This is a genomic window from Porphyromonas bobii, from assembly GCF_943169685.1.
Classification (GTDB): Bacteria; Bacteroidota; Bacteroidia; order Bacteroidales; family Porphyromonadaceae; genus Porphyromonas; species Porphyromonas pasteri.
This window is the reverse complement of the sequence record NZ_CALPBU010000004.1, coordinates 1-227,576: the sequence shown is the minus strand read 5'-3', so window position 1 is coordinate 227,576 and position 227,576 is coordinate 1. Positions and strand designations below refer to the sequence as shown.

159 protein-coding genes, 5 tRNA genes and 1 CRISPR repeat array are annotated in these 227,576 nt (G+C 56.8%); of the genes, 81 read left to right on the top strand and 83 right to left on the bottom strand.

From position 1 onward, the window contains the following. Nucleotides 1–206: 206 nt before the first annotated feature. Complete coding sequence (locus KO088_RS05675; protein WP_232223739.1) at nucleotides 207–920, top strand: HdeD family acid-resistance protein; 714 nt, start codon at nucleotides 207–209, stop codon at nucleotides 918–920. 520 nt (nucleotides 921–1,440) lie between these two features. Here KO088_RS05675 and KO088_RS05670 read toward each other — a convergent pair. The 6 genes from KO088_RS05670 to KO088_RS05645 are packed head-to-tail and all read right to left on the bottom strand — an operon-like array spanning nucleotide 1,441 to nucleotide 8,101. Then, on the bottom strand, nucleotides 1,441–2,598 hold the full coding sequence (locus KO088_RS05670) for an RluA family pseudouridine synthase (protein ID WP_251419836.1): 1,158 nt from the start codon (nucleotides 2,596–2,598) through the stop codon (nucleotides 1,441–1,443). Next, nucleotides 2,585–3,253 (bottom strand): PASTA domain-containing protein, encoded by a 669-nt coding sequence (locus KO088_RS05665; protein ID WP_215493935.1) that lies wholly within the window; start codon nucleotides 3,251–3,253, stop codon nucleotides 2,585–2,587. Before KO088_RS05665 ends, KO088_RS05670 begins: the two co-directional genes overlap by 14 nt. A 27-nt stretch (nucleotides 3,254–3,280) precedes the next feature. Then, nucleotides 3,281–4,012: an ABC transporter ATP-binding protein gene (locus KO088_RS05660; protein ID WP_009432193.1), complete on the bottom strand. Its 732-nt coding sequence runs from the start codon at nucleotides 4,010–4,012 to the stop codon at nucleotides 3,281–3,283. Between the two features lie 13 nt (nucleotides 4,013–4,025). Next, nucleotides 4,026–4,772, bottom strand: a complete 747-nt coding sequence (locus tag KO088_RS05655; protein ID WP_009432196.1) for an MlaE family ABC transporter permease — start codon at nucleotides 4,770–4,772, stop codon at nucleotides 4,026–4,028. A 30-nt stretch (nucleotides 4,773–4,802) separates the two neighbouring features. Further along, nucleotides 4,803–5,462, bottom strand: a complete 660-nt coding sequence (gene lolA1 / locus KO088_RS05650) for an outer membrane lipoprotein periplasmic chaperone LolA1 (protein ID WP_251419835.1) — start codon at nucleotides 5,460–5,462, stop codon at nucleotides 4,803–4,805. 53 nt (nucleotides 5,463–5,515) lie between these two features. After that, nucleotides 5,516–8,101 (bottom strand): FtsK/SpoIIIE family DNA translocase, encoded by a 2,586-nt coding sequence (locus tag KO088_RS05645; RefSeq protein ID WP_215493933.1) that lies wholly within the window; start codon nucleotides 8,099–8,101, stop codon nucleotides 5,516–5,518. A 127-nt stretch (nucleotides 8,102–8,228) separates the two neighbouring features. Here KO088_RS05645 and KO088_RS05640 point away from each other — a divergent pair, with 127 nt between their 5' ends. Beyond that, nucleotides 8,229–8,615: a rhodanese-like domain-containing protein gene (locus KO088_RS05640; RefSeq protein WP_215493932.1), complete on the top strand. Its 387-nt coding sequence runs from the start codon at nucleotides 8,229–8,231 to the stop codon at nucleotides 8,613–8,615. Between the two features lie 71 nt (nucleotides 8,616–8,686). Beyond that, a complete protein-coding gene (locus KO088_RS05635) occupies nucleotides 8,687–8,983 on the top strand; it encodes a glutaredoxin-related protein (RefSeq protein ID WP_215493931.1) in 297 nt (98 codons plus the stop codon). A 98-nt stretch (nucleotides 8,984–9,081) separates the two neighbouring features. Here the strand turns inward: KO088_RS05635 and KO088_RS05630 are convergent, their stop codons facing one another. Both KO088_RS05630 and KO088_RS05625 read right to left on the bottom strand, forming a co-directional pair. Further along, a complete protein-coding gene (locus KO088_RS05630) occupies nucleotides 9,082–11,070 on the bottom strand; it encodes an OmpA family protein (protein WP_215493930.1) in 1,989 nt (662 codons plus the stop codon). Beyond that, entirely contained in the window at nucleotides 11,025–11,618 is a 594-nt protein-coding gene (locus tag KO088_RS05625) for a 7-carboxy-7-deazaguanine synthase QueE (RefSeq protein ID WP_188808166.1), read from the bottom strand. Before KO088_RS05625 ends, KO088_RS05630 begins: the two co-directional genes overlap by 46 nt. A 622-nt stretch (nucleotides 11,619–12,240) precedes the next feature. Between KO088_RS05625 and KO088_RS05620 the strand changes: the two genes are divergently transcribed. The 9 genes from KO088_RS05620 (at nucleotide 12,241) to KO088_RS05580 (ending at nucleotide 21,690) form a co-directional block, all read left to right on the top strand. Continuing rightward, nucleotides 12,241–12,771: a hypothetical protein gene (locus KO088_RS05620; RefSeq protein ID WP_215493929.1), complete on the top strand. Its 531-nt coding sequence runs from the start codon at nucleotides 12,241–12,243 to the stop codon at nucleotides 12,769–12,771. Nucleotides 12,772–12,977: 206 nt separating this feature from the next. Then, entirely contained in the window at nucleotides 12,978–13,508 is a 531-nt protein-coding gene (locus KO088_RS05615; RefSeq protein ID WP_215493928.1) for a hypothetical protein, read from the top strand. A gap of 233 nt (nucleotides 13,509–13,741) precedes the next feature. Then, on the top strand, nucleotides 13,742–14,272 hold the full coding sequence (locus KO088_RS05610) for a hypothetical protein (RefSeq protein WP_215493927.1): 531 nt from the start codon (nucleotides 13,742–13,744) through the stop codon (nucleotides 14,270–14,272). 195 nt (nucleotides 14,273–14,467) lie between these two features. Beyond that, nucleotides 14,468–15,385 carry a 16S rRNA (cytosine(1402)-N(4))-methyltransferase RsmH gene (gene rsmH / locus KO088_RS05605; RefSeq protein WP_215493926.1) on the top strand — a complete coding sequence of 306 codons (918 nt, stop codon included), beginning with the start codon at nucleotides 14,468–14,470 and terminating at the stop codon, nucleotides 15,383–15,385. Between the two features lie 27 nt (nucleotides 15,386–15,412). Continuing rightward, on the top strand, nucleotides 15,413–15,856 hold the full coding sequence (locus tag KO088_RS05600; RefSeq protein WP_044115226.1) for an FtsL-like putative cell division protein: 444 nt from the start codon (nucleotides 15,413–15,415) through the stop codon (nucleotides 15,854–15,856). 39 nt (nucleotides 15,857–15,895) lie between these two features. Further along, a complete protein-coding gene (locus tag KO088_RS05595) occupies nucleotides 15,896–18,253 on the top strand; it encodes a penicillin-binding protein (protein ID WP_215493925.1) in 2,358 nt (785 codons plus the stop codon). Nucleotides 18,254–18,314: 61 nt separating this feature from the next. Beyond that, the gene (locus KO088_RS05590) at nucleotides 18,315–19,784 is read left to right on the top strand and encodes a UDP-N-acetylmuramoyl-L-alanyl-D-glutamate--2,6-diaminopimelate ligase (protein ID WP_215493924.1); all 1,470 of its coding nucleotides are present in this window, start codon (nucleotides 18,315–18,317) and stop codon (nucleotides 19,782–19,784) included. Nucleotides 19,785–19,805: 21 nt separating this feature from the next. Then, nucleotides 19,806–21,074, top strand: a complete 1,269-nt coding sequence (mraY, locus tag KO088_RS05585; protein ID WP_215493923.1) for a phospho-N-acetylmuramoyl-pentapeptide-transferase — start codon at nucleotides 19,806–19,808, stop codon at nucleotides 21,072–21,074. A 16-nt stretch (nucleotides 21,075–21,090) separates the two neighbouring features. Continuing rightward, complete coding sequence (locus tag KO088_RS05580; RefSeq protein WP_215493922.1) at nucleotides 21,091–21,690, top strand: DUF3109 family protein; 600 nt, start codon at nucleotides 21,091–21,093, stop codon at nucleotides 21,688–21,690. Nucleotides 21,691–22,081: 391 nt separating this feature from the next. On the opposite strand, the gene KO088_RS05575 is transcribed toward KO088_RS05580, so the two are convergent. Together KO088_RS05575 and KO088_RS05570 are read right to left on the bottom strand one after the other, a co-directional pair. Then, entirely contained in the window at nucleotides 22,082–22,720 is a 639-nt protein-coding gene (locus KO088_RS05575; protein ID WP_215493921.1) for an OmpH/Skp family outer membrane protein, read from the bottom strand. 59 nt (nucleotides 22,721–22,779) lie between these two features. Then, nucleotides 22,780–22,995: a hypothetical protein gene (locus KO088_RS05570; RefSeq protein ID WP_215493920.1), complete on the bottom strand. Its 216-nt coding sequence runs from the start codon at nucleotides 22,993–22,995 to the stop codon at nucleotides 22,780–22,782. A 222-nt stretch (nucleotides 22,996–23,217) separates the two neighbouring features. On the opposite strand from KO088_RS05570, the gene KO088_RS05565 reads away from it, so the two are divergent. Then, nucleotides 23,218–24,675 carry an aminoacyl-histidine dipeptidase gene (locus KO088_RS05565; RefSeq protein ID WP_009432290.1) on the top strand — a complete coding sequence of 486 codons (1,458 nt, stop codon included), beginning with the start codon at nucleotides 23,218–23,220 and terminating at the stop codon, nucleotides 24,673–24,675. A gap of 411 nt (nucleotides 24,676–25,086) precedes the next feature. Here the strand turns inward: KO088_RS05565 and KO088_RS05560 are convergent, their stop codons facing one another. The 12 genes from KO088_RS05560 to KO088_RS05505 all read right to left on the bottom strand — a co-directional run bounded on the left by KO088_RS05560 (nucleotide 25,087) and on the right by KO088_RS05505 (nucleotide 40,355). Then, nucleotides 25,087–25,551 (bottom strand): hypothetical protein, encoded by a 465-nt coding sequence (locus tag KO088_RS05560; RefSeq protein ID WP_215493919.1) that lies wholly within the window; start codon nucleotides 25,549–25,551, stop codon nucleotides 25,087–25,089. 25 nt (nucleotides 25,552–25,576) lie between these two features. Then, the gene (locus KO088_RS05555) at nucleotides 25,577–27,421 is read right to left on the bottom strand and encodes a leucine-rich repeat protein (RefSeq protein ID WP_215493918.1); all 1,845 of its coding nucleotides are present in this window, start codon (nucleotides 27,419–27,421) and stop codon (nucleotides 25,577–25,579) included. A gap of 15 nt (nucleotides 27,422–27,436) precedes the next feature. Beyond that, a complete protein-coding gene (locus KO088_RS05550; protein WP_215493917.1) occupies nucleotides 27,437–29,302 on the bottom strand; it encodes a hypothetical protein in 1,866 nt (621 codons plus the stop codon). An 11-nt stretch (nucleotides 29,303–29,313) separates the two neighbouring features. Beyond that, nucleotides 29,314–30,354, bottom strand: a complete 1,041-nt coding sequence (locus tag KO088_RS05545; protein WP_215493916.1) for a hypothetical protein — start codon at nucleotides 30,352–30,354, stop codon at nucleotides 29,314–29,316. Next, nucleotides 30,351–31,760 (bottom strand): DUF4374 domain-containing protein, encoded by a 1,410-nt coding sequence (locus KO088_RS05540; protein ID WP_215493915.1) that lies wholly within the window; start codon nucleotides 31,758–31,760, stop codon nucleotides 30,351–30,353. The genes KO088_RS05545 and KO088_RS05540 overlap by 4 nt, the downstream gene beginning before the upstream one ends. 19 nt (nucleotides 31,761–31,779) lie before the next feature. Further along, on the bottom strand, nucleotides 31,780–33,501 hold the full coding sequence (locus KO088_RS05535; RefSeq protein WP_215493914.1) for a hypothetical protein: 1,722 nt from the start codon (nucleotides 33,499–33,501) through the stop codon (nucleotides 31,780–31,782). Nucleotides 33,502–33,511: 10 nt separating this feature from the next. Beyond that, nucleotides 33,512–35,983: a TonB-dependent hemoglobin/transferrin/lactoferrin family receptor gene (locus tag KO088_RS05530; RefSeq protein ID WP_215493913.1), complete on the bottom strand. Its 2,472-nt coding sequence runs from the start codon at nucleotides 35,981–35,983 to the stop codon at nucleotides 33,512–33,514. A gap of 9 nt (nucleotides 35,984–35,992) precedes the next feature. Beyond that, on the bottom strand, nucleotides 35,993–36,571 hold the full coding sequence (locus KO088_RS05525) for a hypothetical protein (RefSeq protein WP_044115241.1): 579 nt from the start codon (nucleotides 36,569–36,571) through the stop codon (nucleotides 35,993–35,995). Between the two features lie 13 nt (nucleotides 36,572–36,584). Beyond that, nucleotides 36,585–37,778 (bottom strand): hypothetical protein, encoded by a 1,194-nt coding sequence (locus KO088_RS05520; RefSeq protein ID WP_215493912.1) that lies wholly within the window; start codon nucleotides 37,776–37,778, stop codon nucleotides 36,585–36,587. Between the two features lie 630 nt (nucleotides 37,779–38,408). Beyond that, on the bottom strand, nucleotides 38,409–39,194 hold the full coding sequence (locus tag KO088_RS05515; protein ID WP_215493947.1) for a TrmH family RNA methyltransferase: 786 nt from the start codon (nucleotides 39,192–39,194) through the stop codon (nucleotides 38,409–38,411). Then, a complete protein-coding gene (locus tag KO088_RS05510) occupies nucleotides 39,184–39,942 on the bottom strand; it encodes a biotin--[acetyl-CoA-carboxylase] ligase (protein WP_215493911.1) in 759 nt (252 codons plus the stop codon). Before KO088_RS05510 ends, KO088_RS05515 begins: the two co-directional genes overlap by 11 nt. Before the next feature lie 38 nt (nucleotides 39,943–39,980). Further along, the gene (locus tag KO088_RS05505) at nucleotides 39,981–40,355 is read right to left on the bottom strand and encodes an MmcQ/YjbR family DNA-binding protein (RefSeq protein ID WP_215493910.1); all 375 of its coding nucleotides are present in this window, start codon (nucleotides 40,353–40,355) and stop codon (nucleotides 39,981–39,983) included. Nucleotides 40,356–40,449: 94 nt separating this feature from the next. Between KO088_RS05505 and KO088_RS05500 the strand changes: the two genes are divergently transcribed. From KO088_RS05500 to KO088_RS05480, 5 genes are all read left to right on the top strand, one after another. Beyond that, nucleotides 40,450–41,043, top strand: coding sequence for a non-canonical purine NTP diphosphatase (locus KO088_RS05500; protein ID WP_215493909.1), 594 nt, complete (start codon nucleotides 40,450–40,452; stop codon nucleotides 41,041–41,043). Between the two features lie 29 nt (nucleotides 41,044–41,072). Beyond that, entirely contained in the window at nucleotides 41,073–41,825 is a 753-nt protein-coding gene (locus KO088_RS05495; RefSeq protein WP_215493908.1) for a lysophospholipid acyltransferase family protein, read from the top strand. 366 nt (nucleotides 41,826–42,191) lie between these two features. Next, nucleotides 42,192–44,339: a hypothetical protein gene (locus tag KO088_RS05490; protein ID WP_215493907.1), complete on the top strand. Its 2,148-nt coding sequence runs from the start codon at nucleotides 42,192–42,194 to the stop codon at nucleotides 44,337–44,339. A 331-nt stretch (nucleotides 44,340–44,670) separates the two neighbouring features. Further along, a complete protein-coding gene (locus KO088_RS05485; protein WP_251419832.1) occupies nucleotides 44,671–45,111 on the top strand; it encodes a PepSY-like domain-containing protein in 441 nt (146 codons plus the stop codon). 34 nt (nucleotides 45,112–45,145) lie between these two features. Further along, nucleotides 45,146–45,880: a superoxide dismutase gene (locus tag KO088_RS05480; protein ID WP_251419830.1), complete on the top strand. Its 735-nt coding sequence runs from the start codon at nucleotides 45,146–45,148 to the stop codon at nucleotides 45,878–45,880. An 84-nt stretch (nucleotides 45,881–45,964) separates the two neighbouring features. Here the strand turns inward: KO088_RS05480 and lpxZ are convergent, their stop codons facing one another. Continuing rightward, the gene (gene lpxZ / locus KO088_RS05475; RefSeq protein WP_215493906.1) at nucleotides 45,965–47,170 is read right to left on the bottom strand and encodes an LpxZ family protein; all 1,206 of its coding nucleotides are present in this window, start codon (nucleotides 47,168–47,170) and stop codon (nucleotides 45,965–45,967) included. A 280-nt stretch (nucleotides 47,171–47,450) separates the two neighbouring features. Between lpxZ and KO088_RS05470 the strand changes: the two genes are divergently transcribed. From KO088_RS05470 to KO088_RS05425, 10 genes are all read left to right on the top strand, one after another. Continuing rightward, nucleotides 47,451–49,748 (top strand): TonB-dependent receptor, encoded by a 2,298-nt coding sequence (locus tag KO088_RS05470; protein ID WP_215493905.1) that lies wholly within the window; start codon nucleotides 47,451–47,453, stop codon nucleotides 49,746–49,748. A gap of 738 nt (nucleotides 49,749–50,486) precedes the next feature. After that, nucleotides 50,487–51,335, top strand: a complete 849-nt coding sequence (locus tag KO088_RS05465) for a MotA/TolQ/ExbB proton channel family protein (RefSeq protein ID WP_215493904.1) — start codon at nucleotides 50,487–50,489, stop codon at nucleotides 51,333–51,335. A 26-nt stretch (nucleotides 51,336–51,361) separates the two neighbouring features. Next, nucleotides 51,362–51,838 carry a hypothetical protein gene (locus KO088_RS05460; protein ID WP_188808140.1) on the top strand — a complete coding sequence of 159 codons (477 nt, stop codon included), beginning with the start codon at nucleotides 51,362–51,364 and terminating at the stop codon, nucleotides 51,836–51,838. A gap of 36 nt (nucleotides 51,839–51,874) precedes the next feature. Beyond that, the gene (locus KO088_RS05455; protein ID WP_215493903.1) at nucleotides 51,875–52,492 is read left to right on the top strand and encodes an ExbD/TolR family protein; all 618 of its coding nucleotides are present in this window, start codon (nucleotides 51,875–51,877) and stop codon (nucleotides 52,490–52,492) included. Between the two features lie 5 nt (nucleotides 52,493–52,497). Then, nucleotides 52,498–52,971, top strand: coding sequence for an ExbD/TolR family protein (locus KO088_RS05450; protein WP_215493902.1), 474 nt, complete (start codon nucleotides 52,498–52,500; stop codon nucleotides 52,969–52,971). A gap of 312 nt (nucleotides 52,972–53,283) precedes the next feature. Then, a complete protein-coding gene (locus KO088_RS05445) occupies nucleotides 53,284–56,565 on the top strand; it encodes a S41 family peptidase (protein WP_215493901.1) in 3,282 nt (1,093 codons plus the stop codon). A gap of 991 nt (nucleotides 56,566–57,556) precedes the next feature. Further along, on the top strand, nucleotides 57,557–60,682 hold the full coding sequence (locus tag KO088_RS05440) for a TonB-dependent receptor domain-containing protein (RefSeq protein WP_251419828.1): 3,126 nt from the start codon (nucleotides 57,557–57,559) through the stop codon (nucleotides 60,680–60,682). 27 nt (nucleotides 60,683–60,709) lie between these two features. Next, entirely contained in the window at nucleotides 60,710–62,344 is a 1,635-nt protein-coding gene (locus KO088_RS05435; RefSeq protein ID WP_215493900.1) for a RagB/SusD family nutrient uptake outer membrane protein, read from the top strand. A gap of 11 nt (nucleotides 62,345–62,355) precedes the next feature. Continuing rightward, the gene (locus tag KO088_RS05430; protein WP_215493899.1) at nucleotides 62,356–63,369 is read left to right on the top strand and encodes a substrate import-associated zinc metallohydrolase lipoprotein; all 1,014 of its coding nucleotides are present in this window, start codon (nucleotides 62,356–62,358) and stop codon (nucleotides 63,367–63,369) included. Nucleotides 63,370–63,375: 6 nt separating this feature from the next. After that, on the top strand, nucleotides 63,376–64,761 hold the full coding sequence (locus tag KO088_RS05425; RefSeq protein ID WP_215493898.1) for a DUF4302 domain-containing protein: 1,386 nt from the start codon (nucleotides 63,376–63,378) through the stop codon (nucleotides 64,759–64,761). 732 nt (nucleotides 64,762–65,493) lie between these two features. On the opposite strand, the gene KO088_RS05420 is transcribed toward KO088_RS05425, so the two are convergent. The 9 genes from KO088_RS05420 to KO088_RS05380 form a co-directional block, all read right to left on the bottom strand. Beyond that, the gene (locus KO088_RS05420) at nucleotides 65,494–66,399 is read right to left on the bottom strand and encodes a DUF8429 coiled-coil domain-containing protein (RefSeq protein WP_215493897.1); all 906 of its coding nucleotides are present in this window, start codon (nucleotides 66,397–66,399) and stop codon (nucleotides 65,494–65,496) included. A gap of 6 nt (nucleotides 66,400–66,405) precedes the next feature. Further along, a complete protein-coding gene (locus KO088_RS05415) occupies nucleotides 66,406–67,083 on the bottom strand; it encodes a DUF3256 family protein (RefSeq protein WP_215493896.1) in 678 nt (225 codons plus the stop codon). Continuing rightward, nucleotides 67,080–67,880: a 3-deoxy-8-phosphooctulonate synthase gene (gene kdsA, locus KO088_RS05410; protein WP_215493895.1), complete on the bottom strand. Its 801-nt coding sequence runs from the start codon at nucleotides 67,878–67,880 to the stop codon at nucleotides 67,080–67,082. Before kdsA ends, KO088_RS05415 begins: the two co-directional genes overlap by 4 nt. Nucleotides 67,881–67,905: 25 nt before the next feature. Next, on the bottom strand, nucleotides 67,906–68,835 hold the full coding sequence (locus tag KO088_RS05405; protein ID WP_215493894.1) for a tRNA (adenosine(37)-N6)-dimethylallyltransferase: 930 nt from the start codon (nucleotides 68,833–68,835) through the stop codon (nucleotides 67,906–67,908). Beyond that, a complete protein-coding gene (locus tag KO088_RS05400) occupies nucleotides 68,832–70,328 on the bottom strand; it encodes an IMP dehydrogenase (protein ID WP_215493893.1) in 1,497 nt (498 codons plus the stop codon). The genes KO088_RS05405 and KO088_RS05400 overlap by 4 nt, the downstream gene beginning before the upstream one ends. Nucleotides 70,329–70,352: 24 nt before the next feature. Further along, nucleotides 70,353–71,570 carry a bifunctional 3,4-dihydroxy-2-butanone-4-phosphate synthase/GTP cyclohydrolase II gene (locus KO088_RS05395; RefSeq protein WP_060935775.1) on the bottom strand — a complete coding sequence of 406 codons (1,218 nt, stop codon included), beginning with the start codon at nucleotides 71,568–71,570 and terminating at the stop codon, nucleotides 70,353–70,355. Continuing rightward, nucleotides 71,567–73,588: an LptF/LptG family permease gene (locus tag KO088_RS05390; RefSeq protein WP_215493892.1), complete on the bottom strand. Its 2,022-nt coding sequence runs from the start codon at nucleotides 73,586–73,588 to the stop codon at nucleotides 71,567–71,569. The genes KO088_RS05395 and KO088_RS05390 overlap by 4 nt, the downstream gene beginning before the upstream one ends. 411 nt (nucleotides 73,589–73,999) lie before the next feature. Then, the gene (locus KO088_RS05385; RefSeq protein ID WP_229770810.1) at nucleotides 74,000–75,514 is read right to left on the bottom strand and encodes a RagB/SusD family nutrient uptake outer membrane protein; all 1,515 of its coding nucleotides are present in this window, start codon (nucleotides 75,512–75,514) and stop codon (nucleotides 74,000–74,002) included. Nucleotides 75,515–75,550: 36 nt separating this feature from the next. Beyond that, nucleotides 75,551–78,616, bottom strand: coding sequence for a SusC/RagA family TonB-linked outer membrane protein (locus KO088_RS05380; protein ID WP_215493891.1), 3,066 nt, complete (start codon nucleotides 78,614–78,616; stop codon nucleotides 75,551–75,553). 1,125 nt (nucleotides 78,617–79,741) lie between these two features. Between KO088_RS05380 and KO088_RS05375 the strand changes: the two genes are divergently transcribed. From KO088_RS05375 to rnr, 3 genes are all read left to right on the top strand, one after another. After that, complete coding sequence (locus KO088_RS05375; RefSeq protein ID WP_215493890.1) at nucleotides 79,742–81,283, top strand: sensor histidine kinase; 1,542 nt, start codon at nucleotides 79,742–79,744, stop codon at nucleotides 81,281–81,283. Between the two features lie 76 nt (nucleotides 81,284–81,359). After that, nucleotides 81,360–82,085 carry a response regulator transcription factor gene (locus tag KO088_RS05370; RefSeq protein WP_009432267.1) on the top strand — a complete coding sequence of 242 codons (726 nt, stop codon included), beginning with the start codon at nucleotides 81,360–81,362 and terminating at the stop codon, nucleotides 82,083–82,085. Nucleotides 82,086–82,224: 139 nt separating this feature from the next. Beyond that, complete coding sequence (gene rnr / locus KO088_RS05365) at nucleotides 82,225–84,492, top strand: ribonuclease R (RefSeq protein ID WP_215493889.1); 2,268 nt, start codon at nucleotides 82,225–82,227, stop codon at nucleotides 84,490–84,492. Nucleotides 84,493–84,614: 122 nt separating this feature from the next. Here the strand turns inward: rnr and fabG are convergent, their stop codons facing one another. The 3 genes from fabG to KO088_RS05350 all read right to left on the bottom strand — a co-directional run bounded on the left by fabG (nucleotide 84,615) and on the right by KO088_RS05350 (nucleotide 93,226). After that, nucleotides 84,615–85,361 (bottom strand): 3-oxoacyl-[acyl-carrier-protein] reductase, encoded by a 747-nt coding sequence (gene fabG, locus KO088_RS05360; protein WP_009432269.1) that lies wholly within the window; start codon nucleotides 85,359–85,361, stop codon nucleotides 84,615–84,617. Between the two features lie 11 nt (nucleotides 85,362–85,372). Beyond that, nucleotides 85,373–85,987 carry a TetR/AcrR family transcriptional regulator gene (locus KO088_RS05355; protein WP_251419826.1) on the bottom strand — a complete coding sequence of 205 codons (615 nt, stop codon included), beginning with the start codon at nucleotides 85,985–85,987 and terminating at the stop codon, nucleotides 85,373–85,375. 765 nt (nucleotides 85,988–86,752) lie between these two features. After that, nucleotides 86,753–93,226, bottom strand: coding sequence for a DUF4465 domain-containing protein (locus KO088_RS05350; RefSeq protein WP_215493888.1), 6,474 nt, complete (start codon nucleotides 93,224–93,226; stop codon nucleotides 86,753–86,755). A gap of 733 nt (nucleotides 93,227–93,959) precedes the next feature. On the opposite strand from KO088_RS05350, the gene KO088_RS05345 reads away from it, so the two are divergent. Further along, a complete protein-coding gene (locus KO088_RS05345) occupies nucleotides 93,960–94,514 on the top strand; it encodes a pyruvoyl-dependent arginine decarboxylase (protein ID WP_009432265.1) in 555 nt (184 codons plus the stop codon). A 141-nt stretch (nucleotides 94,515–94,655) separates the two neighbouring features. On the opposite strand, the gene KO088_RS05340 is transcribed toward KO088_RS05345, so the two are convergent. Both KO088_RS05340 and KO088_RS05335 read right to left on the bottom strand, forming a co-directional pair. Further along, entirely contained in the window at nucleotides 94,656–95,543 is an 888-nt protein-coding gene (locus KO088_RS05340; protein ID WP_215493887.1) for a YicC/YloC family endoribonuclease, read from the bottom strand. A gap of 79 nt (nucleotides 95,544–95,622) precedes the next feature. Next, nucleotides 95,623–96,276: a hypothetical protein gene (locus KO088_RS05335; protein ID WP_215493886.1), complete on the bottom strand. Its 654-nt coding sequence runs from the start codon at nucleotides 96,274–96,276 to the stop codon at nucleotides 95,623–95,625. 280 nt (nucleotides 96,277–96,556) lie between these two features. On the opposite strand from KO088_RS05335, the gene KO088_RS05330 reads away from it, so the two are divergent. Further along, complete coding sequence (locus tag KO088_RS05330; protein WP_215493885.1) at nucleotides 96,557–97,186, top strand: ribonuclease H1 domain-containing protein; 630 nt, start codon at nucleotides 96,557–96,559, stop codon at nucleotides 97,184–97,186. A 273-nt stretch (nucleotides 97,187–97,459) separates the two neighbouring features. Continuing rightward, nucleotides 97,460–98,818, top strand: coding sequence for an alanine/glycine:cation symporter family protein (locus KO088_RS05325; protein ID WP_215493884.1), 1,359 nt, complete (start codon nucleotides 97,460–97,462; stop codon nucleotides 98,816–98,818). Between the two features lie 83 nt (nucleotides 98,819–98,901). On the opposite strand, the gene KO088_RS05320 is transcribed toward KO088_RS05325, so the two are convergent. The 10 genes from KO088_RS05320 to KO088_RS05275 all read right to left on the bottom strand — a co-directional run bounded on the left by KO088_RS05320 (nucleotide 98,902) and on the right by KO088_RS05275 (nucleotide 113,067). Beyond that, on the bottom strand, nucleotides 98,902–99,681 hold the full coding sequence (locus KO088_RS05320; RefSeq protein ID WP_215493883.1) for a 3'-5' exonuclease: 780 nt from the start codon (nucleotides 99,679–99,681) through the stop codon (nucleotides 98,902–98,904). Nucleotides 99,682–99,686: 5 nt separating this feature from the next. Beyond that, the gene (locus tag KO088_RS05315) at nucleotides 99,687–101,465 is read right to left on the bottom strand and encodes a bifunctional metallophosphatase/5'-nucleotidase (RefSeq protein WP_215493882.1); all 1,779 of its coding nucleotides are present in this window, start codon (nucleotides 101,463–101,465) and stop codon (nucleotides 99,687–99,689) included. 44 nt (nucleotides 101,466–101,509) lie between these two features. After that, entirely contained in the window at nucleotides 101,510–103,552 is a 2,043-nt protein-coding gene (gene metG / locus KO088_RS05310; RefSeq protein WP_215493881.1) for a methionine--tRNA ligase, read from the bottom strand. Between the two features lie 81 nt (nucleotides 103,553–103,633). Further along, the gene (gene galE, locus KO088_RS05305; RefSeq protein ID WP_009433559.1) at nucleotides 103,634–104,668 is read right to left on the bottom strand and encodes a UDP-glucose 4-epimerase GalE; all 1,035 of its coding nucleotides are present in this window, start codon (nucleotides 104,666–104,668) and stop codon (nucleotides 103,634–103,636) included. A gap of 21 nt (nucleotides 104,669–104,689) precedes the next feature. After that, entirely contained in the window at nucleotides 104,690–105,286 is a 597-nt protein-coding gene (yihA, locus tag KO088_RS05300) for a ribosome biogenesis GTP-binding protein YihA/YsxC (RefSeq protein WP_215493880.1), read from the bottom strand. A gap of 567 nt (nucleotides 105,287–105,853) precedes the next feature. Next, on the bottom strand, nucleotides 105,854–108,370 hold the full coding sequence (locus KO088_RS05295) for a glycosyl hydrolase family 95 catalytic domain-containing protein (RefSeq protein WP_215493879.1): 2,517 nt from the start codon (nucleotides 108,368–108,370) through the stop codon (nucleotides 105,854–105,856). Nucleotides 108,371–108,574: 204 nt separating this feature from the next. Beyond that, nucleotides 108,575–109,912: an NADP-specific glutamate dehydrogenase gene (gene gdhA, locus KO088_RS05290; RefSeq protein ID WP_044115292.1), complete on the bottom strand. Its 1,338-nt coding sequence runs from the start codon at nucleotides 109,910–109,912 to the stop codon at nucleotides 108,575–108,577. Between the two features lie 326 nt (nucleotides 109,913–110,238). Continuing rightward, the gene (locus KO088_RS05285; protein WP_215493878.1) at nucleotides 110,239–111,471 is read right to left on the bottom strand and encodes an ABC transporter permease; all 1,233 of its coding nucleotides are present in this window, start codon (nucleotides 111,469–111,471) and stop codon (nucleotides 110,239–110,241) included. Nucleotides 111,472–111,499: 28 nt separating this feature from the next. After that, nucleotides 111,500–111,844, bottom strand: coding sequence for a 30S ribosome-binding factor RbfA (gene rbfA / locus KO088_RS05280; protein WP_044115296.1), 345 nt, complete (start codon nucleotides 111,842–111,844; stop codon nucleotides 111,500–111,502). A 707-nt stretch (nucleotides 111,845–112,551) separates the two neighbouring features. Next, nucleotides 112,552–113,067 (bottom strand): hypothetical protein, encoded by a 516-nt coding sequence (locus tag KO088_RS05275; protein ID WP_215493877.1) that lies wholly within the window; start codon nucleotides 113,065–113,067, stop codon nucleotides 112,552–112,554. Between the two features lie 561 nt (nucleotides 113,068–113,628). On the opposite strand from KO088_RS05275, the gene cas9 reads away from it, so the two are divergent. The 6 genes from cas9 to KO088_RS05245 all read left to right on the top strand — a co-directional run bounded on the left by cas9 (nucleotide 113,629) and on the right by KO088_RS05245 (nucleotide 121,176). Further along, entirely contained in the window at nucleotides 113,629–117,201 is a 3,573-nt protein-coding gene (cas9, locus tag KO088_RS05270; protein WP_215493876.1) for a type II CRISPR RNA-guided endonuclease Cas9, read from the top strand. A gap of 15 nt (nucleotides 117,202–117,216) precedes the next feature. Further along, the gene (cas1, locus tag KO088_RS05265) at nucleotides 117,217–118,140 is read left to right on the top strand and encodes a type II CRISPR-associated endonuclease Cas1 (RefSeq protein ID WP_215493875.1); all 924 of its coding nucleotides are present in this window, start codon (nucleotides 117,217–117,219) and stop codon (nucleotides 118,138–118,140) included. Continuing rightward, nucleotides 118,122–118,460: a CRISPR-associated endonuclease Cas2 gene (gene cas2, locus KO088_RS05260; RefSeq protein ID WP_215493874.1), complete on the top strand. Its 339-nt coding sequence runs from the start codon at nucleotides 118,122–118,124 to the stop codon at nucleotides 118,458–118,460. Before cas1 ends, cas2 begins: the two co-directional genes overlap by 19 nt. A 115-nt stretch (nucleotides 118,461–118,575) precedes the next feature. Then, a CRISPR array of direct repeats spans nucleotides 118,576–119,869; the repeat unit is 48 nt; unit sequence GCTGTATTAGCATGTGTGAAGGTACGGAATCTGAAAGCTAATCACAAC. A gap of 21 nt (nucleotides 119,870–119,890) precedes the next feature. Continuing rightward, entirely contained in the window at nucleotides 119,891–120,229 is a 339-nt protein-coding gene (locus KO088_RS05255) for an LPD3 domain-containing protein (protein WP_215493873.1), read from the top strand. 744 nt (nucleotides 120,230–120,973) lie between these two features. After that, nucleotides 120,974–121,047 (top strand) — tRNA-Asn (locus KO088_RS05250). A gap of 55 nt (nucleotides 121,048–121,102) precedes the next feature. After that, nucleotides 121,103–121,176 (top strand) — tRNA-Asn (locus KO088_RS05245). Nucleotides 121,177–121,342: 166 nt separating this feature from the next. Here the strand turns inward: KO088_RS05245 and trxB are convergent. The 8 genes from trxB to KO088_RS05205 all read right to left on the bottom strand — a co-directional run bounded on the left by trxB (nucleotide 121,343) and on the right by KO088_RS05205 (nucleotide 127,870). Further along, nucleotides 121,343–122,287, bottom strand: coding sequence for a thioredoxin-disulfide reductase (trxB, locus tag KO088_RS05240; protein WP_044115305.1), 945 nt, complete (start codon nucleotides 122,285–122,287; stop codon nucleotides 121,343–121,345). A gap of 45 nt (nucleotides 122,288–122,332) precedes the next feature. Next, a complete protein-coding gene (locus KO088_RS05235; RefSeq protein WP_044115306.1) occupies nucleotides 122,333–122,836 on the bottom strand; it encodes an RNA polymerase sigma factor in 504 nt (167 codons plus the stop codon). Between the two features lie 152 nt (nucleotides 122,837–122,988). Continuing rightward, nucleotides 122,989–123,657, bottom strand: a complete 669-nt coding sequence (gene ung, locus KO088_RS05230) for a uracil-DNA glycosylase (protein WP_215493872.1) — start codon at nucleotides 123,655–123,657, stop codon at nucleotides 122,989–122,991. Further along, nucleotides 123,654–124,517: an HAD family hydrolase gene (locus tag KO088_RS05225; RefSeq protein ID WP_215493871.1), complete on the bottom strand. Its 864-nt coding sequence runs from the start codon at nucleotides 124,515–124,517 to the stop codon at nucleotides 123,654–123,656. Before KO088_RS05225 ends, ung begins: the two co-directional genes overlap by 4 nt. Nucleotides 124,518–124,598: 81 nt before the next feature. Further along, a tRNA-His gene (locus tag KO088_RS05220) sits at nucleotides 124,599–124,677 on the bottom strand. 65 nt (nucleotides 124,678–124,742) lie between these two features. Next, nucleotides 124,743–125,438, bottom strand: coding sequence for an RluA family pseudouridine synthase (locus KO088_RS05215; RefSeq protein WP_215493870.1), 696 nt, complete (start codon nucleotides 125,436–125,438; stop codon nucleotides 124,743–124,745). Nucleotides 125,439–125,461: 23 nt separating this feature from the next. Then, nucleotides 125,462–127,258, bottom strand: coding sequence for a chloride channel protein (locus KO088_RS05210; protein ID WP_215493869.1), 1,797 nt, complete (start codon nucleotides 127,256–127,258; stop codon nucleotides 125,462–125,464). A gap of 15 nt (nucleotides 127,259–127,273) precedes the next feature. Then, the gene (locus tag KO088_RS05205) at nucleotides 127,274–127,870 is read right to left on the bottom strand and encodes an L-threonylcarbamoyladenylate synthase (RefSeq protein ID WP_215493868.1); all 597 of its coding nucleotides are present in this window, start codon (nucleotides 127,868–127,870) and stop codon (nucleotides 127,274–127,276) included. A gap of 819 nt (nucleotides 127,871–128,689) precedes the next feature. On the opposite strand from KO088_RS05205, the gene KO088_RS05200 reads away from it, so the two are divergent. Next, entirely contained in the window at nucleotides 128,690–131,077 is a 2,388-nt protein-coding gene (locus KO088_RS05200; RefSeq protein ID WP_215493867.1) for an outer membrane beta-barrel protein, read from the top strand. Between the two features lie 305 nt (nucleotides 131,078–131,382). Here the strand turns inward: KO088_RS05200 and rfbB are convergent, their stop codons facing one another. The 20 genes from rfbB to KO088_RS05100 all read right to left on the bottom strand — a co-directional run bounded on the left by rfbB (nucleotide 131,383) and on the right by KO088_RS05100 (nucleotide 161,197). Further along, nucleotides 131,383–132,423 (bottom strand): dTDP-glucose 4,6-dehydratase, encoded by a 1,041-nt coding sequence (rfbB, locus tag KO088_RS05195; RefSeq protein WP_215493866.1) that lies wholly within the window; start codon nucleotides 132,421–132,423, stop codon nucleotides 131,383–131,385. A 19-nt stretch (nucleotides 132,424–132,442) separates the two neighbouring features. Beyond that, the gene (rfbD, locus tag KO088_RS05190) at nucleotides 132,443–133,306 is read right to left on the bottom strand and encodes a dTDP-4-dehydrorhamnose reductase (RefSeq protein WP_215493865.1); all 864 of its coding nucleotides are present in this window, start codon (nucleotides 133,304–133,306) and stop codon (nucleotides 132,443–132,445) included. Continuing rightward, nucleotides 133,303–133,875: a dTDP-4-dehydrorhamnose 3,5-epimerase gene (gene rfbC, locus KO088_RS05185; RefSeq protein WP_215493864.1), complete on the bottom strand. Its 573-nt coding sequence runs from the start codon at nucleotides 133,873–133,875 to the stop codon at nucleotides 133,303–133,305. The genes rfbD and rfbC overlap by 4 nt, the downstream gene beginning before the upstream one ends. Nucleotides 133,876–133,897: 22 nt before the next feature. After that, nucleotides 133,898–134,776 carry a glucose-1-phosphate thymidylyltransferase RfbA gene (gene rfbA / locus KO088_RS05180; RefSeq protein WP_060935743.1) on the bottom strand — a complete coding sequence of 293 codons (879 nt, stop codon included), beginning with the start codon at nucleotides 134,774–134,776 and terminating at the stop codon, nucleotides 133,898–133,900. Between the two features lie 125 nt (nucleotides 134,777–134,901). Then, complete coding sequence (locus tag KO088_RS05175; RefSeq protein ID WP_060935742.1) at nucleotides 134,902–135,627, bottom strand: Bax inhibitor-1/YccA family protein; 726 nt, start codon at nucleotides 135,625–135,627, stop codon at nucleotides 134,902–134,904. Nucleotides 135,628–135,701: 74 nt separating this feature from the next. Continuing rightward, nucleotides 135,702–137,417 carry an OmpP1/FadL family transporter gene (locus KO088_RS05170; protein WP_215493863.1) on the bottom strand — a complete coding sequence of 572 codons (1,716 nt, stop codon included), beginning with the start codon at nucleotides 137,415–137,417 and terminating at the stop codon, nucleotides 135,702–135,704. Between the two features lie 53 nt (nucleotides 137,418–137,470). Then, nucleotides 137,471–138,586, bottom strand: coding sequence for an OmpH/Skp family outer membrane protein (locus tag KO088_RS05165; RefSeq protein WP_215493862.1), 1,116 nt, complete (start codon nucleotides 138,584–138,586; stop codon nucleotides 137,471–137,473). Nucleotides 138,587–138,861: 275 nt separating this feature from the next. Beyond that, the gene (locus KO088_RS05160) at nucleotides 138,862–139,386 is read right to left on the bottom strand and encodes a YbjN domain-containing protein (RefSeq protein ID WP_215493861.1); all 525 of its coding nucleotides are present in this window, start codon (nucleotides 139,384–139,386) and stop codon (nucleotides 138,862–138,864) included. Nucleotides 139,387–139,862: 476 nt separating this feature from the next. After that, nucleotides 139,863–140,318 (bottom strand): YbjN domain-containing protein, encoded by a 456-nt coding sequence (locus KO088_RS05155; RefSeq protein ID WP_215493860.1) that lies wholly within the window; start codon nucleotides 140,316–140,318, stop codon nucleotides 139,863–139,865. 533 nt (nucleotides 140,319–140,851) lie between these two features. Then, complete coding sequence (locus KO088_RS05150; protein ID WP_215493859.1) at nucleotides 140,852–141,580, bottom strand: glycosyltransferase family 2 protein; 729 nt, start codon at nucleotides 141,578–141,580, stop codon at nucleotides 140,852–140,854. A gap of 23 nt (nucleotides 141,581–141,603) precedes the next feature. Next, nucleotides 141,604–142,914, bottom strand: a complete 1,311-nt coding sequence (locus KO088_RS05145) for a glycosyltransferase (protein ID WP_251419824.1) — start codon at nucleotides 142,912–142,914, stop codon at nucleotides 141,604–141,606. 58 nt (nucleotides 142,915–142,972) lie between these two features. Continuing rightward, nucleotides 142,973–144,493 (bottom strand): lipopolysaccharide biosynthesis protein, encoded by a 1,521-nt coding sequence (locus KO088_RS05140; protein WP_215493857.1) that lies wholly within the window; start codon nucleotides 144,491–144,493, stop codon nucleotides 142,973–142,975. A gap of 10 nt (nucleotides 144,494–144,503) precedes the next feature. After that, nucleotides 144,504–145,622, bottom strand: a complete 1,119-nt coding sequence (gene aroC, locus KO088_RS05135) for a chorismate synthase (RefSeq protein WP_215493856.1) — start codon at nucleotides 145,620–145,622, stop codon at nucleotides 144,504–144,506. 91 nt (nucleotides 145,623–145,713) lie between these two features. Beyond that, nucleotides 145,714–146,286: an FKBP-type peptidyl-prolyl cis-trans isomerase gene (locus KO088_RS05130; RefSeq protein ID WP_215493855.1), complete on the bottom strand. Its 573-nt coding sequence runs from the start codon at nucleotides 146,284–146,286 to the stop codon at nucleotides 145,714–145,716. 516 nt (nucleotides 146,287–146,802) lie between these two features. Continuing rightward, nucleotides 146,803–149,235 (bottom strand): translocation and assembly module lipoprotein TamL, encoded by a 2,433-nt coding sequence (gene tamL, locus KO088_RS05125; protein ID WP_215493854.1) that lies wholly within the window; start codon nucleotides 149,233–149,235, stop codon nucleotides 146,803–146,805. Nucleotides 149,236–149,271: 36 nt separating this feature from the next. Next, nucleotides 149,272–154,065 carry a translocation/assembly module TamB domain-containing protein gene (locus KO088_RS05120; RefSeq protein ID WP_215493853.1) on the bottom strand — a complete coding sequence of 1,598 codons (4,794 nt, stop codon included), beginning with the start codon at nucleotides 154,063–154,065 and terminating at the stop codon, nucleotides 149,272–149,274. A 28-nt stretch (nucleotides 154,066–154,093) separates the two neighbouring features. Continuing rightward, the gene (locus tag KO088_RS05115) at nucleotides 154,094–155,182 is read right to left on the bottom strand and encodes a GDP-L-fucose synthase family protein (protein ID WP_215493852.1); all 1,089 of its coding nucleotides are present in this window, start codon (nucleotides 155,180–155,182) and stop codon (nucleotides 154,094–154,096) included. After that, nucleotides 155,182–156,249, bottom strand: a complete 1,068-nt coding sequence (gene gmd, locus KO088_RS05110) for a GDP-mannose 4,6-dehydratase (protein ID WP_215493851.1) — start codon at nucleotides 156,247–156,249, stop codon at nucleotides 155,182–155,184. The genes KO088_RS05115 and gmd overlap by 1 nt, the downstream gene beginning before the upstream one ends. Before the next feature lie 56 nt (nucleotides 156,250–156,305). Then, nucleotides 156,306–158,654: a transglycosylase domain-containing protein gene (locus KO088_RS05105; RefSeq protein WP_215493850.1), complete on the bottom strand. Its 2,349-nt coding sequence runs from the start codon at nucleotides 158,652–158,654 to the stop codon at nucleotides 156,306–156,308. 284 nt (nucleotides 158,655–158,938) lie between these two features. Continuing rightward, nucleotides 158,939–161,197: a glycoside hydrolase family 20 protein gene (locus tag KO088_RS05100; protein ID WP_251419823.1), complete on the bottom strand. Its 2,259-nt coding sequence runs from the start codon at nucleotides 161,195–161,197 to the stop codon at nucleotides 158,939–158,941. Nucleotides 161,198–161,916: 719 nt separating this feature from the next. On the opposite strand from KO088_RS05100, the gene KO088_RS05095 reads away from it, so the two are divergent. Genes KO088_RS05095 through KO088_RS05085 form a run of 3 tightly spaced genes read left to right on the top strand, consistent with a single transcriptional unit; the run spans nucleotide 161,917 to nucleotide 164,716 of the window. Further along, complete coding sequence (locus KO088_RS05095; protein ID WP_215493849.1) at nucleotides 161,917–162,909, top strand: lipopolysaccharide kinase InaA family protein; 993 nt, start codon at nucleotides 161,917–161,919, stop codon at nucleotides 162,907–162,909. Between the two features lie 3 nt (nucleotides 162,910–162,912). After that, the gene (locus KO088_RS05090; protein ID WP_215493848.1) at nucleotides 162,913–164,460 is read left to right on the top strand and encodes a GH3 auxin-responsive promoter family protein; all 1,548 of its coding nucleotides are present in this window, start codon (nucleotides 162,913–162,915) and stop codon (nucleotides 164,458–164,460) included. A gap of 13 nt (nucleotides 164,461–164,473) precedes the next feature. Further along, complete coding sequence (locus KO088_RS05085; RefSeq protein ID WP_215493847.1) at nucleotides 164,474–164,716, top strand: hypothetical protein; 243 nt, start codon at nucleotides 164,474–164,476, stop codon at nucleotides 164,714–164,716. Nucleotides 164,717–164,804: 88 nt separating this feature from the next. Here the strand turns inward: KO088_RS05085 and feoB are convergent, their stop codons facing one another. The 3 genes from feoB to KO088_RS05070 all read right to left on the bottom strand — a co-directional run bounded on the left by feoB (nucleotide 164,805) and on the right by KO088_RS05070 (nucleotide 168,950). Next, nucleotides 164,805–166,952 (bottom strand): ferrous iron transport protein B, encoded by a 2,148-nt coding sequence (gene feoB, locus KO088_RS05080; protein ID WP_215493941.1) that lies wholly within the window; start codon nucleotides 166,950–166,952, stop codon nucleotides 164,805–164,807. Then, nucleotides 166,933–167,928, bottom strand: coding sequence for a metal-dependent transcriptional regulator (locus KO088_RS05075; protein WP_215493846.1), 996 nt, complete (start codon nucleotides 167,926–167,928; stop codon nucleotides 166,933–166,935). Before KO088_RS05075 ends, feoB begins: the two co-directional genes overlap by 20 nt. 158 nt (nucleotides 167,929–168,086) lie before the next feature. Continuing rightward, nucleotides 168,087–168,950, bottom strand: coding sequence for a sigma-70 family RNA polymerase sigma factor (locus tag KO088_RS05070; protein ID WP_009433515.1), 864 nt, complete (start codon nucleotides 168,948–168,950; stop codon nucleotides 168,087–168,089). 958 nt (nucleotides 168,951–169,908) lie between these two features. On the opposite strand from KO088_RS05070, the gene KO088_RS05065 reads away from it, so the two are divergent. The 31 genes from KO088_RS05065 (at nucleotide 169,909) to KO088_RS04915 (ending at nucleotide 209,846) form a co-directional block, all read left to right on the top strand. Further along, complete coding sequence (locus KO088_RS05065) at nucleotides 169,909–171,342, top strand: TolC family protein (protein WP_251419821.1); 1,434 nt, start codon at nucleotides 169,909–169,911, stop codon at nucleotides 171,340–171,342. 54 nt (nucleotides 171,343–171,396) lie between these two features. Next, nucleotides 171,397–172,431 (top strand): efflux RND transporter periplasmic adaptor subunit, encoded by a 1,035-nt coding sequence (locus KO088_RS05060; protein WP_215493845.1) that lies wholly within the window; start codon nucleotides 171,397–171,399, stop codon nucleotides 172,429–172,431. 18 nt (nucleotides 172,432–172,449) lie between these two features. Further along, on the top strand, nucleotides 172,450–175,599 hold the full coding sequence (locus KO088_RS05055; protein ID WP_215493844.1) for an efflux RND transporter permease subunit: 3,150 nt from the start codon (nucleotides 172,450–172,452) through the stop codon (nucleotides 175,597–175,599). A gap of 15 nt (nucleotides 175,600–175,614) precedes the next feature. Then, nucleotides 175,615–175,944, top strand: a complete 330-nt coding sequence (locus KO088_RS05050; protein WP_251419819.1) for a PG0541 family transporter-associated protein — start codon at nucleotides 175,615–175,617, stop codon at nucleotides 175,942–175,944. Between the two features lie 1,121 nt (nucleotides 175,945–177,065). Next, nucleotides 177,066–179,468: an anaerobic ribonucleoside triphosphate reductase gene (locus KO088_RS05045; protein ID WP_215493843.1), complete on the top strand. Its 2,403-nt coding sequence runs from the start codon at nucleotides 177,066–177,068 to the stop codon at nucleotides 179,466–179,468. A gap of 112 nt (nucleotides 179,469–179,580) precedes the next feature. After that, nucleotides 179,581–180,090 (top strand): anaerobic ribonucleoside-triphosphate reductase activating protein, encoded by a 510-nt coding sequence (gene nrdG, locus KO088_RS05040; RefSeq protein ID WP_215493842.1) that lies wholly within the window; start codon nucleotides 179,581–179,583, stop codon nucleotides 180,088–180,090. A 96-nt stretch (nucleotides 180,091–180,186) separates the two neighbouring features. Continuing rightward, on the top strand, nucleotides 180,187–181,536 hold the full coding sequence (locus KO088_RS05035) for a DNA recombination protein RmuC (protein WP_215493841.1): 1,350 nt from the start codon (nucleotides 180,187–180,189) through the stop codon (nucleotides 181,534–181,536). Nucleotides 181,537–181,710: 174 nt separating this feature from the next. Beyond that, the gene (locus KO088_RS05030) at nucleotides 181,711–182,409 is read left to right on the top strand and encodes a redox-sensing transcriptional repressor Rex (RefSeq protein WP_215493840.1); all 699 of its coding nucleotides are present in this window, start codon (nucleotides 181,711–181,713) and stop codon (nucleotides 182,407–182,409) included. Next, nucleotides 182,406–183,035, top strand: coding sequence for a fumarylacetoacetate hydrolase family protein (locus KO088_RS05025; protein ID WP_215493839.1), 630 nt, complete (start codon nucleotides 182,406–182,408; stop codon nucleotides 183,033–183,035). Before KO088_RS05030 ends, KO088_RS05025 begins: the two co-directional genes overlap by 4 nt. A gap of 723 nt (nucleotides 183,036–183,758) precedes the next feature. Next, on the top strand, nucleotides 183,759–188,030 hold the full coding sequence (locus KO088_RS05020; protein ID WP_251419817.1) for a cobaltochelatase subunit CobN: 4,272 nt from the start codon (nucleotides 183,759–183,761) through the stop codon (nucleotides 188,028–188,030). Between the two features lie 37 nt (nucleotides 188,031–188,067). Further along, nucleotides 188,068–188,751 (top strand): hypothetical protein, encoded by a 684-nt coding sequence (locus KO088_RS05015; protein ID WP_215493838.1) that lies wholly within the window; start codon nucleotides 188,068–188,070, stop codon nucleotides 188,749–188,751. Between the two features lie 15 nt (nucleotides 188,752–188,766). Then, the gene (locus tag KO088_RS05010) at nucleotides 188,767–189,366 is read left to right on the top strand and encodes a MotA/TolQ/ExbB proton channel family protein (RefSeq protein WP_215493837.1); all 600 of its coding nucleotides are present in this window, start codon (nucleotides 188,767–188,769) and stop codon (nucleotides 189,364–189,366) included. A gap of 2 nt (nucleotides 189,367–189,368) precedes the next feature. After that, entirely contained in the window at nucleotides 189,369–189,734 is a 366-nt protein-coding gene (locus KO088_RS05005) for a DUF2149 domain-containing protein (RefSeq protein ID WP_215493836.1), read from the top strand. An 18-nt stretch (nucleotides 189,735–189,752) separates the two neighbouring features. Further along, nucleotides 189,753–192,881, top strand: coding sequence for a SusC/RagA family TonB-linked outer membrane protein (locus tag KO088_RS05000; protein ID WP_215493835.1), 3,129 nt, complete (start codon nucleotides 189,753–189,755; stop codon nucleotides 192,879–192,881). Then, complete coding sequence (locus KO088_RS04995; RefSeq protein ID WP_215493834.1) at nucleotides 192,881–194,320, top strand: RagB/SusD family nutrient uptake outer membrane protein; 1,440 nt, start codon at nucleotides 192,881–192,883, stop codon at nucleotides 194,318–194,320. The genes KO088_RS05000 and KO088_RS04995 overlap by 1 nt, the downstream gene beginning before the upstream one ends. Before the next feature lie 29 nt (nucleotides 194,321–194,349). Then, entirely contained in the window at nucleotides 194,350–195,612 is a 1,263-nt protein-coding gene (locus KO088_RS04990; RefSeq protein WP_215493833.1) for a DUF4929/DUF8472 family protein, read from the top strand. Between the two features lie 749 nt (nucleotides 195,613–196,361). Then, nucleotides 196,362–197,219, top strand: coding sequence for a GLPGLI family protein (locus tag KO088_RS04985; protein ID WP_215493832.1), 858 nt, complete (start codon nucleotides 196,362–196,364; stop codon nucleotides 197,217–197,219). A 306-nt stretch (nucleotides 197,220–197,525) separates the two neighbouring features. Further along, a tRNA-Gly gene (locus KO088_RS04980) sits at nucleotides 197,526–197,598 on the top strand. 88 nt (nucleotides 197,599–197,686) lie between these two features. After that, on the top strand, nucleotides 197,687–198,370 hold the full coding sequence (locus KO088_RS04975) for a MarC family protein (protein WP_009433609.1): 684 nt from the start codon (nucleotides 197,687–197,689) through the stop codon (nucleotides 198,368–198,370). A 102-nt stretch (nucleotides 198,371–198,472) separates the two neighbouring features. Next, complete coding sequence (locus KO088_RS04970) at nucleotides 198,473–200,416, top strand: NAD(+) synthase (RefSeq protein WP_215493831.1); 1,944 nt, start codon at nucleotides 198,473–198,475, stop codon at nucleotides 200,414–200,416. Between the two features lie 118 nt (nucleotides 200,417–200,534). Continuing rightward, nucleotides 200,535–200,987 carry a copper resistance protein NlpE gene (locus tag KO088_RS04965; protein ID WP_052353626.1) on the top strand — a complete coding sequence of 151 codons (453 nt, stop codon included), beginning with the start codon at nucleotides 200,535–200,537 and terminating at the stop codon, nucleotides 200,985–200,987. A gap of 214 nt (nucleotides 200,988–201,201) precedes the next feature. Further along, the gene (locus KO088_RS04960) at nucleotides 201,202–201,468 is read left to right on the top strand and encodes a SemiSWEET family transporter (RefSeq protein WP_044115362.1); all 267 of its coding nucleotides are present in this window, start codon (nucleotides 201,202–201,204) and stop codon (nucleotides 201,466–201,468) included. 384 nt (nucleotides 201,469–201,852) lie between these two features. Further along, nucleotides 201,853–202,443, top strand: a complete 591-nt coding sequence (bamJ, locus tag KO088_RS04955; protein ID WP_215493830.1) for a BamJ family beta-barrel-assembly machinery protein — start codon at nucleotides 201,853–201,855, stop codon at nucleotides 202,441–202,443. A 3-nt stretch (nucleotides 202,444–202,446) separates the two neighbouring features. Continuing rightward, nucleotides 202,447–203,253, top strand: coding sequence for an FKBP-type peptidyl-prolyl cis-trans isomerase (locus tag KO088_RS04950; RefSeq protein WP_215493829.1), 807 nt, complete (start codon nucleotides 202,447–202,449; stop codon nucleotides 203,251–203,253). A gap of 36 nt (nucleotides 203,254–203,289) precedes the next feature. Beyond that, nucleotides 203,290–204,186 (top strand): BamJ family beta-barrel-assembly machinery protein, encoded by an 897-nt coding sequence (bamJ, locus tag KO088_RS04945; RefSeq protein WP_044115365.1) that lies wholly within the window; start codon nucleotides 203,290–203,292, stop codon nucleotides 204,184–204,186. Between the two features lie 406 nt (nucleotides 204,187–204,592). Further along, the gene (locus KO088_RS04940; protein WP_215493828.1) at nucleotides 204,593–205,774 is read left to right on the top strand and encodes an SEL1-like repeat protein; all 1,182 of its coding nucleotides are present in this window, start codon (nucleotides 204,593–204,595) and stop codon (nucleotides 205,772–205,774) included. Between the two features lie 250 nt (nucleotides 205,775–206,024). Then, nucleotides 206,025–206,096 (top strand) — tRNA-Met (locus KO088_RS04935). A gap of 105 nt (nucleotides 206,097–206,201) precedes the next feature. After that, nucleotides 206,202–207,029: a threonine/serine exporter family protein gene (locus KO088_RS04930; protein WP_215493827.1), complete on the top strand. Its 828-nt coding sequence runs from the start codon at nucleotides 206,202–206,204 to the stop codon at nucleotides 207,027–207,029. Nucleotides 207,030–207,068: 39 nt separating this feature from the next. Beyond that, nucleotides 207,069–207,560 carry a threonine/serine exporter family protein gene (locus KO088_RS04925; protein WP_215493826.1) on the top strand — a complete coding sequence of 164 codons (492 nt, stop codon included), beginning with the start codon at nucleotides 207,069–207,071 and terminating at the stop codon, nucleotides 207,558–207,560. 338 nt (nucleotides 207,561–207,898) lie between these two features. Then, a complete protein-coding gene (locus KO088_RS04920) occupies nucleotides 207,899–208,825 on the top strand; it encodes a DUF2156 domain-containing protein (RefSeq protein ID WP_251419814.1) in 927 nt (308 codons plus the stop codon). Next, nucleotides 208,803–209,846 (top strand): GNAT family N-acetyltransferase, encoded by a 1,044-nt coding sequence (locus tag KO088_RS04915; protein WP_215493824.1) that lies wholly within the window; start codon nucleotides 208,803–208,805, stop codon nucleotides 209,844–209,846. The genes KO088_RS04920 and KO088_RS04915 overlap by 23 nt, the downstream gene beginning before the upstream one ends. Nucleotides 209,847–209,928: 82 nt before the next feature. On the opposite strand, the gene trxA is transcribed toward KO088_RS04915, so the two are convergent. From trxA to KO088_RS04900, 3 genes are all read right to left on the bottom strand, one after another. Continuing rightward, nucleotides 209,929–210,243: a thioredoxin gene (trxA, locus tag KO088_RS04910; RefSeq protein ID WP_215493823.1), complete on the bottom strand. Its 315-nt coding sequence runs from the start codon at nucleotides 210,241–210,243 to the stop codon at nucleotides 209,929–209,931. Nucleotides 210,244–210,285: 42 nt separating this feature from the next. Beyond that, a complete protein-coding gene (gene dnaE, locus KO088_RS04905; RefSeq protein ID WP_215493822.1) occupies nucleotides 210,286–213,975 on the bottom strand; it encodes a DNA polymerase III subunit alpha in 3,690 nt (1,229 codons plus the stop codon). A gap of 811 nt (nucleotides 213,976–214,786) precedes the next feature. Continuing rightward, entirely contained in the window at nucleotides 214,787–216,106 is a 1,320-nt protein-coding gene (locus KO088_RS04900) for a UDP-N-acetylmuramoyl-tripeptide--D-alanyl-D-alanine ligase (protein ID WP_215493937.1), read from the bottom strand. A gap of 485 nt (nucleotides 216,107–216,591) precedes the next feature. On the opposite strand from KO088_RS04900, the gene KO088_RS04895 reads away from it, so the two are divergent. From KO088_RS04895 to KO088_RS04870, 6 genes are all read left to right on the top strand, one after another. Beyond that, nucleotides 216,592–216,786, top strand: a complete 195-nt coding sequence (locus KO088_RS04895) for a hypothetical protein (protein WP_215493821.1) — start codon at nucleotides 216,592–216,594, stop codon at nucleotides 216,784–216,786. 67 nt (nucleotides 216,787–216,853) lie between these two features. Continuing rightward, complete coding sequence (locus KO088_RS04890; RefSeq protein ID WP_251419838.1) at nucleotides 216,854–219,841, top strand: SusC/RagA family TonB-linked outer membrane protein; 2,988 nt, start codon at nucleotides 216,854–216,856, stop codon at nucleotides 219,839–219,841. 36 nt (nucleotides 219,842–219,877) lie between these two features. Then, entirely contained in the window at nucleotides 219,878–221,422 is a 1,545-nt protein-coding gene (locus tag KO088_RS04885; protein ID WP_215493819.1) for a SusD/RagB family nutrient-binding outer membrane lipoprotein, read from the top strand. Between the two features lie 21 nt (nucleotides 221,423–221,443). Then, the gene (locus KO088_RS04880; RefSeq protein WP_215493818.1) at nucleotides 221,444–222,601 is read left to right on the top strand and encodes a glycoside hydrolase family 18; all 1,158 of its coding nucleotides are present in this window, start codon (nucleotides 221,444–221,446) and stop codon (nucleotides 222,599–222,601) included. 9 nt (nucleotides 222,602–222,610) lie between these two features. Next, a complete protein-coding gene (locus tag KO088_RS04875; RefSeq protein ID WP_215493817.1) occupies nucleotides 222,611–223,828 on the top strand; it encodes a DUF1735 and LamG domain-containing protein in 1,218 nt (405 codons plus the stop codon). Between the two features lie 76 nt (nucleotides 223,829–223,904). Next, nucleotides 223,905–224,954 carry a BT_3987 domain-containing protein gene (locus KO088_RS04870; RefSeq protein ID WP_215493816.1) on the top strand — a complete coding sequence of 350 codons (1,050 nt, stop codon included), beginning with the start codon at nucleotides 223,905–223,907 and terminating at the stop codon, nucleotides 224,952–224,954. Between the two features lie 105 nt (nucleotides 224,955–225,059). On the opposite strand, the gene folD is transcribed toward KO088_RS04870, so the two are convergent. Together folD and KO088_RS04860 are read right to left on the bottom strand one after the other, a co-directional pair. Then, nucleotides 225,060–225,953 (bottom strand): bifunctional methylenetetrahydrofolate dehydrogenase/methenyltetrahydrofolate cyclohydrolase FolD, encoded by an 894-nt coding sequence (gene folD, locus KO088_RS04865; RefSeq protein ID WP_188808042.1) that lies wholly within the window; start codon nucleotides 225,951–225,953, stop codon nucleotides 225,060–225,062. 178 nt (nucleotides 225,954–226,131) lie between these two features. After that, nucleotides 226,132–227,448 (bottom strand): M3 family metallopeptidase, encoded by a 1,317-nt coding sequence (locus KO088_RS04860; protein WP_251419812.1) that lies wholly within the window; start codon nucleotides 227,446–227,448, stop codon nucleotides 226,132–226,134. Nucleotides 227,449–227,576 lie beyond the last annotated feature (128 nt).

Below are 227,576 nucleotides of genomic sequence, written 5' to 3'. Positions count from 1 at the left end.
GCATACACAGAATATCTTGGAGGCTATGGCATACAATCTGAAGCGTATGCCTAGGCTTCTTGTGCTCCAGAGCACCAAATAGCCCAGAAAAGCCCCCTCTCGGGAGGATGATCCTCCCGGGAAGGGGCAAGGGGGAGGTGCAGGTATCCCACTTCTCAGCCTAAAGATCCCAATTCTCGAGGCAAGAAGGTGGAAGCTGTAAGGAGATGGGCTTGCGCAATGGTCTCATTTTGCTAATCAATAAAATATCCTTATCTTTGCGTCGTTATTCATCAAATGATAAAGTTATGTTGCATTTTTTCAAATCCATCAGAAGATCAGTAAAACACTGGTACATTCCCCTTATATTAGGGATTTTGTTCATTCTTTGTGGTATAGGGGTAATTATATCACCACAAGATTCTTATCTTACCCTTTCAATACTCTTTAGTCTTTCGTTCTTAGTATCGGGGATAATTGAAACCTTCTTTGCCCTACAGAATACTAAAAATCTTAATGGTTGGGGCTGGTATTTGGTAAGCGGACTTATTTCATTGATAATGGGTATCTTTTTACTTATGTATCCTGCCCTATCAATGTTTATATTACCATTGGTAGTAGGTTTTACGTTGCTATTCCGTTCGTTTGAGCTACTTGGTTTTGCCTTCGAAGAAAAAGAAGCAGGCGTACTGAATTGGGGGAACTTAGCCATAGTGAGCGTATTGAGTATTATCCTCTCGTTCATTTTGATTGCTAATCCTATCTTTACAGGTATCTCATTAGTAGTATTCACAGGTTTAGCATTTATCTCCACAGGTATTTCATCTGTAATACTTTCGTTCAATCTGAAAAAGTTAAAAGGTTCTGCTCAAAAGTTATCAGATGATTTAAAGAACCGCATAGAAGACCTCGAAAAAGAAGTGAAAGAAGCTACGAAATAATAGCAAATTAGTAAAATACCACAGGCACAAGTCTATAGTTATACCTATGATTACAGAGCTATAGTGCTTTTTTGCAGAAAATACCTCCAAAGAATTAAATACTCTTTGGAGGTATTATGATTTTATAGTTGACGCGCCTACGTCCACTTTGAGCTACGTACGTGGCTCTAATATCTACGTACGTGGATATTTGGATTTACGTGCCTGGTCTTTAAGACTACGTGCATAGATGCGGAAAAACCACTACGGGATGGCGCTTTTTTCTTCACGAAAATGATGCTTTCCCCTCCGCTGGGTAAGAGGAATACTCGCGATAAGGCGAAGGGCTTGCGTATCGCTGCGGAGAGGCATATCGGGGAGCTGGGCGTGTGATGCCTTAGCACTCTCAATATAGGTCGGTATCACCCCGCTCACGAGATCGCTTCTTCACTCCTCCTAAAATAGAATAGGGCGGCACGCATCATATATGCGTGCCGCCCTATTGGTATGGGACTTATGTCGGGGAGGCCTTCCCCTATGCTTATTCGTTGTCGACCTGCGCTGCGTAGGTGCGCCAGCGCTCTAAGAGTTGCTCAAGGTCGCTGGGAAGCTCGCTGTCGAAGAGCATCTCTTCGCCCGTCATGGGATGAACGAAGCCCAGCGTCTTAGCGTGGAGTGCCTGACGGGGGCAGAGCGTGAGGCAGTTTTGGACGAACTGCTTGTAGCGGGAGAACTGGTTACCCCAAAGGATCTTGTCGCCACCATAGCGTGCATCAGCGAAGAGCGGGTGCCCGATGTGGCACATGTGGGCACGGATCTGGTGCGTGCGTCCCGTCTCGAGTCGGCATTCGACCCAGCTGACGTAGGCCAGCTCTTCGAGGAGCGTGTAGTGGGTGACGGCGTGCTTACCCTTGGGAGAGCCCTCGGGATAGACTGCCATCTGCAGGCGGTCACGCTCGTCACGGCCGATGTTGCCGATGATCGTGCCTTCGGCTTCCTTCAGTCTTCCCCAGACAAGGGCGCGGTAGGTACGGCGGGTGGTCTTGTTGAAGAACTGACGAGCTAAGTGTGCCTTCGCTTCGGGACGCTTGGCGATGACCAGCAGGCCACTCGTGTCCTTGTCGATGCGATGGACGAGACCGACGTTGGGGTCGGCGGGATCATAGAGGGGATCATCCTGCAGGTAGTATGCGAGCGCATTGACCAGCGTGCCGGTATAGTTACCGTGCCCTGGATGGACGACGAGCCCCGCAGGCTTGTTGACCACCATTAGCACCTCATCTTCGTAGACGACATCCAGCGGTATGGGCTCGGGGATGATCTCGAGCTCATGCTTGGGACGGCGTAGCTGGAGGGTGACGACGTCGAGGGGCTTGATGCGGTAGTTGCTCTTGACGGGCTTGTCGCCGACGAAGACATACCCTCCGTCAAGCGCCTGCTGGATGCGACTACGACTGCTACCCGTCATGCGTGTAGCCAGATACTTGTCGATGCGCATAGGCGCCTGCCCCTTGTCAGCTACGACACGGAAGTGCTCATAGAGCGGTGAGCTATCGGCATGCTGGAGATAGGAGACGGCAGCGGCATCGAGGCGCTCGACCTCGGCGGTGCCATCGGGGAGGAAGAGATCTTCGTCGCCTTCCCAGGCTTCGCTATCGAGGAGTAGCTCCTCGTCAGTCAGTGGATTACCACCAGTCATTGCTGATGCCTCCGTCATCCTTCTTCTCGGGTGTGGCTGGTGCCGTGCGTAGGACGGTGCTGTCACCTTGGCTGCTGCTATACCCCTCGATATAGCGATCGAGACCCAGCGTATCGATGACCTGACCTGCTACGAGGAGGACGAGCTTCGTATCGATAGGCAGCTGCGTACCGGCCTCTACGACCTTGCCATCAGCCGTCTGCAGGCCCACGACAGAGCCGACGTAGCCACCAGGCACGACACGCTGGTCGACGGACTCAAAGCCCAGCCCTTTCAGTAGGGCAAGGATCTGACGGGCCGACTGATCCTTGTAGTTAGGGATCGTCTGGCGACGCTGGTGGAAGCCATTGATAGCGATGAAGAGGATGCGGCCGAGCTTGACCTCGCTACCAGGTGCGGGGATGACCTCGCGGACGGTGCCAGGGATAGCGGTGCGGGAGAACGTCGAGTCGTTGATCTCGTACTTCAGCCCTGCATCATCGAGGATGCGCTGCATCTCGGCGAGCGTCTTACCACGCAGGTCGGGTACCTTGACCGTATCCCCGTGGCGGGTGTAGATGTCGAGGCCGTAGATGAGCAGGACGACGAGTAGGACGGAGGCGCCTACAGCGAGTAGGACGTGCGTCAGGAGCGAATCTTTCTTGAGGAGAGACATATGCTGGTCAGAAGGGAAGTGGGCAGGCTATACGCGGCCTGCGTTGATGAACTGAAGGACGCCCTCGGGCACATCTGGCGAGGAGAGTAGGGCACTACTTCCCTCCCATTCCTTTAGTCCGTTGTGGATGTATATGATCTTATCGCCGATAGCACGTACGGAGTTCATGTCGTGCGTATTGACGATGGTCGTGATATTGTACTCTTGCGTGAGCTCGTAGATGAGCTGGTCAATGACCGTAGAGGTCTTGGGGTCCAGACCGGAGTTTGGCTCGTCGCAGAAGAGGTATTTCGGATTGAGTGCCAGAGCGCGGGCGATGGCGGTACGCTTCATCATCCCACCACTAATCTCAGCGGGATACTTCTTCGCAGCTTCGGCCAGACCGACACGCTCCAGTAGCTCCATCGCACGGCGGTAGGATTTGTCATAGCTGTCTGAGGAGAACATCTCCATAGGGAAGAGGACATTCTCCACGACCGTCATACTGTCGAAGAGGGCTGAGCCCTGGAAGAGCATCCCCATCTCACGACGCAGACGCAGTAGCTCGGGCTTGGTCATCTTGATGAGGTCACGGCCGTCATAGAGGACTTCGCCCTGGTCGGGGCGGATGAGGCCGATCATACACTTCACGAAGACGGACTTACCAGCACCGCTTCGGCCGATGACGAGGTTCGTCTTCCCCGTCTCGAAGGTGGCGTCGATACCCTTGATGACCTCCTTGTCCTCGAAGCGCTTAGCGAGCGACTTGACTTGTATCATAGTGCGGAAGGGCTTAGGTGAGGAGGATATTGGTGAGCAGGAGGTCCCAGAAGAGGATGAGGACGCTGCTATTGACGACGGCGCGCGTACTTGATGCGCCTACCTGCAGTGCCCCGCCCTTCACGCAGTAGCCGTAGTAGGAGGCTACCGAGGAGATGATGAAGGCGTAGACTACCGACTTGATGATCGAGTAGCCGACGTAGGAGGGCGTGAAGAAGAGCTGGAGCCCGTAGACGAAGTCCTTGTGCGTCATCGAGAGCGCCAGGTCACAGGCGATATATCCCCCGACGATCCCCGTGACCATAGAGAAGACCGAGAGCACGGGGATGAAGGCCATGAAGCCTACGATCTTGGGTAGGATAAGGAAGTTCGCAGAGTTGACCCCCATAATTTCCATCGCGTCGATCTGCTCGGTGACGCGCATGGTACCGAGCTCTGAGGCGACACTCGAGCCGACCTTACCCGACAAGATGAGGCACATGACCGTCGAGGAGAACTCGAGGATCATGATCTCACGCGTGGAGTAGCCGATGGTGAAGCGTGGGATAAGGGGGTTGGTCATATTGATCGACAGCTGGATCGTGATCACCGCACCGATGAAGAGCGAGATGATGAAGACGATCCAGAGAGAGCCGACCCCGAGGCTGTACATCTCTCGGATGACGGAGCGGAAGAACATCCGCCAGCGCATAGGCAGCGTGAAGACGCGTCCCATGAGCTGCGTATACTCGCCTACCTCGGCGAGGGTCTTAAATTCCATTGAGTATCTACTTGGAGGGCGTGGGCTTACTTAGCGGAGGTCAACGACTTCGCAGCCTGGGTAGCTCTTCGCCGAGAGGGTGAAGAAGCTCGCGGCATAGGCTGTGCGAGGGCTGACCTTCGCGACACGGGCGGTCAAGACGCTCTTGTCCTTAGCCGTGAAGACCAGCTGCGTAGGGATCCCATTGCTCGTCTGGAAGGTCGTCACGACACGGGAGATATTGCTCTTCTGCTGTGGGGTGAAGGCCACGACAGCAGTAGCACCTACCTTCCCCTCGAGCTGGCTGGTGAAGCCCTGAGCGCGGGAGCGAAGGAAGTAGAGCGGGTTGATCTGCAGGAGCTCGTCCTGCGAGGGCTTGGATATGGTGAGGGTATGCTCGGCGCTATCGTAGTAGGTGAGCGTCCCTGCGGTGTAGACCGCCGTGATCGTCCCGTACTCGAGGCGGAAGGCATCACCCTGGAGGTGCATCTTACCCGTCGTCGATCCAGCGCTGCGTCCAGCCTTGTCCTGGAGCTGCGTGGAGAAGTCTACCACGGTAGCACCTGTGCGGTAGAGGCTGGCCTCAGCACGCTCAAGTAGGCTCTGTGGAGTGACGGAAGAAGTGGGGGCTGCGGGGGTAGCCTTGCGCTGTGCTATGGCTCCCATGCAGAGCAGGGCAGCGGCACTCAGCGTCATGATGATACGTCGCATAATCATAGCTCAAAGTTATAAAGTAATGATAAAACGGCCCATTCCCCTTGGGCTTAGCTTAGCTTCTGCAGCAGTTGCTCGAGGGTCGCTTGGTCCTTGATGTAGACCTCGCGGGGCTTACTGCCCTCCTGTACGCCGACGATGCCGGCGCCCTCGAGCTGGTCCATGAGACGGCCAGCGCGGTTGTAGCCGATGTTGAACTTACGCTGGATATTCGACGTCGAGCCCACCTGTGTCTGTACGACCATGCGGGCGACCTCGTCGAAGAGGCTGTCCTTCTCGTTGGGGTTGAAGCCCTTGGCGCCATTCTCCTCCCCTTCGGGGATGTATTCGGGGAGTTCGTAGGCGGAGCCGGTGCTCTCCTGCTGCGCTATATATTCAACGATAGCCTCTGTCTCGGGCGTATCCATGAAGGCGCACTGCACGCGGATCATATCCTTGCCCTGATAGAAGAGCATGTCGCCTCGGCCGATGAGCTGGTTCGCCCCTGGAGAGTCGAGGACGGTGCGGGAGTCGACCATAGAGAAGACCTTGAAGGCGATACGTGCGGGGAAGTTCGCCTTGATAAGACCCGTGATGACGTCCGTCGAGGGGCGCTGTGTCGCGATGACCATGTGGATCCCTGCGGCACGTGCCTTCTGCGCCAGGCGGGCGATGGGCTGCTCGACCTCCTTGCCTACGGTCATCATCAGGTCGGCGAACTCGTCGACGATGAGCACGATGTAGGGGAGGATCTCGTGTCCGTCAATGCGCTTGAGGGCACCGGAGCGGACCTGTTCGTTGTACTCACGGATGTTGCGCACGGCGCGCCCAGCAGTCTGCAGGAGGCGGTAGCGGTTGTCCATCTCGATACAGAGGGAGTTCAGCGTCGCCACGACCTTCGTCATGTCGGTGATGATCGCACGCTCGGCATCGGGGAGCTTAGCGAGGAAGTGACGCTCGATCTCCTCGTAGATAGAGAACTCAAGCATCTTGGGGTCGACCATGACGAACTTCAGCTCCTCGGGGCGCTTGCTGTAGAGGAGCGAGGTGATGAGGGCATTCAGCCCGACGCTCTTCCCCTGACCTGTAGCCCCTGCGATGAGCAGGTGGGGCATCTTAGTTAGGTCAAAGATGAAGGGCTCGTTCGTGATCGTCTTGCCGATACCGATGGGGAGCTCCATCTTCTCCTGCTGCTCACGGTACTTGCGTGAGGCGAGGATGGAGCGCATAGATACGGTCTGTGGGGTGGAGTTCGGTACCTCGATACCGATCGTGCCAAGGCCTGGCATGGGGGCGATGATACGTACGCCCTCGCTCTTAAGGCTCATAGCGATGTCGTCCTCCATCGTCTTGATGCGGGAGACCTTGATACCCGATTCGGGGATGACTTCGTAGAGCGTCACGGTGGGGCCAACGGTAGCCTTGCAGGGCGTGACGTTCATCTTGAAGCTGGCGAGCGTGTCGATGATCTTCTGCTTGTTGTACTCGATCTCCTCCATATCGATGCCCGTGCCGCCCTGTTCGTAGTCGCGCAGGAGGTCGATGGTGGGCTTGCGGTAGAGGGCGAGCTGGATGCCAGGAGCCAAGGGCTCGGGAGCGGTGCGGTCACCGTCCTCGACGAGATCGTCCTTCGGTGCTTCCTCGACGATCATCTCAGGGACGTCCGAAGGCTCGCTGGTCGTCGTGCGGCTGAAAGATGTCGCACTGGGGGCTGCTTCTGCGGTGTGCGAAGTCGTAGCCGTCGGAGGCGTATGCACTACGTAAGGCGTGGGGTCTTCCTCCTGCACGTCCATCTCCTCGTCATCGGTGGGCTTCGGAGGCTCGTCACGCCAAGTATCTTCGTCTTGGCTGTAGCTCTCCCCCTCCTCTTCGCTCTGAGGCTCTTCGTCCCTCTTCTTGCGAGAGAAGAGGTGCGAGAAGAAGCCACCCATCTCAGGGCGTGGGACGGAGACGTGGGGTACCTTCGGCACCTTGGGATTCTGTATGGCGCTGAGCACGCGACTACTGCACGTCACAGCGAAGATGAGTAGGGTGAAGGCCAGCACGCCGAGGAGGCCAGCGATGCCGATGCCTCTATATATATAGGTAAAGATCTCCTCACCGCGCAGACCACCCCAGCGCAGGAAGCTATCCGAGGGGAAGAGCGACTGCAGGCCCGCTGCTGCTACGGAGACCCAGAGCAGGAGGAAGCCATTGATGAGGAAGCTTGTGATGTAGCGGTAGGGCGCGATACGGGGGCGCCAGATGAGGTGGGCAAAGAGGTAGACGACGTAGGAGAGCGCGAAGACAATCCCCCAGCCGAAGAGCTGGTTGAAGAGGTAGTCTGCAAGACGTGCCCCAGGCAGGCCTAAGATGTTCTTGGCTTCGCGCCCCAGCTCGGCCGCAGCCTCGCCATCTCGAGCGGCATAGATGAGGCTCTGGTCACTCCCCCCAGAGAAGAGGAAGGTGATGAGTGCTAAGCAGGCGAAGAGGGAGCACGCCGCCAGCGCCAGCCCAATAAGGGTGGGGATGCGACGGTTGTCGAAGTTCACCTTCATCAGATCCTTCAGGCCACCGAGTAGCGTGGTAAGCGGAGAGGGTGCATTCCTCTTCGCTCCCCCTGCTGCAGGGCGGCGGCCACGTGGATTACTTGATGTCTTACCTGAAGTCTTAGCCATGATGTCTTATCGCTTTGTCGCTACTCTTTGTAGCCTACAAAGTTAGCGAAAGCGAGCCATTTGCCCACATTGCTTGTTATATAGCTGTAGGGCGTCCTCCTCGCCCTACATATCACACCCTATTAATATGAACTATCTGATGACACTCATTGCCTCTGCGCTCAGTAGCTGCGCCCTCGGCACTCCCGACGGAGACGTCCCCGTACTCACTCCCGAGGTCTTCATCGAGACGGCTCGTACCGATAGTACGGCCTTCATCCTCGACGTGCGTCGACCTGGCGAATTTGCTGAAGGGCACCTCGAGGGTGCCCAGCTCCTCGACTGGCTCGATCAGCCTGCCTTCATCGAGGGTATCAAGCACTTCGATAAGAAGCGCACCTACTATGTCTACTGCCGTAGCGGGAAGCGTAGCAACGCGGCTGCGTCCTACATGCAGGCCGAGGGCTTCCGTGTGCGCGACATGGCGGGCGGCTACATGCGTTGGACGGCCGAGGGTCGCCCCGTAGTCAAGTAAGCCCTTCTCCTCCTTCTCTCTAATTCATCACTGCACCCTCTCGTGGTGCCTAATGACCCGATAATAAGACAATGATCAAGATCTATGGAATGGAATCCTGCCCCGACTGCACGTATGTCTGGGACCAGGTCCAGGGCGATGCCCGCTACGAAGTGATTGACTTCGGACTCGATATCCGCCAGCTCAAGGCGTTCCTCAAGCTCCGTGACAACGACCCCGCTTTCGCTGCTGCCAAGGCACGCGGTGCGGCTGGTATCCCCTGCTTCGTGCTCGAGGATGGGCGTGTGACGCTTTCCCCCGAAGACGCAGGCCTGCGCTCACGTCCTGCCGAGGGTGCTGCTTGCAATATCGACGGCTCGGGCTGCTAAGCGCATAGCTCCGCCTTTATAGTCCCCATTTACGCCACGGGGCCGCCTTCTCACGCTGGAGAAGGCGGCCCCGTGGCGCTTTTGTGTCGTGTGGAGGGCTAAGGCGTGGCACGCACCTCGAAGGCGGTGCGGCGGTTCAGCTGGTCGCATATGGCCTGCTCTTCGGGCTTCGTGAGGCTGGCGATGAAGTCGGGGGTGAGCACCGTACCCACGGCGAGGAAGGGGTGCACGGCTGCGGTGCGCTTTGTGACGGTGTAGGGCTCATCGCCCCCGCGTCCCATAGCCTCCAGCCGCTCGGGGGCGATGCCTCGGCCGATGAGATAGCGGACGACGGACTCAGCTCGCTGCTGGGAGAGGCGGGCATTGTAGCTTGCTGTACCTCGTCGGTCGGTGTGGGCGGTGAGGCGGATCTTCACCTCGGGGTTGTCGGTGAGCATCTGGTAGAGGGTCTCCAGAGCGGGCGTGCTCTCGGGGAGTAGGTCGGCACGGTCGAAGGCGTAGTACACCTCACGCAGGGCCTCGGGGCGCACGCGGGAGGAGAGGAAGAACTCTACCGTGTACTCTTCGCTCAGCGCCTGCTGGGGATCGGTGCGCAGGCGGACGAACTGATTGAGGTAGTCCCTGCTGCTCGCCAGTAGGATGTACTCCGTGTCGGGCGCTACCGTGAGGCGGAAGGCCCCCTTGCTATCGGTCGTGATGAGCCGCTCTATCCCGTCGGGTCGTCGCCCGACGATGCGCACCGTCGCTCCACGGATGGGCTCCTCCTCGCGATCGAGGACGTAGCCGGTGATCGTCGTGGTCATCTGACGGCGACGGAACTCATACAGATGCGGCAGGCCACGCGCATCATCGCGTGAGGAGGCGAAAAGCCCCGCCTCGGCCAGGGGCTCCGCACTCGGCCAAGCCTGTGGCGCTGGGGTGGGAGCGAAGGTCAGTTCGTCAGCCTCGCTATTGATCGGGGAGGGGAGGTGAAGGAGGGTGGTGCGCCCATCGCTGTGAAGGGTCGCTTGGTAGATATCCAGCCCACCGAAGCCCCCCGCACGGTCAGAGGCGAAGTAAAGCGTGCTGTCGTTCGTGGCGTAGGGGAAGAGTTCGTCGGCTGTGCTACTCACTCCCGTGATGTGTACGGGTGCACCGAGGGCATCGCCATAGAGATCGACGTAGTAGAGCTCCTTGTCTTGGCGGGCTTTGTCGGGTGCTTCGCTGACGAAGAAGAGGCGTGCACCCGAGGGACTGACTGCGGGGTGCGCTGTGAGGCGTGTGCTATCGGCGAAGAGCCGAAGGGGGCCGCTGGGCTGCCAGCGCCCACGTTCGTCGGGGGTGGCGACCCAGATCTGAGGCGTGTTGTGCTCCCCTTGGCGCTGGGGAGCGTAGGTGTAATAGAGCCGTCGGCCGTTGGGGCTTAGGCTCGGTGTGCCAAGCTCTGCCGTCGCTTCGGCAAGGCCCTGGAGGCTGTCGGGGGCGCTGAGCCACGTGCCATCGGCCTGCTGGCCGAGGCGGTAGAGACGCCCGAGAGGCTCACCCGTCACGGGGGATATGTTCTTGGAGAGGGCTGTCGGACGGTGGCTCCCGAAGAGGAGCGTTCGCCCGTCGGGGGTGAAGCTTACCCCGAACTCACTCCGTGTAGAGCGGAGACGGTCGAAGCGCTCCACCTCATACAGCCCTTGTGGAGAGCTATCTTCTGCTTGGAGCGCTTCTGTGGATAAGGTCGTGTATAGCTTGCTTTTTTGCAGTAGGCTGTCGGGGAGATGCAGGTGCTGAGCACGCTGCAGTAGAGCCCTTGCTGTGGCATAGCGCCTGCCTCGGCAGGCCGCCTCGGCAGCACGTAGGCTGTAGAGCGCACGGTGCTGTCGCTCTTTCGTCGGGGTGCTCTTATAGAGCTCCTTATAGAGTCGCTCAGCCTCGTAGTGGGCTCCCACGCGCTCAGCTTCCCGAGCCTGTGAGAGGAGGCTCCCAGCACAAGAGCTGAGGGCGAGGAGGAGGGCTAAGGGGAGGAGGCGAAGGAGGCGACGAGATGGCCGAAGCATGGCGCAGAGCTGTGCTAAGGGATGTGGATAAGCTTGTGCATCTGTAGGCTGAGTTGCCATTCGGGATGCTCGAGGATGTAGGAGACACAGAGCTCGATGGCCGCCTTGTCCGCCTCACTCTGCGTCTCGCCGACGAAGATCGGGCTTAGGAGGTAGGCGCCAGCGGGGGGCAGTTCGCTCACCGCTGGCGGTAGGTCAGCAGGGCTTCCCACGGGGAAGCGGAATTCGCCCACGCCGTCGGGGAAGTTGCGGTGCAGGAGCTGCATCGCCTCTTTCTTCGGGCTGCAGGTGATGTAGTCCAGCCCAGCGGGTGGGCGTCGCGTGCCGTTGGTCTCGATGGACTGGTGGTAGCCGAGGGCCTTGAAGTAAGCCACCGTCTCCTCGGTGAGCTGGAGTGTGGGCTCGCCACCCGTCCAGATGATACGGCGTCCAGGGTAGGGGGCGATGGCGTCGCGAAGCTCCTCGATGGTCATCTCGGTGCCCGAGTCAAACTCCGTGTCGCAGAAGCTGCAGCGGAGATTGCATCGGCTCAGGCGGATGAAGATCGAGGCCTTGCCCATGTGCACACCTTCGCCCTGCAGGCTGTAAAATATTTCGTTGATCAGCATGAATGTCGTGGGGATAATCTGGGTGCAAAGATACGACGACTCGCGTAGCTCCCCCGAGACGAGGCGAGGGATTCCACTTAATGGCCCTCGCTTTGCACGGAGATTTTCCTTATCCATCGGAGGAAAAAGTGCTATTTCCGTGCGGGAAAAAGCCCCCTCCCGTAGTGCCTTTCCTCTGTCCACGCACGTGGTCTTAAAGACTACGTACGTAAATCCAAACGACTACGCACGTAGTCATTAGATCCACGTACGTAGACGGAACTTATCTACCATTCGTCCGCACCTTTTACTCGCGCTCATCGGAAGTCACTCCACTACTGCTCCCAGCTTTTCTCTCCGAAGAAGTAGCCTTGTACGGGGTAGAAGAGCAGGAGTGCTTTTTCGGGTATTTGACCCCATCCCCACTATTAGGTATTCTGCTTCTCTACATATAGCAGGGTATATCATTAGCGTTTAGCTCCTTGAGAAGAGATGACTCGGTGAGTAGCTCGCCCCAGAGGAGTGTCCTGTGACATAAGCTCCTCGTCATTTCGTACTTTTGCTCCCTCCCTGGAGCGCGCGGGGCGCTTGCCTCGCCTGCCCTACGGGAGTATATTCTCTAACCAATAACTAACAAAGCAGTATGTATATCAAGCAGTGGGCAGCAGCCCTTCTCCTCGGTGCTATCGTCCTCGGTACGGCTTCGTGCGCTAAGGACGAACCTAAGAAGCCTGAGACGAGCATCGCTATCGAGGATCTCGCAGGTACGTGGACCCTCAGCGGGGTAACGTTCTCCCCCGAGACCGTCACCGTGGGTGGCACGGAGTACAAGGTCGCTGACCATATCTTCAAGGCTCCCATCTTCAATGGGCTGAGCGTAGCTCCCTCTAAGGTCAAGATCGAAGGTGAAAAGGCTACCCTCATCTCTGTCGTTGAAGGCGTAGAGAAGACCTTCGACGTCACGGTGAAGGAGGGCAAGCTCTCCTTCCATACCTTCCCCTTCGGTAGTGTCGTGCGCGAAGGCAACCAGCTCAAGCTGGAGATTGCTGTCGCTAATAACCTTCTGGATCAGATGCCCCCGAGCCACTTTGCTAACAGCGAAGCTGGTATTATCCTCAAGGCGATTGCTGATCAGAATCTGGATCTGAAGATCAAGGCTACGGGTACGAAGTAGTCCGCTTCTCCCGCCACATCTAACTACGTCGCACGGCCACCGCTCCAGCTCCCGCTGGGGTGGTGGCCGTCGTGCGCTTAGGAGGAGCGTGCTTGGTATAGTCACTGCCATTTCATACCTTCGCTCTGTCCTGAGTGCGAGTAGGGGACTTGCCATATTCGCTCTTCGGGAATACATGATTTTAACCTATCTAATGTATAAGTCGTATGAATGTCAAGCAGTGGGCAGTAGCCCTTCTCTTTGGTAGTCTTGTCCTCGGTGCGGTCTCGTGCTCTAAGGACGACCCCAATGGACCTAAGTCGAGTGTCGCTATTAAGTATCTGGAGGGTTCGTGGGATCTTGGTAAGCCGACGATCTCCCCCGAGACCATCACCATCGAGGGCAAGGAGTATAAGGTAGCAGACCACATCTTCAAGAGTGCTCTCTTTACTAATCTGGTTTTTGAGCCCAGGTTTGTCTATATCAAAGGCAAGACGGCTGTGCTGACCACTGGAGCTTTATGTGTTAATACGAAGTTGACGCTTGCGCTGAAGGATGGTAAACTCTCTGCTCATAACCTTCCTTTTGGGAATGTCGTCCGCGAAGGTAATCAGCTCAATATGGAGATCTCCATCCCGAATACTCTCTTCAAGCAGATGCCTTCAGACCTCCTGACTCAGGGTGAAGGTGCCTTCGTCCTCAAGGCAATCGCAGACCAGGGACAGGATCTGAAGATCACGGCTATGGGTACGAAGTAGTTCGCTCCTCCCCGCCACATCGCACGATATAGCGCGGCCACCGCTCCAGCTCCCGCTCCCGCTGGGGTGGTGGCCGTGTGTGATTATTTGATACCTTTACGGAGTGCTATAGCCTGAGGGATATCCTCGTCGGGCTATCGGTATATTCGCTCACACCCCGAGCGCGTGCGGGATGCTTGCCTTATCCGCTCTTTAGGAACGCATAATTTTAACCTATCTAATGTATAAGTCGTATGAATATCAAGCAGTGGGCAGTAGCCCTTTTCTTCGGTAGTCTCGTCCTCGGCGCGGCTTCGTGCTCTAAGGACGACCCCAATGGACCTAAGTCGAGTGTCGCTATTAAGTATCTGGAGGGTTTGTGGGATCTTGGTGAGCCGACGATTTCCCCCGAGACCATCACCATCGAGGGCAAGGAGTATAAGGTAGCAGACCACATCTTCAAGAGTGCTCTCTTTACTAATCTGGTTTTTGAGCCCAGGTTTGTCTATATCAAAGGCAAGACGGCTGTGCTTACCACTGGAGCTTTATGTGTTAATACGAAGTTGACGCTTGCGCTGAAGGATGGTAAACTCTCTGCTCATAACCTTCCCTTTGGGAATGTCGTCCGCGAAGGTAACCTGCTCCATATGGAGATCTCCATCCCGAATACCCTCTTCAAGCAGATGCCTTCAGACCTCCTGACTCAGGGTGAAGGGGCCTTCGTCCTCAAGGCAATCGCAGACCAGGGACTCGATCTGAAGATTACGGCTACGGGTACGAAGTAGTTCGCTCCTCCCCGCCACATCGCACGATATAGCACGGCCACCGCTCCAGCTCCCGCTGGGGTGGTGGCCGTGCTACGCTTAGGAGAAGTGTTGCTATCCCTCCCGATGCCCGTGCTGTAAATAAGAGTGGAGGGCGTGAAAAAATCATGAAGATTCTGCTCTATATTGAGTACCTTTGCAAGACATTATAGCCCAATGAGTATCGTACAAGCAGTAGACTATCACGTCCCCGTCATGCTCGAGGAGTGCCTCGAGGGGATGAACCTCCAGCCCACAGGCCATTATGTCGACGTCACCTTCGGTGGTGGGGGGCACTCACGTGCTATACTCGACCGCCTCTCCGACGGCGGGCATCTCTACTCCTTCGACCAAGATCCTGATGCTGCGGCGCGAGCCGAGGAGACCGAGCGCTTCACGTTCGTCGCCTCGAACTTCCGCCATCTCGAGCGCTTCATGGACTACTATGAAGAGCTGGGGCAGGTGGATGCGCTCTTGGCAGACCTCGGTGTCTCCTCCCATCACTTCGATGATATGGAGCGTGGCTTTAGCTTCCGTGACGAGACCCCGCTGCTGGATATGCGCATGAATAACCGCGCAGGCCGCTCAGCGCGTGACCTCCTGAACGAGTATGACGAAGCCGCTCTTGCCGATACCCTCTACCGCTATGGTGAGCTGAAGCAGAGCCGCAAGGTCGCCCAGCGTATCGTGCAGGCCCGAGCAACGGCACCTCTGCAGACCGTCGGGGATCTCATCGCCGTCGTCCGCCCCTTGGTGCGTCCCGACCAAGAGAAGAAGCAGCTCTCCTGTATCTTCCAGGCTCTGCGTATCGAGGTCAATGGCGAGCTGACGGCTCTCGAAGAGCTCCTCGAAGCCACGAAGCGCGTCCTGCGTCCCGGTGGCCGCCTCGTGGTGATGACCTACCATTCCCTCGAGGACCGCATCGTCAAGAACTTCCTCCGTCAGGGCGATGACTCGGCTGATGCCCGTATCTACGGCTCTTCGGCTTCGGCTTGGCGTCTGGTGACGCGCAAGCCCATCACGCCTTCTGCCGAGGAGATCGCCCGCAATCCTCGTGCCCGCAGTGCTAAGCTGCGTATCGCCGAGCTTCTCTGATCCCTCCCAATACCTCTACCCTTACCGATGACTCCAGACGAATATATCCCCTCCGACGAGAGCCGCCACTACGAAGCGGATACCCCCCATGAGCCCCACTATACCGATGCCCATGAGGGCGAAGAGGATCGCGAGCGCGGCCTCATTGAGTGGATCGAGAATGACCTGTGGGGCTTGCCCGGCCTTCGGAAGAATATTCGCTTCATCGCCTACTGTCTCTTCCTCGTGGGGGTGATGATCGCATGGCCCTATATCTATCAGGGTAGCTTGCGTGAGATCACTTCGCTGGAGAAGAAGCTGGAGGATATCCGCTACAAGGCCCTCTTCACCTCGGCGGCACTCATCGAGTATGAGCGTATCAACAACATCACGACCAAGGTCGACCAGTACCAGCTCCAGCTCGTACCCGCTACCCAGCCCCCTTATCTCCTTGTCGACTCGGGCCAGTATCCTACGCCCAAGCCTCACTAACCCCACGTATATCCCCCTTCCTACGACTGAGATTCGTCAATGAACCTGCGTACAATCACCGCTAAGCTCAAGGCCTTCGTCGCGGCGGCTAAGGCCCTCGCCCGTGGACTCTTCTTCAAGTCCCAGCGTGGTGTCGAGTGGCACCGCCTCACCCACGACCGCTATCCCTGGGTCGTGGCTTTTATCTCGCTGGCGATGGTCCTCGTGATGCTCCGCATTGTCTTCTTCATCCTCAGTCCCGACGGCAAGCGCTATGCGGAGATGGCCTCTAAGGTCAACCCCCCACGCTACAGCGCTGTCGAGCCTATGCGTGGCTCGATCTACGCCCGTGATGGGCGCCCTGTCGCCGTCACCTCCCCCGTCTATCGCCTCTTCTTTGACTTCGGACACGAAGCCCTCGAGCCGCTGCGTCAGCCCCTCCCTCCGAAGGATGGCGATAGCAAGCAGCAGGCCAAGCGCGAGCAGATCCTCAAGCTCCGCGCCGAGTATGAGGCCGGCCTGGACTCGCTGGCCGAGCTGATGGCCAATACCTTCGACCTCTCAGCACGCAAGCTCACTAAGGCCAAGCTCAAGGCACGCTGGAAGCAAGGCTTCGACACCAAGTCCCGCCACTGCGCGGTCTATCCTGCCGACGTACCCTACGTCCAGTACCGCGCCTTCGAGCAGGCAGAGCCCTTCGTCATCCATAAGACGGGCCCCAATAGGTATAAGAAGCGCCTCTTCAGCAAGCTTATCTATACGGAGAATGAGAGCCGTCGTGTCTATCCCTTCGGTTCGCTGGCTTACCGCACCATCGGGCATATCTACGACCGTACCGATGGCGGGCTGACGAAGGCACGCTTCGGGCTCGAGCTTCGCTACAACGATCTCCTCCGTGGGGAGCTCGGTGAGAAGCTCTCCTTCTATAATATGGGTCGCTACGAGCAGACCATCAGCAAGCCCCCCGTCGATGGGGCAAGCGTCTACACGACCCTCGATATGAATATCCAGAGCATCGTGGAGAGCAACCTCCGCGAGCAGCTCTCCTACCTCGAGGCCGAGAGCGGTACCGTCGTCCTGATGGAGGTCAAGACGGGTAAGGTCGTCTCGATCTCCAACCTCCAGCGCACCGCACCTGGCGTCTACCACGAGACGGTGAATATGGCCGTGTCGGATATGAGTGAGCCTGGCTCTACCTTCAAGGTCGCCTCGATGATGGTCGCCCTCGATGACGGGGTCGTCCATCCCAATGATACCATCGACGTAGGCAACGGCCTCTGGAAGTACGGCGGTAAGGTCATACGTGACCACAATGCCCACCACGGTGGCTATGGGCGTCTCTCCGTAGCGCAGACCATCATCAAGTCCAGTAATGTCGGTGTGGCGAAGATCATCACCCGTGCCTATGAGTCGCGCCCCGATGACTATGTGCAGAAGATCCGTAACCTCGGCTTCGGCGAAGACCTCAAGCTTGAGATCGATGGCTACGAGAAGGCCCGCATCCGCAAGCGCTCCGACAACCCCGACCGCTGGTATAATACCACCCTCGGATGGATGTCCTACGGCTATGAGACGCAGGTGCCTCCTATCTATACGCTGGCCTTCTTCAATGCGATCGCTAATGGTGGTCGCTATATGCGCCCTTACTTCGTCTCCGAGATCCGCAGACAGGATCAGGTCATCAAGACCTTCGAGCCGACGGTCGTGCGTGAGCAGATCTGTAAGCCCGAGACGCTGACGGCGATCCAAGAGATGCTTCGCCGTGTCGTCACCGAGGGTACGGGGAAGAAGGCGCGCTCGCCCTTCGTCGCTATCAGCGGGAAGAGTGGTACGGCACAGCTCGCCTCGGGTCGTGGTGGCTACCGCGACTCCACGGGGCACGTACGCCACCAGGTATCCTTCTGCGCGTACTTCCCCTCCGAGGCGCCTAAGTACTCCTGTATCGCGGTCATCCGCAGACCCTCGAGCCAGTTCAGCGCTGGTGGGGGCGTGATGGCAGCTCCTATCATCCGCAAGATCGCCGAGAGCCTCTTGGCACTCGAGGATCCGATCCCTCTGGATTCGCTCCGTCGCTCATCCTCTCCCAAGGCATATACGAATGAGATCGCCGCAGGCCGTGCCTCGGCACTCCTCGCAGTGATGGCGCAGCTCGGTATGCCCACGCCTCGTATGCCGAAGGATGCTGGGCTCTTCATCGCCGTCGATACGACGCTACATGCCCGCTCCCTGCCAGCAACGAATGGTCGTGTGCCTGCCGTCGTCGGTATGAGTGCGATGGATGCCGTCTACCTCCTGCGTAAGATGGGCTACAACCCTCGCCTGCGTGGTGCAGGCAACGTCGTCGGGCAGTCCATACCGGCAGGCTCGCCAGCCGCAGCCGGCACCGAGGTTGTCCTGGAGCTGGGCTTCGCCTCCTAAGGCGCACGGCTCCTCCAGTCTCCCTTTCCCCTCATCGACGTATATCAATTCTATATATCCAATGACACTGAGCACCCTTCTCCAAGGCATTGCCTATACCTCACCCTCCGACCCCGCACTCATCGCAGGCTGTGAGATCACCCATATCACCGAAGACTCCCGCGCCGTGAAGCCTGGGACGCTCTTCGTCGCCCTACGCGGTGTCCATGCTGATGGGCATCGCTTCGTCCCCGCGGCGATCGAAGCAGGGGCACGTGCCGTCCTCGTCGAGACGCTCCCCGAGGAGCAGCGCGCGGACGTCGCTTATATCGTCGTCAGCTCTACGGCTGAGGTGCTCGGGCTCACCAGCTCGGCACTCCACGGCCACCCCTCTCAAGCGATGCAAGTCGTCGGTGTCACGGGGACGAATGGCAAGACGACTATCGCCACGCTCCTCTTCCGCCTCTTCCGCGCGGCAGGCTATCGCTGTGGCCTCTTGAGCACGGTGTGCAACTACATCGAGGACGAAGCCGTCCCCGCTACGCACACGACGCCCTCGGCACCCGAGCTGCAGGCACTCCTCTCGCGTATGCAGGCAGCGGGCTGTACGCACGTGTTTATGGAGGTCAGCTCCCACGCTATGGCGCAGCATCGTGCCGCTGGGGTGCACTTCCGTGGCGGTATCTTCACGAACCTCACGCGCGACCACCTCGACTATCACGGCACGGTGCAGGAGTATCTCCGTGCTAAGAAGAGCTTCTTCGATGGGCTCGGCAAGGATGCCTTTGCGCTGACGAATGTCGATGACAAGAATGGCGCCGTGATGCTGCAGAATACCCGGGCGCATAAGTACAGCTACGCCCTGCGTGCCGCTGCTGACTACCGCGCTGAGATCCTCGAGCTCTATCCCTACGGCACACAGCTGCGTATCGCTGGTATCGAGGTGCTGGTGCGACTCGTCGGCGAATTCAATGTCTACAATCTCCTCGCCGTATATGCGGCAGCGACCCTCCTCGGTATGTCGAAGGAAGAGGCCCTGCGCCGCCTGAGCGAGCTCACCGCTGTCGACGGACGCTTCCAGAGCTTCATCTCCGAGAAGCGTGGCTATATCGCTGTCGTCGACTATGCGCATACGCCCGATGCCCTCATCAATGTGCTGGAGACGCTCTCGAGTCTTCGCTCAAAGGGCTCGAAGATCATCTGTGTCGTCGGCTGTGGTGGCGACCGTGACCGCGGTAAGCGCCCGATCATGGCGCACGAGGCTGCAGTCCGTGCTGACCGCCTCATCCTCACCTCCGACAATCCCCGCAGCGAAGATCCCGTAGCGATCATCGAGGAGATGCGTGCTGGCCTGAGCCCCGAAGAGCTGAGCCGCACGCTCTCTATTACCGACCGCGCCGAGGCTATTCGCACGGCTACGATGCTGGCCTCTGCAGGCGACCTGATCCTCGTCGCAGGCAAGGGCCACGAGACTTATCAGGAGATCGCAGGTGTGCGTCATCACTTCGATGACCGCGAGATCATCCTCGAGCAGTTCGCTCACGAAGCTTAGTATTTCACTCTACACACGATTATGATTTATCACCTTTTTGAGTACTTGACCCGTCAGGGTATTGCCTTACCTTTCTCACGTCTCTTCACCTACGTCTCCTTCCGTGTGGGCTTAGCGCTCATCGTGGCGCTCCTGATCAGCACGATCTGGGGGAGCAAGGTCATTGACTTCCTCCGTCGTAAGCAGATCGGCGAGCTGGTGCGTGACCTCGGTCTCGAAGGCGAACAGACGAAGAAGGGCACCCCCACGATGGGTGGTGTCATCATCATCATGGCGATCCTGGTGCCTACGCTCCTCTTTGCGCGACTGGACAATATCTACGTCATCCTGATGATCATCACGACGCTCTTGATGGGGCTTCTGGGCTTTGCTGATGACTATATCAAGGTATTCAAGAAGGATAAGAACGGCCTGAAGGAGCACTACAAGATCATCGGGCAGGTCGTCCTCGGCCTCATCGTCGGTGTGACGCTCTACCTCAGCCCCTCGGTCGTCATCAAGCGCAATAGCGAGATCGTCCGTGAGGGCGGTGTGCGTGAGATTCGCTTCGAGACCACCGATACCAAGAGCCTCGAGACCTCTATCCCCTTCCTCAAGGCCAATAACCTCGATTACTCTGAGATCCTCCCCATTTCTGATCCAGGGGTGAAGAAGATCGTCGGGGTGACCATCTTCATCATGATGACGGTCGTCGTCGTCATGCTCCTCTCCAATGGTGTGAACCTCACCGACGGCGTCGATGGCTTGGCCTCGGGTTCGTCGGCTATTGTCGGGGTGGTGCTGGGGGTCTTTGCCTACGTCTCCTCACACCACGATATGGCGGGCTACCTGAATACGATGTTTATCCCAGGGGCCGAAGAGCTGGTTATCTTCGCCGCTACGCTCGTCGGGGCGACGGCAGGCTTCCTCTGGTACAACTCCTATCCCGCACAGGTCTTCATGGGCGACACGGGTAGTCTGGCACTCGGTGGTATCATCGGTGTCTTCGCTATCCTCATCCGCAAGGAGCTTCTGCTGCCCATCCTCTGCGGTATCTTCATCGCCGAATTTACCTCTTCCTTCATCCAGCGCTTCTACTTCAAGTACACCCGTATGCGTACGGGCAAGGGCGTGCGTGTCTTCAAGATGGCGCCCCTGCATCACCACTTCCAGCTCCCTGGCGGAGCGGCTACGGATAGTATCCTGAAGCGTCCTATCGCTAAGATCCCTGAGGCCAAGCTGACGATGCGCTTCTGGCTCATCGGCATTCTGCTGGCTGTGGTGACCATCGTCACGCTGAAGATCCGATAATAGGAGGGCCTGCCGAGTGATCCAAATAGAAGATAAGATCGTCAGTCAAGACCTCTTCGACGTACTCTTCGTCTGCGACTACGACACCTGCAAGGGGGAGTGCTGTGTCGAAGGCGATAGCGGTGCGCCGCTGGAGGAGGGCGAAGCGGAGCAGCTCCGCCAGTGCCTGCCCCATGTGCGTCACCTCCTCTCTCCTGCGGCCCTCAAGATCATCGAGGAGCAGGGCGTCAGCTACCTCGATGAAGATGGCGACGAGGTGACCTCTATCGTGAATGGGCGTGACTGCGTCTTCACCACCTACGACGAGCAGGGACGCTGTGCCTGCGCCCTCGAGAAGGTCTATGGCGAAGGGAAGACGGACTTCATCAAGCCCATCAGCTGTCAGCTCTATCCCGTGCGCCTGACGAAGTACCCCACCTTCACGGCGGTGAACTACCATAAGTGGTCGATCTGCAAGTGCGCGCTCAAGCTCGGGCGCAAGCTCCAGGTACCCGTCTATCAGTTCCTGCGTGCACCGCTCGTCCGCGCCTTTGGCGAAGAGTTCTACACGCAGCTGGAGGAGGTCGCAGCCCTCTTGAAGGCCGAGCGCGAAGAGGCGAAAGCGAGCCAGAACTAAGCTTCTCCCTCGCACCTCCCCATACAGACTCATACGCATCGCCCCGTGATTCAAGTCCTGAATCACGGGGCGATGTCTTTGTTTTGGGGGGGCGTGTGCAGGCGGCTTCTACAAGGTCTGGATAGCTCCTTCTCTGGTAGCTGGTCTCTCCTTCTTGTGGAGGGGGGCTATGAACCTATATAGGTCACTGCTCCGATCTATATAGGTTCGCGTCGTGACCTATATAGCTTCACATCGCGACCAATATAGGTCAGCTCATCAATCTATATAGGAATAGACCGCCATCCTATATAGGGTGGGGGTGTAGATCCAAATAATAAGGGGGAGCAGCGTGATGCTGCTCCCCCTTTATGCGGTGTACCTTGGGGCGATGAAGCCCGTCGGGGTGATACTACTTCTTAGCGGTAGAGTCCGCCTTAGCCTGGACGCCTTCGCCAGCGTTGTAGTGCTCGTTGAGGTACTTGATGAAGTCCTCGGTGATGTCGAGCGCGCCTTCAGCGTAGAGGATGTTGTCGCCGACCTTGGTGAGGATGAGCTTGTAGCGGCCATCCTTGTTGTAGTCCTTGAGCTGCTCGCGGATCGACTTCATCATATCCTCGAGGAGGGACTGCTGCTTGAGAGCGAGCTTTTCGGAGAGCTCAGCGCTGAGAGCCTGGCCTTCCTGCTGCATGCGGATGAGCTTCTGCTGCTCAGCCTGCTGGGCTTCTGCAGAGACGAAAGCGTTGATGCGCATACGGCGCTCGAAGTCGGCTGCAGCCTTCTGGATGGCAGCGCTCTTGCCCTGAAGACGGGTCTGGTGAGCGGCAGCATCCTTCTCGAGAGCTTCCTTGATTTCCTGTGCGAACTTATACTGTGAGGTGACACTGTCCATATTCACAAGAGCAATGGGCAGGCCAGTAGCTTGTACTTCAACGGGAGTGGTGGGGGTAGACTTCTGCTCGGCCTTGTTCCCTCCACAGGAGGAGAGGCAGAGGGAGCTGGTGAGTGCGATGGCGAGTGTGCCGAGGCTTACGAAACCTTTCTTTGTCATAGGTAGATTATGCTTTGTAATGGATATGCGGGGTGGATAGTGGGGGCTATAGAGGTCGCTTACCCCTCGTTCGCAGCGATGCGCTCAGCCAGAGTCTTGTGGCGCTGGGCGTCCTTGTGCTGTGACGTGTGGCACGAAATACCACGCTGCTGCATAGCTCGGTTACCCCCAACGTGTGTGCTGGGGAAGCGCCCGTTCTTCTTGAAGATCACCCCGATAGAGAGGAGGAAGACCACGAGCCCCATAGCGAGGAGTGAGATGAGGAATAGTGACATACTACTCTTTGTCTTTGCCTTTAGAGACTGAAAAGTATGACTGCACCTATGAAGAGTGCTATCGGAAGGAGTGCCATGCTTGTTTTTTATCGTTATATTTGTTGGGAGCAAAGGTACAAGTTTTCGCTGATTAAGGCCTTAAGTGTACTACGAGGGGTACAGAAAAGTGTGGCTTGTCGCCCTGCCAACACATTTACCTATACGTAAACATCAAGTAAAGCAATGGAAATTACAGAGCTGAACCCCAAGATTGTCTGGAAGTACTTCCATGAGATCACACAAGTCCCCCGCCCCTCGAAGAAGGAAGAGAAGATCATCGCTTACCTCGAGAAGTTCGCTAAGGACCACGGTATCGAGTACAAGAAGGATAAGGTGGGCAACATCGTCATGTGCAAGCCTGCTACCCCTGGCTACGAAGACCGTGTCAAGCTCATCCTGCAGAGTCACGTCGACATGGTATGCGAGAAGAACGCTGGTACCGTGCACGACTTCGACAACGACCCCATCCGTACCATCATCGATGGCGAATGGCTCCATGCTGACGGCACCACCCTCGGTGCTGACAACGGGATCGGCTGTGCTGCACAGCTCGCCGTCCTCGCCTCGGACGACATCGAACACGGGCCTATCGAAGCCCTCTTCACCATCGACGAAGAGACCGGTATGACCGGTGCCTTCGCCCTCCAGCCTGGCTTCCTCACTGGTAAGATCCTCATCAACCTCGACAGCGAGGACGAAGGTGAGCTCTTCATCGGCTGCGCCGGCGGTAAGGGTATCGTCGCTACCTTCAAGCCCGAGTACAAGGCTGCTCCTCAGGATCTCGTATGGCTCCGTGCCTCCGTCTCTGGCCTCAAGGGCGGTCACTCTGGTGGTGAGATCCACGTCGGCCTCGGCAACGCTAATAAGCTCCTCACGCGCTACCTCTACGCTCTCGAGAAGAACCTCGACTGGTGCCTCGCTGAGATCGGTGGCGGTAACCTCCACAACGCTATCCCCCGCGAAGCTCACGCGCTCATCGGTGTCAAGCCCGCTGACAAGGCTAAGGCTGAGGAACTCCTCCGCGAGCTCGATGCTGCTGTACGCAATGAGCTCAAGGCCGTCGACCCCAAGGTCCGCCTCGATATCGAAGACGCTGCTGCTCCTGCACAGGTCATCGACTGCAAGACGAAGTCCGCTCTCGTACGTGCGCTCTACGCTTGCCCTCACGGCGTACTCGGTATGAGCCACGAGCTGGAAAATCTGGTAGAGACGTCGAATAACCTCGCTTCTATCAAGCAGCGTGACGGCGTCATCCTCGTCGAAACCAGCCAGCGTAGCTCCACAACGAGCCTGCGCGACAGCGCTTCGGAGATGGTAGCCTCTGTCTTCGAGCTCGCTGGTGCTGATGTCAAGGTCACCGACTCTTACCCAGGCTGGAAGCCCAACCCCGACTCTGCTATCCTGAAGGCTTCGGCTGATGCTTATCGCAAGCTCTTCGGCAAGGAAGCAGCTGTCAAGGCTATCCACGCTGGTCTCGAGTGCGGTCTGATCCTCGATGTCTATCCCGACCTCGATATGGTATCCTTCGGTCCTACGCTCCGTGACGTACACTCACCCGCTGAGCGTATCGAGATCAAGACGGTAGACCTCTGGTGGCGTCACCTCCTGCAGGTCCTCAAGGAAATCCCTGCAGCTAAGTAGTCGTCTCTGACACTAAGCCCAATCAAGCAGGCTCCCCCTGTGCGAAGCTTTCGCACAGGGGGAGCTTTTGTTTTTGTATATGGTGAAGTCACTCCCTCTTGAAGCGTAGAGCATAAGGGTATAGAGAAGGGGAGTGCGAACCACTACTACTTCGAGGTGTGAACCAGTAGTGGTCCGCAGCGTGACCAGTAGTGGTTCATAATACAAACCAGTAGTGGTCCGAGTGCAGACCAGTAGTGGTTCGATTGCAAATGACTACTGGTCTGTACTGCGGATCACTATTGCTTCGCGTTTCTCAAGTTGCTCCCACGCCTCACGATGCTTTAGTGATAGCCCACCTACCAGCATAAAAGTAGCGCCCCACTTCCCGCAGAGGGAGGTGGGGCGCCATCATATAGAGGAGGACTGATGCTATGCCTTGCGGTGGAAGATATATCCCTTCAGCGGTTGGGGGGAGAAGGATGGTGTCTTGCTCTCTGGGTCGATGGTGACTAATGCCGTGGTGAAGTTAGCCACGAGCTTAGTCGAGCTGATTTCCGCGCGGAAGTCCTTCAAGAGGATCGCTTCGCCGAAGGGTGTGGTACGGATGATGTCGGTGATGTAGAGCGTCTGCCCCTCGAGGCGATAGGAGGTCGTGTAGCTCATCGTGCGAGGGCTCCCCGAGGGGGTGAGGGTGAAGCGCACTTCGCTGTCACTGACGAAGTCGAGGAGCATCGTCCCCGTCCCCTCAGTCCATAGAGAGCTGGCGAGGCCGCTGGACTTGGGCTCCTGAGGACTACCCTTGCTACAGCTCTGTAGGCCACAGACGAGGATGAGTAAGAGTAAAAGGAGTGGGGTGAGATACCACTGACGCTTGGGGAAGAAGTTGCTTGCCATAGGAGATAAGCGATAGATGGTGGGACTAATGAGTAGCCTCCACGATGTCGAAGAAGAAAGGTGCATAGCCTGCCTGGACGTACGCTGACTTGCACCCGTGTGGGACGATGAGACGCTCGATGCGCCCCTGCTTTGTCGTACGGAAGAAAGCCATAGAGCCCAGTATCGGAGGGGTCTTCCCGAGAGCTCGAACGGTCTCCAGCGATCCGCATAGGGCGAAGGCCTGATCATCGATGCGCTGAAGGCTCTCTGGAAGCGTGATCTCAGGGAGGCTGCTGGCGTAGAAGGCCAGCGGGCCGATGGTGCGTAAGCGCTGGGGGAGCGTGACGGACTCTTGGATCTGTGCGGAGAAGAAGGCCGCTTCGCCTATGCTCCGAAGTGTAGAGGGGAGGAGGAGCTGCTTGATATGGAGTGCCGTCCTCAGGTCGATCTGCTGATTGCTGATGAAGTAGCCATAGGCTCCAGCAGCCAGTGCGCGTGCTCCGAGCGTCTCGAGCCCCTCAGGCAGGCGGAGTGTCTTGGCCTGGATCGTGGAGAGCGGGCCCTTATCCAGATTGGGGTGCTGGATGAAGAAGGTGCTACTGAGTGTGGTGATGGCTGAGGGTCCAGCAAAGGTGATATCATCGAAGCGCCCGGTAAGGGTGACGGCCTTCAGCGATCGGGGGAGGGTAAGCGGACTACTGAGCTCCAAGAGCGCTCGCAGCTCCTCGAGGCCATCGGGGAGTACAAGCTCATCCTTTACAGAGGAGATCTTCAGATCATCCTCCCCGCCTGTCAGCTCCACGAAGAGCTTCGGCTGATCACAGTAGAGGCGCTTGAGGCTCTTGGGGAGGTGGAGTTGCTCCGTAGCGAACTCTCCGAGCTCGATCTTCTCATAGCCTTCGGGGAAGGTGAGGCTGGTGTAGATGAAGCTCAGCCCGAAGCTGATGAGTCCCTTTAGCCCGCGAGGTAAGGTCAGTGCCTTGATCGTGAGGCCTGATGCGAAGGCCGAGGGGAGGATATCGTCTTCTACAGCTACCGGGGTAGGCTCGGGGTCACTGAAGAAGCGCTTCTTAGGGAGGACAGTGCGACCGCCACTGACGATGCGTGTATCGGAGAGATCGAGGGCATCAATGCGGGCATTCTGCTCGCTGAAGAAGAGTAGGTCGGAGCCATTGATCGGGCCATGGACGATGATCTTGGAGAAGTAGGGCATCTCCTTAGCGACCATGGGTAGGAGCCCTGGGACCTTCTGCGTCAGCTCCAGCACTCCATCTGTGTAGGTGTAGGTAGGGGCTGCGTGGTGGCGTACCGTCACAGCTACCGAGTCCTCAGAGAAGAAGCCTGAGAGGGGATTGCCCAGGCGTACATAGACGGTCGTCTCACCATCAGTGAGCCCGCGTACCCGCCCCTCGCTATCGACTGAGGCGATGGAGGGATCGGCGACACTCCATGAGAGTGCCTCTGTAGGCTTGTAGTCTTCGGGGAGGAAGCGGTAGGGGAGCGTGTAGGTCTCGAGGGGATTGATCGTGATCGAGCGGTCACGCAGGTAGACCCCAGAGGAGATGAGGGTGAAGTGGTGGCTGGCTCGCACGCGCTTGCCCCCTGACTGGAGCGAGGTCACGAGGACCGTAAGCTCGCCCTTGCGTAGGGGCTTCAGTACGCCCCCGTACTGGATGGATGCGATGCTAGCGTCGGAGACACTCCATGAGAGACGTGGGGACTCGACTCGAGGAGTAGAGGTGACCGAGAGGTGGTACTCCCTACCCGTATAGAGGGTGTCGGAGCCTAAGGAGGCTATCGTGAGCGTCTCGATGGCAGGATCCTCCTGTGAGCAGGAGAGAAGGGAGAGGATGGCGAGGAGCGCCGTGAGGGCGATGCGGTAGTTCATACGTGCTGAGCGTGCTTAGTGCGTCTGACGGATGGTGAAGATGATGGGGGATAGACCTTCGCCTGTCGGGGGGATAAGGCGTATCTGGGTGCTACGATCAGCTCCACTCGTATTCTTATCCAAGTAGAAGGCGATCGAGCTGACATAGCCCGTCTCGGGGTCTATCCCGAGCTCTGCCTGGATCCAGCCACTGCGTGCCTGAGGCTTGGTGATCTGGATCTGCTCCTGTGAGAGATTGGTGATGAGGGCGATCGTGGCGACGACCATCTTGCTGCTCTCATCGTCGGGGAGCGCTGCCAGATCAAGAGTGGTGTCTTCGCTGGTGGCGAACTCATATACTCCCGTGAAGGGCGCTTGCTCACAAGTGAACTGCAGAGGAGCCAGCTTCGGCCCGATATATTCGCTCCATACATACGTGCCATAGGTGGCGGTGATGGAGAAGCGTCGGATGGTGCGTAGCGGGTTAGCTGTGACACGTATCCCCTTGAGATTCGTTAGATCGGGGTAGTCGATAGTCGAGCCCTCGGGGACAGGGAGTTCCGCTCCCCAAGAGCGCTCGGGGAGGGTGACGAAGGTAGGACGAATCCACTCTATATCATCAAAGTGAAGGTTCGTCCGGTAGCTGAGGGCAAATTCGGATGCTTCAGCTGGAAGGGTGATACGCTCCTCGCTCTTGCTGTGCTGGCTGTGGAGATAGAGATGGCGGTTGTGGTTGGGTAGCTGGAGGAATCCCCAAAGCTTCTGATCGTTCGCATCATTGGTGATACAGTAGACGAGACTGAAGCCCTTGCTCATCGAGAGTGAGAGATCGAGGAAGTCTGCACTCGTCGTGGTCTGCCCTGTGAGGGTGACTCCACCTGGACTCTTGATGAGGCGGAAGTAGCGCTGTAGTGCTGGACGCTCCATCTGATAATCCTGCGTATCGATGGCGTATTGCCAGAAGGGACTACGATACTTCTCGCGGTAGTCTGGCATCACCTCGCCATCGCCATTCCGCTCTATCTGCCCCTCGAGGTTGTGACTGTCGACATAGACAGTGAGGTGGAGCTTGCTCAGCGGTAGATCGGTCTTCAGCGGAATAGAGATCTGCTGGGGAAGCATCCCAAGGCTTGTGAACATCTGCTCGGGGTGCGCAAACGAGACGGTAGAGTGCCCCAGCTGGAGGTAGTCAAAGGAGATCTTTTGGTCTGCGAACTGAGCATCAGCGAGCGTGATACGTACTCGGCGCTGTGCCATACTCGTCGGGATCGCATCTGCACGGAGGCTGATACCCCAGCTATCCCCTGTCTTGATGATCTGTAGGTCGTGCACCCAATCGCTCGAGCCTTCACCGTAGTCATAGCTTATGCGTAGCTGATCGCCGGAGAGGTTGGTGCGGAAGAGTATGGGGTCGGTATGGGTCCCTCCAGTGGCGGAAAGAGGTATCGTGTAGATCTTCTCTTTGTTGCTATAGTATGTGCTCAAGGGGAAGCCCAAGACAGGGATATAGGGGAAGAGATACCTATCGGTAGCCAGTGATTCGTCTGCCTCCTGACGGATCGTGATACGGCGGGCTGCCTGGCGCCCTCCTCGCTCAATGATCTGGAGGATGAGTTCTGCTTGGCGGGCGAAGGGCGTACTATTGCGCGCAGCGTAGACGAGGAGCTGACCACGACGAAGCTCTGTCTCGATCCAGTCCTCAGCCTCGGTGATCTGTAAGCGCTCATCGGTGACCGAGGAGGAAAAGGGTATATATAGCGTATCCCCTGTACTGCGAGCCGTGAGCTCCAGGCCTTTGCCTCCATCATTGAGGTCAAGCTGCGGCGTCTCCGTTGTACTACGACAGGCGGAGAGGAGGAGTATCGAGAGGAGGACGAGGAGGTAGGCTTTGACTTTCATCATCATGTGTGTAGCTACTTGGACTTGACCTTGTGTAGGGTAATGTAAGCCGAGATCATCCCTGGCTCAGATATATGGACGAGGGTAGACTCCTCTTCGGCACGTACGAGCTCCATGATCAGGGTGACGTCGTGCCGCGCATAGGTCGTGGCTATCGGGGGGATCACGTCGATCTCGAAGGTGCCAGCATAGTGGTCCGTATCTCCTCGGAAGGGGAAGAGCGGGAAGGTGAGGAGGACCTTGCTCCCAGCGACACGCCACGTCCCCTTATAGATATTGATCCCATACTGCAGGACGGGGAGTGAGCTCAGCAGTACCTGACCATTGCTCTGGAAGCTAAGCTGGTAGCGCGAGAGGAGTGGATAGACATTATATAGGGCGTCATCGATATAGAGGACACGCTTCCAGGTCTCAAGATCGACGCGATAGGAGCCGAGGATGGTACGATAGTCTATTGGGGCTTGGCTAATCGGATTGCGCTCGCTCCAGGATGGGTCGATGACATCGGTCTCCTTGCTCCAGTAGTCATCTTGAGCTCCCTTACCCGTCATCAGCGCCGAGAAGCTGTAGTCGGGATTGACAAAGAAGGCCTCCATGGTGAGCATGTTATTCAATAGGTTGAAGCGACGAATCTTCATCCGATACTCCAGATCTCCCCCGATGGGCGAGCCCACTCGTACAAGGAGCTCTTCGGGGGCCTTGGGGTCCAGAGTCCAGGTACCTGTGTAGTAGAAGATTGTGCTCCCAAACTCCTCGATGACATAGGTGGCATAGACTTGCCCTGTCTTAGAGAGATAGAGGGAGTTGAGATGCTTGCCTGCTACGTTGAGTATGGGTCGGGCTGCAGCGGATAGGTTCCCGAGACTTTGTGGGAGGATCACCTCTTGCTTCTCGTGGTCTATCTTCCACGTCACGCCGATTAGCTTCTCCAGGGTGAGTGAAGAGGGGAACTGGATGCGACTCTTCTGTCCCGAGGGATCGGTCGGGAGATCATTGGTGCAGGCGGTGATGAGTGCAAGGAGTAGCGCAAGGAGGTAGGGGCGTCTGCTTATCATCGGGGCTGAGGTGTGAGGGTGATCTTCTTGAAGTCGGCGACATAGCCACTTTGTAGGGCTACGGAGAAGGCTGGCGTGGCGAGGCCTGTGGCGACATCGTAGGTATAGTATCCGTTGTAGGGAGCTTCGCTACTTGTACGGACATAGCGCAGATAGAGGCGCCCGTCGATGACCGTAGCGATATTCACACCCTGACGGAAGGCCGAAGAGGGGCGTAGTGACGCTATCGGCTCTGCATGGCGTGTTGCCAAATCGATGGTGTAGTACTGCCACTCGTCTTGGGGTATCTCGCTTCTGATAGCTGATAGCTGGTGGGCAGAGACCATCGTTAGGAGTTTGCCTTGGTAGACATAGATCCCGTTGAATCGTGCGGGGTAGCTGAGGCCAAGATCCGAGATCTTTACCTGCCAGTCGGGGTCTACTTCATGGCTACCATGGCGGATACGATAGATGAGAGAGTTCTGATAGAAGCCGAGGAGGTCACCTCCTTGGGCAAGGAGGTAGAGGTCGCCAGCTTCGTCATGGGCATATTGTAGGAGCTCGGAGGGAGTGCCGAGACGTCCTGTATTCGGCAGGTAGGAGAGCGAGAGGAGGCGGCCTCCGTTCTTAGCTTCGTAGGCTACGAGGTAGCAGTCTCGAGAGAGGTTGGTATGGGCATCGGACTGGAGCTCTGCATCCATGATCAGTGTCCCTTCGTGCAGTACCATGAGCTTCATCCCCAGGATGAGGCGGGGGAGCTGCTGACCTGATAAAGCAGGAGTCTTCTCGAGGATGAACTGGCGGATACGCTCCTTGTCGGCTTCGGAGATGAGGATCTTTGCTGGGAGCTTCGCCATCGTCTTGGGGTCGAAAGTCGTCACCTCTATGATACGGTCTATAACTGGAGGTTGGATCAGGAAGCCGAGCTGCTCCCCGATGGCGAAGTTTTTCTCCGCTTGACTAAAGCCGTCGGCATCACTCTCGAGGTAGGCTCGCTCGCCGATAGCTTGAGCTGAGGGTGAGAATGTGAGGCGTACGGGATTATTGATGAGGAGATCTCCTTGGGCATGGTTGTTCACCGCATTGGAGTAGCGGTAGATCTGGCCATGAGCCTCCAGCAGGCCACCGCCATCCGAGCCAAAGCGCCCGAAGAGGGTATTCCTCTCAAGGATATTGTTGACTCCATCGGAGGTGGGGAGGTGGTCGAAGTAAGAGATATAGCTCTCCTTGTAGCTGAGCCCCTTCATCGGACCCGCAGGGATCGTCGTACTCTTGTAGGTCATCAGCACATAGCGGTCAGCTCCGAGCATCTCCTCAGTCTCAGACGGGGTGGACGTGGTGTGAGGCGCCTCTTCCTTGCGGCAGCCTCCGAGGAAGAGTGTGAAGACGAATAGCGAGAGTGCTGTATAGCGAGATAGCTTATTCATAGGGAGGTGCATCGGCGGATTATTCTTGCTGGCCAGCGGAAGCATAGTAGATGCGTAGGCCCTCGGGGGCGTTCTTGACGACACAGCCTGGATTGACTGTGATGGAGCTGGCACTTATATTGGCCTTAGTGAGGTGACCGAAGTCAATGTAATCGATCCGACTATTTCGAGAGGTGACGCCCCTGAGGCCTTGGAGATAGACCAAGCCCTTGAAGCCTCGCCACTGCTCTCCGCTGAAGTCAAGGATATTGAAGGCAAACCAGATCTCTCGCTCATCGGTGTGGGGGACGTACTTGCTCGGAGGGAGACTCACCGCCAGTCCATAGACCGAGGCGAACTGACTGCGTAGGTATTCGTGATCCAGGGATGTATGGACAAGATCACGAAGAGTAAGGTTGCCCTTCTTCTTGGCTGAAGGGGGGACGATGATTTGTCCGACTTCCTCGACTTCCACATCGAAGGCAAAGGTGTGGGAGAGACTGGGTGCCGTGAGTGCCTCCGTTGCGCCTGAGAAGAGAACGTGCTGGAGCTGGGGAGTGGTACTTGAATTAAGGGGCGAAAGGTCGATCTCTGGGGCATAGAGATGGAGCAACTCGACCTTCTGGAGTGCGGGGCATTCTGCTAAGGTAAAGCGTACATTACGCCCCCAACTACTGCGTGCTACAGCTCCCTTTTTAGGACGTATGCCGATGGATAGCTCTTGGAGAGCAGGGAGCTTGAGCTTGTCAAAGGAGGCTCGGTCGAAGTCTTGGCGCTCAGCAAAGGTGACCTGTAGTCTCTGTAGCTGAGGAAGCTGATTGCTGAGCTGTGTGATGAAGGTGTTGTCAAAGGGGAGGGGACGATAGCGCAGCCCATCAGCTCCGTAGACGTCACCTGCCTCCACCGTGATAGATAGGGATGTGATGCTCGGACTGACCTTGCCGAGGAGGTCAATATCTCGCAGGCGGACATCCTCGAGATAGAGCGAGGTCGCCTGCTCTACGCCGAGGCTGGAGAGGCTGGAGAAGTAGCTCTTGCTGACGATGAGCTTGAAGCGGGCATCGGGGTGCTGACGTATGGTGAGGTTGGGCGTCCCTGTGACCTGAATCTCTCGGAGCTTAGCGCAGTCGGTGGCATCGACGATGAGTCCATCTTTAGCCCCCTTGATCTGGAGTCTACGCAAATCTTTCAGGCCACGCAGGTCGAGACGCTCCAGTTGTCCCGCTGAGATCTCCAGTGAGGTCGTGCGAGGGTAGGCTGAGAGGTTATAGAGCTCACTCATGTCTCGAGGTACATAGTCCATACCCTCGGGCTGAGAGTAGTTGCCATCCTCAAGGGTGAGGAGGACCAGGCTCGGATCATCTTCGTAGGAGGAGAGGTAGCCATGCTCGAGGAAGTAGGCGATACGCTTCTTTCCATTGAGATACCTCTTGCGATGCTTAGAATCATAGAGGTAGATCAGGTGGGCATCAGCGAACTTCTCCGCTTTGTCTAACACGCTTTGTAGCGAGTCGCGGACCACCTTGTCACTAAGTAGCTCCAGCTCTTGGTGAGCTAAATCGAAGGCCAGCTGGCGAATGTAGGCGTTGGCTCGGCTTTGGATCTCCGCTTGATTCATGTGGAGCCGTCCACCGGCCTCTGGACTTATCTGCCGCTCATCACGAGGCAGAGGCTCGTAGGAGCGGTGGCAAGCGGAGAGGCATAAGAGGGCGCCTAAGAGAAGGAGATAGCTTGCGTAGCGATTGATGATCTTGTCCATCATAGACGAGGGGCTATAGCTTGAATTCGAGAGAGAGGTTGGCATAGCGTCGTGGCTGGGAGAAGCGTATGACGGACTCCAGGCCACCACGGAAGAAGTCGCTGTGCTGGACGAGCATCACGGGACTGATGATCTGGCGGAGGTCATCCCAAAGCCAGTAGCGGGTATCGGTGAGGTTCATGATCGAGGCACGCAGGGTGAAGTGCTTGGCCAGCTTGACGTAGGCGAAGAGGTCTACCGTCACAGCATTCTGAAAGAAGTAGTAGGGGAACTGGCTGATCTGCTCATCACCATAGAAGCTCTTGACGAAGCGTGTCTGGTCGACGTCCTTTGCCTTGAGGAAGTTTGCGCGTAGACTGATACCTGCTCGCTCTTTGGGGAGGTCGTAGTCCAGCCCGAGGACAGCCTTCAGCGGCTGGATCGCAAGCATCGATGTGCCATCGCTGAATCGCCCCTCGGAGTAGTTCAGGGAACCCGTGAGCATGAATTGTCCCGCTCGCTTGAGTTGTGGTAGGAGTTCTTCGAGGAAGAGGCTCGTGCTGAAGTCAATCCCCCAGAGGCGAGCATTCTTCTTATTCTCATTGATCGAGTAGGCGACATCTCTATTCTGCCCATCCAAGAAGACCTTTTGTACGCCATATAGTGGCTCTATATAGTCCTTATAGGTGTTGTAGTAGAAGCTCAGATCGTACGCAAAGTACTTAGGATCAGCTGTGCCGATATGCCACTCATGGTTGAACGATAGCTCACGACGGAGCTTGGGGTTCGATAGTACGAAGAAGGCTGGTGAGAGACTGACGTACTGGAAGAATCGCTCTTGTGAGGTCGGTACGCGGTAGCCTGTGGAGAATTTGTAGCCGACGCTTAGGTAGGGATTGAAGTCATAGCTGATGATCGCCATGGGGGTAAATCCCCATTCTTGTATGCTGACCTTGTCGAAGTCCATCCCAGCCGTCTTGAGATTCCCGATGAGGTATCCCAGATAGTTGAAGTCGTTGTCTCCCTGCCAATCGCGGGTGCGAGAGGAGAAGAGATCGTAGCGTATCCCTAAGTCAAACTTGAGGCGGCCAAGCTGGATCTTATCTGAGAGGGCTACGGAGAGGTTGTCTCGATCGGCTGGGCGCTGGAAGGAGTAGATGTAGGAGCTCTGAGGTAGCTCTTCCCCGAAGCGATAGAATTGCCCCTTGTAGCGCACCCCCTCCCGGTAGGTGTTTAGCGGACGGCTGATGTCGACATTCTTATCTGCAGTATGGTGATGGAGGTAAGAGGCATGTAGCGTGAAGAAGTGATATCCGAGTGCGCCGAAGTCTTGGGGCTTGGAGGTAGCCTTGAGGGCAATAGCTTGGTCGTAGAAGCTCATCCCCTTGAGCAGACGGCGCGTCCCTGCTGGGAGGTAGTTGGGGCGAAAGTTGCTGATCTCGGGGCGGTATATGGAGCTACGTGTATCGGCGTCGAGGAAGGACTGCTGTCCATTGACATAGATATTAAGCTGGTTGAGCCACGAGGATTCGAGTGGGGTGAATCGGTAGTTGACGTCATAGCGACGGGTCAGTACTTGGTCGTGCCCATAGTAGTAGGGCTCGTGCTGTGAGGTGAGCACATAGGCAGGCTCCATGGACCAGACTTCGGAGTCGGTCACTTTGTTTTGGCTATAGTAGGAGGCTGTGAGCTTGTGATCTCCGTGGCGGTAGGCTATCTTGCCGAGGAAGCTCTGCTGCCGATACTCCATCGGGTCGGGGCGGGTAGCGAAGATGCTACGTCGTAGCTCCCCTGTCCCGAAGTTCCGCACCTCATGTCCTGTGCGCTCAGCATAGAGAGCGAGGGCTTCTATCCCCTTATAGACGACTGCACCACCGAGCGAATAGATACGCCCCTTGGCCATGTTGTCTCCACCGATCTTCCCCTGTATCCCATAGATTCGCCCAGGCTCGATCATAGTCTGGGCCTCCTTGGTCTCGAAGTTCACGGCGCCTCCGAGAGCACCAGTGCCGTGCTCGAAGGAGGAAGCCCCCTTCTTGATCTCCACCTTCTTAATGAACTCGGTCTCGAACTGTGGGCGGGCTGAGTTGATGAGTCCATAGGAGCTGAAGACGACGTTCGTCTCCGTCTCGGCCTGTGGTAAGCCATCGACAGAGATGGATACGCGATTCTCATCTACCCCACGTATGGCGAAGCCTTTGTTCCCATAGCGGGATACCGACTCAGAGATACCGACCCCTGGCATGTAGCGTACGAAGTCCTTCGTCGAGAGGATGAACTGCCGGCTGATATCGCGGTCGGAGACGACCTCTCGGCCGATCTCTTTCTTCTGTACCTTCTTCTCTCGCTTCTTGTCCTTGACATTGACCTCTTTGATGACGTAGGTACGGCGCACGGTCGTATCGGTCTTGCTCTTAGCTGGCTCCTGCTGCTGGGCGAGGGTAGGTAGGGTCGCAAGCAGGCTGAGTGAGAGGATGCTGGGCACGAGCGTATATCTTGTCTTCATGGGGGCGTATCAGTTGCGGTAATAGGTCAGGTGATAGAGGGGCTCGATGCTGATGCCGAGAGGCTTGTCGAGATAGCTCTGGCGCTCATCGACGCTGACGCGCTTGCCATCAGGCAGAGTGAAGGCTTTGAGGCGGAGGATGAAGCGGTCTTGACTCTGACTCGTGCTCCCCTGACGCTTCAGCAGGGTCTCGGCATCTATGACTATCGGCTCCGTGAAGATCGGACTGCGCAAGAGTGCCCCACGGAAGGTGAGCTTGTCCAGCTGCGTCTGATACTCATAGATACAGCCTCCGAGGTCTATCGTTGCCGAGCGATTCTGCCCATCGTAATAGAGCAGGAGTGGGAGCTGTGCCGTACCGTCGATACTGACCTCATTATTGTTGCCAAAGATGATGTAGCGGTCATAGTCATCGAGCTTGAAGGTGCGGAAACGCAGGACTTCGTTGTCGGCAATACTGGGATCTTGCTTGATATTGATGTAGTTCTCCTCGTGCTCCAGCTCGCGCTTGAAGCAACTTTGTAGGCCAGCCGATAGGGCGCTTATGAAGAGGATGATCTGGAGGATATGTCGTGTCGGTGTCATCATAGCTCGTCGGTACTTAGGGTGCGGGACGGAAGCTCACAGGGCCAGCCCATACATAGTTGGGGGCATAGTTTCGCACCAGGATCGTGCCCCAATGCTGGCGCTCGTCGTAGATACTATAGAAGAGGTAGGGGTCGAGTGGCCCTTCCTGTCCCGTGTCGCCCAAGCCATATTCGTAGCGGGGGATAAGTTGGCGAGGGCTGTCCTTGTACTTGGCTTGGTCGTACTCGAGGGTGATAGCGATGGTATAGCGACTGCTCTTGGGGTAGTCCGTGGAGGTCTTGAGTGGAAGGATGAGCGTCAGATAGCGCTCACCGAAGTAATACCTCTGTCCCGTGGGCTCCATCGGGCCATTGAGCACGGCAAAGATCGAGTTGTCAATGCCACGCCCTCTACCCTCAAAGGACTTGAAGATCTCCCCGCGCTGGTAGCCGTAGGTGAAGGAGTAGTAGCTCGTGGGGAGCTGAAGAGAGTCCAGCTGTAGCTGATGGTCTCGCCCGAAGGTGATCTTCCCCTCGAAGAGCTTCTCCACAGTGTAGGGGATTCGGAGGGTGTAGCCTGAGTCCTCACCACGCTTGTATGCCTCCTGATGCCATACCTTCCCCTCAAGCTCGGCCTCGCGACCCGTGAAGGTCTTATATGATGCCAGCTCTTGGTCTATACGACCGATAGCTCGCTCTTGTACGAAGGTGCGGAGCTGCTCCTCCTTCTGCTGGTCTCGCAGCGCATAGCTCGGAGCTTCCTTCTCGAGGAACTGTCGGAGCTCCCCCTCAAGAGCGGAGCGGATCTGAAGAAGTACGGTGGGGTCTGTAGCTGGATATTCCTCTGACGCGGAGCCAGCTGAGCCTAGGCGAATCATCGTCTGGAAGTGGTCGAAGTGCTCACTTGCCAAGAGGGTCTGCAGAGAGTGCGCACGCAAGCTGAAGCTGAGAGCCTTGCGAACGTAGGTGACCTGGCTGTAGAAGAATGGATCGCTGCTCAAGGTGCCAGCTGAGACTCCTCTGTGGAGGTAGAGCTCTTCCAATCCCCGCTCCACACCGAGAGGATCGGTGAATGCGCTGGTGAAGAGGCTGTCTATCCGATGAGCAAGCAGACCTTTCTGCTGCAGTTGTTGCTCATAGAGCTCCTTGCCCGGGTCATGACCTGACTCATGACAGCTGCAGAGCAAGAGTAAGAGCGATAGCATCAGGGGGAGGTGGCGTACGCTCATATTTGTTTGCAATTGTTTATACTTCATGCAGATATCCTGCGCTATAAATGGTTGACACAAAGAAATGCTGAATCTCACCTACCCGCAATCCTCGTTAGTAGGTAGTTTTCTTCGGGAGCCTACCCATTTATGGTGAATGTTGGGGTGAAGAATGGGATGAGGGAGAGCTTATTAGATGAAATAGCACCTTACAGCTCTTTACATTGGGCGTCCCTTTGTAAAGGGCTCCTTCTTTGTCTGCACCATACACGTCTTAGGGCGAAGTACTACCTTATTATATGTAGGTATATCTGGGTGTGGATAGAGCTATATAGGAGGGCGGCGAAAGCTATATAGCTTTGGACTGATTCCTATATAGCTTTGTGAAGTGACCTCTATTAGGTTGTTGCTTCGCGCAGGGATAAAAGTTGTGGACGAGTGGCAGAAAAGTTTGGGCTACATACGTGGCTCTAATATCTACGTGCGTGGATCTTTGGATTTACGTGCCTGGTCTTTAAGACTACGTGCATAGATAGAAGAATACCACTGCGGGAAGATGCTCTTTATACCCCACATACGAATAAATTTGCCCCCCACTACATCCTGTGTAGATGCAGTGGGGGGCAAGCTGATGAGGTGGTGGCTGCAGCCTTAGAGACGGCGGCGGAGCTCACCGAGGAGGAGCGCCGTGGCGATGGCTACATTGAGGGATTCGGTATGGGAGTTCTCCGCTGGATAGGGCGGGATCGTGATGCGGCGATCGATGTGCGGCTCCAGATCGGGGTGGATGCCTTGACCTTCGTTGCCCATAATGAGTAGCACGGGCTTGTCCTTCCCCGAGGGAAGCTCCGTCGTGTAGAGGTCTTCGCCCCCGAGGAAGGTGCCGAGGCGTGGCCCCGAGAAGCCCTTGAGGAAGGTGAGTGTATCGCTTAGGCGATGGATCTTGACGCGGGTGAGTGCACCCATCGTGGCCTGTACGACCTTCGGCGCGAAGGGATCGGCGGTGCCTGGAGCGAGGTAGAGGTGCTCGATGCCGAACCAGTCCGCCGTTCGGATGATCGTACCGAGGTTCCCTGGATCTTGGATGCGATCAAGGAGCAGACTGACACCCGAGGCAATGGGACTTCCCTCGTCCTCTTGGGGAAGGGCGAAGACCCCAAGAAGGGGCTGAGGCTGGCGCTGCGAACTCACACGCCCCCAGTCGAAGCTCTCGGGCACGACCTCGATGCGCTTGGGGCGGAGGGCTTGCGGTAGCTTGTCGAGCTGTCGGCCGATGTCACGTGCCGTCTCTTCATCAGCAAGAAGAAGCTCACAGGGGAAGGCGCCGAGCATCTCCCCTGTGAGCTTAATTCCCTCGGCGATGAAGCGCTGCTGCGATGAGCGACCCTTGGCATCGTGGAGGCTGCGGATGTCCTTGATCTCTGCCTTACTCAGCATCGAAGCGGACTTCCTTGAAGGCATAGGCACGCTCCCAGCCATCCTCACGCTGTAGGACGAGGCGGCCTTCGGGAGTGACGTCCTTGATCTGTGCGCGGAACTGCCCCTGGATATCGGTGAATAGGAAGAAGCCGTCTCTGCGATACAGATACTTCATATAGTGGCGGTGCACATCTTGGTAGCGACCGAGGAGGAAGTCGGGGAGCAGCTGTGAGAGCTCGCTATGCAGACGGATGAGGACTTCCATCGGCTCGAGGCTTCTGCCCGTGATCATACGTAGGGAGATAGCTGAGGGGAGCTCGGGTGGGAAGGCTTCGTCATTGATATTCATCCCGATGCCGATGACCGAGTAGTCTACTCGGGTCCCCGTGAGGCTGTGCTCGATGAGGATACCAGCGAGCTTGCGGTCGCCGTAGAAGATATCGTTGGGCCACTTGACGCGGAGCTGCTGCTTCTGGTCGTCGGTCATGTAGGAGGCGAAGGTGCGCATCACTGCCCAGGCTGCCAGCTCCGAGACGGCGAACTGCTGCTTGCCCTGCAGCATATCGGAGCGCAGGAGGATGGAGAAGGTCAAGCTATCTCCTGGGCGCGAGGTCCAGGTATTGCCTCGCATACCACGCCCTGCCGTCTGCTGGCGGCATACGACGGTGTGGAGCTGAGGGAGGTCACGCCCCGAGGCGATCTGACCTGTGAGATAGGTATTCGTGCTGTCTACCTGGTCGATGAATTCAAGCAGTGAAGTATCCATGTGCTTAGGTAATATTGAGGGTGGGTGAATAGGTGGGGTTAGTCTTCTTCGGGTAGGGGAGTGATACCGAGCTCAGTGCGTACCCGCTTGGTGAGCTTAGCTGAGGCCTCATTCCACGAGTGGCGGATGAGGGAGCTGAGGAGCTTCGGTGGGAGGTGCTGATCGAGGAGCAGGGTATTCCAGTACTTTTTGTTGAGGTGGAAGCCTGGTATGATGGCAGGGTAAGCAGCTCGGAGATCCTCCGCTCTGTCGGGGTCGCACTTGAGCGAGAGCCGTGGCTCGCCCCCGTCTGGAGCCATGATAGCGAAGACGCGATCCACGACTTTATATACGATACATCCGTCCCCAAAGGGCATACTCTCACTGCTGTGAGGGAGCGAGAGACAGTAGTCGCGCAGCTGCTCAATGTCCATAGATATGTTTATTATCCCTAAATTTGCCTCACTTATGAAGCCTGACTGGTGAGTTCTCAAGCTCTATGTGAGGCTGTGCTTATGAAACAAATGTATGAAAAAGCTGGTATTTGCGAGCAATAATGCCCATAAGCTGGAGGAGGTCCGTGCCCTCTTCTCTGGACGTCTGGAGGTGGTCAGTCTCGCTGACATCGGGTGTCACGAGGAGATCCCTGAGACCGCCGATACCCTGGAGGGGAATGCCCTCATCAAGGCGCATCACGTCTGGGAGCGCTACGGACTCTATTGCTTTGCCGATGATACGGGGCTCGAGGTCGAGGCTCTTGACGCAGCTCCTGGAGTCTACTCTGCGCGCTTCGCAGGGGAGCATGCTACCTTCGAAGAGAATGTTGCTCTCCTGCTGGAGCGTCTCAAGGGGGTACCTGCCCCACGTCGTGCCTGCTTCCGCACCGTCATCGCTCTCATCGACGAATACGGGACGCACTTCTTCGAGGGCGCAGTCAATGGCGAGATCACGCTCGAGCGCTCCGGTGACCATGGTTTCGGCTATGACCCTGTCTTCCGTCCCGAGGGATGTCAGCAGACTTTCGCCGAGCTGAGTAGTGAGGAGAAGAATGCGATGAGCCACCGCGGACGTGCTGTCCAGCGCCTCGCCCGCTATCTCCACGCCTTGCCCCTCGACGAATAGAGACCGACACACAGCATTCCCTTGAGCCTATGAAATCCCTCTCCCTCGGCCGCATCGTCTATCTCATCTATTTCTTCCTGATAGGTGGCCCGCTTTTCGTCTTAGCTACGATTATTTGCTGTCTTACGATCATCGTCGCAAGCTATACAGGGGCTCCAGCATCTTTCATCAGCCGAGCTACTAAGCTCTGGTCATGGACGTGCCTGGCCGTATCGCTGTGCCGTGTCGAGGTGCGTGGGCGAGAGAATCTACCGACATCCGATGCGCCCTGCGTAGTGGTAGCCAACCATCAGAGCGCTTACGATATATTCGTCCTCAATGCCTATATAGGTATCCCCTTCAAGTGGGTGATGAAGTCCGAGCTACGCCGTCTCCCGCTTGTGGGTAAGGCGTGTGAAGCTGCACACTTCATCTTTGTCGATGAGACGCGTGTCTCTTCTATCGCGCAGACGATCGAGGATGCCAAGAAAGTCCTGGCGACAGGCAACTCTATATTCATCTTCCCTGAGGGAAGTCGTACCGAGACGGGACGTCTTACCCGCTTCAAGAAGGGAGCTTTCGTGATAGCCTCCGAGCTGGATGTCCCCATCCTACCCGTCACGATTGATGGGGCCTTTGAGGTCCTACCGCGTGGTACCTACCTGCCGCATCCACGTCGCGTGGTGCTGACGGTACACCCCGCATTCCACATGAGTGAGCAAGGTACTCCTCCGGCGCATATCCCCGCCTCAGCTCGCCTTGCACAGCAGGTCATTGCCTCGGCTCTGCCCGCTGAAGGGTAGTTCCTCGTAGTGTGAGACATATCTAAAGACTTCTATCATAGCGTGGGCGGAGTGACTCTTGGAGTCGCTCCGCCCACGCTTGTTTTTGGTCTCTCCCCTCCCTATGGGTAGGGGCGCTTTGCTCATAAAAGACTAATTTAATGGCTCAGTAGTGCGTCTTTTAGTTAAGGAATATACGATACTCCGAGTATAGACGTTCTATACATCGTGGGTGCACATAGAGTATTTTCCCTGAGAGCAGTATCTCCTCTTTCGTACCACACACCCTACTAACATTGTAAGGGGCTTCGCCACTGCGCAGCCTCGCTCATCCCTAATCTCATCATGTTTGGTTCTTATTACCGTATGATTCGGCCTTTGGGTCTAATGTTTGTCCTTCTTCTTGCTGGCACCTCGTGCTCCAAGACAGCAGATGCACCTACCATCACGCACGCTGAGGACGACAATCGAATTACCCTGTCATCTACCAACACTGGGGAGTCCATCGAGCTGGATATCGAAGCGTCCGCAGAGGCTCTCCCTGTCCTTGGCTCTGGTGCAGAAGCCAAGTCCCTCGGCTTTGCCTACAATGGTCCCAAGAAGATTGCCCTTGAGCTTGATGAAAGCAAGACCGAGTACAAGGGGCTTGTGATCCTTCGTACCGTCGGGCAGAATCAACCCAACGGCCATGCTCCCTACATCTACTCCCTGATGAAGTGGAAACGCAATGGCAAGAAGGCTCTCACGATCCGAGGAGAGTCTATCAATCTACCTACGCACATTCCCTTCGAACGCTATGAGTGGGAGGCCATGCTTTACCTCGTACCCGATGACTTCGAGCTGAATCTAACTCCTGCTGGGAGAGTCCCTGCCTCAGATCTTATCCTTCGCTATAAGTCTCTACGTGCTGGTGGTGACCAGGGCTTGGTCAATACAACGCAGAATCGGACCTTCTCTCTTGAAGTACCTTATGGTTCTCCTTGGACCCGCCTCTCTAAGACGAAGGTTGCAGGGGGTAGAAGTAAGCTCGTGAATCCTCGATTCTACCTCCGTCCTCTTGGGACGATGGTAGCCTACACCGTACACAACTCCCGTACGAAGGCTCTTAGCCTCTCGGGTATCAAGGTCGTCTCAAATGTCCTCCTGCCTGAGGCAAAGATTGACCTCAACCCAGGCCTACTGGATAAGCTCGGTGCTAATGAGCTTCCCTCTTGGGTTGGCTACAGCTCGAACTACGAGGACCACACCTACTCTTACGACTTCCCCGTCTCTAATCTGGCTTCGGGTAGCACGACCTCTGATGCGGTCGTAGTGTGGTATCCTACCTCACGTGCTGCTTCTCGCACGAGCTTCGGCTACAATGATGGTACGGCTGAGTCAAGCCCCAGCTATCAGGTGATCTTCCCCGAAGCTTCTCGCTCTATCGACCCCGAGGCCGCCTCGCGCTATGCCACGACGCACGTCTATGCTGTCGGTGCGAGCGAAGGTGGACAGAGCATCGCTAAGCCCAATATGGCGATCGTGCCGATCATGGGGACAGACCTCAACCTCAAGAGTGGGAAGGCCTACCACATGAACTGCGAACTCTATGAGCAGCCCAATATCCAGCTGGGTTATATGTCGCGTCGCCCCCTCTCCTATGCCGCTGCAGGAAGCAAGCAGCAGACCCAGCCTCGTCTCTTCTTCCTCCCAGAGACCAAGGAGCAGATCAATGAGAATGTCAGCCTCTTCACGCTCGATCAGCTCAGCCGCTATCTGGATCGCTCTAATCCCGCACAGCCACGTCAGACGACTCCTATTCAGATCGATGGGACGAACTACTATATCCCTGACCACAACACGCTGGCGTTAGCAGGGATCACCCGTAGCAATGCGGTCTTCTATCGCAACTGGCGCTATGACGGTAATACCCCTCCAGCCGTCTCCGATGGCCGTATCGTCATGGCTGATCGTGCCTTCACTCCGATCGAGGGTGGTAAGCTCCAGCAACCTCGTCGCGAGCGCGTCATCACCTATTCTGATGGAGCTAAGCACGTCTCTACCTCACTGCTCTTCCGTCACGACACGCTCGCTGCTGTCGCAGGCCGCCCTGTGCGTAGCGATCATCAGGCGGTCTACCGCTTCACGCCTGTCTTCTTTACGGGCGTAGGCTCCAATATTAAAGACCCCTATATGTGCTATATCGAGGCTACGGCAGTCTATCTCGGGAAGTACTTCGTCGGGGATATCAAGACGTTCATCCCTCAGTCCTTCTGGGATGATCATCAGAATACAGCGAATAAGGTCGTACGCTGGTTCTTCGTCCCTGGTACGCATGAAGGGGGCATCACGCAGCGTGGGGTACGTGCTGCTTACTGGTCGCTTGATCCCTCGAACTTCAGTCCAGACAGCCGTGGGCGCTATGTCACTGCTCCCTGTATCGGGCGCTATGGGTTCTACGGCAATGAGGAATATAGCTCTGCTTCGCAAGCTGCTAAGTGGAGTGCTCGCGTCCTGCATCCCTATTCGCTCACCTATCAGGGCGACAAGCACTAAGGGCTCGCTGAAGACCTAACTATCCGCTACGGGCGGGGTGACCTCTGTGGTCGCCCCGCCCGTATTGCTTTGTGATCCCCCAAATCAACCAGTACTGGTCACCCGCGTGACCAGTACTGCTCCGACTGCGAACCAGTACTGGTCACTCTGGTCAATCAGTACTGGTCCGATCGCTGACCAGTACTGGTTGCTTTTTACTCCCGCTATATTCTTGTTTGATAGGTGGTTATTTCGGGTGGTTTTTTGGAGGAAAAACCTTTTCTCTCCACCTCACGTTATAGCGATGGTAATACACCACATTATTCACCCCCCAAACTAAGTAATTCAGATTATGAAGAGATTTCTGTCCTTGACCCTCGCTCTCCTCGTACTCACGACCCTCAGTCTGCGTGCAGGTAGCGACCGCGTCATCCAGACCAAGCAACTGCCTAAGGCCGCCCAGCTCTTCCTCGCGAAGCACTTCGCCGGACGCACTGTGTCCCTGGCGAAGGAAGATCGTGACTTCTCAGGGACGACCTACGATGTACTCCTTGCCGATGGCACCGAGATCGAGTTCTCCTCTCGTGGTGAGTGGAAGGAGGTCGACGGCAAGCGTACCGCCCTGCCTACGTCATTCATCCCCGCTCAGATCATCAATGCCCTGCGTGCTCAGCATGCTGGCGAGTCCATCGTACAGATCGAGCGCAAGCGCCGTGGCTACAAGGTAGAGCTTAGCTCTGGCCTTGAGGTCCAGTTCGACTCGCGCTACCAGATCGTCGGCTACGACGACTAAGCGACTATCACCTATTTACCCTACCACCTTCATTATGCGAATCAGATCCCTTGCACTGCTCCTCACGGGAGCCCTCGCTATCAGCTCACTCTCAGCCCAAACGAAGACGACGAAGGCTACAGCTACAGCACCTGCAGCTACGGCAGAGCCTGCTAAGCCTCCCTTCCAGCTCTTTGCCCTGCCGTATGCTACCGATGCGCTTGCGCCTGTCATCAGCCAGCGCACCGTCAAGCTTCACTACGGCAAGCACGTCGTGGGCTATCTGGACAAGCTCAATAAGCTCGTGCGTGAGAATGATATCAAGGAGCGGGATCTGGTGCGTCTGGTACGCTTCTCCTCGGGAGCGATCTTTGATAATGCAGGGCAGCTGCTGAATCACCTCCTCTACTTCAAGCAGTTCCGCCCCTACGAAGCAGGTCGCGTCACGGAGCCCCAGGGGGCTCTGCGTGCAGCTCTACTGCGTAGCTACAAGGACTTTGATACCTTCAAGGCGGACTTTGAGAAGGCTGGTGGTGAGATCTTCGGCTCGGGCTGGCTCTGGCTCTCTACCGATGAGGCTGGCGATATCTACGTTGAGAAGACCTCGAACGCCGGTACGCCCGTCACTCGTGGCCGTGTGCCCCTCCTCGCTATCGATATCTGGGAGCACGCCTACTATCTCGACTATGAGAATCGCCGTGCCGACCACCTGCGTGCCATCTGGCAGATCATCGACTGGGAGGTCGTAGGGCGTCGCTACGAAGCTCGCGCTAAGGGCGTGCAGCTGTAGTCGGCTATTTCCTCTTACGATAACGACGAGGCCCACCCTGCTGATGCGGGGTGGGCCTCGGTGCGTAATAGGGTAGAGGGCGGGCTACTGCCCTCGCCTACGGAGGAGGGTGAAGCGTGGGGAGATACTCAGGTAGGCTTCGATGAAGGAGCTGGTACTATGCGCTGAATGTGGGTGGATATAGAGCCCACCACTCACGCCGAAGGTGTACGCCTCGGACTCGATGATGCGGTAGCTCCCCTGCCAAGCGGTGTAGCGTGGGTGATGTGTGAGGAGGTGGCTTCGTCCCGCACGCCCGACGCTCTGCGCGAAGGGGATGCCCAGCGGGCTGATGAAGTCGTGCCCGTAGAAGTGACTTAGCTCCGTCTGCCAGCGTCGCCAGCTCAGGCCCGCTGTAGCGAGGAAGCCCCAGCCCTTGTCCGAGGCATAGTGCTCGCCCCGCTGGCTATAGGCAAGGCCGTAGAGTCCTGCCTGTACCATCAGGGGGTGCTTGGGGCGGGCAAACTGATGGCTGTACACGGCACCGAGGGCGGCATTGAGCCAGGTGTGCACGGTGTCGGCTCGCTCATTCAGCACGCCACCACGATGGTGGGCGACGGCTTGGAGCTGGAGCTCGAGGCGGTCGGAGGTGTTGAAGTCAAAGGCTTGGGCGGTGCTGAGCCCGAAGACGAAGGCCTCCTGATGCTTGTCGCCTCGGAAGATGAAGCTCTGCCAGTCGACCCAGGTGTCCAGTCGGGTACGCTGTCCTTCGTAGCGAATCTGCAGGCCCATCTCGGGGTCTGCGGTGAGGTTGAGCTCAGGATTGTAGAGCGGCTCGATGAGTCGGTGCTTCGCTCCGCCTTGCAGATGCCCCAGGAGGATAGCCCAGCCTGCTGCTGGCTGTATCGACGCCTGGAAGTAGGGGAGGAGGCGCAGGCGTGTATAGCGGTCACCATCGCCCCGCCAGTAGGGGAGGTCCTGATAGGCCAAGGCGGCCGGGTAGCGTGTGGCACCCCAGTAGTAGAGGTGGTACACACCGAGACGTAGCTCGATGGGAAGGTGGGTCTCGGGGCGGTAGCTGAGGTTGGCTCGCAGGCGATAGCCTGGGAGGGTATAGTCGGCGACGAGGTCGGAGGCATATTCGTCATTGCGGAAGAAGCCTTCGCCGACGACGTCCAGACCGAGGAGCGTCGTGCTATCCTTCGGGGCGGTACAGTGAGGCTCTTCACTGCGGTAGTAGGTCTGTGCTCCGAGATCGGACGCAAAGAGGAGCGTGAGGAGGAGAGGTAAGAGATGGGAGTATTTGGCCATAATGATGGGGCTAAGTGAAGGGCTTCTTCACAGCGCAAAGATAATCCCTTCGCTCCGTCCCCGTGAATCCTACTCTGAGGAGCGGGAGGATAGATGTGTACTATCGGAGGGGAGGATAGGGCGGGTCTGGTCTTTTTTTAGCTGAATTCGGGGTGAATTTGGTGATTTTATTCGCTGCAGCAGGCGCGGGCTCTACCTTTGTGGTGATTTATCCAAGACGGCGTGCTGACGGAGTGCCTTTGCCCGAGTCAGCGCATCGCCCTTAGCTTCATAATCCCCAATGCTTACCAAGAATAAGAAACAGCTACTTGTATTTCCGCTCTTTGCGCTCGGCTTTATGGCTATGCCCATGAGTCTCCATGCAGAGGAGCAGGATAGCATCCAGACCAATCCTATCGAGCAGGTCGTCATCCGCTCCTACGTCCCCCAGCGCCCTACCGCTCCTTCCATAGGTCAGCCAGCAGCGCTGACGTGGATCACAAGCCGTGACCTCAGTCAGTATCGTATGCAGAGCATCACGGACCTTACGGGGCGCGTGCCTAGCCTCTTCGTGCCCGACTACGGCTCTAAGCGCAGTGCCGCCATCTATCTGCGTGGGAGTGGTGCACGTAGCTCGGGGCAGACCATCGGGCTCTACGTCGACGGGGTGCCCGTGCTGAATAAGTCGGGCTTCAACTTCGATATCCCTGGTATCACGGGCGTCGAGGTGCTACGTGGCCCGCAGGGTACGCTCTACGGGCGCAATGCGATGTCGGGTATCATCAACTACTACACGCGCTCAGCCTTCGACCAGCCCGGAGGTGAAGCAAAGCTTACAGCAGGCTCGCACCGCCTCCTGCGTGGCTCCGTCGAGCAGGCCTTCCGCCTCTCCGATAAGGTGGGGCTGAGCTACGGCCTCTCGGGGACGACCCGCCGTGGCTACTTCTACAATGAGACCCGTCAGGCCTATCAAGATAGTCTGCGTATGATAGGTGGCTTCGCTAAGCTCGAGTATCGCCCTACGGAGCAGCTTGAGATGGCGCTCTCCCTCTCGGGCGACTACGTCCAGCAGGGAGGTTTTCCCTACCGCACGGACGACCCTCGTACCAAGCAGCCACTTCCGCTCTCGGCCGATGCACCCGAGAGCTACAAGCGCCACACGGCTACGCTGCGCTATCTCCTCAGCTATAAGTGGGGTGGGGTACAGCTCCAGTCGGCGACGAGCTATCAGTACCTCTTCGATGAGACGCAGATGGATATGGATGCCCTCCCTCTCTCGTACTTCCACGTCACACAGGGGCTGCGTGAGCATGGGCTGACGCAGGAGTTCATCCTCAAGAATCTCCGTGGCGAGCGTCCCAGCCGCTACGACTGGAGTGTCGGGCTCTTCGGCTACCACGATGCCAAGCGTGTAGAGGCCCCCGTGACCTTCTCCTATGGTGGGCTGAGTGCGCTTATCAATCAAGCGATGGCTGCCCTGAAGCAGCGCGTCCCCGCCATGCCTTCGCTCGTCTACTACGATGCTACGCGCTCGGATCGAACGAATGCAAACGACTTCCGTATGCCCGACTGGGGGCTGGCACTCTATCATGAGAGTGCCTATCATCTCACTCCCGCCTGGACGATCACCGGTGGGCTGCGACTTGACTACGAGCACCACGAGATCAGCTACGACTCCCGTGGCTATGAGCTGAGTCTCGCTGTGGCAGGGACGACTCAGGCTCTGGCTACCGCGCCTCCCGTTCACCTCGAGGGGAAGCAGTCGGTAGGCTACTGGAATCTCCTGCCCAAGCTCTCCGTAACGTGGCATCCCACCGAAGCACTCCGTGCCTACGCTACCGTCAGTCGTGGGGTGAAGACGGGGGGCTTCAATGAGCAGTCCTTCTCCGACCTCATTACCACAGCTCAGCAGAAGGCTCTTCAGGCGCAGATCTCAGGGCGTGGGGGCTTCGATAGCTCGACGATCGCTTCGGCGACGACTTACAAGCCTGAGCACAGCTGGAGCTATGAGCTCGGAGCACGCTATGCCCTCCCCTCAGCAGGGCTGGAGCTCTCCTCTTCTGTCTATCTGATGCAGGTGCGTGACCTCCAGCTGACACGCTTCGTCGCCTCGGGGGCAGGTCGTATGGTCGGTAATGCAGGTTCGTCCCGTACGCTGGGCTTCGAGCTCTCCGCCACGCAGCGCCTATGGTCTTCGCTCCGCGCACACCTGAACTATAGCCTCACCGATGCCCGCTTCACGGAGGAGACGACAGCAGCGAAGAAGGGTAACTTCGTCCCCTTCATCCCGCGCCACACTTATAGCGTGATGCTCTCGGCGAACGAGCCGCTCTCACGCCACCTGCGCCTCTTGGGTGAGGTCGAGTACGCTGGCCTCGGAGAGATCTATTGGCGTGAAGACAATACGACCCGCGAGTCCCTCCAGTCTACGCTACGTGCTCGCCTCGGGCTGAGCTACGACCGCTACACGCTCGCACTGTGGGGAGCCAACCTTACGGATAATAGCTACACGGTCTTCCAAGCAGCCTCACCGCTGGGCCGTCTTTTCCAGACTTCGGCACCCCGTACCCTCGGTGTCGACCTGTCGGTGAAGTTCTAACTCATCTCCTCGCCTCTGCCGTCCACTGCACTTCGCGTGCTGGACGGCAGAGGTGCTTATATTCCCTATATGAGTGCGTGGGCAGAGCTTATATAGGATGGCGAAGAAAGCTATATAGCTTTGGCCTGATTCCTGTATAGCTTTGTGAAGTGACCTATATTAGGATGTTGCTCCGCGTAGGGATAAAAGTTGTGGACGAGTGTCAGATAAGTTTGGACTACGTACGTAGCTCTAATATCTACGTACGTGGATATTTGGACTGACGTACCTGGTCTTTAAGACTACGTACATAGATAGAGGAAAACCACTACGGGAAGGCGCTTTTCCCTCTACGAGAACGATACTTTTCCTTCCGCTGGATAAGAGGAATACTCGCGATAAGGCGGAGGGCTTGCTTGACCACTTCAGAGAGGCATATCGGGGAATTGGTCGCACGATGCCTTGGTACTCTAAATAGAGGGTAGGATTATAGACAACAGTCTCTATATACTATTGTGTTAGACGAAGCATCGGACGCCCTCTTGTGGAGCGGGAAGACGGCTCAACTGAAGTTCGGTGAACAATGATTTTGTTTTTCGGTTGGAAAAGCTGTATTTTTGATGCCGAAAGGCTCTACACTCGCCCTGCCTTATGGCGGGAATGCAGTACTCCTCCATCTGCTTGTAGTGCTTTCAATACGTTATAGGAACAAGAAGAAACGAATAAATAGAACTAACTAACTCACAAAAACAACTCGACATGAAAAAGTTATTCGCAATCGCTGCTTGCGTGGGTCTCCTCTCTGTAGGTATGGCTAATGTAGCTACGGCTCAGAATGCAGATAGCGCTGCTGCCGCTGCTACGACTCAGGTTGATTCTGCTGCTCCCGCTGCTGACTCTGCCGCAACTGTAGCTGAAGCTCCTGCTGCTGACCAGGTCGCTGGTGAAGAAGCTGTACCTGAAACGGGCTTCCACCAGGAGCTCAAGACCAAGTTCATCGAAGGGGGTGCAGACTTTATGGCTACCGTTGCCATCGCCCTCATCCTCGGTCTGGCTATCTGCCTTGAGCGTATCATCTACCTCAACCTGGCTAACGTCAACCCCGACAAGCTCCTGCGCGACATCGAAAAGGCTCTCGTCGAAGAAGGTAACATCGAAAAGGCTAAGGAAGTAGCTCGCAACACGCGCGGTCCTATCGCTTCTATCGCTTACCAGGCTCTCCTGCGTGCTGACCAGGGTATCGACATCGCTGAAAAGTCTGTCGTATCTTACGGTGGTGTACAGGGTGGTCTGCTCGAAAAGAACCTCTCTTGGATCACGCTCTTCATCGCTATGGCTCCTTCACTCGGGTTCCTTGGTACGGTCGTAGGTATGGTCCAGGCCTTTGATAACATCGAAAAGGTCGGTGATATCAGCCCAACGGTCGTCGCTGGTGGTATGAAGGTCGCTCTTATCACGACCATCGGTGGTCTTATCGTAGCTCTGATCCTTCAGATCTTCTACAACTACATCCTCTCTCTCGTCGAAGGCATCCTCAACCGTATGGAAGACGCTTCCATCACGCTGCTTGACCTGATCGTCAAGTACGATGCCAAGAAGAACAAGTAATCCTACCCTGTAACAACAATAAAGAAATGGCTGTAACTAAGATACGCAAGGTATCCAGCACGACTTTATTAGTCCTCCTGGCGCTCAGCGTACTGATCTTCGTCCTCTTCTTCGCGGGAGGCTCGGAGCTCGACGCTAAGGGCAATAAGGACTATGCGTTTACGGGTATCTTACTTTACTGGACGTACTTCCTCTTCATCGTCACGGTCCTTGCGACGCTCTTCTTCGCTGGACGTAGCATCGCTACCAACAAGACCAAGGACGTTGTGGCACGTAAGTCCAACCTTATCTCCGTCGTCGTCCTCGTCGTCTCACTCATCCTCGGCTATGCTATCGGTAGCGGTGAGGCTATCAAGGGTCTTAACGAAGCTTCGCAGGCTTATAATACCAGTGGTTGGCTGAAGGTCACGGATATGTGGCTCTACTCCACCTACGTCCTCTTCGTCGTCACCCTCGGTGCCGTCGTCTGGGGCGGTGTATCCAAGAGATTCCTCGGGAAGTAACGGTTGTAATCAGTAACGAATAGAACAAAAAGCATTATGGCTCTGAAAAGAAAGACTCCTGGCATCAACGGATCGTCCTCGGCCGATATCGCTTTTATGTTGCTTATCTTCTTCTTGATTACAACTTCAATGGATACTGATAAGGGTCTGAAGAGGCGTCTGCCTCCGATGGCTCCAAAGCAACAGAAGCAGCAGGAGATCGAGATCAATGACCGCAACATCATGCGACTCTTGGTCAACCGCGCTGACGAGATCGTGATCTCGCGTAAGGATGCGTCTGGCGTCGACCAGCTCATCCCCGTCAAGCTGGATGAGTTGAAGGACTACGCTGTCGAGTTCATTACGAACCCCGAGAACAAGCCCTTCCTCCCTGAGCTTGAGCGTCGTGAGATCGAAGGGCTGGGTGAGCGTACCGTCATCACCTCTGGTTATGCTATCTCGATCAAGAATGAGGTCGAGACCAGCTACCAGCAGTACGTCAATGTCCAGAACGAACTCATCAAGGCCTACAATGAGGTCTGGGATGCCTTCGCTAAGAAGGAGTTCGGAGGCAAGACGTTTGAGGCGCTTTCCCCTTCCGAGAAGAAGTCTGTCCAGGATGCATATCCTATGCATATCTCTGAAATGGCTCTCTCTAACCTTGCAAAGAAGTAAAAGACATGGGTAAATTCAGTAAATCAGGTGGGCGTGAGATGCCCGAGCTAAACACTTCGTCCCTCCCTGACTTGGTATTCGCCTTCCTCTTCTTCATCATGATGGTTACGACCATCCGTGAGGTTACCCCGAAGGTGAGCTTCAGTAACCTGCCTACGGCTACTGAGCTTACGAAGCTCGAAGAAAAGTCGCTCGTTACCTTCATCTACGTCGGTAAGCCCAACAAGGAATACCGCGAGATGTACGGGTCTAACTCAGCGATTCAGCTCAACGACCAGGTCACGCAGAATCCTACGGCTGTGTACAGCTACCTCAAGCAGTCACAGTCAAAGATCAAGGACGAGCGTCGCAACCTTATGCAGGTCTCTCTGAAGGCCGATAAGGATACGAAGATGAACATCATCTCTCAGATCAAGGAAGAGCTCCGACGCGCCGACGCACTTAACCTAAGCTACTCGGCTCGTAAGCGTAACAACTAAGTCACGCTTCTCTCTCCGATATTATTCCCTCAGAAGAGAGCCCTCCAGCGCACCTCCGTGTGTCTCGGGGGCTCTCTTCTTTTTTGTTCCACTCACTCCCGCACACTTTTCTCCCGAGTAGAGGTGGCTTCCTCACGGGGATATCTCATAGAGGAGGTACTCGATTTCGGAGCGCCTCTTACTTGAGACTTCAGCTTGCAGGAAGCTTTCGTCTGCAAGGGCACTTTCATCGCTTAGGGAGCTGTGGGTCTTAAGCCTCCGCATGCAGGTCATCCGCACGCACATACCACACTATACACATCCGTATCGACTATGAAACGAATACTCACTTTAGCTCTTGCATCGGCTTTGGCTTTACCTGCTATGGCTTATGCAGAGAAAGGATCTCCCCTTTGGCTGCGCCATCAGCAGATCAGTCCCGACGGCTCGCAGATCGCCTTCTGCTACAAGGGGGATATCTACACCGTACCGACGGCTGGTGGGCAGGCACTACGCCTTACCTCTAATGCCGCCTACGACGGCACCCCTATTTGGAGCCCCGACAGCCGTTCGCTGGCCTTCTCCTCCGATCGAGAGGGGAGCAAGGACGTCTATATCGTCAAGGCTGACGGCTCAGGTCTACGTCGCCTGACCTATAGCAGCGAGAAGGAGGTGCCCGTGGCCTTCCTCGATGGCTCTACGCTCCTCTTCCAGTCCTACGTCATGCCTGATGTGAAGGATGGTATGTATCCCTGGGACTGGTTCGTACAGACCTACTCACTTGACCTCTCTAAGACTATTGCTCGCCCCAAGCTCTACGGCGCCTATCCTATGCTGATGCCTTCGCTGCGTGATGGCGAGATCCTCTACACCGACGTCAAGGGCTATGAAGATATCTGGCGTAAGCACGCTATCTCGCCTGTGACACGTGATATCTGGCTCCGCTCCAAGGATGGCAAGCACACGAAGCTCACGACCTTCGGTGGGGAAGACCGTAATGCTGTCTGGGATAGCAAGGGCGGCTTCTACTACCTCAGTGAGCGCGAAGGCTCCTTCAATGTCTACCACCGTGATGCTGCTACGGCTGCCGCTGCCGACAAGAAGATCACTTCTTTCACGAAGGACCCCGTTCGCTTCCTCTCTATTGCCTCTAATGGCACGCTCTGCTATGGCTTCGATGGCGAGATCTACACTCAGACGCCTGGTGGTCAGCCCACGAAGGTGAATGTCTCCATCGTCCGTGACCAGGAGGAATCGGCTATCAATCCTGAGACGATCCGTGATGGCGTGTCGTCCTTTGCCGTCGCTCCCAGCAATAAGGAAATTGCCTTCATCGTCCACGGTGATGTCTTCGTCACCCACACCGAATACGGCACGACGAAGCGCCTCACCAGCACCCCCGAAGAAGAGCGTGATGTCGACTTCAGCCACGATGGCAAGAAGATCGTCTACGCTGCTGAGCGTAATGGCGGGTGGAATATCTATATGGCTGAGCTGAATCGCTCGGATGACCCCCTCTTTGTCTATTCGCGTGACATCAAGGAGACGCAGCTGACGAAGAATAAGGAAGCATCCTTCCAGCCTCTCTTCTCTCCCGACGGCACGAAGGTGGCTTACCTGCGTGACCGCACGGGCATTTACGTCCACGACCTCAAGTCTGGCCGTGACTACAAGGTCCTCGACAAGAAGTTCAACTACTCCTACTCCGACGGCGATATCAGCTACCGCTGGAGCCCCGACGGCAAGTGGATCCTCGCTGACTATATCGGTCATGGCGGCTGGCAGCACCCTGACTGCGCTATGGTCAAGGCTGATGGCTCTGGCGAGATCGTGAACCTCACCGAGAGCGGCTACTCCGAAGGCTCGGGTAAGTTCGTCATGAAAGGCAAGGCCGTCCTCTTCTCCTCTGACCGCGCGGGCTACCGTAGTCATGGTAGCTGGGGTGCAGAGCGTGACTACTACCTGATGTTCCTCGATCGCCAGGCTTACGAAGACTTCAAGCTCTCAAAGGAAGATAAGGAGCTCCAGAAGGAACTCGCTGACCTTACGACTAAGGACAAGAAGACCGACGAGAAGAAGGATACCAAGAAGCCTGCTAAGAAGTCCACGAAGAAGTCGGCTAAGGCTGATGCAAAGGATGCAAAGGATACGAAGGAAAGCAAGGGCTTCACGCCTGACTTCACCGACCTGGATCATCGCACGGTCCGTCTGACGCGCGCCTCAGGCTCACTCTCTGACGCCGTCATCACCGATGATGGTAAGAAGCTCTACTACATCGCTAAGTATGAGAACTCCTACGACCTCTGGGAGCGTGATCTCGAAGAGCAGTCTACGAAGCTCCTCAGCGCACGTGTCGGTGGTGGTAGCCTGACGCTCGGTCAGGACGGGAAGACCGTCTATGTCGGCACGTCCTCTGGGCTGAATAAGCTCGATGGTGGTCAACTCAAGGCTATCAGCTTCGCTGCTGAGTTTGAGCATCGTCCCGCAGCTGAGCGTGAGTATATCTTCGACCACGCATGGCAGCAGGTCAAGGAGAAGTTCTATGACGTCAACCTCCATGGTGTCGACTGGGACTACTACCGCAAGACCTACCGCAAGTTCCTCCCCCACATTGATAATGATGAAGACTTTGCTGAGCTCCTCAGTGAAATCCTCGGCGAGCTGAATGCTTCGCACACGGGTGGTCGTGTCTTCCCCAAGCGTTGGGCTAAGCAGACGGGTTACCTTGGCGCCTTCTACGATCAGAAGCACACGGGCAATGGCCTCAAGATCGAGGAGATCCTCGCTGGTGGTCCGCTCACGCACTTCGGTGACAAGATCAAGGCCGGTATGATCATCGAGAAGATCGATGGCGAAGTCATCGATGCTGATCGTCCCGTAGAGCTCTACCTCAATGGTAAGGTCGGTAAGCGCGTCAGCGTCACCTTCCACGATCCTAAGACGGGTAAGCGCTTCGAGGAGTTCATCCGCCCCATCGGTCAGTCTACGCAGAAGGATCTCTTCCACCGCCGCTGGGTACAGCAGCGTAAGGATATGGTCGAGAAGCTCAGTGGTGGCCGTATCGCCTACATCATCGTGCCCTCGATGAATACGTACAGCTACCGCAATGCTTACAAGGAGCTCCTCGGTAAGTACCGCAACTATGATGCAGTCATCGTCGACACCCGCTACAATGGTGGTGGTTGGCTCCACGAAGACCTCGTCTTCCTGCTCAGCGGTAAGCTCTACTCTCGCTTCACGCCTCGTGGTCAGTACATCGGTGATGACCCCATCATGCAGTGGACTAAGCCCAGCTGCGTCCTGGTGAGCGAAGGGAACTATAGTAATGGTCATGGCTTCCCCTGGGTGTATAAGACCCTCGGTCTCGGTAAGGTCATCGGTACGCCTGTCGCAGGTACGATGACGGCTGTCTGGTGGGAGACGCAGATCAATCCTTACATCGTCTTCGGTATCCCTGAAGTTACCTGCGCCGATGTCAATGGTGTCGCTATGGAGAACCAGACGCTACAGCCAGACATCGAGGTCTACAACACGCCTGCCGACTACCTCTCTGGTCGTGACGTCCAGCTCGAGCGTGCCGTACAGGAGATGATGAAGACGATTAAGAAGAAGTAACTTCCCCCGCACTTTCACCTTTGAGGTAGCGAAGATCTTTCGCTCTCGCTACTTCGAGGTACTCCGCCTGCCCCTCCCACTGAAGGCGCTGATCCTGAGCGATCAGCCCTTCGGTGGGAGGGGCTTCTTTATGCAGTAGAGTGGAGCCGCGCGGAGGGTAGGGGGGGAACTCGTATTGGTCGCTACTCCGACCACTATAGCTTTGTGAAGTGACCAATATTTAGGTTATTGCTCCGCGTAGGGATAAAAGTTGTGGACGAGTGGTAGATAAGTTTGGACTACGTACGTGGCTCTAATATCTACGTACGTAGACTTTAGGGTTTTCGTGCCTGGTCTTTAAGACTACGTGCGTAGACAGAGGAAAACCACTACGGGAAGGCGCTTTTTTCTTCACGAGAAGGACACTTTTCCCTCCGCTGGATAAGAGGAATATTCGTGATAAGACGAAGGGTTTGCTCGGTCACTTCGGAGAGATATATCGGTGGGCTCTGGACGTGCGATGCCTTAGCATACGAAATAGAGGACTGGACTCGCGGCAACAGTCTCTATTGGTTACCCGCCGACCACTATTGGTTTGTATGCCGAAGCCGTATTGCTTTCTCTTGGTCGCACTATAGCTTCGCTTAGTATCCTCTTATTGATGTGTCTATTGATCTCCCGATGTATTTCATACATTGATATATAGGGGTGGGGGATAGCTTGCGCTCTTTCGTGCTCTCTTGGAGGCGTATGAGACGGGAAAATTGCGTAAAAAGTGAAGAAATTTCCGATCAGTATGCCATCACTTTTTGACGAAGTTTGTGCCTCTTCGCTGGCCGAATTATGGCAAAATGTGGCAGAATGACGTGATGGAAGTGGCTGAGTAGGTGGAATGTTTTGTTCATTAAAAATATTAGGAAGTAAGACCTATTTCCGAAGGTTCTTTATATAGCTTTTTATCTATATTTGCTACCGCAATTCGCACTAACACAACAATGCATCAACTTTGATTATGCTAACTCGATTACGTAGTCTATTCGTCGCCCTGATCCTCGTGATCATGGGTGCGATGCCCGTGTGTGCGCAGACCATCCAAGCTAAAGGTAAAGTCATCGACAGCGAAGGTAAGGCCCTCGCTGGCGTCTCTGTATCCGCTAAGCAGGACAAGGCACTGCATACCACCACGGCATCTGACGGTACCTTCTCAATTCAAGTAGCCGAGAAGACGATCCTTGTCTTTACTCTGACAGGGAAGCAAACTGTAGAGCTGGTAGCTACGACCACGCCCATGCAAGTTACTCTCCCCAATGCAGCCCCTGAAAAGAAGGAGACCACTACGGTCGTCTCTATGCGTCAGGCTACATCGGTGAAAAGCGTCTACTATCCCCTGTGGGTCATCGATGGAGTGATCTACAAGGAAGACAAGGACTTCAACGTCGCCGACCTTGCTTCTCCCGAAGCTAAGCGCCTCATCGCAGCCGCTCTGCCCGGTCTCTCGGAGAGCGACATCCAGAGCTTCCAGGTCATCAACGATGCTTCTGCTACCGCCCTCTATGGTCAGCGCGCCCTCGGGGGGGTTATCTCCGTCCGCACGAGTAAGGCTGGGCAGGGGACGAACTCCTTCACTTATCAGGCCGAGCTTACCTATCGTGCCATCCCCTCCTACCGTGAGTTCAATATCCTGAACTCTCAGGACCAGATGGCCGTCTTCAATGAGATGGCTAATGGTAAGAGCCTTGACAACGAGGCTGTCTTCATCGCCTCGCGCTATGGGGTCTATGGCTACCTCTACAATAGCATCTATAATTACAATGACCTGACTGGCGAGTACGGTGTACTCAATACCGATGCAGGTCGTGCTGCTTACCTCCGTGCTGCTGAGCTTCGTAATACGAACTGGTTCAAGGAACTCTTCCAGCACAGCATCCGCCATCAGCATACCCTGACTTTCTCTACGGGTACGCAGAAGGCGAACTACTATGCTTCGCTCAACGCTAACCTTGACCCAGGGTGGAATAAGTACGAGAACTCTCAGACCTACTCGTTCAACTTCAACGCTGACTTCCGCCCCTTCAAGGGCTGGAGCTTTGGTATCCGCTCTACGGCCTCCTACGGCAAGGTGCACTATGGTGGTGACTGGCGCCCCGGTAGCTATGCTCCTACCGCCAGCCGTACGCTGGATCCTAATGCCTTCTATGCGTATGACTACACGCCGTTCAATATCAAGCACGAGCTCCAGCACAATACTCGTGACTATAAGACGGCTAACCTCTCTCTGCAGGCTACCATCAACTGGCAGCCCATCACGCAGCTTCGTCTCTCTGCCCTCGGCGCACTCCGCTATCGTGACCAGTATGGTGTGACCGACCGCGATGAGCACTCCAATGCTGCAGAGGTGTACCGCAATATCAGCAAGAGTATCATCCGTAGCTATAGCGACTACCTCTACAAGCCTCTCGATGACCCCACGGCTCTGCCTCAGATCGTGATGCCCTATGGTGGTATTCGCAATTCGCAGAATATCATCGATGAGCGCTACGATGGCCAGATCAAGGCGCACTACAATGACACTTTTGGTAGCAACGGCGAGCACAGCCTCTCGGCTGTCGCTGGTCTCGAAGTCTTCGAAGAGCGTCACCTCAATGAGTGGTTCGATGCCTATGGGGTCAACTATAACCTCGGCTATCTGACTACCTACTCGCCTCTGCTCTTCACGAACCTGCGTAATAAGAGCAAGCAGTACTATAGCATCCATCCCACGCTGGACCGCGGGGTCTCTCTCGTCGGTAATGTCGACTATACCCTCCTCGGTCGCTACCGTGTGAATGCTTCTTACCGCCGTGAAGGGACGAACCAGTTCGGTCGTGCTCGCACCATCCGCTACATCCCCACTTGGAACGTCGGTGGTAACTGGTCTATCGATCAGGAAGCCTTCTTCCCCAAGCTCAAGCCCCTGTCTTCGCTCTCGATGAGCCTCTCCTACGGGATGTCGGGTACGATCCCTTATGTGCACAATGCACTGCCTCGTCTGAAGACGCTGCTTCCCTTCTTCGGGGATGCTAACCTCATCGAGCCAGGGGTCTATATCAATGAGCCTGCTAACTACGACCTGACCTATGAGAAGATGTATGAGCTCAACTGGGGCCTCAACTTCGGTCTCTTCGATGAGCGTATCTCGGCAGGTATCACCCTCTTCAATCGTCAGGGTCGTGACCTCATCGACCAGGTATTCCCTCAGGGTACTGGTGGCTTCGTCGACTATCTCTATGGGAATGTCGCTCAGATGAGTGCCAAGGGGATCGAGCTCTCGCTGACTACGAAGAATATCCAAACCCGCGACTTCTCTTGGTCTACCTCGATCACCTACTCGCGCAATACCAATAAGGTGACGCGCCTGAATACCAGCCCCTCAGTGACGAACCTCACGGACGGTGCTGCTCGTCAGGGCTACCCTCTGAACTCACTCTTCTCCATCCCCTTCTATAAGCTGGATGAGAATGGGCATCCTCGCTTCTTCCTCCCTAACGGTGCTGATGTCCTGCCTGATGGCCGCCACATCACCAGTCCTAAGACGGGTGGTCAGGTAGCTTGGACGGCTTCTAATCCCGAGGAAATTGACTATCTCCTCTACTCGGGTACTCTGACACCTACCGACCAGGGTGGTATCAACAATAGCTTTAGCTTCAAGAACTTCCGCCTCGGTGTCTACGTCTACTACTCCTTCGGTGGCGTGATGCGCCTGCCCCAGCAGTTCGCTACGAAGTACAATGACTACCAGATCATGGGTAAGGAGTTCAACCGCCGCTGGCTGCGTGCTGGTGACGAAGAGCGCACGAACGTCCCTGTGATCGCTACGGATGCTCACCGTCAGGCTAACCCCTACCTGAGCAATGCCTACACGAACTACAACAAGTCTGATGTCCGCGTCGCTAAGACCGACTACATCCAGCTGCGTGATATCTCTCTGAGCTATACGGTACCTAAGGCCTTCGTAGACCGCCTGCGTCTGTCATCGCTTGCCCTCAAGCTTCAGGCCTCCAATGTGGCACTCATCTATGCTGATAAGAAGCTCAATGGTGCGCTGCCCTATAGCTATGACCCTCACTCCTACATCTTCACCGCTACTGTCGGGCTTTAGTCTGATGGTATAAAGGATCTATACAGAATGAAGAAGTTATCATTCAGCCTACTTGGGCTGGCTTTGGTCGCTGGCTCTATCTTCGGGATGAGCTCTTGTGGGAAGTACCTCGACGAGAATGCCGATGGGCACTATGTCGATGGGAATACCCCTTATAAGATTAGCCGCTTCTTGACCTACGCCTATCCGCTGTCGTCATTGGCTCATATCTCGGAGCTCTCCTCGGACAATACGTATGAGGATGAGACGCGTAACCCCTACCGTGAGGACTTCCAGGACCTCGCTGTCTACTGGAGACCGATCACGACGACGGATGGTTCCGCCTACTACGATGGGACGCTCAAGCTGTGGGAGTCCTACTACTACGCTATCGCTCAGGCTAATGAAGTGCTGACGCTCATCGAAGAAACCAAGGACTACGGTGACCGTAACATGGCCTCACGAGCTGAAGCCCTCGCCGTGCGCGCTTGGTCGCACTTCCAGCTGGCGAACGTCTTCTGCCTCCCCTACAACTTCGATGGTCAGGGTGGTGCGACGAACCTCGGTATCCCCTATATCGCTGAGCGTGTCACGACGATCCTGCCCGACTATCCCCGTGGTACCCTCAAGGAGACCTACGAGAAGATCGATAAGGATCTGCAGGAAGCTATCCCTCTTCTGGAGAAGTACAACATCTACCAGAATGATATCCGTCGCTTCCACTTCACCGCTGAGTCTGCCTATGCCTTTGCTGCGCGCTTCTACCTCTACTACAACCAGCCTGACAAGGCTAAGGAGTATGCGGATAAGCTCCTCGGAGACAACCCGGCATCACAGCTGCGTAACTGGGCTGGTAACTACACGGGTATCGACGCTGCTAATGCCAATGCTAAGGCGCTGGCTTACTATCGTCCTACCAATGCTGCGAACCTCCTGGTGGTCTCGCTCTACAGCGACTTCCAGTTCACTACTACCAGTGGTGAGGCCTTCACGAACTCTCGCTATACGCACTCGAATAAGTGTGCTGCTGACGAGACCCTCTGGAAGAATATCTGGAACGTAGGTCGTAACCGTGACGAGTACAACTTCGCTCCCTATATCTACGACAAGGTCTTCATCGACAAGATCTATCAGCCCAAGCTGCCTACCCTCACAGGCTCTCGTAGCGTCGAGGTACAGCTGACGACGGACGAAGCTCTCATCAACCGTGCAGAAGCTAAGATCCGTCTTGGGGATCTCGCTGGTGGGCTCGCCGACCTCAATGTCTGGACTCAGGCTTACCTCCGTCCAGGACTTGCCAAGCGTACCTTCACGCAGGCTGAGATCAAAGCTTACTACGATGCACTTCCCTATGCGGATAAGACGACGCGCTCGCCTAAGAAGCATCTGACGAAGGCGCACTTCAAGCTCCATGATGGCTCTACGATCACTGAGGGTACCGCTACGGAAGCTCTCCTGCAGTACGTCCTGCAGTGCCGTCGTATCCTCACGCTCCACGAAGGTCTTCGCTGGCAGGATATCAAGCGCTTTGGCATCGATATCTACCGCTGGAAGAAGATCGATGCAGGTGCAGACACCTTCGAAGTACCTGCTGATGGTGTACTCCTCGGCTCTGATCTTCGCCACGCTATCGCTCTGCCTCAGCAGGCGATCACTGGACAGATCCAGCAGAACCCACGCTAATGCTTACAGCTATGAAACTATTCAATAAGATCATTGCACCGCTTCTTCTCTCGGCGGCTCTGGTGAGTTGCGGGTCTTCTTCTGACGAGGTCGATCCCAAGCGCCCGATCTTCTCACCGCTGGATACGACGACGATGACCGAGGTCCAGAAGTATGTCCAGAACTACTTCGGGAAGAAGTTCAATGTAGATATCCGCTACAACTATGAGGACCGCCTGGCGAGTAACCTCTATAAGCTCGGGCCAGCCTCTGAGGCTCAGGCGCTGAAGTACCTCAACCTCATGCGCTACACCTTCTTCGAAGTCTATGAGAAGGTAGCTCCCAAGGGCTTCGCTGAGCGCCATACCATCAAGCAGCTTGTCCTCTTCGGGACGCTCGGCTATGGCCCTACGCAGAACCTCCTCGGGGAAGCGCCCTTCGGGATGATCCAGGTCTATGATATCAATAGACTTACCATCCCCTATTTAGGCGATGATGACTTAAGTGGCTTCAATTACTACTACGAGCGTGCTCGAGACAACTATATCCAGACGCTCTATCATGAGTCTGCTCATACCCTCCACCAGGATACTCCTGTACCAGAGGCCTTCCTGAAGCTGACAATCTCAGATTATCAGCAGGACAATGCATTCTCCTACTGGTATGTCCGCGGTATCTCTTCGCTGACTGCAGGCTTCATCTCGGACTATGCGAGCAAGAGCCCCGAGGAAGATTTCGCCGAACTCTATGGTACCTACATGGTGCTCCTGCCTGAGGAATGGGAGAATCTTATGGTCCAGGCTGACCACAAGTATAAGCCCGACTCTCGCTATACAGGTCGTGAGATCCTGGAGCGCAAGCTGGCTATCATGAAGGAGTATCTGAAGGCTAACTACCACCTCGATATCGATGTCGTCCGTGCAGAGGCTAACCGTCGTATATGTGCTAAGAAGGCTAACCTGCCCTCTGCGGAGTACTATAAGTTTGTCAAGGATGACTTCTCTATGCTTCCTCCCTCTTATTATTCTACCATCCCTAAAGATTAGACTGCTATGAGACGTTATTTTGCTTGGGCTCTCGGAGCCATGGCACTCTTCTCCTCTTGTAAGATGTACGACAATCTGCCTGAGGGAGACGATAAGCCAGCACTCTATCTGACGAAGGAGATGGGGAAGCTGACCGACCTACTGACGGGTAATGCGAACGGCTGGCGTCTGGTACTCCTGCCTGGAAGCTATCAGTACGGCGGTATCAACATTGCCTTCAAGTTCCACAAGGGTGGGGCCGTAGAGTCCTATTCGGAAGATCTCGATGAGGTCATCCACTCCAGCTATCGTATCTACAATACGGCTGGTATCCGCTTGACCTTCGATACGCGCAATCCTGCTCTGGGTCGCTACGCAGAGCCCCGCAATACGCTCCTTCAGGGGCTGGAGGGGGACTTTGAGTTCACCTTCGGAGATGTGAGCGCTGACCAGGATACGATCCAGCTTACTGGGGTGTATAGCCGCAATAAGATGATGCTCGTCCGCCTCAAGGAGGATGCTGAGACCTATATCCATAAGGTCAAGGATATCCGTAATGCCGTCTATGGCAAGGCTCTTGCCACGACGACCATCGGTGGGCAGGAGGTCAAGATGTCGGTCTTCGGACTCATCCGCCAGCTCCAGGTCAAGGTCGGCTCTGCTGCGCCTCGCCTCATCCCGATCAACTTCTCTACAGAAGGGATCGAGGTCATCGGTGCTGATGATCTGATCGATGATAGCGATGCTTCACAGGGCAAGGTCGGGCAGATCGGTACGGAGATTCTTCGCCAGATTAAGATTGAGAAGGAGGGCTCTACCTATCATGCCCTCTCTCCCTCGGGGCAGAAGATCGCGATCCAGTCGACTGACTATGACCTCACGAAGAGTAAGATCCGCGTCTTCTTCTACGAGTACTGGAGTGGTGATGCTGTCCGCGATGTCATCAACCGTATCAACGGTGTCAAGTATCAGTCTGGCCCCAATGCTGGACAAGATAGTATCGTCGGTGATGCCGTGAATGATGCCTACTATACGAGTCCCTTGGATGAGATCGCTTATATCGGGCGTACTGATGGGGGCGACCACAAGATTTCTCTCCGTCGAGGGGGCAATTGGCTGAGCTATTACCTTGACTTTGCTCCTGCCAGCGATGACCCCAGCACGATCTATATCCGTAAGTTCGTGCAGAACGGTGATAACTGGCGCTACCATCGCTATGCCATGCAGCGTATGATCAATGCGCTCGCTGAGAACTCGCCCTACAAGGTATCGGTAGACCATTACAACGGGAACGATGAGTACCGCATCACTTCCGTAGCGAATGACAAGTTCTGGATGAGTACCTCGAAGTTCTATGAGCCAGGACATGCGATCGATCAGATGCCTGTCTATCTGAACGGGCATAGCTTCTAAGCAATTCTCATCAGGGTTCTCACTCCCTTCCCTTTCTCATCTTACGTGCATCGGCCTTCCTCCTCAAGGGGGAAGGCCGATGCCTTTTATTAGCTCTGTAAGAGTGAAGTCTGCGCTATCCAAATCCAATGCTATATAGGGAGGGAAATCGAACCAGTACTGGTCTGCGAGTGAACCAATAGTGGTTCGTAGTAGTAACCAGTACTGCTTCGCGTCGTGACCACTACTGGTCCGCGCACGAACCACTATTGGTCGAAATACCCTCTTATATTGGTGCGCACAGGGTACCTATAATAGGGGCGAGTCTCCGCCGTAATGGTGCGCTGGCTCACCCCTTGCTCTTGTCGTGATTTTCCAAAGGAGGAAAGTAGACGATTCCAAGTATGGAAAATTCGTTTCCCTCCTTTGGCGCGTTCGCTTCCCATGCTGGGGAAAAGTGTCTGCTCTCCCTGAGAAGAGGAGCGACACAGGTGTCCTTCCCATACCATATCATAGGGAAAGGTAAGGTAGACCTATATTGGTCGCTGGGTGGAGCTATATAGGTTCGTGCATTGACCAATATAGGTCGATTCAGCGACCAATATAGGTTCATACCACCTATCCGTATCGCTCTCTTTTATGGGGGCGTAGTGGTGTGGGGATAGAGCTCTGGGAGAGGGATAAAAAGCCGAGGGGCAGGAGATGCGTATCTCCTGCCCCTCGAGCTTTATTGGGGGAATGGCGTAGGGTGAATTACAGCGTGAAGGAGGCTTGGCCGATGAGGTTGCCATCAGCGAAGAGCTTGACGCGGTAGGTGCCACTCTGCAGGCTCTCTTCGACGGGCCAATACATCGTGACGGGGGTGTCTTCGCCGTTGTACTCGATCTCGCGACGAATCGAATAGGGGATCTGCTTGCCTTCGAAGGGGAAGGTACCTGCCCCAGGCTTGACGAGAAGCTCCTCGTTGGGCTGCGTGATGCGGCAGTAGAAGGTCTTTTCCCCGACGGCAGCGGTGACGTTCTTCGCTACGGTGAAGTGGATCTGGATGTTCACCGTCTTCTCGAGCTTCTTGCTGAGCTTGCCACGCTTGTCCATAGGCGTGATGGAGATGCGCGTAGCATCGAGCTTCGCAGCGAGCTTCACACGGTCGGAGAGCTGTGCCTTCTCGTTGGAGAGCTGCTGCGCCTCATTGGTCGCACGGGCGTAGCTGGCGCGTACCTCGCTATTCTCCTGACGTAGGCGGTCGTTGGCCGACTGGAGGGAGTCGATCTGTATGACGTAGTTCTTGAGGACATTGCGCAGGGTGGCTACCTCTTGGGTGAGCTGCCCGATGCGCTTAGCACTGGTGGCTTTATTGCTCTTGAGCTCCTTCTGCAGCTGCTCGACCTTAGCACGCTCGGAGAGGAGCTGGCTGATGAGTGAGTCGGTAGCCAGGGAGATCTTCTGCTCGCCCATACCCTGAGAGAGCTTCTGATACTGGATGTCGTATTCGGAGGCGAGCTTCTGCAGCTCCTCCTGCATGATCTCCTTCTGCTCGCTGGCGAAGAGGTCCTTCTCCTCCTGGAGCTGGGCGCGCTCATTGCGCAGGACGAAGTAGAACGCTGCGACCAGAGCGATGATGACTGCCGAGGCGGCGATGATGACGTGCTTGACTTTCATTTATGCTTAGGGGTTTGTGGCGCGTACAAAGGGGGCGAAGGACTGACCGCCCCAGGTCGTGGTGAGTGCGGGGAGCTGGGCGATAAGGGCCTTGAGCTCGTCGCTTTGCTTGTCCTCCTCCGAGAGTAGTAGGGTAGGGCGGACGATGAGGGTGGGGGCGGAAGTGCCCTGTGCCCAGCTGAGCTCATAGTGTAGCGGATAGAGCAGCTCACGCAGGCGATCGCTAGCCGTGCTCATAGGGAGCTGGAGGCCGCGGAGGAAGTCCTCCGAGCTGGGGAGGCGAAGGAGCGTCGTAGAGGGAAGGGCTTCGCCACTTGCGCTGAGGAAAGAGATGCGGGCATCGACCTGCGGAGAGCTGACGGTCTCGATGAGTGTCGTGAGCGGACCCTGACCGCTGGCGAGCGGAAGGAGGCGCAGCTCTGCCGTACCCACCGGGCTGGTCTGCAGGCGAAGGCTATGCTCTGAGACGGCGAGGAGCTTAGCACCGAGATCGAGCTCCATGGGGAGGCTGAGCGCAGAGTCTTGTGCGAGGAGCGTGGCCAGCTGGTTGCGGCGGTCTTCGTCCAAGAGCTCGGTCTGCCCGAGAGCCTTGATGATGGTGGCATACTTCGTCGTCTGGGCACTCAGTGCGAGCGAGGAGACGAGGAGTAGCGCGGTGAAGAGGAGGGCGCGGAGCTGCTTCATAGGGCGGCACGTAGACGGACAAGGCGCTCCAGTAGGCCTTCGAAGAGGTCGAGAGGGAGCATGTTAGCCCCGTCGCTCTTGGCGGAGGCGGGATCGGGATGCGTCTCGAAGAAGAGGCCATCAGCACCGACGGCGACGGCGGCCTTAGCGATGGTCTCGATGAGCGCAGGCTTGCCACCGGTGACACCGCTGGCTTGGTTGGGGCGCTGGAGTGAGTGGGTGACGTCCATCACGGTAGGGAAGCCCGTGGAGCGCATGGCGGGGATGTTCGTGAAGTCCACGACGAGGTCGGAGTATCCGAAGCTATTGCCACGCTCGGTGAGGATGACCTGGTCGTTGCCACACTCGGTGACCTTGCGTGCGGCGTGCTCCATACCCGAGGCGGAGAGGAACTGCCCCTTCTTGATGTTCACGATCTTGCCCGTGCGTGCTGCTGCAGCGATGAGATCGGTCTGACGGCAGAGGAAGGCGGGGATCTGCAGTACGTCTACGTACTCGGCAGCGAGTGCAGCCTCCTGCGTCTCGTGGATGTCGGTGACGACGGGGATGTCGAAGGTCTCCCGTACACGGCGTAGGATGCGCAGTGCCTTCTCGTCGCCGATGCCCGTGAAGCTGTCGATACGCGAGCGGTTGGCCTTGCGGTAGGAGCCCTTGAAGATATAGGGGATCCCGAGGCGGGTGGTCATCTCGACGATGCGCTCAGCGATGAAGAGAGGCGTGTCCTCGTCTTCGATAGCGCATGGCCCAGCCATGAGGAAGAAGTTGGGGCCAGCGGTAAGGTCTTTATACTGGATCATAATGCGATAGGGAGAATGGGACGGGCTACTTCTGCTCCCACGCCTCGAGGTACTCTAAGGCCTGGCTGAGCTGCTCCTCACGGGGCAGTAGTCCGTCGATATAGTGAAGGGTGAAGCCTCGGCGCTCCATACCTCTGAACCACGTCATCTGTCGCTTGGCGAACTGATGGATGGCCGTCTCTAAGGCGGTGAAGAGCTCGTCGCGGGTCAGCTCTCCGAGGAGGTGCTGCGTGACGAACTTATACTCCAGCCCGTAGTAGATGAGGTCTTCGGGTGCGATGCCCGAGTCGATGAGGCGCTGGACCTCCCCGATGAGATCGCCTTCGTCGAGGCGCTGACGGAGGCGGGCGGTGATGCGTGCCCTGCGCTCCTCACGGGGAAGGGTGATGCAGAGGATGAGGCTCTCTATGAGCTCGTACTCGGTGTGGTCAGCTCCTGCGAGGCGCTCCCGCTGGATATAGTCCGCGATCTCGATAGCACGGATAGCGCGCTGGGGTGAGTCGAGGTCCGTATCATTGTGCAGGGGGCCGTAGGAGGCAAGACGCTCACGGAGAGAGGCGAGCGAAAGCCCTTGGAGGCTCTCTCGTAGCGCTGGATTGGGTGCTACGTCGGGTAGATGATAGCCTCGGAGGACGGCTTCGGCATAGAGCCCTGTGCCACCACAGAGGATGGGGTGCTGGATGCCTCGATCGCGGATGGCAGCATACGCCTTGTGGAAGGCGTGCTGCCATGCGAAGAGGTTGTACTTCGTCCCCGCAGGGACGATGTCGATGAGGTGGTAGGGGATGGTCGTCCCCTCATAGGTGTACTCGGAGAGATCCTTGCCGGTGCCGACGTCCATGCCGCGATAGACTTGGCGCGAGTCCGCACTGAGGATCTCTGAGCCAAGTCTATGCGCCAGACGGACGGCCAGGGCAGTCTTGCCCGATGCGGTAGGTCCGAGTAGGGTGATCATCCGCGATCCTTGAGGATCACATCATGCGCGCCCCCTTCGACGATGGAGGTGCTGGAGACGAGGGTGATCTTAGCCTTCTGCTGAAGCTCGGGCAGGGTGATAGCACCGCAGCTGCACATCGTGGCCTTCATCTTACCGAGGGTCTGTGCGAGGTTGTCCTTGAGCTTACCAGCGTAGGGGACGTAGCTGTCGACACCTTCTTCGAACTTCAGAGCTTCGCTGCCACCGCTGTCGTATCGCTGCCAGTTCTGAGCGCGGTTCGAGCCTTCGCCCCAGTATTCTTTGACGATGTTGTTGCCGATCTTGAGCTTGCGTGTGGGCGACTCGTCGAAGCGAGCGAAGTAGCGACCCATCATGAGGAAGTCGGCACCCATAGCGATAGCCAGCGTCATGTGGTAGTCGTGTACCAGACCGCCGTCGCTACAGATGGGGACATAGATACCCGTCTCCTCGAAGTACTTGTCACGAGCCTGAGCTACATCAATGATCGCCGTAGCCTGACCGCGACCGATACCCTTCTGCTCACGAGTGATACAGATGGAGCCACCGCCGATACCGACCTTGATGAAGTCTGCACCAGCCTCGGCGAGGTAGCGGAAGCCCTCTTCGTCGACGACGTTGCCAGCGCCGACGAGGACCTTGTCTCCGTACTTCTCGCGGATCCAGCGGAGGGTGTCGTACTGCCACTCAGAGTAGCCGTCGGAGGAGTCGATACAGAGGACGTCTGCGCCAGCTTCGATGAGGGCGGGGACACGCTCAGCGTAGTCGCGGGTGTTGATACCAGCGCCTACGAGGAGCTCCTTCGTAGCCTTATTAGAGAGCTCGATGGGGTTGTCTCTGTGTGCATCGTAGTCCTTGCGGAAGACGAGGTAGACGAGGTTGTCGTTCTCATCGATGATGGGCAGGGTGTTGAGCTTGTGCTCCCAGATGATGTTGTTGGCTTCCTTGAGGGAGATGCCGAGGCGACCGACCTTGAGCTTGGAGAAGGGGGTCATGAAGTCCTTGACGAGAGCATCCTCGGGCGTGGTGCCGATGCGGTAGTCACGGCTGGTGACGATACCGAGCAGACGGCCGTTGGGCGAGCCGTCTTCGGTGACGCCGATCGTCGAGTGACCCATTCGGGCACGCAGAGCAAGGACATCACGCAGCGTCGCGTCGGGGCGAATGTTGGAGTCGCTCGATACGAAGCCTGCCTTGAACTTCTTCACGCGGCGCACCATCTCAGCCTGCTCAGTGATGGGCTGTGAGCCGTAGATGAAGGAGAGCCCGCCATTGCGAGCCAGCTCGATGGCCAGCGTATCGTTGGAGACCGACTGCATGATCGCCGAGACGAAGGGGATATTGAGGCTGATGCGGGGCTCCTGGCCACGAGCGAAGCGGACCAGCGGTGTGGTCAGCGAGACGTTCTGTGGGGTGCACTGACGTGTCGTGAGCCCTGGGATAAGGAGGTACTCCCCGAAAGTGCGGGAGACTTCGTTGACGAATATTGCCATAAGCTATATGGATGAAGTGGGTGATTACTTGAGGTGGGGGAGGACGTGGCCCATGCGATCCTTCTTCGTCTGCATGTAGAAGGCGTTATGCTCATTGGGCTGGATCTCCAGAGGAAGCGTCTCGACGACTTCGAGGCCGTAGCCTTCGAGGCCGACGCGCTTGATGGGGTTGTTGGAGAGCAGGCGCATCTGCTGGATGCCGAGCTGCTGGAGGATCTGAGCGCCGACGCCGTAGTCACGTTCGTCAGCCTGGTGACCGAGGTGGAGGTTCGCTTCGACGGTGTCTAAGCCCTCTTCCTGGAGCTTGTAGGCGCGGATCTTCTCCATAAGACCGATGCCACGACCTTCCTGATTGAGGTAGACGACGACACCGCGACCTTCCTTCTCGATGAGCTCCATAGCCTTGTGTAGCTGCTCGCCACACTCGCAGCGCATAGAGCCGAAGATGTCGCCCGTGGCACAGCTGGAGTGTACGCGTACGAGGACGGGCTGGCCGTCAGCGACATCACCCTTGATCAGCGCGATGTGCTCGAGGCCATTACTCTTCTGCTTGAAGGGGATGAGGCGGAAGTCGCCCCACTGCGTGGGCATAGCGACCTCTTCACCACGCTCTACGATGCTCTCCGTGCGGAGGCGGTAGGCGATGAGATCCTTGATGGTGATGATCTTCAGGCCGAAGCGCTGAGCGACCTCCCACAGCTGGGGAAGGCGAGCCATCGTACCATCCTCGTTGATGATCTCGATGAGTGCGGCTACGGGCTGCAGGCCTGCCAGACGGGCCAGGTCAACGGCCGCTTCGGTATGCCCCGCGCGGCGCAGTACCCCCTTGTTGCGAGCACGCAGTGGGCAGACGTGACCAGGACGGGCCAGATCGCCCGGGGTGATATTGGGGTCAGCTAAGGCGAGGATCGTCTGGGCACGGTCATACATCGATACACCGGTGGTGCAGCCATTGCCGAGTCGGTCGACGGTGACGGTGAATGGGGTCTCGTGGACGGAGGTATTGTTGGGTACCTGCATCTCGAGCTCGAGTTCACGGGCACGGTCTTCGGTGATAGGTGCGCAGAGGACACCACGGCCGTAGCGCATCATGAAGTTCACCTTCTCGGGGGTGACCTTTTCAGCGGCGATGATGAAGTCGCCTTCGTTCTCGCGGTCCTCATCGTCGACGACGATAAGGAATTCACCACGGCGGAAGTCTTCGAGGGCTTCCTCGATGGTGTTTAGCTTGATTTCGCTCATAGATCTTGTGTGTGTATAGCTACCTGCCAGGAGTCTGGATCGGTAGGCTGTGTAGTGGATAATTCGGGTGCGGGACGATGGACTCCCTTAGCGGCTACAGCGACCTCTTCGGCGATCTGCGTGAGCACCGTGCGTGTCGTGCGAAGGTCAGCCTTGAGGTGGGTGCGTACTCGTGAGAGGAAGAGTCCAAACGGAAGAGATATGGGGAGGATAGCCCCAAGGATACGGCCCCAGCGCGGCTCCTCTGGGAGGAAGGGCGAGAGGCGAGTGGGGAGGAGCGGGAGGTCGCAGAGCTTGCTGACCAAGAGTCGTGAGGGCGTGTGGCGCAGGCTCTCGGTGATAGCGTCAAGCTCTTTGCTGAGGGCTGCCAGTGCCTGCTGCTCGGCTCCGTGGCTCCAGATCTGCCAGATACGTCCTGAGAGCATGGGGCTGCGGAGGAGGGCATCGGTATGCGCGATGGCTTGTACCACAGCGGCAGCACCAGCCTCGTAGTCGGCTTCTTCGATGATGAGCTCTTGATACTCGACCTTACGGACACCGCGGAAGCCGAAGAGCTTGCGGAAGAAGATCACGTAGGCCTCGACGTTGAGCGCCGAAGAGTCTTGGTTTGCCTTGTAGGCGAGGAATATCCCGACAGGGAAGAGGAGGATGTTACTCAGCCACATCCCCAGCCAGATAGGTATCGACTCGCTGCGTAGCATATTCGTGCCGAAGGAGTCGATGATAAAGTAGACGACGAAGAAGAAGATGGAGATGATGATAGGCATCCCGATCCCTCCACGGCGTACGATGGCACCGAGGCTGGCGCCGATGAGGGCGAAGATGATACAGGAGACGGGGAAGGTGAACTTGCGATGCCACTCCTGATGGAAGGTGCGGTAGTGATAGAACTCTGTGTCGTCCGTACCCGTATAGATCTGGGCTTCCTCCGTGATACGCTTTGCCTTGTCGAGGGCGGAGCCGATAGCCTGTAGGCTGTCTTGTGCAGTGAGTGTGAGTGAGGCCTTGGCTTCCTCCGGCTTCACTCCGCTGGTCTCTTTCACGAGGGTAGCGATACGCTCCTGCTGTCGGGCGAAGACCGTGGTATCCTCGTAGGCGTAGGGGGAGAAGCCGTAGTGGCTGGTCAAGAGGTCGGACTGCACGATGCGAGCGTAGCTATTGCGCGTGCTGTCGAGGATGGGGCGGATGGAGTCAATGGATACCTGTAGCTGATTGAGATTCTTCCCGACGTACATAGAGCTGAGCTCTCCCTCGTCCTGCATCTTGATATTGGCGTCGAAGGGGATGAAGGTCTCACTGTAGTCAAAGTGAGGGAGCATGTAGGGGACGGGCTCGCTGACGGTATTGTAGCTCTGCGTCTGGATGTTCTCAAAGCTCTGACCTTGGTAGAGCTTGAGGACGAGGAACTTCTTACTCTTGTCCATCACCAGACGGCCCGAGTCGGCACGGATGATGCGCGGGTTGAGATAGCCACGGCTCATATCGTAGACCATCATGCGGTGCATCAGCCCTGTGCCCGCATCGCGGCTCTTGGCGTAGAGGCTGTAGCCTGGGATACCGGTATAGAATACCCCCGGGGTGATCTCCATCTCGGGGGCTGCATACTTAGCTGTGATGACCAGGGTCCACATACGGACCTGGGCACGGATCATCAGATCGTTTTGGAAGTAGAAGAGCCCGCATGCCATCGCCACGACGAGGAGCATAATGGGGCGGATGATGCGGTAGAGGCGGATCCCCGAGGCTTTGAGCGCAAGGAGCTCAAGGCGCTCACCCAGATTGCCCAGCGTCATCAGCGACGCCAGCAGGATACCCAGCGGGAGCGACATAGGGATGAAGGAGAGGGCCGCATAGAAGATAATCTTCAGCAGCATGAAGCCACTTAGCCCCTTGCCGACCAGCTCATCGATGTAGCGCCAGAGGAACTGCATCACCACGATGAACCAGCACACGGCGAAGCTCATCACGAAGAGCGGGATGAAAGTCCGGAGGATATACTTATCTACGATCTTGGGCACGTCTACTATCGCCAATTTATTAATCACAAAGATACACTTTTTAGGGCTATAGAGGGAAATGCACCTTCGGGGGAAGTCGCGCTTCCTGCAGGGGATTTACACTCTTCCTATGTGGGATTTGATGGGCTTGCTCCCGAGTCGGTGATGCTCCCCGTCGTAGAGGATGGTAACAACCTATATAGGTCGTCGGGTGAATCTATATTGCTCGTGATGGCGACCTATATAGGTCAGAGAGCCTACCTATATAGGTTCATTCAGCGATCCATATAGCTTTGCGCACCTTCTCTTTCGGGGCGCTTTGCTCTTCTCTAAAAACGGCATCTCCCCCCGCCACCTCTATTCGAGTGACGGGGGGAGATGCTATAGTGGGGTTACTTCAGAGCGGTGGGCGATGCCCACCCTCTAAGAGGCTTAGTAACCAGGGTTCTGCTGCTTGCCCAGCGTAGCATTCGCATTGATTTCGCTCTCGGGGATGGGGAGGATCGTGCGGAAGTACGTGTGGTCGAAGGAGCGAGCTTCGTTGATCAGTGCGCCGTGCCAGCCGGGAAGACCCTTATAGAAGCGTTCGCAAGTCTGACCATTACGCATCAGGTCATAGAAGCGGTGGCCTTCCCCGACGAGCTCCTTGCTACGCTCCTTGAGGATGCGAGCGAGGGTGAGGTCGCCTGCAGCGACGCTCTTGGCGGGATTAGCACGCTTGACGATGACGTTGAGGTAATTCAGGGCGGTAGACGTATCTCCGAGCTTGAAGGCAGCTTCAGCAGCGTTCAGATAGACTTCGGCCAGACGGATGACGGGGATGTCGTTGGTACGCATATCCTTGAGGGCTGCCTTACCAGGGTACTTCCCGATGAACATCTTCATATCAGGCGTAGCGTCGGGGAGGTTCTTCACGACCCCTTCAGCCTTCGTGCCTTCGCTTGCCCAGAGGACATTCCAGCGGATATCGTTGTCGTCTTCCTTCATCTCTTCGTAGAACTTCTTCGTGATGAAGGCGTTGTAATACCCGTTGACGTTGAGTACGTAGGCAAGCCCTTCACGGTCAGCCCAGTCCTTAGAGTCGAAGTTCACGATCGAGAAGATCATTTCCTTCGAGCTGGCTTCGCTCCATACCTGCTTGTAGGTCGTGACATCGGTAGCGAGCTCGTAGAGGTGACTGTCGATGACTTCCTTGCTCAGGCTGAGTGCCTTCGTATTGCCCTCGGTGTCTCCCTTGTAGAGGTACACGCGAGCCAGAAGTGCCTTAGCTGCAGACTTGCTGATGTAGCCATAGCTGGTATCCTCAAGGGCATTGCTGGAGATAGCCTCCGTGAGGTCCTTGATGATGAAGTCATAGCACTCCTTGAGGGTGTTACGACCAGGTGTAGCAGCATTGTCGGGGATACCCTCGATGAGGGGGACACCCAGCGCAGCCCCATCATTGGAGTAGGGATAAGGCGTAGCGTAGACACGGCAGAGGTCGAAGTAGCAGAGTGCTCGTACGGCCTGAGCTTGTGCCTTGGCATTAGCGATCTCCTTCTGTAGGCTGGCTGAAGCTCCCTGAGAGAGCTTTTCGCACATCTGCAGGAGGCGGTTAGCACGACGGATCGTATTGTAGATCTTGAACCAAGGCCCCGTGATATTGCTACGGGTATAGTCCATCTTGTAGTAATTATTCCCGCGGGAGCCTACGGTGGGGCACTGCATATCATCCCCTCGTACATCCCCTATGATGGTGAAGGATTGACCGTAGTATGAGGTGCTGGATCTTCCTCCCTGGAGGCCGTCAAAGAGACCACGGAGGGAGGGCTGTAGGAGGCTTGCTTCCTTGAGCGCCTTCTCCGTGCCAGTGGCGTTCGAAGGCTCGGTGTTGAAGTAACCCTTACAGGACGAGATGCTGGCCACGAGGCCCAGGGAGGCCACGAGGCCTATGATGATCCTTTTCATAAGACTTGAACTGTCATTTGTGTGGTTAGCAATAGACTAGATACCGACCTGAAGACCGAAGGTGACGGTGCGCAGGGGAGGCGTGCCGTAGGCTACGAAGCCACGCTGCTCGGGGTCGACGACGAGCATCTTATCCTTCCACGTGAGGAGGTTGTTACCTGCAGCGTAGAGGCGCAGGGTGTTGACACCGATCTTCTCAGTCCAGCGCTTAGGAGCAGTGAAGCCGATGGTGAAGTTCTTCAGACGCAGGTGGTCGGTGGGGCGCAGGAAGCGGGTCGAGTACGTATACGTATTCGTAGGCTCGAAGGAGGGAAGCTCCGTCTTGTCACCGACCTGCTTCCAGATCTTATTGATGTCGTAGTACTTGGGGATAGCCAGGTTCAGCACTTCTTCGTTACCGTCCTGGTAGAGCGCGGTAGCGCTATCGTAGAGGTAGCCACCGAGGGAGTAGCTGAGGGTGAAGTTGATGTCGACGGGGCCCCAAGTGATGTTGTTGATAAGCCCGCCAGTGAAGGTGGGGTCAAAGGGCTTGTCATCGATACGACGACGGTTGGCCTGAGAGCCCTCCGTGACGATGGAGCGGTCGTAGGTCTTCGTGGCTTCGTCGTACTTATTGGAGTAGTACTGTACCTTACCCGTGTTGGGGTCGATACCAGCGTATTCAGCCAGATAGTAGGCGTTGTAGGGGTGACCAACTTCGTGGATCCAAGTGCGGTCTACACGTGTGGTTTGTACGCCGTCGTAGCGCAGGAGGGTATTCTTATTGTGGCCGAGGGAGAAGGTCGTGCTCCAAGAGAACTTGTCCGTAGAGATATTGGTCGAGCGCAGTTCGACTTCAAAGCCCGTATTGCGCATACTACCTACGTTCTGCAGCTCGCTACTGAAGCCCGTCGTACCTGAGATGTTCTTGTAGAGGAGTAGGTCGGTAGTCAGACGGTTGTAGTAGTCGAAGGTGACGCCGACGCGGTTGAAGAGGCGGAAGTCAAGACCGAGGTTGAAAGCCTTGTTCTTTTCCCAAGAGAGGTTGGGTGAGCCGAGATCGCTTTCCGAAGCCCCCGTACCCCCGTTGTAGTTGTAGCCGAAGCTGTAGAGGGAGAGGTGATCGTAGTAGCCGTAGGGGAGCGTACCGTTAGCACCATAAGAGAGGCGCAGGCGGGTGTCGGAGAGGATGGGCTCGAGAGACTTCATGAACTTTTCCTTACCGATGTTCCATGAGCCAGAGAGTGACCAGAAGAGCCCCCAGCGGTGAGCAGGAGCGAGGCGAGAAGAGCCGTCCCAGCGAGCCGAAGCACCGAAGATGTAGCGGTCATCGTAAGCGTAGTCCCCCTTGACGAGGAAAGAGAGCATGCGGGTCTTGTCGACTTCGGTGCTACCGCTTGAGTTCCCTGCATTCCCCAGTTCGTACTTGAGGTAAGAGGGGAAGTCAGTACCCCAGATATAGACGTTCAGCCGGTCGAAGGCTTCGGACTCGAAGCTGGCTACACCAGAGAGGTGGTGCTTGCCGAAGTCATGGTTAGCGTAGAGCTGAGACTGTGTGGAGAGGGTAGCACGCTCAAGGTTGGAGCGCTGGAAGACCCCGTTAGCAGCTTCACCGTCACCTTGGCGAGGATCCCACCAGACGGCTTCTTCGGAGTTGATGTAGTCGTAGCTGACATTCTGACGAAGCTTCAGCCAGGGGAAAAGGGTGAACGAAGCTTCGAGAGAGGGGTAGACGCGCACGAGCTGCGTTTCGGAGAAGTTTTGCGTCGTGGCGAAGAGGGGGTTGATGTTGTTGTTCCCCGAGAAGCTGCTGTTGTAAGATCCATCTTCCTTGAAGGGATAGTTGGATGGAGTCAGCGTAGCGGATATCCCGTAGATAGGGTTAGCGTAGGCACTGCCTTCACTGCTGGTGTGCTGCTTGGTCTTAGCGAAGAGCATACGAGCCTTCATCTCCAGACGGCGGTCGGTGTGGCTGACGTTGAAGCTACCAGTCAGACGGTTGAAGTCAGAGGCCAGTGAGATCCCCTTCTGGTCAGCGTAGGACATCGAGGTGTAGAACTTCGTCTTCTCACCACCACCCGAGACGCTGAACTCGTAGTTCTGTGAAGCGCCATTGCGGAGGAGGATCTTGCGCCAGTCCGTGTAGCCAGACCAAGGCTTAGCGATAGCGGTACCGATGGTCTTCTCTACCTGAGCCGCTACGTCGGTGGCATTGGGATAGAGGAGCTGATTCGTCGTCTTGTCGCGGAGCTCGCTGTAGTACTTGGTGTACCCGTGGCGGATGAGCTCGTTGCGCTTCTCAGCACTGAGGGTAGGACGGTAGTCGATAGCCATGTCGGAGCTACCCCAGTCGGCCTTGAAGTTGTAGTGCGTCTTCCCAGCACGACCGCTCTTGGTCGTGATGACGACGACCCCGTTAGCAGCACGTGAGCCGTAGAGGGCTGCAGCACCAGCGTCCTTGATGACGGTGATATTCTCGATGTCGTTGGAGTTGATCGTAGAGAGTGGGCTCATACCCCCCTTAGCGTAGTCGAAGACTGAGGCGCTGGAGTTATTGACAGGTACCCCGTCGATGACGTAGAGTGGGTCGCTACCTGCGTTGATAGAGCCGAGACCACGGATACGCACGGTAGCGATGCTACCGGGCTGACCCGAGTTGGAGTTCACTGCTACCCCTGCGATAGCCCCAGTGAGCTTATCTTCGAGGGATGTGGTGGGCACGTCCTTCATGTTCTTCGTGGAGATGGTCGTAGCAGAGCCTGCGAAGGCGGACTTGCGGGTGTTCCCATACCCCGTGATGACGACGTCCTTGATCACCTGCTCTTCTGCCTGCAGGGTGATCTTCATCTCACCCGAGGCGATGGGCAGCTTGAGCTTGTTGAATCCGATACAGCTGATCGTAAGGTGCTTAGCTGCATCTGGTAGCTTCAGCGTGAAGCGTCCGTTGACGTCGGTCAGAGTCCCTGTGGTGGGGAACTCGACGCAGGACACGCTGGCTGCGATGACGGGCTCCTTATCCGCAGATGAGATGATGACCCCCGTGACGGTGATCGTCTTCTTCTGCGACCAACCCACTCCTGCGAAGAGGAAGAGAGCGAGGAGGAAGAAAAGTGCTCTTCTCATGAGAATAGTAGTTTTAGTGTGATATGTGCGTACTTGCTTTGAGCCGTAACTTGGGATTACTATCTATTCATAGGGTACTCTGGAGGTGTCATCCTCGCGGTCTTTCACGTTATGTCTTTCTCCTAAAGGGAGGGTTGCCCCGCCCATGCTCCAGCGTATCCTTTTTTCAAATGTAGAGATTTTTATTTCCTATCCAATAGTAGGGTGCCATGGGGAGCGGTGAAGAAGGCGATTTGTCGCTACCTGTGGGGACTTTCGCGGCCTGTAAAAAGGAGGAAAAGATGTATAGATGTACAGCTGTAAGTGTCTGTACAGTATGTATATGTGCGTGGGTGGGTGTAGGCTCTTTCTCCTGCTCTTACTTGTCTGAGATGTGGGCTTGCTATGGGCGAAATTTTCTCATCGGGAGGCCTTGGGATGGGGCGTTTTGGGGGGCGAAATAACCTTAAATAATTTAGGAAGCTCGTTTGGTTTTTGATGTGCATCAAAGGAACGTGGCGCTCTTGGTTTTGGTATTTAAGAATAGGTCTTCGCGGAGGTGGGCTTTCGTTCCTCTCATCGGTGCGCGTTTGTATTCCGCTTATCGCTTCCTACCTTCTCGCGCTGATACGGTATGCCCCATACGACTCCTTATATATTATATGTGCAGGAGAAGGAAGGTGTACGCATTGGGAGGGGGTGTTTTCTACCAGTACTGGTCAGCGAGGCAACCAGTACTGCTCACTCGTCGAACCAGTACTGGTAACTAATAGCGACCAGTACTGCTTCGCTTCGTGACCAGTAGTGGTCGCAAAAGGGAGCTTATACGACTTCGCCTAACCTCGTCATAATGAGCCGGCTTCTTGGTGGTGAGGAGTTTGCTCCAAAGGCGAAGAGTTGGCTTTGCGCTCTCTGAGTAGTGGCGGGTGGAGACCGCGTGGTGTAGCGTCGGTAGGATGCTGCTTCGTAAGCGAATTTCAAGGTGACATATCTTTACCTTATCGCTGTGTGAGTGAGGAAGAAAGGGGGTGTCTTTGACGCTTTGAAAAGGAATTAACGGTGCGAAGGGCAGAAATGCTTATCTTTGCATATAATAACAGTAATGTGTCTCTTTAGTCGTCACTCCCAATAGCTACCGCATCGTTCATGAGAAAACGAGTCATCTGGATCATCGTCATGGCCCTTGTCTCGGCCTATGGACTCCTCTCATGGGTGCAATACGAATACTATGGTCGCGTGCTTGAGCTGCGCACCGAGGGGATTCGCAATCAGATGAAGGAAGCGATGGGCGAGGTGGCAGAAGAGCTACAGGTGCGTGAGCTGATACGCTACCTCAATAAGGGGCTCAATCGCAAGAATGACCGCTTTGAGGACAGCGAGTTCCTACCGACCTCTGTCGCTTCGTTCGATATCTGGACGCGCACCAAGCTCGATACCCAGATCGTCCAGCGGGCTCTGGATAGGGAGAACATCTACCTGAAGATGCCACACAAGGGGAATACGAGTCGTGTCGACTACCGTCCGTCCGACCGCCTTGTACACGCCTACTTCGCCAACGTCCATGCGCTTGACCGCTACATCCTGAAGTATCTATATGATAGCTACAACAAGGATAGCATCCCGCAGATGGTGAATGTGCGTCTCTTGAAGAGCCTCATCCGTGAGCATCTGGACAATAAGGATCTCTGCGGGCCCTACATGATGTCGCTACATGACTACCAGGGACGTACGCTCTATGAGTACATCCCCCCAGCGATGGTCAATTCCAAGCGATGGGAAGAGCGCAATACGGTGGTGCAGTATCTCTTCGTGCCGACCGATGGCTCTGAGCTGGACCGCCCGTATATGAAGGTCACGCTTGACGTCACCCCCACGAAGTCGGAGGTGCTTCGGCTGGCATTGCCCAGCTTCATCTCCACAATCATCGTGCTTGTCCTCGGCTTCTCCGCCCTTGGGGTCCTTCTCAAGCACATGAGCTTCTCCTCGCAGCGCACGAGCTTCATCAACAATATGACGCACGAGCTGAAGACGCCTGTGAGTACCATCCTCCTCTCCAGTCAGTCGCTGGGGCAGTCACTTGCCGAGCGGGGCGACCTCACGCCGCGAGCTCAGAGTGCACTGGATATCATCGGGCTGGAGGCGCAGCGTATGAAGTTCCTCATCGACAAGGTACTGCAGTTCTCGCTACTGGACGGAGCTTCGGGGCGCTTCTCGCTGGAGCCCTTGGACGTCAATGAGCTGCTCCTGCCCGTAGCGGAGATTTATACCTTCCACGCCCAGCAGCGTGGCGGAGACTTGGAGCTGGACCTGGATGCCCTGAATACGTGGGTGCAGGGAAATCAAATTCACCTCTCCAACGTCTTCTTCAACCTCCTCGACAACGCGGTCAAGTACAGCCGCCCCGATGTGCCCCTGCACCTGGCGATCCGTACTGCTGACGAAGACGGCAAGATCCGTATCACCATCGAGGATAATGGGATCGGGATGGAGAAGCGCGAGCTGAAGCGTATCTTCGACCGCTTCTACCGCGTCACCTCCGGCAAGCGCCACGACGTGCGAGGCTTTGGCCTGGGTCTGGCGTACGTGACCTCCGTCATCAACCAGTGTGGCGGTACGATCGTCGCCGAGAGTGAGCTGGGTGCGGGGACTAAGATGATCATTCGCCTACCGGCCTCTGAGCCGGAGTAGTGCTACCAAGCGGTTTGCGTTACCTACCTATACAGTATATAGATTAAAAACTACGACAGCTAATAGATTAAAGACTATGGACGAACCATTAAAGATCCTCCTCTGTGAGGATGAAGAGAACCTCGGGACCATCCTTCAGGAGCTCCTGCAGAGTAAGAAGTTCGCCGTCACGCTCTGTACTGATGGTGACCAGGGATGGGAGGCCTTCAAGAGCGCTAAGTACGACCTTTGTCTCCTGGATATCATGATGCCTAAGCGTGATGGTCTCACCCTGGCAAAGGACATTCGTAGCCTCTCGGCCGACGTGCCCATCATCTTCCTCACCGCCCTCGGTATGCGTGAGAACATCCTCGAGGGCTTCCGCTCTGGGGCTGACGACTACATCACCAAGCCCTTCAGCATGGAGGAGCTCCTCCTGCGTATCGAGGCGATCCTGCGCCGCACGATCAAGCACGAGGGCGAGAAGGAGCCCCAGCGCGTGTACCAGCTCGGGCGCTATATCTTCAATACGACGACTCAGACGCTCTCCCTCGGTGAGACGTCACGTCGCCTGACGACCAAGGAGTGCGAGCTGCTCTCGCTGCTCTGTCTCTTCGCCAATCAGACGCTCGAGCGTAGCCATGCGCTCAACGTCATCTGGGGGCTCACCGAGCCTACTGGCGGGCATGAGAACTCCTTCAGCCAGCGTAGTATGGACGTCTATGTGACGAAGCTTCGTCGCATGCTCGATGCTGACCCTCGCGTCGAGATCAAGAACGTCCACGGTAAGGGATACAAGCTCGTCATCCCCACTGAGGCGTAGGCACGCCCCCTCTTGGGCTCCGCCCACTACTCATCAGACAGCTACATATCACTTACCTCCCCCTTGGCCGCCTTCCTTCGGCGGGTATCCTCCGCGATACCTGCCGTAGGAGAGTGGCCTATTATCCATAAAGAATTGAATGATGAGTAAAAAGAATAAGCCCATCTCTGCCAAGAAGGGGAAACCCTCCAAGCAAGGCACAGACAAAGGGCAATCCATAAGTAAGCGGGATATCCTCCGCATCGCACGCCTGGTATTTGAGCAGAATGATGGGCGTGTACTGACCTACAAGCAGGTCTGCCATGCCTTCGGTAAGACGAATATGGGGCAGAAGCGCGCCATCTACCAGACGCTCGTCTCGATGGCCGAAGGTGGCGAGATCCAGGAGCTGGAGCCCGGACGCTTCGTCCGTGGTGGCCTCTCGAAGGAGCGTCTCGAAGGGCGCTTTGACTATCGTGCAGGCCGTGCCTCCTTCATCCCCGATGACCCCGAGATCGATACCCTCCCTCTCTCTGATCGTGCGCTCGCTAATGCCCTGCATGGCGACCGTGTCGCCGTATCCTTCGTGCGTACCCGCCGTGGGGAGTACAAGCGTGTGCAGGTCGTCGAGATCCTGGAGCGCCGTGAGGCGACCTATGTCGGGCGTCTGCAGATCTCTCGTGGCTATGCCTTCTTCGTCTCGCTCAATAAGGAGCTACGCCAGGATGTCTTCATCCCCGAGGATAAGACCATGGGTGCGACGGGCCATGATAAGGTCGTCGTACGCATCACCGACTGGGATCGCAAGAGCAAGAACCCTCGCGGGGAAGTCGTCGATATCCTCGGTAAGGCCGGCGATAACTCTACGGAGATGCACGCCATCCTCGCTGAGTTCGGCCTCCCCTATAGCTATCCCGAGGCCGTAGAGAAGGCAGCCGAAGCACTCTCTGCCGAGATCACCGAAGAGGAGCTCGCACAGCGTGAGGACTTCCGTGGGGTGCTGACCTGCACCATCGACCCGCGTGATGCGAAGGACTTCGACGACGCCCTCTCCTTCCGCACGCTTCCTGAAGGGGGCTACGAAGTCGGGGTGCATATCGCCGACGTCAGCCACTATGTCCAGCCTGGTAGTATCATCGATGATGAGGCCTACAAGCGTGCCACCAGTGTCTACCTCGTGGACCGTACGATACCTATGCTCCCTGAGCGCTTGAGCAACTTCCTCTGCTCGCTCCGCCCCGACGAGGATAAGTATGCTTACAGCTGTATCTTCTCGCTCGACGAAGACGCGCAGCTCCGCTCAGCACGCATCGCTCGCACCGTCATCCGTAGCCAGCGCCGCTTCACCTATGAGGAGGCACAGGAGATCATCGAGACGGGGAAGGGCGACTATGCAGAGGCTATCCTGACGCTTCACCGCCTGGCGCAGAAGCTCCGTGCTCGCCGCTTCGAGGTGGGGAGTATCGCCTTTGACCGCCCCGAAGTCCGCTTCGAGCTGGACGAAGACGGCAAGCCTCTCTCTGTATACATCAAGGAGAGTAAGCCCGCCCACCAGCTCATCGAGGAATTTATGCTGCTGGCGAACCGCACGGTCGCTGAGCGTATAGCCGAGCCTGCTCGCAAGGATATCAGCCCTGCCCTTCGCCTGGGGCGTGGTGGCAAGCCTGCCTTTGTCTACCGTATCCACGAGGCCCCCGATGAGGAGAAGCTCCGTTCTTTGGCCGACTACGTGCGTCGCTTCGGCTACAAGCTCAAGGTCGAGGGCGGAAGCTCCGTCATCGCTAAGAGCCTCAATGCCCTGCTCGCTGATATCAAGGGTAAGCCCGAGGAGGATATGCTGACGATGCTCGCTATCCGCTCGATGGCTAAGGCACGCTATACCACGACGCATATCGGTCACTACGGCCTTGGCTTCGATAGCTATACGCACTTCACCTCGCCTATTCGTCGCTACCCTGACTTGATGGTGCACCGCCTCCTTACACGCTACCTCATCGAGGGTAAGCCTTCGGCGGATGCTGCTGCGCTGGAGGATCAGTGTGACCATGCCTCCGAGATGGAGAGCGTGGCCGCCAATGCCGAGCGCTCCTCGATCAAGTACAAGCAGGTCGAGTATATGATCCCCCGTCTGGGTGAGGCCTTCACGGGCGTCATCACAGGGCTGGCTGACTGGGGCTTCTACGTCGAGCTGGAGGAGAATAAGTGCGAAGGACTGGTACCTGCACGTGATCTCTCCGATGACTACTACGTCTACGATGAGGCGAACTTCCGTCTCGTCGGGCGCCATACGGGCCGCACGTTTACCCTCGGTCAGCGTGTCGAGGTCGTCGTGGCGCAGGCCGATCTGGCACGCCGTCAGCTGGACTTCGCTCTCGATGAGCCGGAGATGAAGCGCCCTGAGCCCCGTCGTGCGCTGCGCCGCTATTAGTCACAGAAGGCGCACCGACTTCACTATAAAAGCTAAGGCTTGGCTCCACATCAGTGGGGCCAAGCCTTATGCTTTATATGCCTTCCTTAGGCGAAGGCTATGGGAGTGTATCCGCTCGTGGACTACATATTCATCCCACCGCAGACGTGGATCGTCTGACCGGAGACGTAGCTGGAGAGGTCGCTCGCGAGGAAGGTAGCTACGTTAGCTACGTCCTCAGGCGTACCGCCACGACGGAGGGGGATCTGTACTTCCCACTGCTTGCGAACTTCTTCAGAGAGCGCACCCGTCATATCGGTGATGATGAAGCCAGGAGCGATAGCGTTGGCACGGACACCGCGAGCGCCGAGCTCCTTTGCGATGCTCTTTGCCAGACCGATCATACCAGCCTTAGAAGCGGAGTAGTTCGCCTGACCTGCGTTGCCAGATACACCGACGACGCTGGCCATGTTGATGATGCTACCGCTACGCTGCTTGACCATAACGGGGGTGACAGCGTGGATGAGGTTGAAGGCACTCTTGAGGTTGACGTTGATGACGAGATCCCACTGCTCTTCGGTCATACGCATCATCAGCCCGTCACGGGTGATACCAGCGTTGTTGACGAGGACGTCGATACGGCCGAAGTCTGCGACGACTTCTTCGACGAGCTTGTGAGCATCTTCGAAGTTAGCTGCGTTGGAGGCATAAGCCTTAGCCTTGACACCGAGCCCTTCGAGCTCCTTGACGAAGGCTTCTACAGTCTCGTCGATCTTGAGGTCAGTGATCACTACGGAAGCACCTTCCTGTGCATACTTGAGTGCAATAGCGCGGCCGATACCACGGCCTGCGCCGGTGATGATGGCTACCTTGTTAGCAAGTAGATTCATTGTTTATCGTATTAAGAGTTGGATTCGTTGGGCCCCTCTTCACTCTGGCGGATGCCGAAGAGCAGGAGGTGGCGTACTGCTGCGCGGATCTCCTCGACCGTGCCCTTGGAGCGGTAAGCCCCACTGATGAAGGGGACTTCCATACCCTTGACGATGTTCTGCAAGAGGTAGGCTGTGAGGCGTGTGTCGGGGACGTGGAAGAGTCCACTTTCCTTCCCCTCCTCGAGGAGCTCGCGGAGCTGGCGGATCTCCTTCTCGTCGAAGGCTGCACGGGAGTTCTCTACGAGCCAGATGTCACGGAAGAACTCGGCACGGAGCGAGCCATTGCGCAGGACCAAGTCCTTCATCTTGTCCAGATGCGTCAGGAGCATCGTCAGGATCTTGTCCTCGGGTGAAGCGGGGAGGCGGCGGATCAGCTCCAGGTCGTGCCATAGGCGCTCGAGCTCGCGCTCGATGACGGCGTGGAAGATCTCATCCTTGTTGCGGAAGTAGGTATAGAGCGTACGCCGGCCCTTCTTCGAAGCGTCGGCAATATCGTTCATCGTCGTGTTGGTGAACCCAACCCGAGCGAAGAGCTGCCGAGCCACCTCGATCATGAGGTCTTTTGTCTTGACAATAGTAGCCATGCGTTGCTGTCTCTGTATCCTTATCTATATATAATTTATGGTGTACCTCGTGAGGGCATTCCCCTCTGAAAGTACGGACAAAGTTATGAAAAATTGCGCAAAAGTGCCCGATGCGTGCAATGAGGCCATCGCATCTCCCTCCACATTTTGCCCGAAGAGGTAGGGGAGTGCACTCGGCATCCTGCCCCTTTGCCCCCTTGTCTCCATAGTGCTTGCTCCGCGACTCTGTGCAGGGTGAAAAAGTAACCTATACTGGTCGGCGAAGCGACCTATATGAGTACGTAGGTAGAGCTATATATAGGATGGCGAAGAAAGCTATATAGCTTTGGATCGATTCCGTATAGCTTTGTGTAGTGACCTCTATTAGGTTGTTGCTCCGCGATAGGGATAAAAGTTGTGAACGCGTGGCAGATAAGTTTGGACTACGTACGTGGCTCTAATATCTACGTACGTGGATATTTGGATTTATGTGCCTGGTCTTTAAGACTACGTGCGTAGATAAATGAAACCCACTACGTGAAGGCGCTTTTTCCTTCACGAGAAGGACACTTTTCCCTCCGCTGGATAAGAGGAATACTTACGATAAGGCGAAGGGGTTGCTCGGTTACTTCGGAGAGGCATATCGGGGCGCTGGGCGTGCGAGGCCTTAGCACACTAAATAGCGGGCAGGACTCGCGGCAACAGACTCAAATAGGTAGCGCGTGACCCACCCCCGAGGGGGAGAGCCACGCGCTACCTGTATCGTATCGTCGGGCGGACTTAGGCTCAGCGCTTGCTGAAGCGGACGACACCCTGGGGCGTGCGTGCGAGGTACATACCTGCAGGGAGGTTGCCGATGGGGATGGCCTGCCCTGCCGTGTAGTGCTCGATGGTGAGCATGAGTTGACCCGTGAGGCTGAAGATATCCACGCGTCCGCTCACCGTGAGATGAATCTCCGTGGTAGCGGGGCTGGGATATGCCTTCAGTTCGCCATCGGCCTCGGGGGTCGGTGTGGGCTGAGGCGTAGGCTGGGGCGTGGGTTGGGGCAGGGCTACCGTGAGAGGTAGGCGGAGGTAGACGGTCTTCCCTCCCTGACGCTGGCTGATGATGAGCGAGGTCGAGCCCGTGGCCTTCGCTGTGAGACGGAGGTTGCTTCCGCTGAGGGTCGCCGTCACAGTCTCTTCGTTCCCAGCCGTCATGAGGGTGTAGACGGGGTGGGGGGAAGCACTGGGGGCGAGACCTGCGTCGGTGAAGACCTTCGTTAGGTCAAGGGTCTCCGTGCTTTGGGGAGCGAGGGTGCGGGGGGCGATATCCTTCGCTGGTACTTCGCTCCCGAAGTCATCGAGACAGAAGTAAGCCGGGATGGTCGTGCCTCCATTGGCTACACGTGAGCCCTTCATCGTGAAGCGCACGACATCGGTCTCTCCGAGAGCCGAGAGGTCGACCCACTGCCAGGTGTCTATCGTGTAGTGCTCCTTCGGGTCGGTGCTGCGGTAGTCGATGAGGGGGATCTCAAGGCTCTTTGTACCTGTGCTATTGCTGGCGATGAGGAGCAGATAGTCCCCCTGATGGAAGGGCGCATCCGGCTCACTGCCCATCTTCGTCCCCGTCTGGGTGACTTGCTTGACCCAAGCGGTATTCGTGACATAGGTGCCCGGGATGACCGCAGGCCCTGCGTGGGTGGTGCGGAGCTCGGCTGGCTGGCGATAGGCATAGGCTACGGCATAGTTCTTCGAGCCATTCACGCCATGCCCGACAGCACTATTGAACTGGTCGGGGAAGAGAGAGGTGAAGGTCGTCTTCGTCTGGTCGGAGTAGGCGAAGCCCATCCACGTGCGCAGTGCGGGTGCATTGCTACAGGCGAAGGAGTAGCTCCCGCTATAGAAGGTCGAGGAGATGAAGTCGGAGCCCCCAGCTTCCTGCTCGCCGTACCACGCCGTCTCAGGCTCGAGGCCGAGATCGTCGAAGGTAGCGATAGCAGGCTTCCCACCCGAGACCTTGAGGAGGAGCTGGCTCTTCACCTTCTGCTCCCAGGCATCGGTCACCTCGAGCGTCAGGTGCTGGGTGCGCTCAGCCTTTATGCTGTAGGTCGCTTCCTTCCCTACGACCACCCCTGCTGCGGTACGCCATACATAGGAGTAGGGCCATACACCGCCCTCGGCATCATGCTGGAGAGCGATGGTCTCACCAGCGCGAGAGGTGAAGGTCTTCGGGGTGAGGTGGAGTGGCTGTGGCTCGGCGGTGAAGTCATCGATACCTGCCTTGCCTTCGCTTTGGATGGTGAGCTCGGTGAGTTCGCCGAGGTCACGCAGACTGACGTAGCGCCATACGCCGCCCGTCGAGGGAAGAGTCTTCGTCTGATCGCCATCGGCTCCACCCTTAGCCGTGAGGCGTACGGGTACATCACTCTGTAGGTAGAAGCCCGTGAGCTTGGTGGGTGCTGTAGTGTGCGTGGGGGTGATGGTCACCGTGCTACTACATTCGAGGGCGCGATGGCTCCCCGTCGTGTAGGGCTTCTGAGGCTCGTAGACCTTCCCGCCTACGAAGCGATAGGTACCGCTGACGAAGTCACTCGTGCCGATGGCTACGCTCTCGAAGTCTGCCACCTCCGAGGGGAGGGCATCGGTAGAGAAGTCGTAGGTGAGGGCTGCTGAGGCGAACTGCCCCGACAGATTGCGAGGGAGGAGGTAGAGGCGATAGGCCGAGTGCCCATCGAGTGCGGGAAGGGTGACGCGGCTGACCTGATTAGGGTAGAGATTGACCTGCAGCGTCGAGGCCTTGAGAGCCTCTAGCGTAGGAGCCGTATCCGACTGCTTGAGCGCCAGGCAGAAGAACTGCCCGAAGTCGGTGGACTTGATCTCCAGCACGGGATGATCCGCCGTGAGGTTGAGGGGCTTGGGATAGCCCGTGGCCAGTGCGGGGAAGCCGTGCGTCGTCGCTTCGTAAGCCCCGACGGCGGCATCCGTAGTGGGGTGCTTCGTGCCGACGATATCGGTAGGTACCTCAGGGAGAGCACGCGCGAAGGTCAGCGTACTGAACTCCTGTGGGAGGAGGCTCTCACGAGGAGCTGCGAAGTCCACTCGTGCGATGCGGCTCGAGGTGTCCTTCATGCGGCTCGTCCATTCGGCGAGGTCAAGGGCGCTATCTCCGAGCAGTGCGAAGTCGCTGCCTGCCGTGTAGCTTACGTTGTCAGTGAAGGTAGGATCGACGAGCGTGATCTTTGTCGTGGTCTTGTAGATAGAGCCAGGAGTGAGATTCTGCCAGAGGTTGTTCTTCACCTCGAGCTTTGAGATGGTACCCTGCTTGCGCGAATGCAAGTAGACAGGTGCCGTGGACTTGTCGGTGCGAGTGCCTGAGATGAGGACGGAGTTGTGCAGGAGCTTGATGTCCGTGAGGTTCTCATCGGTGAAGTAGAAGGCGTAGACCTCACGGAGGCTCTGCGGTGCATCGAGGATGATCTCATTCGAGGCGAAGAGGCTGGACTTGTGCTCGATCTGCGCATGCTCTGTAGTGCGTCTGAGGTAGATGGCTTGTACAGCGGTCGTCGTCTCGGAGAAGTCCGTGAGGTGGATACGGTTCCCGACGACGCTCACCCCTTCGCCGAGAGTGAGGTCCATCGCCTGATAGTCGCGTGCCGCCTTACCCGAGGCGAGAATGCGGTTGGCGCGTACGGTCATGTCGGGGATACAGCGCAGGTAGATACTCTTCGAGCCTTGCCCCTCGAGCGTGTTGCCCTCGATGGTGATGACGCGCTGTGTGGGGAGTGCGACGTTCGACAGTCCGTCGGCATAGATCGCGCTGTACCCGCCGATGAGGTGCGAGTTGCTTAGGGTGAGGAAGTCGTTGTTGGGCGAAGGCTGGTTGCCGCGTGCCGTGCGGATGAGTGCCATGTCGCCCTCGTTGTACAGTGTGGTGCGGGGCGCAGAGAGCTCACAGTCGTCGATGGTGAGATGCTGGCTACCATTGCGGACGAGTAGGAGTGCTGGTGCGTCACTCTTCTCTGACGTGAAGGTAAGCGCGCGGAGTGTGACGTAGTCTGCCCCTTCGACGTTGAAGTAACCAGGCTTGTTGTCGCCGTAGTCTACCTTGCGATAGTGGGTGTTGGTGAGCGTCACTTCGCCACGACGACCCGAGATAGGCTCGATGGTGAGGGTGTTTGTCTCGGACAGCCCTGCGATATCGGGCAGGGAGAGTGCCTCGTCATAGGTGCCAGCACTGAGGAGTAGGCGCACGGGACCATCGACACCACGGCTGACAAGATCCTGGATGGCGGTGGTGAGGGTGGTGTAGTGCATGCCTCTGCGCTCGCCGATGGTGAAGTCTCCGTGCATGCCTTCGTGGAGGTCGATGGCTACTGTCGGGGGCGTCGTGATCGCACGCTCCTCACCGCCTGCCGTGATGCTACGGGGTGTGATGGTGATGCGGGCGCCTGCTGGAGCGGTGGCGTCTACATCAGCTGCGAGGAAGAAGTAGTACGTGCCAGGCTTGTGGTAGTCGGTCGTGCCCGAGAAGCGCTCCCCGCCCGTGGCGTAGAGCTTCGCTGTAGAGAAGGCTTCGGAGGTCTCAGTGGCGTAGAGGTTGAGCTTTGCCCAAGCGCTGATGCCATGAGCAAAGAAGGGGGCAAAGTCAATGTGCTCGATGCTCAGCGCGCCTTGGTCTCCCGTGACGGTGACGGCGAGCTTCATCAGAGGGACGTCCTTAGCACCCCTCATCAGGCGGGCATCTTGGATCGCTTCGGCCTTGACCTCCGTGACGTGCAGCGGGATGGGGCGCTCGGAGCTGACCTCGATATCCCAGCCATCATCGCTGGTCTTGCTGGTGAAGGTCACTGTCATCGAGCCGTCGGGTGCGGTGGAGATGAGCTCGGGGAGGTCGCGCTTGTAGCCTGAGAGCTTGGTGATGAGCTTGTCTTCGTTGGCTTCCTTCCCGTGGTAGAAGCTGAGGTAGTCTACACGACCGAGGCGGAGCTGGCGTATGCGGCAGTGGATGACTTCACCCGCACGAGGGACGAAGTGTACAGTGCCGGTGAAGGAGCGCGGGTACTTCCCCGTGGGTCCGCCATTATCATAGAAGGAGAGTGGGTTGGTGACTTCAATAGTCGTCTCTCCGGCTGCCATCGAGAGGAGATTGCGGGTGATGCGTCCTCCTTCGGGGTCGGGGCTCTCAATGGAGACGGTCTCTCCTGAGAGTGTGATCTCGGGGAGAGCGAGGTCAAGCGTCAGACCTGCTGCGACGCCCTGGGCGATGTCGGCAGCTATGTAGTAGTAGCTCTTGCGCTCGGGGAGTGTCTGAGCTGCCGTAAGAGGCAGGGTGAGGGTCGTCTCACCTGTGGGCGTGACGGAGCCAAGAAGCTTGGCTGAGCTGTAGGCCTTGGGGCTTGAGAGGGCGTAGAGGTAGAGCTTGGAGAAGGCTTGAGGTGCGCCCTTGAGCTGGAGCTTGATGGCCTCCAGCTTCTTGGGCTGAAGGCTGCCCTTCGTCTCAAGCGTGAGATCGAGGAACTCCAGACCAGTAGCACCTACGGGCGCTTCGGCTGTGGAGGCCTGCGCGACCGTAGCCGAGACGAGTACCATAGGCTGGGGCTGCTGGCTGCGTACGGTAGCCTGCCAGCCTGACTTCTGTCGGCCTGGGATGCTCTCCTTGGGATTGAAGACGACGGTCAGTGCACCGTCCGAGCTCGTCGAATGGATGAGCTTAGGCCCGCCCGCATTCATCGTCTCTTCGTCAAGGCGCCATAGGAGCTTGCCCGTACGCCCCTGACCAGCGTAGATCTCGAAGACCGCCTTCGTCCCATACTTACTCTTCTCGTAGAGGACATCGAAGGACTGGAAGTCCAGCTCGACTACCTCGCCTGTCTTGGCTGGGAGGAAGGTCGTGACTTGGTCGGTATTGCCTGGGGCATAGCGCCCAGCGCTCATCGTCGGAGCGAAGGTCCAGTCCGAATATACGGTGATGACCTGGGGTTGACCCTCGCGGCTGCGGCAGACGTTGTCGAGGATATATGGGGTAGGGGTGGGGAGGTTGAGCTGCTTCGTCTCGCCTGAGAGGACTGCGGTGCGTGCGGTGAGGCTGAGCTGATCGCCCGTGTGAGCCTTGGCAGAGATGTCGCCCGTGAGGAGGAAGGTGTTGTCTCCGTAGTTCAGCTCGAGGGGAGCGGAGAGCTGGAGGCGCACCTGATCGCCCGTGACGGTCGCCTCGCCTATGCGGTTGGTGGTGAGGGCTTGCTCGCCACGATAGAGGATAAGACGCTCCAGGGCGCCTGTGCTCGTGCCTTGGGTGGAGAGCTCCAGCTCTGAGAGGGTGAGGGCGGGGCTCACGCCTTCGGTGTGGAGGGTGAGAAGTAGAAGGGGCTTGTCGTGCTCACCTGCCGCGCTCTTTACCTTCTCTGTGGGAGAGGTCGCCGAGGCTGAGGCGAAGGTCATCGGCTCGGGTGTGATGGCCTCGACGCGTGCGACGAAGCCGTCCTGCGGAGTCCCCGTGACGCTCTTCAGTGAGACGGTCAGTGAGCCATCGTCCTCGCTGGAGATGAGGCTGATGGGCGTCTGCTCGTTGAGGAGCTCGCGCAGAAGCTTGGTTGAGGAGGTGCTGCGCCCGTTGTAGACGCGTAGTAGGTCGTTCTTCGGCTTGTAGGTATGGAAGAGCTTAAGGCTGGTGAAGGTCACCCGTATGCGCTGTCCCGCTTGCTTGGGGACGAAGGTCACGTAGCCCTCAAAGTTGGGACTGATCTTTTTCGTGGGCCCACCATCGTCGTAGAAGTCAAGTCCTGTGCTTCCTACTATGACCTCACGAGGCCCTGGTACCATATAGACGGAGCCCTCAGGCTCGGCCGGTACGGGGGTATCATCGGAGGTCTTGGCTACGCTCTTCACTTCGGCTGTCCAACCCTTACCTGCGGGGTTGGCTCCGATGAAGACGAAGGTCAGCGCCCCATCAGCTGTCGTGGAGTGGAAGACATGACGGGAGAGATCACTGCCTCGGAGTACATAGAGCTCGGGGACATTCGGCTTGGTGTAGGTGATCTCATCATCTTCGTCGCCCCCTTCGCTCTTGACGAGCTCTTGCTTCCCCTCGTAGACATAGAGGGTGGCCTGCTTGAGATCAAGCTCGGAGAAGTCGACCTCGATAGCTTCCCCATACTTGGGAGTGAAGGTGACGGCGGCGATGCCCAGAGGGTGGGCATTCTTAGTTGGCCCGCCTGAGTCATAGAAGGTCTCTGTCGTCACGACTTGCTTCGTCTCGTGCCGCCCGTAGATAGCTGGCATGTGCACCTGGGCGCTAAGTCCCAGCTGAGAGAAGAAGACGCACAACAAGAACAGCGGTAAAAGACGTCTCATCGGCGTTGGTTGTAAGGAGAGTTAATCAAGTGTCAAGGCATAGACTTGGGAAAGTCCGGTCTTGGTCTTTGGTTTTATACGGAGCAAACTTACGGAGAATTGTGGAGATAGTCAAAGGGACGGGCTTCTGCAAACAGCCCCGAGGAGGATATCAAGGTGCCATCCTCTCGATACAGCCCTTGCGATATGTGGCCTCATGATTGTAGAGGTGTGTAGGCAAGGCTCGGGAGGTCGCTGTGCAGACGACTACAGGTCTGTGCTCAGACGACTATTAGTCTGGAGTCGAACGACTATTGTAGGCCGTTGCTCTGCGTAGGGATAAAAGTTGTGGACGAGTGGCAGAAAAGTTTGGGCTACGTACGTGGCTCTAATATCTACGTACGTGGATATTTGGATTTATGTGCCTGGTCTTTAAGACTACGTACATAGATGCGGAAAAAGCACTACATAAAGGCGCTTTTTTCTTCACGAGAAGGACACTTGTAGCTCCGCTTCTTATCACTGCGAAGCAGTGGAATGTGTCGAGAAAGAGGTCAATAAGAGAGCTAAAGTTCTTAAAAATAGTGTACCTTTGTAAGCCTTTGTCCAGCCGTATGCATAGCGGAATGGGCGGAAAGAGTGCGCAATAAGTATTAACAATCATAGATTTATAAGGAACTAAATGAGCAAGTACGTAGGGAATCTTATCCCCCACACCTTCTTCGTGACGAAGGGGAGCGGTGAGTCGGATCTGGAACTTCACGCTGGGTCATACCACATGGCTCTGCATGATGCTGGGATCTCTGACTTTAATATCATGGTCTATTCGTCCGTGCTGCCCGCTACGGCACACATCGCTTCGATGGATGAGATCGACCTGCCTCCCTTCGGCTCTGAGCTGAAGACCATCCTGGCTGTATCGCACGGTCAGCAGGACGAATTCGTCTCTGCAGGTGTCGTCTACGCATGGATGTATGCTGATGAGAACTTCGATAAGAAGGTCGGTGGTCTGGTTTGTGAAGTCAGCGGCCGCTACCGCATCGAGGAGCTCGAAGCTCGTCTGATCCGTGTGATCAACGACCTGCACCAGAAGACCTATGGTCACTACTACCTCGGCGAACTGAACTTCGTCACCGAAGGGATCACGATCGAGAAGCGCTATGGTACGGCTCTGGCTGGTCTGTGCTTCATCGACTTCCAGCAGCCCGAAGTAGAGCCCGTAGAGCGTCACTTCTAAGCGACCTCTCGCTCTCACCTGCGACTTCACGATAGAGTCGCACGGACATAAAAGCCACGAGCTTCAGCCCCACCAAGCGTGGGATGCTGAAGCTCGTGGCTTTTCTATGTAGTCGGGTAGCGAGGGCTACCGCAGAATGGCTTAGAGGATGTTGAGTACCTGTTCCTTGATCTGCTCAAGCTCGTCCTTCATCTTGACGACGAGCTGCTGCATCTCGGCTTGGTTGCTCTTCGAGCCCATTGTATTGATCTCACGACCGATCTCCTGTGCGATGAAGCCAAGGGTCTTACCCTGACCAGGCTGATCGGCGTTGAGTACCTCGATGAAGTAGCTGAGGTGATGTGCCAGACGTGACTTCTCTTCGTTGATGTCGAGCTTCTCGATGTAGTAGATCATCTCCTGCTCGAGGCGGGAGTTGTCATAGCCACCCTGAGGGGCGATCTTCGCGAGACCCTCTTCGAGACGCTGACGGATAGCGGCGATGCGCTCAGCTTCGGGGAAGGTGATCTCCTCAAGCAGTGCGCTGATCTTCGCGATACGTGAGGCACAGACCTCGTGGAGCATCTTACCTTCCTGCAGGCGGAAGGCTTGTAGCTCCTCTACAGCCTGACGGGTGGTGGCGCGGACGACGTCCCACTCCTCCTTGCTGACCTCGGTCGTGCGGCTACTTTCGCTATCCATGACGCCAGGCAGACGCAGCAGGGCGACGGGGTCAATGGGGAAGTCCAGCCCCGACTCCGTGCGGAGCGTCTGGAGCTGATGGACGTACCCGAGGAGAGCTTCCTTGTTGATGGGGGTAGTGTTGCCCTCGAGGGCGTCATCCTCCATTGTGATGGAGAGGTCGATCTTACCGCGCTGCAGGCGGTCGGTGATCAGAGAGCGGAGCTCCAGCTCGCCCTCGCGGTAGATGGAGGCAATGCGTGCCGAGAGGTCGGCCTGCTTGCTATTGAGTGACTTGATGGCGACGGTGATGGTGCGGCTACCGAAGCGTGCCGAGGCCTTCCCGAAGCCAGTCATGGAGTGTATCATACGGGTCTTTGCTTTTATTCGCGGGCAAACATACGAAATATTCGTGAGTTAGCCCGCCCAGACTCACGCTGTGAGCGCCTTAGAAGAGGATACCGAACTTGAGAGATACCCCGCCCGAGCTACCCCAGTACTTGTCGAAGTAGCGGCTGGAGTTGAACTCCTGATAAGCGTAACCCAAGCTGATCGTGAAGCGGTTGACGACGATCCCCCCTGAGAGTGCGAAGTAGAAGCCGTGCAGCCCTGAGTGAGTAAGGCCGATGGAGTACCCAGGCTTTATGTCGAGGAAGGGCTTGACGACGGAGTTCGTGGGGAGCGTCGCACGGAAGTTCACAAAGAGGGGAAGCATCCAGAAGGCGTCGCGGTGCTTGTGAGAGAAGTAGCCATTGAAGCCCAAGCCCCCACCGAGGTAGATCGTGGGGCTGACGAGCGTACCGAAGGAGCCGAGTAGCTCCATACGCCCCAGACGGTCGGCGGAGGTAAAGCCGAGCTCCAGCGTCCCGGAGTAGTAGGGGGCTGAGCCGCCACCATAATAGCCTCGGCGACGTGGTGCGGCCTCGGCGAAGCTCATCAGGTAGTCGCTCTCCGTGCTGACGGGAGCATCGGTGAGCTCTACAGTAGGCTCCTCGTGCTGTGTGCTGATGGTCGTGAGTGCTTGGCTCTCGACGGACTGCGCCTGTGCCCCGATGCTCATCGAGTAGAAGAGGAGGGCAGCGGTGAAGATCATCTTCTTCATGTGTGGTGTCTTGTTAGCAGTGAAGTGTCTTACGCTCCCTAAATGCCCGAGCAGAGCAAAGGCTGGAGCGGGAGACACGTGTACCATTAAAACGAGCGCACTTCCCCGCTCGGTATGTGAGCCTCCCTCTTGTTCTTGTCTTTGAGGCGTTTGAATGCCCTCGGATGATGCTGCTTTTATAGGCGCTGGAGCGGTAGCACGGGGGATTGTTGTACTTTTGGGCACCGCTCCCACGACGGGAGACGGCAGGAAACGACTTCATCCAAGAGCAGGTAAGCCGATGGCAAAGCAACAAAAGTGGTACGTCGTCTGGGCGGGACACGAGCCTGGGGTCTATGAGACCTGGGCGGAATGTCAGCGCCAGACGCAGGGCTATCCCAAGGCCCTCTTCAAGTCCTTCGAGAGCCGTAGTGAGGCTCTGCGAGCCTATGAAGAGGGCTTTCAGGGCTTCTCCCGTCGCCACCGTGCCCCCTCGGGGATGGAGAGTAGCACAGAGGCTCCCATCGAGGAGGCGCTCGCTGTCGATGCTGCCTGCTCGGGCAATCCAGGTGTGATGGAGTACCGCGGCGTGTACCTACCTTCGCGTCGGGTCATCTTCGAGATGGGCCCCTTCCCCAAGGGAACGAATAACATCGGGGAGTTCCTCGCCATCGTGCATGCGCTGGCGCTCATCGAGAAGCAGGGGCTCTCGCAGCTCGTCATCTACTCCGACAGCCAGACGGCCCTCGGGTGGGTGCGCAAGAAGCGCTGCAAGACCCTTCTAGAGCGCACGGCCGAGACGGCTCAGCTCTTCGACCTCATCGAGCGTGCTGAGCGCTGGCTCCAGACGCATACCTACACGACACCCTTGTATAAGTGGGATACCGTCCGCTGGGGCGAGATCCCCGCCGACTACGGTCGCAAGGGCTAAGCACCTTATTTCTTCCGGCACTATTTATACCTTTGTAGGCGAAGTCCATGGACACTTCGCCCGTGGACGTATGGCTTGCCCCTCTATAATACCAAGAGGAGCGCCCCTATGATGCGCATGAATAGCTCAAGTATTCCGCTCTTTTCCCGAGCGCTACCCCTGATAGGAGCACCCACTTCTACGTGTAGGTGCCCCGATCCCTACGCATCTACTCCTTAGGTCTAAGCCACAATTCACAATACCTCTAACACTAACTCACAAAACTCACAGCACATGGATGTATTAGGGTTCGTCAAAGAGTTCAACGGAATTCTTTGGAACAGCTTCCTGATGTACGCCCTCCTCGGCGTCGGCATCTTCTACACCATCTATCTCGGCTTCCCACAGATCCGCCACTTCAATCTGGCGATGAAGTATGCTTTCGGCCCCGCTATGCAGCGGAAGAAGGGCGAGGAAGGTAACTCCAAGGTCAACTCCTTCCAAGCTCTCGCCACCGCCGTGGCTGCCCAAGTCGGTACGGGGAACGTAGCGGGTATCGCCACCGCCATCTCCATGGGTGGTGTCGGCTCGATCTTCTGGATGTGGATCTCCGCCATCCTCGGTATGGGGACGATCTTCTCCGAAGCCGTCTTAGCGCAGAAGTATCGTGAGGTCCGTCCCGGTGGAGCTATCGGGGGCCCCGCCTTCTATATCCGCAAAGGCCTCGGGCTCAAGTGGCTGGCACTCTTCTTCTCAATAGCCTTCATTACCTACGTGGGCTTCACGGGAAGTATGGTGCAGGCGAACTCCATCACGGTCGCGCTGACGACGGCCTTTGATATCGAGCCTTGGGTCGTCGGTGTGGGTATCGCACTCATCGTCGGTATCGTGATCGTCGGGGGGCAGAAGCGCATCACCACGGTCGCTGAGCTCGTCGTGCCCTTCATGGCTATCGCCTATATCTTGGGTTCGCTCGTCATCATGTGCATCTATTTCGACCAGATCCCCCAGGCCTTTGCTGAGGTCTTTAGAGAAGCCTTCTCTACGAAGGCCGCTGCTGGGGGGGCTGCTGGTATCGCGATGAAGTATGCCATCCGCTATGGGGTCGCTCGTGGCCTCTTCTCCAACGAGGCAGGTATGGGTACTTCGCCCCACGCTCATGCTATGGCCGAGGTGAAGGACCCTGCGATGCAGGGCTTCGTAGCGATGTCGGGTGTCTTCATCACGCTCCTCATCTGCACCTCTACGGCGCTGGTCATCCTCCTCACGGGTGCCCATAAGCAGGCTGGACTCGAGTCGACAGCGATTACGCAGGAGGCCTTCGATATGGTCTTTGGTAAGGCCGGTATCATCTTCCTACAGGTGAGTATCTTCTTCTTTGCCTTCACGACGATCATCGGGAACTATATCTTCGGTGAGATGAATGTCCGCTCGCTCTTCGGCAAGGTCGGGGTCTATGTCTTCCGCGCAGTGGTCATCGGCTCGGTCTTCGTCGGGGCGATCTTCGCTGTGACCTTCGTGTGGGAGATCACCGACACAGTCACAGGGCTGATGGTCATCCCGAATATCATCGCCCTCATCTTCCTCGCTCCACAGACAAAGGCAGCCTACAAGAACTTCCTCAAGAAGCGCTCTGCAGGTGAGCTTGACTAAGAAGCAATCCCCATAAACAGCGAGCGGGCACCCCACCATCGGTGGGGTGCCCGCTCGCTGTTTATAGCTATGCGTGGAGTGCGCTACACGATGAGCTGCCTGAGACAAGCGGCGCAGAGGCGAACGTCACGCAGGCCCTTCTGGCGGAAGCGCACGTGGACGGCTGGCTGGTGTAGGTAGAGGTAGCCGAAGAGTTCGCTGAGCTTAGGGTAAGCCGCTTCACCCGAAGCACGGCGCTTGAAGCCTAAGACTCGCCCGCGCTCCATCGTGCAGAGGGTGGGTAGTGCCTCCAGCGAAGCTGTCGGAAGCCCTACGGCTTCCAGCTCTGAGAGGACGAGGGTACGATGAAAGCGAACGTTGTGCGCGACGAGTACTTTCGCCTCACTCACGGCTTGGAGCAAGCGCTCCAGTGCGGGGCGTAGCTCCTCGCCCTCACACTCCATCTGCTCCGTCGTGATGCCGTGCAGGGCGGTAGCCTCCTCTGTTATGGAGGCGCTACGACGGATGAGGTGCGTCTCCTCAGAGAGGCAGGCACCTGTAGCGTCCAGCACCTGCCACGAGAGGAGGATAATCGGCGAGGGGGCGAACTCTATCCCTACCTCCTCTTCGTGGAGGATGTCCTGCGTCTCGGTATCGAGGACGAGGTAGTGGGGGAGGGCTTCTCTTGGAGCAGGGCTATCAAAGAGTGGGGACGAATCGACATCGACCTCTACAGCGATAGGTGCGTCCTGTCGCTGTAGAGGTCGATGTGTATGTGCCGAGCGGAGAAGCTCCGAGCGGCGCTGAAGGCCCCATCTCAAGAGAAGCTGCAGGAGTACCAGCGCAAGAGGTACCAGAAGCAGAAGGAGTGGGGCAAGGCGCATAAGGCTTACTTCTTAGGGAAGAGGAAGGCACGGCTACGCTCGGCGGCGGCCTTTGCCCAGTCCTCAGGGAGGAAGCGCCAGTTCTTCGGGTCTACGGGGCGGACGACCTTGTGACGGCGGAAGAATTCTGCTAAGTAATAGGACTGGTCGTGCGAGGTAGCGCCGACGATACGCTTCGGCAGGTCTTCCTTCGCGATGCCAGCACCCGTGGTGAGCATACCTCCAGCACCACCAGCACGGTAGGAGTTGACGGCTACACGATAGGTGCGGTCGAGGTCGAAGGGCTCGCTATGCCCCGTGAGGCGGAGGATCGTCACACGCTCGCCCTCGGGCTTGGAGAGGTCGACAGTGTAGTCGATGCCTTGCGCCGCGCTGTAGTTGTAGGGCGGTACGAAGGTCTTATACTTGTCCGTCGGCTGTGCTCCAGTGCGCAGGCGGATGAGCCCGCCATCTTCGGTGATGGAGGTCGCTGCCCAGCCTGCATAAGAGTACTCAAGGTAGCCACGTATCTCACGACCTGTGAGCTGCATAGCGTAGAGGAAGTTGGAGAAGGGACAGAACTTAAAGAGATCACGTACATAGACCTTGCCTGCGGGGAGGACGGCAGAGGTCTTCAGCGGTGCGGCAAAGGAGATCTCTGCATTCACCGACTCGAGCTGCATACGGTGGATGACATCCATATAGGGTGTCGTACCGAAGAGCGCATCTTCGCCACGCACCTCGGAGGCCAGCTCACCGACTTCAGTAGCCAGATAGTCGTTCACTGCAGCATACTCCTGGGCGAAGTGGCGGAGGAAGACCGAGTCTGGCTCTACACCCTCAAGTGAGATGAAGGAGGGGACGAGCTGCTTAGAGACGACGCGACCACCTTCCTTGCGCACGGTGATCTGGATGTCCGCGACACGATCGAGGTGGTTAGCGGGATTGATGAGAAGGACGGAGTCCGTCGTGCTTCCCTCAGGGCGGATCCACTCCAGCTCCTGACGGTGGTCGTGGCCAATGAGCAGGAGGTCAATGCCCATACCCTTATTCGCCAGCGCACGGCCAGCATTCTCGAGGTAATCGGGGTTGTCATTCTCCAGCCCGGAGTGCATCAGTACGACGAGGAGGTCAGGCTTCTCGCGCTGCTGGATGAGGGGTACCCAGTGTGCAGCCGAGGTGAGGATATCGTCAAAGTGAAGTCCTTCCCAGAGATGGGCAGGTACCCACTGAGGGATAGCTGGCGTCGTGAAGCCTAAGACGGCTACACGGAGCCCAGCACGGGTGAAGACGTGATAGGGCTTGAAGTAAGGCTCGCCCGTCTTGTCGGAGATGATGTTCGCTGCGATGAGGGGGAACTTACACTCGCGTCCCCACTTGTCGAAGACGCTATGCCCAGGCTCGATGTCGTGGTTGCCCATGGCGACTGCATCGTAGCCGAGGTAGTTCATCGCCGAGGAGACGATGTGTGTCGAGAGGGTGTCGACGTAGTTGTAGTAGTACGTCGGGGGCTCACCCTGCAGGAGGTCACCAGCGTCCAGCAGCAGGGTCTCGGGGTCCGTACGACGGATCTCACGCAGTACCGTCGAGAGACGTGACATGCTCCCCGTACCTGGGCGGTCATTGAGGAAGTCATAGGGGAAGATATTCCCGTGGACGTCTGTGGTGTGGAGGATACGGAGCTTGTGCTGCGTGACACGGGGCGTCTTCTGCGCCCATGCTACGGAGCCTAAGAGGAAGAAGAGGACGAGTACCCCTGCCCAGCGCACTGGGCTAAGGATACTCGTCTTGAGAGAGCTATTCATGTAAGTGGGTTCTTGGTCTGAATAAACAGGGGAGGGGCGAAGCCTTACTTGACTTCGCTACCAGGGGTGATCGGGCCCTGAGGCGTGATCACGCGGAGCTGCCCCGTCGTGCGATCGGCTGCGGAGAGGATCATCCCCTGCGACTCGATGCCACGGAGCTTACGTGGAGGGAGGTTGGCGATGAAGCAGACCTGCTTGCCTACCAGCTCCTCGGGAGCGTAGTGCTCAGCGATACCAGAGACGATCGTGCGGCCACCCAGACCATCGTCGATGCGGAACTGCAGGAGCTTGTCGGCCTTAGGCACCTTCGTGCACTCGGTGACGGTACCCACGCGAATGTCCAGCTTGAGGAAGTCCTCGAAGTCGATATTCTCAGCGATGGGGGCTGCGTGATCTTCGGCAGCCTCGTTGGCTTCCTTCGTCGCCTGCAGCTTCTGGATCTGAGCCTCGATGACGTCATCCTCGATCTTCTCGAAGAGGAGGCTGGCCTCGCCGAGCGTGTGTCCAGCTTCGATGAGGTCGCTACGGCCGAGGTCGGTCCAAGCGGGGAGGTCGATGGCAAGCATCTTGCAGAGCTTCTCGCTGCTCATCGGCAGGAAGGGCGCGAAGGCAATGGCGAGGTTAGCCGTGATCTGCAGGGAGATATTGAGAATCGTGGCGACACGCTCCATATCGGTCTTCGCCAGCTTCCAAGGCTCGGTGTCGGCGAGGTACTTGTTGCCAAGGCGTGCCAGATTCATCGCTTCCTTGAGGGCTTCACGGAAGTGGAAGTTGTCCAGCTCACGCTCGATGGCGGCACGGACGGTAGAGAGCTCTGCGAGGGTCTCGCGGTCGAAGTCGGTCAGCGCACCGAGAGCGGGAACCTTCCCGTCGAAGTACTTCGAGGTGAGGACGAGAGCACGGTTCACGAAGTTACCGAAGACAGCTACCAGCTCATTGTTGTTGCGTGCCTGGAAGTCACGCCACGTGAAGTCGTTGTCCTTCGTCTCGGGGGCATTGGCCGTGAGGACGTAGCGCAGGACGTCCTGCTTACCGGGCAGATCCTCGAGGTACTCATTGAGCCAGACGGCCCAGTTGCGGCTCGTGGAGATCTTGTCGCCCTCGAGATTGAGGAACTCATTGGCGGGGACGTTCTCGGGGAGGATGTAGGAGCCTTCGGCACGGAGCATCGCAGGGAAGACGATGCAGTGGAAGACGATGTTGTCCTTGCCGATGAAGTGCAGGAGGCGCGTGTCTTCGCTCTTCCACCACTTCTCCCAGCTGTCGGGCAGGAGTTCCTTCGTATTGGAGATATAGCCGATGGGCGCATCGAACCACACGTAGAGCACCTTGCCCTCGGCACCCTCTACGGGTACGGGGATGCCCCAGTCGAGGTCACGGCTCACAGCACGGGGCTGCAGGCCTCCGTCGAGCCAGCTCTTACACTGCCCGTAGACATTGCTCTTCCACTCCTTGTGGTCCTCGAGGATCCACTGCTTGAGGAAGGGCTCGTGCTTGTCAAGGGGCAGATACCAGTGCTTTGTCTTGCGGAGCTCAGGCGTAGCGCCGGAGATAGCGCTCTTGGGGTGGATGAGGTCGGTGGGGTTCAGCGTCGAGCCACAGGACTCACACTGGTCACCATAGGCGCGCTCATTCTGACAGCGAGGGCAGGTACCCGTGATGTAGCGGTCCGCGAGGAACTGCTTGGCCTCGGGGTCGTAGTACTGCTCGCTCTCTTCTTCGATGAAGCCGCCCTTATCGTAGATGGTTCGGAAGATCGAAGAGGCAAGCTCACGGTGCGTGGCGCTCGTCGTACGGCCGTAGATATCGAAGGTGATACCGAAGTCAGCGAATGACTTGCGGATGATCCCGTCGTAGCGGTCGACGATATCCTGTGGGGTCACGCCTTCCTTCTTAGCCTTGATCGCGATGGGCACACCATGCTCGTCGCTACCACAGACGAAGAGCACCTCCTCTCCCCGGAGGCGCAGGTAGCGGGCATAGATATCAGAGGGGATGTACACACCTGCCAGGTGGCCGATGTGCACGGGGCCGTTCGCATAAGGCAGGGCGGCGGTGATGAGGGTACGCTTGAAGTTCTTCTCCATCTATATTCTTTCTATCTAAGCACCATACGAAGGGGTAGGACGGATAAAAGTCCTACCCCTCGGCACGCATGATGCGGTATATTACTTATTCTTCTCAATGAGGCGCTCCTGCCAAGCCCAAGCAGAGCGGAGCGTGTCGGCGAGGGATTCCTTAGCTTCCCAGCCGAGGATGGTGTTGGCCTTCGTGGGGTCAGCCCAGACCTTCTCGATGTCGCCTTCGCGGCGGCCGACGATCTTGTGGGGGACCTTCACGCCCGTGACAGCCTCGAAGGTGCGGATGAGCTCCAGCACGCTGACGCCACGGCCGGTACCGATGTTGAAGGTCTCCAGAGGCTCGCTGCCCTTGGAGTCGTCCAGCATACGCTCGATAGCGATGACGTGGGCCTTCGCCAGGTCGACGACATTGATGTAGTCGCGGATGCAAGAGCCGTCGGGGGTGTTGTAGTCATCACCGAAGACGCTGAGCTGCTGACGGATGCCAGCGGCGGTCTGCGTCAGGTAGGGGATGAGGTTCTGAGGCACACCATTGGGGAGCTCACCGATGAGTGCAGAGGGGTGAGCACCGATGGGGTTGAAGTAGCGCAGGCGGATGACCTTGTAGGGTACACCAGCGTAGACTACGTCGTTGAGGATCTCTTCATTGATCTGCTTCGTGTTGCCGTAGGGTGAGAGGGCTACCTGGATAGGAGCTTCCTCGGTGACGGGCAGGATCTCGGGCTGGCCGTAGACGGTGCACGATGAGGAGAAGACGATCCCCTTAGTGCCGTGGCGCTGCATAGCCTCGAGGAGGACGATCAGTGAGAGCAAGTTATTCTTGTAGTAGAGCAGAGGCTTCTGTACGGATTCGCCGACAGCCTTGCTCGCAGCGAAGTGGATCACGCCCTGGATCGAGGGATGAGCCGTGAAGATGCGCTCGATAGCTGCCTCGTCATTGCAGTCAGCCTCGTAGAAGATGGGGCGAATGCCGGTGATCGCTTCGATGCCATCAAGGACCTCGATATTGGAGTTCGACAGGTTGTCAATGCTGACGACCTGATAGCCAGCTTGGATCAGTTCGACGGTGGTGTGAGAGCCGATGTAGCCGGTACCGCCAGTGACGAGAATGGTTCCTTTCATTGTCTTACTTTGTGGAGTCTATTATAATGTAGTGTTGATTTCTTCGATGTAGCCGAGGAGCTCGTCACGCCCCATACGCTCCTCCGAGGAGGTGACGAAGATCGGGGGGAGCTCCTCCCACTCTTCGTGAAGCTTGGCCTTGTAGGCCTCGATGTTGGCTGCGAGACGACCCTTGCTGAGCTTGTCGGCCTTCGTGAAGACCAGAGCGAAGGGGACGCCTTCCTCACCCAGCCATTGGATGAACTCGAGGTCGATCTTCTGAGGATCGTGTCGGCAGTCCAGGAGCACGAAGAGCAGTACCAGCTCCTTGCGCTCCAGTACGTAGTCCTCGATCATGCGTCTCAGGCTATCGCGGCTGTCCTTGCCGAGGCGGGCATAGCCGTAGCCGGGGAGGTCGACGAGGTACCACGCATCGTTGATGATGAAGTGGTTGATGAGCTGCGTCTTCCCAGGCTTCTGCGAGGTCATAGCCAGCCCCTTGCGTGCGGTGAGCATATTGATGAGCGAAGACTTCCCGACATTGGAGCGCCCGATGAAGGCGTATTCGGGGAGTCCCGTCGTTGGGCACTTCTCCACGCGACTATTGCTGATGACGAACTCTGCAGACTTGATGACCATAGGCTTTATTACGCTTATCTCGTGGCTACAAAGATACGGCTAAAGAAGCAAATAGCTACATCTCGGCCAGCTACCCTTCAGGGCTGACGCATCAAAGTGCAAGCAGTTGGTACTCAATACAGCGTGTTAGCTGAACTTCCTTGGGGAAAGTGGCGCGAAGCAATGGGGAGGTAAGGATACCACAATAGTCGTCTGCACTGTGGAGCAATAGTCGTTTGTCAATCTACCTACTGACCTTGTATCAGCGAATGGCTATAACTGAGGATCTCGTAAGCTCTGCTGTTATCCTGCTCTGTGGAGTCTGCGAGAAGCAACTGCAGGAGGAGGGGAAAGCAAGCAGTACTGGTCACTCGAGTGACCAGTACTGGTTTGCGCTCCGACCAGTACTGGTTGATATTAGTAACCAGTACTGCTTCGATTGGTGAGCAGTACTGGTCGCAGAATGCCTCTCTATTAGAGCTTGGTATAGAGGGATATAAGTAAGGGGCACGAACCAATTTCGGTTCGTGCCCCTTACTTGTGTGACTCTTCTTGGGAGAGCCTGTGATAGAGTGGCTTGTGCGTGCCTTAGGGCTTCTTCACGACCTCCAGACGATCGCCAGCCTGCATCTGGGGGAGGCGCAGGCGACCTTGGTGGAGGAGCGTCTTCGTGTCTAAGGCGCGGCCGTTGAGTCGGAGGACGTAGCCACGACCTTCGCCAGGCAGGAGGAGCGTGTGACGATAGGCGTGGTGTGCCTCGAGGACTAAGCGGTCAAGCTCGCCTGCAGACCAGCTGAGCGAGCAGGTGGCATTACCGATGACGCGCAGGCCTTGGATGCTACCAGCCTTCCATGCCTTGGGCAGTGCCGGCAGCGGGATGATGCAGCCCGTCTCACTGCTGAGGAGCATCTCTATGATGCCCGAAGAGCCGCCGAAGTTCCCGTCGATCTGGAAGGGCGGATGCGAGCTGAAGAGGTTGGGCTCTGTACCACTGCCGTAGGGCTTATTCGTCTTGGGGTCGATGGCGTCGACGGGGCGGAGGAGCATGTTCAGCACCTCATAAGCACCCTCAGCATCGCCTAGTCGTGCGTGGAAGTTCACCTTCCAGCCCATGGACCAACTGGTGCTGCTTGAGCCACGTGCGATGAGTGTCTTCTTCGCGCCTTCAGCCAGCTCGGGCGTGCCGTGGGGCGTGATTTCGCTCCCAGGGAAGAGCCCGTAGAGATGCGATACGTGGCGGTGGTGTGGCTCGACCTCCTTGTAGTCCTCCATCCACTCCATGATACGCCCGTCGGGGCCGAGGGTGGTGGGCTTGATCTGGCGCAGTGCCGTGGAGAGGCTGTCGACGAAGGTGCGGTCACGACCGAGGGCCATCGCTGCCTCGCGCGTCGTGGAGAAGAGCTCGCGCAGGATCTGATTGTCCATCGTCGAGCCCGCAGCTACGGCGACGGCCTTGCCTTGGGTCGTGTAGTAGCTGTTCTCAGGTGAGGTCGTGGGGACATTGACGAGGTAGCCGCTCTTGGGATCCTTGACGAGCGTCGTGAGGAAGAAGCGTGCAGCTCCCTGCATCACGGGGTAGATGCGCTGCAGGTAAGCACGGTCTTGGCTGTAGCGATAGTGATTGTAGAGGTGCTCGCAGAGCCAAGCGGCGGAGGTATTCGTGGCGCCCCAGCTGGGATGCTCGCCAGGGGCGGTGAACTGCCATACGTTGCCGAGGACGTGCGTGACCCAGCCCTTAGCGCGATAGAAGGTGCGTGCTGTACGCTCACCCGAGGGTACGATACTCTCGACCCAGTCCGTGAGCGCCCCGACGGTCTCGGGGAGTGCGCCCTTCTCGGCAGGCCAGTAGTTCATCTGTAGGTTGATGTTCAGGTGGTAGTCCCCGTTCCAAGGAGCTTGGATGGTTTCGGTCCATATCCCCTGCAGGTTGGGGGGCAGAGCGCCAGGGCGGGTGCTGGAGAGGAGGAGGTAGCGGCCCAGCTGCATATAGAGGGCGGCCAGTGCTGGATCGCGCTCGGGGTGCTCGTAGTAAGCGATGAGACGGCGCTGGATCGGTAGCGACGAGAGTGCTGGATCGGAGCCGAGGAAGCGCGCCTGTACGCGGTCCATCTGTGCGGTGAAGCGCTGTACGTGCTCAGCGAAGAGGTTGGCTTCGCCCACGGCCTTAGCTTGGAGCGTCTGCTCGATGCTGCGTGCCATGACGGGCAGGCGCTTATCGTAGTGGTTCGTATTGTGCGCGATGTAGAGCTCGATCGTGGGGGCATTCACTACGAGGAGCTCATCGCCACGAGTGATGAGCGTACCGCCCTGAGGTAGGACGGGGCGTACGACGATGGCGTAGCTCATGCCACGACCGCCCTTACCGTCGGGGAGCTGACCCGAGAGCGTCAGGAAGCCAGCTTCGGCTGCGGGGTGCCCATTCTCGGGGCGGGAGAGGGAGAGACGGAGCGTGTCACGGCGGGCCTCTTCGCTGTGATTCGCGATGTGTACGACCTGTACCTCACGGCCGAGGACGCTGTACAAGCGCTTCGTGCGATAGGCTTGCCCGTCGACGACGAGGCTCTCCTTGCTGACGCCTTCGCTGAGGCTCAGCCCACGGTAATAGCCGCTGAGCTCGGGAGCCTTGTCCCAATTGAGGTGAAGGAAGCCGCCAACTTGGTAACTGCCGTAGGGGGTGTTCGCTCCCTGTCCGCGTCCGCTCCCTACGCCACCGCAGACGAAGGTACGGTAGATGAGGTCTTCGGCTTCCTTAGCCCGACCAGCGAGGAGGAGCTTACGGATGGCGGGGAGTTGCTTGTAGGCCTCGGCGTTCCAAGCGGTGGAGTCGACCGAGCCGCTCCACATGGAGCTTTCGTTGAGGGTGATCCTCTGATGCTGTACGCCACCATCGGAGAGCATCCCCAGGCGGCCATTGCCGAGGGGGAGAGCCTCCATCATACTCGTGGCGGGGCGATCAAAGAAATAGGTGAGGCTCTCGCGGTAAGCCTGGTCTATAGAGGTATTCGTCTTAGCCCGCGGTGCCGCCGTCGTGGGGCTGGCGAAGGCGTTGCCCGCGCTGAGGGCTGCTGCGACGAGGGTGCAGCGAAGTAGGGTAGTATATGCCATAGGACTTGTGCAAGCGATATGGAAGCATCGGCGCTCCCGTTTGCTCGCAAAGATAAGCCATTCTTCCGCCCAAGCATCAGCCTCGCCTCTCAGCTCCCTCCTCTCGGTCGTTTCGCTGAGGCTATAAAAAGGCTCAGCCCGCATTCCCCGAGCGTGGGGAATGCGGGCTGTAAGCCTTATGAAACTTGAGGGAAGGGTCGCTTCTTAGATGACGCCCTGCTCGAGCATTGCCTGAGCTACCTTGAGGAAGCCAGCAACGTTAGCACCCTTGACGTAGTTGATGTAGTCTCCTTCACGGCCATGAGCCACGCACTGCTCGTGGATGTCGCTCATAATCTGGTGGAGCTTAGCATCGACTTCTTCGTTGGTCCAGTAGAGGTGCATAGCGTTCTGAGTCATTTCGAGACCAGAGGTAGCTACACCACCAGCATTGACTGCCTTACCAGGAGCGAAGAGCATCTTCTTTTCTACGAAGTACTCAGCAGCTTCGGCCGTACAACCCATGTTCGACGTTTCAGCTACGATGGTGACGCCGTTAGCGTGGAGCATCTTAGCATCTTCTTCGTTCATTTCGTTCTGCGTAGCGCAAGGCATAGCGATGTCTACCTTCTGCTCCCAAGGCTTCTTGCCTGCGAAGAACTGAGCGTTGGGGAACTTCTTAGCGTAGTCAGAGACGACGTCGTTACCGCTGGAGCGGAGGTCGAGCAGCGCCTGGAACTTCTCGGGGGTGTTGATACCGTCTGGGTCGTAGACGTAGCCGTCAGGACCAGAGATGGTGACGACCTTAGCACCGAGCTCCGTAGCCTTCTGAGCTACACCCCAAGCTACGTTACCGAAGCCAGAGATAGCTACCGTCTTGCCCTTGAGGTCGATGTTGTGCTGCTTGCAGATGTGCTGTACGAAGTAGACAGCGCCGAAGCCCGTAGATTCGGGACGCAGGCGAGAGCCACCGAAGGTGAAGCCCTTACCGGTCATCGTACCCGTGTGCTCGTTAGCAAGGCGCTTGTACTGGCCGTACATATAGGCGACTTCGCGACCACCTACACCGATGTCCCCTGCGGGTACGTCGGTGTCAGGGCCGATGTGGCGCCACAGCTCGCGCATAAAGCTCTGGCAGAAAGTCATAATTTCACGGTCGCTCTTACCCTTAGGAGAGAAGTCGGCACCGCCCTTACCACCGCCCATAGGCAGCGTGGTGAGTGCATTCTTGAAGGTCTGTTCGAAGCCGAGGAACTTCAGGATAGAGAGGTTGACAGAGGGATGGAAGCGGATACCACCCTTGTATGGGCCGATAGCGTTGTTGAACTGTACGCGGTAGCCGATGTTCACATGGACTTTACCTGCATCGTCGATCCAAGGTACACGGAAGGTGATGATACGGTCGGGCTCTACGAGGCGTTCCATGATAGCTGCCTTTTCGAACTCGGGGTGCTGGTTGTAGACTTCTTCTACAGAGAGAAGAACTTCCTTCACAGCCTGGAGGAATTCCTTTTCCCCAGGGTGCTTTGCCTCGAGCGAGGCCAAAATCTCAGCGGATTTCATAACTGATCGATCTAATAGTTTTGCGTGTACGGCTCGTGTAGGAGCCTTGATTTCACAGCAAATATATGCAATGATTTTTACCTTGACAAATGTAGTAGCTTCTTTTAATTTCTTAGGAAAGAAGCGCATCTACACGGCTTTTCCGCTATGTGTGAATAGGGGTGTGAATGGCAAAATAGCTGGTGAAAATCGTGTGTTATCCCTCGGTATCGTGGCAAATCTTTTGCTTTTCACTTCACCCTCCTTCCCCGCATTCATAAGCACAGCACACCACCCTATATATAATAATGTATAGGGGGAGGTGAAGACGATGGGGCGGAATGCGCCTAACCGCGGCGGAAGAAGCGGGTGGGGTAGAGGGAGATGAGGAAGGAGAGCGCCGTCACCGAGACGAAGATGAGGAGCATGTCCAGCGGGCGCACATCCACGGGGAGCGCCATCGCTTCGATACCGCTACCAGAGCGGATGATGCCGAAGCGTGCCTGCAGGAGGCAGAGTATCCAGCCGAGGAGCATGCCGACGCTGGTCCCCGTGAGGGCGATCAGTAGGCCCACACGGCGGAAGACCTGCTGCGTGAAGCTGGGTGGTGCACCGAGAGCGGTGAAGATACGGCTGTCGTCTTGCTTCTCGATGAGGAGCATAGCCAGCGAGCTGGCGACGTTGAAGGCCGCCAGGAGGAGGATGAAGAGTAGGATGAGATAGGTCATAACCTTCTCCATACGGATGAGGTAGGAGAGGTCTGGGTGCTGTTCTTCGCGGTCAAGGGCGGTGAGGCGGTCGCCGTAGAGCACCTTCACCTGCTGCTTGAAGTCGGAGGTCTTGACGCCCGATCGGAGGTGAATGCCGAGAGCGGATACTTCGCTCTCCTCATAGTCGAGTACGTCCTGCAGGTCAGCCAAGGGGAGGTAGATCGCAGCATCCGTCTCTTGGCTCGTGGGCTGATACTGCCCGATGACCCGTGCCTCGAGGCTCTGGAAGGACGAGGCGGGGGCTAAGGGATTGGTGAAGCCGAGGCGCTTGGGGAAGAGGACTTCGGCAGCGGGACCGTTGTGCTCGGTGCGGCTGCTATCCTGCGGGAGCTGGATCGCTGCGCCGAGCTGGATGGGGGTGATGGGTGCACCTTCGGCGTCTACGAGGGTCGTCGCCGAGTGGAGCTCGGGTACATCAGCTGCACGCCCCATCGGGTAGACGGAGGCAAAGGCCGAGTCTACCCCGACGGCATCCACGACCCACTGCTGCTCCCCTACACGTAGGAGTCCCTTGCTCTCCAGGCGCAGGGCAATCGCTTCGGCACCTGCCTTCGTGAGCTTGGTGCGGTAGTCGGGGAACTTCTTCAGGTCGAAGACTCCGCCCTCGGTGTCTCTCAGGACGATGTCGGCATCGACCTGCTTTGTAGCTCCGAGGATCATCGCCACATAGCCATTGTACACGCCGACGACAGCCACCAGCGCCATAGCGACGACAGCGATGGCGACGGCAGAGAGTGCCGTCACGTAGTTCACTGCATGCAGGCGGGTGCGGCTGAAGAGGTAGCGGAGGGCTATGCGGAAGCTGAGCACGGGCGAGGGGCGGGGAGTGTGGAGATCGTTACTTGTCGTTCAGTCCGAGGAGGCTATCGATGCGCTCGAGGTAGTCGAGTGAGTCATCGATGAAGAAGGTTAGCTCGGGGAGCTTACGCAGCTGCTTGCCTACGCGTAGGCCCAGATCGTAGCGGATGGTCTTCGCGCTGGAGCGAATTGACTCGAGTAGCTCTTCGGCCTTCTCCGAGGGGAAGATACTCAGGCGTACACGAGCGATGCTGAGGTCGGGGCTCACGGTCACCGATGTCACGGTGATCAGTGTGCCGGGGATGCTCTGGGTCTGTATGCGGAAGAGGTCGCTGACCTCCTTTTGGATGAGTCGATTGATTCGGCTCATTCTTGTATTATCCATTGTCTCTGTCTTTTTGAATTACGCTTACAAAGTTAGTCAAAGCTCGCCTCATCTCCCGACTCTACGTGGGCGGTCGGCGAAGGTCCGATGGCTGGCTGCCTATATGAGACTGTTGCCGCGAGTCCTGTCCTCTATTTATTGTGCTAAGGCATCGCGCGCCCAGCTCCCCGATAGACCTCTCCGAAGTGACCGAGCAAGCCCTTCGCCTTATCGCGCGTATTCCTCTTATTCAGCGGAGGAGAAAGTGTCCTTCTCGTGAATAAAAAAGTGCCTTCCCGTAGTGGTTTTCCTCTGTCTATGCACGTAGTCTTAAAGATCAGGCACGTAAATCCAAATATCCACGTACGTAGATATTAGAGCCACGTACGTAGTCCAAACTTATCTACCACTCGTCCGCAACTTTTATCCCTATGCAGAGCAACAACCTAATAGAGGTCATTTCACAAAGCTATATAGGAATCGAGAGAACGCTATATAGGAATTAGTCCAAAGCTATATAGCTTTCTTCGTCATCCTATATAGCTCTACCCACGCACCCATATACCTATAGGAGACCATTGCACCAGACCGCCTCTTCACAGCTCTCGTACCTTCTCCTCGAAAAGAGAAGATCCCACTTGATGCACCCTCGGATGGAGCGGTATCAAGTGGGATCTTGCTTGGAGTGATGTACCAGAGAGCGTGGCTCTCCTAAGCCGTGAAGCTGGCTACTTTTTTCTGTCGCTAGCCTGGAGTTGGTACATCTCCGAGGTTGATGAGAGTAGAGACTCTGCGGTGAGGGTCACTTCCTTCTCGTAGGTTCTGATGTGCTTGTTCCCATTGTATTGCTTGACCTCGATCTTCACCTTGATGGCTGCGGGTGAATTACCACTATTAGGTCTGCTTGCGATGACTCCGACGTATAGCCCTGAACCCTTGTGGGTGAACGTTGTGTGATGGGACTTCGCGACGGGGTCTCTCCACTCGGAGTTGTAGATCGACTGAGAGACGAGCTTGCCGTCACGGTAGATGTCAGAGTCCCCCAGCGTATTGGCTGTGAAGTTGACCTGGACTGGTGCGGAGGCCTTGATCGTGACCTCTTGCTTGAGGTCTGCGCTGCCGAAGCCCCCGAATTCTCCGCCTGGCAGGTCACTCTTGCCACCGCAAGAGCTGAGCACTAAGGCAAAGGAGAAGAGGAGAAGAGATAGGATGCCGAGTCGGCGAAATGATTGTTTTGTAGCCATTTTACTTGTAGTTGATGATGAGGCGGAGAGAGGGTAGACCGAGCTATCCAGCTCCGCAGTAATGGTTCCGTTAAATGAATTGTACTTAGGGAAGGAGTGTAAGACGGGCTTCCTCTCCTGCTCAAGATATAAACGATAGGTTGTATGGATATCTTATATATCCCTTACAAAAATGCTTGTGTATAATATGTCTATGTAAATAGATATAAATGAAGTATGTGTGGTATATCCCTTCTCTTAGTGGAGAATGCTCCTTGGGTTTGCAGGCTTTAGAGGTGGGAAAAGTAGGGTGTGGTGGCCCCCTTTTTGATATGTAAGTCGCTCATGTATGCGGTGTTGCTTGCTCGGCAGTGGGGAAGTTGCTACATTTGTTTCAGTGCTACGGCTGATCGTAGTGGCCTGACCTCTCGGTCTGATCACAAAAAAGAAGGGTGAGAACCTCTCTTAAGAGGCCCCACCCTGGATGTTCTCACAACGGAATAAATCCTTATTGTGATTAGCTTTCAGATTTCGTTACTGCAAATGTAGCCATTTTTCTTAATATCAACACAACCAATGCTTATGAGCAAACATGTACTTGGTCTTGACCTCGGAGTAGGATCAATAGGGTGGTGCCTTATCGCCCTCGATGCGCAGGGAGATCCTGCCGAAATCTTAGGTATGGGGAGCCGTGTCGTCCCCTTAAACAATGCTACCGATGCTGCGGACTTCTCTATCGGGAAGGCCTTCACGGCGAACCAAGAGCGGACGGCGCGCCGCACGATGCGCCGAGGCTTTGCCCGCTATCAGCTGCGTCGCTACCGCCTGCGTCGAGAGCTGGAGAAGTTCGGGATGCTCCCCGATGCTGCACTCATTCAGCTCCCTCTGCTGGAGCTATGGGAGCTCCGCGAGCGGGCGGCTACAGCTGGTGAATGCCTGACGCTGCCCGAGCTGGGGCGTGTGCTCTGCCACATCAATCAGAAGCGTGGCTATCGGCATGTCAAGAGTGATGCCGCTGCCATCGTCGGAGATGAGGGCGAGAAGAAGAAGGACTCGAATAGTGCCTACCTCGCTGGCATCCGTGCGAATGACGAGAAGCTCCAGGCCGAGCACAAGACGGTGGGGCAGTACTTCGCCGAGCAGCTCCGTCAGAATCAGAGTGAGAGCCCCACGGGCGGCATCAGCTACCGCATCAAGGATCAGATCTTCTCCCGTCAGCGCTACATTGATGAGTACGATCAGATCATGGCGGCTCAGCGCGTGCACTATCCCAATATCCTTACGGACGAGTTCATCCGGATGCTGCGTGATGAAGTCATCTTCATGCAGCGCCCGCTGAAGTCCTGCAAGCACCTGGTCTCGCTGTGCGAGTTCGAGAAGCAGGAGAAGGTAATGCGCGTCCAGCAGGACGACGGCAAGGGAGGTCGGCAGCTCATTGAGCGTAGGGTCAAGTTCGGCCCGAAGGTTGCCCCGAAGTCCTCGCCCCTCTCCCAGCTCTGCCGTATCTATGAGGCGGTGAATAATATCCGTCTGACCCGTCCCGACGGCTCACCGCGCGACATCACACCCGAGGAGCGTGCTAAGATCGTCGCGCATCTCCAGTCAAGTGCTTCGCTATCCTTCGCTGCGCTGAAGAAGCTTCTCAAGGAGAAGGCGCTCATCGCAGACCAGCTTACCACGAAGAGTGGACTGAAGGGGAATAGCACGCGGGTCGCTCTCGCCTCGGCTCTGCAGCCCTATCCGCAGTATCACCACCTCCTCGATATGGAGCTGGAGACGCGTATGATGACCGTCCAGCTTACCGACGAAGAGACGGGCGAGGTCACCGAGCGAGAGGTTGCCGTCGTCACCGATAGCTACGTCCGCCAGCCCCTTTATCGCCTGTGGCACATCCTCTATTCCATCGAGGAGCGTGATGCGATGCGCCGTGCTCTCATCACGCAGCTGGGTATGACGGAGGAGGACCTGGATGGTGGGCTCTTGGATCAGCTCTATCGCCTGGACTTCATCAAGCCTGGCTATGGGAATAAGTCCGCGAAGTTCATCTGCAAGCTCCTCCCCCAGCTCCAGCAGGGGCTGGGCTATAGCGAGGCGTGCGCAGCCGTCGGCTACCGCCACTCGAATAGCCCCACCAGCGAAGAGATCACCGAGCGCACACTTCTGGAGAAGATCCCGCTGCTGCAGCGCAATGAGCTTCGTCAGCCCCTCGTCGAGAAGATCCTCAACCAGATGATCAACCTCGTCAATGCACTCAAGGCCGAGTACGGCGTCGATGAAGTCCGAGTCGAGCTGGCACGTGAGCTGAAGATGTCGCGTGAGGAGCGTGAGCGTATGGCAGAGGGCAACCGCCGTAGAGAGAAGGAGAATAAAGCGATCGCAGAGAAGATCCGTGAGTGTGGACTTTTCCCGACAAAGTCCCGTATCCGCAAGTATATGCTGTGGGCGGAGGCTGGAGAAAAGTGTCTGTACTGCGGTCAGATCCTGACGCTGAGCCAATGTCTCAATGGGGACGATATGGAGGTCGAGCACATCATCCCGAAGTCCGTCCTCTATGATGACTCCTACGGCAATAAGACCTGCGCCTGTCGCCGATGCAACAAGGAGAAGGGCAATCGCACCGCTCTCGAGTACATCCGTGCGAAGGGCTGGGAAGCCGAGTATATGGAGCGTATCAATGAGCGGCTGGATAAGAAGGCGATTTCCTACAGCAAGCATCAGCGCCTACGCTGGATGAAGGAGGATATCCCCTCCGACTTCCTCGAGCGCCAGCTGCGCCTGACGCAGTACATCTCTCGCCAAGCTATGGCCATCCTCCAGCAGGGTATCCGTCGTGTCTCTGCGAGCGAGGGTGGAGTGACTGCCCGACTTCGTAGTCTCTGGGGCTATGATGATATCCTCCATACGCTCAACCTCGACCGCTACGACTCGATGGGTGAGACGGAGCGTGTATCTCGTGAGGGTGAGACGACCGAGAAGCTTCGCATCACAAATTGGTCGAAGCGTATGGACCACCGTCACCACGCTATCGATGCCCTCGTCGTGGCTTCGACTCGTCAGGGCTATATCCAGCGCCTCAATCGTGTAAGCTCCGAGAGCGAGCGTGAGGCGATGAGCGGAGAGATCGAGGTACAGAAGGCGACGAAGACTGATAAGCTCTCCCTCTTGGAGCGCTGGCTGACGCAGCGCCCTCACCTCTCGGTGCGTGCCGTCAGCGATAAGGTCGCCGAGATCCTCATCTCCTACCGCCCAGGGAAGCGCGTCGTCACCCGCGGACGCAATATCTACCTCCGTCACGGGAAGAAGTGCGTGCAGTCGGGACTCTTAGTGCCCCGTGGTCCGCTCTCGAAGGAGACGGTCTATGGGCAGATCACGGTCAATGGGGAGCCGCAGATCGTCTGTAAGTACGATCTGCATAGCCTCAAGGCTAAGGATGTAGACTACGTCGTTGACTTGGCTCTGAGGAAGCGCCTGAAGGAGTTTCTCGCACAGCACGGAGGTAAGGAGAAGGAAGCCTTTGCGGGAGATGTGTACATGGATGAAGCGGGTACGCAAGGTCCCATCCGCAGTGTGCGCTGCTTCACTGGGCTGGATCGGGCTAAGATGAAGGCGGTGAAGTACGATGAGCAGGGCGACGCTGTTGGATTTGTCTCGCCTCGCAATAACCATCATCTGGCGATTTATCGTACTCCTAAGGGCAAGCTTGTAGAGTCTATCGTGACCTTCTGGGACGCTGTAGACCGTGCACGCTATGGTATCCCCTTAGTCATTACGCATCCACGTGAGGTCATGGAGCAAGTACTACAGCGCGGAGATGTCCCAGAGTCAGTACTGAGCTTACTGCCAGCCTCCGATTGGGTATTTGTTGACTCCCTCCAGCAGGATGAGATGGTTATCATTGGGCTGTCGGATGAAGAGCTTCAGCGAGCCCTCGAAGCACAGGACTACCGCAAGCTCAGTGAGTATCTCTATCGTGTTCAGGCGATCTCTTTAGGTGACTCTCTCTACCGATATCACTTGGAAACGAGTGTTGCGGATAGGAAGAACGGCTCTGGTCGTATACCTAAGTTTTATCGTGTTACAGGGCTTAAGACTTATAAGGAGAAGAATATCCGTAAGGTGCGTGTCGACCTTCTTGGACGGATCTCTCTGCTCTGATGCTCCCCAACTACCATGATGAAGCGAACGATCTATATCGGCAATCCTGCCTACCTCTCTCTGCGCCTCAAGCAGCTGGAGGTGCGGCAGCCGTCGGATGATCGTGAGACGACGGTACGGACGATTCCGATAGAGGATATCGGGGTCGTCCTCCTCGACCACCCACAGATCACGATCACCCACGCCCTCTTAGGGGCTTTGCTCGAGAATAATTGCGCTGTCGTGACCTGCTCGGCGACGCACATGCCTTCGGGACTGCTCCTACCGCTTGACGGACATACGCTCCAGACCGAGCGCTTCCGTGCACAGCTCGATGCTTCGCTTCCGCTGAGGAAGCAGCTCTGGCAACAGACGGTGCAGGCGAAGATCCTCAACCAAGCCCATGCCCTGCATATCGTCTTGGGAGAGCCTGCGAAGAATATGCTCGCTTGGTCCCGACAGGTCAAGAGCGGGGATGCAGACAATCTCGAGGCGCGGGCTGCGGCCTTCTATTGGCGCAACCTCTTCATCTCCCTCCCAGGCTTCGTGCGGGAGCGAGAGGAGGCAGCTCCGAATTCGCTCCTGAACTACGGCTATGCCATCCTTAGAGCTATCATCGCACGGGCCCTCGTCGGCTGTGGCCTCCTCCCCACACTCGGCATCCATCACCACAATAAGTATAATGCCTATTGCCTGGCAGACGATATCATGGAGCCCTACCGTCCCTATGTGGATCTGCTCGTCGTGGAGATCTGCGAGGAAGAGGGCTTCCCTACGGAGCTGACGAAGGAGATCAAGGCACGACTACTCGCCCTTCCGACGCTTGATGTAGAGATCGAGGGACAGCGTCGTCCGCTGATGCTGGCAGCGACGCAGACGGCGACCTCGCTCCTGCGTTGCTTCGCGGGTGAGGCCCGCCGCTTGGCTTATCCCCTTTTGTCATGCGAGCCAAGCGACTAAGTGAATACCGCATCATGTGGGTCTTTGTCTTCTTTGATCTGCCTACGAGTACGCCTAAGGAGCGTAAGGCGGCTACCAGCTTCCGCCAAGAGCTCCTGAAGGATGGCTTCACGATGTTTCAGTACTCCATCTATATGCGCCATTGTGCGAGTATGGAGCAGGCACAGACGCATGTGCGGCGGGTCAAGGCGATGCTCCCCGATGAGGGTGAAGTGGTGATCATGACGCTTACTGACAAGCAGTTTGGTATGATGGAGCACTTCTCTTCGCGTAAGCCGACCGATGCCGTTCAGCTCCCAGGGCTCTTCGATATGCTATGAGGTCTTGAATCGGAAAAGTCGCTAAGTAAAGGAAAAGCCCGTGGATATCCACGGGCTTTTCTCTTTCTAAATCCTTCTGCTAAGTGCTTGTCCCATAGATTGCTCTGTGGGGTCGGCTGTATTAGCATGTGTGAAGGTACGGAATCTGAAAGCTAATCACAACCCTACACCTCTACCATAGATTTGGGCGGGGGCTGTATTAGCATGTGTGAAGGTACGGAATCTGAAAGCTAATCACAACCGTCCCCTCTTTCATTTCTCCCAAAATCTGCTGTATTAGCATGTGTGAAGGTACGGAATCTGAAAGCTAATCACAACAATAGCGTATATATTATATCTGGCTACTTGGCTGTATTAGCATGTGTGAAGGTACGGAATCTGAAAGCTAATCACAACAGCCCGCTCACGCTGAGGCTCTGCCCGTCGGCTGTATTAGCATGTGTGAAGGTACGGAATCTGAAAGCTAATCACAACTTCTCAGCTCAATGAGATGGCGGCCCCCTAGCTGTATTAGCATGTGTGAAGGTACGGAATCTGAAAGCTAATCACAACATATGAAGTCGGTGATGATGGCAACGCTTCGCTGTATTAGCATGTGTGAAGGTACGGAATCTGAAAGCTAATCACAACCGGCGTCGAGGTGCATCTGTCGGGCAACCAGCTGTATTAGCATGTGTGAAGGTACGGAATCTGAAAGCTAATCACAACCCGCAAGTCTACCAACAAGTCCTCTTCGCTGCTGTATTAGCATGTGTGAAGGTACGGAATCTGAAAGCTAATCACAACTCATTCCCACTCTCGTTAGAGAAGTAAACCGCTGTATTAGCATGTGTGAAGGTACGGAATCTGAAAGCTAATCACAACGATAGTGACTATTCTGGCGTTGGTATGAACGCTGTATTAGCATGTGTGAAGGTACGGAATCTGAAAGCTAATCACAACTCTCGGCAGTTCTATCACTTCTTCTTTGTGCTGTATTAGCATGTGTGAAGGTACGGAATCTGAAAGCTAATCACAACTACTTTTTCACCACGAGCTCTGACCTATCAGCTGTATTAGCATGTGTGAAGGTACGGAATCTGAAAGCTAATCACAACACCTCCAGCGTGTATGAAAATCTTCTTACAGCTGTATTAGCATGTGTGAAGGTACGGAATCTGAAAGCTAATCACAACTCTACAAGCGAGTGTACATAAAGGTCTATCGCTGTATTAGCATGTGTGAAGGTACGGAATCTGAAAGCTAATCACAACTTCACTGAAACGTGGGCAACACAGCTTGCTGCTGTATTAGCATGTGTGAAGGTACGGAATCTGAAAGCTAATCACAACTTGTATCAGAAAGGTAAGGGAAACGCTCATGCTGTATTAGCAAGTGTGAAGGTACGGAATCTGAAAGCTAATCACAACATATTAGACTAGGCGAAGAAGATGCTTGTCGGGAAAGAAATTGTTCGCCCTGAGTTCGCCCAGCCCATCTCATTCACGGTGGGTGGGCTGAAGGAAGCCATCAATCAGCCTCACAAGAACTACATGGCGAAGAATGACGCTATAAGAGAAATCGAGATGCTAATCAAAAGGTCTGACTATATCGGGTATGCTGGGGACTTTAAGGGGCGTCCATTCAGATATCACTACTTCCGCACCAGTATTCAGGGGACACCTTCGCTCATAATCGTACGCCAAGAGCGTGGAAAGCTATGTTTTTACAGTATAGTGGAAGAGAACAAGGAGATAACCTCAAGAATTAGCACATCAGATACAGTCTGAGGTAACTCTTCGAGATTATCTCCCATTCGCTACAAGCTGTATTAGCAAGTGTGAAGGTACGGAATCTGGAAGCTAATCACAACAGAGGCTTGTTTACTACTGCACATTTGGTGGTTATGGTAATCGGTTGTTGCTCTGCATATGGATAAAAGTTGCGGACGAGTGGCAGAAAAGTTTGGGCTACGTACGTGGCTCTAATATCTACGTGCGTGGATATTTGGATTTACGTGCCTGGTCTTTAAGACTACGTGCATAGATAGAAGAAAACCACTACGAGAAGGAGCTTTTTTCTTCATGAGAACGATGCTTTTCCCTCCGCTGAATAAGAGAAGTACTTGCGATAAGGCGAAGGGCTTGCGTATCACTTCGGTGAGGTATAATCGTGTGAACCACTTCTGTCTTCCCGGCTGGGTGTTGCTTGACAATCGGACGGTGTGTGAAGCTGTATAGGTCGATGGGTTGACCTATATAGCTTCGCTTCGTGACCTATATTGGTCACGCCGCCGACCTATATAGGTTGACTCGCTGACCAGTATAGGTTGGGAGCACCTCCTTCAGTAGCTGTCTGAGAGAGGGCAAGGTCTTTGCCAAGAAGTGGCGGGTGGCTGATGCTGGTAGACGTGCGTAGAGGCGGCGATGGGAGTGCGGGTGGCTATGGATATTGTTGCGGGCAAGTGGGAAGGCATTTGCGTATATGAAGAAGTTATATTACCTTTGCAACCGCAACAAAGAAGGTGGCAATACTCTTCCTTAGCTCAGTCGGTTAGAGCATCTGACTGTTAATCAGAGGGTCCTTGGTTCAAGTCCAAGAGGAAGAGCTTCTCCCGAGTATGGGCGTGGTGAATAAGCCCCTTCTGACGCTGCATTAAGTACTCTTCCTTAGCTCAGTCGGTTAGAGCATCTGACTGTTAATCAGAGGGTCCTTGGTTCAAGTCCAAGAGGAAGAGCTTAGAGAAGGAATTAGATTCAGGGAGATACCCTCAGGTCCAATTACGAGGACTTGGGGGTATTTCCTTTTATGTCCCCCCGTAGAGTGGGATGAAGGCTATATAACGACAGCGCCCCTGCTCACCGATGGTGGGCAGGGGCGCTGCGCGTATAGGGGAGTGGGACTTAGAGCCCGTGTTCGCCGAGGTAGCGCTCAGCTTCGATAGCCGCCTTACAGCCTGAGGCCGCTGCGGTGACCGCCTGACGATAGAGGGGGTCTGCGACGTCGCCAGCAGCGAAGACGCCGGGGACGCAGGTGCGTGGCGTAGGCCCTTCGGTCTTGATGTAGCCCACCTCGTCGACCTCGACGTAGTCAGCGAAGAGCTCGGAGTTGGGGTGGTGACCGATAGCGAGGAAGAAGCCATCGATGGGCAGGTCTACGCGCTCTTCATCGGGCTGGCCGAGGCGCTTGACGAGATGTGCGCCTTCGACGCCATCTTCACCGTAGAGGCCCACGGTATTGTGCTCGTAGAGGACGGTGATCTTCTCGTTGGCTGCGACGCGCTGACGCATGATATCAGAGGCGCGGAGGTAGTCCTTACGCACGATCATATAGACGTGCGAGGCGAGGCTCGCCAGGTAGAGTGCCTCTTCGCAGGCCGTGTCACCGCCACCGACGACAGCGACCTTCTTATTGCGGTAGAAGAAGCCGTCACAGGTAGCACAGGCTGAGACGCCCATACCTGCGTACTTCTCTTCGTCGGGCAGGCCGAGGTACTTAGCGGAAGCACCCGTAGCGATGATGACCGTATCGGCTTCGACCTCGACACCCTCCTCGAAGGTGATGACGTAGGGAGCCTTAGAGAGGTCAGCCTTCGTCGCCAGACCAGAGCGGATCTCCGTACCGAAGCGCAGAGCCTGATTGCGGAGGTCCTGGGTGAGCGCTGGGCCAGTGACCCCCTCGGGATAACCAGGGAAGTTCTCTACATCCGTGGTCTGCGTGAGCTGTCCTCCAGGCTGGATACCTTCGTAGAGGAGTGGGGAGAGGTTGGCACGTGAGGCATAGATGGCTGCAGTGTAGCCAGCGGGGCCGGAGCCGATGATGAGGCAGCGGCGATGTTCTCTACTCATACTTGCGTAGTCTATATGTGATGGTGATAGAAATAGGGGCGAGTCTTAGCGCATATCGCGGAGCTTCTTCTGGAGCTCTTGGCGAGCGAAGAAGATGCGGCTCTTGACCGTACCGAGGGGGATGCCGAGGGTATCGGCGATCTCGTTGTACTTATACCCAGCGACAAACATGGAGAAAGGCTCCTTGAGTGAAGGCTGCAGCTCGGCGATAGCACCCGTGATCTCCTTGATATCCATGGAGCCCTCGGGAGTGTTGTGCCCGCCTTCGCTAAGCAGAGGTACGTTGTAAGCGTCGACGTTGGGGTCGATGAAGCTCTGCGTGCGCACGAGCTTGTGGTAGTTGTTGATGAAGATATTACGCATGATCTTCAGCACCCACCCCTTGAAGTTGACGTTGTCGACGAACTTATCGTAGTTGTTCAGGACGCGCAGCGTAGTGTCTTGCGTCAGGTCTTCTGCATCGGCTTCGTCCTTCGTCAGCGTACGCGCGAAGTTCTTCATATAGTCCTGCATACCGATCAGGTCCTTCTGTATCTGTAATACGTCCATGTCTGTAATGCTCTATTTTGTATAGTGAGGCGGTGCGCCGAGGGGCGATGTGGCGAGCCGTTTAATATCTTTTTTACAAAGATACTATTAATTCTCCCGCAAAAAGCACGGGACTTTATATAGGTATATTGATATACTCAATATAGAGCGTATCACCAGCGGATGGGTGCCTTGCCCCACTGGGTGAGGTAGGCATTCGTCTGGCTGAAGTGACGGCATCCGAAGAAGCCACGATGAGCCGAGAGCGGGGAGGGATGTGGTGCTTCGAGTACGAGATGGCGGGTGCGATCGATCATACTTCCCTTGCGTCGGGCAGGGCTTCCCCAGAGGAGGAAGACGACGTGGTCACAGCTGCGGTTGATCGTCTCGATGATAGCATCGGTGAAGGTCTCCCAGCCGAGGCCCTGATGGCTCGCTGCCATACCGGCGCGGACGGTGAGGGTGGTGTTGAGGAGGAGGACGCCCTGCTCTGCCCACGGCAGGAGGTGCCCGTCAGGGATGGTCGAGGGCTGGCCGAGGTCGGAGGCGATCTCCTTCTTGATGTTGATGAGGCTCGGAGGTATGGGGACGCCCGCTGGCACGGAGAAGGCTAAGCCCTCGGCTTGCCCTGCACCGTGGTAGGGGTCTTGTCCTAAGATGACGACGCGCACTGCAGGGAGGGGGCAGGCATCGAGGGCACGGAAGATGAGCCCTCCTGGGGGGTAGATCGGGCCTTCATGCTGGTAAGCCTGGCGGATGCGGTCGGTGAGGATGCTGAAGTAGAGCTTGTCGAACTCAGGCGCAAGGGCGGTACGCCAGCTCTCGTCGAGGCGGATGTTCATCGTGTAGTCGGGAAGAGGGGTGGGAGGTCTGCGGAGAGGATCTGATGGACGAGGCCACGCAGATCTCCGTGTTGTGCGGTGTAGAAGAGGGCATGCCCTACGGCGGCGAGGGCATCAAGGTCATTGGCACCATCGCCCGTATAGAGTGTCGAGGCGAGCGCCCCTGCAGTCCACTCCTCGAGGAAGGCACGCTTACCCTCGGCATCAATGATACCCTCGGGGTCGAGTCCGTCGAAGTCGCCGTCAGCGGTATAGCGTACGGTGCTCCCTACAAAGGCGGAGAGACCGACTCGCTCACAGATATCTTCGACGAAGGGCTGGTAAGCTCCCGTGACGATAGCCGTGGGGAGGGAGAGCTCGCGGAGGAGAAGCGTGGTGTCAGTGGGGAGGGTGATGCTGCGGATGACCGAGTGAAGGGCCTCACGGGAGAGCCCACGAAGGAGCTCAGTGCGGTGCATGAAGCTCTCACGGAAGGGTGTGGCGCCTGCCATAGCCGCTTCGGTCAGGGCAGTCATCTCCTCCGAGCGACCTGAGAGACGTGCCAGCTCGGGCAGCAGCTCCGTCGTCGTGAGCGTGCCGTCGAGGTCGAAGGCGACGTGTGTGATCTCGGCTGTGGCACTCGTGGAGGGGAGGTAGAAGGCGCTGTGTGTGGTGCGCCCCCAAGGGATGAGGTGCGTGAGGAGCTCACGGCGTAGCTCCGTCTCGCTCACACTTCGCTCCGTAGGGTAGCTGTAGAGTCTGCCCTGTGGAGTGTCCGTGATACTTACCTTCGGTGTAGCGCCTATCGTCTCAGAGAGAAGGGCTCTGAGCTGCTGGTCTTCTTCGTCCGTAGGGCGAGAGAAGAGATAGAGGTGCTGCACGTGGGGCATCGAGGCGGCGTGAGGGTATGTGTATATAAAACAAGAGTGCTTGACTTCAATAAGCCAAGCACTCTTCAGTTTTGGGGGTGGAAGATGGGATTCGAACCCACGACACCTGGAACCACAATCCAGTGCTCTAACCAACTGAGCTACAACCACCATGTAAATGCTCTGCTTTCCGCTTGAGCACTGCAAAGGTAATACTACTTTCTCAATTCACCAAACCTACGGCGCGATGGCGGCTTCGAGGTCGTGCCATAGCCGTTCGTCGGGTACGGGAGCCGTGAGGGTGAGGGCTTCCTTGCTCACGGGGTGTGTGAAGGATATCTGTCTGGAAAGTAGGCTGATACTCCCGCCGGGGTTGCTACGAGGAGCACCGTACTTCAGGTCGCCCTTGATAGGGCAGCCGAGGGCAGCGAGCTGGCAACGGATCTGATGATGACGGCCCGTGTGGAGCTCGATCTCGAGGAGATGATAGTGTTCGCCCGAGGCCAGTAGGCGGTAGGAGAGTCGGGCAAGCTTGGCGCCAGGCGTCGCAGCGCCTTGGCGAGCTACGTAGCTCTTGTTCTGCGACTCATTGCGCACGAGGTACTGCTCGAGGGTGTCGGAGTGCTTCGGCGGGCGAGCCGTGACGACGGCCCAGTAGCGCTTCGAGACGTCTCCCGTGCGGAAGAGCTCATTCATACGGCTGAGCGCCTTCGACGTCTTGGCGAAGAGGACGAGTCCACCCACGGGTCGGTCCAAGCGATGGATCACGCCGAGGTACACGTTGCCTGGCTTGTTGTACTTCTCCTTGAGCCAACCCTTGAGAGCTTCGCTCATCGGCTCATCGCCCGTCTTGTCGCCCTGGACGATTTCGCCGGGGCGCTTGCTGACGCAGAGGAGGTGGTTGTCTTCGTAGACGACGGTAGGCTTATACATACGGGGATATGGGGCGGGGAGACTTAGTCCCCGATGAAGGTGCAGTTGAGTACCTCGCGGTAGCTATTGAAGATCGCGCTCTTGCTGATGAAGCCGAGGTAGCGCCCTTCCTCATCGACGACGGGCATCTTCCACGCCTTCGTCTCGTCGAAGAGGCGCATGACCTCCGTCATCGGGGTCGCTGAGGAGACCTTGACCTCGGGAGTGACCATGATCTTACGCACCTTGTAGCGCTCATAGAGCTCGGGGCGGAACATGATGTTGCGTACATTATCCAGCTCGACGATGCCGACGAGCACTCCGCGCTCATCGACCACGGGGAAGGAGTTGCGGTGACTCACCGAGATGACGCTGACCATCTCACCGAGGGTCATATCGGGGGAGACGACCTCGAAGTCACGCTCCAGTACGCTCTCCAGATTCATCAGCGTCAGTACGGCCGTATCCTTCTGATGCGTGAGGAGCTTGCCCTGCTCTGCCAAGCGGAGTGAGTAGATACTGTGGGGCATGAAGATACGGATCGTGGCGAAGGAGGTCAGCGACACGAGCATCAGTGGCAGGAAGAGGTTGTACCCGCCCGAGAGCTCTGCGATGAGGAAGACACCCGTCAGTGGGGCGTGCATCACGCCAGCCATCAGCCCTGCCATGCCGAGCAGGATGTAGTTCTTAGGGGAGATGAAGACGTTGAGCGAACTGAAGTAGTTCACCAGATAGGAGAAGATGAAGCCCGTGAGCCCGCCCATGAAGAGGGTAGGAGCGAAGAGCCCGCCACAGCCACCGCCCGAGTTCGTCGCTACGGAGGCGAAGACCTTGAAGAGGACGGTGAGGAGGAAGAAGGCGAAGACGACCCAGTAGGAGTTCGAGAACGCCTCGAAGATACTCCCATCGAGGAGCTGCGTGTACTGCCCGTCCAAGAGGATATTCACCGAGTCATACCCTTCGCCATAGAGTGGAGGGAAGACGAAGATGAGCAGGGAGAGGATAGCCGCTGAGATGAGGTAGCGCAGGCGGATGTCCTTGATGCGCTTCAGCTCGCTCTCGAAGCGGAACATCGTCTTCGAGAAGTACAGCGACATCAGCCCGCACACCACGCCCAGCAGGATCATCAGCGGGATGCGCTCGATATGATAGGGGTCGGTCTGGATGAACTGGAAGAGGATCTCCTTCCCTGAGAGGACGTAGGCCACGGCAGCAGCCGAGACGGAGCTGACCAGGAGAGGGAGGACGGAGGCCATCGTGAGGTCAAGGAGTAGGACCTCAATGACGAAGACAAGCCCTGTGATAGGAGCCTTGAAGATGCCCCCGAGGGCACCAGCGACACCACAGCCGATGAGGAGCATAAGGTTACGCTGCTCGAGGCGGAAGAGACGTCCGAAGTTCGACCCCACGGCTGCACCCGTCATTACGATAGGGCTCTCAGCCCCTACCGATCCCCCGAAGCTAATGGTCAGGGCACTGGCTATGATGGAGCTCCAGGTGTTGTGCGGCTTGATGCGGCTCTTACGCTGGGAGATAGAGCTAAGCACCTTCGTCACCCCATGGCTGATATCGTCCCGCACGATGTAGCGGACGAAGAGCAGGGAGAGGAGGATCCCCAGCGCGGGGAAGAGTAGGTAGAGGTAGTGATGATCCTCGATATTCTGGAGGATGAAGCTCTCGACGACGTGGATGATGAACTTGAGGAGAGCAGCCACAAGCGCCATCGTCACCCCGATGAGAAGGCTCAGGATGAGGAGGAAGTAGCGCTCGCTGATGTGGCGCTCTCGCCAGCTGATGAGACGATCGAGCAGAGGTGTGATGGCTTGACTGAAGGCAGACATCGGCGTGTGCAGCGGCTATGGGCGTATGACCTTGACCTCGCCCGTGGGACCGAGCATGATGATCTGAGAGGGCTCACGAGGCGTCTCGTCGCTCTGTCGGTACTTGACGACATAGTCTACGCCAGCGACGATCTCGGGGCTGATGCCCGAGAAGAAGAGTGGGGTAGGCTCCCCACTGATGTTGGCGGAGGTGGAGACGATGGGACGGCGCAGGCGCTTGCAGAGGGCGGAGGAGAAGAGCTCACGGCTCTGGCGGATACCGAGGGAGCCCCCTTCGCCGAGGAGGTTAGGCGCTACGCCTGTGGCGTGGGGATAGATGATGGTGATGGGGCGCACGGCGAGCTCCATAAGGTCATAGGCGACCTCGGGGACTTCGCTCACCATGCGCTCGACTTCGTAGGTCTCCCCGACGAGGACGAGCATACTCTTGCTGTCTTCGCGACGCTTGAGCTCGTAGATACGGCGCACGGCTTCTTCGTTGGTGGCATCGCAACCGATACCCCATACAGTATCTGTGGGATAGAGGATGATCCCACCGCGGCGCAGGGTCTCTACAGCTTCGTCCAGGTCGGTTTTGTCGTAAGGCTCTTCAGTAATCTTCTTTGTGTCCATCTCCATATATATAATAGGTGAGGACAAAGGTACGACCTTTTCCCCGTAGTCGCTCTGCCCGAAGCGGGTAATTCGAGGCAAATAGCAGAAAAGGAATAGAAGCTACGAAGCCGTAGGTCCTATTGTCACTTAGTTGTCCTATAGAGGAGGGTAGTATGCACCTATATTGGTCGATGGCGTGACTAGTATTGGTTCGTCGCGTGACCTATATTGGGCTGTTGCTCCGCTTAGGGGTGAAAGTTGCGGACGAGTGGTAGATAAGTTTGGGCTACGTACGTGGCTCTAATATCTACGTACGTGGATATTTGAATTTACGTGCCTGGTCTTTAAGACTACGTACATAGATGCGGAAAAACCACTACAGGAAGGCGCTTTTTTCTTCACGAGAACGATGCTTTTCCCTCCGCTGGATAAGAGGAATACTCGCGATAAGGCGAAGGACTTGTGTATCACTTTGGAGAGGTATATTGGGTAGCTGGGCGCGCAATGCCTTAGCACTCTAAATAGAGGACAGGACTCTCGGCAACAGTCTCTATATAGGCTCGTGAGCGAACCAATATAGCTTGACGCACTCTCCTACAGCTTCACTCCACTTCCTCACGGACGCTCGGCTGAAGTGCTGTGTCAAGCACGAATAGCCTGCACCTTGATGTGGGCGCCGTGTGGACTTGTGGCTTAATAAAATCGATATAATTAACCGTACCTTTGCTATATACCTGCATATAAGGGAATATCAAGTTGCTTCCGCAGCTCCTCAATATCCATCACAAGTGTGGGGCGGTCAGTCCCAGCGAGCTTGTAACCACCACCACTAAAGCAATGAATAGATTTACGCTAAGGCTCTTCCTGTTTTGTATGGCGATAGGCTGTGCTATCTCGGGAAGTGCGCAGACAAAGGTCACGGGGAGAGTCCTCGACGAGAACCGCCAGGGAGTGGATGCAGCCGTCGTCATGCTGGTAGCTTCTCCAGGAGATGTCCTCGTAGAGTCCGTACTCACTGATGCTGCTGGGCAGTATTCGATCCTCCAGCGCAAGGGAGAGTTCCTCCTTTGTATAAGGGCACTGGGCTATAAGGAGGTGAAGAGAAAGATAGCTATCGCCTCGGCCGATACACTCCCCGATATCCAGCTGGAGGTAGAGGATGTTTCCCTAAAGGATGTCGTCGTCACCGCTCGCAAGTCCCGCTCGCTGACCAGCGCATCCAATGGGAAGATCCGGATTCACGTCGCTCAGTCTTACCTCACAGATATAGGGACTGCGCTGGATGTGCTGAAGCATTCTCCGGGCATCTTGGTGAGCAACAAGGGGGATATCTCCTTGGCGGCCATCGGGGGGACAGCGATATATGTCAATGGGCGGAAGCTGATGCTAAAGGGGGAAGAGCTATCGGCTTATCTACGCTCGCTCCCCTCCTCAAAGATCTCCAGCATAGAGACTTCCCCGAGTCCGAATGCCAGCTTTGGAGCTGATGGAGCTGGTGGCGTCATCAATATCATAACGAAGGCATCCGTTCGGTCTGGCTTTTACCTCACCACCTCACACAGCTTTGCCTATTGGGAGAACCTTCGCCAGAGCTCGGACCTCGCTCTATCCTACAATACAGATAAGTGGCAACTGGGGCTCAATTATAACCATGCCATCGGGCATCATGCGATGGACTACGGCTATGAGAGGCTTCAGGATGGGAATAAGTATCTCTCCGAGACGGTAGATACCGATATGCGTAATACCTATTCGGCGGGGATTGATTTCTCTTGGCAGGCCACTCCGACGAGTAAGCTCTTCGTCAATAGCTCGGTGAATCTACTCGCTGGTCCTGGGGTCACAGCTACGGAGACCCAAGTCTATCAAGGGACAACTACGCTGGACGGCATCCTTCGGGCGCGTAATGACTATGTGGAGCAGAAGACCCTCCGCTACAGCAATAGCTTGAACTATCTCTATCGCCCATCTGACAAGCACCAGCTCTCTATCACTGCAGACTGGACACGCTTTGACGGCACAGCGCGCTGTGAGCAGCCCAACACCTACTACTCTGCGACCAACATGCTGGTGCGCTCGGACTTCTTCTACTCACAGCCCGACAAGGATATAGATATCTATGCGCTCCTGGCGGACTATAAGTACAAGCCCAATGATGAGAGTGAATGGCTCGCTGGTGCTAAGACCTCCTTCATCAGAAGCCACAATACCTTCCTCTTTAAGAAGAATGGAGCTATCGATAACCAGCGCTCAAATACCTTCCACTATGACGAGGGGAATATCGAGGGCTATACGCAGTACACCCATACTCTGGGGAAGCTGGAGCTTAGTGCGGGGCTACGTCTGGAGTATATGCACACCTCCAGCAAGCTCAATGCCTATTCCAGTCAGGACGGGGAGGAGCATAGCGGTAGCCACCTACGACTCTTCCCCAACCTGAGTATCTCCTATGCCCTCAATGAGCAGAGCAAGGTAGCCCTGCTGTATAGTCGCCGCCAAGATAAGCCCCGCTACGAAGATCTTAACCCCTTTGAGTATCTGCTTGATGAGTTGTCCTATTGGAAGGGGAACCCCTTCCTCAAGCCACAGATTAGCAATAAACTTATCCTGAGCTATGTGTGGAACAGCCTCTCTCTTAACCTCTCTTACTCCAAGCTCGACGACTACTTCACCTCGATCACAGATGCGCTCGGGACGACGAAGACCGTCATGACCACGAAGAATATCGGGGCACAGCAGCAGGTGGGGCTGGAGGGACTCTTCTCCAAGCGCCTTACCCCGTGGTGGGACTTCAGTGCAAATCTCGGCTTGTACTACTTCGTGAATAAGCTGGACTACGAGACCTACAAGGAGGAATACAAGCGCCCCTCATACCTTATGTCGGTGAGCAATAGCATCCTTCTTCCCCTTGGGCTTAACCTTGAATTGTCGGGTCGCTATAACTCCAAGCGCCAGGGTGGGAGCTACGAAGTCATCAAGCCCAATGGTAGTCTGGATATCGGGCTTAGCCGTATGTGGGCTGATGATCGCCTGCGCCTCTCGCTCTTGATGACGGATATCTTCCATACCGATCGCTGGGACAACTATGGGCACAAGGGGGCATTGGACCTGACTACACGGTTCGGTAGCGAAAGTCGTAAGGTGATCCTTCGCCTTAGCTATAGCCTCGGTAAGCAGAAGTTTAATAAGGTGGAGAGCAGCCTCGGCGAGCTGGATCGACTATAGCTTTGGCAAAGGGCTATGCACTTCTATAGAGGAGGGTGGTATGAACCTATATTGGTCGGTGGCGCGACCAGTATTGGTTCGTCGCGTGACCTATATAGGTCCGTGAGCGAACCAATATAGCTTGACTCGCTGACCAATATAGGTTCATATCACCTACCGTGCGATGTCGCTGTGGTAGGCCTCCATCTGAGGGCTGTGAGTGATCCTATGGTAGTGTTTTTCTTTTTCCCTAAATACAACGTGGGCTACCCTCTCCTTCTGAGGGTAGCCCACGTTGTGTTTGATGCGAGGAGGAGCGGGTAGACTTAGCTCACGCGCTGGCTGACGTGGTCGATCCAGTCTTGATGCTCGAGGTACCACTTCACAGTCTTCTCCAGACCTTCCTCGAACTGGAGGCTGGGCTCCCAGCCAAGCTCTCGGTGTAGCTTCGATGAGTCGATAGCGTAGCGCAGGTCGTGCCCCGCACGGTCGGTGACGAAGGTGATGAGCTCCTCGGAGTGACCTTCGGGGTTGCCCAGGAGGCGGTCGGTGACCTTCACCAGCAGGTGGATGAGGTCGATGTTGCGCCACTCATTGAAGCCCCCGATATTGTAGGTGTCGGCGGTCTTCCCCTTGTGGAAGATGAGGTCAATGGCGCGTGCGTGGTCTTCGACGAAGAGCCAGTCGCGGATGTTCTCTCCCTTGCCGTAGACGGGCAGGGGCTTGCGCTTGCGGATGTTGTCGATGAAGAGGGGGATGAGCTTCTCGGGGAACTGGTACGGGCCGTAGTTATTCGAGCAGTTCGTCACGATCGTTGGCAGGCCATAGGTATCGTGGTAGGCACGGACGAAGTGGTCGCTGGAGGCCTTGCTGGCAGAGTAGGGGCTGTGCGGAGCGTACTTGGTCTCCTCGGTGAAGAAGCCCCCGCCTATCTCCAGTGCGCCATAGACTTCGTCGGTGGAGATGTGGTAGAAGCGCTTCCCCTCAAAGCGCTCGGGCGTAGCGCCCCACGTCACGCGGGCAGCTTCGAGTAGGCTCAGCGTACCCATGACGTTGGTGCGGGCGAAGGTGAACGGGTCGGAGATGCTTCGGTCTACGTGGCTCTCTGCCGCCAGATGGATGATACCGTCGATGGTATGCTCCGTGATGAGAGTACGCATACGCTCGTAGTCACAGATGTCCGCTTCGACGAAGGTATAGTTGGGGAGGCTTGCGACATCCTCAAGGGTCTTCAGGTTGCCCGCATAGGTGAGCTTATCCAGGCAGACGATGTGGTACTGTGGATACTTATTGGCCAGAAGTCGGACGACATGCGAGCCGATGAAGCCAGCGCCGCCGGTGATGAGAAGGGAGCGGTGATAGTGCATGAGTGGGTGGTGAAGAGGATTATTCGGGGAGTGAGGCGGTGAGCTGCAGGCATTCCTCCAGCGCGGTGCGCCAGTGGGGGATGGTGATGCCGAAGGCTTCGCGCACACGTGCCTTGTCGAGGACAGAGTAATGGGGGCGCTCCGCACGTGTCGGGTACTCGCTGCTGCGTATGGGGTGGAGCTGCGTGTCGTAGCCCGAGAGGCGGAAGATGGCTTCGGCGAAGTCGTACCAAGAGCACACGCCTTCATTGGAGAAGTTGTAGAGCCCAGTCTTATCGAGCTGTCTACGCTCAATGATCCCCACGATGCAGCGTGCCAGATCGAGTGCCGAGGTCGGGGTGCCGACTTGGTCAAAGACGACGCGCATCTCGGGGCGCTCCTTACCGAGGCGAAGCATGGTCTTCATGAAGTTCGCCCCATAGGGAGCGTAGAGCCATGAGGTGCGCAGGATGATGTGGCGGGGTGCGAGGCGCTGTATCGCCTCTTCGCCACGGCGCTTCGTCTGCCCGTAGACGCCGATAGGCTCCGTGGGCATGTCCTCCGTGTAGGGCATAGAGCTGCGCCCAGAGAAGACGTAGTCGGTGGAGATATGGATGAGGAAGATGCCGAGGCGCTCGGTGAGCTCCGAGAGACGTGCTACGGCGAGGTGGTTGATTTCGTCCGCCTGCTCGGGCTCGTCTTCGGCTCGGTCGACAGCGGTGTAGGCCGCACAGTTGATGATGACTTCGATGCCCTCACGGGTAGCGAACTGCTCGATAGCCGAGGTGTCGGAGAGGTCCAGCGTCTCTCTCGTAGCGAAGTGATAGAGGTCGGTAGCGCCCTGAGCGACGTGCTCGATGCAGCGCCCGAGCTGGCCTGAGGCTCCGAGGACGAGGATCTTCATAGGCGGCTGGTCGGGCTGTAGTCGAAGAGCTGTGGCGCTTCGGCGAGGCGAGGATGCTTGCTATCCTTCTCGGATAGACAGATGGCTTCGGCGGGCAGCTGCCAGTCGATGCCGAGTGCGGGGTCATCCCATGCGATGGCTCCCTCTGCATCGGGCGCGTAGTAGTTGTCGCACTTATACTGGAAGACAGCCTCATCGCTGAGGACACTGAAGCCGTGTGCAAAGCCACGAGGCAGGAAGAGCATCCGATGATTGTCCTCAGAGAGCTCGACGGCGACGTGCTTCCCGAAGGTCGGAGAGCCGACGCGCACGTCCACAGCTACATCAAGTACCCGTCCACGGACGACACGCACGAGCTTAGCCTGGGCGTGAGGTGAGAGCTGGAAGTGCAGGCCACGTACCACGCCATAGCTGGAGCGGCTCTCGTTGTCTTGGACGAAGTGGATAGGAGTGACGAGCTCGGCGAAGCGCTGCTCGCTGAAGGATTCGAAGAAATAGCCCCGCCCATCACGGAAGATGCGTGGCTCGATGATGACGACCTCGGGGATCGAGGTAGGGATGATCTGCATGGAGAAGTGAGGCGGATGGGGATTACTTCATGTCGGCCACACGCAGTAGGTATTGCCCGTACTGGTTCTTAGCCATAGGAGCAGCGAGCTCGATGAGTGCCTCGCGGGTGAGCCAACCAGCACGGTAAGCGATCTCTTCGAGGCAAGCAATCTTCAGCCCCTGACGCTTCTCGATGACCTCGACGAAGGTCGAAGCCTCAGAGAGTGAGTCGTGCGTACCGGTATCGAGCCATGCAAAGCCACGGCCGAGTGTCTGCACGAGGAGCTGCTCACGGCGGAGGAACTCTTGGTTCACACTCGTGATCTCCAGCTCGCCACGGGCCGAGGGCCGTACGCCCTCGGCGACCTTGACGACGGAGTTCGGGTAGAAGTACAGCCCCACGACAGCGTAGTTGCTCTTAGGCTCCTTGGGCTTCTCCTCGATAGAGATACAGCGGCCGTCGGGAGCGAACTCCGCTACGCCGTAGCGCTCAGGGTCGCTGACCCAGTAGCCGAAGACGGTAGCTTCATTGCGCTCCTCGGCATCCTCGACAGCCTGACGCAGGGTCTGCGTGAAGGACATGCCGTAGAAGATATTGTCGCCGAGTACGAGGCATACAGAGTCGCCGCCGATGAAGTCCTTGCCGATGAGGAAGGCTTGTGCCAGCCCCTCGGGGCGAGGCTGCTCTGCATAGGAGAAGTGCACGCCGTAGTCGCTACCATCGCCGAGGAGGCGACGGAAGGCGGGTAGGTCTTCGGGGGTAGATATGATGAGGATATCCCGTATCCCAGCGAGCATGAGCACCGAGATAGGGTAGTAGACCATGGGCTTATCATAGATAGGCAGGAGCTGCTTGCTCACGCCCTTGGTGATGGGATAGAGGCGCGTGCCTGCACCCCCGGCTAAGACTATTCCCTTCATAGATGGATCGACAATGTAGGAGGATCAGTGCTACTGCACTGTTATCGTTAGATAAAGGTATAAAAAAAGGGTGAGCTACCCGTCTGGGAGCTCACCCTCTATATTGTGATCTCGGTGAGATCTTATTAGTTGCGTCTACCGAGGATGCGGAGCAGATAGAGGAAGAGGTTGATGAAGTCGAGGTACAGGTGGAGTGCACCGAGGAGGGCAATCTTCTTCGTACGCTCTTCATCACCGATAGACTCTGCTACCAGAGACTTGATCATCTGCGTGTCGTAGGCTGTGATGCCGACGAAGATGAGCACACCGACGTAGCTGATGATCCACATGAGCGTATCACTCTTGAGGAAGAGGTTCACCAAGGTAGCGATGATCAGCCCGATAAGTGCCATATAGAGGTAGCTGCCCACCTTCGAGAGGTCGCGTTTCGTGAAGTAACCGAAGGCAGCCATCGCACCGAAGGTCGCCGCCGTGATGAAGAACGTCGAGGCAATGGACTCACCCGTGTAGACGATGAAGATAGGGCTTAGCGTGACACCACTGAGTACGGAGTAGAATACGAAGGCCCCCGTCGCTACTGGGATGGAGAACTTCATGATGTTGCGCGAGAGGATCCATACCAGAGCAAGCTCGCCGATACAGAGACCCCAAAAGAGCCCTTGGTGCTCAAATAGGTAGTCCAAGAGGTTTGAGTCAGCGGTGAAGAGAGCCGTAAGCCCCGTGATAGCCAAACCGAGCGCCATCCATACGAAGGCACGTACGACAGACTGACGTACGAGTGCGGGGAAGTCATAAGCGACGCGTGATGAGCTGAGTGGTTCGTCCTGGAAGGGGAATTGAGAGTTGTTCATGCGATGTGTGTAATGGAGATTTTGATATCAATATGCGGGGCAGGTGCCGAGACACCTGCCCCACGTTGGTCTTATTAGAAGCGGATAGAGAGGGTAGCTACAGCCTTGTGACGCTGGTTCGTCTCCTTGATAGCCTGCATACCTACGAGTTCATCGGGCTTGACCTTACCTGCACGGATGTCAGCATCCGAAGCATTGAGGTAGGAGCCGTAGTCGTTGACGTAGGGGAAGGCGAAGGTACGAGCCTTGGCATCGGAGTAGACGTACGCCAGATCCAGCGAGAGGCTGGGGGTGATGCGGAAGCCCGCACCGAGCGAGAAGCTATTCTGGCTGTCGGGGAGGGTGTAGTGTACCGCGGGACCCGAGACGAGTACTTCGGTCGACGCCATATCGCCCTGGAGACGAGCGTTCTTGACGGGCGAAGAGGAGTAGCGATAACCGGCACGCAGGGCGATGCGGTCGCTAAGCATAGCTTCGGCGCCGAGGCGGACGGTGTGCACACCACCGAAGTTCGTCTTCAGGCGAGCGTTGTCTTCTTCAAAGCCAATCTCACTGCCATCATATTCGTCATAGGTGCTGTTGCTGAGGCGCAGAGAACCACTCGTATAGTCATAGTCAGCGCTGATGAAGCCATGACGACCGATGAAGTACGCACCACTGAGCCCGAAGCGCCAGTTGCCACGCAGGGCGTAGGAGTTAGCTGCACTCTTAGGCGTGACGACTTCGTTGGCCTTGTTGTTGTACCCGCCGAGGCTACTCGCCTGGAAGTCCATCTTCATCGAGTAGAAGGTGGGCGTATAGAGCGAAGCACCGAGACGAAGCCCTTCGACAGGCTCGTAGAGAAGTCCGAGTCCGACGCTACCTCCGAAGCCTGATACACTCTTAGTGTTTTGCAGTGTCAGGTAGTTGTTGCCACGGAAAGCCTCGTGATAGTACGAAGCCATCTCATAGTCCAGTGAGGAGAGCGTGAGCGCCGCCCCGAAGTGCAGAGCATCGTTAGCCTCGAAGCCGAGGGCGATATCGTAGTCGGTGATATTCCCCTTCTCGCGTAGTACGAGGTCCGCATTGTCGGGCAGACCGATGCTGGGCTGTGGATAGGGCGTCCCATCGGGAGCGGTACTATACATATAAGCCGAGCGGTAGCTTCTGCTGCCGTTGTCGATATCGATCCATCCTGCGCCAGCACCGAGGATAGACATCCAGGGTATATAGTCGTTCTTAAAGGCTGCAGTCGTGGTTATGTAGCTCTTCTCGAAGTATCTATCGACGTTAGGGGATCGCAGATTGTCGTAGCGAGCGTTGTTCGTACGCGCAGCAGAGAAGTCTGCCAGCGAGGAGAAGTTCGCGCTCTGAGGCAGTACTGCCGAAGCGTGGAGCTCGCGGTCGAAGCGCCCTGCATTGCGAATGCTGAAGGCGAAGGATACGGGGCCACGTGAGGCTCTATTCGTACCAGCCTGATAGGAGAACTCCTCAAAGAGGAACTTCCCCTTCATGTCCTGCGAGGTAGACGTGCCGTACCAGACACCACGGTCGGCACCGAAGCCACCACCGAGGGTCAGCGAGAGACGGTTGTTCCCACGGAAGAGGGAGATCCCCGCAGGATTGCGTACGAGGGAAGCGACGTCAGAGCCTACGGCACCCATAGCGCCCGAGAGGGCAGCATAGCGTGCTGATCCTACAGGCTCATGAGGAGAGCCAAGGCGGAAGGCTTCCATCTCACTCTGTGCACTCAGTGATAGGGGTAGGAGGCTCAGTGCCACTACGCCTAAGATCTTATGCTTGATGTTCATGAGTTATCCAATCTAATAAAGGTGGAGTAAACGATATACCCTTAGGGCAAGCCTTAGCGACGGCGTGGGGGAGCCGTGTAGCCACCGCCACCTCCAGAGTTGGAGTTGTTCGTCGAGTTCGAAGAGCCCTGATCATAGCTGCGCTGAGGATAGCTGTCGTAGCTACGCTGCTGCTCTACGGGACGGCTCTGCTGCGTGCGGGGATAGTCGCTGTAGATCGTACGACCCTGCTGTGACATACTACCCTGATCGTAGGAGCGCTGTGGGCCGATGTAGCCCTGATCGCGTACGCTGGAGTAGGCTGAGTAGCCACTTGCGCGGCGAGTCGTCGAGCGGGCCCCGTGCGAGTAGGGGTTGTTGTAGTAGTGCTCGTTGTAGGCACGCGTAGCAGCCCCTGCGGCATAGCCATAGTAGTAGCCAGGGTAATAGCCACCGTAGTAGCCGTCATACCAGCCTCCGTAGCGAGAGCCGTAGTACCCACCATAGTAGCCACGGGTGTAGCCATAGTAGTAGGGATCGTAGTAGCCTCCATACCAGCTACCGTAGTAGCGGGGATAACCATAGTAGTAAGAGGAGGTGTAGAAGGGATCATACCATGAGCTCCAGCCCCAGCTGGCACCCCAGCCGAAGCGACTTCCCCAGAAGGGGTCGCTGCTCCCTACGCGTACATAGACATCGGGTCCCGCATAGCGGTAGTCGATATCATTGTACCAAGGGTCTGCGTCGATGTAGACGCGACGAGCACCCTGGATCGTCATCGAGCCATCTCCATAGAAGCGGCTGAGACGAGAGGAGTAGGGGCCGTAGACCTCTGCTCCACCATCCTTCTGGCGCTGCTCCTTGAGCAGACGACCCAGCTCGCTACGGGTCAGCGTGATGGTGTCTTCGGGCAGGGAGAGGTGCCCGTTGTATGCATCGATCTCACGATCGGCCTGCTTCTTCTTGTAGTTGGCGATGAGTGCGGCCTGTTCCTTTTCCCAGGCTTCACGCTCGGCCTTCTCGGCGGCGCGGCGTAGCTCGGCCTTGCGGCGCTCTTCCTTATCGATCTTCTTGAGGTCGCTGCGGCGATAGTAGGCGTCGTCGAGGTACTTGTTGTCGGTCTGCGCCAGGGCAGCCGTACCTGACAGGAGCCCCACTCCCATCAGGAGGAATAGCTTCATTGTCTTCATAAGTCCAGTACGTCTTTATTATTCTATATATCCGTTGTCTTAGGCCCACGCTGCGGCTTTTCACTCTCCTGGGTGGAGAGGCGCATAGTGGGAGTTTACAGCGGTAAAGTTAGCATTTATTTACGAATAGCAAAGCGCGTGCCAATATTCTTGACTCTTGGCTATTTGTCCAAAAATGTCCGCTGTCCTGTGTCAAGATGACGTGATATGATGTCGGAGTGCTGCTCTCCTGCTACGCTTCGTAGCCTGCTATAAGCTCCCCAGAGAGGAGGTGATTAGTTGGGGAGAGTGGTCGTCGGAGTGACAGGAGCGCTGGGCTCGCTATCGTCACCGTTCTCCTTGTTGTACTCTTCGACGAGCTGCTTGAGGGCGCGGTGGTAGAAGGCGACCGTCGAGGCCAGAGCGTCGCTCATGCGGAGCGCGAGGCGGTCAATGGGCGTGCCAGGCATGATGAAGGCTTCGACCGAGAAGACGATATCGCCCTCTTCATCGACATAGGCCTTACTGACCTTCTGGTCGAAGTCCGTCTTAGCGCAGGCCTTGTAGAGGAAGGCTTCGTGCACGTCATCGAAGGCGGCACGCTCAAAAGTGGCACGTACGAGGAGGAACTCAGGGTCATCCTCACGGTAGTAGAAGCAGCAGAAGATGCCTTCGTTCTTATAGACGATGCGGATCTCGTTGTCGCGCTCGGGGCGATAACCTTCCTTGGAGAGTGCTTCTAAGATCGTAGGGAGTACAGATGAGGGGACGAGAGTCGCTGCCTCGCTATTCTTTTTAGTAAACTTATCAAAAAGTGCCATTGCTCTAACTAAAATTGGTTTGTATTCGACAATGACCCATGCAGCTTGCGCTATATGGGCTTCTACACAAAGATAACCTTTTGGAGATTAATAGCCTTTTAAGCTCCGTGTGGAGGCAGGGCTTGCGCATCAAAATCGGTGGGCTGTATCGAGGACGTAGCTACCAGCGTGAAGCGGATTATTCGGCAAACTTGCCCTATATCAGAAGTCCCTTGTAGCTCCTCTTCTCGTGCTACACGACTCCGTAATTAGAGTGGATCGTGAGTGATGCTCTATCGGGTCAATTCATAGACGACTACTGGTGTGTACGCGGACCACTATTGCTGTGGGGGGCAAACGACTATTCGTCCCGCATACGAACGACTACACGTTCGTATGCGGGACGAATACTTGTATGAGGGTAACCGACTATTTCTTCTGTGTCCGCCCTACCATCGGTCGTCTAAGGCGGAGGAGCAAGCACCTCGGGAGGGGCGTTATTCCCCCTTATCCCCAGTAAGATCCCAGTACGTGCGGTGGAAGAACGCAATCGTCGATCCGAGAGCTTTAGTCATATGTAGCGCGAGAAGATCAATGGGAGTACCCGAGGGGATGAAGGCCTCCACGGTAAAGGTCAGTTCTCCCTCTCCGTCAATATAAACCTTACCTGCCTTTTGGCTTGCATTCACCTTAGCGCAGATCTGATGAAGTAGCAGTTCGTCGGCAGCAGAGAAGGCTCCGCGCTCGAAGGTAGCCTGTGCGAGTAGGAACTCGGGATCATTCTCGAGATAGCAGAAGTTGCAGTAGAGCCCGTCGTCGTCATAGCCCACACAGGATTCGGTTTGACGCTGTGACTTGTACCCCGCTTTATTAAGTGTCTCGATGATCGTAGGAAGTACGGAGGAGGGTGAAGTCGTGTTCTCCTTCTTTGTGAACTTGCCGAAAAGTGACATAGTGCTTAGTTGTTTTGAGTGAGTATATCCATTCTTGAGGTATGGAGCGAACTGTCTTTTGCAAAAGTACTCATTAAGGGGCGAGTAGCGGTAAGCCGTTGGCTACGGTGGAGGAAATTGTGCTAAGGCATTGTGCGCCCAGCTCCCCGATATACCTCTCCGAAGTGATCAAGCCCTTCGCCTTGTCGTGAGTATTCCTCTTATCCAGTGGAGGGAAAAGTGTCCTTCTCGAGAAGAAAAAAGCACCTTCACGTAGAGGTTTTCCTCTGTCTATGTACGTAGTCTTAAAGACCAGGCACGTCAGTCCAAATATCCACGTACGTAGATATTAGAGCCAGGTACGTAGCCCAAACTTATCTGCTACTCGTCCGTAACTTTTATCCATACGCGGAGCAACAATCTATACCTATACTTACCCTTTGGGATCAGCGGTACTGCACACTCTCTATATAAGGAAGAGGTCTGCTCCGATGGGCGTGTAGCCTCGGGGCAGACCTCGGTAAGAGGGCGGAATAAAGTCGGGAGGGGCAGGCTTAGCGCTTGCGGTCGACGAGGAAGCGCAGGTGCTGCAGGACGGTCGTCACGAGTCCGTAGTGGTGGCGCATAACGTGGAAGCGCTCGATGAGCGAGGCGCGATGGTTGGCTGTCGTCGTCCCTTCGTTGAGGTAAAGTGCTATCGGCTCGGGATAGAAGGCCGTGGTCTTGGCTTCCTTGAGTACACGGATGCACCAGTCGACGTCGGCAGAGAAGCGGTAGCTGAGGTCGTAGTGGGGCGAGATGCTTCGCTTAGCGACGAAGGCCTGATGACAGACGAGCATCCCCGAGCGGAAGCTACGCCAGTCGAGCTGGTGAGGGGGGCGCAGGCGTCTTAGCCCGAGATCGTGGTCTTCGGCATCGATGAGGCGCGTGTCTCCGTAGAGTACGTCGGGGAGGCTGTCGCCCGTGCAGGTAGCTCGGACGAGATCCTCAACGGTGGTGGGGCTGGCCAGGGCATCGCCTGCATTGACGTACCACACGTAGTCGCCCGTAGCTCGGTCGAGCCCCTTATTCATCGCATCATAGATCCCCTTATCACGTTCGCTATAGATCTCGGCCTCAGGAGCCAGCTCGCGGACGAGCTCCAGCGTGTTGTCCTTAGAAGCTCCGTCGATGATGAGGTACTGGATGTTCGGATAGGTCTGTGCCGAGACGCTACGGAGCGTGCGGGTGATCGTGCTGGCAGCGTTGTAGCAAATCGTGATGATGGATATACGTGGTTGCATCGTAGCAGTCAGGGTATAGGTGATTATTCGGCGGAGCTGTCTCGGTCAAGTGCCGTGCGGTAGAGCTCCACAAGGTGGGAGGCTACGGCAGGTGCTCCGAAGCGCTGGGCGCTCTCGCGGCAGGTGCGGGGGGAGAAAGCCCCTGCGTCGTCTCGCTCTCGTCCAAGGAGGGCGGCGAGGCGATCGGCATAGACCGCTGTGTCATAGGCGGGGACGAGGTAGCCATTGACCCCGTCGAGGATGATATCTTCGGGCCCCGAGCAGCGGAAGCTCAAGGCGGGGGTGCCCACGGATAGTGCTTCGACGAGCGTCTGCCCGAAGGTCTCATAGACGCTCGTGGAGATGAGTACGTCCGAGGCGGCATAGAGGCTCGCCAGCTGTGCGCGGTCACGGATGCTCCCGAGGGCGATGTGGGGAAGAGCGAGGCTGTCGAAGTAGCCCTCACGGCGGATGCCCCCTACGAGCAGGAGTGTCGTGCGCTCGGCGATCTCAGGATGGCGGAGCTGGAGCTGCTGAGCGATCTCCATCAGGAGGTGTGGCCCCTTGACTTCATCATCGAGGCGGGCCGCGACGATGGTGACGTAGTAGCGCCCCGCCTTGCGGGTGAAGGGTGCGGGTATCGCAGTCGCTGTCTCAGGAGAGAAGAGGCTGAGATCAATGGGATTGGCGAGGATAGCTGGCGCTCCGTAGCGCTGCATCAGTGGGCTTCGCTCGAAGAGCTTGACTTCGGCACTGCCGACGGCGATGTAGCGGAAGGGCTTCTCTGCGAGGAAAGCCTTCTTCCGAAGCGTCGTCCGTGAGAGGTCGTGCTCTTGCTTACTCGCCAGGAGGGGGCAGTAGCCACAGCCCGCTTGGTAGCGTGGACACTCCTTAGCGCCCTCACGCCCCAGCTCCAGAGGAAGGTGGCAGATGCCCGTGGCAGCCCACAGGTCGTGCAGGGTAGAGAAGACGGGCTTACCGAGGGCAGCGAGCTTTCGGAGGGTGGTGAGGGAGAGGAAGCCTTGGTTGATCCAATGCAGGTGAAGGATATCGGCTTCCCTTACCCACGGGTGCGAAGCGATATCACAGCCCCAGCGCGCCGTCGAGACACGGAAGAGATGCTGACGTGAGCGGCCGTTGCGGAGGTAGATCTCCAGTCGCTCAAGGAGGAAGGCCGCCTTGGCCCAGAGGCGTCGTGGGGTGGTATCAGCGACGGAGGCGATACGCTCATCCGCCGTACCCTTCTTCACGACGAGCATACGTACCTCGATGCCGACAGCCGTGAGGGCATCAAGTAGGCGGCGACAAGCCTCTGCCGCTCCGCCTCCCTCATCAGAGGTGCAGAGCAGAAGCACGCGAAGGGGCGCTTTGCCTTGGGGACTTGTCGGGAGGCTCGTCACGTGTCGTCGGGGATTAGCGGCGTAGGCGCTTGGGGAGCTTGCCCTCGAGCATACTCATCAGCTCAGGCGTGATGCGCAGAGCCAGGAGCGCGAGGAGCAGACCCAGCCCCACGAGAGCCGAGCGAACGAAGAGGTCGATCCATACCGAGCTGAAGGTCGGGAGGAGCGCATCAATACCCCACGCCACGGCTGCAATCGGTATCAGAAGGAGCATACGACTGGTGAAGGGACTGACGTGCATCTTCACACTCAGCAGGAGCTGCTGCAGGCCGTAGCTCACGATATTTGTGAGGAGCATCGCCAGCGCTGCGCCGAGTGTGCCGTAGGCTGGGATGAGGAAGACGGTGGAGACGAACGACATCACGAGCACGCTGATCGTGTAGTAGATATTCCACTTGTAGTAGCGTGAGGTGCTGACGACCGTATGGCTGCAGGTCAAGGTCAGCTCGACGAGCTTCGCCAGCCCGAGGTAGAAGAAAATCCACTTACCGCCGGTGAACTGCTCGCCATTGGGCATGATACCGAAGATGTTGTCGATATTCACCCAGATCATCGCGAAGATCAAGAGCCCCGAGAGGAGCTGATAGAAGGCTACGAGGCGGTAGACGTCCTCGACGCGCTTCGTGTCGCCGTGCTTCGCTGCCTCGGCGATCTTCGGAGCTGCCACATTGAGGATAGCGCGCATCGGGATCTCAATGATCGAGACCATATAGAAGGCCATCGTATAGACCCCAGCGGAGGAGAGCCCCCCGCGGTCGATGAAGGCCACCATGAAGAGGTCCATACGCCCTGCCAGCGTGATGCCCACCGAGCTCAGCGTATAGAGTGCCGTATAGCGATAGAAGCCACGGCGCATCTCGGGTGAGACGTAGCTGGGGTTGTGGCGAAGGCTTAGCGAGGTGATCTGCCCGAGGTAGACGCCGCTGGCAAGCATACAGACGCCGAAGCTCCCGATGAAGCCCCACACCATCGTCGTGAAGTCGATGTAGCCGAAGGCATAGAGCAGGTAGGCGGCGAGCTGGAGTACACGCAGGAGTACCTCCTTGATGCCCTTCGGTACTGCTACACGCATCAGCTGATAGGTGTAGAGCTCGAAGATCGTCCATCCCATCGTGAAGAGCGTCAGCGGTATCACAGCATAGTAGAAGTCCGCGAGCAGTGGGCTTCTGTCGCTGTAGAGCGACATCAGAGGCCCCTTGGCGAGGATGTAGAGGAGTGTCATCAGCACGGCACCGATCGCCCCGACGACCGTCACGTAGTAGAAGAAGCCGTGGTTCGGCCCATCCTCAGCACGGTAGGGGTTGGTCTCGGAGTCGCGGAAGAAGGGGAAGTAGCGACTGAGTGAATAGGTCATCCCGAGCATGCCCAGCCCCGAGAGCTGTGTCGCCAGCTCGGGCAAAAGGCGCGTCAAGCCAATCTCCTCGGGAGTGAGGAACTTGGCCAAGATGAAGAAGGTCGTCAGGAAGCCTATCCCGACGCCTATGTAGGTCACGATGGTACCAGTGATACTTTCCTTTGCTGCTACGCTCGCCATGTATAGTTCTCTATCCTCGCTCCGCAGTCGAGTAGGCGCGGTGGAGGAGGTAAAAGTCCATAAGGGTAAGGGCCGTCATCGCCTCGACGATGGGTACGGCACGCAGGGCGACACATGGGTCGTGGCGCCCCGTGATAGAGAGGGGGGTGGGTGTGCCATCAGTGCGACAGGTCGTCTGCTCGCGACCGATGGAGGAGGTGGGCTTGAAGGCCGTGCGGAAGGTGAGTGGTGCACCCGTGCTGATGCCACCGAGGAGACCACCGCAGTGGTTGGTCTGCTGTCCGATAGCCCCTGCTTCGGTGGGGACGAAGGGATCGTTGGCCGCTGACCCGTACTCAGAGGCGAGTGCAAAGCCATCGCCTATCTCGAAGCCTCGAGCGGCATTGATGCCCATCATCGCTGAGGCCAAGCGGCTGGAGAGCTTGTCATAGAGTGGCTCGCCTAAGCCTGCGGGGAGGCCATCGACACGGCAGGAGATGACCCCTCCGATGCTGTCGCGGCTATCGCGTGCCTCGGCTACGGCTGCTGCCATGCGCTCTGCTGTCGCCTTGTCGGGGCAGGGTACGACGTCCTCATAGCGTCTCTGGAGGAGCACCTTATCGCCCTCGGTGAGATGAATCGCCTCATACAGATGGCTGTCATCATAGTGGACAGCACCGACTTGACTGAGGTAGGCCGAGATGTGGACGCCTTCGGCTCGAAGCCACTGCTCACAGAAAGCACCTGCGACGACACGCACGACGGTCTCGCGTGCTGAGGCTCTCCCGCCACCTCGTGGGTCGCGGTGTCCGTACTTCGCCTGATAGGTGAAGTCGGCATGCCCAGGGCGGTAAAGGTCACTGAGCTGTGAGTAATCTTGGCTTCGTGTGTCGGCATTGTCGATGACGAAGGCAATGGGTACGCCCAGCGTCCGCCCCTCATAGATACCCGAGAGGAAGCGTACCTTGTCGCTCTCGCGCCGTGGGGTAGTGAGGTCGCTTCGTCCGCCTTGTCTGCGACGTAGAGCTTCCTCGATAGCGGCTTCGTCAATGGCGAAGCCTGCAGGGAAGCCGTCGAGCACACCACCGAGGGCGGGTCCGTGGGACTCACCGAAGGAGGTTAGGCGAAGGAGCCTGCCGAAGGTATTCATCGTCGTGGGCGGGTGAAGGGGGTGATATAGCAAAGCACGGATGCCCACGAGCCTAAGGCTCAGGGTATCCGTGCTCTATGATTACGCGTGCTTAGTGGCAGCCACAGCCACCGCCGCAACCACCTTCTTCGTGGCCTTCGTGATCGTGGTCGCAGCCACAGCCGCAGCCACCATCATGCCCGCCGAAGAACTGCTCGATCTCCTCGGGCGTAGCATCATGGACTTCCTTGATAGAGCCGATGAAGTGGAGGTCTTCGCCTGCCAGGGGGTGGTTGAAGTCGAATACGACGACTTCTTCCTTGATCTCGAGGACGCTACCACGGATGATCTGCCCGTCGGGCGTGTGCAGGGGCAGCGTAGCACCTTCGACGACCAGAGCATCGAGCTTGCCTTCGCTGTCGACGAAGATCTCACGGGGCAGCTCCTGGACGGCTTCGTCAGAAGGCTCACCGTAGGCCTCTTCGCACTTGAGGACGAAGTCGAACTTGTCCCCTGCCTTGAGGCCGAAGAGCTGCTTCTCGAAGGCGGGCAGCATCATACCCATACCCTGGATGTACTCCAGAGGACGGTCGGGGGTGGTCTGCTCCATCAGGATACGCTCGTTCTCATCACCGACGTACAGCTCGTAGTCGAGTGCGACGAACTTATTAGGTGCTATCGTCATAATCTACACTATGATATTTAGGATGTGAATAATGGGATGTTCCTACCTCATGCAAGGCGGGAGGCATCGCCGAACTGGCGCAAAGTTAGCTAATTCTCACCGAATAGCTTGAGGCATGAGCTGCCGCTGCATGGAGCTTCTTCATGGAGCTCCGTCGTTACCGCGAGTATTCCTCTTATCCAATGGAGGGAAAAGTGTCCTTCTCGTGAAGAAAAAAGCGCCTTCCCGTAGTGGTTTTCTTCTGTCTATGTACGTAGTCTTAAAGACCAGGCACGTCAATCCAAATATCCACGCACGTAGATATTAGAGCCACGTACGTAGCCCAAACTTATCTGCGACTCGTCCACAACTTTTATCCATACACGAAGCAAGAACCTAATATAGATCCGCATCACGACCTATATAGGTTGACTCAGCGACCAATATAGGTTCGTACCCCTTACCGCTATGGGTCTGGGGTAGCACTTTCGTGAAGATGAGGGAAGGAAGAGGGGTAGGTGCCTTTGCCGTAGCAGCTTAGAAGGGGTATCCGATAGCCAGATGGAAGCCTAAGGCATCGCGGAAGCTGGGGATATTATACCAGCCACTTCGTGTCGTCTTGTAGGGGAAGTGGAGGCCCACACCGACATCGAAGCGCACGACGAGGAACGAGAGGTCATAGCGCAGACCTGCTCCCGTACCTACGGCGACTTGGTCGAGGAACTTACCCAACGAGCCTGCTTCGCTGAGTGCAGCTCCAGGACGAGAGGAGTCGGGGCGCAGGAGCCATACATTCCCTGCATCGAGGAAGACAGCGCCGTAGCAGCTACCGAAGAGGTGACGGCGGAACTCTGCGTTCGCCTCGAGCTTGAATTCTCCCACGCGGTCCATGAAGGAGTAGGCATTGACGGTCGTAGGATTGTAGCTCCCTGGGCCAAGGCTTCGTACCGTGAAGGCTCGGATACTATTAGCACCCCCGACGTAGAACTGCTCGATATAAGGCGCCGTAATAGCATTGCCATAGGGATAGATAGCTCCCGTAGCGAAGTGCGTAGCCAGCGTCTGCATGCGGTCGATGCGGTAGGAGTAGCGGAGGTCAATGGCAGCCTTGACGAACTGTGCAAAGGGTACACCGAAGAGCGTCTTCGTGTCATTGTATTCACGACCGAAGGCCCTCATCGTAGCATTGACGAGATTCCCTGCCTCACTGATTTCGCCCGAGAGCTGCATGTAGTGTGGGCTGTCGTCCTCGCGGTGGGTATAGGTGAAGCCGTAGCCGACCTTGGGGATGAACTGATTGCTCAAGCTAAGCCCAAGGGCGGGGTTGGCGAGGATGAGCTGGTCGAAGCGCTCCGTCGTGCGGGTCAGCCGAGTGAAGTTCAGGCTGAGCGGCGTGATACGATGGCTCCATCTGCTCGACGGCTGGAAGTTGTAGTCCATCGTGAAGGAGAGGGAGCGTAGGGTATAGTAGCGCGCGTGATTGACACTCTGAAGAGCGACCTTGAAACTCGTCGACGTCGGGTACTTGTAGTACGCATCGATGAGGCGAGGGAAGAGGATCGAGGGGAAGGTGAGGGAGAGGTCGGCACCGAGCTGATAGCTATTGATAGACACCGAGTAGGAGTCTGCAGGGCTACGCCCCGTCTGCCACTCATAGGAGCCAGAGACGCTGGCGGAGAGCTTCTCCCCACCACCGAAGACGTTGCTTCGCTCGATAGCAGCCGAGATACCTGGCCCGATGAAGTCCGTCGACTTACGCATGAAGGCCGCCCCGAGGTAGGTGCTCCAGGGCTTGTCCTTCCTGAGGAGGATCATCAGATCGAGCGTGCCGATGCTGTCTGCGACGCTCGAGAAGGTGGGGCGCTGTACGGCGGTCGAGTCGCTCGTGCTACGCATCGCTGTGCTATCTACCGCTGTGGAGTCCTTGGGTAAGGTCTTACGAGGGGTGAAGTAGAATTCTACGGAGGAGAAGGCATTGAGCCCCGTGAGTGCCGATAGTGTGCGCTCCTCCTCGAGACTGCTGTAGAGCTTGCCTGGGCGGATGCGGACACGGGTCCTCAGCGTACCGGGGCGGACGATGGGGCGGCCCGAGTAGTACAGAGCGATGCTGTCGGTGAGGGCTACGCTATCCGTCGTGGTGAGGTTCGTGGGGGCTTCAGGATCTTCGGGGAGCTGGCGGAGCATGATCTTCCCCACACGCCACTGGCGTAGCGCTTCGGGAGGCGTGCTCGTAGAGAGTACCGTGCGTAGGTGCACACGCTGTGGGGTGATGAGGGTATCAGCTTCGTAGCCGATGTGCTCAGACTTGAGGTAATAGTAGCCGTGCTCACGGAGGAAGGCACGGGTGATGGTGCGGTCATCCTCGAGTGCAGCGATGGAGAAGGGGCGTCCCTTCTGTAGGGCACTGAGGCGGTGATGGTAGAAGTATCTCCCAGGGCGGATGTAGACACGAGGGAAGTACTGCACGCTGTCTAAGAGGAAGAGTGGGCCCAGCTGCATCTTGTAGTCCACACGTGCCTGCATAGAGTCGGCCGTGGCGGGGATGATCTCGGAGCTGGTCGTGGCGCGGAGGTAGCCGTGCTCACGGAGCGTCTGCTGGGCGACCTTGGCACGCAGGCTGGGGCTGACGTCTCGCATCCAGACGGGCTTGGCTGTGAGGCGACGCATCACGCGCCCCGCAAGCGTAGAGTCCGCAGAGAAGTGCATGTAGATAGCAGGACTCAGGAGTGCAAAGGGGAAGCGTATAGAGCTACTACCGAAGACCGACCCGTTGGGCGCATAGTTGAGGCGCTCCTCGGCAGCGGCTATCGCCTGCTCAGCGTAGGAGTGCTGCGGACGGTCGGAAACCTCGATCTTGCGGATACCTATATAAATCTGGTCATCTGGACCCTGATACTTCCTTATCGAGCACGCCCCGAGAGCGAGGAGTGTGAGGGCGGTAAGGAGGCGGGTAGTGAGACGGATATGCATAAGTGGGATAGGTGTAGATAGGGAGGGCTGGAGGCCTTACTTCGCTTGGTAGCGGAGGGTAGGCATCGAGTCGCTCGTGAGGCTCGGCTGAGTCGAGAGCGTATCGAGACGGGGCTTCCATACTTGACGGAAGAGCGTCGTCGTGGTGTCGGTCGTCGTCTTCTTGCGCTTACGGCGGAAGAGGTCGAGTAGGCTGGACATCTTGCGGCGTATGACATACCCCACACCCGTCTCGGTGAATTCCCCTTCGAGGACGTTGTCGGTGACGAGCTTGTGGTAGAGACTGAGGTACTGCTCACCGCTCTTATCGAGCTGGTACTGCAGAGATACGTTGTCGAGGAAGGTCTGCCCCTGGTTTGTCACGCCTGCGCCACTCTGCACCTTACCCCCGACGATGATACGTATGCGGTCATTGTAGAAGCGGCGGCTGAAGCTATAGGTGAAGTCCGTGCGAGCAGCCTCACCCGAAGAGCCATCGTAGTGGTCGACGCCGAGGTTGAGGTCGGTGCCTTGGAGGAGCTTGCCTGCGGTCTTGTTGATCTGTGACTGCAGGAGTGAGGTCAGTGCGGAGTTGAGGTCCAGATTGCCTGCCCCCGAGCCACCTGCCAGATACATACCTGTCGCCATAAGGGCGATGGCTTGCTTGCTCTGCTCTTCCTTGGTCATCGTCGAGATGCTATTCTGCCCGGAGAGGTTCTCCGGAGCGGAGATGCCGAAGCTGAGGTTCATCTTGCTGACGTAGTCCTTGATGAGGATGCTGACGTTGAAGTTCACTCGCTGGGAGTTCTCCGACGAGCTGGATACGGTGGCCTTGACCTTATTGACAGCGGAGAAGTTGAGGTAGGGGTTGGATATCGGTCCCGTCCACGTGAGGGTGCTGGTGGGATCGATGGAGAAGCGCTTATTGCCCACGACGGGGAGGGTGTAGCTCAGCTCGCCACCACCACTCATCTCGTAGCGTCCCGTCATACTCATCTCGCCGTAGGGCGGATAGGTGAAATGAAGCGTGCCGCCCCCCTGTGCATGGACATAGTCTGTGCCGCCAGCCGTGAGGTCGGCGCCGATAAGTACCGAGGGGTCCACGTTGATCGTCAGATTCACATCAAGCCCACCAAGGGAGGTGGGGGCGATCTCTACCTTCTTTGTGAAGAGGGTGTCGGAGAAGTCGATGAACTGGACGAGCTGATCGGTCTGCTGGCTGGCTGTCAGCGGGTCTTCGCGCATGACGTAGGTGCAGTTCGTACCGCTGAGTACGTTCACGCTACCGCGGACGCGCAGTGAGGTAAGGGGACCCGTAGCCACCATACGTGTCGAGGCGATGATCTTACCATAGAGGAGCTGGTCGTCACGGGTGGGGCGAGGCTCGTCGAGGAGGGTCAGCTCATCAGAGGTGATGCGTAGCGAAGCCGTAGCCTGTGGTGTGGTACTCTTATGTATCGAGCCATCGATATAGATCGCCTTCTTCGGATCTCCTGAGGGACGTAGTGCATAGTGGTCAAAGAAGATATCTGAGCCCTCCATGCGTACGGGGATAGAGTCGAGAGCAAGGTGTGTCCCGTAGGCGTTGAGGTTCAGCATACCCTTGTTTAGGTGCATCTGCCCCGAGAGAAGTGGCTCGGTGAGCTTCCCTGAGAGTCTGATACTCCCGTTGGCTGTCCCCGCAAGCGTGGTACTATTCTCCGCGAGGAAGGGGTTCGCAAGCTCCAGCGGGAAGGAGGTAAGCGTGAGTGTTCCCTTGAGCGGGGAGACCTTCTCACGGGGATAGTAGATCCCATCGATGCTCATCGCTGGCTGACCGTTGTAGCCAATTTCCCCAGTGATATAATGGGAGTCACCGCTACGTGGCTCGTAGAAGAGGGAGGAGGTGAAGTGTCCGAGCTTCTTGTCCTCGTAGCGTAGGTCGCTGATGGAGAGGTCACCCGAGATCGTCGGCTGCTGGCTGAGGTCGCCCTTACGCTGGTAGTGGACGTCGCCGAAGAAGATCCCACCGACGTCGGGGAGTCCCAGACTGCGGTAGTCCTCAAGATGGAGGTTGTGGATACTGAGTAGGATGTCCTGCACTCCAGGTGTCTCCTCGGTGCCCTGCAGGGAGAATTCGCCTCGCTTCTCACCGGTGAGCTTGAGTGAGCCGAGGAGGAAGTTGTCCCGCTTACGTAGGCTGAGCTGGTTGTCGGGATTGATGGTGTAGTCGTTGTAGGCGATACGTAGGCGGTCACCGAGGAAGTGAAGCTGGTAAGCTTCGCCCGACCAGCTACCCGAAGCCTCGGCAGCGTGCACGGTCTGTCCCCGCTCATCCTGATAGGAGACGTCGAGGTGTCCGCTCTCGAGACTTGTGCGTAGGTCGGTGTTGATAGTGAAGCCTTCTTGCTCGCGGAAGTGGGACTTCATGACCGTACCGAAGAGAGCGAGGGACATGCTATCACCTCGTGCGATAGCTGTGCGCTCAGTGGAGATATTGAGCTGGGCCGCGTTGATGCGGAGAGTGTCAACGCGAAGATCGGAGATGGCTACATTGCCACTGATCCCATTTTGGGGAGAGGTAGCGAGGTTGGCCGTCAGGGAACCTACGGCGATACGCTGCTCTGCGAGGTAGTAGCGGAGTGGGTTGTCCTTGCCCATGGAGAGGCTGAAGGTCGCCTTCGGTAGGTGGATAGCGAGGTCCTCAAGATGCTTCGTCGCGGACTTTCCTGAGGTGATGAGCTCGATCTGACGGAGGGTCTCATCGAGTAGGAGCGTGACGTCCTTCTGCGCTACGGTGGGGCTGCTCCCGACATAGAGGGAGGCCTTCATATCGCCCGAGGTGAGGCCGGCATGAATGTCTTGTGACGACGTGGATACATGAAGCTCAGCCTGTGGTGGGGCGATCTTCTCATCGCCCATAGTGAAGCTCATACCATCAAGTACGGCTTGTATGGTGTGCGTGTCTTTGAGGTCGGAGCGGAGCTCACCCTCCAGACGGAGCTTCCCCGCAAGTGGTGTCTCGGAGAAGCCCAAGCGCTGGAGGTCGAGGTCAACGAGCTCCAGTCCGATGCCTGTATTGATGCCTTGGCGGGAGAAGATCCCGTCAAGCTGGAGCGTAAAGTTTGCCCCAGGGTTCATGCTGTTGAGGGAGAGCCCGAGGTTCCCCGACTGGAGGGAGCCGTCGAGGGTGATGTCTTGCAGATGCATGCTACCCCGATTTGCCTCATGCAGTCGGCCTCGGATAGAGAGCTGCGTATGGGGACTGAGTGGATCGAAGCCGCGCCCCTGAAGAGCTACGTCAAGGCTAACCAGCCCGATGGAGTCCTGAGGCATGAAGTGGCGGCCATCAATATCCTGTGCCTTCAGCACCAGGTCATAGGTCTTAGTGGCCTCAGTGAAGTGGCCCTTCAGCTGGAGCTTGCCCGTACCCTCCTCTGCTGTGAGATCTCCCTCATAACGGCCTCGACGGATGTCGACATCACCAGAGAGTGTGAGTGGGCTGGGGATGCGATAGGTCTTAGCTTGCTCGGGAGCAAGGAGTCCGAGGAGGGTATTAGCCTTGGGACCCACACGTCCACGAAGCTTGAGACGACCTGAGCGGTGCATCTCAAGGACTTCGCTGAGCGTCCCCGAGAGATTGAGGTCAAGGATGTCGGGCCACTTGAGCTCGGCCTGACGAATCTGTATCGCGGTGAGTGTCCCCGTCAGCTCGGTCTGTATCTTGAGTGGCGCAAGGAGGCGGTGTCGGGCGAAGGTGTTGAAAAGTTCGCGTCCATCACGGGTCTCTTGGAGCGTCTTTCCTGCGAAGAGGAGGACGTCCTTGATGCCGAGAGAAGTGTTGGTAGATAGCTCGAGCTGTGCCTTGCGGTCAGACTGTAGGAGGCTCCAGGGCATGGAGAGATAGCCCTTAATGGAGGAGGCATCGGTGATGAGATCAAGCCCATCAAGGCGCATAGCGAGGCTGTCCATCTGATAGTGTCCGCTGAGATGGAGGAGCTTCAGCCCCGACTGCTCACGCAGCTGTGCGTGCCGTAGAAGGAGGCTAAGTCGCATACCCTCAGAGTCGATGTCCTCACCCTCGAGGTGGAGGTCATGGATCTGGATGTGCTGGGGATCGAAGAAGGGGAGCTTGGAGAAGTTCTGGTCGACGGAGTAGCGTAGGCTCTTCGCATCGATCTTGGCGTGGGCGACCTGGAAGCGCATCTTATTGAGGTCAGCTTCTCCGCGATCGATCTTGAGGCGGTCGACATCCGTATCGATGAGGAGTGAATCCAGCGGCATGGCGACCTCAATGCGAGTCTTCTGCAGATCTATCTCGCCAGCTCGGATGAGCCACTTCAGCGGCTCACTCTCTTCCTCAGGCCTCTTCGTGGTGTCGGTCGAGTAGTAGCGGATGTAGCCCCCCTGGGTCGTGAGGCGGTTGAGGTCAACGCGCTCCTTGTTGAGATCAACGAAGAGCTGCTCGGCAGTGGCTGCTGGGAGGTGTACTTGCAGGAGGCTCAAGCCGAGGCTGTCGCGCTGATTGTAGGTCAGGCTGTCGAGAGCAATACGAGGGACCTCGACTTGGCTGTCGAAGAGGGGGCGTAGGGCAGGGGAGAGACTGAGCGACCCGACCGAGATGAGTGTGTCGCCAGGACTGCGGAGGACCTGTAGCTTCTGAAGCGAGAGGTCAAGAGGGAAGGCGAGGTGGATGTTCCCAACAGATACCTGCATCCCAGTCTTCTCCGATAGGTAGGCAGCGGTGCGCTGTACGACAAAGCGCTGCACGGGCGGTACGTATAGTAGTACTGCTACAAGAAGGATTAGGACGAAGGGCGTGAGGAGGATTCCCCACAAGATACGCTTGATGTACTTGGAGCGTCGGGACATCTCAGACGAGGTCGCTTCGGGGATGCTATTAGTGGGTACGGTACCAGTCGAAGAGGCGCTGTACGCCGTCCTCGATCTCCACCTGATGGTGCCAGCCAAGGCTGTGGAGCTTCTCTACGGAGGTGAGCTTGCGCATCGTGCCGTCGGGCTTGGTTCTGTCCCACTCAATACGTCCCTTGAAGCCGATGGTGCGGGCGATGAGCTGTGCCAGCTCACCGATCGTGATCTCCTTCCCCGTGCCGATATTGACGTGGCAGTTGCGGATGGGGCTGCCATCTTGGGGGCAGAGTGAGCGGAAGTCCGTATTGAGAAGGATGTGTACCGAGGCATCGGCCATATCTTCACTCCAGAGGAATTCTCTCAGCGGACGGCCTGAGCCCCAGAGGTTGACCTGGCCGGAGTGGATGCCGAAGCGCTCAAGGAGCGTGAGGATAGTCGCCTCATCTCCCGTGCCGTCTTCGCCAGCGACGGGGCGCTTGCTTAGGTCTATGCGCACAGCCTGCCAGTCTCTGTGCTGCAGACGATCGGCAAGGTAGATCTTGCGGATCATCGCTGGTAGGACGTGGCTATTCTCGAGGTGAAAGTTATCGTTGGGGCCGTAGAGGTTCGTCGGCATGACTGCGATGTAGTTCGTGCCGTACTGGAGGTTGAAGCTCTCGCACATCTTGAGCCCTGCGATCTTAGCGATAGCATAAGGTTCGTTGGTGTACTCCAGAGGAGCAGTGAGGAGGGCTTCTTCGCGGAGAGGCTGCTCGGCCTCTCTGGGATAGATGCAGGTGCTGCCGAGGAAGAGGAGGTGCTTTACGCCGTGGCGGAAGCTCTCTCCGATGACGTTCTGTTGTATCTGGAGGTTGTCGTAGATGAAGTCAGCACGATAGGTATTGTTCGCCATGATCCCCCCGACGTGTGCTGCTGCGAGGATCACCGCCTCGGGGCGCTCCTCATCGAAGAACGCACGCACAGCGACGGGATCCGTGAGGTCTAGCTCACCATGGGTACGGCCGATGAGGTTGGTGTAATCACGCTGCTCAAGGTTGCGCCAGATAGCGGAGCCTACGAGCCCACGATGCCCTGCGACATAGATCTTGGTCGAAGGGGAGAGTTTGGGTGAGTCCATTAGGCGTGCTTGTGGGATTGGACGTAGGCGACATCATGGCGTACCATGATCCGTACCAGCTCTTCGAAGGAGGTCTTGCTGGGATTCCATCCGAGGAGTTCCTTGGCCTTTGTGGGGTCGCCCAAGAGGGTCTCTACTTCGGCAGGGCGGAAGTACTTCGGGTCAACCTCGACGAGGACGCGACCTGTGGTGATATCGATACCACGCTCTTCGACTCCTTCACCCTCCCAGCGTAGGTCGATACCTACCTCGTGGAAGGCGCGCTCGGTGAACTCACGTACGGAGTGCTGCTCACCAGTAGCGATGACGAAGTCCTCGGGGGTGTCGTGCTGCAGCATGAGCCACATGCACTCGACATAGTCACGGGCATAGCCCCAGTCGCGCAGGGCACTGAGGTTCCCGAGGTAGAGCTTGTCCTGCTCTCCTGCTGCAATACGAGCAGCAGCCAGAGTGATCTTGCGGGTGACGAAGGTCTCGCCACGGCGCTCACTCTCGTGGTTGAAGAGGATACCGTTGACGGCGAACATACCGTAGCTCTCGCGGTAGTTCTTTGTGATCCAGAAGCCGTAGAGCTTAGCTACCCCATAGGGGGAGCGAGGATAGAAGGGCGTTGTCTCACGCTGGGGGATCTCCTGTACCAGACCAAAGAGCTCAGAAGTCGAGGCCTGATAGATCTTCGTCTTCTTTTCCAGCCCGAGGATGCGGACAGCCTCGAGGAGACGTAGTGTACCTGTGGCGTCGGTCTCGGCAGTGTACTCAGGTACATCGAAGGAGACCTTCACATGGCTCTGAGCTGCGAGGTTATAGATCTCGTCGGGCTGGGTCTGCTGGATGATGCGGATGAGCGAACTGGAGTCGGTCATATCGCCATAGTGCAGGTTGAGTGCCCGACCACGCTTCATGTCGCGCACCCACTCCTCGAAGTAAAGGTGCTCGATACGCTCCGTGTTGAAGGACGAGGAGCGTCGGATGATACCATGGACTTCGTAGCCCTTTTCGATGAGGAACTCTGCGAGGAAGGAGCCGTCCTGGCCCGTTACCCCGGTGATGAGTGCGACCTTATTCACGTGCTATATCTATTGGTCTTATCTATTCGGTATGCAGTAGGGATTTCCTTCCCCCCTTAGAATGGGGTGTAGGAGCCTATGGAGTCGGGGTTGACACCCTCGTAGATCTCGACGGCCTCGTCGCTATTGCCTGCATCGTAGCAGGGCGAGAAGCCCTCGGGGAGCTGGAAGGGTATGTTGGAGAGGTAGCCGAGCTTGCTATCTCCGTAGACCTTCTTGAGGAACTTCCCGAAGATAGGCAGTGCAGCCGCCGCCCCCTGACCGAAGGCCATCGAGTTGAAGCGCACGCTACGCTCTTCACCACCTACCCAGCAGCCAGCTACGAGGTCGGGAGTGAAGCCCATGAACCATGCGTCACTATTATTCTGCGTCGTACCGGTCTTACCGCCCAGAGGCATCTGCAGGCCGAAGGAGGAGCGTAGGCGTCCCCCCGTACCGCCGTTGACGACGTTCTGGAGCATGTAGAGCATCTTGTGTGCAGCGTCAGCGGTCAGTACCTCAGTCATCTTCGGAGCGAAGGTCGCGACGATATTGCCGTGCATATCCTCGATCTGAGTGACGAGGATGGGATCTACACGTACGCCGTCATTGACGAAGGTGGTGTAGCCCGAGACCATCTCGCCGACGGTCGCTTCGGGAGTACCGAGCGACATAGCCATCGTAGCCTCGATGGGGCCACGTAGACCATAGCTCTCCAAGAGACGCTTGAAGGTCAGCGGAGAGGTACGGCTCATCAGCTCGGCCGTCACCCAGTTGTCGGAGTTCTGAAGCCCCCACTGGATGGAGACCATCTCACCGACGCGGCGGTGGTTGGTATTACGTGGGGTCCAGGTCTGCCCGTTGTCGAGGCGGTAGGTACGCTGTACGTGGAGGACCTGATCGCAGGGGGAAGCCCCGTCAATCATCGCCAGAGAGTAGAGGAAGGGCTTGATGATAGACCCCGTCTGACGGCGCCCGTCAGACACCATGTCGTACTGGAACTGGGAGAAGTTAATGTCACCCACATAGGCCAAGACGTGGCCGTTGTGAGGGTTCATCGCTACGAAGCCCGAGCGGAGGATCCCCTTCATATAGCGGATCGAGTCGAGGGGCGTCATCACCGTATCGCGCTGACCACGCCAAGACCAGACCTGCATCTTCGTCTTGCGGTCGAACTGCGCACGGATCTCCGAATCCGACAGTCCGTCCTCCTTGCCTAGACGCCAGCGTTCAGACTGGCGGATGGCACGCTCAAGGATCTTCTTACGCTGATCGGCTGAGATCGAGGTGCTGAAGGGATCGCCACCACGAGCGCGGCGCTCGCGGTCGAAGGCTGGCTGGAGATGCCCTGCGAGGTGCTCCTCAACGGCCTCCTCAGCGTAGCGCTGCATAGCGGGGTTGATCGTCGTATAGATCTTCAGCCCGTCTGTATAGATATTGTATGGGGAGCCGTCAGGCTTGCGGTTCTTATTACACCAGCCGTAGAGCGGGTTGGTCTCCCACTGGATGCTGTCGTCGCGGAACTTGGCGTACTGCCACGAAGCATAGTCGCTGCGGTCGGGCTTATCCGCCATCATAATCTTACGCAGGTGCTCACGGAAGTAGGGGGCTATACCCTGCTTGTGGTCCATGCGGTGGAAGGACGTCTTGATGGGGAGACGTGAGAGGGAGTCGACTTCGCGCTCTGTGAGGTAGCCAGCCTTCTCCATCTGCTGGAAGACGGTGTTGCGTCGCTCCATGGGGAGGGGGCTATTAGCGCGGAGGATGGGGTTGTAGATAGAGGGGTTCTTACACATCCCGATGAGCATCGCTGACTCCTGGAGGTTAAGCTCTGCGGGCGTCTTCCCGAAGTAGGTGAAGGCAGCCGAGCGGATCCCTACGGCGTTGTAGAGGAAGTCGAACTGGTTCAGATACATCGCCAGGATCTCCTCCTTCGTGTAGTAGCGCTCAAGCTTAGCTGCGATGACCCACTCCACGGGCTTCTTCATCATACGGGTGAAGAAGTTGGAGCTGGGAGGAGAGTAGAGCATCTTAGCCAGCTGCTGGGTGATGGTGCTACCACCCCCTGCACTCTTCTGCTGCAGGATACCCGTCTTGAAGATGGCACGTGCGAGCGAACGGAAGTCAATACCCGAGTGCCCCTCGAAGCGAACGTCTTCCGTAGCGATGAGAGCCTTGACGAGGTTGGGAGAGAGGTCCTTATAGTCAACAAGGACGCGGTTGGAGCCCCCGTGAGCATAGGAACCGATGACCTCACCATCAGCGGCGAGGACCTGTGAGGCGTATTTGTCGATCGGGTTCTGAAGCTGCTCGATCGGGGGCAGGTAGCCTATCCACCCCATGGAAATAGCGAAGATACCGCCTAAGATGCTTATCCAGACCAGTGCAAAGGTCAGCCAAAGCAAGGACTTGATCTTATGTTTCATCTAATAATTTATCATCTGTCACCCCTTCATTGGTGGGCGATGAAATTGCCCCAAAGAGGTGCTGTGGAATGCCCGTTCTCCGTCTGGATCCACGGGCGCATACTCGGCACAAAGTTATTAACTTTTCCCTACTTATTGGAGAGTAGGCTTATCGCTTAGCGGTAGGAGGGGAGGTCGATGAGGGGAGAGGTACTATACGAGCCGTCCCCAGATGAGCAGTATCTCGCTCGTCTGGGGACGGTGTCATATATATTATGGTATAGCCGCTGTGGCTATCGGGAGGCTTAGTGCACGATGATCTCGTCGCAGAAGATGAAGTGCCCAGCCGAGCGGTTGTTGCTTGCCTTCACGCGGACATAGCGCGCACGCTCCTTCATCGGGAAAGAGAAGGTCTCGAAGACGGGCTTATAGATGTCCTCAGAGGTGAGCGTCTTCTGGCGAGCTACGCTGCGGAAGTTCACGCCGTCATCACTCAGGAGGATCTCTACATCACCGGGCATGTAGACCCACTGGACGCGCTCCTGCATGAACTTGGCGAAGATGTGGCTGAGCTCCGTCACGGCACCGAGGTCGATCGTCACGTCCATAGGTGAGGTGAAGCCCTGCCAGCGACCATCGAGGTAGGTGGGCGTACCACGCACGCCATCGATGAGGGCGCGTGAGCCACCTGCGGTGTAGCGCTCATTCCACGTGCAGTCGTTGTAGGTGATCTTCTTGCCGATAGCCTTGTGGTAGTCGGTGCGGAAGGAGATCATAGGGGCAGCATCGATCATCTTGTCGCCCTCGAAGAGGCGGGCTTTGACGATGAGGGAGTCGCGTGAGGTAAGAGGCGTACCTGTGTAGCGAGGCGAGCGAGCTGTGGGCTCTGTGCCGTCCGTCGTGTAGCGGATGTCAGCTGTGGGGCGCTCACTGTCGAGGCTTACAGAGACGAGGTGCTTCACGGTGTCGACCTCATTGATGGCAGCGATACGGCGCAGAGGATAGACGTTGATGCCACGCTTCTTGAGTGCGGGGACGTGGTAGTTCACACGCGTCAGGAAGTTCTTATAGTCACGATCCTGCTGGGGCGTCCATGCGACTTCCGAGAGTGCCAGGATACGGGGGAAGAGCATGTATTCGGCATGGGGCTCATCGAGGACGTACTCCGTCCAGAGGTTGGCCTGTACACCGAGGACGTGCTTGGTCTCGGCAGGCGTCAGTTCCTTAGGTACGGGGTTGTACGAATAGACCTTCTCCAGAGGGATGAAGCCGCCATTAGCGCGGGGCTCGTGATCGGACTCACGCTGATAGAGGTCCAGATAGACGTGGCTATTGGGGGTGAGGATGACATCGTGGCCTTCCTTGGCAGCCTGGATAGCGCCCTCTTCGCCACGCCAGCTCATGACCGTAGCGTCGGGAGCGAGACCACCCATGAGGATCTCATCCCAGCCGATGAGCTTACGTCCCTTGCTGTTGAGGTACTTCTCGATACGGCGGATCATATAGCTCTGGAGCTCATGCTCGTCCTTGAGCCCCTCGCTCTTCATACGTGCCTGACACTTGGCGCACTTGCCCCAGTGCTTCATCGTAGCTTCGTCGCCACCGATGTGGATGTACTTCGAGGGGAAGATCGCCATGACTTCGTCGAGGATATCTTCGAAGAACTTGAAGGTCTTCTCATTCCCGATACATACGTCGGAGTTCTCAAAGGCCCATTCGTTGAGACAGCTCAGCTCGGGATAAGCAGCGAAGATCTCGTTGCTATGTCCTGGGAGCTCGATCTCAGGGATGACCGTGATGCCGAGGCGGGTAGCGTGGTTGAGTACGGCATGGATGTCCTCCAGGCTGTAGTAGCCGCCGTAGCTCCCAGGGGTGCCTTCGTCGACGAAGCGGCGATCCTTCTGCCACCACTGATCCCAATCGCTTACTGTGCGGAAGGCTGCCTTCTTCGTCAGGAGGGGGTACTTCTTCGAGGGGAAGCGCCAGCCACCACCGTCGACGAGGTGCCAGTGGAAGCGGTTCAGCTTATAGCGAGCCATCTCATCCAAGAGGCGGATGATCATATCGCGGTTCATAAAGTGACGCGAGACGTCGAGCATCACGCCGCGATAGGCCAGGCGTGCTGAGTCGGTGATGGTGAGGTAGGGTAGGGCTCCTCCGTACTGCTGAGTGATCTGCAGGAGGGACTGCGTACCCTGTCGGAGACCCGCTTCATCACGGGCAGTGAGGGTGATCCCCTGCTTGCCGATCTCGAGGCGGTAGCCTTCGAGGCCTGGGACGGAGGCATCGAGACGGGTCGTGATAAGACCCTTCATGCGGCCCTTGGCAGCGGTCGTGGTGAAGGACTGCTTCTTGAGTCCGTCGCTGAGGGAGGTGGGTGCTCCAGCGGAGAGACGGAGGGTATGGGGCAGACGGAGCGTGCCCATGCCATAGGTGACGCTTACGGGGCGTGGGATGAGCTGAAGGCTATCCACAGCCGCCTCAGCCTGAGTCGCGAAGAGGCTCGTCAGGGAGAGGGACAAGGCGAGTGCCGTATAGCGTAAGCCCTGGGTAGTCATTCGCATAGTGCTGTCGTATGTAACTATTTAGAGGGTGAATATATTCGTGTATCTACAAAGATAGCTCTTCCATAGTGCCCAGCAATAATAGGGGGTGGTGGCAACCTATATTGCTTTGCGCTCCGACCTATATAGGAAGGCGAGGAAAGCTATATAGCTTTGAACTGATTTCTATATAGCTTTCGGTGCGAAGCTATATAGCTTTGTGAAGCGACCTCTATTAGCTTGTTGCTCCGCGTAGGGATAAAAGTTGCGGACGAGTGGGAGATAAGTTTGGACTACGTACGTGGCTCTAATATCTACGTACGTGGATATTTGGACTGACGTGCCTGGTCTTTAAGACTACGTGCGTAGATAGAAGAATACCACTACGTGAAGGCGGTTTTTTCTTCACGAGAACGATGCTTTTCCCTCCGCTGGATGAGAGGAATACTTGCGATAAGGCAAAGGGCTTGCTCGGTCACTTCGGAGAGGTATATCGGGGAGCTGGGTGCACGATACCTTAGCAGAATAAATAGAGGGCAGGACTCTCGGTAGCAGGCTCCTCTATTCATTCGTGTACCAAACAAATAGTGGTTTGCAGATCAACTTTGCCTCCATACGGCTTGCCGATGAGGAGGCGATTTTGATGCAGGAGCCTCGCGCTCCAAGCAATGGGCGGGGATAGTTTGTATCTTTGCTACTGAACCACGGCGAAGGTCTTCGCCCCTAATGATACGAAAGATTTGCTCCGATATCACAGCGTCGTCCCCGAGGGTGAGGCCCTTCTGACCCAGCTTCTCAGCTATATTCACCTCCACGAAGGGGGGAGCAGCGAGCTCCCTCCAGCAGTGCATATCACCGAGATCTACCGCGGGCGCAATGTCCTCTACCGTGTCGAGTGCCCTGAGGGGGACTTTACGATCAAGCACTTCGGGCGCTTGTCGCTCCTGCGTCGCCTCTACTATGGCTGGACGAACTCCAGCAAGGCACGGCGCTCCCTGCTGAATGCCGTGCAGCTCTCAGCCTACGGCATTGCCACCCCCGAGCCCATCGGCTATGCCGAAGAGCGGAGCGCACTGGGCGGTCTCGAGGACAGCTATTACGTCACGCGCTACCTCGCCTTCACGGGGGTCGACCTTCAGTATGAGGCTCGCTCGGGTGAGGTCAATGAGTCGCTGACGCGTGCGCTGGCTACCTTCCTCGCCGAGCTCCACGAGAGTGGTATCGTGCACGAAGATCTCTCGCCAGGGAATATCCCCTATATATATGATCGCGCGAAGGAGGAGTACACGTTCATGCTCGTCGACCTGAACCGCATGTACTTCACCGCTACTCCGCTGAGCCTGCGTGCGAGTATTCGCAATCTTGATCGCCTCTTCGCCCATCCCCGTGCTACCGAAGCTCTCGGTCGTGCCTATGCTGAGGCGCGAGGCTGGGATCCTGCTGTGGTGCAGCCTGCCCTCGAGGCCGCCTGCGATAGCTTCTGGCTTCACCGCCTACCGAAGCTGGCACTGCGCTATGCCCAGCGCTCCGAAGGGATGAGTGCCCCCACCTTCCTCCGTCACTACAATGCTTATCTCCGCTGGCGTCGCCTGCGTCATCTCTGCCCCGCCGGGAGCTGGCAGCGTGCACTCCATGCCCGCGAGTCGGCCTTCTATACCCGCTATCTCGAGGTAGAGGACGTGCGCCGTGCACTCGCCAAGCGTGAGAACTATCCCCATACCCCCCTCTCTTAGTCTATGGATCTCAAGACCAGTCTCGTCTATCAGGTTGCGAAGCTTCGTCTACGCCGTATCGAGCAGTATGCCACACGTGCCGAAGAGCTTCAAGCTGAGCAGCTCCGCCATATCCTCGCCCGTGCAGCCCGCACCGACTTCGGGCGCCGCTATGGACTCACCCGCAAGACGACGTACAGCTCCTACTGCACCGATGTACCCATCGTAGACTACGAGGGGCTGAAGGACGATATCGAGCGCATGACCCGTGGCGAGCGTGATGTCCTCGTGCCTGGGTCTTGCCAGTGGTTCGCCAAGTCCAGCGGTACGACGAGCGACCGCAGTAAGTACATCCCCGTACCCTATCTCCATCTGCAGGACTGCCACTATCGTGGTGGGAGCGATGCGCTGTGGATCTATCTGAGGAACTACCCCGACTCCCGCTTCTTCTCGACGAAGGGGCTCGTCCTCGGGGGGAGTCACAGTCCTATGCCCCTAAGCGGAGGCAAGGCTTTCTCGGGAGACCTCAGTGCCATCCTCGTCGAGCACATGCCACTTCTCGGAGATATGCTCCGTGTGCCTTCGCGCGAGACGCTCCTGATGAGCGAGTGGACTGCGAAGATGCAGGCCATCGTGCAGGAGGTCGCCACCGCACGTGTGGGGAGTCTCTCGGGTGTGCCTTCGTGGATGCTCGTCCTACTGAAGGAGGTGCTCCAAGCTACGGGGCGCGAGACGATCACCGAAGTATGGCCCGACCTGGAGGTCTTCTTCCACGGGGGGATTAGCTTCACTCCCTACCGTAGTACCTACGCCGAACTTATCCCCTCTGAGCGTATGCGCTACGAGGAGACATACAATGCCAGTGAGGGCTTCTTCGCTATCCAGGATGACCCAGCTGAGGCGGGGATGCTCCTGATGCTGGACTACGGGATCTTCTACGAGTTCATCCCGCTGGATGAGCTACCCGCCTCGGGCGACTACTCGAGCTGTCGTGCTCTCCGTCTGGAGGAGGTCGAGCTCGGGCGTGACTACGCCATGGTCATCTCGACTCTGGGTGGTCTCTACCGCTATATCATCGGCGATACGGTGCGCTTCACCTCGCTCCACCCCTACCGCATCGTCATCACGGGCCGCACGAAGCACTTCATCAATGCCTTTGGTGAGGAGGTGATGGTCGCCAATACCGATGCGGCTCTGAGCGAAGCCTGCCGTCGTGATGGCCGAGCACGTGTGAGCGAATACACGGCAGCGCCGCGCTTCTTCCTCGACGAAGGGAAGGGGCGACATGAGTGGCTCATTGAGTTCGAGGAGCCTCCCCGTGATCTCGCGACATTTACCTCCGACCTCGATACTGCTCTGCGCGCGCTGAACTCCGACTACGATGCTAAGCGCTATGAGGATATGACCCTCCTTCCACTCACGGTAGATGTTGCTCCGAAGGGGCTCTTCCACCGCTGGCTCGAGAGTGAAGGCAAGCTCGGTGGGCAGCACAAGGTGCCACGTCTCTCCAATAGTCGTCACTACCTCGAGACACTACTTGCCCTTGTCACGCCTTCTTCCTCCGAACTATAATCCGCTCAGCCGTATGAAGTCGATCAAGCTCCGCGTCTTTCTACTCCTCCTCTATCTCGTTGTCCTCGGGGTCTACCTCTATCCCAAGGGCGCATCGCTCTCGGATCCCGCAGGCGTGCAGTGGCTCGCTGTCATGGGCGGTACGCTACTGGTCATCGTCCTGCTCTTCCTCGTGCTGCGCTACCGCGAGCGACGCCGTGATCATGCTGAGTACGGCTATTACCCTAAGGACGAAGAGGATAAGAAGGAGCGCTAACATCCTCCGATCCATCGTATAAGATAAAGGCTGAGCCCTCCCACTGTGGGAGGGCTCAGCCTTTATCCTATGGAGTCGTGACGCCCGTCTACGAGAGGAAGCGCCAGAGACCAGCCACGATGACCGTCGTGATGATCCCGAGGCCAAGGGGTAGAAGGACCGAGAGGAGCGTCCAGCGAATGCTGTGGGTCTCCTTATAGATCGTGTAGATCGTGGTGCTACAAGGGTGGTGCAGGAGGCAGAAGAGCATCATACAGACACCCGTCATGAGCGTCCAGCCACCACTCTGTAGGATAGCGAAGGTCTCTGCATCGCCACCCTCCATCAGCACGCCAGCATCGCCTCCAGCACTGCCGATGATCAGCGTCGTCAGCATCAGCACTGTGGGTATGACGACCTCATTTGCGGGGATAGCGAGGAGGTACGCGAGGAGGATCACGCCATTGAGCCCCATGAAGTAGCCCGGCGTGTCGAGTAGGCGAATGAGATGTGCTGCCACGCTCTCACCACCGATATGCACATTGCACGTCAGCCAGATGAGGGCTCCAGCAGGAGCGGAAAAGACGAGGGCACGCCAGAGGACGATGAGTGTGCGGTCGATGACCGAGGTATAGAGTGTACGCCAGAACTGCGGTGGACGGTAGGGCGGTAGCTCGAGGTGGAAGGTCGATACTTCGCCTCTCAGCACCGTGTGAGAGAGTACCCATGAGGAGGCGAACATGACCCCGATGCCCAGTAAGACGATGATGAGTACCGCACCGATGCTTGCCAGCCCAGCGTAGGCCGTCGGCACGGCAGCCCCGATGAAGAGCGAGGCTAAGAGGATCTGTGTAGGCCAGCGCCCATTACACACCGAGAAGTTATTCGTGATGATAGCGATGAGGCGCTCGCGCTCACTGTCGATGATACGGGTAGAGACGACGCCAGCAGCATTACAGCCAAAGCCCATGCTCATCGTGAGGGCCTGCTTGCCGTGGGCGCCACTGCGACGGAAGAGTTCGTCGAGATTGAAGGCGACACGGGGGAGATACCCGAAGTCCTCGAGGAGGGTGAAGAGCGGGAAGAATATCGCCATCGGCGGGAGCATCACCGAGATGACCCATACCGTGGAGAGGTACACGCCGTCGATGAGGAAGCCCGTCAGCCACCAGGGACTGCCCCAGCCAGCAAGTGTGGTCTTGAGGAAGGGATGGAGCGTCCCGACGAGGACATTGCTGAGGAGTGAGGAGGGATAGTTCGAGCCGATGATCGTGAGCCAGAAGACTCCACCCAGCAGGAGTAGCATGATGGGGAAGCCCCACAGACGGCTGGTAAGGATCCTATCCAGCCGCACGTCGAGTGGTAGACGGCCCGAGGCGTAGGCTTGCACGACGACCTCGGAGCAGATACGATAGGCATCAGCATAGATCGCTTCGGTGAGCTGGTCGTGGAAGTTCTCCCCAATCTCGATATGTACGCGACGGGCTAAGTCGAGTAGCTCAGGCTTGTCGAAGCGGCTGATGATCGAGGGATCTTCCTCGATGAGGCGGTAGGCTACCCAGCGACTATTTGGTACGGTGGGGTAGAGCCTCTGTATCTCGGCCTCGAGCGTGCTGATGGCTTGCTCGGTGCGCTCGGGTAGGCGGCTCTTGCGGTAGGGCGTGCAGGGGATCTCGCCGAGGGCTACTCCACGCACCGTCGCGAGAAGCGTGTCGATGCCCTTCCCTGAGCGTGCACTCGCCCCGACGACGGGGATGCCGAGGCGACGGGAGAGGCCGTTGAGGTCAATCTCGATCTTGTTGCGCCGTGCCTCATCGAGGAGGTTGACGCAGAGTACAGCCTTGTCGGTGATCTGGAGCACCTGCAGGAGGAGGTTCATATTGCGCTCCAGGCGGGTCGCATCCGCTACGACGACCGTCACGTCGGGGCGTGAGAAGAGGATGAAGTCACGTGCGATCTCCTCATCCTCCGACGTGGAGGATAGGGAGTACGTGCCGGGGAGGTCGACTATGGTATATACGTCGCCGGCGTAGGCGAACGACCCCTCGGCCTTACCTACGGTCTTACCGGGCCAGTTGCCCGTGTGCTGCTTGAGGCCGGTGAGGGCATTGAAGACGGTGCTCTTCCCCGTGTTGGGGTTCCCCGCCAGAGCGATGGTGAAGCGCGCATCCTCGGTGTGCTCGCCACGGCGCTGCAGGGTAGAGGCGGGGCAGGCGGCGCAAGAGGCGCAGGCGGAGTTATTCGGTTGCTGAGGCATGGGGACGTTGGATGAGGATGTATCGGGCCTGATCATGGCGTAGAGCGATAGCGGCTCCACGCACGATATAAGCCGTGGGATTGCCTAAGGGACTGTGCATGTCGATGCGGATCGAGCTACCACGCACGAAGCCGAGGTCCATGAGACGGCGGCGCATAGCTCCGCGGCAGGAAGGGGAGAGGCCGAGGATCGTGGCCTCTACACCCTCGGGCAGTCGGGTCAGACGTATCGTGTCTTCGGAATGGCTCTCCTTCAGCTCTTCCTCCTTGGCGGGGCGAAGGGTGAGAGCCACAAAGGCGAAGGTCGGGAGCTCTAAGGCTTCTCCTTCGTAGTAGATCTGTGAGCGGGCGCTCTCGAGGCGATTGAGTCGGAAGAGAGAGTCGCGTGTCAGCCCTGCGTCGATGAGTAGGCGGAAGCTCTCGGGCTCGTCGTCCTCGATGTGCTCGACGTAGTACCACTGACCTTCTGTTAGCTCTTCGATAGAGAGGCTGTGCGGTATAGCAGGCTCGGTACCTTGGCTCGTGGGGATGGGGTCGCCGTGTGGGTCGAAGAGCGGATTGCCCAGTAGGCGAGCGATACGCTCATGCTCACGCTCGGTGAGCTTATGCTCCTCGGCGTGGGCGATGCGGTGCCAGTCCTCGGGGGCATAGCCCGAGTGCTCGGCGAGATAGAGCTCGTAGAGGCGGTGGGCACGTGTCAGCTCGAGGGCACGCTGTCGGCCCGCTTCGGTGAGGCGCAGGGCTCCAGGCTCGGTGAGTCCCTCGCGCTCCAGCTCACGCTGTAGGGCTTCGAGTTGCTCGGGTGAGAGGTGAAGGTCGCGCGAGGTGAGGCGATCGGGAGCCTTACCTGTGCTCTTCTCGTGGTCGTAGAGCTGCTTGAGGAGGTCCTCCGCCTCGGTCTTGCGCGTGAGGCGCTCGGGCAGGAGGTGCAGACGCTGGAGGTAGCTGACCAGATCGAATGTACGGCGTCGCTTCATAGATCTTGGTATGAAGAGGAAGGTGTGCCCTGTGATGTGGGGCAACAAATGGGCTAAAAAGAAGAATGGCTACGCACGAGAGCCCGTGCGTAGCCATATAGATGGGCGCCTTGCTTCTCCTGCCTTAGGGGGAGATGGGCGGAGGCGAATGTGAGGCGTTAGCCTAAGTAGGGCTTAAGGGAGGCGCAGAAGCTCTCCTGACGCAGACGGCGGATAGCCTTCTCCTTGATCTGGCGGACACGCTCGCGAGTGAGGCCGAACTTCAGACCGATCTCCTCGAGGGTCATCTCCTGACCACCACCGATACCGAAGAAGAGCTTGACGATCTCAGCTTCGCGCTCGGAGAGGTTCATTAGCACCTGATCGATTTCCTTCGAGAGGGACTCGTTCATCAGGGTGCGGTCTGCGTTGGGGGCGTCTTCGTTGACGAGCACGTCGAGGAGGCTATTGTCCTCACCATCGACGAAGGGAGCGTCTACGGAGATATGGCGACCAGATACCTTGAGGGTATCGGTGATCTTGTCTTCGGGGATGCCGAGCTCCTTAGCGAGCTCCTCGCTGGAGGGCTTACGCTCGTTTTCTTGCTCGAACTTAGATAGGGCCTTGGTGATCTTGTTCAGCGTACCGACCTGGTTGAGTGGCAGGCGGACGATACGGGCTTGCTCAGCGAGCGCCTGCAGGATGGACTGACGGATCCACCATACGGCGTAGGAGATGAACTTAAAGCCTCGGGTCTCATCGAACTTCTCTGCGGCCTTGATCAGCCCGAGGTTGCCTTCGTTGATCAAGTCAGGCAGGGAGAGCCCTTGGTTTTGGTACTGCTTAGCTACTGATACGACGAAGCGGAGGTTGGCACGGGTCATCTTGTCAAGAGCCTTGCGGTCGCCACGCTTGATGGCCTGGGCAAGCTCTACCTCTTCTTCGATAGTGATCAGTTCTTCTCGGCCGATCTCCTGGAGGTAGCGGTCCAGGGACTGGCTCTCTCTATTAGTAATCGACTTCGAAATCTTTAGCTGTCTCATTCTTCTTCTTCTTAATTGTCCGGCTCAGTCTGCTCATCGCCTCTCCTGTATGTGGAGTAGGGGACAAGACGACGAAGCCCACGTGACCCGCTCGGGGGAGTGTAGCACGTGCGACGGTTTACTATTCCTACTTATGCTTGCGAAGTCCGTGAAGCACTCATGGCATCCTATCCCTATCTCTATAATAATGGTGCTCCCTGTGTTGTCTTCAGTGGGGCACACCGACCTTACGAGTCCCGTGTCGTAGGGATGGATGGTGGAGCGCATCAAGGCATACGCGCACGACACCCCAGAGAGCATCGTGCACCTAATCAACTACAAAGATACCACATTTGTTTTATTTTGTGATGAGATTTTAGGGGTTCCGCATCAAAGTACCCTCCTCATTAGTAGGTCGTATTCCTCTTATCCAGCGGAGGGAAAAGTGTCCTTCTCGTGAAGAAAAAAGTGCCTTCCCGTAGTGGTATTCTTCTATCTATGTACGTAGTCTTAAAGACCAGGCACGTCAGTCCAAATATCCACGTACGTAGATATTAGAGCCACGTACGTAGTCCAAACTTATCTACCACTCGTCCACAACTTTTATCCCTACGCGGAGCAACAGTCTCATATTGGTCAGTGGGTGGATCTATATAGGTTCGCTGGCTGACCTATATAGATTCGTCTGGCGACCAATATAGGTCCACCCGCTGACCCATATAGGTTCATATCACCCCCTCGATGAAGTGGTGCTACCTCCCTTCTGGAGCCAAGGTGGATGACACTATGGGAGGGTAGAGGGTTCTCGCGTTTGGACGGGCTGTGTGCCGCAGGGAAATGAGCGGATGTTGTACCATATTACGCTAAGAATAGTCCATTCTTCGCTATTTGTATCTTTGTGTGAACGAACGTATCTCCCCTATGTTGTGAAGGAGAAGTACACCTCGTGTATGCGCGAGGACCTATTATTATATAATGTATGAGTAAGACGAATTCCCCGAAGCTTTGGCAGCCCGGTATGTGGGCCTTAGCGCTCGGGATCATTGCCCTGCCTGCGACGCTACAGGCGCAAGATAAGCCCGCCGAGACGGAGATGATCATCACCAAGGATCAGTTCTCCCTCACGCTCAATGATGCTGTACGCATCGCTCTGGAGATGAGTCCCACGCTACAAGCTACCCTCCTCGGTATCGACGGGGCGAAGTATGATCAGAAGAAGAATCGTGGCTCGCTCCTGCCGAAGGTCAGCCTCTCGGGCTCCTATGGCTATATGCTCAAGAAGCAGAAGGTCTACTTCGGTGATATGGGCGGCTCGGGCTCTCCCATGGGGAGCTTCTTCCCCGATGACGGGATCGAGATGGGGCAGACGCACTCTCTGCAGGGCGGTGTCAATGCGGGTATGGCACTCATCGCTCCGCAGCTCTGGGCTTCACTCAAGCTGGATAAGGAGGCCGTGGCGCTGGCTGAAGAGAAGGCACACGGCTCGAAGATCGATCTGGTGGCTGAGGTGAAGAAGGCGTATATGGCCGTCCTCCTCGCCCAGGAATCCCTACGCGTGCTGGAGGCGAACTATGCCAATGCACAGGCCAACTATAAGGATATCGCAAATAAGTACCAGCACGGGCTGGTCGCCGAGTACGACAAGATCCGAATGGAGACGCAGATGAAGAACGTCCTGCCGAATGTCGTGGCAGCACGTACCGCCGTGCGTCTTGCCGAGGCGAAGCTGAAGGTCGTGATGGGAGTGCCTCTCGAGACCCCCATCACCGTCACCGAGCATCTGGTCGACTACAAGGATCGTGTCTATCAGCACCTCCCTACCGAGAGTGCTGCGATCTCGCTACAAGACAATAGCACGCTGCGTCAGCTCGACCGCCAGGGACGCCAGCTTGATGCTGCACTCCACGTCAAGCGCATGGCCTACATGCCGACGCTCTCGCTGAGCTTTACCTATCAGTATAGCTTTGCTTCGGATAAACTCCATCTCGACGACCGCAAGCGCTGGAGCCCCTTCTCTACGATAGGCCTCTCGCTCGACGTGCCTATATATAATGGTGGTGCGCGTGGCAATGATGTCCGCTCCACCGAGGTTCAGATCCGTCAGCTGGCAGCTCAGCGTGTGGCTGCAGAGAGCCAGCTTCGTCTCGGGCTGATGAATAGCGTGAGTGAGCAGAAGACTGCCCTCGAGCAGTTCGTCTCCGCGCAGGATGCCGTGGCTACGGCAGAGCGTGGTCATAGTATCGCTGAGGTACGCTACAAGAGCGGTGCGGGTACCCTTCTCGAGCTGAATGATGCCGAGACCGCCCTCCTGCAAGCTCGTCTCAACTACAGTCAGGCCATCTACAACTATATGGTCGCTGTCTACTCCCTCGATGCTCTCAAGGGCGAGGGCCTTCCTGTGGAAGTGAAGTAACATCCCGTCCTTCCCTCTTTCCCATTGTACAAACTATAAGAATAAGATAAGAAGATGATCTCGCAGAAGACCATTAAGACCCTGAGCCTTGCCCTTTTGAGTGCTGGGCTCCTCGCCAGCTGCTCCTCCTCGTCCTCGAGTAAGGCTACCGAAGAGCAGAGTGCTGACACCGTTCGCCTCGTCGAGGTAGCTCCCGCAGAGATGCGTGCGCTGAACCTCTCGGAGGAGTTCACCGCCCAGCTCGAAGCTAAGGTGGTCAATAACATCACCGCGCAGGCTGGCGGTCGCCTCAAGCAGCTCCTCGTCAAGGTCGGTGACCGCGTAGGCGCTGGTCAGGCCGTGGCTCGTATGGAGGCTACGCAGGCATCACAGGCACAGATCCAGCTCGCTGACGCTAAGACGAACTTCGCCCGTATGGACGAGCTCTATAAGGTCGGTGGCGTGTCAAAGGCGCAGTGGGAGCAGGCTAAGAGTGCTGTCGATCAGGCGAAGCTCGCCTACGGCAACGCTGCGGAGAACACCGTGCTGCGTAGCCCCATCAGTGGCTTCGTCACGGCGAAGAACTACGACAATGGAGATATGACTTCTCCCCAGCTCCCTGTCGTCGTCATACAGCAGATTGCACCTGTCAAGGCTGTCATCGGTGTCTCCGAGCAGTACTACTCCTACCTGAAGAAGGGCGCAGCAGCGACCCTCTCTGTCGATGCTCTCGGCGAAGAGACCTTCAGCGGTATCGTCACGAATATCTTCCCCACGCTTGACCCCGTCACGCATACGGTATCTACCGAGATCGAGGTGGCGAACAAGGATCTCAAGCTCCGCCCAGGGATGTATGCCCGTGTGCACCTTGACTTCGGTACGAAGGAAGCCCTCACCGTACCCGACAAGGCTATCGTCCGTCAGGCTGGTAGCGGTGCACGCTATGTCTATGTCTTCTCTGGTGGCAAGGCCGTCTACCGTGCGGTAGAGCTTGGTCAGCAGCAGGGTGATCTCTATGAGGTCGTCAGTGGGATCAATGCTGGAGATCAGGTCATCATCTCTGCGCCATCTAACCTCAAGAACGGGCTCTCTGTCAAGCTCCGTAAGTAATCCAGCTAAGCGTCTGCTATGAGTATTTACGAAACCGCCGTACGGAAGCCCATCACTACCGCCCTGATCTATGTGGCGATAGCTGTACTTGGGCTCTTCGCACTCTCTCGGCTCTCCATCGAGCTGATGCCGAAGACCGAGACGACCAACGTGATGGTCGTCACCTCCTATCCCGGTGCCAGCGCTGCGGATATCGAGACGAATATCTCCAAGCCCCTTGAGAACTCGCTCAATGGTATCGACCGTCTCAAGCATATTACCTCGAAGAGTCAGGATAATTCCTCGGTCATCACGCTGGAGTTCCGTGCTGGTACCGCCATCGCGGAGGCTACGAATGATATCCGTGACAAGCTCGATGCGATCTCCGACTATCTGCCTGCAGGGGCTAAGAAGCCGACGATCTTTAAGTTCAGTACGAGTTCGATCCCCGTGGCTATCCTCTCGGTCGAGTCCGAGGAGAGTGCCTCGGGGCTGTCGAAGCTCTTGGAAGACCGTGTCAGCAACCGCCTGCAGCGCATCGATGGCGTCGGGACGATAAATATCTCTGGTGCCTCTAAGCGCGTCGTGCAGGTCTACTGTGACCCCACGAAGCTCGAGGCTTACCACCTCACGCTGGCGCAGATCTCGCAGCTCATCGGTGCGGAGAATGTGAACATCCCTGCGGGGCAGATTGACCTCGGCTCGCGTACCAATTCGATCCGCGTGCAGGGGGAATTCACTGATCCTATGCAGCTCGGCTCGATCATCGTGACGAGTGTCGGCGGGAAGGACATCTATCTGCGCGACGTCGCAGAGATCAAGGATACCGTCGGGGAGCGCCAGCAGGAGAACTTCGTCAATGGGAAGAGCGGTGCTATCGTTATGATCACGAAGCAGGAAGGCTCGAACTCAGTCGAGATCGCTCGCCAGATTCGTGCTGCCCTCCCCGAGATCCAGCAGAACCTCCCCTCGGACGTCAAGATCGGCTACCTCATCGATACCTCGAGCTTCATCGTCAATACGATCGATTCGCTCCAAGAGACCATCATCATCACCTTCGTGATCGTGGTGCTCGTCGTCCTCTTCTTCCTCGGGCGCTGGCGTGCTACCTTCATCATCGTCCTCACGATCCCGATATCGCTCGTCGCCTCGTTCATCTATCTCCTCGTCTCGGGGAACTCGCTGAACGTCATATCGCTCTCCTCGCTCTCCATCGCCATCGGTATGGTCGTCGACGATGCTATCGTGGTATTGGAGAACGTCACGACGCACATCGAGCGCGGGAGCTATCCCAAGCAAGCTGCCGTACATGCTACCAATGAGGTGGGTATCTCGGTCGTCGCCTCTACGCTGACGATGCTCGCGGTCTTCCTGCCGCTGACGATGATGCCCGGCGAAGCAGGGCTGATGTTCCGCCAGCTGGGGTGGAGTATCAGTATCGTGATGATCGTCTCTACGGCAGCAGCGCTCTCGCTGACTCCGATGCTCACCTCGCAGCTCCTGAAGCGCAATGAGAAGAAGAGCCGACTATCCGAGAAGATCTTCGCTCCTATCAATGCCTTCCTCGGCAAGCTGGATGCACTCTATGCTCGCCTCTTGGGCTGGGCCGTCCGCCATCGCCGTGCGACTGTAGCTATCGCCTTCGGGATCTTTGCCCTCAGCCTTGCGAGCCTCACCTTCATCAAGACTTCGTACATGCCGAAGCAGGATGTGGGCTTCATCGAGGTGAAGGCCGAGCTCCCCGTCGGTACCCGTGTCGATGAGACGCGTCGTCTGAGCCTCGACCTCGACAAGCGTATGCGTGAGGAGATCCCCGCTATCCAGACTGCATCCATGACGGTAGGGCAGGCTGGTGACGGCGACTCCTGGTCGCTCATGCAGGACAATGGCTCCAATATCATCTTGGGCTACATCGGTCTGCGTCCCCGCTCTGAGCGTACACTCTCGCAGGACGAAGTGTCTGATAAGCTCCGTAAGCTCCTCGCCTCCTACCCTGAGCTCTCTTCGTATAGTGTGACGACGGGCGGAGGTGCCAACGGTAATAATACAAGTGGTGTCACGCTCGAGATCTATGGTCAGGACTTCTCTGAGACCGATACCTATGCGCGTCAGCTCCGTGAGGAGATGGAGAAGAGCAGCACGACCTCGGGTGTCACCATCAGCCGTAAGGACTACGTCCCTGAGATTCGCTTCGTCTTCGACCGCCAGAAGCTCGCTGAGAATGGGCTGAACTTAGCTACGGCATCCTCCTATCTGCGCTCTGCTGTCAACGGGACCATCGCCTCGTACTTCCGTGAGGATGGGAATGAGTATGATATCCGTGTCAGCCTCACTCCTGGGGCTCGTCAGTCACTGCAAGACCTCTCCAACCTGCTGGTCTATACGCCGCAGGGTAAGACCCTTCGCCTCTCTGATCTGGGGCATATCGACGAAGCCTTCACGCCTCCTACCATCGAGCGTAAGGACCGTAGCCGTGTCATCACGCTCTCCCTCACGCCTACGCCTGGCGTCCAGCTGAGTGAGCTTGTCGGGAAGCTCAACGAGGTCCTCGCCGCTCACCCCGTACCCTCGGGCAATGTGAGCTACAAGATCACGGGGGCTTACGAGAGCCAGCAGGAGACCTTCGGTGACCTCACGACGCTGATGCTTCTGATCATTATGCTCGTCTTCATCGTGATGGCAGCACAGTTCGAGAGCCTTGTTGACCCCTTCGTCATCATGTTCTCCGTGCCCTTCGCCTTCTCGGGTGTCTTCCTTGGTCTCTTGATCACACAGGTGCCACTTGACACGATGTCGTTCATCGGTCTGATCATGCTCATCGGTATCGTGGTGAAGAATGGTATCGTGCTCATCGACTACATCCGTCTGTGCCGCGAGCGTGGTATGGGCGTCGCCAAGGCGGTGACGACCTCGGGTAAGTCCCGTCTGCGTCCTGTGCTCATGACGACGGCCACGACCGTCCTCGGTATGGTGCCTATGGCCCTCGGTATCGGTGAAGGCTCTGAGATGTGGCAGTCCATGGGTATCACGGTCGCTTGGGGGCTCTCGATCTCCACGCTGGTGACCCTCGTGCTCATCCCCACGCTCTACGCCGCTCTCGAAGCTCGTCGTATCGTCCGTGAGCGCAAGAAGCTCGAGAAGAAGCTCGCTACGCGCGCCGCAGAGAAGGCGCTTGCAGCCCAACACTAATTCCCCTACCACGCTATGGATAAGTATCAAATGTTCGCCCCCGAGCAGTCGATGAAGGCCGTCTTCATCACCTACAATCAGGCCTATCACGATATCATCGTGCGCCTGCTCACCAAGATGAGCCTCCGTGGTTACACCTCCTTCGAGCGGGCTCAGGGCCGTGGCTCGAAGACGGGGGAGCCACATATCGGTGACCACGCTTGGCCTACGATGAACTCGGCGATGTACGTCATCGCTCCCGAGACGCGTGTGCCCGAGCTGCTGGAGTGCCTGCGTGCGCTGGACGAAGCGACGCCTGATCAAGGACTTCGCGCCTTCGTCTGGGCCGTCGAAGCGATGATTTAAGTTCGCCCCTCGGCAGGCTACGGCCTCGCTTCCTTCCCTTTCTTACGGTATACGCCCCGCGCTGTGATCGCCCGATCCAGCGCGGGGCGTGTCGTATATATACGGGTGGGAGAGGGGCGGCTATTAGAGCTCGCAGCTTCGCTTCTATTGAGAGGGAAGAGACTGTTGCCGCGAGTCCTGACCTCTATTTAGAGTGCTAAGGCATCGGCGCCCAGCTCCCCGATATGCCTCTCCGAAGTGGCCACGCAAGCCCTTCACCTTATCGCGCGTCTTCCTCTTATCCAGCGGAGGGAAAAGCATCGTTCTCGTGAAGAAAAAACCGCCTTCACGTAGTGGATTTTCTCTATCTATGCACGTAGTCTTAAAGACCAGGCACGGAAATCCAAATATCCACGTACGTAGATATTAGAGCCACGTACGTAGTCCAAACTTATCTGCCACTCGTCCGCAACTTTTGCCCCCTACGCGGAGCAATTACCTAATAGAGGTCACTTCACAAAGCTATATAGCTTCGCACCGAAAGCTATATAGGAATCGAGCCAAAGCTATATAGCTTTCTTCGCCATCCTATATAGCTCTGCCCATGTACCCATATACCTATATACGGAACCAGTACTGGTCACTCGTGTGAGCAGTACTGGTTCGCTTGCTGACCAGTAGTGGTCGCTTTTTTTGATCTGTGGAGGTGGTGTCTATGGTGCTGTGGGATAGTCTGTTGTTTTGTTGAGGAGATGGCGGGGATTTCACTCCCGATATAAGTTGTCTCTTGGGTAACTTGAGGAGCTGGTGAATAGGGGCTACGTTTTCCACCTTTGGTAGGTGGATATTTTTCCCCTCAAAGGGGCAAAAAACCTTCCTTCCGATCTCGATGTCGAGAGATAATTTGGCCGATCGGTGTACAACCGCTGATTGATGTCGAGAGCAATACCCCGATGCTTAGCGGGCTGTAGAGGTTGTGGATAACTTTTCCCTGCGGATGTGTGTAACCCTATGGATAAATGCATACATTTGTCTCGGTCCCGATGCCACTCCCTCGAGCTGGTCGATCGCCTTGACGAAGGAGAAGGGTAGGGCCGACCAACCGAAACCTAACTACAAACTACGCAACTACTTAAGATCCTATGGGACAAGAGTCGATCTACATCCTCAAGCGGGATGGAAGTCAGCAACCTTATGATGGCGAGAAGATTCGCAGTGCCGTCGATAAGGCCTTCCGTGCGGCAGGCCTCGTCGATGAGGAAGGCTATGCCCTCCGTATTGAGTCGCTCATCCAGACAGAGCTCTGTCATCGCAATTCTCAGGTCGCCGTCGAGGAGATCCAAGACCGTGTCGAGGCTGAGCTGATGAACCTCGCGCCTCAGGTCGCTAAGAAGTACATCATCTATCGTGAGTGGCGCACCGTCCAGCGTGAGAAGCGCACGACCCTCAAGCGCACTATGGATGGTATCGTCTCCATCGAGAAGAATGATATCAATCTGGGCAATGCGAACATGAGTGCCTACACGCCCTCGGGGCAGATGATGACCTTCGCCTCTGAGGTGACGAAGGACTATGCGATGAAGTACCTCCTCTCGGCACCCTTCGCTCGTGCTCACGCTGCGGGAGATATTCATATCCACGACTTAGACTACTATCCTACGAAGACCGCTACGTGCGTGCAGTACGACCTGGCGGACCTCTTCGAGCGAGGCTTCCACACGAAGAATGGGAGCATCCGTACCCCACAGAATATCCAGAGCTACGCCACTCTTGCGACGATCGTCTTCCAGACGAATCAGAACGAGGAGCACGGCGGGCAGGCTATCCCAGCCTTCGACTTCTTTATGGCCCCTGGCGTGCGTAAGACCTTTATTCGTCAGCTCGCCGACCGCCTCCTCTATGCACATAGTCTCCTCACGGGGAGAAGCTTTTCTGACGAGGAGCGTAAGGGCTTCGTCGAAGCACTCCGTGGCCTCGAGCCCCCTCTCGCTCATACCGATGCTGCAGCCGAAGCTCTCGCTGCCGGCCTTGAGCGTATCGGCTGTCAGCTCCCCGCTACGGCCGTGCGTCTTGCCCTCGAAGAAGCCTATCAGCGCACAAAGCGCGACACCCATCAGGCGATGGAGGGCTTCGTACACAACCTCAACACGATGCATTCGCGTGGCGGTAATCAGGTCGTCTTCAGCTCGGTCAACTATGGTACCGACACCTCCGAAGAGGGGCGTATGGTCATCCGTGAGCTCCTCGCTGCTACTGTCGAGGGCTTAGGCCAAGGCGAGGTGCCTATCTTCCCCATCCAGATCTTCAAGGTCAAGGAGGGTGTGAACTACTCCGAGGCTGACTATGCGAAGGCACAGGCAGACTTCGCTGGTGCGCTGGCGGGGAAGTACACCTTCGAGACGCCGAACTTCGACCTCCTGCTCTTGGCGTGTAAGACGACGTCGCACGCTCTCTTCCCGAACTTCCTCTTCCTCGATACGCCCTTCAACCAGCACGAGCTCTGGCGCGCCGATGACCCGAAGCGTTACCTGCATGAGATCGCTACGATGGGCTGCCGTACGCGCGTCTTCGAGAATGTCTGCGGGCCCAAGACCTCTGTTGGGCGCGGGAACCTCTCCTTCACGACGATGAATCTGCCTCGTCTGGCTATCGAAGCCTCTCGCCGTGCCCAGCGTGAGCTCCCTACGGCTCCCGTGGAGCAGCAGCAGGAGCGTGCAAGGGCACTCTTCCTCGAGTCGGTGCGTGAGATGGCTACCTTCATCGGTGACCAGCTGCATGAGCGCTACCTCTACCAGCGCTCGGCCTTAGCTCGTCAGTTCCCCTTCATGATGGGCAATGACGTGTGGAAGGGTGGTGCAGCCCTCGCTCCACAGGACGAAGTGGGCTCGGTCTTCGACAGCGGCACGCTTGGTATCGGCTTCATCGGCGGGCACAATGCGATGGTGGCACTCTATGGTGAGGGGCACGGACGCAGCGACCGCTCTTGGCAGACGCTCTATGATGCCGTGCAGGTGATCAACGAAGTGGTGCGCGAATACAAGCAGAAGTACCACCTCAACTACTCCGTCCTTGCTACTCCTGCCGAAGGCCTCTCGGGGCGCTTCACCCGTATGGACCGCAAGCGCTACGGCATTATCCCTGGGGTCAATGACCTCGACTACTATGTGAACTCCTTCCACGTCGACGTGCGCGAAGAGATCGGTATGCACGATAAGATCCGTCGTGAAGCCCCCTTCCATGCGATCACACTCGGTGGGCATATCAGCTATATCGAGCTCGACGGCGAGGCGAAGAAGAATGTCTCCGTCATCCTCAAGCTCGTCAAGACAATGAAGGATACGGGTATCGGCTACGGCTCGATCAACCACCCCGTAGATACGTGTCAGGACTGTGGCTATCGTGGGATCATCTACGATAAGTGCCCCGTCTGTGCCAGCGATCGCATCGCTCGTCTGCGTCGCATCACGGGCTATCTCACCGGTAGCCTCGAGAGCTGGAACTCTGCTAAGCAGGCAGAGGAACACGACCGTGTGAAGCATCACTGATCCTCCCAACTATACTATTAAGCAGCTGACGAAGAGCCTGGGTCCTGAGGCGGCTCCCCGCCGACGGACTCCAGGCTTCGTCTTATCCATCCCACTCCTCACCCCCGTCTCCGTGCGCCTCCTCAACGTCTATCGTGAGAGTATCAGCGATGGCCCCGGCCTTCGCTACTCGATCTATCTGGCTGGTTGCCGCCACGCTTGCCCGGGATGTCACAATCCTGAGAGCTGGTCGGCTGAGGCGGGTATTCCCCTCACCGAGGAGGTACTCAGCGATATGATCGAGGAGATACGGGGCAATTCTCTCCTGGACGGCATCACTGTCTCGGGGGGAGATCCCTTTTATGATCCCACAGCGCTTGCTACGCTCTTAGCACGCTTGCGACGTGAGACGGGGCTGTCGATCTGGTGCTACACGGGCTATACGGTGGAGTACCTCCTGCAGTCAGAGGCGCATCGCCCCGCGCTGGAGTTTATCGATGTGCTCGTCGATGGCCCCTTCGTCCAGAGCCTTCTTGACCCGCGCCTCTACTTCCGTGGTAGTCGCAATCAGCGGCTGGTGCATATCGATCACAGTGTGCCCCTGTCCGAGGCGGCACTTTCGTTCCTCGATGATGCCTTCTGAGGCGCACTCTTGCTGTCTCGAGCCTTCTCCTTATCTTTATATCTCACGGGGGCTTCCCCTGCTGACACATCCACTTACCTTCCTATTAGTTAGACGATGATCTACTTCCTTGGGGCACTCTGCCTCGTCTTCCTCGTGCTCTTCCTCTACGCAGGGAAGCGCATCAAAGAACTTACTGACGTAGTCGCAGCTACTGAGCGTGCCGAGCATGAGAAGGCTCTTGAGCTCAAGGCCCTTGAGACGAAGCTCCAGACGACTGCCGAGGCATATCAAGAGCTTCGCCAGCGCTACGACGCCCTCCAGCAGAAGGCTGATGAGGCCGCTGTGAGCCTTGCTGCCGTCAAGACCGAGCGTGCCAGCCTCGCCTCCGAGCTGGAGAAGCTCCAGGCAGAGAAGGGCAAGCTCGCCGAAGAGCTGCGCGATAGCTTCCGTGCTGTCGCGAATGACATCATGCGCGAGCGTACCGAAGACCTTGACAAGCGCACGAAGGAGACCCTCTCTCCGCTGCGTGAGGACCTCAAGCGCTTCGGTGAGCAGGTCGATAAGACCTATCAAGAAGAAGCACGCGAACGCTTCAACCTCAAGGACTCCATCGAGAAGCTCATCCTCCGCAGTCAGGAGATCAGTCAGGAGACTACCAGCCTCACACGTGCCCTGCGTGGTGATAGCAAGGTGCAGGGTGACTGGGGTGAGCTGGTCCTCGAGCGCATCCTCGATCAGAGCGGGCTTATCCGAGGAGAGCATTACTTCGTGCAGGAGACGCTGCGTGACGAATCGGGAGCCGTCATCACGACGGGTGATAACCGCGGTGGCCTTCGCCCTGACGTCATCGTCCGCTACCCCAATCGGGGGGCCATCGTCATCGATAGCAAGGTCAGCCTCACCGCCTATGCGCGCTATGTCGCCGCTGAGACAGATGCAGAGCGTGACCAAGCACTCAAGGAGCACCTCTTCAGCCTACGCAAGCATATCAATGAGCTCTCGGGTAAGCGCTACGAAGAGTACACTGAGGGTTCGCCGAACTTCGTTATGCTCTTCATCCCCAACGAACCGGCCTACACCATAGCGCTCGCTCACGACCCCACGCTCTGGGAGGAAGCCTATCGGAAGAATGTCGTCCTCATCAACGGTACGAACCTCATCGCTGCCCTGCGTATGGCGCAGGATATGTGGCAGCGTGATAGCCAGCAGCGCAATGTCTTACAGATCGTCGATGAGGCGGGTAAGCTGTATGATAAGTTCGCCACCTTCTCCGAGACCTTCCTGAAGATCGAGAGCAAGCTCGAGGATGCACAGAAGGCGTTCGGTGAAGCTAAGGGCCAGCTCCGTGATGGTCGTGGCGATATCCTTGGCCGCTTCGATAAGCTGAAGGCGCTGGGAGCCAAGACGAAGAAGGCACTGCCAGGCGGTATCCAGCCTCCAGCATCAGCCTCCGAAGACGAATAGACTCCGCTTCTCTGCGGAGATCGATAGACCTAACTAAGCGCGACAGCCAGCTATCCCATAAAAGGATAGCTGGCTGTCGCGCTCTTGTCGGGGAGGAATATACTACGAGGCTTCGTATTGAATTCGTAAATTTGTACTCATCAGGAACAAGATCACTTACTTAAACGACTATAAATGGCTAAATCTAAGGACGAGAAGAAGCGCAATGGGATTATCCCCGAGCCGACGCTGCGCCGACTCCCTTGGTATCTCTCCTTTGTAAAGCTTCTCCAAACAGAAGGACATAAGTACGTCTCCTCGCCCCGTATCGCTTCGGGTGTCGGAGTCGATGCTGCGCTCGTAGCAAAGGACCTCTCGTATGTAGAGCTCCAGGGGCGTACGCGCGTCGGCTATGAGACGGAGGCTCTCATCAACTACCTCGAGGAATTCCTTGGCTTCACGAAGCGTCATCAGGCTTTCCTCGTCGGTGTCGGGAGCTTGGGCTCTGGGCTCCTTTCGGACAAGGGGCTACGGCAGTTCGGCCTTGAGGTGACCGCAGGCTTTGACGTCGCTGAGGATATCATCGGTACAGAAGTCTCGGGGATCCCCGTCTATCATATCGATGAGCTGGCGACACGTATTGAGAGCGAAGGCATCAAGATCGCCATCCTCACCGTACCTATCCTACAAGCTCAGCTGATGACTGACCGCTTGGTGCGTGCTGGTATCCGTGCGCTGTGGAACTTTACGCCCGTTCGCATCCAGACGCCCGATCACGTCGTCGTGCAGAATACCTCGATGTATGCGCACCTGGCACTGATGTTCACCCGAATGAAGGCGCTCCAGGAAAGTCTACCTACTACCCCTACCAGTAAGCCTCGCTCCAGCCGATGAAGATCTTAGGCGTAGGCTTCAATTACCGCCCGCACGTAGCCGAAGCACCTCAGCTCGGCCTTCCTGAGCAGGCGGTAGATACTCCTCCACTCTTCTTCCACAAGGGCGATGCGCTGCTCAAGCCCCGCACGCCCTTCTTCCTCCCCGATATGGGTTCGTCCATCGAATATGAGGCGGAGCTGGTCATCCAGATCAGTCGGGTAGGGAAGTGCATCGCTGAGCGCTTCGCCCATCGCTACTATGATCGTGTGACGGTGGGCATTGACTTTACGGCACGCGACATTCAGCGACGCGCTATGGCTGAGGGCCGTCCGTGGCTGGAGGCTAAGGTCTTCGACGGCTCGGCTGTTGTAGGAGAGTGGCTGGACAAGACGGCTCTGGGCTATCCCGAGCGCCCCATCGCCTTCTCGCTACGGCGTGACGGAGAGGTGGTGCAAGAGGCCGATAGCTCGGAGATGATCCATAGCTTTGATGCGCTGATTGCCTATGTGAGCCGCTTCCAGACGCTACGTATGGGTGACCTCATCTTTACTGGCACCCCCGCAGGTGTCGGACCCATAGCTATCGGGCAGACCCTCGAGGGCTTCATCGGAGAGCGCAAGGTGCTCCACGTCCCCATCAAGTAGCTGGCTACCCTTTCGTGTAGGCCACACCCCATCGCCCCACCGATCCGCTTGTGATCGGTGGGGCTTTTTTGTGCCTTGCGCAATGGTCTCCATATAGGTATATGAGTACGTGGGGTAGAGCTATATAGGATGGCGAAGAAAGCTATATAGCTTTGCTTGGAATTCCTATATAGCTTTGTGAAGTGACCTCTATTAGGCCGTTGCTCCGCGTAGGGATAAAAGTTGCGGACGGGTGGCAGATAAGTTTGGTCTACGTGAGTGGACGATAAATCTGCGTACGTGGATATTTGGATTGACGTGCCTGGTCTTTAAGACTACGTACATAGATAGAAGAATAGCACTACGGGAAGGCGCTTTTTTCTTCACGAGAAGGACACTTTTCCCTCCGCTGGATAAGAGGAATACTCGCGATAAGGCGAAGGGCTTGTGTGTCCCTTCGGAGAGGTATATCGGAGAGCTGAGCGTGCGATGCCTTAGCACAATAAATAGAGAGCAGGACTCTGCCGCAGCAGTCTCATTAGATGTGGGGAGAGTTAACGCTGATAAGCTGTGTCTATACCTATATATAGGTTGTCTATGTGGGGGCAAATCCCTATTCGTAGGTATTTACTCGCCTCCTTGTAGCCTATAACTTTGCCTGCTAATTTCCACCCCTGTGTCTATGCGGGTCTGTGGGGAACATGAAGCAGAGATAATATATAAGGTATAAGCTATATGAGTGACATGAAATCGGCATCCCGTAGTAAGCGCCTGCGTCGCTTCCTCTTCGGAGGGATTGCCCTCGCCCTTGTCGCCCTCGTCGCCTACTTTGTCTGGGGACGCTATGGGTCGACGACGCGCATCGCCCTGGTGAACTTCCCCGGCTATCAGTCTTCGGGGATCATCCTCTCCAACGACAATAAGCACGTCCGCTATGACGAGCTGGAGCAGGGGGATATCAATAAGTTCGACAGCTACGACTGCGTCCTGGCCTTCGGTATGGGCCTCAAGTGGAATGATGAGCAGCGTGCCGAGATCAAGAAGCTGGGTGATAAGGGCCTCCCTATCAAGGTCGTCTATGCTACGACGAAGGAGAATGAGATCTCCAGCCTTGATGCGGCTAAGGATCAGCGCATCAGCGAGTATCTCGACAACGGGAATAAGAAGAACTACCGCTCTCTGTCACACTATATCCGTCGCTACATCGACGGGAAGAAGTGGTTCGCTCCCGAGCCTGATTCGGTAGCTCCCAGCTCGGCCGACGTCTACTACCATCTTGATGAGGACGTCGCCTTCGATAAACTCGCCGACTACGAAGCTTATATCAAGAAGCAGGGCTTCTATCATGAGGGGGCGAAGAAGGTCCTCGTCATCGGGGGGCTTAACGATCCCTTCAGCGGTAATAAGCAGAACCTCGATAGCCTCATCACCAGCCTCGACCGTGCGGGGCTCAATGTCTATCCCGTCTCTTCCTTCGCTGACCGTCTCCGCTTCATCCAGGAGGTCTCACCTGACCTCATCATCCACTTCCCTCACGGACGTATCTCGATGATGGGGGGGGATCGCGTCGTCGAATACCTGCGTGAGCGTAATATCCCCGTCATCGCCCCCCTGACACTCATGACCAGTCGTGAGGAATGGGAGGCTGATCCGCAGGGTATGATGGGGGGCTTCCTCTCACAGACCCTCGGTATGCCCGAGCTTGATGGAGCTATTTATCCCTACGTACTCACTACGCAGGAGAAGAATGACGACGGGCTCTACGTCCTCAAGGCTGTACCCGAGCGCCTCAAGAAGCTCACTGAGCTGGTGCAGCGCTTCCTCACCCTGCAGACCAAGCCCAATAGCGAGAAGAAGCTCGCTATCTACTACTTCAAGGGCCCAGGGCAGGAGACGCTCGCAGCACAGGGTATCGAAGTCGTGCCCTCGCTCTACAACCTCCTGCTCCGTCTCAAGGCTGAGGGCTATAACCTCACGGGACTCCCTACGGATGTGAAGGCCTTCGAGGCACAGCTGATGCGCGAAGGTCCCGTCATCCAGTCCATCGCTGGTGGGCAGATGGAGGAATACCTCAAGACGGGTAATCCGGCTTGGGTCGATAAGGCGGACTTCGATAAGTGGATCGCCGAAGACCTGACGCCCCTTCAGATCAAGGAGCTGGAGGAGACCTACGGCCCCACGCCAGGGAGCTACATGACCCGTACCTCTTCGGCTGGTACACCACAGCTTGCTGCTACGCGCATCCAGTACGGCAATGTCGTCCTGCTCCCTCAGCCTGTAGCGGGTATCGGTAGTGACAACTTCGCTATCGTGCACGGTGCCGCTTCGCCTCCTCCCTATCCCTATGTCAATGCCTACCTCTGGGCTCGCCACGTCTTCGGGGCAGATGCCTTGATGCACTTCGGTACGCATGGGAGCTTGGAGTTCACCCCGAAGAAGCAGGTCGCACTCAGCGCCAATGACTGGGGTGAAGCACTCATCGCACCTTACCCACACTTCTACTATTATACGATCGGGAATATCGGGGAGAGTATGATGGCTAAGCGTCGCTCTTATGGTAGCCTCATCTCCTATATCACCCCTCCCTTCGACGAGAGCAAGACGCGTCATATCTTCACCGACCTGCAGCAGGCCATCGAGAAGTACTACGAGCTGAAGGAGCCTGCGGCGAAGGACACGCAGAGCCTGGCGGTGAAGAAGCTCGCTGTCGGCCTCGGTATCCATCGTGAGCTCCGCTTAGACTCCATCCTCACGAAGCCCTATACGGCTAAGGATGTTGAGCGCATCGACAACTTCGCCGAGGAGATCGCCTCAGAGAAGGTCAATGGTCAGCTCTATGTCACGGGCGTGCCCTATACCCCAGCGAAGACGACCTCCACGGTGCTGGCGATGACGGCTGATCCCATCGCTTACGCCAAGGCTCGACTGGATCGCCTGCGTGCTGCTCAGCCCATCGACAATACAAGCAATAAGCACCGCTTCTATAAGGAGTACCTCCAGCCCGCTCAGCAGCTCGTCCGTGGCATCCTCGCCTCGGGCTCGGTGAGCGAAGCTACCGTCCTCTCCTATGGTAGCATCACGAAGGAGCAGCTGGAGCGCATCCATGCACTCGCTGCCCCCAAGAAGCCCATGGGTATGAAGGCGGCTATGGCTGCTGCCAAGGGTGATAGCAGTAAGTCGGGAGGCAAGCCTACTCGCCTTGATCAGATCCGTGGCGGTAGCCTCAAGGATAAGCCCGCAGGTCATCCTGGTGGTCATCCTGGTGGGCACCCAGGGGGGAAGCCTCAGGGACACGCTGCCGACACGCCCGAGCCATCGAAGAAGGAGCGGGATGAGATGGAGGCCGTCACGGAGCTGGAGCGTGCCATCCTCAACGTCATCACCTATCGTGATGCCCTGCAGAATAGCCCTCGTCTCGAGCTCGATGCTACGATCAATGCCCTCAACGGGGGCTTCACCGCACCCTCGTCGGGTGGTGATGCCGTCGCCAACCCACAGGCTGTACCTACGGGTCGCAACCTCTATTCGGTCCGTGCTGAGAGCACACCTTCGCAGCGTGCGTGGAGTCAGGGCGTACAGCTCGCTCAGGCTACACTGAAGGCCTACAAGGAGCAGCACGGCAAGTATCCCACAAAGGTCAGCTATACCTTCTGGAGCAGTGAATTCGTCGAGACCGAAGGGGTGACTATCGCCCAGGTGCTGTATATGCTCGGGGTCGAGCCCGTGCGCTCGCAGTTTGGCTCGGTCGAGGATGTTCGCTTGATCCCCACCTCCGAGCTGGGTCGCCCACGTATCGACGTGGTCATCCAGACCTCAGGACAGTTCCGTGACCTCGCAGCATCGCGCCTGGCGCTGATCTCGAAGGCCGTCGAGCTGGTCGCTTCTCTCGGCAAGGAAGATCAGGAGAACTACGTCGCTGCAGGCTCTGTCGCCACAGAGAAGGAGCTCGTCGAGCAGGGCCTTTCGCCTAAGGAAGCTCGTGAGCTGGCGAACGTCCGCATCTTCGGTGGTATCAATGGTATGTATGGTACCGGCATCCAGGAGATGGTCACCTCTGGAGACAAGTGGGAGCAAGAGAAGGAGATCGCCGATGTCTATCTGAATAATATGGGTGCCGCCTACACCGGTAAGCAGGAGGACTGGGGTCGCTTCGTCAAGCCTCTCTTCCGTGCTGCACTCAAGAATACCGATGTCGTCGTGCAGCCACGTCAGAATAATACTTGGGGTGCACTGAGCCTCGACCACGTCTATGAGTTCATGGGTGGCCTCACGCTCTCGGTACGTAATGTCACGGGGAAGGATCCCGATACCTATCTCGCTGACTACCGCAACCACAGCAACATGCGTATGCAGGACCTCAAGGAGGCTATCGGCGTCGAGAGCCGTGCTACCGTCCTCAACCCTGAGTACGTGAAGGAGGTCCTCGCTGGTGGCGCTAACAGCGTCGCCAACATCACCGAGGTCGTCACGAATACCTACGGGTGGAATGTGATGAAGCCCGAGGTCATCGACAAGGAGCTCTGGGATCAGCTCTACGATATGTATATCCGCGACGTCAATAATCTCGGTGTCGCTTCGGCATTCGAAGGGAAGAGCCCCGCAGCCCTCGAGGAGATCACTGCTGTGATGCTTGAGACGGCTCGTAAGGGGATGTGGAAGGCTTCACCCGAGCAGCTCTCTACGCTCGCTCAGCGCCATTCGGAGCTCGTGGCTAAGTACGGCCCTTCGGGTGGTGGTATGTCGGCAGACAATAAGAAGCTCCGTGCCTTCATCTCCCAGCAGCTCTCTCCCGAGGCCGCCAAGCAGTATCAGGCTCAGATGAAGCAGATGGACGAAGGTTCTTCGGCCGATGCTCCCAGCCAGAATGGTATGGTGATGAAGAAGGAGACGGTCGCTGATCAGGCTGGTGCCGTGACGCGTAGCTTCAATGGTCTGTGGATCGTAGCTGGGGTAGCTGTCCTCTTCATCGGGCTCCTCGTCCTCCTGCGTATCAAGCGCCGCCGTGATGCTGAGTAGTCCCCTGATGCTAACCTCTATCTTCTCGGTGTAGCTGATGGAACTCCTCGTCCAGATCCTCCTGCTCTTCATCATCGTAGCCTCCGTGCTACGCCTCTCCTTTGAGCGGGGCTGGATCATCCCCACACTCTTTGCTGTCGTAGCAGCTGTCTTCGTCTACTTGACCTATCCCTATGCGATCGAGCAGACGAAGACCGGCCTCGCAGCCTATATCGCCGACCGCTCGCTACGTGAGTATGCAGCCATCTTCATCTCGCTGGATGTGGCACTCATCGTGGCCTATAGCTTCTCCCGTCTGAGTCACCCACGTGGTCGAAGGGGTAGGGTGATAGCCTTCCTCTTGCGCCTCTATCCAGGGGTGCTTATCTTCCCCGTGCTCTTCTATCTGCAGTCGACGCTGATCTTCGCCCTGCCAGGGATGGACTTCGGGGTTGTCTCCCTCCTCCTTGCCGCAGGGACGGTGGTGCTCCTGCTGGGGCTTACCTTCCTCTTGCGCTTCCTCCTGCCCGAGGAAGAGCAGCGTCTGGAGGTGCTCTTCTTAGTAGAGCTCTTTGTCTTCATCCTCGGGATCATCGCTTCGGTCGATGAGACCATCCGTATGGCACCCACCGAGAGTCCCATCCAGTGGAGTGGGTTGGTGCTGACCCTCGGCATCGGACTGCTGTGCTTTGTCGTGGGCTACTTCGCTCCCCGTATCCGTCGATCACTTAAACACAAATAATATATATCCGCACTTATGGATCAGATATCCAAGGTACTCTTCGTCATCTCGAATAGCCTCCTCATCCCCGACATCCTCTTCCTCATCATCCTCTTTATCCGTTCGCTCATCCTCGTCGGGGGCTTCTATAATAGCTTCATGCAGCGCCGCCGTATGAATGCGCTCCTCGGCGATGTGCGTGCTCTGAATGCAGGGAACCTCTCCGAGCTGTCGGGCCGCCTGCCTAAGTCCAACCGCTCTCCCTTTATCGATCATCTTGATGACTTGCTCACGCGCGAAGGCCTCACGGAGGACTATGCGAACTACGTCATCAGCAGCTATGAGAATATCTGCGAGAAGGACCTCTCCCTCTCTAAGCTCCTGACGAAGGTCGGTCCCGTGCTCGGTCTGGTCGGGACGCTCATCGCTATGAGCCCTGCACTTGTCGGTCTCTCCTCGGGGGATATCGGCGCGATGGCCTACAATATGCAGGTCGTCTTCGCTACCACCGTCGTCGGTCTGGTGATCAGCTTGGCTGGTCTGGTGACTCTACAGTACAAGCAGCGTTGGTATACCAAGGATGTAGCACTCTTCGACTACATCTCTTCGCTCCTCCTTGATAGCCATACGAAGTAACTATGGAACGCAAGCCACGCCGCCCGAGCAAGCTCATGCAGGGTGAAGATACCGACCCACTGACCGTCGTCGTCAACCTCTTCGACGTATCCATGGTCTTCGCTGTCTCCCTTATGGTCGCTATGGTGATGAACATGAATATGACCGAGGTCTTTACGCAGGAGGACTTCTCTGTGGTGAAGAATCCAGGGAAGGAGAATATGGAGATCATCACGAAGAAGGGCGGTAAGATCGAGCGCTATACCCCCTCTAATGAGAAGACTGATAAGTCCAGCTCCCGCGGTCGCCGTGTCGGCGTCGCCTATGAGATGGAGGATGGTCAAGTCTACTACGTCCCCGAGGACGCCCTACCTGCTGAGTCGAAGTAGTTCCCTTTACCCTCATATATGCCGCAGACCAAGCTCCTGCTGACCCTCTTGACGAGCCTGACGCTTAGTGCAGGGCTCGCTCTACCTCCTCTTGCTGCTGCGCAGACCTCTCAGCAGACGACGGCCTTCACTATCACGGGCCTTGTCGTTGAGCGGGATGGTAGTCCCCTCTACGGGGTGATCGTCCGAGCAGGGAATGCTAAGACGATGACCAATGCAGGCGGTCGCTTCACGCTGACCCTTGCCTCCCGACCCGAGGGTGGACGCCTGAGTCTCACCCTCTCCGCTGTCGGAAAGAAGACCCAGCAAGTGACCTTCGTCGAAGGCCATCCGCTCCGTGTCGTCCTCGAGGATGCCGTCGGGGAGATCAAGGAGGTCGTCGTCCGTGCCCGCCCCAATATCAATGCCCTTGACCTACGTGCCCGCTCGGGTGTCGTGGCACAGGTCGATATGAAGCTCCTTGCACAGAAGCCGATGATCGACCTCTCGCTGGCACTGCAGGGTGCTGTGCCTGGTCTCACTGTCGTCAATCGTGGCGAGCTCGGTATGAAGCCCGAGATACGTATCCGTGGCAATAACTCCTTCACCAAGGGCGATGCTGCCAATGAACCCCTCTATGTGCTCGATGGGAAGATCATCTCTCCGCAGGCCTTTATGACGCTCAATCCGCTCGATATCCGTGAGATCAAGGTGCTCAAGGATGCCGTAGCGACAGCGCTCTATGGGGTGAAGGCCGCCAATGGCGTGCTGGAGATCTCCTCACGTCGTGGTGTCTCGGGCCCTATGTCGATTAGCCTCAGTACGCAGGCGGGTGTCACGCTACGCGGTCGTCAGACTACGACGATGATGGATACTGATGAGAAGCTCGATCTGGAGCGACGTATGCAGGTGACCACTGCGCCAGGCTATCTCTTCTCTCCAGACTTCATCTCCTCGGCGACGCTCAGCGACCTCCGTCAGAGCTATCAGTCGACACTCGGTATCGCCCCGACGTGGACGCGAGAGGAGTATCTGGCTTACGGGAGTAGACAGCTTGATTCCCTGCGTCAGATCCATAAGAACTGGTGGCACGACCTCATTCGCCCCAATTCCTATCAGAGCCACAACCTCAGCCTGCGTGGTGGGAGCCAAGATGTGACCTACTACGTCTCGGGCAACTTCTCCCGCCAAGGTGGGCAGCTGGAGGGCAACGATACCAAGCGCTTCACTCTCACTAATAGCCTCGACTGGCAGAGTCGCCTCGGCTTCGTCTCGCTCGGCCTCACGGGAGGCTATGCTAAGACGAATAGCCCGAATAGCAGCGACTTCAGCCCCCAGCAGCTGGTCTACGAGCTCAATCCCTATGAGACGAAGAGCTCGCAGCAACTCTTCTCCTACCCAGGTCGCAAGTACAGCGACCTCACGGGGCAGTTCCGTCGCTGGACGAAGGAGGTCCGCTTCGGTGCAAGCCTGAGTGCTAACCTCCGTCCCTTCGAGGGGATGCAGCTGGATGCTGTCCTCGGTCTTGACTATGTGCTCAATGAGAGTGAGCAGATCACTCCCGCCACGGCCTATAGTGAGGTGACGCGTCGCCGTCCCATCGAGCGAGGGATGATCTCCGTGGGCAAGAACACCGACTTCAACTACTCGGCCAATCTTCGTGCGACCTACCAGCGTCTCTTCGCCGAGAAGCACGATTTTAGTATTTCTGCCAATACCGACTACTACTACAGCGAAGGCCGTCTGCTCTCGGTGACGGGGCATGGTATCGGCCTGCAGGAGTATCTGGCAGGGGTGAACAAGGGCCTCACGTCAGCAGACCTCCGCCCCGACTTCTCCGGCTCTAACGCCACATCCGCTCAGCTGGGCTTTGGGCTGGCTACGGGTTATACTTACGATAAGAAGCTTGATCTCTTCGCTGCCTATAAGGCGGATGCCTCAAGCCTCCTGCCCCGTGACAAGCGCTGGAATACCGCGTGGGCACTCGGTGGAGGCCTGCATCTTGAGGAGCTTCTGCCCTTCCTACGTGGTGGAAGCCTACTGACGGGGCTTGGACTAAAGGCTTCGTGGGGGCTGACAGCAAGCCTCGGGGGGATTACCTCAGCCTCAGCTGTGCCCATCTTCTCCTACCAGCAGAGCTCTTTTTACGCAGATCAGTATCGCCTCATCCGTCTCTCTACCCTCTACAATGACCGCTTGAAGCCTGAGCAACTCAAGAGTGTGGACCTCGGCCTCTCCGTGCAGCTGGCTCATGCCCATACGCTCGACGTGAACCTCTACCGCCGAGACACTGAGGATGCCCTGATCATGACGGATATCCCAGCGAGCAATGGCTTCCTCTCGATGCTGGATAATGTCGGTAGTCTGCGCAACGAAGGTGTGGAGCTCTCTGCTTCGTCTCGCCTTCTTAGCGGTGAAGACTGGCGCCTCTCGCTCCGTGCAGCCTTGGCCTACAACCGCAGTAAGGTACTCGACCTCTATGGGAAGACCGCCATCTATTCGGGCGACAATGTCTATCCCGACTACGAGGTGGGTCGCTCTTATGACTATGTCTATGGGCTGGATGCCCTCGGAGTCAATCCACTCTCGGGCGAACTGATGTTCCGTGACCGACAGGGGGCAGAGCAGAGCTTCGGTAAGACGATCGTGCGCGATGACCTCGTGGGTATCGGCTACCGTACACCACCTTATACGGGTACCTTCGGCCTGACCTTCGGATACAAGGCGCTGGAGCTGGATGCGCAGTTCTACTATGTCTTTGGGGGCTTCAAGGCCTACTCGATGACCTACGTGCGTGGGGTCTCCGATGTAAATAAGAATGCCATCGCAGGGCAGGTGTCCCGCACGTGGTTCGCCCTCGGTGACGAAGATCGCCTCTATCCCAGCCCACGAGCGGGGACGCAGACCTTCAACAACCTCTCCCACTATCCCAATACGCGGATGATCTCGCGCAGTGACTACCTGCGTCTCTCGATGCTGAGCCTGCGCTACCGCCTCTCTTCATCGCTGCTGCACCATCTGGGCGATGCCGTGAAGTACGCTACGATAGCCCTACAGGGCTCGAACCTCTTCACGCTCACACCATACAAGGGCGGTAGCCCTGAGTCGGGTACCTATGACCTCGGTGTGCAGCCCGTCCTTACCCTTCACCTCAATCTCAACTTCTGATGTCCTTGCTTCTCCGACGCTCTGTGCTACGGATGCTCTGCCCTGTCCTCGCTGTGGTGCCCTTCCTCTCGGCTTGCTCACTGGATATCCCCGTAGAGAATGAGTTGACCGACCCGAAGGCAATCTCCTCCGTGCAGACGGCTTATGAGGCGCTCGCCTCCGCCTATAGCTCCTATCCGAAGGTGGAGCTCGAGCTTAGTCTCCTCTCTGACGAACTGGTGCCCACGCATCGTGCCGGCCAAAGCCCGCAGATGGCGCAGCTCTATGCCTATACCGACTATGCCCTGCAGAGTCTGGCCTCTGACCTCTGGTCGGGCTACTACGAGACCATCAAGGATGCGAACGCTGTGCTCGTTCGACTCCCCGACCTCCGCTCCCGCCTCTCCTCTGCTGAGCAGCTCCAGCTCGACTACCTCGCAGGCGAGGCGAAGACCCTCAAGGCGCTCTCTTACCTCCAGCTCCTCCAGCTCTTCGCTACACCCTATGATGATGCCGAGCATACGGGAGGGATCATCCTCAAGGATCGTGTGGAGCGTGAGGAACTCCCACGTAGCACAAAGGCCGAGACGGTGCAGGCTATCGAGCGTCTGCTGAAGGAGGCCCTCACGGCTTTCGACACGACGACGCGCCCGCCCTACGGCTCTGCCCCAGGCTTCGTCAATGCCGCTACGGCTCGTGCACTCCTTGCTCGCCTCTATCTCTATGCTGGCGACTGGGCTAAGGCCGAGGAGGTGACCCGCACACTCGTCCCCGCGACGCTCTCCGCGTCGATGGTCCCCACGACACCTCTTGCTTGGTCGCAGGGCGCATCTACTGTAGCCCTCTTCGCCAGTTCGGTGCCCGTGACCTACTATAATAGTATCTACGCTCAGGCGAAGTCGGCTACTAATGCGACCTACCAGCTTCCCCAGCGCAGCTACTTGGCCTCGACAGACCTCCGTCATCGCAGCTATGCCCTCGACAGCACGCTGCAGGTCGATGCTACCACGACCCGCTCGCTGCAGATCATCGGGAAGTATGCCGCCTTCCTCTTCGCTGGAGGGCTCCCTTCTTACAACTGTGTCGTCCGCACGACCGAGCCTATCTTCCTGCGTGCTGAGGCCTTGGCTCGCAGTGGTGATCAGACGGCTGCACGCGACCTCCTCAATAGTTACCTCCGTCTGGTCGGTGCAGATGAGGTCGCTTCGACCGTGACAGGTACAGCTCTTATCGATGCTATCATCGCCGAGAAGGCGCGAGAGTTCGCCGGCGAAGGCCTACGCTTCTTTGATCTCAAGCGCCTGGGACTGCCTATCGAGCACTATACCCCCAATGAGGAGCGCGTCTCCCTCACACTGCCAGCAGGGAGCTACAAGCGTACCCTGCCACTGCCCGCCTCCGAGCGCTCGAATAAGAACCTCGGGGCACAGAACCCTGGGTGGCCTGAGCTCACCCATTGATCTCATCCTTTTACTATCGTATCTCCATTATGAAGACTTCCCTTTATCATCGCTTACGGAGCATCGGGGCCATCGGGCTCTTCTCCCTGCTCCTCCTATCGCTCCTTCCCTCGTGTGCGAAAGATACCCCCGACAATAAGTATCGTGGGGAGAATAAGATCCAGCTGCGTCTGCCCGACGGCTCTCGCTCGGTGCTCATAGTTGCGACCTCTACCTCTCCTATTAAGGTGACCGTCCGCCTGACTTCTCGTCGCACGGACGCGGTCACGCTACAGCTCAATCTCACGGGCGAAGCTGCCTCATCCCTCACGCTCTCCTCGAAGACGCTTACGATCCCCGCAGGTCAGCTCGAGGGAGAGGTCGTCATCACGCCTTCGGCTAAGGGCGTGACGAGCCAGCAGCAGGCCAAGCTCTCCGTCACGTCCGCCGCCTCGGGTCTGATGGTCGAGGGCGATCTGACGATCACGATCTCACCCTTCCCCGTGTGGACGCCTACGGCTGCTCAGCAGGCGCTCATCGACGACTATCGTGCCAAGGGCATCGACCTCTCCACGATCCTTGGCTATCATACGGTCGAGGGGAGTGTCGACTGGGCGGGCTTTACCGAATACGACTATGGTACGGATATCCATTCGCAGGCTACCTGGCGCATCAGCGGTGTCACGATGCTCGTCGAGCTGAGTGACCGTGCTACGGCCGACCAGCCCGTACTGAAGTTCTCGTACAATGCCCTTGGTCTGAATGATATCTATAAGAAGCTCTGGGACGGCTACACGGTTAATAGCCTCGACTTCTATGCCGAAGGGAAATCAAGTCTGGAGGTGATGAAGGCGATTAACTGGACGCAGTCCTCAGCTGAGACCTTCAATGTCGTGCTGGACAATGTCCGTGTGAATGCTTCCACGGGTACGCTCGCCTTCACGGGCAAGCGTCTCTCGGGTATGCCCGCGACTTATCCGCTCCGCGAAGAGGAGCCGGACAGTCCCATCGTCGTACCCTTCACCTACGAGTCCTCGGTATGGACGCGTGTGATGGCGAAGATCGCCGCTGAGCCGACCTTCAAGGAGACGGTCGAGACGGCCGACGGGCTGATGGAGCTGTACAGCGTCCTCTCCAACACGGGTATCGACGAAGACCGTACGGCTGAGATCGGTGCTACCGAAGGCCACTACGTCAAGCCCGAAGGGAAGATTGACCTGAAGAAGGGCACGCTCTCCTTCACGTTCCCCTTCCACGGCTACAACTCGGATTACTATTCGGTGGTGAAGGTGACTTCGCAGCAGCGTAAGTAACTCCCCACACATTGCCACTCTAAATACCCGCCCCCGAGGCTGTCTGACTGCTCCGTAGTCAGCGGCCTCGGGGGCGCTCTTTTATAGGGTAGGGGAGATGCTGTTCCTTATGAGACCTTACACAATAGTCTCATATCGGTATATGGGTGGATAGAGCTATATAGGATGGTGAAGAATGCTATATAGCTTTGGATCGATTCCGTATAGCTTTGTGACGCGACCTATATATAGGTTATTGCTCCACGTAGGGATAAAAGTTGTGGACGAGTGGCAGATAAGTTTGGACTACGTACGTGGATCTAATATCTACGTACGTGGATATTTGGATTTGCGTGCTTGGTCTTTAAGACTACGTGCGTAGATAGAAGAATATCACTACGTGAAGGCGCTTTTTTCTTCACGAGAAAGACGCTTTTCCTTCCGCTGAATAAGAGGAATACGCGCGATAAGGCGACGGGCTTCTGTGTCACTTCGGAGAGGCCCATCGGGGAGCTGGGCGTGCGATGCCTTAGCACTCTAAATGGAGGACAGAAATCTAAGGCAGCAGTCTCGAGTTGGTGTGGCTGTTGTTTTTTATATTTGTAGTGGAGTACGCAATCTCCATTAAGACGTATGCTGCGCCGCCGTAGAATCTAAATCATCGTATGAAGAAACTCCTCTTTTCTTTGCTCCCTCGTCCACGAGACTTGGCAGTATCCCCACGCACCTGTGCCTCCCTTCGTCATAAATGTGTTGAAGCCAGTACCCTATTGGCAGGCATTTTATTTGTTCTTTTCTCTTGCCCTACGGCCTTTGCTCAGGAATTGTCCTCACTGGGTAAGCTTGGTACGGATCGAGTCGACTCCGTGAAGAAGATGGTCATCGATACTGCGAAACTTCGACTACTATATAAGTGTACCTACCACCCCGACACGGCCAACCTGAAGCGAGAGGGTGAGGCTTGGCGTCTTCTGCAGGTGGGGGCGCATGCGACGAAAGAGTGGGCGATGGGGGCAGAGCGCATCGATTCGCTGCGTGATGCCTCAGCCGCTCAAGGGAGGACTTGGATGGAGATCTTACCGCTCTACATGGGTGCACTCTCTCAGCAGGCGCGGGACCATCAGATGATCCTTGCGGATATGAGGAGCGGTGTGCTTACGGAGCAGAACAACATAGTCGTAGATGAGTACCTCTACGAGGAGCCTATTCCTACACAACGGTGGGAGTCGCTTCCTGGAGATACGACCCTCCTCGACTACCCTTGTCGCCGAGCAAAGACCCACTTTCGAGGCCGTGACTTCATCGCTTGGTATACCGATGAGTTACCCTTTAGTGTCGGGCCTTGGAAGTTCTCGGGCCTTCCGGGACTGATCCTTTGTGTCTATGATACGCAGCGTCACTATGTGTACGAAGCCGTGGGGCTGGAGTATGCTAAGGCGGGCGAACTGATTTACCTCAGTCCTCGCTCCAGTGAGCAGCGGGTGAGCCGACTGGATTATCTCAAGGCCAAGGCGGCCTATGCCCGTGATCCAGCTGCTTATATGCGACAAATCCCTGGGGTGATTTACTCCAAGGAGACGCTTCGTCGGATGAAGCCTCGCTCGTACAATCCGCTGGAGCGCGAATAGCGATCTCTATTCTGCCTCTCTCCGTGGGTGCTGAGCAAAGCGGTAGAAGACAAGGAAAATAACGAGTAGTCGGACTCCCTGAGCTTCACCTATGATGCACTCTAATTATGGATTATGGAATTGCGAGCTGTAGAGGAGCGTGGCTACAAGGTCTCCAGATGCGGGCAGTCCTACTGACGGATGGTAGATGTTTCCTCAATATACCCCTCGGATTTGGAGGCGGAAGCACAGGTGAAATCCTCTTGCAGAATCAAAAGTTCTTCCTATCTTTGCGGACAAGAAAACCCCTTGAGGGGTCTTAACCCTGCGGTAGTAGCTCAGTTGGTAGAGCATCAGCTTCCCAAGCTGAGGGTCACGAGTTCGAGCCTCGCCTACCGCTCACCATGTGAGGGGGTATCCTTCTTTCCAGAGGAGGGATATCCCCTCGCTATTTGCTACATACACTACTCTCTAAGCTCATTCACGTAATGATGACTACTCCACTTCTCGGGGTAGACCTCGGTCAGATCGCCTCAGCGATAGGGCATGAGTTTACCCTCTTCAGCCTCGACGAGCTCTACAAAGCGTTCTTCACGCTCTTCGTCACCATCGATATCATCGGGGCTATCCCCATTATCCTTTCGCTCAAGGCCAAGGGGAAGACCTACCACTCCGCACAGGTCGGCATCTATTCGGGGATTATCCTGATCGCCTTCCTGCTCGTAGGGGAGCCGCTCTTAGGGTCTTTCGGTGCGGATATCTCGACCTTCGGGGTCGCTGGGGGGATCGTGCTCTTTGTGATGGCCGTCGAGATGATCTTCGGTATCGAGATCTTCAAGTCTGAGGACGACTCGAGTGGCAATACGACCTTCGTGCCGTTGGTCTTCCCGCTCTTTGCGGGGGCAGCCTCGTTCACGACGCTCTTGACGCTCCGCTCGGCTGGTATCGCGATGATCAATCTGGCGCTGAGTATCGTACTGAACATGGTCCTCGTCTACCTCGTCCTGCGCTATGTCTCGCTCCTCGACCGTATCCTCGGTAAGAATGGGGTCTACATCCTACGTAAGTTCTTCGGGGTGGTCCTCCTGGCGATCTCGGTGAAGTTCATCACAAAGAATCTGATCGAAGTCATCGCCATGGTACAGCATGGGGTGGCCGCTCTCGGACAATAGTAATCACCATCCTCCTCGCGAGCGTGGGGAGGCCTCATAGACGGCATGCGTGTATCCTCGGCAGGGGCTGCACGCATATCGTCTCTATAAAAGCAATGTAATATGAAGCATGGATTTGTCAAGGTCGCAGCCGCTGTCCCCTTCGTGCGGGTCGCTGACTGCGAGTACAATGTCGAGCGAATCGAGGCTCTGGTACTGGAGGCTGACGCCAAGGGTGTAGAGATCATCACCTTCCCAGAGCTTTCCATCACGGGCTATACGTGTGGAGACCTTTTCCTCCGCCCTTTCCTCAACGATCAGGCCGAGGCTGCGCTGCTTCGCCTTGCAGAGCGTACGGCACACACCTCGGTGCTCATCATCGTAGGTATGCCTATACGCATCCAGTCACAGCTCTTCAATGCGGCTGTTGCCCTTCAGTCGGGGCAGATCCTCGGTGCTATCCCTAAGACTTATCTGCCGAACTACCGTGAGTTCCAGGAAGCACGTTGGTTCGCTGCTGCGCGTGACCTCAAGCTCGCCCACGTACAGATCGGCCGCTTCCAGGTGCCTATTGGGCACAACGTCCTCTTCCGCTCAGGCAAGCTTACCATTGGTATCGAGATCTGCGAAGATATGTGGACGCCCTACACCCCAGGGACGCGCCTGGCACTCTACGGGGCACAGATCATCTTCAACCTCTCAGCGAGCAACGAGCTGGCAGGGAAGAATACCTACCTGCGTAGCCTCATCAGCGGGCTCTCCTCGCAGAACCTCTGCGGCTACGTCTACGCCTCCGCTGGCTATGGTGAGAGCTCTACGGATACCGTCTTCACGGGTAAGGGCTTCATCGCCGAGGTCGGTAAGCTCCTCATCGAGACTCCGCGCTTCACCTACGAAGAGCGCCTGATCATCAGCGATATCGATGTGATGCGTATCGATAACGATCGCTTGACGACCAATAGCTTCAATGACTCGATCGTCGACCACACGGAGCGTGGCCTCCTGACAGAGATCCCCTTCCGCCTGCGCACCCATGAGGAGTCGCATGATGTGGATCGTAAGATCGAGCAGAATCCCTTCCTCCCCGAGAGCCGCAAGCGTGATGAGCGCGCCGAAGAGATGTTCGACATCCAGGTGTGTGGCCTCTCACAGCGCCTGCGCTTCATCGGGGCACGCCATGCCGTCCTCGGTATCTCGGGTGGTCTTGACTCGACGCTGGCACTCCTTGTCACCGTGGCTGCCTTCGACGCACTGGGCCTTCCCCGTGAGGGTATCATCGCTGTGACGATGCCTGGGCTGGGTACGAGCGACCACACGAAGAATAATGCCATTGAGCTGATGGCAGGGCTTGGCGTCACGTCACGCACCATCGATATCACCGAGGCTTGTATGCAGCACTTCGCTGCTATCGGGCACGATCCCGAGGTGCAGGACGTCGTCTTCGAGAATACGCAGGCTCGTGAGCGCACGCAGATCCTCATGGACCTGGCGAATAAGTACAACGCTCCCGTCATCGGTACGGGTGACCTCTCCGAGCTGGCTCTCGGCTGGTGTACCTTCAACGGCGACCACATGTCGATGTACTCGGTGAATGCAGGTATCCCCAAGACGGCTATCCAGATCATCGTCTCGCGTATGGCTGAGATCGGGAAGTTCGGTGCAGAGCTCTCGAAGGTCCTGCGCTCCGTCGTCGATACGCCTATCTCTCCCGAGCTGAAGCCTACGAATGCTAAGGGCGATATCGACCAGAAGACCGAGGATGTCGTCGGCCCCTATGAGCTGCATGACTTCTTCCTCTACAACTTCCTCGGCTACGGCTATCCACCTCAGAAGATCTTCTATATGGCGAAGGTGGCCTTCAAGGATAAGTACGATGCGAAGTCCATCAAGCGCTGGCTACGCGAGTTCTATCGCCGCTTCTTCGCCCAGCAGTACAAGCGCAACTGCCTGCCAGATGGGCCTAAGGTGACGGCTGTGAGCCTCTCGCCACGTGGCTACTGGCGTATGCCCAGTGACGTGTCTTCCAATGCTTGGCTCGCTGAGGTTGATGCTTTGTCCGAAGAGTAGTCAGAGGGCATTGTACATTGAATAGTATTTTTTTGTACGTTTGTAGCCAGTTCGAGTGTCTGATAAGTCGGCATGACGCTGGCGGGGCGCTCGACTAACCAACACACATAGTACGATTATGAAGAAAGTATTTGTTTCATTCGCAGTACTGGCACTGGCACTGGCCTCTTGCCAAGGTAACACGGAGGCATCGCAGAGCGATAGCCTGAATCAGGACTCTGTAGCTGCTGCAGTAGTAGACTCTACCGCTAACGTAGCTAACGAAGCTGCACTGGGTACCTACGAAGGTACGATCCCTGGTGCTGACGGCTCGGTGAAGACGACCATCGTCCTCAACGCAGACGGCACGTACAGCAAGCACGAAGAGTTCTCGAAGGCAGGCGCTGAGCCCATCGATGAGAACGGGACCTACAAGCTCGCTGCTGATGGTCTGCTGACGCTCATCACGCCTTCGTCCAACCTCGAGACCTACTACAAGGTAGGTGAAGGCAAGATCACGCTGCTCGACCAGACGACTAAGCAGCTCCCCGAAGGTGAGCTCGCTGCCCAGTACGACCTCGCAAAGAAGTAAGTCACCAACCGATACCCGCCCTCAGGCGGGAATAACCCTCAGGGGCTATGCCCTACAGCGTAAGCTGTGCAGGCGTAGCCCCTGCTGTTTTGGCCCTGTCGTGGTCGGTGATCTTGCTGGAGAAGCGGCTTGGCAGAGCGGAAGGATGCGAGTTTTTAAGAGTTTTTATACTTTTGCATCCGATAAGATTGTATTCATTCATCCTAAGAAGTATATGGCAAAGAGTAAGTTCCTCACCATCCTGGGTACCGTCGCTTCAGTGGCTGCTATCCTTATGTATGTCTCTTATATCAGCACGATCCAGGGCAACCTCAATGGTCAAAAGGGGGACTGGATCCAGCCTCTCGTCGCAGCGATCAACTGTACCCTCTGGGTCTTCTACGGCCTGCTCCAGCAGCCTAAGCGCGACTGGCCTATCGTGATCGCTAACGCTCCCGGTATTGTCTTCGGTCTGGCAGCTGCCATCACGGCACTGATGTAGTCCGACTCCCTTGGAGTAAAGACTCCCCGATATAGCCTTCGGCCCCGCCACATATCTACCGCTCTAAGGCGTAGTATGTGGCGGGGCCGAAGTGTATCTGTATAGGGCGGGATAGAGTGGGGGATATAGGTAGGTGTGGCGACCTATATTGGTCCGAGCAGTGACCTATATAGGTTGATTTGCCCGCTTCGTGTAGTCGCTCGGGAGCGTGCCGTATGACCTGGTACTGGAGACTATCGTAGAGCTTGCTTCATCCCCCTGCTTCCTTCAGCTCTCTGCCTGCTTTGCAACCATGCAAAAATGACTAACTTTGTCCTCTGATATGCATTTGTATCTCGCTACGAGATGCACTCCCCACATCACAGACAACAACTATTAAGTACAATGAATAAAGTAAGCTATGCCCTCGGGCTGAGCATCGGCCAGAACTTCCGTGCCTCTGGCTTCGATGAGATCAATCTGGAAGACTTCCTCGCTGGTGTACGTGACGTACTCGAAGGCGCTGAGCCTCAGATGACCTACGACGAAGCTAAGGTCGTCATCAACGACTACTTCCAGGAAGTACGTCGCAAGGCCGTCGAGCAGAACAAGGAAGCAGGCGAAGAATTCCTCAAGATCAACGGCCACAAGACGGGTGTCGTCACCCTGCCCAGCGGCCTGCAGTATGAGGTCATCAAGATGGGTGACGGTCCCAAGCCCGAGCTCACCGATACGGTCGAGTGCCACTATCACGGTACGCTGATCAATGGTCAGGTCTTCGATAGCTCGATGGATCGTGGCCAGACGGCTAAGTTCCCCCTGCAGGGCGTCATCAAGGGATGGACGGAGATCCTCCAGCTCATGCCCGTAGGCTCGAAGTGGAAGGTCACGATCCCCTCGGATCTTGCCTATGGCGACCGCGGTGCTGGTGAGATGATCCAGCCCGGTAGCACGCTCATCTTCATCATCGAGCTCATCGGTATCGTCGGTAAGTAAGGGATGAAGCAGCTTACCAAGCACCTTGCCCTGTCGGCAGGCTTTCTCGTAGCACTCGCCTCCTGCTCGCCCAAGCTGAGCAAGCAGAAGAGTGCTGCTCTCACTACCCGTCAGGATAGTGTCTCCTATGCCTTCGGCGTCCTCAATGGGCAGGCCTTCTCCGAAGTCCTCTCCCGTATGCCTGGCGACACGCTGAGCCGTCAGCAGATCCTCGCTGCCTTCGGTGACGTCCTCCTCGGGCGCTCTACGAAGGTCTCGGCATCCGTTGCTAAGGCGATCTTCGACGAGTATGCTGCAGATCTGCAGCAGGCTGAGACGCGTCGCACGGCAGCTTCGGCTGACTCCGTCCTCGCAGCCAACAAGGCTAAGGAGGGTGTGAAGGTCACCGAGAGCGGCTTGCAGTACCGCGTGCTCCGTGCCGCACAGGGCACTCGCCCCATGGCACAGGATACGGTCGTCGTCCACTACAAGGGGACGCTCCCCTCGGGGAAGGAGTTTGACAGCTCCTACAAGCGTGGTGAGCCCGCCGTCTTCCCCCTCTCGCAGGTCATCGCTGGCTGGACAGAAGGTATCTGTCTGATGACGAAGGGCTCGAAGTATGAGTTCCTCATCCCGGCCTCCCTCGCCTATGGCGATCGTGGTGTCAGCGGTGTCATCCCAGCTGGCTCGCCCCTCTTCTTCGAGGTCGAGCTGATCGACGTGCGTCCCTTCAAGGCTGCTTCCTCGAGCGAAGAGCACGTCTCAGAGGCTTCCTCCTCTACTACTCCCAAGGCTGCTAAGCCTCGCAAGGCAGTCAAACGTAAGAAGTAACAACAGAATATCAATCCAATGTCTATCAAAAGAAAAATGAAAAAGATCTCAATGCTCCTGGCTGCTTCGGCCATGGCTCTCGGTATCTTCTCTTGCTCTAAGAGTGGCTCTGCTGACCTTAAGGATGGTGCTGATAGCGTATCTTTCGCTGTCGGTTTCGGTAATGCTACCGAGCTCGTCAACGCTATCCAGGGCGCAAAGGCTCAGGGTGAAAACGTAGACTCTGCACTCTTCTTCAAGGGCTTCGAAGAAGGCTTCAACAGCGACACGACCAAGCTGTGGTACTACGTCGGTCAGATGCAGGGCGTCCAGGCTGCTATGCGCTTCAAGGACGACTCTACGCTGAAGAAGGCTGCCTTCATGGCTGGCTTCAAGAAGGCGCTCGGCCTCGACTCTGCTGCTCGTGCTAAGCAGGCTGACAGCCTCGGCGCTATCGCTCAGTCCTACTACGAAAAGAAGCAGGAAGTAGAGCGCGCTAAGTACGAAGCTGAAATGGAAAAGCAGATGGAAGAGCAGTACGGTGAGAACAAGAAGAAGGGTGCTGAATTCATCGCTAACTTCAAGAAGGAAGCTGGCGTGAAGACGACTGCTTCTGGTCTGGCTTACCAGGTCCTCAAGGAAGGTAACGGTGCTACGCCTAAGGCTACGGATATGGTCCAGGTGAACTATGTCGGTAAGCTCATCGATGGTACGGTCTTCGACGAATCAAAGGGTACGCCTGCTGAGTTCCGCGTTGACCAGGTCATCAAGGGTTGGACGGAAATGCTTCAGCTGATGAAGGTCGGTGAGAAGGTTAAGGTCGTCATCCCTCAGGAGCTGGCTTATGGTGCTCGCTTCGCTGGCGAAAAGATCCCTCCTTTCAGCACGCTGGTCTTCGAAATCGAGCTGCTGAAGGTCTCTGCTGCTAGCGCTGCACAGCCCGACTCTCTCTAAGCTATCGGCGCCTCCCCGCGCTAATCACTTATCTCCCCATGTGGCTGCACTCCTCGCTCGAGGTGTGCAGCCACATGGCTTTTTATACCCTCTCTAAAGGCTCCTATTATGCTGTTGAGATAGGAGTGGAGAGTAGGTAGAGCGACTCTATTGTGGTAGCATCTACGCCCCAAATGCTGGTATACGAAAGTGTGTATCTTTGCAGAGGTCGCTGAGATGTGCTACCAATCTCGTCTTACAAAAGGAGCGTGTCACGCTCCATCATTCACTTCCCCTTATCTCACACATAATTCGCACTATGTCTAATCTCGATACTTCTACGGAACAGCCTTCTTTCCCAACTGCAAATAAGCTGAAGTGGTGGAAACCGGTGGTGCTCATTCTTGGGGTAGCTCTCATCCTTCTGATGTTTATATTCTCCAATGAGCTTGAGTTCTACTGGTACCATTATAGAGCAAATCGGGGGGATGCTGAAGCGCAGTTTAATTTAGCTCTTTGCTATGATGAGGGTAAGGGCGTTGCTATAGACCAAGCAGAAGCTGTCCGTTGGTATCGTCGGGCAGCTGATCAGGGAGATGCCTACGCGCAGCATAATTTGGGCGTTTGCTATTCTCAAGGGACGGGTGTCCCTCAGGATTATGCAGAGGCTGTCCGATGGTTTCGTCTGGCTGCCGATCAAGGAAGTGCTATAGCTCAGAATGCTTTAGGTGTTTGCTATGAAGAGGGGGCTGGTGTCCCTCAGGACTATGTAGAGGCCGTCCGCTGGTATCGTCTGGCTGCCAATCAGGGATATGCTGCGGCGCAGAATAATTTGGGCAGTTGCTATGATGCTGGCACAGGTGTTCCTCAGGACTATGCAGCAGCAGCTCGCTGGTATCGTCTGGCAGCTGATCAGGGACTGTCCTCTGGGCAGTATAATTTAGGCCTTTGCTATGAGTTGGGTCGGGGTGTTCCTCAGGACTATGCAGAAGCCGTCCGCTGGTATCGTCTGGCTGCCGATCAAGAAAATGCCGATGCTCAGAATAATTTAGGTACTTGCTATGAAGCAGGGGTGGGCGTTCCATTGGACTATAAAGAAGCCGTCCGTTGGTATTGTCTGGCCGCCGATCAAGAGAGCGCTGAAGCTCAGAATAATTTAGGCACTTGCTATGCCTCTGGTAAGGGTGTCCCTCAGGACTATGCAGAGGCCGTCCGCAGGTATCGTCTGGCTGCCGATCAGGGACATCCCTTCGCTCAGTATAATTTAGGTGTTTGCTATGACTCGGGTAAGGGTGTACCTCAGGACTATGCCGAAGCTGTCCGCTGGTATCGTTTGGCTGCCGATCAGGGGGAGGCTGCTGCTCAGAATAATTTAGGCACGTGCTATGGCTCGGGTCGGGGTGTCCCTCAGGACTATGTAGAAGCCGTCCACTGGTATCGTCTGGCTGCTGATCAAGGTGATGTTGATGCACAATTCAACTTGGGGTACTTTATGTATAAAGGACTTGGTGTGAAGCCCGATCACAAGGAAGCTCTCGTTTGGCTGAGGAAGGCAAGTGCCCAAGGAAGTGAGGAGGCGAAGACGTTCCTGAGTGAGATTGGAGAATGATGAGATAGCGGTTCTTTCTACTCCCTCCCAGATGTGATTGTATCCTTTCGCAGGTTGATATTGATTTGCCATTAGTATTGCTCACTGGCCATCATTATCGCACTACTGCAAAGTAGCACCTGAAGCAGGGGGCGCGCGTGGAGAAAATGGAGATAAAAACCAGCTGAAAGGATGCTGTCGTGCAACGGTATTTTTTACGTTGTTTTGGTTATTAAGAAAAATGTAGTACCTTTGCAGTGCAAAAAGATAGCGCGGAGTGGAGCAGTGGTAGCTCGTTGGGCTCATAACCCAAAGGTCGTAGGTTCGAATCCTGCCTCCGCAACAAAGATGATCAGCCCGAGCTGATACCAGAGCCTCCCCTGAATCCCAGTGGAGGCTCTTCTTATTCATACTACACTTACTATTTTCTTCACCTCTCACGGTAATTATGCCCCAATCGAAACCTTGTCCTCTGCGTGAGGATGTCGACAAGGAGCGTCTCTTGGACTTCTTATTGCGCTACGCCACGACGCAGACAAGTGTCGGCGTGCAGACCAATCGTATCGTAGTCAATACGACGCGTATCGCCCATGCCTATGGCTACGAGCCGACGATCATGACCTTCCAGCGCAACATGACGATGACACTTACTCCTGTCTTAGGCGATGGTCGTCACTCCTATCGTCCGCTGGATGCGCATCCTGTATCTGGGATGCTGCAGCATAGACATGGCCCCCTGAACTTCTTCTTCAATGCAGAGCTGAGTCGTCTATCTTGGTACACCTACGATAATCACCCAAGTCTCGACGAGCTCGAAGAGCGCTTCCAAAAGATCCTCGATACACCTCCGATGAATCGCTGGCTTGTACTCTATCTGATCAGCCAGGCGAACATGGCCTTCTGCCTGCTCTTCGGTGGCGATCTGATGTCGGGGCTCTTCGTCTTCCTCGGTACCTTCTGCGGCTTCCTCCTGCGTCAGGAGCTGAATCGCCGTCACGTCTATCACTATCTGACGGTAGTCCTCTCGGCCTTCGTCGCATCCTTCGTCGTCGGTCTCGGTGCGAAGTTCGGCTGCGAAGAGTTTCCCAAGATTGCCCTTAGCGCCAGTGTGCTCTACCTCATCCCTGGCGTCCCCTTCATCAATGGTATGATGGATGTCCTCGATGGCTATATCCTCAACGGGATCTCACGCCTCTTGACGGCGGTGATGATCGTCGTGAGCATCACCGTAGGCCTCTCTGTCACGCTGATGTCCCTTGGCCTCTCGCTCCTCTAACCCCTCATCACCATCGCAATCGTATAGGACTACGCTACTATGGACTTCCTCCTTATCTTTGAGAAAGGCTTCTTTGCTGCCATCGCTGCCTTGGGCTTCGCCGCCGTTGGCAATCCGTCTAAGGCCGCCTTCCGATATGTCCCGATCATCGCTTTCTGTGGGAATGCCCTGCGCTTCTCGCTGATGACCTACGCGGGTATGAATATCGCTATCGCGACTTTCTTCGCAGCGGTCTTTGCTGGCTTCATCGCTGTGGGCTTTGCCTATCATGCGCGCTACCCGATCGAAGTCTTTGCCTTCCCCGCCCTTCTGCCTATGATCCCAGGGCAGTTCGCCTACCGCTCTATCTTGGGTACGATTCGCTTCATGGAGTCGACGCAGGAGGTAGCGCAGGAGCAGTATCTGCCGGGCATCATCTCAAATACGATCACGGCACTGCTGACGATGTTCGCCCTCGGTGTGGGCGTCGCCATCCCGCTATTCATGTGCTACAAGGCCTCCTTCCGCATGACGCGCGGCGAGGCGAAGTAGTGAGAAGGCACGGCTTCTCCGAAGGCCTTCTTCACTCACCTATATAAGTACAGCGAGAAAGGTATATACCTCGCAGCGAAAAGGTATATACCTTTTGGTCGGAAGGTATATACCTTTTTATCGAAGGGTATATACCCTTCTGCCGGAAGTAATATCACCTCGGATCAGAAGTCATATAGCTTCCGAGGAAAAGTAATATAACTTTTGCCGAAAAGTAATATTACTTTTGAGTGAAAGTAATATAACATTCGGCTGAAAGTAATATAACATTTGGGACCATCGTCAGGAAGCACACCACAAGGCATGCTGAAGCGGTGGTCCCAAGCTATTCAATGTATATGGATTTATTGCACTTTACCCCCATCACAGCGGCTTCGCGAGCGGAGGTTACTGCCTACACGCTCGCGAGCGAATCACGTATATGCGATCTGGCCTTCGCCAACCTCTTCGGCTGGGCTGTGAAGTATGAGACGAGCTACGCCATAGCTGACGACACGCTCTTCATTCGCTTCGCCTCGCCCACACGTCCGCATCCAGCATACCTTATCCCTATTCGTCGGGGTGGGGGCTGTGTCATCGACTCGCTGGAGCGGCTACGTCATGAGGCCGATGCAGGTGGCTATCCGCTCGTCGTGATGGGGATCACGCCACATTGTCGGGAGCATCTCGAGGAGCTTTGCCCTGGCGCCTTCACCTTCCTCGAAGACGAAGGAGCGGCGGACTACATCTACCTGAGAGAGCGTCTGGTCAGTCTCTCGGGGAAAGCCCTACAGTCGAAGCGCAATCACGTCAATAAGTTCGAGAAGCTCTACCCTGATTTCAGCTACGAACCCATCACGGGAGCCAACGCGCTGGAGTGCCTTGAGGTCGAGAAAGCGTGGCTGCAGCAGCACGGCAGCGAAGACCAAGGCGAGGACAAGGAGCAGGAGGTCATCCTGCGTCTCCTCTCTTCCTTCGACGAACTGCAGCTCTCGGGCGGCATCCTGCGTGTCGGCGGGCAGATCGTCGCCTTCACTATCGGTTCGCCCATCAATGAGACGACCTTCGGTGTGCACATCGAGAAGGCCAATCGTGACTATGACGGCGCCTTCACGGTGATCAATAAGCTCTTCGCCTCGACGATCCCCGAGCGCTACACCTATGTGAATCGCGAGGAGGACTTAGGTATCGAGGGGCTCCGCAAGGCCAAGCTCTCCTACAAGCCTGATATCATCCTGCAGAAGATCGCTGCAGTCCTGCGCCATGAATGCCCCACTGAGCCCTAAGGTACGGGATGCCTATCGCCTTTGGCAGCTTTGCTTCGGGGATACGGATGCCTTCCTCTCAACGTACTTTAGTGAGGTTTACCGTGACGACAGCACGCTCATCGGCTATACCGAGGGCGTAGCGACGACGCATCTGCAGTATCTCCCCGTAGAGCTTTCTTCGGGGGATGAGCGCCTACCCGTGAGCTATGTCGTGGCGGTATGTACGCATCCCGACTACGCTGGACGTGGCTTGATGAAGGAAGAGCTGAAGAAGGCTCTCCGTCTCTCGCAAGAGCGTGGCGATGTCGCTTCACTTCTCTTGCCTGCTGAGGATTGGCTCTTCGATTACTACACGAGGGCGGTGGGCTATGCTCCCATTCCTGTTGCTGTGACGACAACCTCCCTCGAAGCTGTGCTCTCTGAGTCTGATCCCGAATGTGAGGGGGCGACGCTCGTCGAATACCTCACAGCTGTGGAGCGCAAAAGCAAGGCGCCACAGCTCCTGCATACTCCTGCGCTCTGGCGTGTAGTGACCGAAGACTATCCGACCAGTGAGGGCTATGTGCTTCGTGAGCATCGTACGACGGAGGGTAAGATCAATGGCGCACTCTTCTACGTAGAGCGGGAGGATGAAGTCATTGTACAAGCTATCTACGGAAGCTCTGCGGTGCGAGAAGTCTTGCTTCAAGAGCTATCCCATTCGGCGAAGAAGGTGAGCTATTATCTTCGTCCCGAGGGAGGACGAGGGGTAGGAGAGGAGCGACGGGGAATGATTCGCCTCCTCGATCCACTTCGCTTCCTGCAGCATTTCGCTACGCTTCACCCCGACCTTAGAGGTGCTTGGGTTTATAGCGACGAGCTCTTCCCTGCGCTCGATGGGCTATATACAGTCGAGGGTGGGGCAGTGCATCGCACGACTTACCCTACTTCGGACGCCTATCCTAAGTGTCGCACGACGGCGGAGCTTCTCGCTCAGCTTGGGAAGTCCCTTGGCGAGGAGCTGAGCTATTCGCTGCGCCTCTTCTTCGAGGCGGTATAATTCGGCTATAAAAGAGATAAGGGCTGTACCACCCAGCAGGTGGTACAGCCCTTATGCTATTTCCGGCTATCGGATATGGAGCTTAGAGCAGCCCTTCGATAGACTTCTTCAGAGTGTCCTTGCTCTGAGCGCCGACCTTCTTCTCTACGACTTCACCGCCCTTGACGAAGATGATCGTAGGGATGTTGCGTACACCGAAGCGGCTGGGAAGTTCGGGATCCTGGTCGACGTCGCACTTACCGATGACGACCTTGCCTTCGTATTCCTTTGCGAGCTCTTCGATGATGGGAGCCACCATCTGGCAGGGGCCGCACCAAGTGGCACCGAAGTCGAGGACTACGGGCTGGTCGCCGGCGATAAGCGTGTCGAAGTTCTGGCTGTTGATTTCTAATGCCATGATTGTTTCCTTTCTTATAGGTGAGACTAATATTATTACTTGCTACTTAGCTGTCATCTCGATGCCGTACTGACGGCAGAAGTCGAGGAGGATAGGTGTCGGAGCTACCATACCTTGGTCATAGGTGAGCTCGACATCATTGCGCCCTGTACCATCCGAGAGTCTTATTGATAACATTGCAGATCCGCTATTGTTCGATATGATCTCTCCGAGCTCGCTGATGATGCTCTGATTGACGATGCGTACATCGATATTCAGGTGGATGCTGGAGATGATTCGGTCGATGACATCACTCAGCAGGCTCACGCGCTGGATATTCAGCTCCAGCTCTTCGCCGTAGCGGCGCTTCTGGATGACGCCTTCGACGAAGACGAAGAGTCCCTTTTGGCAGTACTGCGAGTAGCTCACATAGTTCCCACTAAATAACGGAATCGTACACGAGCCTTGTGTATCCTCGATCGTGATGCGGGCATAGGGGTCGCCGCGCTTGGTCGTGCCGATAAAGACGTTCGACACCATACCTCCGAAGGAGACTTGACGGCCCTCGCCGAGAGCCTCTGGGTCATTCATCATCTGCGCATTGACGGGGCAGTAGCACTCGAGGAGTACGCGGTAGGGGTCAAGCGGATTACCTGAGAGGTAGAGCCCGACGAGCTCACGCTCCTTATTGAGACGCTCCATATCTGAGAGCTCGACGAAGTGCGTCGGAGGCGTGGGGCGGGGGATCTGCAGGGCTTCGTCATCGCCTCCGAAGAGGGAAGACTCATTGAGGCTCTGCTCTGCCTGGCTGACCTGACCGAAGCGCACGAGGGCAGAGAGGAAGGAATCATCATTCCCCGTCTCCATCGGAGCGCTGTAGATCTCACGCTGCAGGCCGAAGCTATCGAAGGCACCGGAGAAGATCAAGCTCTCGAGCGTCTTCTTATTGACGATGCTCATGGGCACGCGCTCGAAGAAGTCATAGACATTCTCGAAGGCGCCATTCTCCTCGCGCTCACGGATGATCATCTCGACTGCTGAGCTACCTACGCCCTTGATGGCATTGAGCCCGAAGCGGATGTTGCCGTCTTGGTTCACGGAGAACTTGAAGTCGGATTCATTGATATCTGGCGTGAGTACGCGGATGCCCATGGTACGGCACTCGTCCATGAGCTTGATGATTTCGGAGATGTTATTGAGGTTACGGCTCAGCGCACCAGCCATGTACTCTGCGGGGTAGTTCGCCTTGAGGTACGCCGTCTGATAGGCGACCCAGCTGTAGCAGGTAGCATGGCTCTTGTTGAAGGCGTAGCTGGCGAACTTCGCCCAGTCGGCCCAGATCTTCTCCAGCGTGTCCTCCTTGTAGCCCTTCTTCGCTCCGCCAGCGAGGAACTTCACCTTCAGCTCGGCCATCTTGTCGGCGAGCTTCTTACCCATCGCCTTACGCAAGCCGTCGGACTCCCCACGCGTGAAGTCGGCGATCTCACGGGAGAGTAGCATCACCTGCTCCTGATAGACGGTGATACCATAGGTCTCCTTGAGGTATCGCTCCATGCAGGGCAGGTCGTAAGTGATGGGCTTACGGCCGTGCTTACGGTCGATGAAGTCGGGGATATAGTCCATAGGCCCTGGTCGATAGAGGGCGTTCATCGCGATGAGGTCCTCGAAGGTCGAGGGCTTCAGCTCGCGCAGGTACTTCTGCATCCCAGCGGATTCGAACTGGAAGGTCCCGACGGTCTTCCCCTCGGTGTAGAGCTCGTAGGTCTTGGCGTCATCGATGGGGATCTTGTCGATGTCGAGGTCAATGCCACGGCTCTTCTTGATGTTCTGCAGGGCTTCCTTGATGACCGAGAGGGTCTTGAGCCCGAGGAAGTCCATCTTGATGAGCCCTGTGGACTCGATGACGGAGCCTTCGTACTGTGTGACGAGCATATTCTCGCCCGTAGTCTTGTCCTCGGCGGTGCTGAGAGGGACGACGTCACTGATATCCATCTTCCCTATGATGATACCGCAGGCATGTACGCCCGTACTGCGGATATTGCCCTCGAGCATCTGAGCGTACTTCAGCGTATCGTGGAGTAGGGGGTCAGGGCTAAGGGAAGCCTGCTTCAATTCGGGGACGTATTCGAGAGAAGCGCCGATGGTGACGTTCTTCACGTTGGGGATCTTGTCGGGGATGAGCTTCGTGAGGCGGTCACTCTCCGAGAGAGGGAGGCGCTGCACACGTGCGACGTCCTTGATGGCGCTCTTGGCGGCCATCGTGCCATAGGTGACGATATGGGCTACACGCTCGTAGCCGTACTTCTCCGTGACCCAGTGGAGCACATCTGCACGCCCGTCATCGTCGAAGTCCACGTCGATATCAGGCATGGAGATACGGTCGGGGTTGAGGAAGCGCTCGAAGAGGAGGTCATAGCGGATGGGGTCGATGTCGGTGATGCCTAGGCAGTAGGCTACGGCTGATCCTGCGGCCGATCCACGCCCAGGGCCTACAAAGACGCCCATGTCACGGGCGGCAGCAATGAAGTCCTGCACGATGAGGAAGTAGCCAGGGAAGCCCATGCCGGAGATGACGCCCAGCTCGAAGTCGATACGCTCACGTACCTCTTCGGTGATTCCCTCTTCGCCGTACTTGCGGCGGGCACCTTCGTAGGTCAGATGACAGAGGTATTCGTCGGCATTGGCGAACTGCTCGGGGATGGGGAAGTCCGGCATGAGCGGATCATTCTCGATGCTGTAGAGCTCGACCTTGTCGCAGATCTCCTGCGTGGTGGCGAGCACCTCGGGTAGGTCGGCGAAGAGCTCGTTCATCTCTGCCGTCGTCTTCAGCCACTCCTGCTTGCTGTAGCGCATGCGTCGGGGGTCGTTGAGGTCCTTACCCGTGCTGAGACAGATGAGACGGTCGTGGGCCTCGGCATCCTCTTCGTTGAGGAAGTGGACGTCGTTGGTAGCGATGACCTTCACACCATGCTTCTTACCCAGCTCAAGGAGGACGGCATTGACCTGCTGCTGCTTCTCGTAGGTCTCTTGGTTGCCGAGCGGGTTGTCGGTCTTGTGACGCTGTAGCTCAAGGTAGAAGTCATCACCGAAGATCCCCTTGAACCACTCGATGCTCTTCTCCGCCTCGTCGATATTGCCATACATGATGTGCTGGGGGATCTCTCCACCGAGGCAGGCCGAGGAGGCGATGATGCCCTCATGGTGCGCCTCCAGCAGCTCCTTGTCGATACGTGGGCGGTAGTAGTAGCCGTCGATCCATGAGCGCGAGACCATCTTGATGAGGTTCTTGTAGCCCGTGAGGTCCTTCGCTAAGAGGACTAAGTGCCAGCCACTATTGTCCACGGATTGGTTGGGGCGATAGGGGTTGGGGACGTTGGCGTCCTTCTTGAAGCGCGAGCGACGGGCGCAATAGACTTCGCAGCCGAGGATGGGCTTGAAGAGAGGCTTGGCTTCGGCCGCCTGTAGCTGCTCCCGCAGCTCGCTCAGCTTGGCTTCGTCCTCTGCACTACGCTCCTCCTGCTCCTCGAGGGCCTTGATCTGCTTCTTGAGATCCTTGCGCTCGCGAAGTAGGGGGCCGTTCTTCTTATTGACGTAGTCGAAGAACTCCTTGATGCCGAACATAGCTCCGTGGTCCGTGAGGGCAATGCCAGGCATGCCGTCGGCCATAGCTTTGTCGACAAGGCCTTTGATCGAGGCCTGGCCGTCAAGGAGGGAGAACTGTGAGTGTACGTGGAGGTGTACGAAAGGCTGCATGATGACTGAAAATGAATGGATTGCGAGGGCGGCTTCCTCTGCAGTGTGGTGCAAAGTTACCGCAAATAGCTCAAAATACTGTGCCTCGAGAGGAGAAAAATCTCCCTCCCGAGAGCTCGATCATTGTAGTGCTTTGAGGGCTAAATCAATACGCGGAAAACTTACGCTTCGCGGAAGAAAAACTCGTTTCTCCATGACTAAAAGCCATCATCCCGTAGTCCTAAACTTCCGACCACGCCCGTAGTCCTAAAATCTACGTGCGTAGACTTTAGGCTTTACGTGCGTAGTCCTTACGTCCACGTACGTAGACGAAGGTATAGCTGTATGACTTCGGAGAAATAGCACCCTAAGCACGAGCGAATAATACCGGTGGTCGGCGATTATTGGTGAATAGCGTGCACGAAACAGGTGTGGTGGTCTATCGTGCAGGAGCGCTCAGGCTGTAGAAGCCCCTCTACGAAGTGCATCGCGACTGAAACGGGAGGGTGACGATAAAAGAAGTAGGTCACTCACATGATACTCGGTGAGTATCGGTGAGTGACCTACGCTTGGGGGAGCCACGAGCAGATTAAGTGAAAACTCCGAAAAACAGGATTTGAGATCCCCGCCCCCTTTGTAATCTACTCTGCTCGCCATAGGCGAGGAGACCCGAAGGCCTCGGTAGCCCGCCATTGGAGGAGAGGGTTGCCTCGGTTTTCAACTTAGTACGATGAGTTTCCCAATCGACAACGTGGCTCTTTTCTTTTGTTCTACTACAAAGATAAGCATTTGTTCGGATCTCGTCAATACGGTAGATCCATGCGCTCTTTGCTTATAGCGAGGGGAGGAGACGGCCGAGGTGGATGCCGTTCGAGCCCTTGACGAGGATGAGGCTGTCCGTGATGGGCGTTGCCTCGATGCGTGCGATGAGCTCCTCGACCGAGGGGAGGACGTGATCCGATGCTCCGAGCTCCTCTACCCAATGCGGACCGCAGAGGTAGATCGTCAGTGGCGAGGCCGTGTGTGCCTTGAGGCGGGTATACAGCTCCTGATGGGCTTCGTGGCTCGATTCGCCCAGCTCGTTCATGTCGCCGAGGATGACGGTGCGCGGGCGATCCAGTGGCTCGATGTGGAGGAAGTTGTCCAGCGCCGTGTGCATGCTCGAGGGGTTGGCATTATAGGCATCCGCGATGATCTGGTTGCCACGAGCGGAGGTGATGAGCTGGGAGCGGCTGTTGCTGGGAGCGTAGCTGGTGAGGGCTTCGTCGATGTGCTCGGGAGCTACGTCGAAGTAAAGTCCGATGGTGATCGCAGCGAGAGCGTTGGCGAGGTTGTAGTCCCCGACGAGGTGGGTCTGTACGCTACGCTGCTCGATGCCGAGAGTGGGGCAGGCCCAGGAGAAGTGAAGGAAGAGCTGATCGCCCGTGCTGGGGGTGGCTTGCCCGACGATACGCGCCTCGGGATCGGTGCCGTAGTCGATACGGTCGATACCTTCGCTCATCTCCTCGAGCGTCTTGTCTTCGGCACGGAAGAAGACGATACCCTTGTGGGCGCGGAGGCTATCATAGAGCTCGCCCTTAGTGCGGCGTACCCCTTCGATGGAGCCGAAGCCCTCGAGGTGCGCCCGACCGATGTTGGTGATGAGCCCGTAGTTGGGCTCGGCGATGGCGCATAGCTCGGCGATGTCCCCAGGCTTGCTGGCGCCCATCTCGATGAGAGCAAGCTGATGCTCTGGGGTGAGGCGTAGGAGGGTCAGGGGGACACCGATATGATTATTGAGGTTGCCCTCGGTATAGAGGAGGCGGTAGGTCGTCGAGAGGACGGCTGCCGTCAGCTCCTTCGTCGTCGTCTTACCATTCGTCCCAGTGATCGCGATGACGGGGGTACCCAGCTGCTGACGATGGTGGCAGGCGAGCAGCTGTAGGGCCTTCAGGCTGTCCTCGACGAGGATCGTGCGCTCGTCGATCTGTGCGTTGGGGTCGTCGATGATAGCATAGGCAGCGCCAGCCTCCAGTGCGGCACGGGCATACTGATTGCCGTCGAAGCGTGCTCCGCGCAGGGCGAAGAAGATGCAGCCCTCGGGTAGCTGGCGGGTATCGGTGCTCACCACGGGATGGGCGAGGTAGATGGAGTAGAGGTCTTCTATCGTGATCATGAGTCGGGTCATAAGGGAGTAGGGGAGTGGGAAGCGCCCTACGGTGACACTACTATTATATATGGTGTCACAAAGGTACTACATAGCCTCAATACCGCGTAGATAGGCTGGGATTCATCTCGGGGACTGCCGTGAAGAGTAGCTACCTCCGTCCTTTCCCTACCTATATTATTAGGTGTATGGCATGTTATTGTATAAGGGTATGGTATGCTATTATATAGGTGTATGGTATGATTGGCCCACCTTCGCAGCTCGCCCTTCCCTTGCCCCTTCTTTCTGACTAGCGGAGGAGGGCGCGCAAACCACTACACTTCCTTAAATTTTTTATTAAGTGGAGGATTGAAAAGCCTTATACTCTGCATGTTATTTATCTCTATCTTTGTCCCCCAGATTGTAACGGAAGGTACATGGACAAGCATTCGGGCGTGATGCCCCTTTTACTCTCAAATGACTCTACACGAGTGTGTCGCATGGCTTGCGATATGCGCGAGTGGTCGGTGGCTATGCCCCTCATTGAGGAGATGGCGACACAGATGGACAGCTCCATTTGGTCGACGCGTCAGACCTATACCTCCTACCGATATAATAATAGAGCCCAGAAGATGCTCGGCTATGGCCGTCAGCTCTTTGGGGCTTTTCTTTTGTGTGCCCCTCAGCTCCGTGCTCCACGAGCATAGATGAGGGACACCTGTGTGCTGATTATTTTTTAATGTTTCAGATATGAAGAAAGTACTATCTATCCTCATGATCCTCTTCCTTACGGTCGCTACCGCGATGGCGCAGGGTAAGAGCATCAGCGGGGTCGTCCTCGACGCCGCTAATCATGAGCCTGTGATCGGGGCTTCTGTCCTGGTCAAGGGCGTACAAGGCCAAGGTGCTTCCACGGACATCAACGGGAAGTTCAGCCTGAAGAACGTGAAGGCAGGTGCGGTCCTCGTAGTATCGTCCATCGGCTACAAGAAGATCGAGGTCCCTGTCGGTAACCAGACTGAGCTCAAGATCGAGCTCCCCAGTGAAGACAATCAGGTGGAAGCCGTTGTCGTCACCGCTCTCGGTATCAAGCGCTCGCAGAAGGCCCTGAGCTATAATGTCCAGGAGGTCAAGAGCGACGCTCTTACGACGGTGAAGGATGCCAACTTCATGAATAGCCTCAACGGTAAGGTCGCTGGTGTAAACATCAACGCCTCTTCCTCGGGTCTCGGTGGTGCTACGCGTGTCGTCATGCGTGGTCCTAAGTCGATGAACCAGAGCAACCAGGCTCTCTACGTCATCGACGGGATACCCATCATCAACACTAACGGTGGTGAGACGAACGGTCGCTACTCTTCGCAGCCTAAGGGTGAAGGTATCTCTGACATCAACCCTGACGATATCGAGTCGATCAGCGTCCTCAGTGGTCCTGCTGCTGCTGCACTCTATGGTGCAAGCGCTGCTCAGGGGGTCATCATGATCACCACGAAGAAGGGTAAGGATGGTCGCGTGCAGGTCATGCTCTCCAACAGCACCTCCTTCTCTCGTCCCTTCGTCATGCCTCGCTTCCAGAACGAATTCATCAGCGCTCCTGGTGACGTGAAGAGCTGGGGTGCACAGACGGCTTCTCCCTATGGGAAGTTCGATCCCGCTGACTTCTTCAACACGGGTTCTAACATCCAGAACACGGCTTCGCTGACTATCGGTAACGCGAAGAATCAGACGTATCTCTCTCTCGGCTCGACTAATGCTGCTGGTATCATCCCTAACAGCAAGTACGACCGCTACAACTTCAACTTCCGCAACACGACGAAGTTCCTCGAAGATAAGCTGACGCTTGACTTCGGCTTCAACTACATCCGTCAGGGCGACCAGAACCTCATCGCTCAGGGTGAATACCTCAACCCCATCGTACCTCTGTATCTCTTCCCCCGCGGTGAGAACTTCGATGGTGTACGTACCTATGAGGTCTACGACCCTATCCGTAAGATCTACGTCCAGAACTGGAACTACGGTGATGCTTACTCACAGCAGAACCCCTACTGGGTCGCTAACCGCATGCTCACCACGGGCAGCAAGGATCGCTACATGATCAACGGCTCGCTCAAGTGGAAGATCAACGAATGGATCGACATCACGGGTCGTGCTCGTGCTGACGTCATCAACAGCTTCGACGAAAGCAAGCGCTACGCTTCTACGGCTACCCTCTTCACGGGGTCACAGTATGGCTACTACTCTTACAGCAAGGGTAACAACACCTCACTCTATGGTGACGTGATGGCCAACATCAACAAGCGTATTGACGACTTCTCTATCGCTGCTAACGTCGGGGTATCTACCAACCGCTCTTACAACGACGCTCGCGGCTTCCGCGGCGGTCTCCGCTCTATCTCTAACGTCTTCGATCCTAACCAGATCGACTACGGTCAGCCTACTGCAGGTAATGCTCCTGTATACACTAATAGCTCGCACATCACGAACTCTGCTTTTGCAAGCGTAGAAACGGGCTGGAAGAATATGGTCTTCCTCACGCTTACGGGTCGTGAAGACTGGGACTCTGCTCTGGCTCACACCACGGCTAACCCCTTCTTCTATCCCTCTGTAGGTCTCTCTGGTGTCATCTCGCAGATGGCCAAGATGCCTAAGTGGGTCAACTACCTCAAGACGCGCATCTCTTGGGCTAAGGTAGGTTCGCCTATCCCTGCTCAGATCTCTTCTCCCTACCGCTATACCTACGACCCCGCATCGCAGAGCTACGCTACGGTCACGTATAAGTTCCCCGAAGACTTCAAGCCTGAGCTGACCTATTCATGGGAAGCTGGGGTAACGGGTAAGTTCTTCCGCAACCGCCTGAGCCTCGAGGCCACCATCTACCAGTCCAATACGAAGAATCAGACCTTCCGTATGCCTCTCTCCTCTGCCTCCAACGGCTTTAATGAGGAGTACATCCAGGCTGGTAATGTTCGCAACCGCGGTATCGAGCTCTCACTCGGCTGGACGAGCCAGTTCGGCGAGCTGGAGTGGACCACGACGGGTACCTTCAGCGCTAACCAGAACCGCATCATCGAGCTGATCCCTGGTCGCAAGGATCCTATCTCTAAGGGTGGTCTGAAGGGCGCTGACGTCTACCTTCGCGAAGGTGGTACGATGGGTGACATCTACATCAACACCGGTATCAAGCGCACTCCCGAGGGGTATCCTGTCCTCTCTACTGATGGCAAGATCATCCCCGAGACGCTCGACAATCCCATCTATAAGGGCTCTGTACTGCCTGATGCTAACCTCGGCTGGAGCAATGAATTCAACTGGAAGGGGCTGAATGTGGGCTTCATGTTCTCCGCTCGTCTCGGTGGTATCGTCCTCTCTCAGACGCAGGCTATCCTCGATGAGTACGGCGTCTCTCAGGCTTCTGCTGATGCTCGTAAGGCTGGTGGTATCGCTGTAGGTAACGGCCGCATCGATGCTCAGGGCTACTACTCTGTAGTCGGTGGTGCAAGCCCCGTCTGGTCAGAGTACATCTATGATGGTACGAACGTCCGCCTCCAGGAAGCTCACGTCTCCTACCTCATTCCTAAGAAGCTCCTCGGCGATAAGGTCCGCCTCTCGCTCGGTCTGACGGCACGTAACCTGCTGATGATCTACAACAAGGCTCCATTCGACCCCGAGCTCACCGCTTCTACTGGTACCTACTACCAGGGCTTCGACTACTTCATGCAGCCCAGCCTGCGTAACCTCGGCTTCACGGTGAAGCTCCAGTTCTAAGCGTATTCTTAGAGACGTTTATTAAGAATGTATCTTATGAAGAAGAATCATATCGCCAAGGGGCTCGGCATCGCTGCCCTGTCACTCGCCTTGGCCTCCTGCACCAGTGGCTTTGAAGAAGCCAATCGCCCTGGCGGTAGCCAGAGCAAGGAGGTCCTGCAGCGTGATAACTACAATATCTCCTCCTTCCTCGTTCAGCTGCAGAACGTAGCTTTCCCCGAGCAGGAGAACGCGTACCAGTGTAACTTTGACCTCGTGGGTAACTACCTCGGCCGTTACTTCACCTACGCAAATAACGGCTGGAGCTCTAAGAACTTCGCCACCTTCAGCGCTCCAAGTGGCTGGCTCGGGTGGTCGAACTCTCAGATCCTCGTCCCTGCAAAGAGTGCGTTCGCTGAAATCGCAAGCCTCGCTGGTAAGGAAGACCTCAACTACAACTGGGCACTCATCATGCGTGCTCACGCCTTCCTTGCTCTGACCGACAAGTATGGTCCTATGCCTTTCGGCCTGGATGCGACTAACCTCGAAGGTTACAACTCTCAGGAAGCTATCTATAAGGCTCTCGTAGCTGACCTCGATGCTGCTGCAAGCAATATCAACGCCTTCGTCCTAGCTAACCCAGGTCGTACGGTCAATGAGGCTGCAGATAAGATCTACTCTGGGGACTTCTCTAAGTGGGTCAAGCTCGCTCACTCGCTCAAGCTTCGTATCGCTATCCGTATGCGCTATGCTGCTCCTGCTCTGGCTCAGCAGTACGCTACTGAGGCCGTGCAGGCTGGTGTTATCGAGTCTTCGGCTGACAACTGCGCTATCACCTATATCCCTCGTGGTCTTTACAAGACTTCGGTCGAGTGGGGTGACTCTCGTGCTTGCGCCGACATCGACTCCTACATGAACGGCTACGAAGACCCTCGCATCCCTGCTTACTTCGCGGCCCCTGCTAAGGCTGGTGACCGTAAGCTTATCGGATGTCTGGCTGGTGCTGACGTGAAGAATAAGAACACTGCTGACGAAATTTATTCGGCTGCTGCTGTCACGAAGAACTCCCCCAGCGTATGGCTCTCTGCTGCTGAAATGTGGTTCTGCCGTGCTGAAGGTGCGCTGGCCGGTTGGTCGGGCATGGGTGGCACTGCTAAGGATCTCTATGAGCGCGGTGTCAAGGAGTCCTTCACTCAGTGGAATGTCTCTGGTGCTGATGCCTACCTGCAGAGCAGCAAGACTCCTGCTGACTACAAGGATGCTGTCGGTGGCTATGGTAAGGACATGTCCGCTACCAGCACCATCACGCCTAAGTGGGATGACTCAGCTTCTGACGAAGCCAAGCTCGAGCGTCTGATCGTCCAGAAGTGGATCGCTCTCTTCCCCAATGGTCAGGAAGGCTGGTCGGAAATCCGCCGTACTGGCTATCCTAAGGTCTTCGCGCTCCCCGTCTCTACCAACGGCTACACCATCCACGTGGCTAACCGTATCCCCTACGACGTCAACGAGCGTACCCGTAACCAGGCTAACTACAACGCAGCTCTCGTCACCCTCGGTGGTGCTGACGACTACGCTACGAAGCTCTGGTGGCAGAAGAAGTAACTATAGCTAACGAATCAAAAAATGAAGATCAAGAATATCCTCGCGGTATCGGCTCTCGCTCTGACCACGCTGGCTTCGTGCAGCAAGTGGACGGATATGGAGATCCAGCATCCCGAAGACCTCACTCAGCCCAACCACTCAGAGGCCTACTACAAGGCTCTGCGCGACTACAAGAACTCTGATCACCAGATCGCATTCTCTTACTACAGCGCTTGGACGGGTGTTGGTACGAATATGCAGAGCTCACTGATGGGCCTGCCCGACTCTGTAGACCTCGTCTCTCTCTGGGGCGGGTGGAAGAATCCAACAGAAGCTCAGCTCAAGGACCTGCGTGATGCACAGCAGAAGAAGGGCCTGAAGGCAATGATTTGCTTCCTCGTCCTCGATATGGGCGGTGGTATCACGCCTGATCCTACGGATACAGAAAAGGCTGCACTTCAGAATGGTGAGACTTGGACTCACAAATACTGGGGCTGGAGCACGGAGCAGACGGCCGAAGGTAAGGCTGCTCGCCGTGCCGCTGTCGTCAAGTACGCTAATGCTATCTGCGACCTCATCGATAAGTATGGCTACGATGGCTTCGATATCGACGCTGAGCCTAACTATACTCACCCCTTTAGTACTCAGAAAGAGCTGTGGGAGCAGGATGTGGAGAATGGTGTGCCTACGCTCATGACCCTCTTCATCGAGACCCTTGGTAAGCGTATCGGCCCTATGGCGGAGACGGAGGCTGGTCGTAAGAAGATCCTTGCTGTCGACGGTGAGCCCGATGCTCTTCCCGCTTCGCACGCCAAGTACTTCAACTACTTCATCATCCAGGCCTACAACAACTCTGTTGGCTACAACAACAACCACTTCCAGGGTATGCTCAGAGCTTATAAGGACGTTCTCTCGGTCGAAGAGATCTGTAAGAAGAGCATCTTCGTTGTAGACTTCGAGTCAGGTGCTACCACCGGTGGTAAGGCTGGTCTGGGGCAGATCCTCAACTTCGCCCTGCAGAACCCCGTCATCGATGGTGTCACCTACCGTAAGGGTGGTGTCGGTGCCTTCCGTGTAGACCTTGAGTATGCCGTCACTACGCCTGACGTCGTGAATGGGATCGACATGAAGCCTGTCAAGGGCCTCTCTTATCCCTGGTGGCGTCGTGCTATCCAGCTTATGAACCCCCAGATCAAGTAGACGAATCCAATGAAGATCAATAAATATCTCCTCGGAGTCGTAGCTGCTGCTGCACTCCTCAGCTCCTGTAACGACAGAGAACTCAAGGAGCTCACGAACCAAGCTTACATCGCCCAGACGGGTACGCAGGCTGGTCGTATCGGGTCACTCCAGCTCGGAGACAGCGAAGTCTCTACGGATATCAATATCCGCATCTCTTCGCCCCAGAGCAAGGACCAGACCTATGCACTTGAGCTGAGTCAGGAAGCTCTCGATGAGTACAACAAGCTCAACGGGACGGCCTACACGATGCTCCCTGCAAGTCAGGTCGCTCTCTCTTCCTCTCAGGTTGTCGTCAAGGCTGGTGCTGTCTTCTCCGAAGCAGTGAAGGTAACTCTCCAGCCTCTGACGCAGGAGCAGATGAACCTCGGTAAGAAGTATGCTGTCGCCTTTAAGCTCAAGAGCGTAGATGCCTCTACTCCTATCCTTAATGGGGCTGACACCTACGTCTATGCTATCAAGACGATCACCTCGGCAAGTGCTCCTATCCTCGGTACGTACAAGGGGGTATACTATCGTGCTATCGCTCGTGGTATCCCCGCTACTGACCTCGAGCGCTTCACGGTTGAGATGCGTGTGAATATCAATGGCCTCGACATCAATAACCAGGCTATCTTCGGTGCTTGGGCTCCGGGCTCTGAGATCTACATGCGCTTCGGTGATGCTACGCCTCCATACAACTACCTGAACATCAAGTTCGGTGATGGTGGCCAGATCGACCGTACTTTCGAAGGTGCTAAGACGAATACGTGGTATCACGTTGCCCTCGTTTACGATGGCGCACAGGCTACGCTCTACGTCAATGGTAGCAAGGTCATCAGCACGGACAAGCCTGCTGGTCGTACCTTCAAGCTCAACGATGCTATCCACGTCGCTGGCTCGGGTGCTGCTTGGTTCCGAAATGCTTGTATCTTCAGCGAGCTTCGTATCTGGAATACGACTCGTACGCCTGAGCAGCTGAAGGATAACGAGTACACCGTTGATCCTTCGACCCCAGGTCTCCTCCACTACTGGAAGATGAACGAAGGTCATGGTGGCACGTTTGCTAACTCGATCGCCGGTGGCCCTGCACTCAACGTCTATGGCGCGGCATACGATGAGAACAACCCAGCAAGCAGCCAGATTCTGACGCCTACTTGGGTCTCTAACGTCCGCTCTGACGGTACCGGTACGGTCAAGGTGCCCTAATCGTAATATTGGTGGTACGACACGGCCCTCTCCTCGCTGGGAGGGGCGTGTACGACCCCTCTAATAGAAGTTTAATATGCAAAAGACTCTATCTATAGCTTGCGCAGCGCTCTTCCTTGGCCTCACGTCTTGTAGCAAGAGCTTTGATCTGGATACTCCTCTCTTTGATAAGACAGAGACACAGACTGCTGCATCCGTAGCGTATATCAAGACGGGTGAATTCGACCTCGCTAAGTCTATCAGCCCTCTTCAGGTCACGCACAATGCCTCGACCGTAACTGAGTTCACCGCTCAGGAGCGCTATGTCTACCTCTCCAAGCCCGTTGATCAGGATGTGACGGTGACTGTAGCTCTCGCTACGACGGAAGCTTCTATCGCTTCCTTCACCAGCTCCCTCTCGACCAACCCTGGCTATAAGGTCGCTCCCGAAGGCTATGCTAAGCTTTCGACCACGACCGTAACTATCCCTAAGGGGCAGACGAAGAGCTCTTCAGCTATCACTATCAGTGTGGGTGATAAGTATGCTGAGATCTCTGCGGCTGATGCTGCTACGGAGTACTATGTGATCCCTGTGCAGGTATCTGCTGTCTCAGGCCCATCCTCCGTCGGTGTTAGCCAGGACTATGGTACCTACTTCATCCCTGTCAGGAAGAGCTACCAAAACGTATCCTTCTATACGCATGACCCTCAGGGTACGGCACTGACCCCTGCAGTGATCAACTATGCAGTCTCTTCTGAGCTCGCTTGGGGATCGTTCGCCTATGATAAAAAATACCTCTATGATGGTGATCCCTCAGACGGTTGGTATGCTTCTACTTCGGACAGCGCGCCTTGGGTAACTGGTATCCTTGCCAGCGGTACGAAGAAGTTCAACTACATTCACTTCAAGGGTACTGATGACTCCATGAAGACCTTCTCTGAAGTCGAGATCTTCACGACGCAGGATGGTACGACTTGGACTTCTCAGGGTGTGCTTCCTACGAGCTACTTCAATAAGGAGGGTTCCGTTGTAGTTCGCTTCCTCAGCCCTATCGAAGCTAAGGGTATAAAGATCGCAGCTGTCACGCCTTCTGGTATCTCGGGATACTTTGGTATCGGTGAGCTGACCTTCTACGCAGAGAACTAAGCTTCTCCCTCCTACGAAAAAGACCTCAGGGGCTGTATCTCCATCGTGAGATACAGCCCCTGAGGCTTTTTATTCCCTTCGCAAAGGAGGGGACGTGTGTGCGAATTAGTCCTCTGCCTGCTTAGCTGCTGCGAGGGTATTCAGCATAAGGGAGATGATGGTCATCGGGCCGACGCCACCAGGGACAGGCGTAATGTAGGAGGCGAGGGGCGCTACTTCATCGAAGGCAACGTCACCGGTGAGCTTGAAGCCACTCTTACGCGAAGCATCGGGTACACGCGTCGTGCCTACGTCGACGATGACGGCACCAGGGCGCACCATATCGGCCTTGAGGAACTCAGGCACGCCGAGAGCTGCGACGATGATGTCTGCCTGCAGGCAGAGCTCCTTGATGTTGGGCGTACGGCTGTGGCAGACCGTGACGGTGCAGTCGCCAGGAGTACCCTTGTGCAGGAGGAGCTGTGCCATGGGCTTACCGACGATGTTGCTACGGCCAAGGACGACGCAGTGCTTACCGCGCGTCTCGATGTCGTAGCGGCGAAGGAGCTCAATGATCCCCTGAGGGGTCGCTGACACGAAGCAGGGAAGGCCGATGCTCATACGCCCTACATTGATGGGGTGGAAGCCGTCGACGTCCTTGCTGGGGTTGACAGCTTCGATGATGCGCTGCTCGTTGATGTGCTTCGGCAGGGGGAGCTGGACGATGAAGCCATGCACCTCGGGATCGTTATTCAGACGCTCGATCTCGCTGAGCAGACGCTCTTCTGTGACGTCATCCTCGAAGCGGATCAGTGAGGAGCGGAAGCCCACCTCGGCGCAGGTCTTGATCTTAGCTGCTACATAGGTCTCGCTGCCGCCGTCATGTCCGACGAGGATAGCTACCAAGTGGGGGGCTTTTTTGCCAGCTGCGACGCGGGCAGCTACTTCGGCTGCGATCTCCTGCTTGATCTGAGCGGAGGTCGCTTTACCATCGAGGAGCTTGTAGGTTTGTTCTTTCATTGGGGTAGTACGATGAATGAGTAGGGGCGGAGAGAGTCCGCTACGAGCCCTAAGGCTTATCAAAGATAGGCAAAGTTTAGCGCCTATGAGGTAGATCTACTTATGAAAAAGCAGCGCCCCACAGACCCGCGGAGAGACTGTGGGGCGCTGCTGCTTTATTGGGGTAGAAGGTCTGCTCTTAGCGCTCAATGCCGTCGCGACGAAGGAGGGCATCAATGGTGGCCTTCTTGCCACGGAAGCTCTGATAGAGCTCCTCGGCATCACGGCGGTCACCTTGACTCAGTACCTCACGGCGGAAGCGCTCAGCTGTAGCCGTAGAGAAGATCCCTTCCTCTTGGAAGGCGGCGAAGGCATCGGCATCCAGCACTTCGGCCCACTTGTAGCCGTAGTAGCCAGCTGCATAGCCCCCCGAGAAGATGTGCCCGAAGGAGGTGCTCATCTGGCAAGGTGCAGGCGTAGCGGGCAGGAGCTGGGCCTTCTGCCAAGCCGTATCTTCGAAGGTCTTCGTGTCAAGGCCCTCGGCAAGTGGCTCGGTGATCGTGTGCCAAGCCATATCGAGGTAGCCGAAGCTCAGCTGACGACAGGCAGCGTAGCCAGCGAGGAAGTGGCGGGCACGCTCCATACGCTCCATAAGGACCTCGGGCAGTGCCTCACCCGTCTGATAGTGTACGGCGAAGCTCTGGAGCCACTCACGCTCGTCCAGCCAGTTCTCCATCAGCTGGCTGGGTAGCTCGACGAAGTCACGGACGACGTTGGTCCCGCTGAGCGAGCCGTGACGGCACGTAGAGAGCATGCCATGCAGGGAGTGACCGAATTCATGCAGGAAGGTGCGTACCTCACCTGGCGTGAGCAGGGCGGGACGATCGGCTGTGGGCTGGGTGAAGTTCATCACCAGCACGATGTGGGGACGATGGTCTTCCCCCTCGGCCGTGTGATACTGCTCCTGCAGGTTATTCATCCAGGCACCGCTCTGCTTGCCCTCACGAGGGAAGAAGTCGGTGTAGAGAAGTCCGAGATAGCTCCCATCAGCATCGTGCACCTCGTAGGTGTGTACGTCGCTGTGGTAGACGGGCAGATCCGTGCGCTCGGTGAAGCGGATGCCGTAGAGGCGTGTTGCCAGTGAGAAGATGGCATCCGAGACGCGCGATAGCTCGAAGTAGGGGCGTAGCTCCTCTTCGTCCAGCTCATAGAAGGCCTGCTTATAGCGCTCTGCCCAGTAGCTCCAGTCCCAGGGCTGGAGGGGGAGGGTAGCGCCTGCCTCGCGTGCGAAGTCAGCCACTGCAGCAAGCTCCTTCTCTGCTAAGGGCTTGTAAGCCTCGAGGAGCTCGTCGAGCAGCCCATAGACTGCCGTCGTGCTACCTGCCATACGGCGGGCGAGGACCTTCTCAGCAAAGCTCTTGGAGCCTAAGAGCTGAGCAAGCTCCAGACGCAGGTTCGCGAGGCGACGGATGAGCTCTCTATTGTCATATGCATCTCCAGCAGCCCCGACAGCCATCTATAATCCGCAAAACGAAGCGTGCGGCACATCGCAAACGAAGCGTACACCCCCACACACCGCTGAGAAGAAACGAAGCGTCACATTTTCGGGGAATATACCAAGGGCGTTCGGCAACCATCCGAACG

Excerpts from the sequence above, each read along its gene's own strand:
- KO088_RS05675 (WP_232223739.1), top strand. The coding sequence starts at position 207 with ATGGGCTTGCGCAATGGTCTCATTTTGCTAATCAATAAAATATCCTTA.
- KO088_RS05670 (WP_251419836.1), bottom strand. The coding sequence starts at position 2,598 with ATGACTGGTGGTAATCCACTGACTGACGAGGAGCTACTCCTCGATAGC.
- KO088_RS05665 (WP_215493935.1), bottom strand. The coding sequence starts at position 3,253 with ATGTCTCTCCTCAAGAAAGATTCGCTCCTGACGCACGTCCTACTCGCT.
- KO088_RS05660 (WP_009432193.1), bottom strand. The coding sequence starts at position 4,012 with ATGATACAAGTCAAGTCGCTCGCTAAGCGCTTCGAGGACAAGGAGGTC.
- KO088_RS05655 (WP_009432196.1), bottom strand. The coding sequence starts at position 4,772 with ATGGAATTTAAGACCCTCGCCGAGGTAGGCGAGTATACGCAGCTCATG.
- lolA1 (WP_251419835.1), bottom strand. The coding sequence starts at position 5,462 with ATGCGACGTATCATCATGACGCTGAGTGCCGCTGCCCTGCTCTGCATG.
- KO088_RS05645 (WP_215493933.1), bottom strand. The coding sequence starts at position 8,101 with ATGGCTAAGACTTCAGGTAAGACATCAAGTAATCCACGTGGCCGCCGC.
- KO088_RS05640 (WP_215493932.1), top strand. The coding sequence starts at position 8,229 with ATGAACTATCTGATGACACTCATTGCCTCTGCGCTCAGTAGCTGCGCC.
- KO088_RS05635 (WP_215493931.1), top strand. The coding sequence starts at position 8,687 with ATGATCAAGATCTATGGAATGGAATCCTGCCCCGACTGCACGTATGTC.
- KO088_RS05630 (WP_215493930.1), bottom strand. The coding sequence starts at position 11,070 with ATGGCAACTCAGCCTACAGATGCACAAGCTTATCCACATCCCTTAGCA.
- KO088_RS05625 (WP_188808166.1), bottom strand. The coding sequence starts at position 11,618 with ATGCTGATCAACGAAATATTTTACAGCCTGCAGGGCGAAGGTGTGCAC.
- KO088_RS05620 (WP_215493929.1), top strand. The coding sequence starts at position 12,241 with ATGTATATCAAGCAGTGGGCAGCAGCCCTTCTCCTCGGTGCTATCGTC.
- KO088_RS05615 (WP_215493928.1), top strand. The coding sequence starts at position 12,978 with ATGAATGTCAAGCAGTGGGCAGTAGCCCTTCTCTTTGGTAGTCTTGTC.
- KO088_RS05610 (WP_215493927.1), top strand. The coding sequence starts at position 13,742 with ATGAATATCAAGCAGTGGGCAGTAGCCCTTTTCTTCGGTAGTCTCGTC.
- rsmH (WP_215493926.1), top strand. The coding sequence starts at position 14,468 with ATGAGTATCGTACAAGCAGTAGACTATCACGTCCCCGTCATGCTCGAG.
- KO088_RS05600 (WP_044115226.1), top strand. The coding sequence starts at position 15,413 with ATGACTCCAGACGAATATATCCCCTCCGACGAGAGCCGCCACTACGAA.
- KO088_RS05595 (WP_215493925.1), top strand. The coding sequence starts at position 15,896 with ATGAACCTGCGTACAATCACCGCTAAGCTCAAGGCCTTCGTCGCGGCG.
- KO088_RS05590 (WP_215493924.1), top strand. The coding sequence starts at position 18,315 with ATGACACTGAGCACCCTTCTCCAAGGCATTGCCTATACCTCACCCTCC.
- mraY (WP_215493923.1), top strand. The coding sequence starts at position 19,806 with ATGATTTATCACCTTTTTGAGTACTTGACCCGTCAGGGTATTGCCTTA.
- KO088_RS05575 (WP_215493921.1), bottom strand. The coding sequence starts at position 22,720 with ATGACAAAGAAAGGTTTCGTAAGCCTCGGCACACTCGCCATCGCACTC.
- KO088_RS05570 (WP_215493920.1), bottom strand. The coding sequence starts at position 22,995 with ATGTCACTATTCCTCATCTCACTCCTCGCTATGGGGCTCGTGGTCTTC.
- KO088_RS05565 (WP_009432290.1), top strand. The coding sequence starts at position 23,218 with ATGGAAATTACAGAGCTGAACCCCAAGATTGTCTGGAAGTACTTCCAT.
- KO088_RS05560 (WP_215493919.1), bottom strand. The coding sequence starts at position 25,551 with ATGGCAAGCAACTTCTTCCCCAAGCGTCAGTGGTATCTCACCCCACTC.
- KO088_RS05555 (WP_215493918.1), bottom strand. The coding sequence starts at position 27,421 with ATGAACTACCGCATCGCCCTCACGGCGCTCCTCGCCATCCTCTCCCTT.
- KO088_RS05550 (WP_215493917.1), bottom strand. The coding sequence starts at position 29,302 with ATGATGAAAGTCAAAGCCTACCTCCTCGTCCTCCTCTCGATACTCCTC.
- KO088_RS05545 (WP_215493916.1), bottom strand. The coding sequence starts at position 30,354 with ATGATAAGCAGACGCCCCTACCTCCTTGCGCTACTCCTTGCACTCATC.
- KO088_RS05540 (WP_215493915.1), bottom strand. The coding sequence starts at position 31,760 with ATGAATAAGCTATCTCGCTATACAGCACTCTCGCTATTCGTCTTCACA.
- KO088_RS05535 (WP_215493914.1), bottom strand. The coding sequence starts at position 33,501 with ATGATGGACAAGATCATCAATCGCTACGCAAGCTATCTCCTTCTCTTA.
- KO088_RS05530 (WP_215493913.1), bottom strand. The coding sequence starts at position 35,983 with ATGAAGACAAGATATACGCTCGTGCCCAGCATCCTCTCACTCAGCCTG.
- KO088_RS05525 (WP_044115241.1), bottom strand. The coding sequence starts at position 36,571 with ATGATGACACCGACACGACATATCCTCCAGATCATCCTCTTCATAAGC.
- KO088_RS05520 (WP_215493912.1), bottom strand. The coding sequence starts at position 37,778 with ATGAGCGTACGCCACCTCCCCCTGATGCTATCGCTCTTACTCTTGCTC.
- KO088_RS05515 (WP_215493947.1), bottom strand. The coding sequence starts at position 39,194 with ATGCTGAGTAAGGCAGAGATCAAGGACATCCGCAGCCTCCACGATGCC.
- KO088_RS05510 (WP_215493911.1), bottom strand. The coding sequence starts at position 39,942 with ATGGATACTTCACTGCTTGAATTCATCGACCAGGTAGACAGCACGAAT.
- KO088_RS05505 (WP_215493910.1), bottom strand. The coding sequence starts at position 40,355 with ATGGACATTGAGCAGCTGCGCGACTACTGTCTCTCGCTCCCTCACAGC.
- KO088_RS05500 (WP_215493909.1), top strand. The coding sequence starts at position 40,450 with ATGAAAAAGCTGGTATTTGCGAGCAATAATGCCCATAAGCTGGAGGAG.
- KO088_RS05495 (WP_215493908.1), top strand. The coding sequence starts at position 41,073 with ATGAAATCCCTCTCCCTCGGCCGCATCGTCTATCTCATCTATTTCTTC.
- KO088_RS05490 (WP_215493907.1), top strand. The coding sequence starts at position 42,192 with ATGTTTGTCCTTCTTCTTGCTGGCACCTCGTGCTCCAAGACAGCAGAT.
- KO088_RS05485 (WP_251419832.1), top strand. The coding sequence starts at position 44,671 with ATGAAGAGATTTCTGTCCTTGACCCTCGCTCTCCTCGTACTCACGACC.
- KO088_RS05480 (WP_251419830.1), top strand. The coding sequence starts at position 45,146 with ATGCGAATCAGATCCCTTGCACTGCTCCTCACGGGAGCCCTCGCTATC.
- lpxZ (WP_215493906.1), bottom strand. The coding sequence starts at position 47,170 with ATGGCCAAATACTCCCATCTCTTACCTCTCCTCCTCACGCTCCTCTTT.
- KO088_RS05470 (WP_215493905.1), top strand. The coding sequence starts at position 47,451 with ATGCTTACCAAGAATAAGAAACAGCTACTTGTATTTCCGCTCTTTGCG.
- KO088_RS05465 (WP_215493904.1), top strand. The coding sequence starts at position 50,487 with ATGAAAAAGTTATTCGCAATCGCTGCTTGCGTGGGTCTCCTCTCTGTA.
- KO088_RS05460 (WP_188808140.1), top strand. The coding sequence starts at position 51,362 with ATGGCTGTAACTAAGATACGCAAGGTATCCAGCACGACTTTATTAGTC.
- KO088_RS05455 (WP_215493903.1), top strand. The coding sequence starts at position 51,875 with ATGGCTCTGAAAAGAAAGACTCCTGGCATCAACGGATCGTCCTCGGCC.
- KO088_RS05450 (WP_215493902.1), top strand. The coding sequence starts at position 52,498 with ATGGGTAAATTCAGTAAATCAGGTGGGCGTGAGATGCCCGAGCTAAAC.
- KO088_RS05445 (WP_215493901.1), top strand. The coding sequence starts at position 53,284 with ATGAAACGAATACTCACTTTAGCTCTTGCATCGGCTTTGGCTTTACCT.
- KO088_RS05440 (WP_251419828.1), top strand. The coding sequence starts at position 57,557 with ATGCTAACTCGATTACGTAGTCTATTCGTCGCCCTGATCCTCGTGATC.
- KO088_RS05435 (WP_215493900.1), top strand. The coding sequence starts at position 60,710 with ATGAAGAAGTTATCATTCAGCCTACTTGGGCTGGCTTTGGTCGCTGGC.
- KO088_RS05430 (WP_215493899.1), top strand. The coding sequence starts at position 62,356 with ATGAAACTATTCAATAAGATCATTGCACCGCTTCTTCTCTCGGCGGCT.
- KO088_RS05425 (WP_215493898.1), top strand. The coding sequence starts at position 63,376 with ATGAGACGTTATTTTGCTTGGGCTCTCGGAGCCATGGCACTCTTCTCC.
- KO088_RS05420 (WP_215493897.1), bottom strand. The coding sequence starts at position 66,399 with ATGAAAGTCAAGCACGTCATCATCGCCGCCTCGGCAGTCATCATCGCT.
- KO088_RS05415 (WP_215493896.1), bottom strand. The coding sequence starts at position 67,083 with ATGAAGCAGCTCCGCGCCCTCCTCTTCACCGCGCTACTCCTCGTCTCC.
- kdsA (WP_215493895.1), bottom strand. The coding sequence starts at position 67,880 with ATGATCCAGTATAAAGACCTTACCGCTGGCCCCAACTTCTTCCTCATG.
- KO088_RS05405 (WP_215493894.1), bottom strand. The coding sequence starts at position 68,835 with ATGATCACCCTACTCGGACCTACCGCATCGGGCAAGACTGCCCTGGCC.
- KO088_RS05400 (WP_215493893.1), bottom strand. The coding sequence starts at position 70,328 with ATGGCAATATTCGTCAACGAAGTCTCCCGCACTTTCGGGGAGTACCTC.
- KO088_RS05395 (WP_060935775.1), bottom strand. The coding sequence starts at position 71,570 with ATGAGCGAAATCAAGCTAAACACCATCGAGGAAGCCCTCGAAGACTTC.
- KO088_RS05385 (WP_229770810.1), bottom strand. The coding sequence starts at position 75,514 with ATGAAAAGGATCATCATAGGCCTCGTGGCCTCCCTGGGCCTCGTGGCC.
- KO088_RS05380 (WP_215493891.1), bottom strand. The coding sequence starts at position 78,616 with ATGAGAAGAGCACTTTTCTTCCTCCTCGCTCTCTTCCTCTTCGCAGGA.
- KO088_RS05375 (WP_215493890.1), top strand. The coding sequence starts at position 79,742 with ATGAGAAAACGAGTCATCTGGATCATCGTCATGGCCCTTGTCTCGGCC.
- KO088_RS05370 (WP_009432267.1), top strand. The coding sequence starts at position 81,360 with ATGGACGAACCATTAAAGATCCTCCTCTGTGAGGATGAAGAGAACCTC.
- rnr (WP_215493889.1), top strand. The coding sequence starts at position 82,225 with ATGATGAGTAAAAAGAATAAGCCCATCTCTGCCAAGAAGGGGAAACCC.
- fabG (WP_009432269.1), bottom strand. The coding sequence starts at position 85,361 with ATGAATCTACTTGCTAACAAGGTAGCCATCATCACCGGCGCAGGCCGT.
- KO088_RS05355 (WP_251419826.1), bottom strand. The coding sequence starts at position 85,987 with ATGGCTACTATTGTCAAGACAAAAGACCTCATGATCGAGGTGGCTCGG.
- KO088_RS05350 (WP_215493888.1), bottom strand. The coding sequence starts at position 93,226 with ATGCCAGCTATCTACGGGCGGCACGAGACGAAGCAAGTCGTGACGACA.
- KO088_RS05345 (WP_009432265.1), top strand. The coding sequence starts at position 93,960 with ATGAGCAAGTACGTAGGGAATCTTATCCCCCACACCTTCTTCGTGACG.
- KO088_RS05340 (WP_215493887.1), bottom strand. The coding sequence starts at position 95,543 with ATGATACACTCCATGACTGGCTTCGGGAAGGCCTCGGCACGCTTCGGT.
- KO088_RS05335 (WP_215493886.1), bottom strand. The coding sequence starts at position 96,276 with ATGAAGAAGATGATCTTCACCGCTGCCCTCCTCTTCTACTCGATGAGC.
- KO088_RS05330 (WP_215493885.1), top strand. The coding sequence starts at position 96,557 with ATGGCAAAGCAACAAAAGTGGTACGTCGTCTGGGCGGGACACGAGCCT.
- KO088_RS05325 (WP_215493884.1), top strand. The coding sequence starts at position 97,460 with ATGGATGTATTAGGGTTCGTCAAAGAGTTCAACGGAATTCTTTGGAAC.
- KO088_RS05320 (WP_215493883.1), bottom strand. The coding sequence starts at position 99,681 with ATGCGCCTTGCCCCACTCCTTCTGCTTCTGGTACCTCTTGCGCTGGTA.
- KO088_RS05315 (WP_215493882.1), bottom strand. The coding sequence starts at position 101,465 with ATGAATAGCTCTCTCAAGACGAGTATCCTTAGCCCAGTGCGCTGGGCA.
- metG (WP_215493881.1), bottom strand. The coding sequence starts at position 103,552 with ATGGAGAAGAACTTCAAGCGTACCCTCATCACCGCCGCCCTGCCTTAT.
- galE (WP_009433559.1), bottom strand. The coding sequence starts at position 104,668 with ATGAAAGGAACCATTCTCGTCACTGGCGGTACCGGCTACATCGGCTCT.
- yihA (WP_215493880.1), bottom strand. The coding sequence starts at position 105,286 with ATGGTCATCAAGTCTGCAGAGTTCGTCATCAGCAATAGTCGCGTGGAG.
- KO088_RS05295 (WP_215493879.1), bottom strand. The coding sequence starts at position 108,370 with ATGGCATATACTACCCTACTTCGCTGCACCCTCGTCGCAGCAGCCCTC.
- gdhA (WP_044115292.1), bottom strand. The coding sequence starts at position 109,912 with ATGAAATCCGCTGAGATTTTGGCCTCGCTCGAGGCAAAGCACCCTGGG.
- rbfA (WP_044115296.1), bottom strand. The coding sequence starts at position 111,844 with ATGGATAATACAAGAATGAGCCGAATCAATCGACTCATCCAAAAGGAG.
- KO088_RS05275 (WP_215493877.1), bottom strand. The coding sequence starts at position 113,067 with ATGGCTACAAAACAATCATTTCGCCGACTCGGCATCCTATCTCTTCTC.
- cas9 (WP_215493876.1), top strand. The coding sequence starts at position 113,629 with ATGAGCAAACATGTACTTGGTCTTGACCTCGGAGTAGGATCAATAGGG.
- cas1 (WP_215493875.1), top strand. The coding sequence starts at position 117,217 with ATGATGAAGCGAACGATCTATATCGGCAATCCTGCCTACCTCTCTCTG.
- cas2 (WP_215493874.1), top strand. The coding sequence starts at position 118,122 with ATGCGAGCCAAGCGACTAAGTGAATACCGCATCATGTGGGTCTTTGTC.
- KO088_RS05255 (WP_215493873.1), top strand. The coding sequence starts at position 119,891 with ATGCTTGTCGGGAAAGAAATTGTTCGCCCTGAGTTCGCCCAGCCCATC.
- trxB (WP_044115305.1), bottom strand. The coding sequence starts at position 122,287 with ATGAGTAGAGAACATCGCCGCTGCCTCATCATCGGCTCCGGCCCCGCT.
- KO088_RS05235 (WP_044115306.1), bottom strand. The coding sequence starts at position 122,836 with ATGGACGTATTACAGATACAGAAGGACCTGATCGGTATGCAGGACTAT.
- ung (WP_215493872.1), bottom strand. The coding sequence starts at position 123,657 with ATGAACATCCGCCTCGACGAGAGCTGGCGTACCGCCCTTGCGCCTGAG.
- KO088_RS05215 (WP_215493870.1), bottom strand. The coding sequence starts at position 125,438 with ATGTATAAGCCTACCGTCGTCTACGAAGACAACCACCTCCTCTGCGTC.
- KO088_RS05210 (WP_215493869.1), bottom strand. The coding sequence starts at position 127,258 with ATGTCTGCCTTCAGTCAAGCCATCACACCTCTGCTCGATCGTCTCATC.
- KO088_RS05205 (WP_215493868.1), bottom strand. The coding sequence starts at position 127,870 with ATGGACACAAAGAAGATTACTGAAGAGCCTTACGACAAAACCGACCTG.
- KO088_RS05200 (WP_215493867.1), top strand. The coding sequence starts at position 128,690 with ATGAATAGATTTACGCTAAGGCTCTTCCTGTTTTGTATGGCGATAGGC.
- rfbB (WP_215493866.1), bottom strand. The coding sequence starts at position 132,423 with ATGCACTATCACCGCTCCCTTCTCATCACCGGCGGCGCTGGCTTCATC.
- rfbD (WP_215493865.1), bottom strand. The coding sequence starts at position 133,306 with ATGAAGATCCTCGTCCTCGGAGCCTCAGGCCAGCTCGGGCGCTGCATC.
- rfbC (WP_215493864.1), bottom strand. The coding sequence starts at position 133,875 with ATGCAGATCATCCCTACCTCGATCCCCGAGGTCGTCATCATCGAGCCA.
- rfbA (WP_060935743.1), bottom strand. The coding sequence starts at position 134,776 with ATGAAGGGAATAGTCTTAGCCGGGGGTGCAGGCACGCGCCTCTATCCC.
- KO088_RS05175 (WP_060935742.1), bottom strand. The coding sequence starts at position 135,627 with ATGAACAACTCTCAATTCCCCTTCCAGGACGAACCACTCAGCTCATCA.
- KO088_RS05170 (WP_215493863.1), bottom strand. The coding sequence starts at position 137,417 with ATGAACATCAAGCATAAGATCTTAGGCGTAGTGGCACTGAGCCTCCTA.
- KO088_RS05165 (WP_215493862.1), bottom strand. The coding sequence starts at position 138,586 with ATGAAGACAATGAAGCTATTCCTCCTGATGGGAGTGGGGCTCCTGTCA.
- KO088_RS05160 (WP_215493861.1), bottom strand. The coding sequence starts at position 139,386 with ATGGCACTTTTTGATAAGTTTACTAAAAAGAATAGCGAGGCAGCGACT.
- KO088_RS05155 (WP_215493860.1), bottom strand. The coding sequence starts at position 140,318 with ATGTCACTTTTCGGCAAGTTCACAAAGAAGGAGAACACGACTTCACCC.
- KO088_RS05150 (WP_215493859.1), bottom strand. The coding sequence starts at position 141,580 with ATGCAACCACGTATATCCATCATCACGATTTGCTACAACGCTGCCAGC.
- KO088_RS05140 (WP_215493857.1), bottom strand. The coding sequence starts at position 144,493 with ATGGCGAGCGTAGCAGCAAAGGAAAGTATCACTGGTACCATCGTGACC.
- aroC (WP_215493856.1), bottom strand. The coding sequence starts at position 145,622 with ATGAATACCTTCGGCAGGCTCCTTCGCCTAACCTCCTTCGGTGAGTCC.
- KO088_RS05130 (WP_215493855.1), bottom strand. The coding sequence starts at position 146,286 with ATGACGATAGCACCTAATAAGTTCGTCGCACTCGACTACGAGCTGTAC.
- tamL (WP_215493854.1), bottom strand. The coding sequence starts at position 149,235 with ATGCATATCCGTCTCACTACCCGCCTCCTTACCGCCCTCACACTCCTC.
- KO088_RS05120 (WP_215493853.1), bottom strand. The coding sequence starts at position 154,065 with ATGTCCCGACGCTCCAAGTACATCAAGCGTATCTTGTGGGGAATCCTC.
- KO088_RS05115 (WP_215493852.1), bottom strand. The coding sequence starts at position 155,182 with ATGGACTCACCCAAACTCTCCCCTTCGACCAAGATCTATGTCGCAGGG.
- KO088_RS05105 (WP_215493850.1), bottom strand. The coding sequence starts at position 158,654 with ATGAAACATAAGATCAAGTCCTTGCTTTGGCTGACCTTTGCACTGGTC.
- KO088_RS05100 (WP_251419823.1), bottom strand. The coding sequence starts at position 161,197 with ATGCGAATGACTACCCAGGGCTTACGCTATACGGCACTCGCCTTGTCC.
- KO088_RS05090 (WP_215493848.1), top strand. The coding sequence starts at position 162,913 with ATGGATCTCAAGACCAGTCTCGTCTATCAGGTTGCGAAGCTTCGTCTA.
- KO088_RS05085 (WP_215493847.1), top strand. The coding sequence starts at position 164,474 with ATGAAGTCGATCAAGCTCCGCGTCTTTCTACTCCTCCTCTATCTCGTT.
- feoB (WP_215493941.1), bottom strand. The coding sequence starts at position 166,952 with ATGCCTCAGCAACCGAATAACTCCGCCTGCGCCTCTTGCGCCGCCTGC.
- KO088_RS05075 (WP_215493846.1), bottom strand. The coding sequence starts at position 167,928 with ATGAAGCGACGCCGTACATTCGATCTGGTCAGCTACCTCCAGCGTCTG.
- KO088_RS05070 (WP_009433515.1), bottom strand. The coding sequence starts at position 168,950 with ATGAGACAGCTAAAGATTTCGAAGTCGATTACTAATAGAGAGAGCCAG.
- KO088_RS05065 (WP_251419821.1), top strand. The coding sequence starts at position 169,909 with ATGAGTAAGACGAATTCCCCGAAGCTTTGGCAGCCCGGTATGTGGGCC.
- KO088_RS05060 (WP_215493845.1), top strand. The coding sequence starts at position 171,397 with ATGATCTCGCAGAAGACCATTAAGACCCTGAGCCTTGCCCTTTTGAGT.
- KO088_RS05055 (WP_215493844.1), top strand. The coding sequence starts at position 172,450 with ATGAGTATTTACGAAACCGCCGTACGGAAGCCCATCACTACCGCCCTG.
- KO088_RS05050 (WP_251419819.1), top strand. The coding sequence starts at position 175,615 with ATGGATAAGTATCAAATGTTCGCCCCCGAGCAGTCGATGAAGGCCGTC.
- KO088_RS05045 (WP_215493843.1), top strand. The coding sequence starts at position 177,066 with ATGGGACAAGAGTCGATCTACATCCTCAAGCGGGATGGAAGTCAGCAA.
- KO088_RS05035 (WP_215493841.1), top strand. The coding sequence starts at position 180,187 with ATGATCTACTTCCTTGGGGCACTCTGCCTCGTCTTCCTCGTGCTCTTC.
- KO088_RS05030 (WP_215493840.1), top strand. The coding sequence starts at position 181,711 with ATGGCTAAATCTAAGGACGAGAAGAAGCGCAATGGGATTATCCCCGAG.
- KO088_RS05025 (WP_215493839.1), top strand. The coding sequence starts at position 182,406 with ATGAAGATCTTAGGCGTAGGCTTCAATTACCGCCCGCACGTAGCCGAA.
- KO088_RS05020 (WP_251419817.1), top strand. The coding sequence starts at position 183,759 with ATGAAATCGGCATCCCGTAGTAAGCGCCTGCGTCGCTTCCTCTTCGGA.
- KO088_RS05015 (WP_215493838.1), top strand. The coding sequence starts at position 188,068 with ATGGAACTCCTCGTCCAGATCCTCCTGCTCTTCATCATCGTAGCCTCC.
- KO088_RS05010 (WP_215493837.1), top strand. The coding sequence starts at position 188,767 with ATGGATCAGATATCCAAGGTACTCTTCGTCATCTCGAATAGCCTCCTC.
- KO088_RS05005 (WP_215493836.1), top strand. The coding sequence starts at position 189,369 with ATGGAACGCAAGCCACGCCGCCCGAGCAAGCTCATGCAGGGTGAAGAT.
- KO088_RS05000 (WP_215493835.1), top strand. The coding sequence starts at position 189,753 with ATGCCGCAGACCAAGCTCCTGCTGACCCTCTTGACGAGCCTGACGCTT.
- KO088_RS04995 (WP_215493834.1), top strand. The coding sequence starts at position 192,881 with ATGTCCTTGCTTCTCCGACGCTCTGTGCTACGGATGCTCTGCCCTGTC.
- KO088_RS04990 (WP_215493833.1), top strand. The coding sequence starts at position 194,350 with ATGAAGACTTCCCTTTATCATCGCTTACGGAGCATCGGGGCCATCGGG.
- KO088_RS04975 (WP_009433609.1), top strand. The coding sequence starts at position 197,687 with ATGATGACTACTCCACTTCTCGGGGTAGACCTCGGTCAGATCGCCTCA.
- KO088_RS04970 (WP_215493831.1), top strand. The coding sequence starts at position 198,473 with ATGAAGCATGGATTTGTCAAGGTCGCAGCCGCTGTCCCCTTCGTGCGG.
- KO088_RS04965 (WP_052353626.1), top strand. The coding sequence starts at position 200,535 with ATGAAGAAAGTATTTGTTTCATTCGCAGTACTGGCACTGGCACTGGCC.
- KO088_RS04960 (WP_044115362.1), top strand. The coding sequence starts at position 201,202 with ATGGCAAAGAGTAAGTTCCTCACCATCCTGGGTACCGTCGCTTCAGTG.
- bamJ (WP_215493830.1), top strand. The coding sequence starts at position 201,853 with ATGAATAAAGTAAGCTATGCCCTCGGGCTGAGCATCGGCCAGAACTTC.
- KO088_RS04950 (WP_215493829.1), top strand. The coding sequence starts at position 202,447 with ATGAAGCAGCTTACCAAGCACCTTGCCCTGTCGGCAGGCTTTCTCGTA.
- bamJ (WP_044115365.1), top strand. The coding sequence starts at position 203,290 with ATGAAAAAGATCTCAATGCTCCTGGCTGCTTCGGCCATGGCTCTCGGT.
- KO088_RS04940 (WP_215493828.1), top strand. The coding sequence starts at position 204,593 with ATGTTTATATTCTCCAATGAGCTTGAGTTCTACTGGTACCATTATAGA.
- KO088_RS04930 (WP_215493827.1), top strand. The coding sequence starts at position 206,202 with ATGCCCCAATCGAAACCTTGTCCTCTGCGTGAGGATGTCGACAAGGAG.
- KO088_RS04925 (WP_215493826.1), top strand. The coding sequence starts at position 207,069 with ATGGACTTCCTCCTTATCTTTGAGAAAGGCTTCTTTGCTGCCATCGCT.
- KO088_RS04920 (WP_251419814.1), top strand. The coding sequence starts at position 207,899 with ATGGATTTATTGCACTTTACCCCCATCACAGCGGCTTCGCGAGCGGAG.
- KO088_RS04915 (WP_215493824.1), top strand. The coding sequence starts at position 208,803 with ATGAATGCCCCACTGAGCCCTAAGGTACGGGATGCCTATCGCCTTTGG.
- trxA (WP_215493823.1), bottom strand. The coding sequence starts at position 210,243 with ATGGCATTAGAAATCAACAGCCAGAACTTCGACACGCTTATCGCCGGC.
- dnaE (WP_215493822.1), bottom strand. The coding sequence starts at position 213,975 with ATGCAGCCTTTCGTACACCTCCACGTACACTCACAGTTCTCCCTCCTT.
- KO088_RS04895 (WP_215493821.1), top strand. The coding sequence starts at position 216,592 with ATGCGCGAGTGGTCGGTGGCTATGCCCCTCATTGAGGAGATGGCGACA.
- KO088_RS04890 (WP_251419838.1), top strand. The coding sequence starts at position 216,854 with ATGATCCTCTTCCTTACGGTCGCTACCGCGATGGCGCAGGGTAAGAGC.
- KO088_RS04885 (WP_215493819.1), top strand. The coding sequence starts at position 219,878 with ATGAAGAAGAATCATATCGCCAAGGGGCTCGGCATCGCTGCCCTGTCA.
- KO088_RS04880 (WP_215493818.1), top strand. The coding sequence starts at position 221,444 with ATGAAGATCAAGAATATCCTCGCGGTATCGGCTCTCGCTCTGACCACG.
- KO088_RS04875 (WP_215493817.1), top strand. The coding sequence starts at position 222,611 with ATGAAGATCAATAAATATCTCCTCGGAGTCGTAGCTGCTGCTGCACTC.
- KO088_RS04870 (WP_215493816.1), top strand. The coding sequence starts at position 223,905 with ATGCAAAAGACTCTATCTATAGCTTGCGCAGCGCTCTTCCTTGGCCTC.
- folD (WP_188808042.1), bottom strand. The coding sequence starts at position 225,953 with ATGAAAGAACAAACCTACAAGCTCCTCGATGGTAAAGCGACCTCCGCT.
- KO088_RS04860 (WP_251419812.1), bottom strand. The coding sequence starts at position 227,448 with ATGGCTGTCGGGGCTGCTGGAGATGCATATGACAATAGAGAGCTCATC.